This is a genomic window from Rhodoferax sp. ZS1R25 (assembly GCF_056521335.1).
Genome location: NZ_JBWMAZ010000002.1, coordinates 220,910 through 448,506 on the forward strand (window position 1 = coordinate 220,910; position 227,597 = coordinate 448,506).

Consider the following 227,597-nt stretch of genomic DNA (forward strand, 5'->3'; position numbering starts at 1 on the left):
GGCGGGCTACCACCTGCGCGCTGTGGGCTCCAGCCCCAGCGCAGCGGAGTACGCGGGCATCCGCTCACGCCACCAGATCGTCATCGCCATGTCCATCTCGGGTGGGTTGGCTGGGCTGGTGGGCATGAACGAAATTGCGGGTGTAAACGGTCGCCTGCTGCTGGAGTTTGTCAGCGGCGCCGGATTCACCGGCATTGCAGTGGCGCTGATGGGGCGCAACCACCCGGTAGGAATCATTTTTGCCAGTGTGTTGTTTGGCGCCCTGTTCCAGGGTGGGGCCGAAGTGGCTTTTGAAGTGACAGGCTTCAGCCGCGACATGGTGGTGATGTTGCAAGGTTTTATCGTGTTGTTCTCAGGTGCTATGACGTACGTGATTGCGCCCAGACTGGGCTGGGTATTGGTGAAAGTGGCCAAGGTTTTCAAAGTGGGGGTGCGCCATGGATGACACATTGTTTGTTGCCATGCTGGCGTCTACGCTGCGCGTGTCCACGCCGCTGATTTTGTGCGCGTTGGCCGGCTTGCTGTCCGAGCGATCGGGCGTGGTGGACATTGGCCTGGAGGGCAAGATGCTGGCGGCCGCGTTTGCCGCCGGTGCCATGGGGGCCACCTACGAGTCCACCCTGCTGGCGCTGCTGGTGGGGGTGCTGGTGGCCACCGCCTTGTCGTGGATGCATGGCCTGGCCTGCGTGAGCCACAAAGGCGACCAGGTGGTGTCGGGCGTGGCTATCAACATCATTGCTGCTGGCATGACGGTGGTGCTGGGCATCGCCTGGTTTGAACAGGGCGGGCAGACGCCGCCCGTGAGTGCAGCTGTGCGTATCCAGCCGCTATTCCCGGCGCTGCAAGAGGCAGCCCAGAGTATTCCGGTGGTGGGGAATTTGCTGGGCCAGGGCTTGCTGAGTTACAACGCACTGGTGTACCTGGCCTTTGCGCTGGTGCCCGCCACTTGGTGGCTGCTGTTCCGCACCCGCTTTGGCTTGCGCTTGCGCGCGGTGGGTGAGAACCCGCAAATGGTGGATGCCGCGGGAGTTTCGGTCAGCCGCTTGCGGTACACCGCGCTCACACTCAATGGCGTGCTCTGCGGTCTGGCTGGGGGTTATCTGGTGCTGGCGCAGAGTGCCAATTTCTCCGCCAACATGACGGCGGGGCGTGGCTTTATGGCCCTGGCAGCCCTGATCTTTGGCCGCTGGCATCCGGTGAATGCGTTTTGGGCGTGTCTGCTGTTTGGCTTCCTGGATGCCGCGGCTATTCGCCTGCAGGGTGTGCATGTGCCTGGCATGGGCGAGGTGCCAGTGCAGCTGATTCAGGCACTGCCGTATCTGCTGACCGTGGTGTTGTTAGCAGGCTTTATCGGCAAAGCCGTGGCACCCCAGGCCCTGGGCAAACCGTACACCAAGGAGCGATAGACTCTCGGGTGTATGGCATCTACCGTTTGGGTCAAGGTTGTAGGGTTCAGTGATGTTGAGCGGCATTCGCTCAACACGCTATTTCGTTTGTCGGTGCGCGACGGTTTGCAGTATTCGCTGTGGTCACCCGAGTCGCCGGCATCACCGCAGGTGGCCCTGATTGACGTGGACAGCTATGAGGCGGGCCTGGAGCTGGTCTCGCCAGGATTCAACCCCCATTTGAAGATGATTTGTGTGGGCGCCCAGGCGCCTACGCTGGCATGGCGCACCGTACAGCGTCCGGTCGACTGGACCGCCATGGTGCACATGCTGGACGAGTTGTTTGTGGCCTCGCCCGATGTGGACATCGACATCTCTCTGGACGAGCCCGCCGCGCCAGCCCTGCCGCCCGGTATCCGTGTCGCCTTGCTGGCGGCACTGCCGGCCGAGGCGCGCCTGTACTTGCGGGCGCGGCTTGCGCTGGCAGGCATCACCGCGCTGGAAGAGGTAGACACCTTGAAGCAGCTGGACGTCAAACTCCAGGAGCGCTCGTTTGATGTGGTGCTGGTGCACGTGGATGCCGAGCAACTGGATGCTTGGGCCATGGTCAAGCACCTGCAAGATTTGCCATCGCCCCAGCGCACGGTGATTGCGGTGGCGCAGCAACCGAACTGGAAAACCGTCAACCTGGCCGAGCGCATGGGCTGTATTGGCGTGATGGAAATGCCATTCAACCCCCAGCAGGTGTTCAGTCTGCTGCAACGCGTTTAGTCCTCGGACACCGGCTTGCGGGTGGCACCCCTGCGGCGCCCGGTGCGGCCCACATCCAGGCTGCGTGCCAAGCTGGCCTCTAAGGGCCAGGGTTCGCCACACAGGCGGGCCACCAGCAACTGGGCCCCTAGCGCCGAAAAACTCAAACCCCGGGCACCCATGCCCACCTGTATCCACAGAGACGGCTGTGCGCCCTCGGTAAGTGGCCCCACCAGCGGCAAACGGTCGTGCGTGACACAACGGGTGCCAGACCAGTGGGTGACTCGTCCATGCTCAAATTCGGGCGCCAGCTGGGTGCCGACTGCAGGCAATAGCTCCCCCAGCTTTTTCGCATTCGCTTGGTGCTGCTGGGCCAGCGGCGCGATGGCTGGGCCCTCGCGTTCGGGAATGGCCTCCGGCTCAAACGTGGCACCCGCGAGCCAGCTGCGGCCCGTGTTCAGCGGCACATCAGGGATAAAACTGCCGTGGCCGTTAACGGGGTGGCGTGGCCAGTCCGTGGGCAAGGGCTGCGGCGCCGGGCCCAAGCTGATGGTGCCGTGCACGGCTTGCAGACTGGCAAGTCGCTGGGGCAGGCCAATGTTGAGCGCGGGTGCGGTGTCTTCGTGAAGCAGCAGGGGCACGCTGCCTGTGGCATTGGCGCACACCACCACATCAGCCTGTGCCAGCGTGGTGCCCGATGCATCTTGCAACTGCCAGGTAGTGCCGCCCCATTGCATTGCAGCCACGTGGGCGGAGCCTTGGTAGCGGATGTGGGGGTGGTCCAACCAACGCCGGATCAGTGGGGCCGGTTGGATCCACGCTGCCTGGGCGTGCCACAGGCTGCCGCCCGTATCCAACTGTTGTTCTTGCACGCCGGTGAGTTGCCAGTCTTGGCCTTCGGCAAGCAGCGTGCGGGCATGGTGCAGCATCAGGCGCACGCCCACGCGCGACATGCGGGAGCGCGGGCTGTCGTCGGCCGATATATGGGGTACGACCAGGCCAGCGGGCAGCCCGGAGGCGCCACCGGCGGGCGCCGGGTGTCGGTCCAGCACAGTGACCTGCCAACCACGCAGCGCCAAGGCCTGCGCCACGCTGGCCCCGGACAGGCCCGCACCAATGATGGCGCAGTGGGCCGGTGTGCGGTTGGCGGGCTCGGTGTCGCGTGGGCCGAGGGACCAACGTGGGTTGAATTCAGCGCTCAGGTCGGCGCTGCCTTGTAGATCCACAAAACCAGCTTCCACCAGCCAGGCGTGGGCTTGATGGGGCGCCGTCTGGAATACCAGCCGGGCGCCACGCTGACAGCAGCGTGCCAGCGCCTTGGTGGCCCATTTGTCCCAGGTCGTATCGGGCTGCACCCAGACCGTATTGGCTTTGAACGCCAACTCGGCCAGCACGGGTTTCGCATCGCCCACGCACAGCGTGAGGGAGACGAGACCCCCATCCAGCAGCAGACGGTGAAAGCCGGTACCCAGGTCGTTGCACTGCTTAGTCAGTGTCTGCACTAGGTCTGGGTGGGGGACGGAAGCGTCTGGGTGGCTGGCAAGGGCTTGCAGCTGCGGCAAGCTCAGAATGCCCACGTAGTGCAGCACGTGGGGGCGCTGCGGGTCGGTGCGCCAGGCCTGCCAGCAATCGAAAAAGGCCGCGCCTGTCGCAAAGTGCGTGTCCAGCACGGTCCAGGCGGCTTGGCCTGCCCAGGCACCGGGCAGGTGGCTGGGCGTGAGGAGGGGCAGGATCAAGCCGAGGGTGGAACGTAGCCCTGTGCGGCGTCGGCGCCGTCGCCAAAGAAATGGTTTTCCATCTGGCGTGCCAGGTACTGGCGGGCGCGCGCATCGGCCAGGTTCAGGCGGTTTTCATTCACCAACATGGTTTGGTGCTTGAGCCAGGCGGCCCAGGCCTCTTTGCTCACGCCTTCCCAGATGCGTTTGCCCAGCTCGCCGGGGTAGGGGGGGAAATCCAGGCCTTCGGCTTCTTTGCCTAGCTTGATACATTGAACGGTGCGTGCCATGGAGATGCCTTTGCGGGATGGTGTGAAAATCAGAAGGCTGAATTTTATGGGGTTTGGAGTGTCCTGCCGTTCGCAGGGAACTTCGGGCACCACTGTGGCACCAATATGTTGCAATCAACCCTAGGACATTGATGTTGAAACTGGTACTGGACTGGATGGACCACACGCCGCGGCGTGTGTATGGCGTGGTGGCGCTGGCCTGCGTGGGGCTGTTGGCGTTTGGCCTGTATTTGCAGCACGTGGTGGGGCTAGAGCCTTGCCCGATGTGCATCGTGCAGCGGTACGCTCTTGTTTTGGTAGCAGTCTGCGCAGCGTTGACGGGGGCTAGCGGCCGAAAAGGCCTTCATATTGCCGGTGGTGTGCTGCTGGTCATCCTGTCCGCGCTGGGCGCCTATGTGGCGGCTCGCCAAAGCTGGTTGCAGTGGTACCCGCCCGAGGTGGTGTCCTGCGGGCGCGACCTGTACGGCATGATCGAAACCTTCCCGCTCAAGCGCGCGCTGCCCATGATCTTCCGGGGCGGTGGTGATTGCAGCAAGGTGGACTGGACCTTTTTGGGCGCCACCATCGCCAACTGGTCGTTCCTGTGCTTCTGCGGGTTGGCACTGGTGGGGTCCTTGCAGACCTGGCGCAGCCTGCGCAGGGCTTAGCCCTCTGACCTGAAGGGCAGGAGTAAAACCTTGCCCAGTTCGCTGCTGGCGGGGTAGCTCTCAGGTGCCTGCACCCCCAGCGCGGCGGGCAGGCGCTTGGGGTCATAGACAAAGGTGCCAAACACCAAGTCCCAAAACGGGGTGAGCACCCCAAAGTTCTTGGCCTCGGCCATGTCTGCGCTGTGGTGAAAGCGATGCAACTCTGCCCCCACGAGCAGATAGTTCAGGGGGCCCGCCTTGATGTCCACATTGAAGTGCGACACTAGCCCTTGCAACCCCATCAAGGCGTTGAACAAAAAGATGGACTCAGGCCGCGCACCCAGTGCCACCAGTGGCCACTGCACCAGCGCCAGCGAGATCAACAGGTTCAACGGGTGGCCGACCGGGTGCATCAGCAAATACACCTTGTCAGGCAGGTGGTGGGCCACGTGGACCTTCCACAGCCAGGCTCCCCAGCGGCCCGTGCCGACATGGCTCAGGCGGTGGTACCAGTATTGGAAAAACTCGAATGCCAGCAGCAGCGCCAAAAACTCCATCAGCACTGAGGTGTTGGCCACGATGCCCGTGTTGAAGCGGCTCATGTCCAGCGCCAGCCAGCCCAGGCCGAATTTCAACAGCCCCGTGAGGCCACCGTTGACGGCCATGTACTTCAGGTCGCGCCTAAAGCTGGCCCAGGTCATCTTCCATTCCGATCTGGCCGGGTAGGCAAACTCCACTGCCAGCATCAATGCCATGCGCGCGCCGCCCATCCAGGCAAACGCGGTGGCCAGATTCCAGCCATGAGCCAATGCGCCGAAGTACAGCGCGAACGTGCTGCCCAGCAGCAGGGGGTAAAAAAGGGTGGAGACCACGCTGCCCATGGCGCCATGCTTTGGGATCAATTCCGGGTCCGGACAGGTTGCGGAGGGAGAGGACGGCATAAAACTCCTTGCGAAGATAATGAACACTGTGTTCAATAAAGGGCTTCGTGGCCGCTATCTTCCGGGCCCAGGCAAATGCCTCCAAGCACCTTGCCCGGTCCTTCGTCCACTACCAGACACAACACCCTTTGGTGTTCAGGAGACCCGCATGAAAACCCGTTTACCAGCACCCGCAGAGGTGCTGGACCGCCGCATCCAGCGCACCCGGGATGCGCTGCGTGAGGCATTGATGCAGCTGATGGTGGAGTGCGGCTGGGACGCCATCGATGTGCTGACGCTGTGTGACCGGGCCAATATTGGTCGCTCGACCTTCTACCAGCACTATCCCAACAAGGAGGAGTTGCTCAAGGCCAACTTTGCCGGCCTGCGCGATGCCTTGCTGGCACAGGCATTGGCGGGTCCTGCGCAGCCGGGGCAACTGGCTTTTGTGTCAGGCTTGATCGCCCATGTGCACGAGGCACAGGATGTGTTCCGAGCCCTACTCGGGCGCCGCTCGGGCCACTACGTCCAAGACCGGTTTCGTGAGCTGTTGATTGAGTTGGTGGTGGCCGGCACGCCGGGTAAAGCACGCGGCTGGCAAGCCGCTGCCCAGGCGCACTACCTGGGCGGGGCGCTGTTTGAACTCTTGGCCTGGTGGCTGGGCAGCAACCGCCCCCACAAGCCCGCTGAAATCGAAGCGCTGTTTGACCAGTGGAGTCAGCCGGTGTTGGCGATGTCCGCGTCCTGAGGCTGACTCGAACTCAGGCGCTTACGGGCTTGGGCTCTACGACTAGCCCGGCCGTCTGCCAGCCATCAATGCCGCCTGCCAGATAGCGGGCTTTGAGACCCGCCGCATGCAACCGCAGGGCGGTGACCCGGCCTACCTCGTGGCCGTAGACACAGTAGACAATGATCTCTTGGTTGGCGGGTAAATCGCACGCCCAGCGGCTCACAGTGGCCGGGTCGCTCCATTGCGAGCCGCCCAGTTTGGTGGGTGCCTTCTCGAACACGCCTGCGCGGCGCACGTCCAGCAAAAGGGCGCCGGCCACATCGGCGTGGGTGGCGGCCAAGGATTCGGTCGCGTCGTGCACTGCGGTTTGGTACCTCGCGTAGACCTGGTCCCATGGAATGCTGTTCATGAGGGCATCCGGATCGCCCACGGCGGTTGCAGAGAACGCGCCCCGACCCAAGGCCAAAAGAACGACCTCACCGCTCTCGGCAGGGCTGGCGGCTGGCGACCACTGGTTCACCAGCACGCCGGTGTTCGGCTGGAATACCAGCAACGTTGAACCCGCGTGTGGAGCCGCTGCCGCTGTGGCCAGCAGTGCCTCCAGCCAAGCCTCTTTGTTGCCGAAGTTGCTGGCCAGCGCCAGCTCCATAGCCGGTGTCATCGTGGATGGGGTTTGCATGGGTGGCCTTAGACGGGGAGGGGGTGCAGAAAGGTCAGTGCCAGTCCGGCCAGGCCAGATGCCAGGACGACGGGAATCACACCGATCTTGAAACGGAACAGCGCCAGTGCAGCCACGGCGCCAATGAGCAGCGAGGCCCCTTCAAAATGGCCATTCAGGCCCTGGGGCCAGAGCACGTGGTATGCGAAGAACACCGCCAGATTGACGATGACGCCGACCACGGCGGCGGTGATGCCGCTCAGCGGTGCGGTGAACTTCAGGTTGCCGTGGGTGGATTCGATGAAGGGGCCACCCAGCAGGATGAACATGAAGGACGGCAGAAAGGTGAAGAAGGTGACCACGCTGGCGGCGATGGCGCCCGAGAGCAAGAGGGAGTCCGCACCAAAAATCGCCTTGGTCCACCCCCCCACAAAGCCTACGAACGACACCACCATGATCAGGGGGCCCGGTGTGGTTTCGCCCAGGGCCAGGCCGTCAATCATTTGCGGCGCAGTGAGCCATTGGAAATGCTCCACCGCACCCTGGAACACATAGGGCAGCACGGCATAGGCGCCGCCAAAGGTCATCAGTGCGGCCTTGGTGAAGAACCAGCCCATTTGCACCAGCACCGAGTCCCAACCGTAGGCGGCTACCAACAGCCCCATGCCAGTGAGCCAGATGGCCAGGCTCGCGACCAGCACGCGGGCAAAGCGCGCCCAGGTGAACAGGGCGTGGGCTGGCGTGGGGGTGTCATCGTCGATCAAGGCCGGGCCCTGGGACTTGACCGCCGCACCGTGGCCTCCGCCTGCCGCGAACTTGGCCGGCGCAACGCGCCCACCCACATAGCCAATGGCGCCCGCAGCCAGCACGATGAGTGGGAAGGGCAGTTGCAAGGCAAAGATGGACACAAACGCGGCGACAGCAATGCCCCAGAGCCAGGCGTTCTTCAAGGACCGCGAGCCCACGCGGTAAGCCGCATGCACCACGAGCGCCGTCACCGCTGGCTTGATGCCGTAAAACACCCCCGCGATGGCGGGTACGTGGCCATAGGCCATGTAGACCCACGACAGGCCCACGAGGATGAAGAGCGAGGGCAGCACAAACAGCACGCCAGCCACAATGCCACCCCAGGTGCGGTGTAGCAGCCAGCCGATGTAGATAGCCAACTGTTGGGCCTCGGGGCCGGGCAGCAGCATGCAGTAGTTCAGCGCGTGCAGAAAGCGGTTTTCCGAGATCCAGCGGCGGCGTTCCACCAGGTCCTCATGCATGATGGCAATTTGCCCAGCAGGGCCGCCAAAGCTGATGAAGCCCAGCTTGAGCCAGTAGACAAAGGCCTCACCAAAGCTGAGGCGGGCAAGGGGTTTGGGGGTGGTGGTGTCGGTCATGGTCGGGCCGCCAGCGCGGCATACAGGGTGTCAAAAAGAGGCAGGGCGGCGGCCAGAAAGGCATCGTCCTTGGGGTGTTGGGTTTGCAGGCCGCACACCAGGGTTTCGATGCCAGCGGCTTCGTCCACCGGAATGCCTCCCACATCGATGTAGTGCACCAACTGACCCAAGCGCTGCAGGCCCGTGTCGGCGTCCAGCCCAAAGCTGCGTGCCACCACTTCAAATGTCACCAGCTCGCCCACGTGGGTGAAGCGGGCACCGTCAAAGTCAAACCCCAGGGCGGCCTTGGGGCATTTCTTGGGGTCGTCCAGCCATACAAACCGGGGCGCTTTGTCGACAAAGCGGGTGATGAGCCACGCCGTGGCAACGCGGTCCACCCAGGGGCGCTTGCGTGTGGCCCAGGTCTTGACCTGAAAATCGGCCAGTGCCAGGCGCGGGATGGCCTGGTCGCGGGCGCTGGGTTCACCGGGGGACAGGTGCTGCGCCACTTCCTGGCGCAGGGCAGCCAGTGCTGCGCTGGTTTTTTCACCGGGTTTGCCGGGGAAAAAATCACCCACCTGGATGGTGTGGAGCTGTTGCTCCAGCCCGCGCAGGGTTTTGTGCCATTCAGCCTCCGTGGCCGTTTTGATCTGCTTGCGCGCATCCTTGATGGACTGGAGCAATTCGGCATACAGATCACTGCGGTCAAACAGGGCTTGGAAAGCCGCTTGCTGCAGCCCGTCCCGTGCACTCACCTCCAGCATGTGGGCCTCGGCCCCACTGTCGTGGATGAGTTTTTCAATGTCCCACAGCGCCTGGGCCGTTGGGGCGCTGGCTGGCAACAGGTACACCCCTTCACGCAGGGTGCCCGCCCCGGTGGCTTTGAGCGCCCGCCACACCCGCACGCGCAGAGCGCTGGGGTGGGTGGGCAAGGTGGCGGTCAGTAAGAGCCATGTGTTCATGTAGCAAATATCTCATATTGTGATGAATGACACAATACATGTTTTGGGTTCGTTTGAATCTGTTTTCGTATGCCGGGTTGCTGCTGTGTTTTACTTTGGCCATGTCTATGCGTTCCGCCTCTCCCGCGCTGGCCGCGGCTCTCTTGTTTGGTGCCAGTACGCCCTTCGCCAAGTTGCTGGTGGGTGATGTGCCGCCCTTGCTGCTGGCCGGGCTGCTCTACCTGGGCAGCGGATTAGGCTTGTGCCTGTTGTTGCTGGCGCGGTATGTTCGGCAGCGCATCCAGGGGCGGGTGCTGGAAGGCCTGAAGATTCCGCATGCCGAGTTGCCATGGCTGCTGGGAGCCATCGTGTTTGGTGGTGTGCTGGGGCCCGCCTTGTTGATGTGGGGGCTGACGCAGACCGACGGCGCCACCGCGTCGTTGCTACTCAACGTGGAAGGTGTGCTGACGGCGTTGATCGCCTGGCTGGTGTTCAAGGAAAGCGCGGACCGCCCACTGGTACTGGGCATGGCGGTCATTGTGGTGGGCGGCTTGCTGCTGTCCTGGCAGCCCAAGGGTGCTACGTTCTCTTCCGGCGCCGTGCTGATTGCGGGCGCCTGTTTGTGTTGGGCGGTGGACAACAACCTGACCCGCAAGGTGTCCACCCACGACGCCATGCTGGTAGCGGGGCTGAAGGGCTTGCTGGCAGGGCTGAGCAATACGGCACTGGCATTGACCGGTGGCGCGGTGCTTCCATCGATTGCCACTGTGGGCGCCAGCATGGTCATGGGCTTCTTTGGGTATGGCTTGAGCCTGACGCTGTTCGTGGTTGCCCTGCGCACTCTGGGCACGGCGCGCACAGGGGCCTACTTTTCTGTGGCGCCGTTGTTTGGCGTAGCGATCTCTCTGGTGCTGTGGCCTGCTGTGCCCAGTGCGCTGTTCTGGTGTGCAACCGCCTTGATGGCGCTGGGCATTTGGTTGCATGTGCGGGAGCGACATGCGCACCTGCATGCACATGAGCCGCTGGCGCACAGCCACCGGCATCGCCACGATGAACACCACCAGCACACGCATGCCTTTCCGTGGGATACGGACAAGCCTCATGCGCATTCCCATACGCATGCGCCATTGGTGCACCAGCACGTGCATTACCCGGATATTCACCACCGACATCTGCACCCGCATTGAACGTGCCGGGGTCCCCTTTGACTCGGGGTTTTCCCCCGCCCGGCGCGGGGGAAACGGTCTACCATGCTTCTGCATTCGTGGCAGGGTGATGGCAAAAACAAACCGGAGATAAGCCTATGTTTCGATTCGCGTCCTATTCTGTCGCCCGGCGGCTAGGCTTTCTGACCATCAGCGCCGTGCTCGGCCTGGTCATCTTGCTGAGCTACTTCATGGTCTCGGAGCGTAGCCTGCTGCTGCAGGAACGACAGGCCAGCGTGCGCCAAGCGGTGGAAGTGGCCCATGGCCTGGTGGCCCACTTTCATGACCTGTCCACCAAGGGCAAGATGACAGAGGATGAGGCCAAGCTGGCCGCCATGGCCGCCCTCAAAACCTTGCGTTACAGCGGCTCTGAGTATTTCTGGATCAACGACATGCAGCCCAAGATGGTGATGCACCCGATCCGCCCCGAGCTGGATGGCAAAGACCTGGCCGAAAACAAGGATCCCACGGGCAAGCCGTTGTTTGTGGCCTTTGTGGACGTGGTGAAGGCCAAGGGCGCGGGTGACGTGGCCTACCTGTGGCCCAAACCGGGCAGTGACAAGCCGGTGCTCAAGGTGTCCCACGTCAAAGGCTTTGCGCCCTGGGGTTGGATCATTGGGTCGGGCGTCTATGTGGACACGGTGGACGCAGCCATCATGGGGCGTGCCGTGCAGTCCGGCATTGCCGCACTGGTGCTGGCGGCGCTGTTGTTGGGGGTAGGCGTGCTGATCACCCGCAGCATCGTCAGGCAGCTGGGCGGTGAGCCCGGCGTGGCCAACGCCATTACCCACCGCATGGCGCAGGGCGAGCTCAATGTGGAGATCCCGCTGAAGGCAGGTGACGACGGCAGCGTGATGCACGGCATCAAGGCCATGCGCGACAACATGGCCGATATAGTGGGCCAGGTGCGCGTGGGCAGCGAGTCTGTGGCGACGGCCAGCTCAGAGATCGCACAGGGCAACCAGGACTTGTCAGCCCGCACCGAATCGCAAGCCACCGCCCTGCAGCAAACCGCGGCCTCGATGGACCAGTTGGGCGCCACCGTCAAACAAAATGCCGATAACGCCCGCCAGGCCAACCAGCTGGCCCAAAGCGCCAGCACGGTGGCCATGCAGGGCGGTCAGGTGGTCTCCCAGGTGGTGGACACCATGAAGGGCATCAACGACAGCTCGCGCAAGATTGCCGACATCATCAGCGTGATCGATGGCATCGCCTTCCAGACCAACATCCTGGCGCTGAACGCGGCGGTGGAAGCGGCTCGCGCCGGCGAGCAGGGCCGGGGTTTTGCGGTGGTGGCATCCGAAGTGCGCAGCCTGGCGGGCCGCAGTGCGGACGCCGCCAAGGAGATCAAAACCCTGATCACCGACAGCGTGCATCGCGTGGAGCAGGGCTCGGCCCTGGTGGACCAGGCCGGCAGCACCATGACCGAGGTGGTCAGCAGCATCCGCCGCGTAACCGACATCATGGGCGAGATCAGCGCTGCCAGCACCGAGCAAAGCGGTGGCGTGGCCCAGGTGGGCGAGGCAGTCACGCAGATGGACCAGGCCACGCAGCAAAACGCTGCGCTGGTCGAGGAGATGGCGGCGGCGGCCTCCAGCCTGCGCGGTCAGGCGCAGGACCTGGTGAAAACGGTCGCGGTGTTCAAGCTTTAACGGGGGGCTTGAACGCCGCCCGCGCGGCCAAAGCCCGGTCGCGTGCGGCGCAGCCTTCCAGGTGGTCGTTCACCAGGCCCATGGCCTGCATGAGGGCGTACATGGTGGTGGGCCCCACAAAGCTCCAGCCGCGTTTGCGCAGGTCTTTGGACAAAGCAATCGATTCGGGTGAGGTGGTGACACCGCTCAGCGTCTGCTGCGTGATGGTGCTGGGTCGGTTGGCAGATTCGGGCTCAAATTGCCAGAAATAGGCCGCCAGCGAACCAAATTCCTTGCGCAATTCTTGGGCGCGCTGGGCGTTGTTGATGGTGGAGGCAATCTTGCCGCGGTGGCGCACGATGCCCGCGTCCAGCACCAGACGCTTCACGTCGGACTCGTCAAATGCAGCCACCTTGTCCATGTCAAACCCGGCAAACGCCTCGCGAAAGGCCTCGCGCTTGTTGAGGATGGTGAGCCAGCTCAGGCCCGCCTGAAAACCTTCCAGGCAAATCTTCTCGAACAGGCGCGTGTCGCTGCTGGCGGGCAGGCCCCACTCGTGGTCGTGGTAATGCTGGTAGCTGGGTGTGGCGCGGCACCATACGCAGCGCAAAGTCTGGCTGTCGTCGGCAAAAAGGCCCGCAGGCGCCGTGGTCTCGTCAAGCATGGAACGCTCCCGCATCTGAAATACTGTTGTTATTACCAGTATACGAGGTTCTGGGACCTCGGCGCGGCTACAGCTTTTTCACGAGCACCTGGCTCTTGCGATCCCAGTTGTACTTGCGTTTGCGGGCTTCGGGCAGCCATTCGGGGTCCACCTGCACAAAGCCGCGCTTGATGAACCAGTGCATGGTGCGCGTGGTTAGCACAAAGATGCTGTCCAGCCCAGCGGCCTTGGCGCGTTGCTCCACGCGCTTCAACACGCGCTCGCCATCGCCCTGGCCTTGTACGTCGGGCGACACGGTCAGCGCTGCCATCTCGGCGGTCTTGGCTTCGGGGTAGGGGTACAGGGCCGCACAGGCAAAGATCACGCCGTCATGCTCGATGATGGTGTAGTTGCCCGCGTCACGTTCGATCTCGGTGCGGCTGCGTTTGACCAGCGTGCCGTCTTTCTCGAACGGCTCAATCAGTTGCAGGATGCCACCTACGTCTTCTTCGGTGGCTTCGCGCAACTCTTCCAGCTTTTCGTCCACCACCATGGTGCCGATGCCGTCGTGCACGTACACCTCCAGCAGGATCGCACCGTCCACCGAGAACGGGATGATGTGGCTGCGCTCCACACCAGCCTTGCAAGCCTTCACACAGTGCTGCAGGTAAAAAGCCACGTCGCTGGGCTGGTTGGCGGCGGGCAAGGCCTTGAGTAGTTTTTCGGCGGCTGCCAGCGGCAGCTCGGTATCGATGGGGTTGTCTTCGCTGGCGGGCTGCGTCGGGTCCATGCGAATGCCCGGTACCTCGGTCAAAAAGATCAACTTGTCGGCCTGCAAGGCGGTGGCGACGCTGGTTGCCACTTCTTCCATGGCCAGGTTGAACGCCTCACCGGTGGGGGAGAAGCCAAACGGCGACAGCAGCACCATGGCACCCATGTCCAGCGTCTTGGTGATGCCGGCAATGTCCACCTTGCGCACCAGGCCGCTGTGTTGAAAGTCCACACCGTCGACGATGCCCACGGGCCGTGCGGTGATGAAGTTGCCGGAAATCACGCGCACCGTGGAATCGGCCATGGGCGTATTGGGCAGGCCCTGGCTGAATGCCGCCTCGATCTCATACCGCAGCTGGCCTGCGGCCTCTTGCGCACAGTCCAGTGCCACTTCGTCGGTGATGCGGATGCCGTGGCTGTACTTAGGTGTGTGGCCCTTGGCCTTCAGTTGCTCGTTCACCTGCGGGCGAAAGCCGTGCACCAGCACAATCTTCACACCCATGCTCTGGATCATGGCCAAGTCTTGTGCCAAATGCGGCAGCTTGCCGGCGGCAATGGCCTCACCCGCGATGCCCACCACAAAGGTCTGGTTGCGGAACTTGTGGATATAAGGCGCAACCGACCGGAACCAGGGCACAAAGGTGAAGTTAAAGACAGAGGTCATTGCGGCGTGTGGGCGGTCGGGTGAAGGGTGGTCAGGGCAGGGATAATCCGCAATTCTCTACGAAGACCAGCCCTTGACTGCCAGCCCCTTGCAAATCGAATTCCCAGAGTCGCTCCCGGTGTCGGGCAAACGCGACGAAATCATGGACGCCATTGCGGCGCACCAGGTAGTCATCGTCTGTGGGGAAACCGGTTCTGGCAAGACCACACAGCTGCCGAAGATCGCGCTGGCCATGGGCCGGGGCAAGCTCAACTACCCCGAAGGGCAGCGCGGCAAGCTCATTGGGCACACCCAGCCGCGCCGTATTGCGGCCTCCAGCGTGGCCAAGCGCATTGCCGAAGAGCTGAAAACGCCGCTGGGCGATGTGGTGGGTTTCAAGGTGCGGTTCCAGGACCGATTGAGCAAAGACGCCTCCGTCAAGCTGATGACCGACGGCATCTTGCTGGCGGAGACACAGACCGACCCGCTGCTGAACGCCTACGACACCATCATCATCGACGAAGCGCACGAGCGTTCGCTGAACATCGACTTTTTGCTGGGGTACCTGCGCCAGATCCTGCCGCGCAGGCCGGACCTGAAAATCATCGTGACCTCGGCCACGATTGACGCGCAGCGGTTCGCCGACCACTTTGCTAGTAAAAAAGGCCCGGCACCGGTCATCATGGTCTCGGGCCGCATGTTCCCGGTGGAACAGCGCTACCGGCCGTTTGAAGAATCGCGCGAGTACGACCTTAACAACGCCATTGCCGATGGCGTGGACGAGTTGTGGCGCGACCCGCACAACCAGGGGGATATCCTGGTCTTCCTGCCCGGCGAGCGCGAAATTCGTGAGGCTGCTGACCACCTGCGCAAACACCTGAGCCACAGCCCGATCATGCGCAACGCCGAAGTGCTGCCGCTGTTTGCCCGCCTGAGCCCGGCCGAGCAGGACCGTATTTTTGACGGCCACACCGGGCGGCGCATTGTGTTGGCGACCAACGTGGCCGAAACTTCGCTGACCGTTCCAGGCACCCGATACGTCATTGACGCAGGTACAGCACGCGTGAAGCGCTACAGTTTTCGTAGCAAGGTGGAGCAGTTGCTGGTCGAACCCATCAGCCAGAGCTCGGCGAATCAGCGCGCCGGGCGTTGCGGCCGCGTGGCCAACGGCATTTGCATCCGGCTGTACGACCAGAAGGACTTTGACGGCCGGCCGCGGTTTACCGATCCGGAAATTTTGCGTTCGTCGCTGGCGGGCGTGATCTTGCGGATGAAGTCGTTGCATCTGGGCATCGTGGAAGACTTTCCGTTTCTGGAGCGTCCATCAGGCCGTGCGATTGCCGACGGCTACCAGTTGCTCAATGAGCTGGGCGCGGTGGACGATGCGAATGAGCTGACGCCGCTTGGCGGCGAATTGTCGAAGCTGCCGCTGGACCCGCGCGTGGGTCGCATGTTGCTGGAAGCCCGTAGCCGTGAGGCATTGGACGAGGCGCTGGTGATTGCATCGGCGCTCAGCGTGCAGGATGTGCGCGACCGGCCTATGGAGGCGCAACAGCAGGCGGATGCGGCGCATCAGAAGTTTGACGATGAGAAGAGTGAGTTCACAGGTTACCTGAAGCTGTGGAAATGGATCCACGATGCGCGGGGCGAAAAGTCCGTTACCGCCACTACGGCGACCACGGGCCAGCACAAGCTGACCAACCGCCAGTACGAACAGCTCTTGCGCCAGAACTTCGTCAATATGCGCCGTGTGCGCGAGTGGAAAGACATCCACAGCCAGTTGCACACCGTGGTGGCCGAGCACAAATGGCGCCTGAACACTACGCCTGCCAGCTACGAACAACTGCACTTGTCGATGCTGTCTGGCCTGTTGGGCAATATCGGCTGCAAGCTGGAGGAGGGGCAGAACGGCGAGTACCTGGGCGCGCGCAGCATCAAGTTCTTCGCGCACCCGGGCGCGCATCTGACCAAGAAGCCCGGCAAGTGGATCGTGGCGTCGGAGCTGGTGGAGACCACGCGGCTGTTTGGCCGTGGCATTGCCCATATCGAGCCACAGTGGCTTGAAAACGTGGGCGGGCATTTGCTGAAGAAACAACTGCTCGATCCGCATTGGGAAAAGAAGGCGGCCGAAGTGGTGGCGCTGGAGCGGGCCACGCTGTATGGCATCGTGGTTTACAGCGGGCGCAAGGTGAACTACGGCCGGGTGGATTTGCACGGAGCGCGCGAAATCTTTATCCGCGAAGCGCTGGTTGGCAAGGAGTGGGAGACCACGCTGCCGTTCCTAGCCGCGAATCAGAAGCTGATCAAGCAGGTGGAAGACCTGGAGCACAAGGCGCGCCGCCAGGACGTGCTGGTGGACGACGAGCTGATCTACGCGTTTTACGACCAGCAGCTGCCCGCCGACGTGTGCAGCGGCTACAGCTTTGAGCGCTGGTACCGCGAAGAGGTCAAGAAGCAGCCAGACTTGCTGAAGCTCACGCGCGAAGAGCTGATGCGCCACGAAGCGGCCGGTATCACCACCGCATCGTTCCCCAAGACGATCCGCCTGGGCGGTGTGGACTGTGCCGCCACCTACCTGCACGAGCCGGGCGATGCGCGCGATGGACTGACGGTGACGGTGCCGCTGTTTGTGCTGAACCAGGTCAACGACGAGCGTTGCGAATGGTTGGTGCCTGGCATGTTGAAAGACAAGGTGCAGGCGCTGCTGAAGACGCTGCACCAACGCCCGCGCTCCAGGCTGGTGCCGCTGCCCGAAACAGCCACACGATTTGCCGAGGCGCTGAATGCGCCCGAGAAGTTTGGCAGCGGCGGGCTGGTGGACGCCGTGCTGAAATTGGTGCGCGATGCGACCTCGCTGGACATCGTCAAAGCCGACATCAAGGTCGACATGCTCAGCCCCCACTTCTTCATGAATTTCCGCGTCGTGGACGAGCACGGCAGGCAAATGGGGCAGGGGCGCAACCTGGGCGCGCTGAAGGCGGAACTGGGAAGCCAAGCGCGCGGAGCGTTTCAGGCGTTGGCAAGCTTGAAGCTGGCGCAGAACCAGACGGCGAATCAGGAGAACACAAGCCCCCGGGACGCTGAGGCCGCTGGGCGCTTTGCGCAGGTCAAGGAGGAGCCCGCGCAGCGGGCGGGGGACACGGAGCAAAGCGCTCAGCGGAATCAGCGTCCAGCCCCCGCCAATACTGCGCCACCAACTACTAAAAACATAGCGCCCAGCATTCTCGACGGCCGCTTTACCGCATGGACCTTCGGAGAACTGCCCGAACTACTGGAGATCCGCAAAGGCGGGCAAACGCTGATTGGCTTCCCTGCACTCATCGACGCTGGCGATGCGGTGACAGTAGAAGTGTTCGACGAGCCCGAGGTGGCCGCCGCCAAACACCGTGCCGGCCTGCGCCGCCTGTTCGCCATCCAGATCAAGGACGCGCTGAAGTACCTGGAAAAGAACATCCCCGACCTGCAGAAGATGGCCGTGGCCTACATGAACGTGGGCAAGGCCGACAACGGCAGCGGTGGTGGAACGATTGAGGAGCTGCGCGAGCAGATCATTGCTGTGGCGCTGGACCGTGCCTTCCTGCTGGACCCATTGCCCACGGACGAATTCGCTTTCAAGCGCCGCATCGAAGAAGGGCGCGGACGCCTGACACTGATTGCCAACGAAGTGGCGCGCATGGCCAGCGTGATTTTGCTGGAGTACGCTGCCGCAGCCCGCAAGATCAAGGACACCAAGAATGCACCGGATGCGACCGCAGACGCCCAGCAGCAGCTCAACCGCCTGATCCCCAAGAAGTTTTTGCAGGCCACGCCGTGGGACCGGCTGCAGCACCTGGCGCGTTACCTCAAGGCCATCACACTGCGGCTGGACAAGTACCGCGCCGACCCCGCGCGCGACACGGCCCGCCTGACCGAGCTACGCCCGCAGGAGCAGCGCTACTGGCGCCTGGTGGCTGAGCGCAAGGGCGCGGTGGATGACCGCATGGCCGAATTCCGCTGGCTGCTGGAAGAACTGCGTGTGAGCTTCTTCGCCCAGGAGCTGCGCACGCCCCAGCCCGTGAGCGTGAAGCGGCTGGACAAGGCCTGGGCACAAATCGGCAATTGAACAAGGGAGCCCCATGAACCCCAACCCCGACGCTGCAGAACTGCCGGACGCTCCGGACACCGAGCCCACCACGCTGGTTCCCTTGGAGTTTCGGGCCACGCAGCCCGTGGCCCCGGCGGTGCCTGCCGCCGCAGGGTGGCAGTGGGTGGTGCAGGGCCTGCGCGCTGCGGTTCTGCGCCCGGTACGCGGTTTGCCTGAGGGGCCCACCGCTTGGCAGATGTTGCTGATTGCGGGTCTGACCACCGCACTGATCGCGGGTGCACAGCGGCTGGAGATTGCTGGTCCGGCGGATTTTCTGGTGCGCAACTGGCTGTATAGCTGGGCGTCTACGACCCTGCTGATAGTTGCCGTGTGGCTGGTGCTGAACTGGGGCCGTGCGCAGGCCGCGCATGCGTCGCCCGTGGCGGCGTGGCTGTTGTTGTATTGGGTGGCGACCACGCCCATTAGCCTAGTGGCCGTGGCGCTGGCGGCGGTGGGCGCGCGGGACGGGCTACCCGGCTGGTGGCTGGAATCCCCCTGGTGGGGCTGGGTGGTGTTCGGCGTGTTCTGGCTGTGGATTGCGCTGGCGGCGCTGCGTATCACCTTGGCGGTGAACCGGTCGCGCGGGGTGTGCGCGGCCGTGGTGCTGACGGTGTTGGCGCTGCAGGGGTTGGACACCTGGGTTTTGCAGGTGCGCGCTTGGCAGCCCAGCTACACCGCAAGCGATGCCACAGAGCCAGCCACCTTGCAGTTGAGCCAAGAGGTATTCGAAGCCCAGCAAGACCTGCTGGACGCCGCGCTGTACGGCCTACGCCCCAGCGAGCCGGGCCCGATTCAGGTGTTTGGTCTGGTGTATGCGCCCTATGCCCAAGACGTGTTTTTGCGCGAGAGCACCCTGGTGCAGGGTGTGCTGGAGCAGCGCTTTGGCGCCGAGGGCCGGGTGCTGCGGCTGGTGAACCACGCCACTACGGCCACCGACATTCCCTGGGCCACCAACCGCAACCTGGAGCGCAGCCTGGCCGCGCTGGCGCAGGCCATGGACAAGGAGCGGGACGTGCTGGTGGTCTACCTCACTTCGCATGGCGGAGCAGATTTTCGGCTGGCGGCCCAGCACTGGCCGCTGGAGGTGGAAGACCTGACCGCCGCGCAGCTGCGCGAGGCGCTGGACCGCCTGGGCATCCGGAACCGCGTGGTGGCCGTGTCGGCCTGCTATTCGGGCGGCTGGATCGAGCCGCTGCAAGGCGACACCACATTGGTGATGACGGCGGCTGACAAGGACCATACGTCCTACGGTTGCGGCAGCAAGTCCGAGCTGACCTTCTTTGGCCGCGCGGTGTTTGACGAGCAGTTGCGCAAGACGCTGTCGTTTGAAGAGGCGTTCAAAGCCGCGGTGCCAGTGATCCAGCAGCGCGAGATAGAAGGCCGCAAGAGCGATGGTTTCTCCAACCCCCAGATCGCGGCGGGAGAGGGCATTCGCAAGGTGCTGCAAGCCTGGGCGGCGGAGCAGGGCGCGAATGCGCCCAAGCCTTAGGAACCTGCAGCCAGCGGGCAAGACAGGCTCAGCGCCTGCAGCGGCGCTTGGCTCTGGGCGTCGGACACCACCAGGTTGATGTGTTGCGCATGCCCCGGCGTGGGGGCGATGGCGGCCAGGCGCAGGGTTTGCACGCCCTGGTAGCGGCCCAGGGGCACGTACTGCCGCACCACAAAGTCATGCTGCAGCAGTTCGCCCGCGTTTTCGCCGGCTTTGACCTTGGAGCTGTGGCCGTCTTCCGTCACGGTCCAGTAGGCGCTCCAATGCGCCACACCGGCGGCCGGTGCCACCTGGGCGGTCACGCTGCCGTCGGCGGTGCGCTGCGCGGCAATGCTGGCGCGTGCCGGCTGGGTGTTGTCGATGCTGGGGCGGCGCCAGTCGCGCCAATCCTGGCCATTGCGCACCAGCTGCGGGGTGTAGATGCTGCTCAGGTGGTTGGTCTGCGCCACCTCGCGCTGGCGCTGGGTGTGGGCGGCGTTGGCAAAGCGGTCCACCCAGCCGATGTAATCCCAATACCCCACATGGAAGGCCTGGACCACCACTGGTTTGCCTTTCAGCGTGGACAACCACTGGTCCGCGGGCGGGCAAGAGCTGCAGCCCTCCGAGGTGTACAGCTCAATCACGGGCGTGAGCCGTTCGCCCGAGCGGGCTTCGCACACCGGCGTGGCGGCCAGTGCGGCCGTGGCCAGGCTGGCGATCAGGGGGAGTAGAACGGTGGTGAGGGCAGTGCGCATGGTGGGCTCAGGATTGGCTTCGGTGCGGGTTAGTCGCACCAGCCGCCGATGTTCTTACATCAGCGCGGCAGCACGCGCAGCAAGCGACCGCTGGGGCTGTCGGTCAGCAGGTAGAGCAAGCCGTCCGGGCCCTGGCGCACATCGCGCACGCGTTCGCCCAGGTCGGGCAGCAGCTTGGTTTCGCGCACCACCTTGCCGCTAAACGGGGCCGCCAGCTCCAACCGTGCCAGGTAGCCAAACTTGAGTGATCCCACCACCAGGTTGCCCACCCAGGCCTTGCCATAGCGCTCACTGGTGATAAAGGCCATGCCAGACGGCGCGATAGAGGGCACCCAGTAATGCAGTGGTTGCTCCATACCAGCCTGCGCGGTGATGCCTGCGCCAATCTTGCCGCCACCATAGTTCTCGCCATAGGTGATGACGGGCCAACCGTAGTTGCGGCCGCGCTGGATGAGGTTGATTTCGTCGCCGCCCTGCGGCCCGTGCTCGTGTTCCCACAGCGTGCCATCGGGCGCCAGCACCAGGCCCTGCGGGTTGCGGTGTCCGTAGCTCCAGATCTCCGGCAGTGCACCGTCGCGCCGTGCGGCGGGGGTGTTGAAAGGGTTGTCGGCAGGCACACTGCCGTCTTTGCTGATACGAATCAGCTTGCCCAGGTGGTTGTCCAGGCGCTGCGCGTCTTCCTTGCGGCTGAAGCGCTCGCCCAAGGTCAAAAACAGGGTGCCGTCTGGCTGGCCCGCCTTGCGGCCTTCAGCAATGCGACAGCCAAAGTGGGCGCTACTGGCCACCTTGGGTTGCTGGCTGAACAGCACTTTGACGTCTTGCAGGCTGCCGCGGTCTTCAGACAGCGTGGCGCGTGCCAGCGCCGTGCTGTTGCCACCCGCGCCGGGCTCGGCATAGCAAAAGTACAGCGTGCGGTTCTTTGCAAAGTCGCTGTCCAGCAGTACGTCGAGCAGGCCACCCTGGCCCCCGGCGGCGACTGCAGGCACCCCAGCCAAGGGTGCGGACACGGTGCCTGAGGGCTCCACCACGCGCAGCGTGCCGGGGCGTTCGGTGACCAGAAAGCGGCCTTCGGGCAAAAAGGCTACAGCCCACGGGCTTTGCAGCTGGGTGGCGACCACTTCTACGCGCAGGGTGGGGGCGGGCGTGGTTTGCGCCATCGCGGTGCTGCCACTTAAGGCGGCCAGCCAGAGGCCAAGGCCGTGCCAGACAAGGTGCTTTCGAATCATCGTTGCCCTCCTTCTAAGCCAAATGGGCCGCTAGCCCCCGTGGAATATGCGCAAGCAGCTCCTGAATCGATAGCGGATCAGAGCTTTTGCAACCGCTCCAGCGCTGCGTTCAACGTTGTGTCCTGCTTGGCAAAGCAGAAGCGCACCACGCGCTGATCGAAACCATCGCTGTAGAACGCCGACAGCGGAATCGCCGCGACGCCCACCTCACGCGTGAGCCATTGGCAGAAGTCGGCCTCGTTCAGGTCGCTCACCGCCGAGATGTCCACGCACTGGAAATAACTGCCCTGGCTGGGCAACAGCTTGAATTTGGTCTGGGCCAGGCCGGTGCGGAACAGGTCGCGCTTGCGCTGGTAGAACGCAGGCAGCTCCAGGTAGGGCGCCGGGTTGACCAGGTAGGCGGCCAGCGCGTGCTGCACGGGCGTGTTCACCGTGAACACGTTGAACTGGTGCACCTTGCGGAACTCGGCCATCAGCGGTGCGGGCGCAGCTACGGTACCGACTTTCCAACCGGTGACGTGGAAGGTCTTGCCAAAGCTGGACACCACGAACGCACGCGCGGCCAGGCCGGGGTAGCGCGACACGCTTTCGTGCGGCTGGCTGTCAAACACCATGTGCTCGTACACCTCGTCGCTGATCAGCAGCACGTCGGTGGGGGCCAACAGGCTTTGCAGCGTCAGCATGTCCTCTTTGGACCAAACGGTGGCACTGGGGTTGTGCGGGGTGTTGATCAGTAGCGCGCGCGTCTTGGGCGTGATGGCGGCGCTGATCTTGGCAAAGTCGGGCCGGAAGGTGCCGGGCGTGAGCGGTACCCGCACCACCACGCCACCGGCCAGCTCGATGTTGGGCACATAGCTGTCGTAGCAGGGCTCCAGCACGATGACTTCGTCCCCCGGATGCACCACGGCCAGGATGGCGGTGATGATGGCCTGGGTGGCGCCGGCGGTGATGGTGATTTCCAGGTCCGGGTGGTACTGCTTGCCATGCAGGGCTGCAATCTTGGCGGCCACGGCCTGGCGCAGCACGGGCACGCCGGTCATCGGCGGGTACTGGTTGTGGCCGGCTTGCATGGCGGTGGTCACGGCGTCCACCAGCGCGGGGTCGCAGGCAAAGTCCGGAAAGCCCTGGCCCAGGTTCACCGCCTTGTGCTCGGCGGCCAGCGCCGACATGACGGTGAAGATGGTGGTGCCCACCTTGGGCAGGCGGGAGGTGAGGGCGGGTGTGCGGGCGAGTACTTCAGAGTTCATAGTCGTTGACGTGGCCGTCCATGGCCTTGGCAATCAGGGCGCGGTCGAGGCGGCTGCTGAGCAGTTCGGCAAAGGTGTAGACAAAGTTGCGCAAATACGCGCTGCGTTTGAAGGCCACACGGGTCACGTTCTGGCCAAACAGGTAGCCGGCTGGGCGCACCACCAGGCCGCCCTTGCTGTCGTTCTTTTCCATGTCGTCCACCACATCGGTGACCGCCATTTCGGCTGCAATGCCAATGCCCAGACCCAGGCGCACATAGGTCTTGATCACGTCCGAATCAATCGCTTCCAGCGAAATGCGGGGTTCCAGCTTGCGCGCGGCAAAGGCCTGGTCGATCTTGGTACGGCCGGTGAACGAGGGGTGGTAGGTGATCAGTGGCTCGGCCGCCACCTCTTCCAGCGTGACACGCTCTTTCTGGGCCAACGGGTGGTCGGTGGGCAGCACCAGCACGTGCTGCCATTCGTAGCAGGGCAGGGTTACCAATTCGGAGTAGTTGGCCAGCGATTCCGTGGCAATGCCAATCTCGGCCACATCGTCAATCAGCATGCGCGCCACTTGGTCGGGCGCACCCTGGTGCAGGCTGACGTTCACCTTGGGGAAGGCGGTGCGCAGCTTGGCCACTTTTTCGGGCAGCACGTAGCGGGCCTGGGTGTGGGTGGTGGCAATCGACAGCGTGCCGCTGTCCTGCGAGCTGTATTGCTCACCAATGCGCTTGAGGTTGCCCACTTCGCGCAGGATCAACTCGATACTTTTGAGGACATGCTGACCCGGCTCGGTGATGCGCTTGAGGCGCTTGCCGTGGCGGGCAAAGATGTCAATGCCCAGCTCTTCTTCAAGTTCGATGATGGCCTTGGACACGCCGGGCTGCGAAGTGTGCAGCGCCTTGGCGGCTTCGGTCAGGTTGAGGTTGCGGCGCGCCGCCTCCTGTACAAAACGAAATTGGTGCAAGTTCATATCAAATTTCACCTAAAGATGGAATTTATTATGCACCAAAACATCTATCGTTAAGCGCTGTCCAGGGCAATATGGGCCAGCAGTTCCACCAGGCGGGGGTTCTCGCCCACAGCATCCTGCAGCAGGATGGGAATGTGGTGGTACTGCACGCGCAGGCTGTGAACCAGGGCCGGCAGGTCTTCGCGGGCATGGCGGCCTACGCCCAGAAACATGGGAACGATGCGCACGGCGCGCGCACCTTGCGCCACCAGATCGGCCACCGCCGCTGGCAGGTCCGGCGTGCTCAGCTCCAGGTAGGCGCAGACCACCAGGGTCTGCGGCGCAAGCTGGCGCATGTGCGCAGCCACGGCCTCGATAGGGCGATGCCACAGCGGGTCGCGCGAGCCATGGGCAAACAGAACAATACCGGTAGGGTGTGGGGTTGTCATCGTCGCAGTACCAGCCATGCAAAAGCGGTGAGTGAGATTACCGAGTAAATCAGCCCCGGCAGTGCCGCGGTAAACCAGGGCTGCCAACCTTGCAGATTGCCCAGGTCGTTCATCACGTTGTTGAGGAGCACAAAGCTGATGCCTGCCATTACGCCGCCAAAGGTGTAACTGGCAATGCCACCGGAGCGGAAGTGCAGGTAAGCAAAGGGCAGGGCCAGCACCACCATCACCAGGCAGCTCAGCGGGTAGAACACTTTTTTCCAGAACTGAATTTCGTATTTTTGTGCCGACTGGCCGTTGGCGCTCAGGTGGCGCATGTACTGGAACAAATCGATGGTGCCCATCCGCTCGGGGCGCAACACGGCGGCAGCCACCATTTCAGCACTGATCTGCGTGGGCCAGCGGAAGGTATCAAACTGCGCCCGGTCGATATGGGCCGCCTTGGCCTCGGGTGTGTCGAACTCGGTGCGCTCCACGTCGCTCAGCTCCCAGGAATCGTGTTCGCTGAACTGCCCGGTCTTGCTCTGGGTCAGCGAGACCAGGCTGCCCTGGTTGTTGAACTCAAAAATGCGGATGTCCTTCATGCTGGCGTCCGGCGCCAGCGATCCCACGTTGACCGCATAGTGGCCGTAAGCCTGCTTTTCCTTGAGCCAGGCACCGGTTTTGCCGACGGTGATCTTGCCTTGGAAGCGGGACTTGAGCAGCTGGGCGGTTTTGTCGGCCAAGGGCGCCACGTAGTCGCCTACCGCAAACGTGAAGAACACAAAGCCCATGCCCAGCAGCAGCAGGGTGCGCAGCGCCCGCCACGGGCCCAAGCCACTGGTGCGCAGGATGGTGAATTCCGAGCTGCGCGCCAACCGCGCCATCACAAAAATGGTGCCGATCAGCACAGTAATCGGGAACAGCTCGTACACATGGCTGGGCACCATCAGCGCCACATAAATCAGCGCCTGCGGCACCTGGTAGCCCAAGGCCTTGATACGGCCCACGGACTGCAACTCTTCCACCACGTCAAAGAAAAAGAACAGCGCGACAAAGCCCAGGGTGACCAAAATCACGGCCATCACCACTTCGCCGTAGAGCAGTCGGCGCAGGGTCTTCATGCGGCGTCTCCGGAGGACAAGGCTGCCGCCGCAGGGCGGCGGCGCAGGCGAATAGCCCAGTGGTTGTGCCGCTTGGCCAGCCACAGCAGGGCCATCGCCAGGGCGCCCCCGTGCAGTCCCAGCAAAAACAGCCCCAGGCTGACCTGGCCGCTCTGGATCCAGCTCTTGCCCAGCACCAGCATATTGAAATAGACCACAAAGGCCAGAAAGGCGAACACCAAATTACCAGTGCGCCCGGCCCGCGGGTTCACCCCAGCGGCGGCCAAGCCAATCACCACAAAGTTCAGTGCCGCCAAAATCAGCCCGGCGCGCCAGGCAATCTCGGCCATATGTAGCGGGGTGGGGTCGCGAATGAGATCCAGTGTGGTCACGGCACTGGTGGGCGCGTAGTCGCGTGTGGACTGGTCATCTGCCCCCACGCGTGCGCCGTAGCGCTGAAACACGCTGATGGTGATGTCCTGCTTGCCATGGGTTTTTTCCAGGCGCTGACCATTGTCCAACACCAAAAACTTGTCGGGGCCAATCACTTCCACGGTGCCGGTGCGGGCCGAAGTGACGGTTTCCTTGCCCGCTTCGTTGGTGGCGATGAAGACGTTGTTGCCGGTTTGCTGTCCCCTGGCATCTTTCTCGATGAAAAACACCCGGTCGCCATTGCCCGACTCCTGGAACTGGCCGGGTTCGATGCGGGCAATGTCACCGCGTTTGTCGTAGCGGTAGCGCAGGTCTTCAATGCGGCCAAACGCCCACGGCAGAATGAAAAACGCCAACGCCAGAATCACCACCAAAATGGGCCAGGCAAAGCGAAACAAAGGGGGGAGCAAGGACGCCAGCCCCCGGCCGCTGCCAAACCAGATCACCATCTCGCTGTCCTGGTACATCCGGGTGAGCACGCTGAGCACCGCGATGAACAAGCTCATGGACAAAATGGTGGGCATGTCCGAGAGCACGGTGTAGCCCATGATGATGAGCACGTCCGACGGATTGAAGGTGCCGCGCGATGCCTCGCCCAGCGTGCGGATCAGCGTCATGGTCATCACCACGGTCACCAGGACCACCAGGGTGGCACCGAAGCTGCGTGCAAGCTCTCTGCGGATGGAGGAATGGAATAACATGGCGGCGAAGGAAAGACCGAATTATGAACTTTGAACTCAAGGCTTTGAGCCTGGTGGCTGTGGCCAACGAAAAATGTGATTTGGCCGTGCTGTTGGTGCCGGCGGACTTCAAGGCCGGCAAGGATGAGCTATCCCTCTTGGTCGCGCAGGCTGTCAAGGCGGGTGACTTTGCCGGTAAGTCCGGGCAGCTGCTGTCGCTGTACCGGCCAGGCCAGGCCAACGCCACGCGCTTGGTGTTGGCTGGCGTAGGCGAAGGCGGGGCCAAGCAGGTGCGTGGTGCAGTGGCTGCGGCCCTGGGGGCAGGCAAATCGACTAACAACAAAAAAGTGGTGCTGGCGTTTGCCGCCCCGGCACAGGAAAGTGCGGTGCGCGCGGCCGTCGTAGCCGTGGCCGATGCCACCTACGCCTATGTGCACACCAAATCCAAGCCCGAGCCTCGTGCCTTGCAGAAATGCCTGGTGGTGGCCAGCAACGCGTCGGAGGTCAAGGCCTCGTTTGACCGTGCGGTGGGAACCGTGCTGGGCATGGAAATGGCCAAGGAATGGGCCAACCGCCCCGCCAACCACGCCACACCCACGTTGCTGGGGCAGGCCGCCCAAAGCCTGGCCAAGTTCGCCAAAATCTCCTGCGAGGTGTTGGGCCCGAAAGAGGTGGCCAAGCTGGGCATGGGCTCGTTCATGGCGGTGGCCCAGGGCTCGGACGAGCCCTTGCGGTTTATCGTGCTCCGTTACGACGGCACGGCCAAGTCCCATGCGCCTACGGTGCTGGTGGGCAAGGGCATCACCTTCGACAGTGGCGGCATCTCCATCAAGCCTGCCGCCGAGATGGACGAAATGAAGTTTGACATGTGCGGTGCAGCCAGCGTCCTGGGTGTGTTCCGTGCGCTGGCCCAGCTCAAGCCGGCCATCAATGTGGTGGGTCTGATTCCCTCCTGCGAAAACCTGATCAATGGCCATGCCGTCAAGCCGGGGGACGTAGTGACCAGCATGAGTGGCCAGACCATTGAAATTCTCAACACCGACGCCGAAGGCCGCCTGGTGCTGTGTGATGCGCTGACCTACGCCGAGCGCTTCAAGCCCACCGCGGTGGTGGACATCGCCACGCTCACTGGGGCCTGCGTGGTGGCCCTGGGTGGTGTACGCAGCGGGCTGTTCTCGACCAACGACGCGCTGGGCGAGGCCCTGTTCGCCGCCGGCGAAGCAAGTGCTGATCTATGCTGGAAGCTACCCCTGGACGAGGACTATGCCGAAGGCCTCAAGACGAATTTCGCCGATGTTGCCAACGTGGCGGGCCGCGCGGGTGGTGCCATCACCGCGGCCAAATTCCTGCAGCGCTTCACCGAGAAATTCCCTTGGGCGCATTTGGACATTGCAGGTACCGCCTGGAAGAGTGGCGGTGCCAAGGGCGCCACCGGGCGCCCCGTGGGTTTGCTGGTGGAGTTTTTGCTTGCCAAGGCTGCGTCCAAGTGACAGAGGTTGCCTTCCACTTCGGTGCCCCCGACAAGCTGGACTATGTGTGCCGCTTGTTGCGCAAGGCCACGGGCCGGGGAGCCAAGGTGGTGGTGTTGGGTCCGCAAAGCCATATGCAGCAGTTGGACGCCAAACTCTGGGCCCTGTCACCCACCGATTTTCTGGCGCACAGCCTGGATGGCGGCGCCCTTCAGGCGCGCAGCCCCGTGGTGTTGACCACGGCATTGCATGCAGGCCTGGCGGAGCATGGCGTGCTGGTGAACCTGACCGATGCCGTGCCCGAAGGCTTTGCGCAGTTTGAGCGGGTGATTGAGGTGGTAAGCACCGATGAAGCCGACCGCAGCGTGGCCCGGGGCCGCTGGCGCCAGTATGCCCAGCAGGGCATCACCATCCAGAAACATGACCTGAACCTCAAAGGAGCGGGTTGATGGGTTCGCCCAAGACCACGCCACGCTTTTTGCCCACGCTCACCGAGGTGGTGCAGCCGCGCCATGCCCAGGCCGCACCGCCACGCGCCGAGCCGGTGTCCATTGACGTGGATGCCCTGGTGGATAGGGTGATGCTGTCCGTTGCCCCCCACATTGAGAATCAGCTGCGCGAGCTGGTGACCGATGTGGTGCAGGAGCAGCTGCGCGAACTGACGCCGCGCATCCAGCATGATCTGGAAGTGGTGGTCCGCGCCGCCGTGACCGGTGCATTGGAGGACCTGCCGTCTTCGGGTACCTAAGTCTGCGCCGCAGCGCGCGTGAAATTTCCGGGAGTTTGTATGCATTTCAGAACGAAAAGTACGTTGACCGTGGTCGCTGTTGCGGCCCTGCTGGTCGCTTGTGGCAAGAAGGAAGGGGCCGCTGTACCAGCGGCGTCGGTCGCCGCGTCTGCAGATGCTGGCGCTGTGGTGAAGATCGGCCACGTGGGCCCCACCAGCGGCGCGATCGCCCACTTGGGCAAAGACAATGAAAACGGTGCCCGTCTCGCCATTGAAGAACTCAACGAAGCGGGCGTGACGATTGGTGGCCAGAAGGTCACCCTGGAATTGGTCGCAGAAGACGACGCTGCGGACCCCAAGCAGGGCACGGCTGTGGCGCAAAAGCTGGTCGACTCGAAAGTCGCAGGCGTGGTGGGCCACCTGAATTCGGGCACCACCATCCCCGCTTCCAAGATATACAGCGACGCTGGCATTCCCCAGATCTCTCCCTCGGCCACCAACCCCAAGTACACCCGCCAGGGCTTCAAGACGGCGTTTCGCGTCGTGGCCGACGACACCCAACCGGGTGGCACCCTGGGTAAATATGCTGTGGGCTCGCTGAAAGGCAAATCCATCGCGGTGATCGACGACCGCACGGCCTACGGCCAAGGCGTCGCAGAGGAGTTTGCCAAGGCAGTGGTTGGGGCAGGTGGCAAAGTGGTGGCCAAGGAATTCACTACCGACAAGGCCACCGACTTCAGCGCCATCCTGACCACCATCAAAGGCAAAAAGCCCGATGTGGTGTTCTTCGGTGGCATGGATGCGGTGGCCGGCCCCATGCTCAAGCAAATGAAGTCCTTGGGGCTCAATGCCAAGTTCGTGGGTGGCGACGGCATCTGCTCCACCGAATTGGTGAAGCTGGGGGGCGACGCCATTGCGGATGACCAGGTGTTCTGTGCAGAAGCCGGCGGCGTGGAAGGCGAGGCCAAGGTCGCCATGGAAGCGTTCAAGACTAAATTCAAAGCCAAGTTCAACGCCGATGTGCAGGTGTACGCACCGTATGTGTATGACGCAGTGAAGCTGATGGTTGCGGCCATGGTCAAGGCCGGATCTTCCGACCCTGCCAAGTACCTGCCGGTGCTGGCAGCCACGACCGACTACCAAGGCGTGACCGGCCCCATTTCGTTCGACGCAAAGGGCGACATCAAGAACGGTGCGTTAACGCTGAAGACCATACGCGCTGGCAAGCTCGAAACCCTGGCCGTGATTCGATAAATTCGCAAACGAAGCTGCTTTTTGCGCAGTTTGTAGGCCGCGAGCCAAAACAGCCCCAAAAGGCAGGTTAGAATACGAGGCTCTGGAGCGGTGGATGAGCGGTTTAAGTCACACGCCTGGAAAGCGTGCGTGGGGTTAAACCCACCGCGGGTTCGAATCCCGCCTGCTCCGCCAGAACCAAGTCCGATCTGCCCTTTCCAGGCGGGTCGGCACCGAAAACCCCGCAGTGTTTGCACTGCGGGGTTTTTTATTGCCTGAACGCGGCCGATCCCGCGCTTGCGTCTTATTTGTTGGACTGCACCATCTTCATCGCCGTGGCAATCAGTGTGGAGACTTCGCTCATATTGGCGGGAATGATCAGCGTCGTTGTCGCATCCGCGGCCACCTGGCTGTAGGCCTCGACGGCTTTTTCAGCCACCTTGAGCTGCACAGCCTGCTCGCCACCGGGTTGGCGGATGGCGGCTGCAATGCGCTCAATGGCCGCAGCCGTGGCGTCGGCCACGGCCGTGATGGACGCGGCCTCGCCCTGGGCCTTGTTGATCACGGCCTGTTTTTCACCCTCAGAGCGCGCAATAAAGGCTTCGCGCTCACCGGTGGCGATGTTGATTTGCTCTTGTCGGCGGCCCTCGGACGCCGCAATCAGTGCGCGCTTCTCGCGTTCAGCGGTGATCTGGGCCTGCATGGCGTGCAGGATTTCCTTGGGAGGTGTCAGGTCCTTGATTTCGTAGCGCAGCACCTTCACACCCCAGTTCAGCGCGGCTTCGTCGATCGCAGCCACCACTTGGGCATTGATGATGTCGCGCTCTTCAAAGGTCTTGTCCAATTCGAGTTTGCCGATCACGCTGCGCAGCGAGGTCTGCGCCAGCTGCGAGATGGCCACGATGTAGTTGCTGGAGCCGTAGCTGGCGCGCATGGCGTCGGTCACCTGGAAGTACAGGATGCCGTCCACTTGCAGTTGGGTGTTGTCGCGCGTGATGCAAACCTGGCTGGCGATGTCCAGCGGAATTTCTTTCAACACGTGCTTGTAGGCCACGCGGTCGACAAAGGGCACCAGGATGTTGAGCCCCGGTGTCAGTGTGCCGTGGTATTTGCCCAGGCGCTCGATCACCCAGGCGTGCTGCTGGGGCACCACCTTGAGGGATTTGAAAACGAAAATGACGGCGATGAAGAGCAGCGCAATTGCGATTTGCATAAAGGTTCCTGTTTAAGCTTTGTCGACCAAAAGGCGGTTGCCCACGACTTCTGACACCCGGTGTGCACCGGCACTGGGCGTAATGCCGGTGCGGTGCAGGGCGGTCCAGTTGGCACCCCGGTACTGCACGCTGGCGGTGCCGTCCGGGTTCCAGGCGGCGATCTGCACAGTCTCGCCGATGTCCATATTGACATTGGGGTTGGCTTGGGCGGGCAACTCGGCCCGGCCCGTGGGGCGTTTGAGGTGCCAGGCCACCACGGCTCCGCCACCCATCAAAGCCGCCACCACAATTTGTACGGTGGTGCTGGTGCCGCCATGGGCGGCCAAGGCAGCCGCCGCGGTACCAAGGGCCAGCATCAGCAGGTAAAACGTACCAGTCAGCAGCTCGGCCGCGACGATGGCGCCTGTGACCAGCCACCAGAGGGTGGGTTCCGACATGGGGGAGGCCTCCTTTGTATTGATGACGCCACATTGTGGGCCAAATGCGCGACAGCGCCACGACGTTGTCGCCAGAAGTCCTTACACTTCGCGCCTGTTTTGCATTTTTAGCCCGCCCGTTGGAGCCATTCGATGAAGTTTCGCTTTCCCATCATCATCATTGACGAAGATTTCCGCTCGGAAAACACGTCAGGCCTGGGCATCCGCGCCCTGGCCCAGGCCATCGAAACGGAAGGCTTTGAGGTGCTGGGGGTTACCAGCTACGGCGATCTCTCGCAATTTGCCCAGCAGCAGTCGCGTGCCAGTGCCTTCATTCTGTCCATTGACGACGAGGAATTCACTCCCGGCCCGGACCTGGACCCCGCGGTGCTGAACCTGCGCCATTTCATCGAAGAAGTGCGCCGCAAGAACCTGGACGTGCCGATCTATGTGTACGGCGAAACCAAGACCAGCCGCCACATCCCCAACGATATCCTGCGCGAGCTGCATGGCTTCATCCACATGTTTGAGGACACGCCCGAATTCGTGGCGCGCCACATCATCCGTGAGGCCAAGGGCTACCTGGAGGGCGTGCAACCGCCGTTCTTCAAGGCGCTGCTGGACTACGCCGAAGACGGCTCCTATTCGTGGCACTGCCCGGGCCACTCCGGCGGCGTGGCGTTTCTGAAGAGCCCCGTGGGCCAGATGTACCACCAGTTTTATGGTGAAAACATGCTGCGCGCCGACGTGTGCAACGCGGTAGAAGAACTGGGCCAGCTGCTGGACCACAACGGCGCGATTGGTGCGTCAGAGCGCAATGCGGCGCGCATTTTCAATGCCGACCACTGCTTCTTTGTGACCAACGGCACGTCTACCAGCAACAAGATGGTCTGGCACCACACCGTGGCGCCGGGCGACGTGGTGATCGTGGACCGCAATTGCCACAAATCCAACCTGCACGCCATCATCATGACCGGGGCTATCCCCGTGTTCTTGAAGCCTACGCGCAACCACTTCGGCATCATCGGCCCGATCCCGAAAAGCGAGTTTGAGCCTGCCACCATCCAGGCCAAGATCAAGGCCAACCCGCTGCTCAAAGGCGTGAACCCCAAGACCGTGAAGCCGCGCATCTTGACGCTGACGCAAAGCACCTACGACGGCGTGCTCTACAACACCGAAACCATCAAGAGCATGCTCGATGGCTATGTGGAGAATATCCACTTCGACGAGGCCTGGTTGCCGCACGCTGCCTTCCACCCGTTCTACGGTACTTACCACGCCATGGGCAAGAACCGCGCACGCCCCAAAGAGGCCGTGGTCTACAGCACCCAGTCCATCCACAAGCTGCTCGCCGGCATCAGCCAGGCCAGCCATGTGTTGGTGCAGGACTCGCAAACCGTCAAGCTGGACAAGCATTTGTTCAACGAGGCCTACCTGATGCACACCAGCACCAGCCCGCAGTACAGCATCATTGCCAGCTGCGACGTGGCCGCCGCCATGATGGAGCCGCCCGGCGGCACCGCGCTGGTGGAAGAAAGCATTGCCGAAGCGCTGGACTTCCGCCGCGCCATGCGCAAGGTGGATGAAGAGTATGGCGACGACTGGTGGTTCAAGGTCTGGGGCCCCGACCACCTGGCCGATGAGGGCATTGGCAAGGCTGCGGACTGGATCATCAAGGGCGAGAGCAAAAGCGCCAAGGCCAACTGGCACGGCTTCGGCAAGCTGGCCAGCGGCTTCAACATGCTGGACCCGATCAAGTCCACCATCGTGACCCCTGGCCTGGATCTGAACGGCAAGTTCGCCAAGACCGGCATTCCCGCCTCCATCGTGACCAAGTTTTTGTCCGAACACGGCGTGGTGGTGGAGAAGACCGGCCTGTACAGCTTCTTCATCATGTTCACCATCGGCATCACCAAGGGCCGCTGGAACAGCATGCTGACGGCGCTGCAGCAGTTCAAGGACGACTACGCCAAGAACCAGCCCATGTGGCGTGTGCTGCCCGAGTTTGTGCAGAAGTACCCGCGCTACGAGAAGATGGGCCTGGCCGACCTGTGCCAGCACATCCACCAGCTGTACGCCAAGTTCGACATCGCCCGCCTGACCACCGAGGTGTATTTGAGCGACCTGACCCCGGCGATGAAGCCCAGCGACGCCTACGCTCACATTGCCCTGCGCAAAACCGAGCGTGTGGAGATCGACCACCTGGAAGGCCGCGTGTCTGTCGGCATGGTCACACCGTACCCACCCGGCATTCCCTTGCTGATTCCGGGCGAAGTGTTCAACAAGAAAGTGGTGGACTACCTGAAGTTCTCCCGCGAGTTCAACGCGCAGTGCCCCGGCTTTGAGACCGATGTACACGGCCTGGTGGACGAAGTGGGCGAAGACGGCAAGGTGCACTACTACGCCGACTGTGTGAAGGCCTAAGCCCACCCGGGCCGGCACATACCGGCAGAGACAAAAATAGCGCCAGTGCGGTCTGCACTGGCGCTATTTTTTTAGGAGCTACCCGCACAATGTCTGTGCGGGCTAGAGGCCTATTTGGTTTGAAATCAGGCCAGATCGGTGGTCACGCCCATGGTCTGGCTATAGCCGCCGTCCACGTAGGTGATCTCGGCGGTCACGCCACCGGCCAGGTCGCTCAGCAAAAATGCCGCCACATTGCCCACGTCTTCAATCGTCACGTTGCGGCGAATCGGCGACGCATCGGCCACCGTGTGCAGCAGCTTGCTGAAGTCCTTGATGCCGCTGGCCGCCAGGGTCTTGATCGGGCCGGCGCTGATGCCGTTCACGCGGATGCCACGGCCGTCCGGTGTGCGGCCCACGGCTTCGGCCAGGTAGCGCACGCTGGCTTCCAGGCTGGCCTTGGCCAGGCCCATGGTGTTGTAGTTGGGGATGATGCGCTCGGCACCCAGGTAGGTCAGGGTCAGCAGGGCGGCCTTGTCATTCAGGAAGGGCAAGGCGGCCTTGGCCATGGCGGGGAAGCTGTAGGCGCTGATGTCGTGGGCGATCTTGAAGTTCTCGCGCGTCAGGCCATCCAGGAAGTTGCCGGCGATGGCTTCACGCGGCGCAAAGCCAATGCTGTGCACAAAGCCGTCGAACGTGGGCCAATGGGTAGACAGGTCCTTGAACAGTTGGTCGATTTGTTCATCGTTGCCCACATCGCAGTCAAAGATCAGCTTGGAATCAAAGTCCGCCGCAAATTCGGTGATGCGGTCCTTGAAGCGTTCGCCCACGTAGCTGAAGGCCAGTTCGGCACCCTGCGCCTTGCAGGCTTTGGCGATGCCGTACGCAATGGAGCGGTTCGACAACACACCCGTGATCAACAACTTCTTGCCAGCTAAAAAGCCCATATCGTCCTCGTGAAAAAATGCTCGGTCTAGTGCAGAATTGTCGCATGCGAATTTTGGTGGGCTGGTTGTTGGCGTTGGGCAGTGTGTGGACCTCGGGTGCGTGGGCGGCGCACGGCTATGCGCTGTGGGGCGACCTCAAGTACCCAGCCGGCTTTGCGCAGTTCGATTACGCCAACGGCAACGCGCCCAAGGGGGGTGAGCTGCGCCTGGTGAGCAACCTGCGCGTCTCCACCTTCGACAAGTACAACCCCTTCACCATCAAGGGAACCGCGCCTGCCTATTTGAGTGGTCTGATGTTCGACACGCTGCTGGTTGGCTCGCTGGACGAAACCGCTGCGGGTTATGGCCTGCTGGCCGAAGACGTGAGCGTGGCGGCCGATGGGCTGAGCGCCACCTTTCGTCTGCGCAAGGAGGCCCGCTTCCACAATGGCGACCCGGTGCTAGCACGCGATGTAAAGCACAGCTTTGATACGCTGATCGGTCCTTTCACCTCGCCGGCCTACAAGAGCCTGCTGGACGATGTGGCGGGTGTGGACGTGGTAGATGCCACCACGGTGCGTTACCGCTTCAAGAAACCCAACCGCGAGCTGCCACTGACCGTAGGCGGTCTGCCGGTCTTCAGCCACCGCTGGGGCGAAGATGACCCTATGAAGGGCGGCAAGGCCAAGCCGTTTGACCAGGTGGTGATGGATATTCCGATTGGCAGCGGGCCCTACAAGATCGGCCCCGTGGTGTTTGGCAAGGACATCACGTATGTGCGCGACGCCAGCTACTGGGCGCGCGACCTCAACGTGCGCCGCGGCAGCGCCAACTTTGACCGCATCGTTGTCAAGATTTACAAGGACAGCACCGCGCGGCTGGAAGCGCTGAAGGCCGGTGAGTTTGACCTCATGCGCTTCTTCTCTGCGGGCGACTGGGCGCGCCGCGTCAATGGCCGCAAGTTCGACAGCGGCGAACTGGTCAAGGCTGAATTCAAGCACCGCCTGCCCACGGGCTTTCAGAGCTATGTGCTCAACACCCGCCGCGACAAGCTCAAAGACGTGCGCGTGCGCCAGGCGCTGGGGCTGGCACTGGACTACGAGTGGATGAACCGCCAGATGTTTTACGGCGGCTACCAGCGCGTGCAAGACCTGTTTGGCAACACCGACTGCCAGGCTACCGGTGAACCCTCGGCCGAAGAGCTGGCGCTGCTGGAGCCCTGGCGCGCCCAGGTGCCTGGGGCCGTGTTTGGGCCCATGGCCGTACCACCGCGCACCGATGGAGACAGCACGCTGCGCGACAACCTGCGCCAGGCGCAAAAGCTGCTCAAGGACGCGGGCTGGGAATACCGCGACGGCGCGCTGCGCAATGCCAAGGGCGAGCCCTTTGAGCTGGAGTACCTGGACAGCGCAGAAACCGGCGTGCGCACGGTGGCGCCCTGGGTGCGCAATCTGGAGAAGATTGGCGTCAAGCTCAACTTCCGCCCGGTGGACTTTGCGCTCTACCAGCAACGCCTGCAAAAGTTCGAGTTCGACATCACCTCCATCGCCTATGGCGGCACGCACAACCCCGGCCAGGAATACGCCGACATGTTCGGCAGCAAGGCCGCCGACACCGAAGACTCGGGCAACCTGGCTGGGATTAAGAGCCCAGCAGTGGACGCCCTGGTGGCTGGTATCACCGGCGCCAAACGCAAGCAGGATCTGCTGCCCGCCTGCCGCGCGCTGGACCGCGTGATCATGCACAGCCATATTCTGGTGCCGCAGTGGTCGGCCGGCACGCACCGCCTGGCTTACAACGCCTGGCGCCTGGACAAGCCAGCCCAAATGCCCCCCTACGCCCAGGGCGAAGGTTGGGCCATTGACCTGTGGTGGGCCAAATAATGTTTCTTTACTCTCTCAAACGCTTGGCCCTGATGCTGCCCACGCTCTTCGGCGTGCTGCTGCTTACCTTTGCGGTCATCCAGTTCGTGCCCGGCGGCCCGGTGGAGCAGTACCTGGCAGAAGCCAAAACCGGTGCAAGTACTGGAGCCGACGGTAGCGGTTTCAGCTACCGCGGTGCGCAAGGTGTGGACCCCAAACGCATTGCCCAGGCCAAGGCGCTGTACGGCTTTGACAAACCGGCGCCCGAGCGCTTCTGGCAAATGCTGGTGCAGTTCGCCAAGTTCGATTTGGGTAAAAGCTTTTTCCACAACAAAGATGTGTCCGCGCTGGTGTGGGAAAAACTGCCCGTGTCTATGAGCTTGGGGCTCTGGACCTTCTTTATCAGCTACCTCATCGCGGTGCCACTGGGCGTGGCCAAGGCCGTGCGTGCGGGCTCACGGTTTGACCTGGTCACATCGCTGCTGGTGCTGGTGGGCTATGCGATTCCGGGCTTTGTGCTGGGCGTGGCGCTGCTGGTGATTTTTGGCGGGCAGTTGCAGTGGTTTCCGCTGCGGGGGCTTACCTCGGCCAATTGGGAAACCTTGTCCTGGGGCGCACGCATCACGGATTACCTCTGGCACATCACGCTGCCAGTCACGGCCATGGTGATGGGCAGCTTTGCGGTGACTGCCATGCTGACCAAGAATGCCTTTCTGGAGGAGATTCGTAAGCAGTACGTGGTGACCGCGCGGGCCAAGGGCCTGTCGGAAGGGCAGGTGCTGTGGAAGCATGTGTTTCGCAACGCGCTGATCCCCATCATCACGGGGTTTCCGGCCGCCTTCGTGGGTGCGTTTTTCACCGGCGCCTTGCTGATCGAAACCCAGTTCTCGCTGGATGGCATGGGCTTGCTGAGCTACGAGAGCGTGATCCGCCGCGATTACCCCGTGGTCATGGGCACGCTCTACCTGTTCACGCTGATCGGCCTGGTCACCAAGCTGATTTCCGACCTCTGCTACGCCTGGGTAGACCCCCGTGTCACCTTTGATTGAGTCCATGCCGCCCAAAGCCTCTATCAGCCAAAGCCCTAGCCGCCGCGCCTGGCAGCGCTTTAGGCGCAACCGTCTGGGCTTTGTCAGCTTGCTTATTTTTTGTGCGCTGGTGCTGGTCAGCCTGGCGGCCGAGCTGGTGTCCAACGACCGGCCCCTGGTGGTGGTCTACCAAGGGCAGACCTACTGGCCCATGGTGCGCGACTACCCCGAGACCACATTTGGCGGTGACTTCGCCACGCCCACGGATTACCTGGACCCGTTTATTCAGCAGCGCCTGGCCGAGGCCGGCAACTGGGCGCTGTTTGCACCCAACCCCTACGGTGCCAAAACGCTGAACTACTTTGCCCCTGCGCCCAACCCGGCGCCGCCCAGCCGCGCCAACTGGCTGGGCACCGACGACCGCGGGCGCGACCTGCTGGCCCAGTTGATTTACGGCTTCCGTGTCAGCGTGTTGTTTGCGCTGGCGCTGACCATCACTGGCGTGGTGCTGGGCGTGCTCACGGGTGCCATCCAGGGCTTTTTCGGTGGCAAAACCGATCTTGCCTTCCAGCGCTTCATCGAAGTCTGGGGCGCCATGCCCGAGCTGTATTTGCTCATCATTTTCAGTGCGGTGTTCGCACCCAGCATTGCGCTTCTGCTGGTGCTGCTGAGCCTGTTTGGCTGGATGGGCCTGTCCGACTATGTGCGGGCCGAATTTCTGCGCAACCGCCAGCTCGACTATGTGCGCGCCGCGCGCGCCCTGGGCGTGTCGAACTGGAAAATCATCACGCGCCACGTGCTGCCCAACAGCCTGACCCCCGTGGTCACCTTTTTACCGTTCCGCATGAGCGGCGCGATTCTGGCGCTCACCTCGCTGGATTTTTTGGGCCTGGGTGTGCCGCCCGGCACGCCTTCGCTGGGTGAATTGCTCTCCCAAGGCAAAAACAATATCGATGCCTGGTGGATATCACTCTCCACCTTTGGGGTGCTGGTGATCACCTTGTTGCTGCTCACCATGATGGGCGACGCCCTGCGCGATGCGCTGGATCCCCGAAAGCAGGACACATGAGCGCCCCCACGCCCCTGTTGGATGTGCGTGGCCTGCGCATCGCCTTTGACGGCCGCGAAGTGGTGCATGGTGTGGACTTTGTTATCCAGCCAGGCGAAAAGCTGGCTTTGGTCGGCGAGTCGGGCTCTGGCAAAACCGTCACCGCGCTGAGCCTGCTAGGCCTGGCCCAAGGCGCGCAGGTGCAGGGCAGTGCTGGTTTTGGCCAAGCCGAGCCGGTCAATCTGCTGGGCTTGCCCGAGCGCCAGCTGCGTGCCATTCGCGGGCAGGACATCGCCATGATTTTTCAGGAGCCCATGACGGCCCTGAACCCGGTGCTCACCGTTGGCGAGCAGATTGCCGAGATATTGCAGCTAAAACAGGGTCTAGCCCCCGCAGAATCTGCGCGAGCAGCTATTGAATTGATAGCGGATACTGGCATTGCCGAACCCGCACGGCGCTTCAAGGCCTATCCGCACCAACTGTCGGGCGGGCAGCGCCAGCGCGCCATGATCGCCATGGCGCTGGCCTGCCGCCCCAAGTTGCTGCTGGCCGACGAGCCCACCACGGCGCTGGACGTGACGGTGCGCCGTCAGATCCTCGATTTGCTGGACCAACTACAGCACAAACACGGCATGGCCGTGCTGCTGATCACCCACGACCTGAACCTGGTGCGCCAGTTTGCCGACCGCGTGGCGGTGATGGAGGCGGGCCTTATTGTGGAGCACGGCACTGTGGCAGAGGTGTTTGCCCAACCGCAGCACGCCTATACCCGCCGCCTGCTGGACAGCCGGCCCAGCCGCAATGTGCCGCCGGCCCAACCGGACGCTGAGGTGCTGCTGCAGGGCGAAGGCCTGCGGGTGGGCTATCCCGTGCCGCTGGGCGGCGTGAAGGGCTGGTTCCGGTCCGGTGAGTTTGTGGCCGTGCAGGGCGCAGATTTCGTCGTGCCCGCAGGCCAGACGCTGGGCGTGGTGGGCGAGTCGGGTTCTGGCAAGTCCACCTTGGCGTTGGCGGCGCTGGGCTTGCAGCGTTTTTCGGGCCGTTTGTCGGTACTGGGCCAGGCCTGGGGGCAGGGCGGCGGCGCCGACCAAGCTCTGCGCAAGGGCTTGCAGGTGGTGTTTCAGGATCCGTTCTCGTCGCTATCACCCCGCATGACCGTCGAGGAAATCGTGGGGGAGGGCCTGCTGGTGCACGCGCCGCAGCTGGACACCGCGGCCCGCCGCGCCCAGGTGGTGGAGGCGCTGGAGGCTGTGGGGCTGGCGGATGCGCAATTTCCGGGCCTGCTGGAGCGCTACCCGCACCAGTTTTCCGGCGGCCAGCGCCAGCGCCTGGCGATCGCCCGGGCACTGATCGTGCGGCCCCGGGTGCTGGTGCTGGACGAACCCACCAGCGCACTGGACGTGACCATGGCCCAGCAAATTCTGCAGCTGCTGCAGCGCCTGCAAGCCGAGCGGGGGCTGGCCTACCTGCTGATCACCCACGATGTGGCCGTAATTCGGGCCATGGCGCACCATGTGGTGGTCATGCAAGCGGGGCATATTGTGGAAAGTGGCACGGTGGAACAGGTGCTGGACACGCCCCAGCACGGCTACACCCGCACGCTGCTGGCGGCAGCCGAATAATTCCTTACAGATCAACGGCCTTCACACAGCTTTGTGGGTATAATCCAAAGCTCACGACCAAACGGGCGGGTAACTACCGCCCGTTTTTTTTGGTCGATTGTTTTTCACTCACGCATTCAGGCAGGCTTTACAGACGTGGCATTACAGGAAATCGTTGAACAAACCGTAGCAGGACTGGGATATGACCTGGTGGAGATCGAACGCTCCGCCGGAGGCTTGCTGCGCATCACCATCGATTTGCCCTGGACTGCGCCCGTGGAAGGGCAAGTTTCTGTAGAGCAGTTTGTCAACGTGGAAGACTGCGAAAAAGTTACACGACAGTTGCAGTTCGCTTTGGAAGTGGACGGCGCGGAATACAAGCGGCTCGAGGTGTCCTCGCCCGGTATTGACCGCCCCTTGCGACACACACAGGATTTCGAGCGTTTTGCGGGTCAGATCATCGACATCACCCTCAAGGCGCCCATGGGGGCAGCGGCCAATGGCCAGGTCAATGCCAACCGCAAGAAATTTCGCGGCACGCTGGAGCGTGTGGTGGCTGCCGACGGCACCGTGGGCTGGCAAATCGTCTGGAGCGATGCGCCCGAACCCAAGCCCGGCCAAAAGGTCAGCAAAAAACGGGTACCCCCGCCTCTGCAGGCGCTGGGCTTCACGTTTGACGAGCTGCGCGACGCGCGGCTGGCACCGATTGTGAGTTTCAAGGGCCGCGGCAACGCCGGTCTGGTCGAGTGAGTGGCCGGGCCCAGCGGCTGCAGGCACCCATCCGAATTTTGGTTTTGTATTGATTAGAGTGTTCAGGAGAGTCATGGCATGAATCGCGAACTGTTGATGCTGGTGGAAGCAATTTCCCGAGAGAAAAACGTGGAACGTGACGTGGTGTTGGGCGCTGTGGAAGCAGCCCTGGCCCAAGCCACCAAAAAGCTGTACCCCGGCGAAGTGGATATCCGCGTCGCGCTGGACCGTGACAGCGGCAATTACGAGACCTTCCGCCGCTGGCATGTGGTCCCCGATGAAGCTGGCCTGCAGCTGCCTGACCAGGAAATCCTGCTGTTCGAAGCCAAAGAACAGATCGCGGACATTGAGGTGGACGAGTACATCGAAGAGTCCGTGGCCTCTGTGCCTATCGGCCGTATCGGTGCCATGGCGGCCAAACAGGTCATCCTGCAGAAGATCCGTGACGCCGAGCGCGAAATGCTGCTCAACGACTTCATGTCGCGTGGTGAAAAGATCTTTGTGGGCACCGTCAAGCGCATGGACAAGGGCGACATCATTGTCGAATCCGGCCGTGTCGAAGGCCGCCTGCGCCGCAGCGAGATGATCGCCAAGGAAAACCTGCGTACCGGCGATCGGGTACGCGCCATGATCATGGAAGTGGACCTGACCCTGCGTGGCGCACCCATCGTGCTGTCGCGCTCAAGCCCCGAGTTCATGATCGAGTTGTTCCGCCAGGAAGTGCCCGAAATCGAACAAGGTCTGCTGGAGATCAAATCCTGTGCCCGTGACTCCGGTTCGCGCGCCAAGATTGCCGTGTTGTCGCATGACAAGCGCGTCGATCCTATCGGCACCTGCGTCGGCGTGCGCGGTACCCGCGTGAATGCAGTCACCAACGAGCTGGCTGGCGAGCGCGTGGACATTGTGCTGTGGAGCGAAGACCCCGCCCAGTTTGTGATTGGTGCCTTGGCGCCAGCCAACGTGTCGTCCATCGTGGTGGACGAAGAGCGCCACGCCATGGACGTGGTGGTCGACGAGGAAAATCTGGCGATTGCGATTGGCCGTGGTGGCCAGAACGTGCGCCTGGCCTCCGAGCTCACTGGCTGGAAAATCAACATCATGGACGCCGCTGAGTCGGCCCAGAAGCAGGCCAACGAGACCGACTCGGGCCGCAAGCTGTTCATGGAAAAACTGGATGTGGACGAGGAAATCGCCGACATCCTGATCGCCGAAGGTTTCACCAGCCTGGAAGAAGTGGCCTATGTGCCGCTGCAGGAAATGCTGGAAATTGAGAGCTTCGACGAAGACACGGTGCACGAGCTGCGCAACCGCGCCAAGGATGCACTGTTGACCATGGAAATCGCCCACGAAGAGAGCGTGGACGAAGTGTCCCAGGACCTGCGCGACCTCGATGGACTCACTTCCGAATTGATCGGCAAACTGGCAGACGGCGGCGTTCACACCCGCGATGAATTGGCCGACCTTGCCGTGGATGAACTTACAGATATTACTGGCCAGTCCGCGGACGAAGCCAAGGCCCTGATCATGAAGGCACGCGCACATTGGTTTACCAATGACGCTGCCTCTCACGAGTAATGGTCATGAAAGGTTACACAAAATATGTCCAGTACGACCGTTGCCGAGTTTGCCAATGAACTCAAAAAATCGACCGACACCCTGCTTGAGCAATTGAAATCGGCAGGCGTCGCCAAGGCTTCGGCCTCTGACGTCTTGACCGACTCTGACAAGCACAGCCTGTTGAACTTCCTGCAAAACAGCCACGGCACCGCCAGCCCTGAGCGCAAAAAGATCACTTTGGTGAAAAAGCAGACCACCGAGATCAAGCAGGCCGACGCCACGGGCAAGGCACGCACTATCCAGGTGGAAGTGCGCAAGAAGCGCACCTTCGTTCGCCGTGAAGACGGTGTGGATGTGCCCGCCGAAGCGTCTGAGCAGGAGTTCGAAACACCGGAGTCCGCCGCCCCCGCGATTGACCACGCCGAACTGACCCGCCGCGAAGAAGAAGCACGCCGCCAGGCCGAGCTGATCCGCCGCCAGGAAGAAGATCTGGCCGAAAAGCGCCGTGTGCGTGAAGACGCTGAAAAGCGCGAACGCGAAGCCGACGAACGCGCCGCCAACTACGCTGCCGCCGAAGCCTTGAAGAAAAGCCAGGCCTCCGCGACCGTGGCTGAGGCGTCAGACGAAGTGGCGCAAGCCGCCGCAGCACGTGCTGCTGCGCAGGTCGAGGCCCGCGAAACCGCAGCTGCCGAGTCCAAAGCACGCGCAGAAGAAGAGTCTGCCCGTGCCGTGGACCTCGGCGACCGCCGCCGCAAGGCCGAAGCCGAAGCCGCTGCCATTCGCATGATGATGTCGGCACCCAAGAAGGTGCTGGTGGCCAAGAAGCCCGAAGAAGTCAAGCCCGCCGCTGCTGGCGTCAAAGGCACACTGCACAAGCCCGCCGTTGGCTCTGCCGTGGCCAAGCCCGCCAAACCGGCCGCTGGCGCTCCTGCGGGCAATGCTGGCGCAGGTGCCGGCAAGGAAGTCAAATCCGCCAAGCTGTCCAGCAGCTGGGCCGGAGACCCTGCCAAGAAGAAAGAACTCAAAACCCGTGGTGACACAGGTGCCGGTGCTGGCCGTTCCAGCAACTGGCGCAGTGGCCCGCGTGGCCGCCGTGGTAGCAATGACCGTGACCGCGATGACCATACGCAAGCGGCTCCGGTGGAAGCCCGCGTCATTGAAGTGCACGTGCCTGAAACCATCACCGTAGCCGAATTGGCCCACAAGATGGCGATCAAGGCGTCTGAAGTCATCAAGGCGCTGATGAAGATGGGCCAGATGGTCACCATCAACCAGCCACTGGACCAGGACACCGCCATGATCGTGGTGGAAGAAATGGGTCACAAGGCCGTCGTGGCTGCGCTGGACGATCCGGAAGCCTTCACGGACGACGATGTGGCGCAACAAGACGTCGAATCCTTGCCGCGCGCACCTGTGGTGACCGTCATGGGCCACGTCGATCATGGAAAGACTTCGCTGCTGGACTACATTCGCCGTGCCAAAGTGGCTGCGGGCGAAGCGGGTGGTATTACCCAGCACATTGGTGCCTACCACGTGGAAACTCCGCGCGGCATGGTGTCCTTCCTGGACACCCCTGGCCACGAGGCGTTTACCGCCATGCGTGCCCGCGGCGCCAAGGCGACCGACATTGTGATTCTGGTGGTGGCTGCCGATGACGGCGTGATGCCGCAAACCAAGGAAGCCATCAAGCACGCGAAAGCGGCTGGCGTTCCTATCGTGGTGGCGATTACCAAGTCTGACAAGCCCGATGCCAACGCCGAGCGCGTGAAGCAAGAGCTGGTGGTGGAAGAAGTCGTGCCCGAAGAATACGGTGGTGATTCTCCGTTCGTGTCTGTGTCTTCCAAGACCGGCATGGGCATCGACACCTTGCTCGAACAAGTATTGCTGCAAGCGGAAGTGCTGGAACTCAAGGCGCCGGTGGACACCATGGCCAAGGGTCTGGTCATCGAAGCCCAGTTGGACAAGGGCCGCGGCCCTGTGGCCACCGTGCTGATCCAGTCCGGTACGCTGAAGACGGGTGACGTGGTGCTGGCTGGCCAGACCTACGGCCGCGTGCGTGCCATGCTGGACGAAAACGGCAAGACCATCAAGTCGGCTGGCCCATCCATTCCGGTGGAAATCCAGGGCCTGACCGAAGTGCCACAAGCCGGTGACGAGTTCATGGTGATGACCGACGAGCGCCGTGCGCGCGAAATCGCCACTTACCGTGCCGGCAAGTTCCGCAACACCAAGCTGGCCAAGCAACAAGCCGCCAAGCTGGAGAACATGTTCTCCGACCTGGGCGCGGGCGACGTCAAGATGTTGCCCATCATCGTCAAGGCCGATGTGCAGGGTTCGCAGGAAGCGCTGGCGCAATCGCTGCTCAAGCTGTCGACCGAAGAAGTCAAGGTGCAGATGGTGTACGCCGCTGTGGGCGGTATCAGCGAGTCCGACATCAACCTAGCGATTGCCTCCAAGGCCATCGTCATCGGCTTCAACGTGCGTGCCGATGCCGGCGCGCGCAAGCTGGCCGAAGGCAATGGTGTGGACATCCGCTACTACAACATCATTTACGATGCGGTGGACGAGCTCAAAGCCGCCATGTCCGGCATGCTGGCCCCCGAGAAGCGCGAAGAGATCATCGGTATGGCCGAGATCCGCACCGTGTTCGTGGCCTCCAAGATCGGTACGGTCGCAGGCTGTATGGTCACCGCTGGTTTTGTCAACCGCAACGCGCATTTCCGCCTGTTGCGCGACAACGTGGTGATCTACACCGGCGAGCTGGACTCCTTGAAGCGCATGAAGGACGATGTGCGCGAAGTCAAGGAAGGCTTCGAGTGCGGTATCAAGCTCAAGAACTACAACGACATCAAAGAAAACGACCAGTTGGAGTTCTTCGAGGTCAAGGAAATCGCCCGTACGCTGTAAGCGGAAGATCCCATGGTGCGCAAAAAGTCTTCTACCCCCAACCGCAGCTTTCAGGTGGCCGACCAGATCCAACGGGATCTGGCCGAGTTGATCGCACGTGAGCTCAAAGACCCGCGGGTGGGCATGGTGACCATTCAGGGCGTCGAAGTGACGCCGGACTATGCCCACGCCAAGGTGTTTTTCAGCTTGCTCAAAGGCGATCCGGTGGAAACCGGTGAGGGCCTGAACCAGGCAGCGGGCTTTCTGCGCGCGGGCCTCTTCAAGCGCTTGCACATCCACACGGTGCCGACCTTGCACTTCATCTTTGACCAGACCACCGAGCGGGCGGCCGACATGAACGCGCTGATTGCGCGTGCTGTGTCTTCGCGCGCCAAAGAGGACTGAAACCATGAACGCGCCACGTGCACGGGTTGCCAGGCGCCCCGTGCATGGGGTGCTGTTGTTGGACAAGCCGATCGGCCTGTCCAGCAACCAGGCCTTGCAGAAAGCCAAATGGCTGCTGCGGGCGGAGAAAGCGGGCCATACCGGCACGCTGGATCCGTTGGCTACGGGTGTGTTGCCGCTGTGTTTTGGCGCGGCGACCAAGTTCAGTCAGATGCACCTCGATGCCGACAAGGCCTACGAGACGGTGGTGCGCCTGGGGGTGAAAACCAGCACGGCGGATGCCGAAGGCGACGTGATCAGTGAGCGGCCGGTGTCGGTGACATCCGCGCAACTGGACGCCGTGGTGCAGCGGTTCACCGGGCCGATTGCCCAGGTGCCACCCATGCACAGTGCCTTGAAGAAAGATGGCAAGGCCTTGTACGAGTACGCCAGGGCCGGGATTGAGGTTGAGCGCGCCGCGCGCCATGTGACGATTTATGCACTAAAAGTGCTGGAAGCCCGCGTAGAAACTGTGCAGCCTGCTATCAAAATGGTAGTGGATTGCAGCAAGGGAACCTACATCCGCACGCTGGGCGAGGATATTGGCGAAGCCCTGGGCTGCGGTGCCCACCTCAGCGCGCTGCGTCGGGTGCGCACCGGCGGGTTCAGCGAGGGCCAGTGCATCACACTGGAGGCGCTGGAGGCCATGAGCGAAACCGAGCGGCTGGCCTGCCTGTTGCCGGTGGATGCGTTGCTGCCAGAGCATGTGCTTGTCACACTGGACAGCGAAAATGCGGCACGATTTTTGAGTGGAATGCGCAGGCGAGGCCCTTGGCCCGATGCGGACCATGTGGCGGTGTATGCGGCAAGCCCTCGGGCTTTGCTGGGCACTGCCCACGTGAAGGCGGGTGAGTTGATTCCGGTGCGGTTGCTAAGCCCGCAGGAAATCAGCGAATCCCAGGCCCAACAAGTGGCCATGGAACAGAGTTTGAAACCAGTGAATGAAACCTTGGCCCTTGGGGCGTAAGCAGAAAGTGAACCATGAGTAAACAAATCCGTAACATCGCCATCATCGCCCACGTCGATCATGGCAAGACCACCATGGTCGACCAACTGCTGCGCCAGTCTGGCACCTTTGCCGAACACGAAAAAGTGGTCGACACCGTGATGGACAACAACGCCATTGAAAAAGAACGCGGTATCACGATTCTGGCCAAGAACTGTGCCGTGACCTGGGAAGGCACCCACATCAACATCGTCGACACCCCTGGACACGCGGACTTCGGCGGTGAAGTGGAACGTGCCCTGTCCATGGTGGACGGTGTGGTGCTGCTGATCGACGCGCAAGAAGGCCCCATGCCCCAAACCCGCTTCGTGACCAAGAAGGCTTTGGCCCTGGGTCTGAAGCCGATTCTGGTGGTGAACAAGGTGGACAAGCCCGGTGCGCGTCCCCAGCACGTGGTGAATGCCGCTTTCGACCTGTTCGACAAGCTGGGCGCCACCGACGAGCAGCTGGACTTCCCCGTGGTGTACGCCTCGGGTATCAACGGCTGGACCTCATTGGAAGAAGGCGAACCCGGTGAACAGTGGGGCCCCGACATGTCGGCCCTGTTCAACACCGTGCTCAAGCACGTGCCTTCGCAAAAGGGTGACCCCGAAGCACCCCTGCAGCTGCAAATTTCCGCCCTTGATTTCTCCACCTTCGTGGGCCGTATCGGCGTAGGCCGTATCAGCCAAGGCACCATCAAGCCCAACATGGACGTGGTGGTGATGGAAGGGCCAGACGGCAAGTCCGTCAAGGGCCGTATCAACCAGGTGCTGACCTTCCAGGGTCTGGACCGCGTGCAGGCACTCGAAGCCGGCCCCGGCGAAATCGTGCTGATCAACGGCATTGGCGACATCGGTATCGGCGTGACGGTGACCGACCCGCTGAACCCCGCACCCCTGCCCATGCTCAAGGTGGACGAGCCCACCCTGACCATGAACTTCTGCGTGAACACCAGTCCACTGGCTGGCCGCGAAGGTAAGTACGTGACCAGCCGCCAGATCTGGGACCGTCTGCAAAAAGAACTGCAACACAACGTGGCGCTGCGCGTCAACGAAACGGACGAAGAAGGTATCTTCGAAGTGCTGGGCCGCGGCGAACTGCACCTGACCATCTTGCTGGAAAACATGCGCCGCGAAGGCTATGAAATGGCCGTGTCCAAGCCCCGCGTGATGTTCCGCGAGATCAACGGCGAGAAGCACGAACCTATCGAGCTGGTGACGGCTGACGTGGAAGAGCAGCACCAGGGCGGCGTGATGCAAGCCCTGGGCGAGCGCAAGGGTGAGCTGGTGAACATGGAGCCGGACGGCCGTGGACGTGTCCGCCTGGAATACCGCATTCCAGCCCGTGGCCTGATCGGTTTTTCCAACGAATTCCTGAACTTGACCCGCGGTTCCGGCCTGATCTCCAACATCTTTGACAGCTACGAGCCGCACAAGGGTGACATCGGTGGTCGTAAAAATGGTGTGCTGATTTCCATGGACGCGGGTGAAATTTTCACCTACGCCCTGGGCAAGCTGGACGACCGCGGCCGTATGTTCGTGAAGCCGAACGACCCCGTGTACGAAGGCATGATTGTGGGTATCCACAGCCGTGACAACGATCTGGTGGTGAACGCCACACGTACCAAGCAGCTGACCAACTTCCGCGTGTCCGGCAAGGAAGACGCGATCAAGATCACGCCGCCGATTGAATGCACGCTGGAATACGGTGTGGAATTCATTGAGGACGACGAGCTGGTCGAAATCACGCCCAAGTCGATCCGTCTGCGCAAGCGCCACCTGTCCGAAAGCGACCGCAAGCGCGCTGGCCGCTCCTGATGGCTTGCGGGACGGCGCTTGCGCGTCGTCCTTGTCGGTTCGTGACTGGGGCCATGTGCCCCAGTTCTATTTGTTGCTTATGAAACTCACCCACAACCGCGCGGTGTTCCTGATGGTGGCGGTGACCCTGCTGTGGTCTACCGCCGGCGTTGTCACGCGCCATCTGGAATTTGCCCGCAGCTTTGAAGTCACCTTCTGGCGGGCGTTCTTTACCGTGCTCAGCCTGATGGTGATCCTGCCGTTCGCACGCGGGCGGGATGTGTTTTACAAAATTCGCCATGCAGGCCTGCCGTTCTGGCTGTCCGGCCTGTGTTGGAGTGTGATGTTCACGGCCTTCATGGTGGCGCTCACGCTCACCAGCGTGGGCAATGTGCTGGTCACCATGTCGTTAGGGCCATTGCTCACCGCGTTGATTGCACGCATCGTCATTGGCCACCGGGTGCCGCTGCGCACCTGGGTTGCGATCGTGGTGGCCGGTATGGGCATCGTCTACATGTATGCGTCCCAGCTCGACTCGGTGACCTTGTTGGGCACCCTGGTTGCACTGTGTGTGCCGATCGCCGGCGCCACCAACTGGACCGTGACCCAGCATTCGCACGACCAGGGCCACGATGTGGACCTGATGCCCGCCGTCTGGGTCGGTGCCGTCATCTCTACCGTGGTGACGCTGCCGCTGGCTTTTCCGCTGCAGGCCAGCGCGCACGACGTGGCCTTGCTGGGCTTTCTGGGGGTGTTCCAGCTGGCCGTGCCTTGCGTACTGAGCGTGCGCTGTGCCCAGATTCTCAAAGCCCCCGAAATTTCCCTGCTGCAGCTGCTGGAAGTGATCTTTGGCATTCTGCTGGCCTGGCTGGGGGCGAACGAAGTGCCCAGCAGTTCGGTACTGTGGGGTGGGGCGCTGGTGATTGGTGCCCTGGTGGTGAATGAAGTGATTGGATGGAGAGAACGCGCATGACAGCCCAGATTCCCTTTGAAGATGTACGCACCGAAATCCGTGGTCAGGTGGGTTTCATCACCCTGAACCGCGCCAAGGCACTCAATGCCCTGAGCCTGGGCATGGTGCGCAGCCTGACGGCCACGCTGCAGGCCTGGAAGGAGGATGCCGGCGTGAAGGCGGTAGCGATCCGCGGCAGCACCAAGGCCGGTGTGTTTGGTGGCTTTTGTGCCGGTGGTGATATCCGCTTTTTCCACCAGGCCGCGCTGGCTGGCAACCCGGCTTTGGATGACTTCTTCACCGAGGAGTACGCGCTCAACCACATGATCCACCATTACCCCAAGCCCTACATCGCGTTCATGGACGGCATCGTCATGGGCGGCGGCATGGGAATCAGCCAGGGTGCGTCGCATCGCCTGGTGACCGAGCACACCAAGATGGCCATGCCGGAGACGAACATCGGTTTGTTCCCCGACGTGGGTGGGGGCTATTTCCTGAGCCGCTGTCCGGGTCGCGCGGGCGAGTGGCTGGCGCTGACCGGCGATGTCATTGATGGCCCTATGGCCCTGGCTCTGGGCCTGGCGGATCACGTGGTCGAATCTGCGCGCTTGCCAGAAGCTTGGGACGCGCTGGCGGTCCTGGATTGGACGGGTACTGCACCGCTGGAGGCCTGGATTGCTATGTTTTCAGGAGCTACTCGCGCAGATTCCACGGGGGCTACAGGCCAAATTGACCAGTTTTTTGCACTGGAAACCGTACCCGCCATCGTGCAGGCTCTGGAAGCCGACAGCAGCGAATGGGCGCAGCACACGGCTGCCACCTTGCGCAAACGTTCGCCCCTGATGCTGCACGTGGTGCTGGAGCAAGTGCGGCGCGCACGCGGCATGACGCTGGCCGACGACTTGCACATGGAGCGCGACATGGTGCGCCATTGCTTCTTCACGCAGCACCTGGGTCGATCCGGCGCTGCGAGCGAAACCGTGGAGGGCATACGCGCCCTGGCGGTGGACAAGGACCACACTCCGCGCTGGAACCCGATGGGTATTGAAGAGGTGACCATCGACATGGTGGCGCCTTTCTTTGTCAGTCCCTGGCCGGCACACGCCCACCCTTTGCGCGATCTGACCTAACGCTGCCGCCTAGAGCTGCTGGTACACCACCTGGGCCAGCTGCATCAACCGATCCCGCGGCACCGGGCCGGTGAGGGCATAGCCAAAGCCCTGGGCCACCCAGTAGAAGCTGGAGATGGGGCCTTCATTGGCAAAGCGAAATGCCGATTCTTGCGTATTTACGCCAGCGCCATCCCCCTGCACCGCGCCCAGGTACAGCGTGAGCCGTTCGCCCGCTGTGTTCTGGAACATGAACTGGGCTCTCACCGCGGTTGCTCCGGCGTCGCCTGGCAGCAGGCGACCTCCCACTAGTTCAAAACCCTGGCCCGTCAAATCAGGTACCTTCAGCGGGCGACCCAGGCGTTTAGATAGCCATTTCACCAAATGTTCCTGCTCGGCGCTGCCCACTTCCACCGGATGACGCACCTCAGGGGCGTAGACCGCGTGAGCCAGGCTGGCCTGGCGCACAAAGTCGGCGGTGGGTTTGCGCTGGGCGAGCTGCGCCTGAAGCTCGGTCTTGCGCCACTGCGCGTGTCCGAACCAGCCCACGGCAAACGACAACAACACACTGGCCGCCAGGCCGCCCCAGCGCCATGGCGCAGGCCGTTGGAGGCCTGCGCCTGTTCCCAAAGCCGCTTGGGTCAGGTGTGCGGGCGGGGCTTCGCGCAGCACTTTGGCATGCAGGCCCTTCAGCAAGGTGCGCTGCAGGCGCCACCGCGCCACAGTGGCCTGGGCCTCGGGGGCTTGTGCCAATAGCGCCTCTACCGCTAACCGTTGGACCGCATCCAGGCGCCCATCGACCAGCGCATGCAGCGTGTCTTCGGACAAGGTGGAGGAGGGCGGGGTAGTCATATCGGATTCCATCAGCGAACGGGGCGCAGGTTCAGCACGTCTGCCCCCGTGTACGGCGCAACCGCATTCGTGGCGGGGGCGTCCAGCAGGGCCTGCAGCCGGGCACGTCCACGCGACAGGCGCGACATCACGGTACCCACCGGTGTGCCGGTGATGCGGGCCACGTCGGCATAGTCCATGTCTTCCAGCGCGACCAGCAACAGCACGCAGCGTTGTTCTTCGGGCAGTTGCATCAGGCACCGCTGCAGGTCCACCGCAGTGTCCACGCCAGAGTAGGGCGCTGGTACGCTGTGCAAGGCTTCCTCGGCGTCCACCAGCGGCGCGGCCTGCTGCTGGCGCACTACGCGGCGGATGTCATTGGCGTGGATGTTGTGCATCAGCGTAAACAGCCAGGCCCGCAGGTCGGTGCCCAGCAGCCAGAGCCGCCATTTGGAGCAGGCGCGCTCCAGCGTGTCCTGCACTAGATCGTCCGCCGCCCAGGCATTGCCCGTCAGCGCACGCGCATAGCGACGCAGCCCGGGAATGTGCAACACGAGGGCGGAGCGGTCCATGCCAGGCGCTTAGTACGCGGAAGACGAGCCGGCGGCCTTTTGCGTCTTGACGGTGTGCCACACGTTCATGAAGCCGTCACCCGTGGTATCGCCCGCCTTGGTGTCCTTGATCCAGAAATACAGCGGTTTGCCCTGGAAAGCCCATTGTTTCTTGCCGTCGTCACGCGTCACCACGGTGAAGTCGCCCTGGGCCTTGTCAGTCTCGGCGGCCATCAGTGGGGGCCAATTGGTGGCACAGGGGCCGTTGCAAACCGATTTGCCGCTGCCGGCGGCGTCCTTGTCAAAGGTGTACAGCGTCATGCCGTTGGTGCCCGTCAGCAGGCCATTGGCGACTTTGGTGGGTGCAGGGTCGGCCATGGTGGCGCAGGCGCCCAGCAGAGCGGTGGCAAGGGTCAATGCAGCGATGAGTTTCATGGGGTGCTCCGGTAAAAGGGTTAGGCAAACGGTTGCTTGCTCCCCGGATAAACACCCGCGGGGCCGGGTTTATTCCCTGCCCCCGAAAAAATAGCTAGCGGTTGCGGTCTTTCATGGCGCGTTCCACCTCGCGCTTGCCTTCCCGGTCCTTGATGGTGTCGCGCTTGTCATGCTCGGCCTTGCCCTTGGCCAGCGCAATGTCGCATTTCACCTTGCCGCTTTTCCAGTGCAGATTGATAGGGACCAAGGTATAGCCCTTTTGCTCCACCTTGCCAATGAGGCGTTTGATCTCTGCCTTGTGCATCAGCAGCTTCTTCGTACGCACCTTGTCCGGGCTCACATGGCTGGAGGCGGTGTGCAGTGGGTTGATCTGCAGGCCGATGATGAACAACTCGCCATTGCGGACCACCACATAGCCATCGGTCAGCTGCACCTTGCCCTCGCGCAGGGACTTCACCTCCCAGCCTTCCAGCACCAGGCCCGCCTCAAAGCGCTCCTCAAAGAAGTAATTGAACGCGGCCTTTTTGTTATCGGCGATGCGGGTTGCGGTTTCAGGTTTTTTGGCCATTGCACTCAGATGGGGATGACAGACGGGAAAGAAAGAGACGCTGATGGGCTTGTCTACAATCCCGCGCAGACCGCCATTCTATGAAAACTGTTCACAAGTCCGTTCTAATCTGGTACAGCCCGCACGAGATGTATGCCCTGGTGACTGACGTCACCCACTATCCCGAGTTCCTTCCCTGGTGCGACCACGCCCACGTTTTGGAGCAGGACGCGAAGGGCATGACGGCAGAAGTGGGCATTTCGTTTGGCGGTATCCACCAGACCTTTACCACCCGCAACACCCATACCGAACCCAGCCGGGTGGGCATGCAGTTGGTCAAAGGGCCATTCTCCAAACTCGACGGCCAATGGAATTTCCACCCCCTGGGCGATGGTTCGCAGCGCGCCTGCAAGGTGGAGCTGTCGCTGAACTACGGTTTTGACAATGCCACATTGGGCAAGCTGGTCGGCCCAGTGTTCGACAAGATCGCGGCCAGCATGGTGGATGCCTTTGTGAAGCGTGCGCAGCAGGTGTATGGCGAATAGTCACTTGCTATCCATCACCGTGGTCTATTGCCCACGGCCACGGGAAGTGCGCGAGCAGGTGTTGCTGGTGGAGCCAGGGTGTACCGCTGGCTTGGCCGTCCAGCAGAGTGGCTTGTTGCACGACATCGCTCAGACCGAGGTGAATGGTTTGACGTTGGGAGTGTGGGGACGTCGCGTCAGCGGCAGCTCCGTTCTGCGCCAGGGCGATAGGGTGGAACTGTACCGCCCTTTGCTAGTGGACCCCAAAGTGGCACGCCGGGAGCGGTTTGCCAAGCAAGGGGCTAAGTCTGCCGGGCTGTTTGCCAAACGCCGGGCAGGCGCCAAGGCCGGTTACTGAAGCCTGTTTACCGGCAGTCCGCGTCGATGATGCCCTGAATGCGCTTGGCTTCAGCGGCGCGGGCCGCGTCGTCCATGACCTCACGTTCACCAGCGGCATTGGTGCGCGAAACGCGAACTCCGGAGTCAAACGTCGTCTTGGCCTGCTTGGCACGTGCGCAGTTTTCGATTTTGGCTTTGGTAATGCGGTCTTCTTCTGCCTTCTTTTTGGCCGCCTCTGCATCAGCCGCCTGCTTCTTCTTGGCTTCCAGTTCCTTGTCCACGCCTACGCCCTTGGCGGCGCTGGCTGGCAGTGCTGGCGCAGGAGGCGCACCCGTCGCGGTAGGGGTGGCAGGATCTTCAGCGCTCGCCACCGGCGCCGCGGGAGCGACACGTTGTCCCGCAGGGCGTTTCAAAATATTTTTATCAGGAATATCCGCACCGGGCGCACGGTCACTGAAGACCTTGCGTCCGTCCTTGTCCAGCCATTGCCATTGGGCCCAAGCGCCTGCGGCAGAGAAGGCCAAAACGACTGCCAAGAATGCGTGAAACGGTTTCATAAGAGCAAGTGTAGCGCGCGGGCCGCGGCAAGGCCAAATTGACGCGGGTACAATCTGATTTTTGGAGCTTTGACATGCGCCTTCTCGGCAAAGCGCTGACCTTCGACGATGTGTTGTTGGTGCCAGCGTTCTCCCAAGTCCTTCCCAAGGACACCAGCCTCGCCACCCGTTTTTCCCGCAACATCGCACTGAACCTGCCGCTCGTTTCTGCGGCGATGGACACTGTGACCGAAGCCCGTTTGGCCATCGCCATCGCGCAAGAGGGCGGGATGGGGATTGTTCACAAAAACCTGACTGCTGCGGAGCAAGCTGCGCAAGTGCTGAAGGTCAAGCGGTACGAGTCAGGCCTGCTGCGTGACCCCGTCGTCATTACGCCGGAGACCACCGTGCGCCAGGTGATTGCGTTGTCCGAGCAGCTCGGCGTATCCGGTTTTCCGGTGTGCGACGGCGGCAAAGTGGTTGGCATCGTGACGGGCCGCGACCTGCGGTTTGAAACCCGTTATGACCAGACCGTACGTGAAATCATGACGCCCCGCGAGCGCCTGATCACCGTCCCTGATGGCACCACTCCAGAAGCCGCCAAGGCCTTGCTGAACAAGCACAAATTGGAACGCCTGCTGGTGGTCAATGACGCTTTTGAGCTTAAGGGACTGATCACCGTCAAAGACATTACCAAACAACTCAACTTCCCCAATGCTGCCCGCGATGCGACAGGCCGTTTGCGCGTAGGTGCCGCGGTAGGCGTCGGTGAGGGCACCGAGGCCCGTGTAGAAGCCCTGGTGGCTGCCGGCGTGGACGCCATCGTGGTGGACACGGCCCACGGCCACAGCAAGGGTGTGATTGACCGCGTGCGCTGGGTCAAGCAAAACTTTCCCCAGGTGGACGTGGTGGGCGGCAACATCGCCACGGGTGCTGCAGCTTTGGCATTGGTTGAAGCGGGCGCTGACGCTGTCAAGGTCGGCATTGGCCCTGGTTCCATCTGCACTACACGTATCGTGGCTGGCGTAGGTGTTCCCCAGATCATGGCCGTAGACAGCGTAGCGACTGCTTTGCGCGGCACCGGTGTACCGCTGATTGCCGACGGTGGTATCCGCTACAGCGGTGACATCGCCAAAGCCATTGCGGCAGGCGCGGGCACCGTGATGATGGGTGGCATGTTTGCTGGCACCGAAGAAGCGCCGGGCGAAGTGATTCTGTACCAGGGCCGCAGCTACAAGAGCTACCGCGGCATGGGCAGCATCGGCGCCATGCAACAAGGTAGCGCAGACCGCTACTTCCAGGAGTCCAGCACGGGCAACCCGAATGCGGACAAGCTGGTGCCCGAAGGTATTGAAGGTCGGGTGCCCTACAAGGGCTCCATGGTCTCCATCGTGTTCCAAATGGCAGGCGGCATTCGCGCCAGCATGGGCTACTGCGGCTGCGCCACCATCGAAGACATGCAGAACAAGGCAGAGTTTGTGGAAATCACGACGGCGGGTATTCGTGAAAGCCACGTCCATGACGTGCAAATCACCAAAGAAGCCCCCAACTACCGCGCTGATTGACCGGACTCCCGCCCATGCACCAGAAAATTCTCATTCTTGATTTCGGTTCCCAGGTCACCCAACTGATCGCACGCCGGGTGCGTGAAGCCCACGTGTTTTGTGAAGTCCACCCCTGCGATGTCAGCGACGAATGGATTCGCGCCTATGCGGCCGATGGCAACCTAAAGGGCGTCATCCTGTCCGGCAGCCATGCCAGCGTGACAGAAGACACGACCGACCGCGCGCCCCAGGCGGTGTTCGATCTGGGCCTGCCGGTGCTGGGCATTTGTTACGGTATGCAGACCATGGCGCAACAACTGGGCGGCAAGGTGGAAACCGGCCATACCCGCGAATTCGGCTTTGCTGCCGTTCGCGCACGTGGTCACACTGCACTGCTGAAAGACATTGCCGACTTCACCACGCCGGAAGGCGAGGGCATGCTGAACGTGTGGATGAGCCACGGCGACAAGGTCACTGAATTGCCGCCCGGTTTCAAGCTCATGGCCAGCACCGATGGCTGCCCGATTGCCGGGATGGCCGACGAGGCTCGCAAGTTCTACGCAGTGCAGTTCCACCCCGAAGTCACCCACACCGTGCAAGGCCAGGCGCTGTTGAACCGTTTTGTGCTGGGCATTTGCGCCACCAAGCCCGACTGGGTGATGGGCGATTACATCAGCGAAGCTGTTGCGCATATCCGCGAGCAAGTCGGTGACGAAGAAGTGATCCTGGGTCTGTCAGGCGGCGTCGATTCCTCCGTGGCTGCGGCCCTGATCCACCGCGCGATTGGCGACCAGCTGACCTGCGTGTTCGTCGACCATGGCTTGTTGCGCCTGAACGAAGGTGACATGGTGATGGACATGTTCGTCGGCAAGCTGCACGCGAAGGTGACCCGTGCCGATGCTTCTGATCTGTTCCTCGGCAAACTGGCTGGTGTCAGCGACCCTGAAGCCAAGCGCAAGATCATCGGCGGCGAGTTCGTTACCGTGTTCAAGCAAGAGGCTGCGAAGCTGAAGGGCGAGGGCGCCAAGGGCGCGAAATGGCTGGCCCAGGGCACGATTTACCCCGATGTGATCGAGTCGGGCGGCGCCAAGAGCAAGAAGGCTGTCACCATCAAGAGCCACCACAACGTCGGCGGCTTGCCGGCCGAGCTGGGCCTGAAGCTGCTGGAGCCGTTGCGCGAACTGTTCAAGGACGAAGTGCGTGAACTCGGCGTGGCCTTGGGCTTGCCATACAACATGGTGTATCGCCATCCGTTTCCCGGCCCCGGCCTGGGTGTGCGGATTCTAGGCGAAGTCAAAAAAGAATACGCCGACCTGCTGCGCCGTGCCGACGCGATCTTCATTGAAGAGCTGCACAACTTTAAGGACGAAGCCACCGGTAAGACTTGGTACCAGCTGACCAGCCAGGCTTTCACCGTGTTTCTGCCGGTGAAGAGCGTGGGTGTGATGGGCGATGGCCGCACCTACGACTACGTGGTGGCCTTGCGCGCGGTGCAAACCAGCGACTTCATGACCGCCGACTGGGCCGAGCTGCCCTACGCGCTGCTGAAGAAGGTGTCGGGCCGCATCATCAACGAAGTGCGCGGCATTAACCGCGTCACCTACGACGTAAGCAGCAAGCCACCGGCGACGATTGAGTGGGAATGAGCCCGTGTTATTCATCCCTCTAGCTTGAGGGTAATCCCGAGTGTGGATCTTTTTTCAATGCTTTGGGATTAAAAAATGAAGTCAGCGCCCTCTGTGGCGCTGACTTTTTATGGAAGCTTGGTGCACAATGTTTCTATGAATACCGAGAATCTGCTGGGCCTCCACACAGACTCCGACTCCCTTCATTTTTTGGAGGATGAGGTCGTTGACGGTGGTGTGAAAGAGGCAGTCTGGCGTTTGTTGGTTGTTGACGATGAGCCCGATGTGCACCGGGCGACGACGTTCGCGTTGGCGGGCGTCAAGATCCTTGGTCGTCCCCTGCAGTTTCTCCATGCCTACTCGGCGGCCGAAGCAACGAAGATTTTGCACACCGAACGGGACGTAGCCGTGGTGCTGCTGGATGTGGTGATGGAGCGCGAAGACGCAGGTTTGGCCTTGGTCAAAACCATCCGCCAAGAGCTCAAACTTACCGAGTTGCGCATCATCTTGCGCACGGGCCAGCCCGGCTATGCCCCTGAAATCGAGACCATCCACGATTTCGACATCAACGACTACAAAACCAAGTCGGAGCTGACCAGAACAAAGCTTTACGCGACCGTGACCGCCGCATTGCGGGCCTACGAGCAGATCCGTAAATTGGATGAGTTGGCTTTTTACGACCGCCTGTCCTGCCTGCCCAACCGCAACAAGTTTATAGACCTCAGCGACACGCGTTTGGCATCGGGCGGCTGTTCGGACGATGTCATCGCGATTCTGGATATTGACGATTTCTCCGAGATCAACGACGCCTTGGGCCATCAGCAGGGCGATCGCCTATTGCAGGCGGTAGCCGACCGTCTCAAAGCGGAGCTGGGTTCCGAAGTTGTTTTGGCGCGTATTGGCAGCGATACCTTTGGCCTGATGGGCGGCACGCAAATGGTGAACCCGCTGCGGGTGCTGGCCATGTTTCGCGAACCCTTCCTCGTGCAGGATGACTCCATGGTCGTTACTGCGACCATGGGACTGACCAACCATCTGTCAGAAGGTGTTTCCGGGCGAGACGCGCTGAAGGACGCCAACATCGCGCTTAAGCGGGCGAAAAAAAGTCGCCGCGGTAGCTTTGTCATGTTTTCCTCAGAAATGGGCTCGGACATCCGCGAGCGCGTGCGACTGCTGCAAAGCTTGCGCAGCGCAGTGGAGAGCGAACGCTTGTTCATTGTCTACCAGCCGCAAATTAACTTGAATAGTGGCAAAGTTGTGGGCATGGAGGCCTTGATCCGGTGGCGCAACGAGGACGGTACGTTTGTACCTCCCGACCGGTTCATTCCATTGGCCGAAGCCTCGGGCATGATCGTGGCGATTGGCGATTGGGTGCTGCGCATGGCCTGCCACGAGCTGGTGCGCCTACAGGCATTGGGGCTTGCGGATCTGAGGATGTCTGTGAACGTTTCGCAGATCCAATTCCGCCACCCCGAGTTTTTGGACAAACTGAATGCTGCCTTGCTGGACACCGGCATCAGTCCCCGTTGTCTGGAGTTGGAAATCACCGAGTCGGTTGCCATGGAGGATGCAGACTTCATGCTGGAGACCTTGCATTTGGTGCGAGAGCTGGGGATCTCCATTGCCATTGACGACTTCGGTACCGGGTATTCCTCGCTGAGCCAACTTCGCCAGTTGCCCATTGATCGATTAAAAATTGATCGCGCATTTGTTTCTGAAATTCAGGATGGCGCGTCCGGTGGCCACATCGCGTCCATGGTGATTGAGTTGGGTCGGAATCTGAACCTGACGGTGATTGCCGAAGGGATTGAAGACGAAAAACAGGCGCAGCGGCTGCGTGAGCTCGGTTGCCATGAAGGCCAAGGCTATCTGTATGCCCGACCCATGACGCCCCCACTTCTCAAGGAGTGGCTGCAGGCGCGAGACCATCCCCCTTGATCGAGGAGGATTTGTTGGCCAATGACCTCCACTTTATGCGGATGGCCATTGAACAAGCACAACATGCCGGTGCCGCCGGTGAAGTGCCGGTGGGAGCTGTCGTGGTGAAGGATGGCGTGGTGCTGGGAGTGGGGCGCAACGCGCCTATTGGCACCCATGACCCCTCTGCCCACGCTGAAATTGTGGCACTGCGCACTGCAGCCGCTGCGCAAGGCAATTACCGACTCGATGGGTGTGATTTGTATGTGACCCTGGAGCCCTGCGCTATGTGCGCTGGCGCGATGTTGCATGCACGGATACGGCGAGTGGTGTTTGGCGCCACAGACCCCAAAACTGGTGCTGCTGGTTCGGTGGTCAACTTGTTTGCAAACCACGATTTGAACCACCATGCTCGTGCAGAAGGCGGCGTACTGGCATCTTCTTGTGCGGCATTGCTGCATGACTTCTTTGCGCAAAAGCGTGCTGAGAAAGTGCGTTTGGCATCTCCGTTAAGAGACGATGCGCTGCGGACCCCGGATCGATACTTTGACAGTCTACCCAACTACCCTTGGGCTCCGCACTATGTCAGTGACCTGCCCGTGTTGGGTGGCTTGAGAATGCATTACTTGGATGAGGGGCCCCCCAGTTCCAACCGCACCATTCTTTGCCTGCACGGGTATCCGACGTGGAGTTTTTTGTTTCGAAAAATGGTGCCGAGTTTGGTGGCCGCGGGCTACCGCGTCATTGCGCCGGACTTGGTTGGCTTCGGAAGAAGTGATAAACCCAAGAAACCGGAATTTCATACCATGGCGTTTCACCGAGATTCGCTGTTGGCGTTGATTCAGTCATTGGACTTGCGCGGTGTTGTCGTCGTGGGGCAGGGCGAGGGGAGCGATTTGGCCATAGTGTTGGCACAGGCATCGCCTGACCGTATTGCTGGCGTTGTACCCCTTGAGTCCTCGAAGAAAAGCCCTACATCTCCCGGTGCGCCCAAGCGGCCGCCACACGCGGGCGCCGTGGTCGCCGAGCAAGTACCTCACCTCAGCGAAGCGGAACGCTCGGCGTACCAAGCGCCGTTTGTCGATGCTGGATATTGCGCCGCCCTCAAGGCCTTGTATCCCGGTTCGAAAACCGCTTGGCCCAGAGCGCCCGATCTGCCTACCACGCATCGTTCCGCGGCCCTAAAGGTTTCCTCGTCGGCCCAGGTGGGAGATTTTCTGCCTGAGGCGGGTGATGAGGTTGTTCAGAAGTTATTGGCCCATATTCAAGCCTGATAATCTCTTTGTGAAAAAGCGAATTTATATTTACTCTCCGTCCGGCGCTGTCCGTGACAAGGCGGCTTTTAAACGTGGCGTGAAGCGTCTGCACACCTTGGGCTACGACGTGGACGTGGACAACGATGCATTGTCCAGCTCTGCCCGATTTGCCGGTGACGACACTACGCGCCTTGCAGCCATCCATCGTGCAGCAGCCAGCGGCGCCGACATCGCTCTGATCTCGCGTGGCGGCTATGGCCTGACCCGAATTTTGCCGGGCATACGTTACAAAACAGTGGCCAAGGCCATTGAACGTGGAACCCAGTTTGTCGGAATCAGTGACTTCACTGCATTTCAACTGGCGTTGTTGGCCAAGACCGGCGCGGAGACTTGGGCGGGGCCCGCGCTGTGTGAAGGGTTTGGTGTGGGCGGTGAGCCCGACCTAGTGCCCGACGACATCATGGAAGATTGCTTCCATGATCTGGTATCAGGGCAGGGAGAGGGCACCGGCTGGCGCCAGGACAAAGCGCTTGGAGGCGTAGAGGCTTTGAATGTGCACGAGGCCATTGTGTGGGGTGGCAATCTCACGGTGCTGGCCTCTATGTTGGGCACGCCGTTTTTTCCGGAGATCAAGGGCGGCATCCTGTTTTTGGAAGATATTGGCGAACACCCTTACCGCATCGAGCGCACCCTGACCCAGCTATTGAACGCTGGTGTTGTCGGTCGGCAGAAGGCCATAGTCTTAGGTCAATTTACAGGCTATAAGCTCACGCCGCACGACCGGGGCTACAAGCTTCAATCCGTGGTGGATTGGTTGCGAAGCCAAACCAAGGTGCCGGTATTGACCAATTTGCCCTACGGCCATGTTCAGACCAAAGTGCTTTTGCCCGTGGGCAAAAAAGCTGATTTGGTGGTGGAAGGCCGCGACGCGCTGTTGTTCTGGGGGCATTGATGCCCAAACATCGGGGGGCGCTTAGTGTTCCAGGGGACTCAGGCGAGACGTTAATCCACGGGGTAACAAGCCAGAAAACATGGTGCTGATGGAGGCAAGCGCTCGGCGTGCCTCCAGCTCACCATCCAGATCGGCAACCGCCGCCATCACGTCGCCGCGAAGGTACCAGAGGTCCTGCACGTCATCCGCATAGGTGACCCGCAGTTGAATCACTGGATAGGCCCGTGCACCGCGCTCACCCAACACATGCAACATCGCCTCACGAATTTCCGTGAGTGAAACTGCCTGCTTCCTTGGGCCGCTAGTGCTAGCCTTGATGAGGCTGTTCATTAAATTTGATGGAGTCCAACGCATATCTTTATTTTTGAGTTACTCGCCAGCTACCTTAAGCAAAGGCAATGCCATCCACAATAGGGACAGACTCGCGTTTTGCGGCAGATACAACAGGGGGCCAATGGGAATGGCTTTCTCAAAGTGAAATGTTGACAGCGTGGCATGTCGACTTTGTGACAGCTTAGTTGGCTTTCTAGATGGTGAAGACTCCTATTTGAGCGGCGAAGTCGGGCTATTTCCTGTTCTATGGGGATGTCTGACTTTGTTCATTCTCAATATGCCCGCTATGCCCTAAACTCAGGCACCACAAAGAACCGGAACAATTGGGAATGGGTGTTCAAGCGACCGTTGTATTCACAGACTTGCATGGCAGCACGGCTGTGTTTGAGGCATTGGGCAACGCCCGTGCCACGGAAACCGTTACCCAAATCACCACTTGGATCACCCAGCAATGCACACGGCATGGCGGGCGTCTGATCAAGACACTCGGCGATGGTGTGATGGTTATTTTTTCAGATAACCAAAGTGCGGTGGCCGCAGCCGTGGAAATTCAACGACTGCACCACAAACGGACCATGCGCCTGCCTACGGACATTCGTTTGCCTATTCGCATTGGGCTGTCCACCGGTGAGGTGGAAATGGTGGCTGGGGATTGTTATGGTGATGCCGTCAACGTGGCCGCCCGCTTGTGCGATCTGTGCGGCCCCCATCAGATCTGGGCTGCGGCGAGCACACTAGATACAGTGAGTGAGGTGCGTGGCACCAACTTTCGCATGCTGGGCCCCATCCATATCCGCGGCCGAGCCGAGCCTTGCAATGTGCACCAGATCGAGTGGCGCGAGGAAGAGCCCTCAGACTTCCTCACCATGCAAGCCCAACTGGATCCAGTCGATCTTCTCAATGCGCCTGATGCCTTGGGTCGCGAGGTGGAATTGCAGTGGATGGATGTCAAGAAGACGTTCAAGTCGTTTGAGCTGCCTGCACATATCGGGCGCGTCAAGAACGTAGAGTTTGTAGTGAATGACCCCCGCGTTTCACGTACGCACGCCCGCCTGGAATGGCGCAACGGCAGCGTGATCCTGGTGGACGTCAGCAGCTACGGCAGCTGGGTGCGCTTTTCTGATGCTGGTGGTGCTGACGTGTTGCTACGGCGCGAGGAATGCGTCCTGCATGGCAAAGGCGAGTTGGCGTTGGGAGCCTCGTTTGCAGATGCCAGTGTGCCCACGGTGTCATTTACAGTGCGCTAAAGGTTTTTCTCTGTCGATATATTTATTAACATAATATACATCGTATGAAGTAAATATGACATTACAGTGCCAGAGCTGCACACGTGTTTACCAGCTGCCCTTGGCCCGTCTTGCCCTGATAAAGGCTGCAAGAATCTCCACAGACTCTGCTTTCTTCACCCGGTTGGCAAAGTCGATTGCCGTCAGGCCGATGCCGTTCTTCAGTGTCGGATCCGCTCCGGCTTCCAATAGCATCTTGACCGCCGAGGCGTTTCCGTACATGGCCGCCATCATGAGCGGCGTCGATCCATTGGGCGACGCGGCGTCTATATAGGCATGGTTGTCCAGCAGCAGCTGCATGATCTCGATATGGCTGTTGGTTGCGGCGTAATGCAATGGTGCCCAGCCGGGTTTGTTGACGTCGGCATCACGCTCGATCAGCTTGGCGCACAGCTCGGTGTAACCACGTAGCGCTGCCAGCATCAATGGACTCTCATCTTGGGGAGTTCGTACCTCCACCTCAAGGTCCGGGTGGTCCAGCAGGACGGCGGCCACCTTGGGTGATGGCTCCTGCAAGGCGATCAACAACCCCGGCACGCCTTTGGGGTTCACGGTGTTGGGATCAAAACCTCGGGCCAGCAGCTTGGTGACACCCTCTGCATTGTCCCGAACAATGGCTTGGAAAAAGTCTTCATAGGAGCCTGCGTGAGATACAGAAAATCCAATAAAAACAAATAGATAAAGCCCTAACTTAAACAAATACTTCATATGTGTTGGCCTCATGTGGGTTTGAACAAGGTCGTGAAATTGGCACTGGAAATCTGGGCCATTTCTTCCACGGGGCAGCCCTTGATCTCGGCCAACTGTTTGGCCACATATGGCACGTAGGATGGGTTATTGGTCTTGCCGCGGTACGGCACAGGCGCCAGATAGGGGCTGTCGGTTTCTATCAAGAGGCGGTCCATGGGGACCATGGCAGCCACATCGCGGATGTCCTGGGCACTTTTGAAAGTGAGGATGCCGGAGAAAGAAATGTAGAAACCCTGGTCCAATGCGGCCTGCGCGACCGCCTGGTCTTCGGTGAAGCAGTGAAAAACACCGCCGGCGCTGCCTGTACTTCCATCTTCACCCTCTTCCCGCAAAATGGCCAAGGTGTCCTCAGACGCACTGCGGGTGTGGATGACCAGGGGCTTGTGAAGCTGGCGGGCGGCACGGATATGCACCCGAAAACGTTCGCGCTGCCATTCCATGTCAGCCACGGTGCGCTCGCCCAAGCGGTAATAGTCCAAGCCGGTTTCACCAATGGCTACCACTTTGGGCAAGGCACCCAATCGCAGCAAATCATCCAAGGAGGGCTCCGTCACACCTTCGTTATCTGGGTGTACGCCTGCGCTGGCCCATATGTGGGCGTTGTCCATGGCCATGCGGTGTACGTCGCCAAACTCCTCCAGCGTGGTGCAAATGCACAAGGCGCGGTCCACTTGGGCTGCGGCCATGGCGTCGCGGATGGCCGGCCAAGAGGCGGCCAAGTCTGGGTAAGTCAGGTGGCAGTGAGAGTCGGTGAACATGGTGAAGTATCCATCATGGCCGCCGCAGGGGCGTGAGCCAAGGGCAACTGTGCAAGCGCCTCAGCGCTAGACCGTTTGCGTGGGACGCTCGGATGCCATGTGGGCACCCAGAATTTCTTCGATCTTGAGCTTGAGCGCGTGTGACTTTTCGTCTTTGGGAAACAGGATGCCAACGCCTTGTGTGCGGCCACCAGAGGCTTTGGGTGGGGTGACCCACGCCACTTTGCCAGCCACGGGGTAACGCTGCACGTCATCAGGCAACGACAGCAGCACATACACGTCGTCGCCCAAAGCGTATTCCCGGGTGGTGGGAATGAACACGCCGCCCTCGGTGAACATGGGGATGTAGGCCGCATACAGCGCCGCCTTCTCCTTGATCGAAAGCTGGATGACGCTGGGGCGGGCGGTGGCGGAAGGTGTAGCGCTCATGGTGGTGTACTAATGGCCCGAGTTTAGAGTGGTTTGGGCTTGTCCGACAAGCGCTTCCAGCATGAGCCCGGCATTGAAGGGGTGGTCCATGGACCTCATGGCCTGTGACAAGGCCTTGCTCCAGGCCGCCAACGCGGCGGCAGACGCACTCAAACCTGTGATTTCTTTGATTGGGAAAAAGCGCGGCGTCGCCCCAGCTTGCACCGCCATCAGGTCGTGGCAAAGCTTGTGCTGGGCGTCAATCACCTGGGGTGCTGTCCATTCCTTGACCGCAAAGACATCACCGCGCGCCATGGCTTTGGGAAACGCCGCCCAGTTGCCAGGGTCCCGACCCGACTGGGCAAACAGCAGCGCATCTTCGGGCCGGCCACCGGTGGCCTGCAGCAAACCATCGACCTGGTTGGCGGGGATATCCATGCTGCGCAACCAGGCCTCGGCCTGCTCAGTATCCGGCCAGACCATGGTGTGGCCAATGCATCGGCTGCGGATGGTGGGCAGCAACTGGTGGGCAGACTCGCTGGCCAGCAAAAATTTCACATCACCGGCCGGTTCTTCCAGTGTCTTAAGCAAAGCATTCGCGGTGATGGTGTTCATGTTTTCCGCAGGGAACACCACAACCACTTTGCCGCGGCCCCGGGCACTGGTGCGCTGGGCAAACTCCACGGCGTCGCGCATGGCGTCGACCCGGATTTCCTTGCTGGCCTTGCGTTTCTTGTCGTCAATCTCGCTCTGCGCCTTTTCGCTCAGGGGCCATCCGAGCTCCAGCATGGTGGTCTCGGGCATCAGCATGCAGAGGTCGGCATGGGTGCGCACGTCAATGGCGTGGCAACTGCCGCATTGGCCGCAGGCACCGGCGGGCGTGGCATGTTCGCATAACCACGCCCGGGCCAGCGCCAGCGCCAGGCTGTATTGGCCCAAACCCGAGGGGCCCTGCAGTAGCCAGGCATGGCCGCGTTGTGCCAGCAACAACGTGGTTTGCGCCTGGATCCAGGGGGCGGCCACCGTGGGCAGTGTTTCGGTCATGCGTGCAAGTGCCCTGCCAGGCGCAAGGCCGCCTGCACATCGCGCCACACCGCGTCTGGTGTTTGGTGGGCGTTGATGCGGGCAAAGCGTTGCGGGTCTTCGGCCTGGCGACGGGCGTAACCGGCCGCCACGTTTTCGAAAAAGGCGATGGGCTGGGATTCGAACTTGTCAGGAATGCGGGCTCCGGCCAGGCGCGTGGCTGCCACCGATGGCGGTAAGTCAAACCACACGGTCACATCGGGTTTGACCAAGGCTTGGTCTGGGCCCAAGCCTGATCCCTGCACCCATTGCTCCAGCACTTGCAGCACTTGCCAGTCAAAACCACGCCCACCACCTTGGTAGGCAAAAGTGGCATCGGAAAACCGGTCGCACAGCACCACATCGCCGCGCGCCAAAGCGGGAACAATCACCTGCTGTACGTGGTCGCGCCGGGCCGCAAACACCAGCAAGGCTTCGGTCATGGCGTCCATGCTGTCATTGAGCACCATCTGGCGCAGCCGCTCGGCCAGCGGCGTGCCGCCGGGCTCCCGCGTCAGGGTGACCACCCTGCCCTGCGCCTGGAATGCCTTGGCTGTGGCGTCGATATGGGTGGATTTTCCCGCCCCGTCGATGCCTTCAAAACTGATGAAAAGTCCGCTCATGCCGTCCCTGAGTGTGCGTTCATTGGCCGCGCTGGTATTTGTCGACCGCCCTATTGTGCTCGTCCAGTGAGTTGCTGAACTGGCTGGTGCCATCGCCCCGCGCCACAAAGTACAAGGCCTTGCTGGGAGCCGGTTGCACGGCCGCCAACAAGGCTGCCTTGCCGGGCATGGAGATGGGTGTGGGAGGCAGGCCGGTCCGGGTGTAAGTGTTGTAAGGGGTGTCGTTCTGCAGATCGACACGTCGCAAATTGCCGTCAAAGGCATCGCCCAGGCCGTAGATGACGGTGGGGTCGGTCTGCAGGCGCATGCCAATGACCAGGCGGTTGTTGAACACGGCAGAGATCAGGGCCTGGTCGCTGGCTTTGCCGGTTTCTTTTTCCACGATGCTGGCCAGTACCAGGGCTTGGTCTGGTGTCTGCAGCGGCGATTTGGGATTGCGCTGCGACCAGGCCGCATCCAGCTTTTTGTCCATGGCATGCAGGGCCCGCAGCAGTACCGCCAGGTCACCGGAGCCTTTGGAATAGGTATAGGTATCGGGGAAGAACCGGCCCTCAGGGTGGACACCGGGACGGCCCAACTGCTCCATGATCTCGGCAGGGCTCAGAGACCCGCTATTGGGTTTGAGCTGGTCTGCCTTGCGCAGGGCCTCGCGCACCTGCTTGAAGGTCCAACCTTCCACCAGGGTCACGCTGCGCAGGGCTTCATCGCCCTGCACCAGCTTTTGCAACAGGCTGCGTGGCGTGGTGCCAGCAGGCAGCTCGTAGCTGCCTGCTTTGATGTTGCGTGCCTTGCCCGAGAGACGAAACCACCAATACAGCAAGACTGGCTGAACCCGCACGCCGGCCTGGGCCACATCCACCGCCACTTCGCGGGCGCTGGAGCCGGGCTCAATGGACAGGTCGACCGAGGTCCCGGGAATGTCCAGCGGCGACTGGACCCAAGCGTATCCCGCCCCCAACAGCCCCAGTACGGCGACGCACACCACAACAATGAAAAAGCGCACAGCCCTACTTCCCGTCAGTCATAAGAGGGGGAATGATAATTCAGCCCATGAACACCGAGACCCTTCCCGCCGCCTCTTTGCCCACCCTGCATGGCGTGGCCCGCCTGGACCACCTGGGCGTGATCCAGATCGAAGGCGAAGACGCCGCCAAATTCATCCATGGCCAGCTCACGCATGACTTTGCCTTGCTCGACCTGAACAGTGCTAGGCTGGCTGCGTTCTGCTCCGCCAAGGGCCGCATGCAGGCCAGTTTCATTGGCTTCAAGCGCCCTGGCGGAGACATCTTGCTGGTGTGCAGCAAGGACCTGCTGGCGCCCACGCTCAAGCGTCTGTCCATGTTTGTCATGCGCGCCAAGGCCCGCCTGAGCGATGCCAGTGAGCGCTTTGTCCTCTACGGTCTGGCCGGAAATGCTATCAAAGATATAGCTGCTGGCGCAGGTTCCATGTGGGCTAAGGCCGACTTTGGCACGGAAGCGGTGGTCAACCTCTACCCGGCGGACGGCACCTCCCGCCAGCTCTGGGTGGCGCCGGTGGACGCCCCAGCCCCGCAGGGCGATGCCCTGGCGCTGGACACCTGGCTCTGGAGCGAGGTACGCAGCGGTGTGGCTACCCTCAGCCAGCCTGTATTTGAAGCCTTTGTGCCGCAAATGCTGAACTACGAGTCCGTGGGCGGGGTGAGTTTCAAGAAAGGCTGCTACCCCGGCCAAGAGGTCGTGGCCCGCAGCCAGTTCCGCGGCACGCTCAAGCGCCGTGCGTTTGTAGTGCAGGCCAGTGGTCCCGTGGCCGCAGGGCAAGAAATCTTTGCGCCCGGAGATGACGAACAGCCCGTGGGCACCGTGGTCCAGGCCGCGCCTTCCCCTCAGGGTGAGGTGCATGCCATCGTGTCCTTGCAGCTGTCTGCCATCCAGGCAGGCGGACTGCATGCGGGCGCGGTGGATTTGCAGGTGCTGCCCCTGCCCTATCCTTTGCTGGAAGACATTTGAAGAGAGGCGGAGCATAGGCCTCAGATATTTGCGGCGTGACCGTTGCCAGGGCTCTAGGTGGACTCATAATTGAGACGCCGTAACATGCCGTAACACGTGTACAAGCCGGGAAGGAATTGGATCAGCTTATGTCAACGCCGCTATCAAAAGAAGACGCTTTTGCCCGTTTGGGGGCCATCACGCGCGAGATGCACGAAGCCTTGGCGGTGATTGGCGGCAGCCAGTTGCACGACGTAGTCCAAGAGATTCCCAACGCCCGTGACCGGCTGGCCCATGTAGGAAAAATGACCGAAGACGCGGCCAACAAGGTGCTGACCCTGGTCGAAACCGCCAAACCTGCATGCGACGACCTGGCCACCCGCGGTGTGGAACTGAGCGAATCCCTCGCTCGACTGGCCGCGGCGCCCGACATGACGGTGGAGAAAGCCCGTGGACTGATGGTGGTGTGCGGCAAGTTTGCGCAAAGTACCGCCAAGTTTGCCGATGGCCAGGGGGCCGTACTCAGCGACATCATGATGTCGCAGGACTTTCAGGATTTGTCGGGGCAGGTGATCAAAAAGGTCATCGACATCATCACCCGCACCGAGATGCAGATGGTGCAGCTGCTGATCGACAGCTCGCCCGAGGGGACCGTTGCCGTGGCCAAGCCGGAAAGCAACGAACCGGTAACCGTGGACAACCATGTGCTGGAAGGTCCGCAAACCGCAGAAAACGCCCTCAAGCAGGACGATGTGGACGACTTGCTGGCGTCTTTGGGCTTCTAGGCGCTCAGCGACAGCGCCATTTCCTGGTGGGCAATGCCCGCTTCAGTGAATACGTCCCCCCGTCGCGCAAAGCCTTCAGGTAGATAGAAGCCCTCGGCACTGCACTGCGCGTGCAGCATGATCTCGGTGTCACCCCGCTGGCGCGCGGCCTGTACCAAGGCGCGCAGTACCAGCAGGCCCAGGCCCCCTCCCCGCAGCATCTGGTGCGTGGCCATGCGGCCTATGCGCGCCACGCCGGGCGCTTGCACCACCATGCGGCCACTGGCCACCACTTGGCCCAAGGCGTTGTGCACCACCGCATGCACGGCGCCAGCATCGGCCTCATCCCACACCAGCACTTCTGAAATCGCCTGCTCATCGACGAACACCGCACGGCGCAGCGGGGTGATCTTTGTGCCCCAGTCTGCCCAATTGCCGACGGCGGTGTGCGTTACCGGTTGGCGCGCTTCAAACTGGGCAAACACCTGGCGCAAAGGATCCGGTACCGGGCGCGAGGTCTGGCTGGCGGGGTCGGCAAACACGTACAGCAGCTCGCCGGACACCAACAGCGTGTCGCCCCGGAAAATGCCGCCTTCAAACACCATGGACGAATTGCCCACCCGTGCGCAGCGCAGGCCGATGTGCAGCGTGTCGTCGTAGCGGGCCGAGGCGTGGTACTCCAGCGCGGACTTTTTGACATACATGTCGCCACCCAGCAGCACCATGCTCTCCTGGTACGGCAGAGCCAGAGCGCGCCAGTAGTCACCCATGGCCGTGTCCAGGTACATCAGGTAGTGGGCGTTGAAGACGATGTGCTGCATGTCCACCTCGGCCCAGCGCACGCGCAGGCGGTGAAAAAAACAGAAATCAGAACGTTGCAAGGTCATGCGGGTGTCTCTAAGTATTCAAAGGCCAAATGCGTTGCGCAGCGCGCGCGCTGCATCGGCGTGGGCGGTGGCGGCTTCGGGGATGGCGCGGCCCATCTTGATGAACTCGTGCACCACACCGCGGTAAATCTCCAGGTCCACAGCCACACCGGCCAGGCGCAGGCGATCGGCATAGGCCACACCCTCGTCTACCAGTGGGTCGCACTCGGCCAAGCCCACCCAGGCGGGTGCCACGCCCCCCAGGTCCACCTCGTTTCCATCAGGTCCCTTGCCGTCCAATGGGGCGAAACGCCAGTCGTCCCGGTCTGCGGCACTGCGGATGTAGTGTTCAAAAAAGAAACTGATCTGCCGCTCTTCAAGCAAAAAGCCGCTGGCAAAGATGCTGTGGGAGAGCGTGTCCTGGTGGCCAGCACAACCCGGGTAAAACAACAGTTGCAGGGCTAGCGGCAGGCCGGCGTTGCGCGCCTCGATGGCGCAGGCTGCAGCTAGCGTGCCGCCAGCACTGTCGCCGCCTAGCGCAATGCGGGTCGTATCCAGACCTCGGTCTTTGCCCTCTTGGACCACCCACTGCACCAGGTCCCATGCGTCGTTATGCGCGGTTGGGAATTTGAATTCGGGCGCCAACCGGTAGTCCACCGACAGCACCGCGCACCCCGCCAGGTGCGCCAGGCGGCGGCACAGGCCGTCGTGCGTGGCCACGCTGCCCACGGTAAAGCCGCCGCCGTGAAAATAAATCAGCACGGGCAGTCCGGTCCCGCTGGGCGCGTAATGGCGCACGGGGATGGGGTAGCCGTCGCGCGCGGTCACCTTGAAGTCCTCTACACGGTGCAGTTTCTGGGTCGGTAGCTCCAGCACGTCGGCCCCGGCGGCATAGGCGGTGCGGGCTTGCTGGGCGCTCAGCATGTGCATGGGGGCGTGACCGGCCCGGGCGATGCGGTCCAGCACCCCGCGCATGGCGGGGGTGAGCAGGCTGCGCGGATTGCCGCGGCGGTCATGGTGGTGACTCATGGATGGGATGCTTCTTGGTACATTGGCTTTTTTCAATCCTACACGTCTAGCACCATGGCCTTCATCTACTACGTGACCCAGATTCAGTTTGAATGCGGCGCCGTGCGCCTGCTCAAACAGGAGTGCGAGCGTGTGGGCATCACCCGCCCGCTGATCGTGACCGACCCGGGCGTGAAGGCTGCCGGCATTCTGCAAAAGGCGCTGGACGCCCTGACCGGCCTGACCGTGGCGGTGTTTGACCAGACGCCCTCCAACCCCACTGAAGCTGCAGTTCGTGCCGCGGCGGCGATGTACAAAACCCAGGGCTGCGACGGCTTGATTGCCGTGGGCGGCGGCTCTGCCATTGACTGCGCCAAAGGTGTGGCCATTGCGGCCACCCACGAAGGCCCGCTGACCCACTACGCCACCATCGAAGGCGGCTCGGTGCGCATTACCGAACGCGTCGCGCCCATCATTGCCGTGCCCACCACCAGTGGCACCGGTAGCGAGGTGGCGCGCGGTGCCATCCTCATCGTGGACGACCACCGCAAGCTGGGTTTTCACAGCTGGCACCTGGTGCCCAAGACCGCCATTTGCGATCCCGAACTGACCCTGGGCTTGCCGCCCAAACTGACCGCCGCCACCGGCATGGACGCGATTGCGCACTGCATGGAAACCTTCATGGCCCCGTCCTTCAACCCGCCGGCCGACGGCATTGCGCTGGACGGGCTAGAGCGCGCCTGGGCCCACATTGCCCGCGCCACGCTCAACGGCAGCGACGTGGAAGCCCGCACCAACCTCATGAGCGCCAGCATGCAGGGCGCTATGGCGTTCCAGAAAGGCTTGGGCTGCGTGCATTCCCTGAGCCACAGTCTGGGCGGTGTGGACCCGCGCCTGCACCACGGCACCCTCAACGCCATGTTTCTGCCCGCCGTGGTGGCTTTCAATGCGCAGGCCGAATCGGTGCAAAAGGACAAGCGCTTGCAACGCATGGCCCACGCCATGGGTCTGGATTCGGCCAGTGACATTGGCGAGGCCATCAAGGACATGAATGCCCGCCTGGGCCTGCCCACCGGTCTGGCGGAGATGGGGGTGTCGCCCACGCAGTTTGACCAGATCATCACCGGCGCCCTGGCCGACCACTGCCACAAAACCAACCCCCGCATTGCGACCGCGGATGAGTACCGCCAAATGCTTGAACTGTCGCTGTAGCGCTTGCGCAGCGGTCTTGTAAGGCCGCGCATAGAAGTCGCGGCTAAACTGCCATCGGAATAAGAAAACGATTGCAAGGGGCACCCCATAGCGCCCTAGGGACCACGATAAAAATGCGCCACTACTCCATCAAGACCTGGTTAACGCGGGGAACCTACCCGCGCCTGTTTCTGCCTATTCTAGGCATCATTGTGGTGGTGACACTGGTGCGCTACCACCTGATGTTCAGTGCCGAACTGCAGGAAGCCGTCGAGCACCAGCGGGCCCAGGTGCAGGTCACCGGGCACTACCTGCTGCCCCTGCTGGTGCGTGCCAGCGCCAACGGCACGCAAGCCGAGTTGCAGGCCATGCTGGAGGCCGAGCTGGGCTTTAACCCCGAGATTCAAAGCCTGCAATGGACGCTGCGGGGCCAGGCGCTGCAGGCTGGTACTGCCGACTTTGTGCGGCCACAGGTGCCTCTGTGGTTTACGCAGTTCGCAGCCCTGAAACCCCTGAGTGGAGATTTTGCGCAGCAGTTGCCTGACGGCACAGAGGTACAACTTGTGGTCGTGGTCGGCAACACCCAGGTGCTGGAGCAGGTCTGGCGCACCATTGGTGCGCAGATGCACATATCGGCGCTGAACATCTTCACCATCCTGTTTCTGCTCACCCTGCTGCTGCGGGCCAATGCCCGCATGCTCAGCCGCTTGAATACCGCCACCGAGGAGTTCCGCGCTGGCGAACTGCGCGCCCGCATGGTGGAAAAAGGCACGCTGGAGATGCGGGCCGTAGCGCAAGCCTTCAACAGCATGGCGCAGCAGATCCAGGGCCTGGTGCAATCGCTGCAAACCGCCCAGGCGGAGTTGGAAGAGCAGCTGCACTTCACCCGCCAGTTGATCAACGCCCTGCCCCTCCCCGTGTTTGTGCGGGGCAGCGATGGCACCTGCCTGGGTGTCAACCAAGCCTGGGAAACGTTTTTCAGCACCCCCGCCCAGGCCGTAGTCGGCGCACCGCTGCCCAGTGACTTTGTAGCCCTGCCGCACGAGCGTGCAGGCCGAGAGCGCCGGGTGTTGAGCCGCAAGGACAACGAGGTCCTGGTCAAGGCAGGAACCTACGACCTGCGCGAGATGGTGTACTTCAAGGCGCCCTTCACCCTGACGGATGGCAGTGTGGGCGGCAGCATCGGTGCACTGGTGGACATCACCGAGCGCAAGCTGGCGCAGGAAGCCCTGCTGGAAGAAAAAGAGCGCGCCGTGGTCACGCTGTCGTCGATTGCCGACGGCGTCATCACCACCGACGTGCACGGCCACATTGACAGCCTCAATGAGGCCGCCCAATTTTTGACCGGCTACACCGAACCACAGGCGCTGGGGCGTCGCCTGTCCGACGTGTTTCAACTGGACGCTAAATCTCAGGCCCTGCCCCTAGGTGTGCGGGTGGACCAACTGCACCAGACCCAGACGGCCGTGCACGCCATCAACCAGTTGTTGCTTCACCATTCGGGCGAGCGCTATGCGATCGAGTTCACCGCCGCACCTATTCGCCAAAGCCATGGCACCGCCAGGGGCTGTGTACTGGTGTTCCGCGATGTGACCGAAACCCGCGATTTGCAGCAAAAAATTTCCTGGCAGGCGCGGCACGACGCGCTTACCGGGCTGAACAACCGCGACGCGCTGGCCGAACGCCTGACCCATGCCCTGTACCAGGCCCGCCAGGATGGCGGCCTGTTGAGCGTGTGTCTGTTGGACCTGGACCACTTTCAGGAGATCAATGACCGCCATGGCAATTGGGCGGGTGACCGCCTGCTGAAAGAAGTGGCGCTGCGCTTGCAGGGCTTTGTGCAAGACCCCGCGGACGCGGCCCGCCTGGGCGGTGATGAATTTGTAGTGCTGCTGCGCGGGGCCAGTGGCGAGGCAGAGGTGCAAAGCCAAACCCTGGCCCTGCTGGAATGCCTGGCCCAGCCCTATGCGATTGATGACCTGCTGATCCACTCCAGCGCCAGCGCCGGTGTGGTGCTGTTCCCGCAGGACAACGCCAGCCCGGACACCCTGCTGCGCCATGCCGACCAGGCCATGTACCAGGCCAAGCAGGCGGGCCGGGGTTTCCATATTTTTGATGCCCAGCAAGACCAGGAGGTGCAAACCCACTACACCCAACTGGCCCGCTTGGCCATTGCCGTGCACCAAGGAGAATTCCGGCTGCACTACCAGCCCAAGGTGCACATGCGCACGGGCGAGATTGTGGGCGTGGAAGCCCTGCTGCGCTGGCAGCACCCCGAGCAGGGACTGCTGGCCCCAGGCGGGTTTTTGCCCCTGATGGAGCACACCGACCTGATTGTGGAGACTGGCGAATGGGTGCTGCACCAGGCGCTGGCGCAGCTGCAAAGCTGGGTGCTGCAAGGCCAGCGCTGGGTGGTCAGTGTGAACATTGCGGCGCGGCATTTCCACCGCGCCGACTTTGTGGACCGGCTGCGCGCGCTGCTGGCCTGCTACCCCCAGGCCCCGGCCCATCTGCTGGAACTGGAGATTCTGGAATCTGCCGTGCTGCAGGACATTCAGCACATGCGCCAGGTGATGCAAGGCTGCCAGGCTCTGGGCGTGTGCTTTGCGCTGGATGACTTTGGCACCGGGTTCTCCTCGTTGTCCTACCTCAAGCGCTTGCCAGCAGAAACCATCAAAATCGACCGCATGTTTGTGGAAGGCCTGCTGGACGACGCCGAGGACCGCACGCTGGTGGGCGCCATCGTGGCGCTGGCCAAGGCCTTTGACCGTGCGGTGATTGCCGAAGGCGTGGAAACCCCGGCCCAGGCCAGCAAGTTGCTGGAGCTGGGCTGTGAACTCGGCCAAGGCTATGGCATCGCGCGGCCCATGCCGGCGGCGGACATGGTGCCCTGGGCGCTGGCGTACAGTGCTGTGCACCACATCTCTGCAGAATCGTGAAGCATTCCCTCGCCCTGATATTTACCGCCCTGGCGCTGCACGGCCCGGCGTGGGCTCAGGACACGTCTAAACCGTGGGAGGTGTGCCTGCCAGACCATGCCATCGCGCCATTTGTAAGCGCACCGGGAAAGGCACCCGGTGTGTCCGAACGGCTGATCACGGACGCGGCGACACAGGCGCGTGTGCCGGTGGTGTTTGTGCGTGTGACCAGCGCGCGCTGCCTGGCCTTGCTCAGGATGGGAATGGCGGACGCCGGCCTGGTCAACTCGGCAGAGGAGCATCCGCAGCCCTTGCGGTTTCCCATGCATGGTGGCACGCTCGATGCGAGCAGACGGGTGCTGACCCTGCCCTCGCCAGCGACGGACTATTTTCTGGTGGCCAAGCCCACGCTGTCTGCCGATGAGCAAGCCAAGCTGGAGGCGTGGTGGACCGCCATAGGCGCCCTGCGCGACACGCCAGCCTACAAACCGCGCTGAAGCGTGGCCGCCACCGGGCCCGACAAGCTGGCCATAAAGCCTTCCACCGCCTGCGTGTAGGCCGTGCCCAGGCCCAGTTCCTTGTTGATTTCGCTGTGCGTCATGTCCTGGGGCAAGACCTGTACGCGCACGCCCAGCGGTGTAGCGCGGGCGGCAAATGCGCGGGCCTGCCCACAGGACTCATCGCGCCGGATGGAGCACACCGCCAGCAACGGCTTGGCGCCGGATTGCAATTGCTGCAGTGGCGATACGGCTTTCCAGAAGGTGGGGTCGGTGCCAAAAGCGGGGTCGTACAGCTTGTAGTGCTTGGTCTGCATGATGGGTGCGACATCCAACGCCGCGCTGTCCAGCGCTACCGTACCCAGCCAGGGCTGGGCCCCGGCTTGGCTGGCCAGCGAACCGGAGGACGCGAGCAACGCCACCAGATGCGCACCGGCAGAATGGCCCATGAGGATGAACTGCTTGGGGTCTGCGCCCCAGCCCGTGGCCTTGGACTGGGCACTGGCCAGCGCCTGGGCCACGTCGCGCACCTGGTCCAGCGGGTCGGCTTCGGGCAGCAGGCGGTTGTTCACCGAGATAAAGACAAAGCCCTTGGGCACCCAACGCGCCACCTTGTTGTCCACCACATTGCCCATGCGCTTGTCGCCCGTACGCCAAGCCCCACCGTGCACCATGAAGATCACGGGTGCCAGGGCCGCGCCTTTGGTGGGCAGGTACACGTCCATGCGTTGTTTGGGGTCGCTGCCATAGGCCACGTCGCGAACCACCGTGCGGGCCACCGTGGACTGGGTGCTGTCGGTGGTGTACGGGTCTTCCAGCGTCTGCTCCGTGCTGGGTTCGGCGGCGGGGGCTTTTTCTTCGGCCCGGCTCTCGGCGCGGGCCGCGCGGCGTTGCTTGAAGCGGTCTAGCAGCGGACCGGCTGATGCGGCACTGGCCGTGAGGGCCAGCGCCATGCACAGCGCCGTTGCGCGGGGAAAGGAGAGCGTGGGCAGCAGTGTGGGCAGTGTCATAGTGGGCGTACCAAGTTCATGTCGGGCTTGTCCAGCCAGGCGATGAACTCGTCCACCAACTGCTGGCTGGCACGGGTGGCGGTGGTCCACGCCTTCACCCGTCCAGCCAGATCATTGCCAAAGTGCGTAAAGTCTGTGCGGTCTGGAAGTTTGCTGTTTGGTAAAGTTTTCACCCACTCGGGGTTGGGCGCCAGCAGCACCATGGTGTCCAGATACGCCGTGGAACGGTGCCGCCACTTCAGCCCCTTGTCCAGCCAGCCCGGCACCACGCTTTTCTGGAAATGCGGGTACAGCACCAGCCCTTGGTGCTCTGATAGGCCGCTAGCCCCCGTATCCTCTGCGCCGGTAGCTCCTGAATTGATAGCGTTTTCGCGCGGCTGCGCGGCCGGGTAGTTCAGGTGCAGGTGGTAGTCGGTGATGCCGCCATCCCAGTAGGCGCCGGTGGGCGCGCCGGGGATGTTGTGAATGGCCTGTAACACGAACGGGATCGAGCAGCTGGCCTGTAGCGCAGGGTTGAAGTTGGCCTCGCTCAGCGCCACGTGGCGCGTGCGGTAGTCGCCGGTAGCAAACGGCAGCGCCGCTGCAGCCCCACCCGCCAGCGGGGTGGAAAAGACCACCCGCTCCAGCCAGGCGCCCATGGCCTTGCGGTGCACCGTGTTGGTCAAAAACGCCCCCAGATAGCCCAGCGGCGTACGCAGACCATGCTCGGTGCGCAGCAGGTGCCGCCCGCGCGAGGTAACGATGTGCAGCCGGTAACGCGGGTTCTGCAGCACCTCGGGCACCCGTCCACCGTAAAACGACAGCAGGTTTTGGCCAAATGTCTCGCTGATCTGGGCCGCGCTGATGCGCTTTTGGCCTGGCGCCAGCTCGTAGTGCTGGTGAATGTAGTCGTGCTCCAGCCGCTCGAACGCGGCCACCGGGTCATTCAGGCAGGCCGTGGCCATGCGCCAGGCGCCAATGGAGGCGCCCACCAAGTCCACCGGCTGGTTGGAGCGTGGCAGCCAGTCGCCAAAAATGAAGCGGTCCAGTGCGCCGAGGATCAGGCCCTTGGGCCCGCCGGCGGCGCCGGGGATGGTGGCAATATGCTGGGGTTGCAGTCCGCGGGCGACCAGCGCCGCCCGGGCCTTGGGGCCCGCGTAGATATGAAGTGCTTGCATTCTAAAAAATCAATCGAAGAAGACCAACTCGCGGCTGGGCCGCCCCAAGGCGAGTTAGCCCCCCTTGGGGGGCAGCGACCCGCGCAGCGGCGGAGCGTGGGGGTCATGTATATGCAGCCCAGTCAAACGGGTCTTGCTGCAGCACCATGTCGATGTCCAGCCCCAGGGTCACGCCGACGGAGCCTGGAAAGGTCACCGCCAAACCGCGTTGGGTCAGCTTGGCCTCTTTGCCACGGGCGCGCCACGCCGCCAGGTGAATCACCCCGGCCAGCGGCTCGTACACATGGTTCTCAAACGGGGCGTACTGGTGCTCCAGTGCGTCCACCATGGGTTGGGGAAAGTGCCACATGCGTGCATAGCCCGCGCCCACACTGGCGTAGCAATAGCCCAGCACCTTGCGTTCCAGCGAGGCGCGGTTCATGCCCAGCGGGTGCACGTCTTCGTCCAGCACAGCGGTGATGTCCGACATGGCCAGGTGCATGGCCAGCTCGCCCACCGCGTGGATCAGCCCACAGGTGAAGGCCGCCTGCTGGTTCAGCCGCACCAGCCCGGCCAGCGAGCGGGATACGCGGGCCACGTTCAGGCTGTAGTCCCAAAACTGTTGCAGCTGGATCCCGGGCACGGCCTTGAGCGAAGCGCCAGTGGCCGCGGCCTGGGCCATGGTGCGCACGTGGTTCAGGTCCAGCAGGGCCAGGGCCTCCGAGACGCTGCTGATCTTGCCCGAGAGCTGGAAAAAACTGGAGTTGGCCAGTTGCAGAAGCCGGGTGGTCAGTGCGGGGTCGGTGCTGATGAGTTGGGTGACCTTCTTGAGGTCAATTTCCGGACGGTCCAGCTCATTGAGCAGCAGTGCTACCACTTTGGGAATGCTGGGCAGAATGAACTGCTGCTCCAGCAACGCACTGAGTTTCATGGTGACGGTCTCCTCAACCAACTTTTGGGGATGGGGGGATTATCCATCCCCGCTGCAGCCCGCAGAAGCAAAAAAACCCCGCCGGGGCGGGGTTTGCAAGCAGACCGGTCGCCTCAGGCGCGGGTCTTGGTCTTGCGGCGTGCCACCACACCCATCAGGCCCAGACCCGCCAGCAGCATGGCGTAGGTTTCGGGTTCAGGCACGGCGGTGATGAAGGCATGGTTGTCGGTCTCGAACGCGTTGCCGTTGGAGGCAAAGGTCACGCGGGTGATTTTCTCGGCGCCCTGGGTGAACACGTTGAAGTAGCGCGCGTAGCTTTGGTTGCCGTCGGCGGGCTGCTTGACGATGCTGCCGTCAAACGAGGCCAGCTGGGTATTGCCGTTCCAGAAAGTCACGCTGTTGTAGGTGTCGGGCGAACCCCACAGGAAGCCAAAGTAGCTCAAGGCTGCACTGAAGGTGACCGAACCGGTGCCAGCTTGCACGCCCGAGTTGCCCAGGGAGTAGTAGTTGTCTACCGCGCCCACAGGGCGGGCGGCCACGCCAGAGATCAGGGTGCTGTTGTTGAACAGGGCACCGTCGCGGTAGGTGTAGCTCACGCCACCGGCTGCGCCGGCATAGACCACGTCATTGGCGGCGGCACTGCCAACCACAGCGCTGGCGTTGTTGGTGCTGCTGGTGCCAAAGGTGATGGTGTGGGCACCGGCCACCGCGCTGTAGTCGGTGTTGGTCACCGACGATGTCAGCGCATGGGCCGACAAGGCGGGCACCATCAGGGCGGCGGCCAGAAGAGCAGAAGCGGAAAAGCGCAGTGGCATGGAAATCCCTTGAACGTTACTTATTGTTACAGGTCCGATTGTGCGGCTACACCGAACCCGTTCAATAGTCCAAACAGACTAAGCGCGACAGTCAGGCGCCAAAAGCGGAACTAGTTCACGCTTTGCCAGCCTTGCTGTTTCGAAAACGCTGCAGAGCAGAGTCCACCATTCCCTCCACCCCGCCGCGCTCGGCGCACTCCTGGCGCAGGAAGTTGGCGTCGCCGCCCTCGCGGGCCGCCTGGTAAATGTGGTCCAGCGCAGCCACACAACCCAGCTTCTCCGCCTGTGGCCAGATGTGGCGTACGGTGGTGAGGATGTCCTCACGCAGCGACAGCTTGGTGTAGGTCTTGGGGTGGGCCAGCGTGCCATCCAGGCCAAAACGGCAGGCCTGGAAGCGGTTGTAGTTGTAGACCAGGTAGTCGTCTTCAGCGGGCGGCGGCTCGTTGCGCTCCAGCAGGTACCGGCACAGCGCCTGCAGGTAGCAGGCCAGCGCGGCGGCGCGCTCTACGGTCAGCGGTGTGTCGCACACCCGCAGCTCGATGGTGCCGTACTCGGGCTTGGGGCGTATGTCCCAGTAAAAGTCCTTCATGCTTTTGACCACGCCCGTGAGCTCCATTTTGGCGAAGTACTGTTCCTCAAAGTCTTGCCAGCGCAGCAAAAATGGCGCCCGCCCGCTCAGCGGAAACGCGAACACCGAGTTCAACCGCGCCGAGTGGAACAGTGTGTCGTTGCCCTGCACAAAGGGGGACGAGGCCGACAGCGCAATGAAATGGGGCACATAGCGGTTCAGGGCGTGCAGCAAAAACAAGGCTTCGTCACCGCTGGTGCAGCCCACGTGCACATGCTGGCCAAATATGGTGAACTGCTTGGTCAGGTAGCCGTACAGCAGGGACACTTCAAGGAAGCGCGGCTTGTTGAAAATACGCCGCTCGGACCAGAGCTGGAACGGGTGGGTGCCACCACCGCAGATGCCAATATTGAGCTGGTCGCCTGCCTTGACAAGAATGTCGCGCATCTGTTGCAGTTGCGCCTGCAGCGTGGCGTATTCGGTGTGCACGTCGGTGGCGACTTCGATCATGCTTTCGGTCACCTCGGGCGTGACCACGCCCGGAAAGGGCTTGCGCCGCAGCAGTTCCAGCATGTCGGGGCTGGCCGCGGTGAGGTCAAAGTCGCTGAGGCTGACCAACTGCAGTTCCAGCTCGACCCCCAGGCTCAACGATTGCGACTGTTTGAAGGGCTCCAATGCCATGTCATTCCCCTCTGCTGTCCGGCGCTTCGCGTGCCCACACCAGCGCCCGGCGAATGAAGATGGGGCCCAACACCTCCAGGGTCAGTGCCATGGTGGCAAGCGGTGCCAGCTCTTCCACCAGATGGATGCCCAGGTAGCGCGTTTGCTCCAGGACCAGGATCACGAAGGCCGAGATGGGCGTGGTGGCCACGCCGATAAGCAGCCCTTTGCGCCAAGAAATGCCGCTGACGTGGGCAAACAGGCTGATGCCGACAATTTTTGCCAGCTGGCGTACCCCCATCACGGCAAATCCCACGGTCATGCCCGCCACCACCTGTTGCCAATCCAAGGTGGATGCGATGAACACAAATAACAACATGGAGAGCAAATCGCCCAGCGCGCCAAAGCCGCGCTGTGAGGAGTTCAACACAATGCGGCGATGCCGGGCCGACAACCCAAAGGTGAGCGCCACCAGTACGGGCGACAGTTTCAGGCTGTGGGCCAGGGCCACCAGGCAAATGATGGCCAGGGTGAAGGCCAGGGTGCTGTCGTCGCTGGTGCGGCCGGTGAATTGCAACAGGGCCGGAACAAGCGCACCGGCCAGCATGCCCAAAATACCGGAGGCACACAGGTCGACCAGGCTGCCATAGGTTGCGTCCCAGAGGTTGCCCGAGGTCTCGAACACCACCAGTCCCACAATGATTTTGTAAACAAACACGGCCAGCACACAGTTCATCGCCGACAGGTGCAACACCCGCTCGGTCACCTGGCCAGAGCTGCGCTGCTCATTGGCCACCCGCAGGATGCTGGCGGGTGACGTGGCCATGGACAGGGAGCCTAGCAGCACCGCACTGGACTGCGACTGCCCAAACCACAGGACCAAAAAGTAGACCGCGGCGAACGTGAGCGCCGTTTCGGTCACGCTGGTGGCCGCGATCCAGGGGTTGGTGCGCAACCAGCGCAAATTAATGCGGTATCCGCACTCGAACAGGATCAGGCCAAACGCAATGTTGGCCAAAAGAAGCACGGTGTTCGATGGGTCCGCCGGCAACAAGCCGCCCTGGGTGGGCGCCAGAACAAAGCCGACTATGGCGTAGGCACTGATGCGTGGCAACCTTGCCAGCCGGTGTCCTATCTCTCCCGCAAACCATGCAATGAGGATCGTGATGGGCCAGGCGATGTCCGAAAACACCGGCCCCAAGAGCATCTGCATGCGGCGATGCTAGTGCAAGCAGCCGCTCCCGGGTGTTGCAAAGTGTTAGCGTTTGAGCTTGGCGAAGGCACTGGCCATGGCGGAATTGCCACCCAAGCTGGTGTCTTGGCGGCTGCCCTGGTGCTGGCGCTCTTCGCGGGCTGGGCCCTGGTAGCGGTTGTCCCCTGCCCTGTCTTTGCTTCCTGCAGGCGCAGCGCCAATTTTCATGGTCAGCGCAATGCGCTTGCGCGCCACGTCCACCTCAACCACCTGCACTTTGACGATGTCGCCAGTCTTCACGACCTCTCGCGCATCGTTGACAAACTTGTGCGCGAGTTGGCTCACATGCACCAGACCGTCCTGGTGCACACCCAGGTCAATGAACGCGCCAAACTGCGCCACGTTGCTCACGGTGCCTTCGAGGATCATTCCCTCTTTCAGGTCGGCAATGTCTTCCACGCCGTCGTTGAAGCGCGCGACCTTGAAGTCTGGGCGCGGGTCGCGGCCGGGCTTTTCAAGCTCGGTGAAGATGTCCTTGACGGTGATCACACCGAACTGCTCGTTGGCGAACAACTCGGGGCGCAGGGTCTTGAGCATGTCCGCGCGGCCCATGATTTCAGCCACCGGTTTGCCGGACTTGGCAATGATTTGCTCCACCACGGGGTAGGTTTCCGGGTGCACGCCCGTCATGTCCAGCGGATTGGTACCACCGCGAATGCGCAGGAAGCCCGCGCTTTGCTCGAACGTTTTGGCACCCAAGCCGGTGACTTTCATCAGGTCCTGGCGGCTGGCAAACGCGCCATTGGCTTCGCGCCAGCGCACGACGGCCTTGGCCACGGTGCCAGACAAACCAGATACGCGGGACAACAACGGCACGCTGGCGGTGTTCAGGTCCACACCGACCGAGTTCACGCAGTCTTCGACCACCGCGTCCAGCGTCTTGGCCAGTTCGCTCTGGTTCACATCGTGCTGGTACTGTCCCACGCCGATGCTCTTGGGGTCGATCTTCACCAGCTCTGCCAATGGATCTTGCAGGCGGCGGGCAATGGACGCTGCGCCGCGCAGGCTGACGTCCACATCGGGCATTTCCTGCGACGCGAATTCGCTGGCGGAGTACACCGAGGCACCGGCTTCCGACACCACGACCTTCTCCACCTTGATCTCGGGCGCACCGGCTTGCGCGGCCATCTTGGCCAGCAGCTTGATCAGGTCAGCCGCCAGCTTGTCGGTCTCGCGGCTGGCGGTGCCGTTACCGATCGCAATGAGGTTCACGCCATGTTTGGCGCAAAGTTTGCCTAGGGTGTGGAGTGATCCTTCCCAATCCTTGCGCGGCTCGTGCGGGAACACGGTGGCGGTTTCCACCAGCTTGCCGGTGGCATCGACCACCGCCACTTTCACGCCCGTGCGGATGCCAGGGTCCAGGCCCATCACGACACGCGGGCCGGCGGGGGCGGCCAGCAACAGGTCGCGCAGGTTGTCGGCGAACACCTTGATGGCCACCTTCTCCGCGTCTTCACGCAGGCGTGCAAACAGGTCGCGCTCGGTGGACAGGCTCAGTTTCACCTTCCAGGTCCAGCCCACGCACTTGCGGATCAAATCGTCGGCCGCGCGGCCCTGGTGGCTCCAGCCCAGCTTCAGGGCGATACGGCCTTCGGCCAACGATACCGCCGGAGTCGCTACTTTTTTAATAGCTGCCGGCGCAGTAGATACGGGGGCTGCAGGCGTATTTGACTCTGGAAGCACCAGCTTGGCGTCCAGAATGTCCAGCGAGCGCCCGCGGAACACGGCCAGCGCACGGTGGCTGGGCACGCGGCCAATGGGCTCGTCGTAGTCAAAGTAATCGCGGAACTTGGACACGTCGGCGCTGTTTTCGTCCTTGCCTTCGGCCAGCTTGCTTTGCAGCAGGCCTTCGTTCCACAGCCAGGCGCGCAGGTCTTGCACCAGCACCGGATCTTCGGCCCAGCGCTCGCTCAGAAGATCGCGCACGCCATCCAGCACGGCGAATACGGTTGAGAAATCGGGCTGCTTGTCAGCGATCTGCTCAGGCGTGAGCGGGGGCTTGAGGTAGGCCTCGGCGGCCTCACTAGGCACCAGCGTGGGGTTGGCAAACAGCGCGTCCGCCAGCGGCTCCAGCCCGGCTTCCTTGGCCAACTGGCCTTTGGTGCGGCGCTTGAGCTTGAACGGCAGGTAGATGTCTTCCACCTCCTGCTTGGTGGCGGCCTGGTGGATGGCGGCCATCAGCGTGGGCGTGAGTTTGCCCTGCTCGTCGATGGCCTTGCACACGGCTTCCTTGCGGTCGCGCAGTTCGCGCAGGTAGCTCAGGCGGGCTTCGAGTTCGCGCAGCTGGATGTCGTCCAGCCCATCGGTCACTTCCTTGCGGTAGCGGGCGATGAACGGCACGGTGGCGCCTTCGTCCAGCAGGGCCACGGCGGCTTCGACTTGCTGGGGGCGGACACGGATTTCTTGCGCGATTTGCGCGATGATTTGCTGCATGGGAGGGGCTAACGCTGACGGTGTGTGAGGGCGCCAGGGGCGGCGCCCGGAATTCAATCAAGGGCGGAAGTTTGCCACAGCCGGGCGCCCCTTTTTAGTGCCTAAAAAGCAGGCAGCCAGGCGTCGCAGACTGGCATAAACTGTAAGCATATGTCGTTGAAATCCAGCTTCTCGTCGCTGGCATGTCTGTGCCTGCTCGTTGTAAGCCTTGTGTCCCATGCGCTGGCGGCGCCACCCGAGGTGCGGGTAGGCATGGGCCTCACCAAGCCGCCCTACATCATGGAATCCGGCAAGGAAGGCATTGAGGTCGAAATTGCCGACCAGGCCCTGGCTGCCGTGGGCTACAAGATGGTGGGGCTGCAGTTTCCGCCGGCCCGCGGGCTTGCCATGCAGCGCGCGGGCCAGCTGGACATGCTGCTGACCGTGGACGAGGGCATAGGTGGCAACGACTATTTCTCGGCCCCCTATGTGTATTTCCAGAACGTGGCCATCACCCTGGCCTCTCGCAACCTGCCCATCCGGCGCATTGAGGACCTGGCCGACTATTCGGTGGCCGCCTTCCAGAATGCCAATGTGATCCTGGGCGAGCGCTTCAAGGCCGTGGTCGAGCGCCACCCGGACTACAAGGAATACCCGCAGCAAATCATCCAGAACAACCTGCTGTTCACCAGCCATGTGGACGTGGTGGTGGGTGACCGGCGCATCTTTCGCTATTTCATTCCCCGGCTGGACCCCAAGGTGGACGCCAGCCAGGCCATCACCATCCACACCATTTTCCCGCCCAGCCCGCGCAAGGCCGTGTTCAAAGACCCCGAGTTGCGCGACCGCTTCAACGCAGGCCTCAAAATCATCCAGAGCAATGGCGTCTACGATGCCATTCTGAAAAAACACGCGGGCCAGCTGTAACCAGCCCTGGCGCTGCGCACCACACAAGGGAGCGTATGGAACAGTTTGATCTCATCGTCATTGGGGGCGGGTCGGGCGGCGTGCGCGCGGCGCGCATTGCGGCCAACCACGGTGCGCGCGTGGCGCTGGCCGAGGAATACCGCATGGGCGGCACCTGCGTGATTCGCGGCTGCGTGCCCAAGAAGCTCATGGTCTATGCCTCGCGCTTTGCGCAGGAGTTTGAAGAGGCTGCGGGTTTTGGCTGGACGCTGGATGCGCCCCGCTTCGACTGGGCCACGCTCAAGACCCGGCGCGACGCCGAGGTGGCGCGCCTGGAAGGCATTTACCGCAGCAACCTGGGCAACGCGGGCGTACAGATTTTGGAAGGCCGGGCTACGCTGGTGGACCGCCATACAGTGGCCCTGTCGAATGGCCAGCGCTTTCACGCCAAACACATTTTGATAGCAACCGGCGCACAGCCGGCGCGGGGTCCAGACATTCCCGGTCATGAACTGGCGATCGACTCCAATGGCTTCTTCGACCTGCCCACCCTGCCCCGGCGCGTGGTGGTGCAAGGTGCGGGTTACATCGCGCTGGAGCTGGCATGCGTGCTGCATTTGCTGGGTGCGCAGGTCACGGTGGTGGTGCGTGGCGAGCGGATTCTGCGCGGCTTTGACGACGAGCTGCGCCAGCACCTGGCGGCGGAGATGGCGCACAGCGGCCTGCAGTTCCGCTTTGGCAGTGAAGTGCACGCCATTGCCCGCGATGCTGACGCCCTGCAGGTGCAGTTGGGCAACGGCGACACACTGGCCGCCGACTGCGTGCTGCGTGCGCTGGGCCGCAGGCCCAACACCCAGGGCCTGGGGCTGGAAGCGTTGGGCATTGCGCTGGACGCGCAAGGCGCTATTCCGGTCGACGACTTCAGCCAGACCGCGGTACCCAACATTTACGCCGTGGGCGACGTGACCAACCGCGTGAACCTCACGCCCATGGCGATTCGTGAGGGCCATGCCTTTGCCGACACCGTGTTTGGCGGCACCCCGCGCCGCGTGGACCACACGCTAATCCCCACGGCCGTGTTCACCACGCCCGAAGCTGGCGTGGTGGGGCTCACCGAAGAACAAGCGCTCAAGACCCACCCGCGGCTGGACGTGTACCGCGCAACTTTTCGCCCCCTGAAGGCTACGCTCTCGGGCCACACCGGCAAGATGCTGCTCAAACTGCTGGTCAACCGCGACACCGACCGCGTGCTGGGTTTCCACGCCGTGGGGCCCGATACCGGTGAAATGGCGCAGCTGGTGGGCGTGGCCCTGCAGCTGCAGGCCACCAAGGCCGCGCTGGATGCTACGCTCGCGGTCCACCCCACGGCCGCCGAAGAGCTGGTCACCATGCGCACGCCCGCCGTGCGCCACAACCTCTAAGGCCCCTCTCCCCCATGCAGCCCCCTCAAATTCACTGGACCGAAGCGGGCCAGGCCTGTTCTGCGCTGTGGCGCTCCGAGCGCGGTGCCGCGCCGCCCAAACGCGTGGTGCTGGCCGACGACACCACCACGGCCGACGATGCCTACCACCTGGCCTGCGAAGGCACGGCCCTGCTCTGGCGCGGCGATTTTCAGAACGCCCGCCAGCTGCTGCAAGCCCTGGCCCGGCGCATCGACAAAACGCCCCAGCGCAAACAGCGCGCCGCCAAGGGAGCGGCCATCCACAAGCCCCCCGTGTCGCCGGCCGATGGCTTTAACCTGCACCGGCAGGCCCAGGCGCAGCGCGCCCGGGTGCTGGCCATGGTGCTGCTGCCCTTCAATGCCGACTACAGCATCCCGCTGCGCCGCGCACCCGATGCGCGCCAGGCCTGCACCGAGGCCTGGGGCCCAGTGGTCGCGGAAGACGGTGCCTGCGTGGCCAGCCTGCGCGACCTGCTGGGCATGGTCAGCGCCCACGAGTGGCGCAAGAAAGGAGTGGAGATTTCCGCGCTGGGCGCAGCACCCAACAACCGCATCCACCCCCACTACGGTGTGTTCTCCCCGGTGCGTGGCGAGTATGTCGATCTGGTGGCCACCACCCCGCTGCCCCAGGGCGCCGATCTGGTGGCGTTTGACATTGGCACCGGCACCGGCGTGTTGGCGGCTGTGCTGGCGCGCCGCGGTGTGGCCAGCGTGGTCGCCACCGACCAAGACCCGCGCGCACTGGCCTGCGCCCGCGCCAACCTCGCCCAGCTCGGTGTGGCGGCCCAGGTCACGGTGCTGCAGGCCAATCTGTTTCCCGAGGGACTGGCCTCGCTGGTAGTGTGCAACCCGCCCTGGCTGCCCGCGCGACCCAGCTCGCCCATTGAATACGCGGTGTACGACGAAAACAGCCAGATGCTGCTGGGTTTTCTGAATGGTCTGGCGGCCCACCTGGCGCCTGGCGGCGAGGGCTGGCTCATCCTGTCCGACCTGGCCGAACACCTGGGCCTGCGCAGCCGCTACGAGCTGCTGGCCGCCTTTGCCGCAGCTGGGCTGCAGGTCTTGGGCCGGCGCGACGCCAAGCCCCTGCACCCCAAGGCCACCGAGGGCACCGACGCCCTGCACGCCGCCCGCGCAGCCGAAGTCACTTCGCTCTGGCGCCTGGGTCCTCTGCGCTGAATACCCCAAATGCCCTTGCGGCGGCACGCGTCGCCCAAGCTGTTACGCTTCGCCCTCTTTTGAAGGAACCTGCCCCATGACCGACGCCCTCTATACCGCCTCCATCCCCGTCTTCAAGCAAATGCTGCAAGCCCTGAGCAACGTGCTGCGCAAGGCCGAAGAGCACGCCTCTGCCAAGAAGATCGATCCCAACGCCCTGCTGCAGGCGCGCCTGTACCCCGACATGTTCCCGTTGCTGCGCCAGGTGATGATTGCCAGCGACTTTGCCAAGGGCGCCGCTGCGCGCCTGGCCGGTGTGGACGTGCCCGTGATGCCCGATACCGAACTGACCTTTGCCGAACTGCAAACCCGCATCGCCACCGTGGTGACCTTCATCACCAGCCTGGACGCCAGCCTGTTCGACAAGCCCCACACCCGTGAGATCGTTATCCAGGCCGGAACCCCACGCGAGCGCACTTTTGCCGCGTCCACCTACCTGCTGCACTACGCCATTCCCCAGTTCTTCTTCCACGTGACCACCGCCTACGCTCTGCTGCGCCACAACGGCGTGGAAGTGGGCAAGAAAGACTACATGGGTGCCAACTGATTGCTATTGAATTGGTAGCTGCTGGCGTACTTTCCATGGGGGCTAGCGCCGCTTTTGACCCATAAATGCAAAAGGCCCTCAGTTGAGGGCCTTTTGTTTTGGTGACATCCGGTCAGGGATGTCAGGGCTTAGCTGTGACGCTTGCCGGGGTTCTTCTTGCTGCGGGTTGCAACACCACGTTCCAGGCTCACGCGTTGGCCGCGGCCGCCGGTGGGCAGGGTGTAGCCAGCGACGGGCTTGGGGGCGGGAGTGGCTTTGCGGTCGGCTTCGGTAACGATTTTGTTGCCCATGGAACTATCCTGTTGGTTGGTGTGAAAACCCGTATTTTCTCACTTTTTTAAAGGCTCTTGGCGTTTGCCACAATTCAGGCATGCAGGCCTTCTATTCCGACCAGTTTGTGCTGCCCTTGCCCGAGGGCCACCGCTTCCCCATGGCCAAGTACCGCATGCTGCGCGACCAGCTGGTGGCGCACCTGCCCGAGGTCCGGCTGACCGAGGCGCCGGCCGCGACGCGGGGCGAGTTGGCGCTGGTGCACACGCAAGCGTATATCGACGCGATTCTGGAAGGCACGGCTGCGCCTGCAGTGCTCCGAGAGATCGGTTTTCCCTGGAGCCCGGCCATGGCCGAGCGCGCGCGCCGCAGCGTGGGCGCCACGGTGGCTGCCGCCCGCGTGGCGCTGACCGAAGGCATTGCCGCCAACCTGGCCGGCGGCACGCACCACGCCTATGCCGACAAGGGGGGCGGCTTTTGTGTGTTCAACGATGTGGCTGTGGCGGCCCGCGTGCTGCAGGCCGAATGGGGTCGCGCCCGCCTGGCCGATGGGGGCCGCCGCCCTGCCCTGCAGGTCGCGGTGATTGACCTGGACGTGCACCAGGGCAACGGCACGGCGCATATTTTTCAGGACGACGACTCGGTCTTCACGCTGTCGCTGCACGGCGACAAGAACTTTCCGTTTCGCAAGGAGGCGGGGGACATTGATGTGCCGCTGGCCGATGGCTGTGGCGATGGCGACTACCTGGCGGCGCTGGAGCAAGCCCTGCACATGCTGGAGGGGCAATGCCAGCCCGGCGTGGTGTTTTACCTGGCGGGAGCTGACCCGCACGAGGGTGACCGACTGGGCCGCCTGAACATCACGGCCGATGGCCTGGAGGCGCGTGACCGGCGCGTGATGGACTGGTGCTGGCAGCGCCGCATCCCGTTGGTGTTCACCATGGCGGGCGGCTATGGCGTGAAGATCGAAGACACGGTGCAGGTCCAGCGCACCACCTACCAGGTGGCGCTGTCGTACTGGAAACGCTGGCAGACGCTGGTGGCCGCGCAGGTTTAGAGCAAACCGGCTTCCAGCATCAGGTCCGTCACCTTGCGGTTGTTGAGCTTGGACGGTTCGACTTTGGGCGCTTGCAGATCGGCCAGGGGCACCAGGTTGCGGTTGGACTTGGCGTCTACACCCACAGCGTATTCAAACGAACGGCCGGTGCGCAGCACTTCCTGGCCGCCCTTGCCCGTGATCCATTGGATGAAGGCCTGCGCTTCGGGCTTGTGCTTGCTGCTGGCCAGCACGCCGCCACCGGAGATGCTGATGAACGCGCCGGGGTCCTGGTTGCGGAAGTAGTGCAGGCCAGTCTTCTCGCTGTTCTCGCCGGTCTTGGCGATGTCTTCGATCTGGTAGTAGTGGAAGATGATGGCGCCGTCGATCTGGCCGTCGTTCACGGCCTTCATGGCGAAGCTGTTGCCACGGTACTTCACCACGTTTTCCTTCATGCCCTTGAGCCAGGCCAGGGTCGCGGCCTCGCCTTTGAGTTCCAGCATCGCGCTCACGATGGCCTGAAAGTCAGCCCCGCCGGGTGCTGCACCCCAGCGGCCTTTCCACTCGGGGTTGGCCAGGTCCATGATGGACTTGGGCAGCTTGGCGGGGGTGAATTTGGTCTTCTTGTAAACAAACACGGTGCTGCGGGCGGCAATGCCGGTCCAGCGGCCATGTGCGGGGCGGTAATTCGGGTCCACCTGCGCCACCGTGGCGGGGTCCAGCGGGGCCAGCAGGCCGGCACCGTCCACCAGGGCCATGGCGGGGGAGTTTTCGGTCAGGAAGACATCGGCCGGGGAATTGGCACCCTCCTGCACGATCTGGTTGCCCACCTCCATGTCATCGCCATTGCGCAGGATGACCTTGATGCCGGTCTCACGGGTGAAGCCATCGGCCCACTCTTTGGCCAGGCTGGCGTGCTGGGCGTTGTAAACCAGGATGGAGCCCGGCGCGCTCTGCGCCAGCGTGGCTACTGAAGCACTGATGAGACTGCTGGCCAGTGCCACTGCGCGCAGCAAGGAAAGGGAACGTGGAAGTGTCATAAGGGGTAGTTAAATGCAAGTAATTCGCATTTGCATTGTACCCAGCCCAAGGCTCTGGCCGTGTGGGCCAGGGCCTTTTAACTCGCTACGGTGGTCTGGTGTTTGACCCGCCAGGCGATGAAGTCCGGCAGCGGAATCGGTTTGCTCATGTAGTAGCCCTGCGCTTCGTCGCAGTCCAGCGCGATGAGCTTGTCCAGGATCAGCTGGTTCTCCACGCCCTCGGCCACCACAGACAGGCCCAGGTTGTGCGCCAAGTCGATGGTGGAGCGCACGATCTTGGCGTCGCTCTCGTCGGTCTCCATGCCCATCACAAACGACTTGTCGATCTTCAACTCGTTCACCGGCAGGCGCTTGAGGTAGGCCAGCGACGAATAACCCGTGCCAAAGTCGTCAATCGACAGCTTGAAGCCGCGCTCGGACAAGCGGTTCAACGTAGCCTCGGCGCGCTGCGGGTCGTCCATGATGGCGCTCTCGGTGATCTCCAGGCAGAACGCATCGGTGGGCGCGTTGTGCTTGGCCATCATGGCGTCCAGCTTGGCGGGGAAGTCCTGGTCCAGCAGGTCGCGGGTGGACAGGTTGATGGCCACGCGCAGCGGCCGACCATCGGCACGCAACGCCGGCAGCGCACGTGCCACCTCTTCAAACATCCACAGCGTGAGCTGTCGCACAAAGCCGGTTTGCTCAGCAAACGGGATGAACTGCATGGGCGGCACCAGGCCGCGCGTAGGGTGCTGCCAGCGCACCAGCGCCTCGGCGGCCACCACCGTGTTGTCGGCCAGCGTGAGCTTGGGCTGCAGGTACAGGCGCAGCTGGCCGTGGTCTACCGCATGGCGCAACTCGGTCAACAACGAGAGGGTTTGGGTGCTCGACGAGTCCAGCGCCGGGTCGTACACCTGGATGCCGGTGGTCTTGCGCTTGGCCACGTACATGGCGATCTCGGAGCGGCTCAGCAGCATGTCCACGTCCTGGGCATGCATGGGCCAGGAGGCAATGCCAATGCCCGCGCTCAGGTCCACGGTCTGGTCTTCCAGCGTCAGGGGCTCTTCAAACGAGGCCGCAATTTTTTGCGCCACGGGCAAGGCACCCACAGCGTCGGTGCTTTCAATCAACACTGCAAATTCATCGCCGCCCAGGCGCGCTACCTCACCGATGTCGGCGCTGATCAGGCCGCTCAGGCGCTGGGCCACGGCCACCAGCAGCCGGTCGCCAAAGGCGTAGCCCAGCACGTCGTTCACGTGCTTGAAGCGGTCCAGGTTCAGCATGATCACGGTGACTGGAGGGCCCTGGGTTTGCAGCGCAATGCTGGCCTTGATGGACTGCTGCAGCAGGTCGCGGAACTGGGTCCGGTTGGGCAGGCCGGTCAGGCGGTCCCAGTAGGCTAGCTGCAAGATCTCGCCCTGCTGGGTGCGGATGCTGCTGCGCATGTGGTCAAACGCGCGCGACAGGTCGCCAATCTCGTCCTTGTGGCGCAGGGCCGGCAGTTTTTTGTCGTACTCGCCGCGGCTGAGCTGTTCGGCCGCCCCCACCAGCGCGTGCAGCGGTGTGGTGATGCGGCGTGCCAGAAAGATGCTGCCCGCACCAAACAGCGCCAGGCCCAGGGCCGCAATGGCCAGCAGGGCCAGCTGCACCTGCTGGTACGGCGCCACCACCTCGTCCAGCGAGCGCAGCAAATAGGTTTGCACGTCCGTGATATCGCTGCGCGTGGTGCTGTGGCGCACGACCAAGGTGTCGGCACCCAAGCGTATTTCGCCGCCCTGCCCCAAGGCCTTCAGCGCGGTCTGGTCCAGCGCCGGCAGGCTGCTGACCAGCAGCGCGCCTTGCCGAGTCAGCAACACCACATGGATGCCCGACAGGCCAAACATATCGTTGGCCAGCGATTGTTCGATGGGGAACCCCATCACCACCCAACCAATGGTCAGCGGTGCTTTCAGCGGCACCATCACAAACTGGTAGAGCTTGCCGTCGATGAGTTCCAGCTGGTGGTTCTGGTCGCTCTTGCCAATGTCGGCGGCCACGCGCTGCAGGATGGGGGCGAACTGCGCCTCGCTGGCGCGTTCCAGCCCGGTGGCCTGCAGGGCAAATTCGGGGTTTAGCAAGGCGGTGACGGGGGCGCCAATGCGTGCGCCGCTGTTTTCCAACGCGGAGCGCAGGGTTTCGGTGTCACCGCTGCTCAGGGCCGAGCGAAACCCAAAGTCGGCGGCCAGCACCGCAGCGCCCTGGCGCAGCTTTTGCGCGTTTTGGTCCAGCAGGCGCCACCACACCTTGTCGCCAATGGCCAGTTCCTGCGTGAGCTGGGCCCGCACATTGCTGTTGATGCTGGTGCGCACCACGCTGTACACCGCCACCTGCACCAGCAGCAGCAGCGCCAGCGAGAACACGACAAACTTGGTGCCCAGGCCCCAGCTGGCAACCGTTTTCGACAGGCTCAAACGCTGCTCCCCGCCAGTTTCACCACCACGGGGGCACCGCCTGCGCCCACGGCCTGGGGCTGGTCGGCTGCCGCGGCGCCCGTGGGCAGGCTGGCGTGCCAGGTGCGCAGTTTGTAGTTGCCGTTGGGCACGTTGTCCAGGTTCAGCTTGCCCTGGGCATCGGTGCGGCCGAAGTACGGTGTGTCCACTACCAGTACCCAGGCCACCATGTTGTCGTGGATGTTGCAGCCCAGCACCGCAATGCCGACCTTGTCGAACACCACTGGGTTGGAAGGCACACCGGCGTACAGTTTCAGTTCAAACGTCTTGATGGGCGAAAACGAATAGACATGGTGGCGCACCGTGTCCTGGTTGGGGAACAGCACCGACGTGCCCGGAGTGACGATGGTGACCGCGGGTGTGAACTGTTTGGCCACCTGGGCCACCTCAATGCCCTTGAGCGGCTTGGCGGCGGCCTTGGCCTCGGCGGATTCGAGAAAAACCACGGCATTGGGCAGAGGTTTGCCGGTCTTGTCCTCTACCTGCACCTGCAGCGAGCCTGCCCAGGCGGGGCCAGCTAGCGCGATTGCGCCAACGACAGCGGCAATCGGGTGCAGGGTTTTTGTCAAACGCATGCGGCGCTCCATATCAGTAAGCTAGCGTGCCCAGCGTGTGGGGCACTGGGATACGACTCTAACCCAAGCCGGAGGTTCCGCCGCGTTAAGGGGTCAACCGCGCAGCGCTTTTTTCAGCTCCACGCCCAGCTCGGGTTTGTGGGAAAACGGGTCGGTGGGGTTGCGCCCCATCAGCACGTCTTCCAGCCGCGTCTGCACCGAGCCAATGGCCTTGGGGTGGCTGTAGATGTAGAACTGGTTGGCGGCTATGGCGTCAAACACCTTCTGCGCCACCTCGGCCGCGGTGACCTTGCCGCTACCCACGGCCTTGTCGCTCATGGCCTGACCGATGAGTTGGCTGCGCGTGGGTTTGGCGGGGGGCTCGTCCGCATCCGGGCGGTTGCGGTGGCTCTGGCTGATGCCGGTGGGCACAAAGAACGGGCACAGCACGCTGGCACTGATCTGGTCGGTTACCAGTGCCAAGTCCTGGTAGAGGGTTTCGCTCAGGGCCACCACGGCGTGCTTGCTGACGTTGTAAATGCCCATGTTGGGCGCGTTCAACAGGCCGGCCATGCTGGCGGTGTTGACGATGTGGCCGGTCCAGGCCGGGTCTTTGGCCGCGGCTTCGAGCATCATGGGGGTGAACACGCGCACGCCGTGGGCCACGCCCATGACGTTCACGCCCAGCACCCACTCCCAGTCTTTGGCGGAGTTTTCCCAGACCAGGCCGCCCGCGCCGACACCGGCGTTGTTGAACACAAAGTGTGGCGCGCCAAAGCGTGCCAGCGTGGCGGCGCCCAGCGCCTCCACCTGCTCGGCCTTGGACACATCCACCTTCATGGCCAGTACGGGCGCGCCGGCGGCCTGCATCTCGGCCACGGTGCGGTCCAGTGCGTCTTGCTGCACATCGGCCAGCACCAGGTTCATGCCCAGCTTGGCGCCGATACGTGCGCACTCCAGGCCAAAGCCCGAGCCTGCGCCGGTGAGAGCGGCAGTTTTGCCTTTGAAATCAGTGATCACGCGGTTGTCTCCTCAATATGGAATTTGTTGTGAATCAGCCCGGCTGGCGGACCATCTCAATATGGTCGATGCCGTCTTCCACATAGGGCTTGCCCACATCGGCAAAGCCGTGGCGTTCGTAAAAGTTTTTCAGGTGGGCCTGCGCCCCAATGCGAATCGGCTGCGCGCCCCACTGCTGCTGGAGCGCGCGGATGGCCTCGGCCATCAGCACATGGCCCAGGCCGCCGCCACGTGCGCTTTGGCGCGTGACCACGCGGCCAATGCTGGCCTCGTCAAACGTGATGCCGGCGGGGAAGCAGCGCACATAGGCCACCAGTTCGGTGGCTGGGAGTGCGGGCGTCAGCGGACTCTGCTCCGTGTCCCCCGCCCGAACTCCCAGCAGATGCATGGCTTGGGCATCCAGGCCGTCCATGTCCTGGAAGACACAGTTCTGCTCCACCACAAACACCTCGCTGCGCAGGCGCAGCAGTTCGTACAGTTGGTCGCGGCTCAATGCATCAAACGGCAGCCATTGCCAGGTCAGCGTGTCGCTCATGCGGGTTGGGCCGCTTTCAAGACGTAGCCAATGCGCGGGAAGTGCACGCGCACGGTGCCGGCGCGCTCGTCAGTGCGCTGCAGCGTGAAGCGCGTGCGCGTGGCGGCAATCAGCGTGCCGGGCGTGGGTTCCTGGCCAAACAGCTCGGCCGCAATCGTCACCTCGCTGCCCAGGGCAATGCCGTGCTCGTCCTGGAACGTGGTGTCTTCATCATGTGCGAATGGGCCGCTAGCCCCCGTGGACGCTGCGCTGATTGCTATCGAATCCGCAGCAGACAGTTTTTCGAAACTGCCGTGGCCCAACGCGGCCATGCGGTCCATCCAGGCCAGCACGGCGGGCGTGGCGTTCAGGATGTCGCCCATGATGGCCACGCGCTTGCGGCTGAACCACAGCGGGTGGTAGGCCGCAAAGTCGGCCACGCAGGGCGTGCTGCCCAGCAAAAAGTCTTGCCCGTCCAGCATGTCAGACAGGCGGCGCAGGTAGCTCTTGTAGGCCGCGGTGGCGTCGGCCGGGCGCAGGCGGGTCATGCCGGTGGACATGGCAGCGCGGTCGGCGCCAAAGGCCTTGGCCGCCTCCACAGGCGCACCTTCAAACATGCTGGCGGCCCCCTTGGGCTGCAGGTTGTAGGCCATGGCGGCCCAGAACAGCGTGGTGTCGGCCCACTGCGCCAATACACGGGCCATGCCCTTGTTATGGGCGGGGTACAGCGTGGGCGTGGGCTGGATGTGCTCCAGCACATCGCAGATCAGCGCGCTGTCGCAGTAGATGTCGTTGCCGATCTGCAAAAACGGCGTCTTGCGGTAGCCACCGGTCAGCGCCACTACGTCGGGCTTGGGCAAGATGGCGGGGATGATGACGGACTTCCAAGCCAGCTGCTTGTAGCCCAGCACCAGGCGCACCTTCTCCGAGAAAGGGGATGTGGGGTAGTGGTGGAGGATGAGGTCGGTCGGTGTGTTGCTCATGGCATGGCCCTTTCAATAATGCTGTCAAAGTCCACCGCGGCGCCCAGGGTGCCAAAGGTGTGGCCCCAGTTGCCCGCGAGGCGGGAATCACAAAATGCGTGGAACACGGCGGCGGGCGCGCTCTGTTGCAGCAGCGCGGCCTGCACGGCCAGCGCCACGTCTTGCGCCAGGCGGCGCGCCTCCATCTCGGTGGCCATGTGCTCCACCCGGCTGGGCAAGGCAATGGCCAGGCGGTCCAGCGCGGGGTGGGCGCCGTGGGCCGGGGCCAGCTCTCGCACCAGCGCGGCGGCCACATCACCCTTGCGCAGCGCGCGCAGCAGGTCCAGCGCCATGATGTTGCCGGCTCCCTCCCAGATGGAGTTGAGCGGCATCTCGCGGTAGATGCGGGCCATGGTGCCCTCACCGCCCTCCTCCACATAGCCGTTGCCGCCCAGGCACTCCATGGCCTCTTGGGCAAAGGCCGCGCCGCGCTTGCAGATCCAGAACTTGGCAATGGGCGTGAGCAGGCGGCCCATGAGCATCTCATGCGCATCGTCTTTGTGGTCAAACGAGCGTGCAAGCCGCATGGACAGTGCGGTGGCAGCTTCACTTTCGATAGCAAGGTCGGCCAGCACATTGCGCATCAGTGGCTGGTCGATCAGGCGTTTGCCGAAGGCCTGGCGCTGCGCGGTGTGGTGCAGCGCAATGCTGAGCGCCTGGCGCATCAGCCCGCTGGTGCCCAGGGCGCAGTCCAGCCGCGTCATGGTGCCCATTTCCAGAATCTGCGGCACGCCGCGGCCCTCGTCACCCACCAGCCAGGCGGTAGCGTTTTGGAATTCGACCTCCGAGCTCGCGTTGGCCTTGTTGCCCAGTTTGTCCTTCAGGCGCTGGATGCGGATGGCATTCGTCGTGCCGTCGGGCAACACGCGCGGAATGAAGAAGCACGACAACCCGGCCGGCGTTTGCGCCAGCACCAGAAACGCGTCGCACATGGGCGCCGAGAAAAACCATTTGTGGCCCACCAGCGTGTAGCGCTGGCCCCAGGGGTCTTCGCCGTCGTGCACGGCCTGGGTGGTGTTGGCCCGCACGTCGGAGCCGCCCTGCTTCTCCGTCATGCCCATGCCCATGGTCAGGCCGGTTTTTTGGCTGAAGGGTTTGAAGGCCGGGTCGTAGGCCCGCGCGGTCAGCCCCGGTGCCCAGTCCTTGAAGATGGCGGCGTTGCCCGGCAGTGCGGCCATCACCGCGTAGGTCATAGAGATGGGGCACAGGATGGACGGCTCCGCCTCGGTGAACAGCATGAAGGCGGCGGCACGGCGGGTGTGGCCATGGGCTTCTTCAGTCCACGGCGTGCCATGCAAGCCGGCCTGTGCGGCGGCGGTCATCAGCGCGTGGTAGCTGGGGTGGAACTCCACCTGGTCCACCCGGTGGCCCGTGCGGTCGTGGCTGTGCAGCACGGGCGTGTGCACATTGGCCAGGCGGGCGTGGGCCTGCATTTCGGCACCGCCCATCTGCGCGCCCAGCGCGCTCAGGCTGGCAATGTCCAGCGTGGGGGCGTTGAACTTCAGCGCGCTCTGCAGGGCCTGGTTGCGGTCAAACAGGTTGGTGCCCACCAGCGGCTCGGCCTGGTTGAACACCGTGTGGGTGGCGGGGACCATCAGATCAGCTTGACTAGCTGCTTGCCAAAGTTCTTGCCCTTGAGCAGGCCCAAAAACGCCTCGGGCGCGGCAGCCAGGCCTTGGGCAATGCTCTCGCGGGGTTTCAGCTTGCCGCTGGCCACCATGCCGCCCAGTTCTTTGAGCGCTTCGGGCCAGATTTCCATGTGTTCGCTGACGATAAAGCCTTCCACCTTCAGGCGCTGGGTGAGGATCAGCGCGGGGTGGGCCAATGGCAAGGGTTGGCCGTCATAGCCGGCAATCATGCCGCACACGGCGATGCGGCCAAACGCGTTCATGCGCGGCAGCACGGCGTCCAGCACCATGCCGCCCACGTTTTCAAAGTAGCCGTCGATGCCGCCCGGGCAGGCTTCTTTCAAAGCCTGGGACAGTGAGGCGGCATCCTTGTGCAGCTTGTAGTCGATGCAGGCGTCAAAGCCCAGCTCGTCCACCGCGTATTGGCATTTGTCCGGGCCACCCGCAATGCCGACCGTATGGCAACCGCGTGCCTTGCTCAGCGCCGCAAACGCGCTGCCCACCGCGCCCGTGGCGGCGCTGACCACCATGGTCTGCCCCACCTGGGGCGCAATGATCTTGACCAGGCCGTACCAGGCTGTCACGCCGGGCATGCCGACCGCGCCCAGGTAGTGGCTCAGCGGCACATGGGTGGTGTCCACCTTGCGCAGTGCGCCGGGCTGGCCCGCGTCCACCACGCTGAACTCCTGCCACCCCCCCATGCCGACCACCTTGTCACCGGCGTCGAACTTGGGATGGCGCGACTCCACCACCTCGCCCACCGTGCCGCCCCCCATGGTCTGGCCCAGGGGTTGCGGTGTGGCGTAGCTCTTGGCGTCGTTCATGCGGCCGCGCATGTAGGGGTCCAGGCTCAGGTAGTGATGGCGCACCAGCACCTGGCCGTCTTGCAACGCCGGGGTGTCGCTGGTCACCAGTGCAAAGTTGTGGGCTGCGGCCTCGCCCACGGGGCGGTTGGCGAGGTGAATTTGGCGGTTGCTGGGCATGGCGGTCTCCTGGAATGCTATGGTTTTGCTAGCTGCTCGCGCAGGTTATACGGGGGCTAGAGGCCTATTTGGCTTCTAACTAGTCGGTAGAAATGCCGCCGACGCCACCCACGTCGCTTGCCGGGGTGTTCAGCGCATTCACGCTGCGCGCGCCCGTGGCCAGGCGCTTGACGTACTTGAAGGTGCCGGTGGCGTGCGCACAGGGCTTGCCGGCCGCGTCATACACGGTGGCCTGGGTGAAGGCCAGTGTGGCGGTGCGGTGGATCAGCTCACCTTTGGCCACCAGCGGGCCATCGGCGCTGGGCACTGCGGGCTGCATGAAGCTGGTTTTCATCTCGATGGTGACCACGCCCATCTCGGGTGCCACGCTGCGCGCAGCGGTGGCCATGGTCACGTCCAGCAGCGTCATCAGCGCGCCGCCGTGGGTCACGCTGAACGAATTCAGGTGCTCGGCCTTGGGCGCGTACCGAATCTCAGAGCGCCCATCGGCAAACAGCGTGAGATCAAACCCCAGGTGGGTGACAAAGGGAATTTCGACACCAAAGCCCACGGCTTGCTCCCACATGGTTAGCCGCCTGTGACGACGGACACGCCGCCGTCCACCGCCAGCCACTGGCCGGTGATGTGCTTACCCGCGTCCGATGCGTACAGCAGGGCCAGGCCCTTCAGGTCTTCGTCATCGCCAATGCGCTTGAGCGGCGCGTGGGCGGCCATCTTGTCTTCGCCCAACGACTCGATCAGCACCGCAGCCATCTTGGTTTTGAAAAAGCCCGGACAAATGGCATTCACGTTGATGCCATAGACGCCCCACTCCGCCGCCAGCGCACGCGTGAAGTTGATGACCGCGCCCTTGGAGGTGTTGTAGGCAATCGTCTTCATGGCGGTGGGGTTGCCGCCCAGGCCTGCGATGGACGCGATGTTGATGATGCGGCCGCTCTTGCGCGGGATCATGCTTTTCTTGGCAATGATCTGGCTCAGCAAAAAGTAGCCACGCACGTTCAGGTTCATCACCTTGTCCCAGGCTTCTACCGGGTGATCTTCGGCGGGCGCACCCCAGGAGGCGCCAGCGTTGTTGATCAGAATGTCCACATCGCCCATGCGCTGCAGGGTCTCATCCGCTAGGCGGGTGATTTCGCTTTCTTTGGCGCAGTCGGCGGCAATCCAGCGGGCGTCGATGCCAGCGGCCTGCAGCTCGGCGGCGGCCTCTTCCAGATCAGCCGCCTTGCGCGAGCTGAGCATGATCTTGGCACCGGCCTCGCCCAGTGCGTGGGCCATTTGCAGACCCAGGCCGCGTGAGCCACCGGTGATCAGGGCGGTCTTGCCGGTCAGGTCAAAAAGTTTTTGGACGGTGCGTGTCATGGTTGTCTGCCTTGCTCAAAATGTTGGAAAAAGTCAGGGCCACAACACCATGGTTGGGCCCTTGCCAAAGATTGTGCGTTTGCCGCGGGAAAAAGCATGTCCCCCGCGAGATATGTGCGCCGCTTAGCCTTCTTCGCGCAGGCGCGACCGCACGTAAATCAGCACCACACCGGCCACCACCGCCAGCCCACCCAGTTGGTAAAACAGGCTGGCATCTTGCGCTTCTTGCTGGTCAATGAAAGCCCCCAGCACGATGGACAGCAGGCCACCGTAGATCAGCACCCAGATCGAGCGTTCGACGCGCAGCAGGCGCGCATTGGTAGTGCCGTTGTATTTCTTGAAAAATCCCATCAAAAAGCTCCTTCGGGGAATGTTGCACAGGTCAGATCCCGCGATTGCACCACACCCAGCCAGGCGCCGATTTTTGGCAGCTCGTAATGGAAGAAGAAACGTGCGCTGCCCACATGGCCCTGGGTGGCCAATTGCACCTGTTGCGGGTCATTGTCCAGCGCGCAGGCCGCCACGTCCAGCCAGATCCAGGCTAGCACCATGTGGCCAAAGGCCTGCAGGTAAGGCACGGCATTGGCCAGTGCCTCCGTGGGTTGGCCGGTGGCCCAGGCTTGTTTCGTCGCCTCGCCCACATCCTGCAGCGCGCGGCCCAGCGCCTTGGCGTGTGCAGCCAGTGCGGGAATGCCGCTAGCGCGGTGGATGGTGGCGGTCATGCGGTGGCTCAGCAGCGTCAGGCCCTTGCCCTCTTCCATGAGCACCTTGCGGCCCAGCAGGTCCAGGCCCTGGATGCCGTGTGTGCCTTCGTGGATCATGTTCAGGCGGTTGTCGCGCCAGTATTGCTCCACCGGAAAATCGCGCGTGTAGCCATAGCCGCCGTGTACCTGGATGGCCAGGCTGTTGGCTTCCAAGCACCATTCGCTGGGCCAGCTCTTGGCAATCGGGGTTAGCACTTCCAGCAGCAGGCGCGCCTCATCGGCCTCTTGGCCACCGGCGGTGTGGTGTTCGTCCACCAGGCGCGCGCAGTACAGCTCCAGCGCCAGCGCGCCCTCGCAGTACGACTTTTGCGCCAGCAGCATGCGCTTCACATCGGCGTGCTCGATGATGCGGCTTTGCGGTGCTGCTGCGTCCTTGCCGCCCGCACCAATCGGTCGGCCTTGTGGGCGGTTCTTGGCGTAGTCCAGCGATGCGTAGTAGCCCGCCATGCCAAGCATGGTGGCCGCAATGCCCACGCCAATGCGCGCCTCGTTCATCATGTGAAACATGCAGGCCAAGCCCTTGCCCGGCTGGCCCACCAGGTAGCCCACGGCGCCCGCTTGGCCGTCCACCGCGAACTTGCCTTCGCCAAAGTTCAGCAGCGTGTTGGTGGTGCCGCGCCAGCCCAGCTTGTGGTTCAGGCCGGCCAGTGCCACATCGTTGCGCACACCGGTCAGCTCGCCCTGCGTGTTCACCATCTTCTTGGGCACGATGAACAGCGAAATGCCGCGCGTGCCGGGCACCAGCTTGCCGTTCTCATCGGGAATCTTGGCCAGCACCAGGTGGATGATGTTCTCGTTGATCTCGTGCTCGCCCGACGAAATCCACATCTTGTTGCCCTTGATGCGGTAGCGTGGGCCCAGCGGGTCGTTGGCAAAGTCAGCGCCATCGGGCACGGCCTTGGTCGCCACGTCCGACAGGCTGGAGCCCGCCTGCGGCTCGCTCAGGCACATGGTCCCCGCCCAGCGGCCGGAAAACTCGTTCTTCGCAAACACCTCTTTTTGCAGCGCTGTGCCGTGTGTCATCAGCAGGTTGGCATTGCCTGTGGTGAGCATGCCGGTGCCAATGCTGACGGACGCGCAGGCAAAGAAGGCATTGGCTGCAGCCTCCACGCTGTAGGGCAGCTGCATGCCACCCATCTCATAGTCTTGCGCGGCCGACAGCATGCCGGATTCGGCATAGGCCTTCTGCGCATCGTGCGTGGCCTGCGGCAGCACCACACGCAGGCTGCCATCGGGCTCGGTCACCGTGCGTGGCTCTTCCACATCGGCCAGGCGGTTGAACGGCGCGTACTTCTCACGTGCGATGCGTTCGCAGGTGTCCAGCACCGCATCAAAGGTCTCACGGTTGTGGTCACTGAACCGTTCACGCTCGGTAAGCGCCGTGGTGTTCAGCCAGTCGTTGAGCAGGAAGTCGAGGGTGGTGCGTAGGGTCATGGGACCCATTGTTACGCAGCTTTATATTGTCCGAAACTGGGTTTGTCCGGTCGGCGACGGCGGTAAGAAAGTACTACACCCAAAGACATTTTTACTCAATCAAAAGGGTTTCTTGTAAAAGACTTGGACTGGACGCAGGCTGCGCAGTTCTTCTCTCAAGCAGAGCTACTAACCTTGTCTAAGTTGCATCTCTTTTTCACCCAGCAACGTTTCCATCATTCGATTGTTTTCTTCAATCTCGACTTCAAGTTGAATCGGTGCATCCAAGTGAAGGGGCGTCATCTGCAAAGACTCCAATCGTCTACGACTAGCCTTTCGTCCAAATGAAAACCGCCAACTATGCAATGTGTTGAAAAGCGCGGCATAGTAAAGCAACTCAGATTTCCTATGGGCTTTTAAGGGCTTCAAAATCGTGCACGAATCACCTCCATTTCCTTTGGGGAGGAATTGACCATAGTGAACCGTTGCGTATCCTAGGCCAGAAATACAAATGGCAGGTCCTTCAAACACTTTGTCGTCGTCAAACGCTTCAACGTAGCGAACTACGCCATTATTGATCTCAGTATTTGTTACGAACGGAATATCGCCAGAAACATAGTCATCAATGCTCTTTGACTTTGCAACTTCTATTGAGAAAAGATCTATAACTTTCACTGGCTCAAACCTCTTCGAATTTCTTGAAAGACTAGCTCCGACTGCAGCGTGCTCAATGTCTGTTTTAGTCTGACGATGTCAAGTGTTGCGTTGTCGAGATACTGTTGCGGTATCAATTCTAGGTATTGATCGGCTAAGTCTATTGTCTTCGCTTGAATTAGTCCGTCGACTTCCACAACGGTGCCGGTATGGATAAAACTAGAAATGCTCTCCTGAAGAGCTGTTAGCTGACTGGGTCCGTCATGCGGCAATCTTCTTTTTTTAGCTTGATGAATCCATCATCAATAATCCGTGCAAACAAACACCTTGCACCATTCTGATGCGGCACGCCCTTGCGCAGCACAACTATCACTGGTTCCACCGATGCTTGTGGATAGAAAAGATCGTTAGGGAAACCGATCACAGCATGTAAGGTGTGTTTTTGTAAAAGCTGCCTACGCCATTCAAGCTCTCTACCGCTAGCGTACATGACCGAGACAGGAACAATACATAGAAGCAGCCCTTCATCAGCCATTTGTTCAAGGGCATGCTCAATGAATGTGAATTCCTGCTCGTCGTCTCGTTTAAGTGCGAAGGGAGGATTCATTAGTACTTTGGTCACCGGCTTTCGATCACCGTGATTGTCTTGATATTCGGCACTGAGCTCTCCATTCCGAATCTTCCGATTGAGATTGGTTGACAGGCAGTCACCATTGATAATATTGTTCTTTCCGTCGCCACGAAATATCATGTTGACTATTGCGAGAGCAGCGACGTTTGCTTGCTGTTCGACTCCAAAGATCCGATGTTTCTTGAACATTTCAACCTTGGTCGGCTCATTTCGACGAACTCGATCGTATGCAGCCACCAAAAAACCACCTGTTCCACAGGCGGGGTCGTAGACAAGATCGGATGCTTTGACATCTAGAATTTCTGCTGAAAATTCAGTAATGTGTCTAGGTGTCAAAACAATTCCAATATCCTTAGCGCCATTTCCATATTTCAAAAATACTTCATAGAATTTTCCGAGTAGATCATGACTACCGTCCATTGCCGCTTTTATATTGATCTTACGAAGCAAGAAAAATACTCTGACTACAGCCGCCTTATATTTATTTTTCGCTGCATCTTCTTGCGGTAATCTAAGCTCGATGTACTCCGCAAATTCACGCTTCGCGTGATTGATCAAAACATCTTCGGCGCGATTGTTGATATCCTTGATAAAAACGTCAGGCGATCCATTGAAGTTCGGCAGCGTGTCAGAGACCATGGACAAGAGTACCGCTGACATAACGGTGGCTCGAAGATCCTTGTTAATGGACGCCTTATGAAGCTCTTCGTTGATACCCTCCGCGATCGTAAGAAGTAGAGCTTCACTGGTGACTAGTTCGTTCAGGTCTGACGTGTCATTGTCGACAAGATATCGAGCCTGTTCTGGCGACAAAAAACCCGTAATTTTCTTGTTGTTGTATTTAACCGGTGCGATGCGCCCGTCGAGATGGATAAACGCAGTATTAACCAGGTAGCCATCATCATCGTTTCCGGCAACACCAGTGATTAGCCGGGCTTTGATCAGTGCTGACTTATTGATATCCTTTGCGTAGCCTACAGCCTCAACATATGCATCGTCTATTTTTTCGTGCGTTGCCTTGGCTTCGATCACCCATAGAACATCTTCGTGGACCTTGACGACGTACTCAGGTCGTTGACGTTTTAGCCCGGAAGCGATTTCTGGATGGTCGAGGCACTCCTGCTGGGTGTACAACTGGCCACTATCTGCTCTTGTCGGGTTTCGAGTATTCCAGCCCATACTTCCGAGGTCATTTTTAATGAAAACATACGAGGAGAACTCTGATTTTCTTGTCATGAAGATGATGGCAATGAGTAGGACGACCGGCGAATTGGATCCGCAAATATTTCGGATCAGCGTAGAGACGTTTTATGCATTTTCAATACGGTTTGAAACGTTGATCAAAACTCTATCCAATGCTCAAGTTAAACACAGGAATTCTGACGCTTCTCGTTAGATGGAAGAGTGAATTTTTACCGGCTTTTGGATTGGTCATTTTCTCTTTAGAGCTGAGGCCTGAACATCCCCCATACGGGTGTTTTTTTTGGACACCTCCGATCGCACCCGCTCATAGGCCTGGGCTCATGTACGTCACCCCAAACCCACAGGTCAGTCCTCAGTCAAAAAACTTCAAATGGCGTGGAAGCGTTGGCTCAACCAACCTTCAATTTGTATTAAACAGTGGAGAGCACATACCAATCCCGTGCCAATGAAAAAAAGCCGCACTGCCCGATGAAAGGCAGTGCGGCACAGCGGCTAAGTCTATGGAAACTTACAGCACCTCAAACACCCCAGCCGCACCCATGCCGCCACCAATACACATGGTCACCATGACCTTCTTGGCACCGCGGCGTTTGCCTTCCAACAGTGCGGCGCCGGTCAGGCGTTGGCCGCTCATGCCAAAGGGGTGGCCCACAGCGATGGCGCCACCGTTGACGTTCAGTTTGTCAGCGGGGATGCCCAGCTTGTCGCGGCAGTAGATCACCTGCACGGCGAAGGCTTCGTTCAGTTCCCACAGGTCGATGTCGTTCATCGTCAGGCCCAAGCGCTTCAGCACCTTGGGGATGGCGAACACGGGGCCGATGCCCATTTCGTCAGGCTCGCAACCGGCCACAGCAAAGCCGAGGAAACGGCCCAGGGGTTTCAGGCCCTTTTGCTCGGCCAGCTTTTCGTGCATGACCACGGTGGCGCCTGCGCCGTCAGACAGCTGGCTGGCGTTGCCAGCCGTGATCAGACCACCGGGCAGCGCGGAGCGCAGGCCTTTGATGCCGTCGTACGTCGTGCCAGCGCGGATGCCTTCGTCATCGCTGACGGTGACTTGCTTGGTGGTCAGGCCCATGACCTTGTCGGCCACGCCCATGGTGACGGTGATGGGAGCAATTTCATCCTTGAACAGGCCTTTTTCCAGCGCGGCCGAGGCCTTTTGCTGGCTAGCGGCGCCGTATTCGTCCATCGCTTCACGGCTGATGTTGTAGCGCTTGGCCACTTGCTCGGCGGTTTGCAGCATGGCCCAGTAGACCTCGGGCTTGTTCTTCACCAACCAGGGGTCGCTCAGCATGTGCTGGTTCATCTCTTGCGCGGTGCAGGAGATGGCTTCCACGCCACCGGCCACATAGATGTCACCCTCGCCCGCGATGATGCGCTGGGCAGCGGTGGCAATGGTTTGCAGGCCGGAGGAGCAGAAACGGTTGATGGTCATGCCCGACACGGTGACGGGGCAGCCGGCGCGCAAGGCGATCTGGCGTGCGATGTTGGCGCCGGTGGCGCCTTCGGGCGTGCCGCAGCCCATGATGACGTCGTCGACCTCGGCGGCCTCAATGCCAGCGCGCTGGATAGCGTGCTCCACGGTGTGGCCGCCCATGGTCGCGCCGTGGGTCATGTTGAAAGCACCCTTCCAGGCCTTGGTCAGGGGGGTGCGTGCGGTGGAAACGATTACTGCTGATGTCATGGTGATGCTCTCCTAAATGGGGGTCAGGGTTGGGGTGCCGCGGCACCTTGGGTCAAAAGGCGGTGGTAGAAGCGAATCATCTCGGCGTAGTTGGCCACCGCGATGCGTTCGTTGGTACCGTGGAAACGGGGCAAGTCTTGCGGCTGTGCGCGCACCGGCGAGAACTTGAAAACATGGTCACTGATCTCACCAAAGTGGATCGAATCGGTGGCGCCAATCATCAGCCCGGGAGCTACCAGCGTGCCGGGGAAGACTTCGCGGATGGTGCGGTTGATGAGTGCGTACTGGGGCGAATCGGTGGGTGCGACCTTGGAAGCCTCGGTGGCGCCGGGCAGCGCAAACAGCTCGAACTTGTCGCTCTTGGTGGCGTCGGCCACCAGGGCGCGGGTGCGCTCTATCACCATGTCCTTGCCATCACCGGGCAGCAGGCGAAAGTTCACCGTGGCCTCGGCATTGCCGGGCAGCACGTTTTCCTTGTTGCCCGCGTTCACGATGGTCAGCGCGGTGGTGGTGCGCATCACGGCGTTGGCGCTGGCCACAGACTCCAGCTGCTTTTGCACCACGGGGCCAAACAGCCACAGATTGGACAAGGCCACGCGGGAGAAGCCCGACATTTCAGGCGCCATGGTGGCGAACATGTCCCCCGCCACACCGCGTATGCCACCGGGCAACTGCTCATCGTCAATGCGCTTGAGGGCCGCACTCATCATGGCCACGGCGCTGGTGCCCTTGGCGGGTGGCATGGACGAGTGGCCGGGTGTGGCCGCCATCTTCAGCACCACCGAGAGATAGCCTTTTTCTGCCACGCCAATCAGGGCCGTAGGCGGTTTGAGGCCGGGCATGATGCCTTCGGTGATCAGCAGGCCTTCGTCGACCACAAAGTCCAGGTGCACCTTGCGCTCTTTGAGCAGCGCGGCGATTTTGGAGGCGCCGCGCAGGCCCCCTACTTCCTCGTCGGCGCCAAAGGCCAAATACACCGTGCGCTCGGGCTTGTAGCCGCTGGCCACCAGCATTTCCACGGCTTCGAGCTGGGACATGAGGTTGCCCTTGTCGTCCCACGCGCCGCGGCCCCAGACAAAGCCATCTTTCACCGTGCCGCTAAAGGGCTCGGCCTGCCAGTCCTTGTCGGTTCCGGGGGCCACAGGCACCACGTCCTGGTGCGCCATCAGCAGAATCGGCGCCGCATCAGGCTTGCTGCCCTGCCAGGTGTAGAGCAGGCTGTAGTCCGCCACTACCTCGCGCTTCAGGGCCGCGTGGGTTTTGGGGAACTTGGCCTGCAATAAGGCATGCAGCTGGCGGAACTGGTCGGCACTGAGGTTGGCGTCATCGCGCGAGGAGATGGTGCGCAGGCGCACCGCCTCGGCCAGACGCTGTGCAACCGCGGCCTCGTCCACCGCCAGCACCGGCACCGGGGGCACGTCCAACTGGCGTGACCCCTGGCGCAGGGTGTTGGCGGCGAGCACGGCGGCCAGGGCCACCAGCAGCAGAAGCACTCCCCACAGGGCTTTTTTGACCATGGATGCGCAGGCGGTCAGTTGAACGACTTGCCTTCAGCAGCCAGCTTGGCCAGCAGCGGTGCGGGCTTCCAGAAGTTGGCGTCGTCCAGCGGGTTCAGGGCAAAGCGGTTCATGGCTTGCACCACGTTGAACAGGCCCACCTGGTCGGCGTAGTTCATGGGGCCACCGCGGTGGGCGGGGAAGCCGTAGCCAAAGATGTAGACGATGTCGATATCGCTGGCCTTGTTGGCAATGCCTTCTTCCAGAATGTGGGCGGCTTCGTTCACCAGACTGAACACGAGGCGCTGCACGATTTCTTCGTCAGTGATCTTGCGCGGCGTGATGCCCAGGCTCTTGCGGTGCTCTTCAATCATCGTGACCACTTCGGCGTTGGGGATGGCGTCGCGCTTGCCTTCGACATAGTCGTACCAGCCCTTGCCCACCTTCTGGCCAAAGCGGCCTTTCTCGCAGAGCAGGTCAGCAGTCTTGCTGTACTTCATGTCAGCACGCTCGGTGGCGCGGCGCTTGCGGATGGCCCAGCCAATGTCGTTGCCAGCCAAGTCGCCCATGCGGAACGGGCCCATGGCCATGCCGAATTTCTCCATGGCCTTGTCCACTTGCGCGGGGGTGCAGCCTTCGTCCAGCAGGAAGCCACCTTGGCGGCCGTACTGTTCGATCATGCGGTTGCCGATAAAGCCATCGCACACGCCGGACACCACGGCGGTCTTTTTGATCTTCTTGGCCACGCTCATCACGGTGGCCATCACGTCCTTGGCGGTCTTGGCGCCGCGCACCACTTCCAGCAGCTTCATCACGTTGGCGGGGCTGAAGAAGTGCAGGCCCACCACGTCTTCAGGGCGCTTGGTGAAGGAGGCGATCTTGTCCACGTCCAGCGTGGAGGTGTTGGAGGCCAGGATGGCACCGGGCTTCATCACGCGGTCCAGTTCCTTGAACACGGCTTCCTTGACGCCGATTTCTTCGAACACGGCTTCGATCACCATGTCGGTGCCGGCCAGGTCGTCATAGCTCAGGGTGGTGGTCAGCAGGCTCATGCGCTGCTCGTACTTGTCCTGCTTGAGCTTCTTCTTGGCCACTTGGGCTTCGTAGTTCTTGCGGATGGTGGCGATGCCACGGTCCAGCGCTTCCTGCTTCATTTCCAGCATCTTGACGGGGATGCCAGCGTTCAGGAAGTTCATGGCAATGCCGCCACCCATGGTGCCGGCGCCGATGACTGCTATGGAGTTGATAGCGCGTTGCGCAGTGTCCGCGGGGACGTCAGGGATTTTTGATGCTGCACGCTCGGCCAAGAACAGGTGGCGCAGCGACTTGCTTTCGGCGGTCCAAATCAGTTCCACAAAGATGTCGCGCTCCAGCGCCATGCCCTCATCAAACTTCTTCTTGGTGGCGGCTTCGACCGCGTCTACACAGCGTGCGGGGGCCGGATAGTTTTTGGACATTCCCTTGACCATGTTGCGGGCAAACGCAAAGTACGCATCGCCCTGGGGGTGCTTGCACTTCAGGTCACGCACCAGGGGCAATGGGCGCACATCGACCTTTTCACGCGCAAAGGCAATCGCTTCTTCCACCACGCTCTCGGCGGAGGCGGCCAGCTTGTCGAACAGCTTTTGGCCGGGCAGCATGGCCAGCATTTCGGCCTTGATAGGTTCGCCGCTGACGATCATGTTCAGTGCGGGTTCTACACCCAGCACGCGGGGCAGGCGCTGCGTGCCGCCGGCGCCAGGCAGCAGGCCCAGCTTCACTTCGGGCAGGGCCACGCTGGTGCCGGGGGCGGCAATGCGGTAGTGGCAACCCAGGGCCAGTTCCAGGCCACCGCCCATCACCACGGTGTGGATGGCGGCAATGACGGGTTTGGTAGAGGCTTCGAGCACGCCGATCACGCTGTTCAGGTTGGGTTCCTGCAGGGCGGTTGGTTTTCCGAATTCCTTGATGTCAGCGCCGCCCGAGAAGGCCTTGCCGGCGCCGGTGATCACGATGGCTTTGACAGCGGCATCGGCATTGGCTTGGGCCATGCCGTCGGCAATGCCCTGGCGGGTAGACAGGCCCAGCCCGTTGACGGGGGGATTGTTCAGCGTGATGACGGCGATATCGCCATGGACTTGGTACTGGGCGGTCATGCTTTCATTCCTTGAAAAAGGTGGAGCCAGGGAAAATAGAACGATCGTTCTTTTTTGCGATTGTAGAAGGTTTAAGCCGGTTGCCAACCGGCTTTGTCACAGGTGGGACAAACGGAGGGCCGAAAGGTCAGACCTCCAGCCACTCCTTGCGGGTGTAGCTGTCGTCGCGCAGGGCCTGGGGGGTGCCCTCAAACACGATGCTGCCGTGGCCCATGACCAGGCAACGGTCAGAAATGGCCATGGCGATGGTGAGCTTTTGCTCGATCAACAGCACCGACACACCGCGTTCCCGTAGGGTTTTGAGGTACTGGGCCACCAGCTCCACGATCTTGGGCGCCAGGCCCTCGGTGGGCTCGTCGATGATGATGAGGTCGGGGTCACCCATCAGGGTGCGGCACAGGGTCAGCATCTGCTGCTCGCCCCCGGACAGCACGCCAGCTTCGGTGTGCTCGCGCTCTTTGAGGCGCGGGAACATGGCGTACATGTCATCAAACGACCAGCGCACCTTCTTTTTGCCGCTCTTTTGGCCCAGCAGGAGGTTCTGGTGCACGGTCAGCTTGGGGAAGATGTCGCGGTTCTCGGGCACATAGCCAATGCCAAGGTGGGCAATCTCGTAGGCCTTGCGGCCCAGCGATTCCTTACCCTTCCACAGCACCGAGCCCTGGCAGTCCACCAGGCCCATGATGGCTTTGGCGGTAGTGGAGCGCCCAGAGCCATTGCGGCCCAGCAGCGCCACAATTTCGCCGGCGTTGACCGTCATGTCTACGCCATGCAGCACATGGCTTTTGCCGTAATAGGCGTGCAGATTGGAGATCTGGAGCATGTCAGTGTCCTCCCGCTTGCGCGTCTGCCACCGAAGAGCCCAGATAGGCCTCCTGCACGCGGGCATTGGCCCGCACGGCGTCGGGTGTGTCAAAGGCAATCACTTCGCCGTACACCACCACGGCAATTTTGTCGGCCAGACCAAACACCACACCCATGTCATGCTCCACAGTCAGCAGGGTTTTGCCCTCGGTGACCTTCTTGATCAGCGCGATGAAGCGCGAGGTTTCACTCTTGCTCATGCCCGCGGTAGGCTCGTCCAGCAGGATCACGCTGGCCCCACCGCCGATGGTGATGCCGATCTCCAGCGCACGCTGTTCGGCGTACGTCAGGTTGACGGCCAGCACATCGCGTTTCTTGCCCAGGTTGATCATGTCCATCAGCTCTTCGGCTTTGTCGTTGGCATCGGTCAGGCCGGACAGGAATTTCAGGAAGGTGTACTTGTAGCCCAGGCTCCAGAGCACGCTGCAGCGCAGGTTTTCAAACACGCTGAGGTTGGGGAAGATGTTGGTGATCTGGAAGCTGCGCGACAGCCCCATACGGTTGATCTCAAACGGCTTTTTTCCGTTGATGCGCTGGCCGTGCAGCAGCACGTCTCCGCCACTGGGCTCAAAGCGCCCGCTGATCAGGTTGAACAACGTGGACTTGCCGGCGCCATTGGGGCCGATGATGGCGACGCGTTCTCCCGCCTGCACGGCAATATTGACACCGCGGATGATTTCAGTTTTTCCAAAGGCCTTGCGCACGTCGCGCAGTTCCAGCGCGGGCGTGGCGGTATGGGGTGTGGCCATGGTCATAGGGCCTCCCTTCGCTTGATTTCTTTTTGGATGTCTTCCTGGATGTGCCCCCACTCGCGCACAAAGTGCCGGCGGCACAGTTCAAACAGCCCCACGCCGGTTAGCGCGACGAAAGCGGCGCCAAACCAGTTGTTGATGTTGTTGGCATCCAGCGTGGTGCCCAGAAAGTGCAGTTCTGACCCCATGGCGCCATTGAGTTGCAGGTGGTAAATCATCTCGACCAGGGTGGCGACACCGGCCAGGCCTATCAGTGCGGTGCCTGCCAGGCCGAAGTAGCCAACCCACAGCCGGCGCAGTTTGCCAAAGGCGGCAATGCGCAGGTTCATCATGATCAGGCTGGCCATGCCACCGGGGGCATACATCACCATGAACAGGAAGATTAGCCCCAGGTACAGCAGCCAGGCCTTGGTGAACTCGCTGAACAGGACAAACGCCAGCACCATGAGCACGGCACCAATGATGGGGCCGAAGAAGAACGTGGCACCACCTAAAAAGGTGAACAGCAGGTAGGCGCCGGAGCGCGCAGCACCCACCACTTCGGCGTTCACGATCTCAAAGTTCAGCGCGCCCAAGCCACCTGCAATGCCGGCAAAAAAGCCAGCGAGGATGAAGGCGGTGTAGCGCACGCGCTGGGTGTTGTAGCCCACAAACTCCACACGCTCCGGGTTGTCGCGCACGGCGTTGAGCATGCGGCCCAGGGGTGTTTGGGTGAACGCAAACATCAGCAAGACCGACACAAAGGTGTAGATGGCGATCAGGTAATAGACCTGAATGGCAGGCCCGTAGGTGATGCCCATGAAGGCCTTGCCCACCACGCGGTTGCCGGAGACACCGCCCTCCCCGCCAAAAAACTCGGGGATCATCAGTGACATCGCAAACACCAGTTCGCTCAGTCCCAGGGTGATCATGGCAAACGTGTTGCCGGCCTTGCGGGTGGTGACATAGCCAAACAGCGCCGCAAAGCCCATGCCGCCGAGTCCGCCTATCAGGGGGACCAACGAAACTGGCAGAGGCAAGGAGCCGCCGGAGACGCCGTTGAGCGCATGAATGGCGACAAAGGCGCCGAGCCCGCTATACACCGCGTGCCCGAAGCTCAGCATGCCGCCCTGCCCCAACAGCATGTTGAAGGACAGGCAGGCAATGATGGCAATGCCCATTTGCGACAGCATGGTGATGGACAGGCCGCTGGTGAACACCAGCGGAGCCACCACCATGACCAGTGCGAACAGGCCCCAGATGATGAAGCGGCCTATGTTGAGAGGTTTGAAGGCGTAATAACGCTTGGTAGCTTGCATAGTCAATCAGCCTTCCCGATTACCCAGGAGACCCTTGGGCCGGAAAATGAGGATCAGCACCAAAAACAGGTACGGAAGAATGGGGGCGACTTGCGAGATGGTCAGGTGCATCAGCGTGTTGCCACGCGCCGCGTCGCTGAAGCGCAGGCCGGTCTGCTCCAGCACGCTCACCACCGAGTAGTCAAACGCCACGGCGAAGGTCTGGATGACCCCGATGAGCACAGAAGCCAGGAAGGCGCCGGACAAGGAGCCCAGGCCGCCCACCACCACCACCACAAAAATAATGGACCCTACTGTGGCTGCCATTGCAGGCTCGGTCAGGTAGGTGCTGCCACCGATGACGCCGGCCAAGCCGGCCAATGCGGCACCAAAACCAAAGACCATCATGAACACGCGCGGCACGTTGTGCCCCAGAGACTCCACCGCTTCGGGGTGCGTCAGCGAAGCCTGGATCACCAAGCCCACGCGGGTGCGGGTGAGCAGCAGCCAGACGGAGGCCAGCATGACCAGGGCCACCAGCATCATGAAGGCACGGGTTGCCGGAAATGGCGAGCAGACCACGCGCACGGCCGCATCTGCCGCGCTGCACATCTCCGCCGGTGCGGCGCCCCACAGAATTTTCAAGCCGTTGACCGAATGGTTGATCAGCGTGAAGGCCGGACCCTGTAGTACGTCAGGCGGACGGAACTCCAGCGCGATGCGGCCCCAGACCAGTTGCACCAACTCCAGAATTACGTAGGAGAGGCCAAAGGTAATCAGCAGCTCGGCCACATGCCCGAACTTGTGCACCTTGCGCAAGCACAGCCGCTCAAACAGGGCACCCATGGCGCCCACCACGATGGGGGCCAGCACCAGCGCGGGCCAGAACCCCACCATGCGCGACAGTGAATAACCTACGTACGCGCCCAGCATGTAAAAGCTGGCATGGGCAAAGTTCAAAACGCCCATCATGCTGAAAATCAGCGTGAGCCCCGAACTCAACATGAACAACAGCAAGCCGTAGCTCAAGCCGTTGAGCATAGAGATGATGAAAAACTCCATTCCGACTGACCTTCCCTATTGCGATAAATCGTGCAGCAATTAAAAGAGCCCGCGACGGGTTACCCGAAGGGGCTCTTGGGTTTTGAAACTTCAGGTTAGCCTGGGCGCTTCATTTGGCAGCTGGTGGGTGTGCTGGACACGTAGTTGGGGTACTCCTTGACGGGTACCAGTGTCATGCCAGTGTTTTCAGGGCTGTAGGGGAACTTCTTGTCCGCTTTTTGCCAGACCGTGATGTACAGAGGCTGCTGCAACTGGTGGTCGGTCTTGCGCATTTCCACTTCGCCGTTGAAGCTCTTGACTTTGAGCCCTTCCAGCGCCGCAGCGACCTTGACCGGGTCAGTCGACTTGGCCTGGGCCATGGCCGCGCCCAGCATTTCATAGATACGAACGATAGAGCCGGTGTAGAAGTCGTCGTCGTACTTGGTCTTGAACTCGCTCATCCACTTGTCCATGGGCGCACCCATGTTGTAGTGGGCATAGGAAATTTGGTACACGCGGCCGGCGCCGCCGGTACCCAGGGCAGTCGGGGTGCCCGTCACACCCGCGTAGTAGGTGTAGAACTTGCCGGTATAGCCGCCTTCGTTGGCCGCCTTGATGAGCAGGGACAGGTCAGAGCCCCAGTTGCCGGTCACCACGGTATCCGCACCGGACGCCTTGATCTTGGCGATGTAGGGTGCGAAGTCACGCACTTGGGCGATGGGGTGCAGGTCTTCGCCCACGATCTGGATGTCAGGACGCTTGCGGGCCAGGGTTTCCTTGGTGTACTTGGCTACCTGCACGCCGTGCGAGTAGTTTTGGCCCAGGATGTAGACCTTCTTGATGTCCTTCTGGGATTCCATGAAGCTGGACATGGCTTCCATCTTCATAGAGGTGTCTGCATCAAAACGGAAGTGCCAGTAGCTGCACTTGGCGTTGGTCAGATCGGGGTCCACAGCGGAGTCGTTCAGGTAAATGACTTCCTTGCCGGGGTTACGCTCGTTGTACTTGGTCACCGCATCAGACAGCGCCAGCGCAACGGACGATCCATTGCCCTGGATGACGTAGCGCACGCCTTGGTCGATGGCGGCTTTGAGTGCGTTCAGGCTTTCGGTGGGGCTGAGCTTGTTGTCAATGCCGGTGACTTCGAACTTCACGCCGGCGGGATTGCCTGCGCCGCTGAACTTCTCAGCGAAATACTGGTAGCTCTTCAACTGGTTGGTGCCTACGGGACCCATCAGGCCAGTGAGGGCATCGATGCGAACCATTTTGACCACTTCACCCTTTTGCGCCATAGCAGTGCTGGCACATACGACCAAGGCTGCCGCGGCGGCGATTTTGAATGCAAATTTCAAGGCTTGTCTCCTGTAATTCTTAAGCTTTGCAGCGTACATTTTTTTGTGCGGTGCAGCGCAAGGGTTTCCACCAACAGCTATCACCCATGCGACTGCACGCACTGTTTTAGAGCGTTGGCAGTTGGTAATCCTTGAGCATTTCGCGCAGCTTGGTCTTCTGCATTTTTCCAGTGCCACCCAGCGGAATCGCATCCACAAACACCACGTCATCGGGCACTTGCCACTTGGCCGTTTTGCCGTCGTAGAAGGCGAGCAACTCATCGCGTGTGACCTCGGCACCGGGCTTCTTCACCACGGCGATGATGGGGCGCTCGTCCCACTTCGGATGCTTCATGCCAATGCATGCGGCCATGGCCACGGCGGGGTGCGCCATGGCGATGTTTTCCACATCGATGGAGCTGATCCACTCGCCGCCAGACTTGATCACGTCCTTGCTGCGGTCGGTGATCTGCAGATAGCCTTCTGGGTTAATCGTTGCGACATCGCCCGTGGGGAACCAGCCATCGACCAGGGGTGAGCCGCCCTCACCTTTGAAGTACTCGTTGATGACCCAAGGACCTTTGACCAGCAGATCGCCATAGGCTTTGCCGTCCCAGGGCAGCTCTTGGCCTTGTTCGTCCACGATCTTCATGTCCACGCCGAAGATGCCGCGCCCCTGCTTGAGGCGGATCTTCATCTTGTCGTCGGCATCCATGGCCAGGTGCTTGTTCTTCAAGGTGCACACCGTACCCAGGGGCGACATCTCGGTCATGCCCCAGGCGTGCAGCACTTCCACGCCGTACACGTCATTGAACGCGGTGATCATGGCGGGCGGACAGGCCGACCCACCAATGACCGTGCGCTTGAGGGTGGAGAACTTGAGGTCATTCGCCTGCATGTGGCCCAGCATCATTTGCCATACCGTGGGCACGCCCGCAGCAAAACTGACCTTCTCGCTCTCGATCAATTCGAAGATGGACTTGCCATCCATGGCCGGGCCGGGAAACACCACCTTGGCGCCGGTCATGGCCGCCGTGTACGGCAGGCCCCAGGCGTTGACGTGGAACATGGGCACCACGGGGAGGATGGAGTCACGCGCGCTGACTGCCATCACATCGGGCATGGCCACAGCATAGGCGTGCAGCATGGTGGAGCGGTGGCTGTACAGCGCGGCCTTTGGGTTGCCCGTGGTACCGCTGGTGTAGCACATGCTCGACGCGGAGTTTTCGTCAAACTGCGGCCAGGCGTAGTGCTCGGGTTGGTCGCCAATCCACGCTTCGTAACTTTGCAGACCGGGGATACCGGTGTCGGCGGGCAGTTTGTCGGCATCGCACAGGGCGATGAAATGCTTGATGGTCGTGCAGCGGCTGTGCACTGCCTTGACGATGGGCAGGAAGGTCATGTCAAAGCACAGCACTTGGTCTTCGGCATGGTTGGCAATCCAGACAATCTGGTCGGGGTGCAGGCGCGGGTTCAGCGTGTGCAACACGCGGCCCGAGCCGCTCACCCCAAAGTACAGCTCCAGATGGCGGTAGCCGTTCCATGCCAGCGTGGCCACGCGGTCGCTGAAGGCCAGGTCCAACTGGTCCAACGCGTTGGCCACCTTGCGGGCGCGCACCGCCACGTCCTTGTAGGTGTAGCGGTGGATATCGCCCTCGACCCGGCGGGACACGATTTCCCCCTCTGCATGGTGGCGTTCCGCGAAATCGATCAGCGAAGAAATCAGCAGCTGCTGACTTTGCATCAAACCCAACATGTGTCACCTCTTTATTTAATGGGAAAAACATTCGGCGACGGCCATCGGGAGCCCGGTGTTCGTGCGCGCGTGGACGCATGGTAATCCCGCCAAGCCCCCGAAAAATGCCTGCATTAGTCATATGCGGGACAATTCAGTCATGCCTATTTCGTCACATCTGGACGACCCGCTGGATGTGGGTCTGTCCTGGGTCAATCGCTTTGCCACGCTGGGCGATGACTTTTACGCCGCACTGTCCCCCACCCCTTTGCCCGCGCCCTATTGGGTGGGCCGCAGCACCAGCGCCGCGCAGGCCTGGGGCCTGGACCCACAGTGGCTGCAGTCGGAGGACGCTCTGCAAGCCTTCACCGGCAACCGGCCGCTGGCTGGCGGCTTCTCGCTGGCCAGTGTCTACAGTGGTCATCAGTTTGGCCAATGGGCGGGGCAGCTGGGCGACGGCCGCGCCATTTTGCTGGGCGAAACCCCGGGTTGGGAGGTGCAACTCAAGGGCGCGGGGCTGACACCGTTTTCCCGCATGGGCGACGGCCGCGCGGTCTTGCGCAGCAGCATTCGTGAATTTCTGGGCAGCGAGGCCATGCATGGCCTGGGCATTCCTACCTCGCGCGCACTCTGCGTCACGGGCTCGGACGCGCCGGTGCGGCGCGAAGCAATAGAAACAGCTGCCGTGGTGACACGGTTGGCGCCCAGCTTCATCCGCTTTGGCCACTTCGAACACTTTTGCCACCATGGCCACCACGACCAGCTCAAGGTGCTGGCCGACTTTGTGATCGACCACCACTACCCAGCCTGCCGCACCGATGCGCGCTGGGGCAGCAACCCCTATGTGGCGCTGTTGGCTGCGGTAACCGAGCGCACCGCACAGATGGTGGCGCAGTGGCAATCGGTCGGCTTTTGCCACGGCGTGATGAACACCGACAACATGAGCATCCTGGGGCTGACCATCGATTACGGCCCCTTCCAGTTCATGGATGCCTACGACCCAGGCCACATCTGCAACCATTCGGACCACCAGGGTCGTTACGCTTTTTACAAACAGCCCAATGTGGCGTACTGGAACCTGTTTTGCCTGGGCCAGGCGCTGATGCCACTGATTGCCGAACAGGAACAGGCCATTGCGGCGCTGGAAACCTTCAAGGCCATTTACCCGCTGGCGTTTGCCCAACGCATGGCGGCCAAGCTGGGCTTTGCCGAGCTGCAGGAGGCACATCGGCCGCTGATCGAAGACATCCTGAAGCTGCTGGCGGCCGACAAGGTGGACTTCACGATCTTCTGGCGCCGCCTCAGCCACTGGGCGCGCGAACAGCGCGCCGACGACGCCTCGGTGCGCGACCTGTTCCTGGACCGGGGCGGGTTTGATGCCTGGTTGCTATCGTATTCAGAGCTGCTCGCGCAGGTTCCACGGGGGCTAGCGGCCGATTTGATGCGCAAGACCAACCCCAAGTACGTGCTGCGGAACCATTTGGGTGAAGAAGCCATCCAAGCCGCCAAGGGTAAGAATTTCACCGTGGTCGCTGATTTGTTGAAAGTTTTGGAGCGCCCGTTCGACGAACATGAGGAACATGCGGCTTGGTCTGACTTCCCGCCCGACTGGGCGGGCAGTATCGCTATCAGCTGCAGTTCGTAACCCCTGCCCTGTTCACTCTTTTGAAGGACACCCCATGAGCTATCCCGTGACCAAGACCGACGACGAATGGAAGGCTGTGCTGGCCGAGAGAGGTGCCGAGCCCGTGGCCTTCCAGGTCACACGCCACGCTGCTACCGAGCGTCCGTTCAGCGGCAAGTATGAGCGCCAGTGGGCCGACGGCAGCTACCACTGCATCTGCTGCGGCAACAAGCTGTTCGACTCAGACACCAAATTCGACGCCCACTGCGGCTGGCCCAGCTTCTCGCTGGCCGTGCCCGGCGCCATCAAGGAAATCACCGACACGAGTCATGGCATGAAGCGCGTGGAAACCGTGTGCAGCGATTGCGGTGCTCACCTGGGCCACGTGTTTGACGATGGCCCCACGGATACCGGCCTGCGCTATTGCATGAATTCTGCTTCGCTACACTTCACGCCTGCATGAGAACCCTCCTCGACTTCATTCCCATTCTTCTGTTTTTTGCGGCGTACAAGCTGCACGCCTGGTTTGGCGTGGGCAAAGACGAAGCCATTTACTTCGCCACCCCGGTGCTTATGGGTGCCACAGTGGTGCAAATGGCCATTCTGTATTGGATAGACCGCAAGCTCACCGCCCTGCAAAAGATCACGCTGGGCATGATCCTGGTGTTTGGGGGCATCACGCTGGCCCTACATGACAAGCGCTTCATCATGTGGAAGCCCACGGTGCTGTACGCGGGCATGGCCATTGCGCTGGCGGTGGCCATCTGGGGCATGAAGAACAACTTCCTCAAGTCCATGCTGGGCAGCCAGCTGGAGCTGCCCGACGCGATCTGGCACCGGCTGAATGTTGCCTGGGTGGTCTACACCGCCTTCATGTCTATCAGCAACGGCTATGTGGCCATGTACTACAGCGAAGACGCCTGGGCCAACTTCAAGATCTGGGGCTATGTGTTTCCGCTGACGTTTTTGATTGCCCAGGGTCTGTACATCGCGCCACACCTCAAGAGCGACGAGCCCTCTGAGGACAGCCCGTCATCATGAGCGCCGCGACTCCGGACCCCACTGCCGCCAACCTGACGCAGCGCCTGCTCGAGCGCCTGGCCCCGACCCGCCTGGAAGTGCTGGACGAAAGCTACCAGCACGCGGGCCATGCGGGCGCCAACGGCACGGGCGTGGGCACCCATTTTCGGGTGCGCATCGCTTCACAATTGTTTACAGGTAAGAGCCGCGTAGCACGCCATCGCCTTGTGTATGATGCGCTGCAAGATTTCATTGATCAGGGCCTGCATGCCCTGGCCATTGAGGCCGAAGACTCGCCCTCTGGCAGCACCCCCACTTGATAAAAGTATCCCTGAAGGAACCGGTATGAAGAAGCACATTTTGACCGCCCTGGCCGCAGCCACTCTGCTGGCCGCGGCATCGGCCGCCATGGCCCAGAACATTGCCATCGTGAATGGCAAAGCCGTTCCCAAGTCGCGTGTGGATGCACTGGCTGAACAGGTGAAGCGCTCCGGCCGCCCTGTGACCCCTGAAATGCAGGGCCAGCTGAAGGAAGAAATCATTGCCCGCGAAATCTTCGTGCAAGAAGCGCAGGCCCGCGGCCTGGACGCAACCGACGACTACAAGAACCAGCTGGAACTGACCCGCCAGTCCATCCTGATCCGCGAGCTGTTCACCGACTTCCAGAAGAAGAACCCGGTGACCGACGAAGAGATCAAGGCCGAGTACGACAAGTTTGCCGCTGCCAATGCTGGCAAGGAATACCGTGCCCGCCACATCTTGGTGGAAAAAGAAGACCAGGCCAAGGCCATCATCGCCTCCCTGAAAAAAGGCGCCAAGTTTGAAGACCTCGCCAAGAAGCAATCCAAGGACCCAGGCTCCGGTGCCAACGGTGGTGACCTGGATTGGGCCAGCGCCAGCAACTACGTGAAAGAGTTCTCCGAAGCGCTGACCGGCCTGGCCAAGGGCAAGACCACAGAAACCCCGGTGAAGACCCAGTTTGGCTACCACATCATCCGTCTGGACGACGTGCGCGACGCCCAGTTGCCCAAGTTTGACGACGTGAAGCCCCAGATCGCCCAGCAACTGACCCAGCAAAAAATGGGCAAGTTCCAGGAAGACCTGCGCGCCAAGGCCAAAGTGGAATGAGTAAATCTTTAGCTTGAATAGCTGGGGTTTCTCACTATAAAACGCGGCTTTGGCCGCGTTTTTTTGTTTTAGGCTACGGCCCATGACTACCAAACAGGACATTTGCCACCCCGCCCAGCAGCGGCTGGTGCAGCAGCACGCGCCTTTGGTAGGCAAGATTGCCCGCACCATGGCCCATGGGCTGCCCTCCCACGTGCTGACCGATGACCTGGTGCAGGACGGCATCCTGGGCCTGATTGACGCCATCATCCGCACCACCCGGGAGACCTCGGGGGTCGAATTTGAGCACTACCTGGCCCAACGCGCCCGCGGCGCCATGCTGGACGGCTTGCGCGCCCTCGACCCGGCCACCCGCCAGATGCGCCGAGCCATGCGGCAAGTCGAGTCCACCATCCAGCAACTGGGCCACCAACTGGGCCGCACCCCGCTGGAGCGCGAGGTGGCCGAGGCTATGCAGATGTCGCTGGAGGACTACCGCCGGCTGCTGCAGCAGGCGCATGGTTACCGCCTTGTGTCGCTTGATGACCTGGATGCCAACGCCGACCTGCATAGCTACCTGGAGCAGTGCGCGGGCAACGACACTGACCCGCTGGCACTGTTGGAGCGCGCCGCCTTCCGCAAGGCCCTGGCCCGCAGCCTGCTCACGCTCAGCACGCAGGCCCAGGAGCTTTTGAGCCTGTACTACGTGGACGAGCAGAAGATGCGCGAAATTGGCACCCACATGGGGCTGAGCGAAGCCCGAGTCTCCCAGCTCCACGCCAGCGCCATCGCCGGCCTGCGCGCCCATATGCTGGACGACGAACAGGCCCAGCAACTGCTGCAGCCCCGTCGCGTGCAGCGCTAGGCCACCCACCTCTACGACCTCCCCAGGCTCGGCAGCGATTCTGCGCGGGTGGGTTGGTAATATCGAGGGCTACCTTCTTCAAGCCCTGTGCCCATGGATTTTCGACGTACTACTACCTTGGCGATGGCCGCCACGGGCATTGCTCTGGCGCTACTGCTGGCCCAGCACTGGGGCATGATGCTGTCCAACTCGGACGACCCCTGGATCATTCGCTCAACGTTGGCACAGGTGCTGGAAACCGCCTCGGTGCAGGGACGCTTTTGGCTAATCCCCATCAACCTGATGGCTGGCTTGCCCTACAAACTGGGCAGCTGGGAGCTTGTCAACTTGATCAAGATCGCCGTCAATGGTTGGGTGCTGCTGGCGTTTGTGGTGTTTTGTGGGCGCTTGACCAACCGGCTGGCGGGTGTGCTCATGGGCTTGGTCTGGCTAGCTCTGATAGACGTGAGTCCCGGGTACTACAGCCCTTTTCACGGCTTCCTGATGATGTTCAACCTGCAGTTCGCGGTGATGTTCACCAGCTTCGCGCTCTACTTGGGGCAGCTGGACCATCCACAGCGGCGGGGCGCCATCGTCCTGCCCTTTTTGTTGTACGCGTTCTCCATGCTGGCTTACGAGCCCATGTTTTTCTATGCGGCCGCGTTTCCGGCCATGTTTCTATACCGGTACCTGCAGACTCGCCCGGCGCCGGGTCGTGCATCCGAGTGGTGGGCGCTGGCGCAACATTTTCTGCGGCACAACTACCCCTTGGGTCTGGTGCTACTGGCCTACGTGGTGTGCTTTCTGGGCTATAGGCACTTGCAGCCTACCCCGGGCAGAGGTCTGGACTTCAGTGGCAGCCTGTGGGACATGGCCCTGACGGTGTACCGCTTCTCCATCACTGGCTTTCACATCCAGTTCAAGCCGCTGGCCAACTACCTGCCCGATATATCCAACCCGCGCAATCTGGCGCTAGCCCTGACCTATGGGGTCAGCATTGCGCTGGGCATGCTGCTCATCGTGCCCCAACTGCAGGGAACACGCCATCCGACGCGTCTGTACGGCAAGGTGGCGATCGCGGTATTGCTGTTCTTCGTGTTCTGTCCCAATTTCTTGCTGGCACTGGTCCCCGGGTACCGGCAATGGGCCGCAGAAGACCCGCACTATGTAGGCAACTATTTCAGTTCATTTCCCTTGGCCATGGTAGTGACCCTGGTGTTGCTGCATTTGGTGGGTGGCAAGCGTGCGGTGCAAGAGAAAGTGCTGTTTGCCGCCGTACTGTTCCTGTTCTTCAGCTCCGCCTGCGACAACTATGTGCGGTGGAGCAATTTGGCGGAAATCAACCGCCGCGACAGCCAGCTTTGGTTCCAGGCCATTGAGTCGTTGGGGGCCCATACCTATCCCCAAGACCGCAGCAGCCATATCTGTGGGCAGAACGCGCCGGAAAAAGTGTCTGGCGACGACCGCTACTGGTCGAGCTACCTGTCTGAAGTGCTGCAAGCGCCAATCACCTATGCCTCGAAGAACTTCGAAATTACGTCGTGCGACCGGGTCGTGGATTTCAACGGCCTGCGCTTCCCGGCCGCCTCGCGCTGACGTGCTACTTTTTGCTGGAGAGCATGGTGAGTCGGTCGCGGTAACGCTTGATCACCGCGGCGTCGGCATTGTGCATTTCCAGTAGACCGATGGCCAGCCGCATTTCGCGGACGGCAAAGTCATAGCGCTTTTCGCTTTCCCAGATTTCGCTGGCCATGTACAGGCCTTCCGGGTTCTGCACAAACGACAGGATAAAGATGCGGTTGATCGCCGTATCAAACCGTGCGAGGCCATCCGTGTTGGGCGTCAAAAAGGAAATCAGCCCGCCTATGGCCACGGCCACCACCACCACCTTGGTGACAAAACTGGTACTGGTATTTTCTTGTGCACTCACGGGAGGATCCTTTTAAAGTGGGTGATGTGGAGAGGGAGAGTGAGTGGTCGCAGGTTTCGCATACGTCCAAAAATGGTGGGCCAAAAAATTGTAGGGTGGCATGACCAGTACGACGGCGGCAATGCTGTACTGGTAGGAAAACCCTAGCCATTGCACCAGATGCCCAATACCAGCAGACAACCCAAGGCCCACGAGTGCCACGACCATGAATTTGGCAAACACCCGCTGCTCCATTTCCGCAGAGAAACTCCACAGGGTGTGAATGCAGTATGAAAAAGCCGTGGCTACCGCAAATGCAAAGCCGTTGGCCAGGCCGGACGATGTGTTGATCCAGTGCAACCAGGCCGTGGCCGATGCAATGTGCACCAACGTAACCAAGACGCCAGAGACCGAAAACCGTGCAATCCTGCGCGCCAGCGCAGACGTTAGCCAAGCGCCCACGGGGCCTCGCGCCTCACTGTCCGCCATAGCGTTTGCGCACGACGTAGAGAGGGCGCCGCTTGGCTTCCATGTAGATGCGCCCGATGTATTCACCGAGCATGCCCACACTGATCAACTGCACGCTGCCAAAAAAGATGATGGCCACCATCAGTGAGGCGTAGCCCGGCAAATCAATGCCCATCACCAGGGTCCGAATCACGATAAACAGTGCATAGGCCAGGCTGACCAGGGCCCCTACCCCACCCGCATACGACCAGAACTTGAGTGGTGCCGAGCTGAAGCTGGTAATGCCTTCCAGCGCAAAATTCCACAGCTTCCAGCCCGAAAACTTGGTCACCCCCGCGGCCCGGGGGCTTCGGGCGTAGTCGAGGGTGACCGACTTGAAGCCCACCCAGGCAAACAGGCCCTTCATGAAGCGCTGTTGCTCGGGCAACTGCTTGAGCGCATCGACCACCACGCGGTCCAGCAGGCGGAAATCCCCCACGTTTTCGGGAATCTTCACGCTGGAAAAACGGTTGTGCACGCGGTAGAACAGCTCCGCCGTCTTGCGTTTTAGAAAAGAGTCGGTGCTGCGGTCCACACGGCGGGCCAGCACCACGTCGTGCCCACTCTGCCACTCCCGCACCATGTCCCGGATCAGTTCGGGCGGGTCTTGCAGGTCTGCATCCATCGGGATGACGGCATCGCCTGTGGCAGCGTCCAGACCCGCAGTCAGCGCCGCCTCTTTGCCGAAATTGCGCGACAGCTCAATGACGGTGTAGCGGGGATCGCGCTGGCCCAGGACCACCAGAGCCAGCAGCGTAGCGTCCTTGCTGCCATCGTCCACACAGACCACTTCGAAATCCACGCCGTCCACTGTATTCATGACGGAATTCAGGGTGTCGTAGAAAAGCTGGACGCCCGACTCTTCGTTGTAGAACGGGACAACAATGGAAACGCGTTTGCGCAGTGTGGTCATGAAAATGTTGCCCTGTGGGATGGCGCCGATTCTAAGCGCAGCGCCCTGCGCCAACCCGGCCTCAGCCCCGCAGGAAAGCTACCACCCACAACCCCGCCAGCAGCACCGGCTGGTGCAGCATGTAGTAGCTCAGGCTCCAGCGGCCGAGTGCGCCCACGGGTGCCAGGCGATGAAGCCAAGGCGATGAGGGCAGAACGGTAGGCTCTCGGCGCAACCACCATTGCATGGCGGCCATGCCCCACCACATCACGCCCAGCCAGGGACTGAGTGGCACATAGTCTTCGGTGATCGGCTTCACGTTGATCAGACCCAGCCAATTCAGCCACTTCTCATTGAAGAATGTGCCCATGGCCCCCGTGTCTATTGCGCGGGCAGCTATCGATTGCATAGCAATGGCCAAGGCGCCCAGCGGCCACAGCCAGCCACCCCACGATGCGGTGAGGCGCACGAGGACCAGCATCACCGCCATGCCATGCAGCACGCCGAAGTAGATAAAGCTGTTGGGAAACATCAGCGCCGAGCCTGTCGTCACCAGCAGCGCACACAGTGCAATTTGCAGCCAGCGCCGCCCAAACCGCGCCCAGCTCTGGCCCTGGTGCAGGGATAAGGCCTGCCCTGCCCCGGCGCAGAGCAAGAATACGCTCAGGATGCAGGTGCGCTGCCAGGTCCACAGTGGGTCGCTGTAGAAGTTTTGGCGGATGTAGCCCGCCTGGTTCAGGTCAAAGCAGAAGTGGAACGCCGTCATCCACAGCAGGGCCAGGCCCCGCAGTACATCCAGACCGTCCAGGCGTTCCGTCTTCATGGCTGCAGGCGTGCGTAATGGCGCTTGCCCCACAGGGCCAGGCCAGTGCCCACGCAGGCGCACAGCGCGGCGACGCCGGCCAGACCCGGGCCGCCCCAGACAGAGACCGCCAAAGCAAACGTGGGCGGCCCCAGCGTGGAGCCCAGGTTGCCCAGCTGCGCCACCGCGCCATTGGCACGGGCCTGCAGCGCGCTCTGGTCATTCAGATACGGAATCAGCGCAAACGCGCTGCCGCCCGCTACTCCTGCGCTGAACATCAGCAGTAGCGCCGCCGGTGGCAACCACCAGCCGGCCAACAAACAGGCCCCTGCGGCCAGCGCTACAGCGGCTACTGCCATGAAGGCCGCGCGCACCAGCACCAGCGGCGACAGCCAGTATTGGGCCAGCCAGCCCGCACAAAAGGTGCCCGCCACACCCATGAGCGGCAGCACCGCCGCCATCCACAAGTGGTCGGCCCCGTTCAGAGTGGGCACAAAGGTCAGCAAGGCCACGGCCATGAATGTGTAGCAAAGAAAGCACAGACCCGGTAGCGCCGTGGTCCAGTGCGTATAGATAGCCACATGCTGCGCCAGCAACGCGGACACGGCCGGGCGCGGATGGGTTCCCAGGGGCACCTCATCTCCTGGCACCAGCAGCCACACCGCCACCCAGGCCATGGCCAGCACCGTGGCGTGCAAATAGAACACCGCGCTCAGGCCCAGCTGCGCCAGCACCAGTGGCATCACCGCCGCCGAGATGGCGAAGGCCGCACCCACAAACGTGCTCCACAGCCCCATGGCCACGGATCGGTGGCCGGGCCCGGCACTGGCCGCCATCAGCGTGGGCGCGGCCACCACCACGGCCAGGTGCGAGGCACCTTCGAAGGCGCGGGTGGCCCAAAACAGGGGGAATGGCAAAAGAAACGACTGCACCAAGGCCAACACCGTGCCCAAGCCCAGACCCGTCAACAGCAGGCGCCGGTAGCCGATAAACGGGGCAAACAGCCCCATGGTCACGCCGCATAACAGTCCCACTACGCCCACGGTGGACAGGATCCAGCCCATGCTGGCGGCCGACACCGCGTAGTGGGTCTGCAGCGCCATAAAGGCCAGTGAGACCTTGGAGAACTGCATGGCGGCAACAATGCCGCACAGCCACAGCGTGATCACGCTGGGCCAATGGGTGGGGAGTGCTTTGGACATGGGAAGCGCCGCAGTGTACAGGCTGGAATCAGCCTGACGGGAAGCGCTGGACAGTGCGGGACATAACTGGGTAACCTATGCATGCGGCGACGCCTGTCGTTCGCAAGGAGAAACTGCCATGGCCACGTCCAGTTCTGCGCACAGCCCCCACGATGTCACCCCCCTGGTGGCGGCCATTGCCCGCAACGCCGGCGAAGGCACGCTGGGCAAGTTTCTGGAGGGTTACCGCTGGAGCGTGCTCACTCTGTACGTGCGGCCCGCCGCACTGCAACGCGGCCAACTGCTGATTGCCCAAGGCGCACGGGAACGCTCCCTGTATTTTCTGGAAGCGGGCGACCTGAAGGTGGACATGAAGACCGATACCGGCTTGGTGCACCTGGCCATCCTGGGACCGGGCACCGTGGTCGGGGAAGGCGGGTTTTTCTCTGGCCTGCCGCGCAATGCGTCGGTGGCTGCCTACAGCGACTGCAAGGTGTGGGAAATGGAGCTCGCCCAGTTCGCGGCGCTGGCCCATGAGCACCCCACGGTGGCCCTGGCGCTGAGCCAGGCCCTGGGTGCGGTGCTGGCCAGCCGCCTGCTGGATGTCAACAAGCGGCTGTCCGTCACCTGAACCCTGGCTACTTGTACCAGCCGCGCGGCCCCGCCTTGTCGGCACGGAACTGCGCGTACTCCGCCACGGGGAAGACCGCGCGGTACTTGGGGGCCCAAAACTGCTTTTCTGCCCCAGTCTTGATCTGCTCGAGAAATACGGGTAGATCCTGCGCGGCCACCATGGGCTGCCCGTTGTCCGGCACCATGAAGGGATAACCAATCTGCTTCGTTCCCAGGCTACGCAGCAGGATGGCCATGTCCCGCCGGTCCAGGTCACCCCAGGTGCAACCGGGGCTGGTATTGCCTGCCGGATATTGTTGGCTTGCCGTGACCAAGCCTTGGTGCCACGTCTCGGCATTGTCATTCGCGCACCAGATGTTGTGCACCTTGTCCTGACGGGCCTTGTCGCTGGGGTTCAGCGTGGCGGGAACGATGTAGAAAGTGGCGTCCACCTTGTCCCCCGCGCTCTCCAGCATGCGCTCCAGTTTGATACAGAACGGGCAGTCGTACGCAGACAGCAGCAGGATACGGTTCGTGCCCTTGCCCCGCTTGAGCTGGATCAGCTTGTCAAAGCGGATGTTGTGGAGGATGGCGTTGAGCACGCCACTTTTCTCCTCATCGCTGATCGGGGTGGGTTTGTTGACCGGCTGGGTCCACTGGGTGATCTGGGTCCCGTCTGTTTGCAGAATCAAGCTCACGGACTCGCTCACGTAATACGGGGCCGAGTTGGGGCCGAAGTCAATGCGGTACAGGTCCTGGAAGATGGTCTCGCTGACGCGGCCATTGCTGTAGAGCTTGGCCACTTCTGCGCTCACGCTTTTGATGTCCGCCTGGGCGGGGAAGGCAGTGAGCAGAGCGACCATCAGGCCCAGCGCGGACAACCGCAATCTGGAAAAAAAGAACATGGTGTGGGCTCCTCAGAGTGCGGGTTTAGCTGCGCGGCTTTTTTCGTCTTCCAGCGCCTTGTTGCGCTGGGTGTCCAGCACCTTGTACCAATCCGCAAACGCGCTCACGTCCATGGCAAAGGATGAAAACTGGTCCGCCAGACCATCTTGTTTGCTGGACTTCGCGGACACGCTGTAGATCGTGGTGCAAGCGGGCGTGGGACCTACGGGGTAGTACAGATAACCGGTCAAGCCACCGTTGCCACTGACGAAGTAGTCCTTCAGCGATTCAAAGCAGTTGCCATTGCGGGGCTTGTCGTAGACATTGACCCATTCAATTTCTTTGCCGCCCTTGTCGTACATCCAGTGCTGGCTGTACCCGGTAACCTTGATGCTGGCCGGGTCCTGCTTGCCGTACTTGGCCGCGGCATCCGCAATGGCCTTCAACGCCGGACGGTCACCCGCGGGGTATTCATTCTTGGTAATCGCCCAGACCTTGTTGGTCAGCGGCGAAATACTGAAATTCAGGTTTTTGCTTGTGTTGTTGAACTTGGGATTGAAGGTGTAGTTGTCGAACGAACCGGTTTTGCCATCAATGGTCAGCCGCAGCGTCATTTTGGCGGCGCTCACATACACCTTGTTTTGCATATCGGTGTTGGCAATGTTCAGCGCTTCCTGCGCATCCATGCCCAGGCGAATGCCACCCACATCGGGCTCGGCCGCATGGGCCGCGCCCACCAGACTCGCGCCCATCGCCCATACCAAGGCCCATTGGCCGGCTGTTTTTGTCATCATGTTCTCCCTTACGCTTCGGATAAAAATTGGCAGACCCCGAGCTGGTGTCTCATGCCGCGCGCAAGCTTAGCCAGCGCCCCACAGCGGCCCGGAGAGCCGCACGCGTGAATTGCAACAAACTGTTTCTGGAAAGAATTTATCCCTTGAAAAGGTGAAAAAGTTGACTAAGTCACCGCAGGCCCCAGGGCGGCGCGCAAGAAAAAAGGGCTGGTAAATACCAGCCCTTTGGGGTCAGAACTCCGCGGCGCCTCAGGCCACTTCGGTGATGAACTGTTCGCGGGGGCGGCGTACCTTTTTCAGGTTCACCAGCCAGTCGCCTTCTTCGGCGCGGTAGCCCAGGGGCAAGATCGCCACGCTGCGCAGGCCACGTTCTTTCAGGCCCAGGATGTCGTCCAGGGCCTTGGGGTCGAAACCTTCCATGGGTGTGGCGTCTACCTGCTCTTCGGCCGCTGCAATCAGGGCGGTGCCCAGGCCAATGTAGGCTTGGCGCGCAGCGTGTTGGTAGTTCACTTCGGCATCGCGCTGGGGGTAAGTGCCCAGGAGCATCTGGCGGTAGTTTTCCCAGCCTTCGTTCTTGATGCCACGCTCGGCGTTCACCAGGTCAAACATGGCGTTGATGCGGTCAGCGGTGTAGTTGTCCCAGGCGGCGAAAACCAGCAGGTGCGAGCTGTCCGTCACTTGTTCCTGGTTCCAGGCGATGGGCTTGATGCGCTCACGCACCTCTTTGCTGGTCACCACAAACACTTCGTAGGGCTGCAGGCCGCTGGAGGTGGCGGTCAGGCGCACGGCTTCCAAAATGCGGTCCACCTTCTCTTGGGGCACCACTTTGGCGGGGTTGAACTTCTTGGTGGCGTAGCGCCATTGCAGTTTGTTGATCAAGTCGGACATGGGGGAAACCTCAAAATAGTTGCTATGGCAAGTATTTTGGGCGGCTTCGCCAAAAGGCAAGGGAGCGGGCGCCAATTCACGGAGCCGGCTCCCCACATTCCGCCGCGCCAAGCCAAGGCGCAAAAAATATGCTAGTCGCGCGCAGTGACCAGCCGCCACGCCAACCGCAGGCCCAGCAGGCCGTTGCCAATGGCAAATACGGCCACCAGCGTCTGCCCCAGCGCGCTCAGTGGCTGGGTCTGTGCCACCCAAGCCAGTACGCTGGAGAGCAGGTTCAGCCCCAGCATCAGCCAAAAGGCTGGCTTGCGCGGCTGAAACAAGCGGGAGAGCCGCACGCTGCTACGCGCTTAGCTCACCCACTTGCGCGCGTTGTGCCAGAGCTGCATCCACGGGCTGTGGGCGTTCTGGTCCAGGTTGGTCCAGCTCATCTGCACATTGCGGAACACACGCTCGGGGTGGGGCATCATGGCGGTGAAGCGGCCGTCGGCCGTAGTCACCGCGGTCAGCCCGCCGGGGCTGCCGTTGGGGTTAAACGGGTAGGCCTCGGTGGCCGCGCCGCTGTTGTCCACGTAGCGCATCGCCGCAATGGCCTTGTCGGCGTTGCCGCGGTACTTGAAGTTGGCAAAGCCTTCGCCGTGGGCCACGGCGATCGGCAGGCGCATGCCGGCCAGGTCCTTGAAAAACAAGCTGGGCGACTCCAGCACTTCCACCAGCGAGAGGCGGGCCTCAAAGCGCTCGCTCTGGTTGGTAGTGAAGCGCGGCCAGTCTTGCGCGCCTGGGATGATGTCGGCCAGCTCGGCAAACATCTGGCAGCCGTTGCACACGCCCAGACCAAAGGTGTCTTGGCGGGCAAAGAAGGCCTTGAACTGGTCGGATAGCACGTCGTTGAACGTGATGCTGCGTGCCCAGCCAATGCCGGCACCCAGCGTGTCGCCATAGCTGAAGCCGCCGCAGGCCACGACACCCTTGAAGTCAGCCAGCTTGGCCCGGCCGGTCTGCAGGTCCGTCATGTGCACGTCATAGGCCTCAAAGCCGGCTTCGGTGAAAGTGTAGGCCATTTCCACATGCGAGTTGACGCCCTGCTCGCGCAGCACGGCCACCTTGGGGCGGCTGCTCAGGATGGCAGGTGCTACGTTTTTAGGAGCTGCTTGCGCAGATTCCACGAGGGCTAGCACACTGTTTGGCAGGTAAATGTGCAGGCCGGGGTCGTTCTCGGCACCTGCTGCGGCGTGCTCGGCATCAGCACACACGGGGTTGTCGCGCTGCTGGGCAATCTTCCAACTCACGGCGTCCCACACCTGGTGCAGATTGGCCAGCGTGGCGCTGAAGATGCTCTTGGCGTCGCGCCAGATCTGCAGCTCGCCCTTGCCGGCGGCAATCGCGTCGGTGGCGGGGCGTGTCTTGCCAATGAAATGGCTGAACTTGGACAGGCCGTGTTCGCGCAGCGTCGCCATGACGTCTGAGCGCTCTGCGGTGCGCACCTGCAACACCACGCCCAGCTCTTCATTGAACAGCGCCTTGAGCGTGAGCTCCTCACGGCGGGCACCCACCTGCCCTGCCCAATTTTTGCTGTCGCCCACGTCCATGCGGCTGTCGGAAATGCCGTCGCCCTCGGTGACCAGCATGTCCACATTGAGCGCCACGCCGACGCGGCCGGCAAAGGCCATCTCGGCCACGGTCGCCAGCAGGCCGCCGTCGCCGCGGTCGTGGTATGCCAGCACTTGGCCCTTGGCGCGCAAAGCATTCACGGCGTTGACCAGGTTGATCAGGTCTTTCGCGTCATCCAGGTCGGGCACGGTGTCGCCAGTCTGCTCCAGCGTTTGCGCCAGGATGCTAGCGGCCATGCGGTGCTGGCCCTTGCCCAAGTCGATCAAAACCAGGGTGGTGTCATCGGTGGCGTTCAATTGCGGTGTCAGCGTGCCGCGCACGTCCTGCAGCGTGGCGAAGCCGCTCACGATCAGGGACACGGGGGACGTGACTTTCTTGTCCGCGCCCTCGTCCTTCCACTGCGTGCGCATGGACAACGAGTCCTTGCCCACGGGAATGGAAATGCCCAGGGCTGGGCACAGCTCCATGCCCACAGCCTTGACGGTGGCGTACAGCGCCGCGTCTTCGCCGGCTTCGCCGCAAGCCGCCATCCAGTTGGCCGACAGCTTGACGCGCGGCAGCTCAATCGGCGCGGCCAGCAGATTGGTGATCGCCTCGGCCACGGCCATACGGCCGGATGCGGGGGCATTGAGTGCAGCCAGCGGCGTGCGCTCGCCCATGGACATGGCTTCACCCGCAAAGCCCTTGAAGTCGGCCAGCGTGACGGCGCAATCGGCCACCGGCACTTGCCAGGGGCCAACCATCTGGTCGCGGTGTGTCAGGCCACCGACGGTGCGGTCACCAATCGTGATCAGGAAGCGTTTGGACGCCACGGTGGGATGCGCCAGCACGTCGATGACGGCTTTTTGCAAGTCCACACCGGTCAGGTCCAGCGGCTTGAACATACGCGCCACGGTTTTGACGTCGCGGTGCATCTTGGGCGGCTTGCCCAGCAACACGTTCATGGGCATATCGACGGGCGACTCGGCGCCTTCATCCACCAGTTGCAGTTGGCGCTCTTCCGTCGCCACGCCAATCACGGCAAACGGGCAGCGCTCGCGCTGGCACAGCGCTTTGAATTGCTCTAGCGACTCGGGCGCAATCGCCATCACATAGCGCTCCTGGCTTTCGTTGCACCAGATTTCCTTGGGTGCCATGCCGGACTCTTCGAGCTTCACGGCGCGCAAATCAAAGCGGGCACCGCGGCCCGCGTCATTCGTCAGTTCGGGGAAGGCGTTACTCAAGCCCCCCGCGCCCACATCGTGGATCGCCAGAATCGGATTCTTGTCACCCTGCATCCAGCACTGGTTGATCACCTCTTGCGCACGGCGCTCGATCTCGGGGTTGCCGCGCTGCACGGAGTCGAAGTCCAGCTCGGCCGCATTCGCACCCGTGGCCATGGAGCTGGCCGCGCTGCCGCCCATGCCGATGCGCATGCCGGGGCCGCCCAACTGGATCAGCAAGCTTCCGGCGGGGAATTCGATCTTGTGTGTCTGGCCTGCGTCGATGATGCCCAGGCCGCCCGCGATCATGATGGGCTTGTGGTAACCGCGTGCCACGGTGTCCACATCGCTGGTCACGGTCTGCTCGTATTCGCGGAAGTAGCCCAGCAAATTGGGGCGACCAAATTCATTGTTGAACGCCGCGCCGCCCAAGGGGCCTTCGACCATGATCTGCAGCGGGCTGGCGATGTGCTCAGGCTTGCCTATCGTGCTGCCCCAGAGCTTGGAGACGGTAAAGCCGGTCAGGCCCGCCTTGGGCTTGGAGCCCCGGCCGGTCGCACCTTCGTCTCGGATTTCACCGCCCGCGCCGGTGGAGGCCCCGGGGAATGGGGAGATCGCTGTCGGGTGGTTGTGGGTCTCCACCTTCATCAGAATGTGGTTGGTCTCGCTACGCTTTTCATAGCTGGGCGCGCATATTTCACGAGGGCTAGAGGCGGATTTGGCTACAAAACGCTCGACCTGCACACCCTCCATGACGGAGGCATTGTCGGAATACGCCACCAGCATGTACTGGGGGGCCAACTGGTGCGTGTTGCGGATCATGCCGAACATGCTCTTGTCCTGCGCCACGCCGTCGATCGTGAACTGGGCGTTGAAAATCTTGTGGCGGCAGTGCTCGCTATTGGCCTGCGCGAACATCATCAGTTCCACGTCGGTGGGGTTGCGGCCCAGCGTGGTGAAGGCGTTGACCAGGTAGTCGATCTCGTCGGCCGCCAGGGCCAGGCCGAACTGGGTGTTGGCCTTGACCAGCGCGTCCTTGCCCCCGCCCAACACGTCCACATGGTCCATGGGCGCGGGCTGCAAGGCGTTGAACAGCTCCTGCGCCTGGGCGCGGTCCAGCATGGCGCTTTCGGTCATGCGGTCGTGGAGGAGCGCGGCGACTTTTTGCAACTCTTCGGGTGTCAGGGCCGTCTTGGAGATCAGGCCGTTTTTCAGCGTGAGGCGGTATTCGACCAAGCGCTCAATGCGTTTGACGGCAAAGCCGCAGTTGTGCGCAATGTCGGTCGCCTTGGAAGCCCAGGGGCTCACGGTGCCAAAACGGGGGCTGACCACGATGCTCGCGCCGTCCACCGGACCGGCGTAGGGGTCGCCATAGGTCAGCAAGGCGGCCAACTTGGTGGCCAGGGTCGCATCCAGCGGAGTTTCTGTGGCCACCAGATGTACAAATCGGGCAGAAATGCCCGAAATCTTGTCATGCACGCCCTGCAGAAGCGGCAAAAGCTGTTGAACGCGGAAGTTGCTCAGGGCGTTGCCGCCTTCGAAAGAAGTGATGTGCAGGGTCACAGTGTGGATTCGGATGAGGGGCGGGATGGGTGAGCGGCGATTTTAACTGGCTGTGCGGCGGCCCCTTTGCCCGTCGGTGGGGGCGACTAGGCGCACAATTTGCTATGGGCCATGGGGCCTGATGACCAAAATGGAGCTTCGTTGGTGGCGATTTTTTCCAAATTCCGCAGTATTTTCAATGCACCCGGTGCCGCGGCCGAGCCTTTGCCCATCGTGGACCCCACAGGCCAGTTGCCCGAGCGCCGTCTGCGCCCCCGGCTCAACGCCCGGCCCGACCTGCGCATCGTGGTGGTGGACGACTCGGCCACGGTATGTGCCGCGCTGCGCAAGATCCTGCAATCCATCGGTCTGGACGTGCGCGTAGCCGCCAGCGCCGAGGTGGGCCTGGAAATGGTGCTGGCCGACCCGCCCGACCTGATTTTTCTGGACATCGTGCTGCCCAAGATGAATGGCTTTTCGGCCCTGCGCGTGCTGCGCCGCAACCCGCTGACGCGCAATATCCCGGTCATCATGATCAGCGGCAACGAGCAGGCCACTGAGCAATTTTTTGGCAGCGCCATTGGGGCCGACGACTTCATGAAGAAGCCGTTTTCCCGCATGGAGGTGTTTGAACGCATGGAGCGCCTGCTGGACGACGGCCTGGTGCCGCGCCGCAAAACCCCCTTGACCATGCCCGCCCCGCTGGGCAGCTGAGGCCACCAGCGCGTCTGCATGGTGTCTGGGATAATCTAGTCCCATGACTATCACCTACAAAGACGCTGACGGCGTCGCAGGCATGCGCGTGGCGGGCAAGCTGGCCTCCGAAGTTCTGGACTACCTCACCCCCTTCGTCCAGCCCGGCGTCACCACCAACGCGCTCGACAAACTGGCGTACGACTACATCACCCAGGTGCAAGGCGGCATCCCCGCCCCGCTGAACTACACCGGCGGCGGCAACATCCCCTACCCCAAGTCCATCTGCACCTCGGTCAACCACCAGGTCTGCCACGGCATCCCCAACGACAAGCAGCTCAAGAAGGGTGACATCGTCAACATCGACGTCACCGTCATTAAGGACGGCTGGCATGGCGACACCAGCCGCATGTTCATGGTGGGGGAGGTCTCGATTGCGGCCAAGCGCCTGTGCGCCATCACCTACGACGCCATGTGGCACGGCATCAAGATGGTCAAGCCAGGCATCCATCTGGGCGATATTGGCCATGCGATCCAGAAATTTGCCGAAGGCCAGGGCTTTAGCGTGGTGCGCGAGTTCTGCGGCCACGGCATCGGCCGCATCTTCCACGAAGAGCCGCAGGTGCTGCACTACGGTCGCCCCGGCACGCTGGAGAAGCTGGTCGAGGGCATGACCTTCACCATCGAGCCCATGATCAACGCCGGTGGCAAGGACATCAAGGACGGCCCCGAAAAAGACGGCTGGACCATCGTGACCAAAGACCGTTCGCTCTCTGCCCAGTGGGAGCACACCGTGCTGGTGACGCCCACCGGTTACGAGGTGCTGACGCTCTCAAGCGGCAGCCCGGCCACACCGGCCTTTGTGGCGGCCTGAGTTTTTCAACCTCCCACGCACCCATGATTGAACTGCAGGCCCTGCGCGCCGAGTACCGCGCGCACAAAGCGCAGTTGTTGCAAACCATTGCAACCCCCCAGTCCACCGGCCGCGCCGTGCGCAAGGTGCTGCAGCGCATGGCCCAGCTCACCGACAGCGTGCTGGTGCGCCTATGGCAGCACGCCGGTCTGGGCGAGCCCTATGCGCTGCTGGCCGTGGGCGGTTTTGGCCGCGGCGAGCTGTTCCCGCATTCAGACGTGGACGTGCTGGTGCTGCTGCCCGATGGCCAGTCGCCCGAATTTGATCCGGCCTTGCAGCAGAAGATTGAAGCCTTCATTGGCAGTTGCTGGGACGTGGGCCTCGAAATTGGCTCCAGCGTGCGCACCCTGGGCGACTGCCTGGCCGAGGCCGACAAGGATGTGACGGTGCAAACCGCGCTGTTGGAGTGCCGCCTGATCACGGGTAACCAGGTGCTGGTGGCGCAATTCCAGCAGGCCTTTTTTGCGGCCATGGACCCCAAGGCGTTCTTTGTGGCCAAGACGCTGGAGATGCGCCAGCGCCACACCAAGTTTGAAGACACGCCGTACTCACTGGAACCCAACTGCAAGGAGTCGCCCGGCGGTCTGCGCGACCTGCAGGTGATCTTGTGGGTGGCCAAGGCTGCAGGCTACGGTGACGACTGGCAAGCCCTGGCCGCAAGCGGCCTGGCGACTGACTTTGAGGTCAAACAAATCCAGCGCAATGAGACCCTGCTGCTGCTGATCCGCGCACGCCTGCACCTGATCGCCAACCGCCGCGAAGACCGCCTTATCTTTGATATGCAGACGGCCGTGGCCGAGTCGTTTGGCTACATCACCCTGGCACCTGACCCGAGCAGGCGCAACATGGTGCGCGCCAGCGAAGCGCTGATGAAGCGCTACTACTGGGCGGCCAAGGCGGTGACCCAGCTCAACCAGATCTTGTTGATGAACATTGAGGAGCGGCTCAACCCCTCCACCCATGCGCCACGGCGCATCAATGACCATTTCAACGACAAGGCCGGCATGATCGACGTGGTCAGCGACGACCTGTACCGCCGCAACCCGCACGCGATTCTGGAAACCTTTCTGGTCTACCAGACCACCGTGGGGGTGAAGGGCCTGTCGGCCCGCACACTGCGCGCGCTGTACAACGCACGCGACCTGATGGATGCCAAGTTCCGCAGCGACCCGGTGAACCGCGCCGCCTTTCTGAGCATTCTGCAGCAGCCCGAAGGCATCACCCACGCCATGCGGCTCATGAACCAGACCTCGGTGCTGGGCCGCTACCTCTGGGTGTTCCGCAAGATCGTGGGACAGATGCAGCACGACCTGTTCCATGTGTACACCGTGGACCAGCACATCCTGATGGTGCTGCGCAATGCGCGGCGCTTCTTTATGGTGGAGCATGCGCACGAGTACCCGTTCTGTTCGCAGCTGGCCTCTGGCTGGGACAAGCCCTGGATTTTGTACGTGGCCGCCCTGTTCCACGATATTGCCAAGGGCCGTGGTGGCGACCATTCCGAGCTGGGCATTGTGGAGGCACGCCGCTTCTGCAAGCAGCACGGTATTGCGGCCGAGGATTCCCAACTCATCGAATTCCTGGTGGGCGAACACCTGACCATGAGCCGCATTGCGCAGAAGTCCGACCTGTCCGACCCGGCGGTCATTGCCGGTTTTGCCAAGCGCGTGGGCAACGAGCGCTACCTGACCGCGCTGTACCTGCTGACCGTGGCCGACATCCGCGGCACCAGTCCCAAGGTGTGGAACGCCTGGAAGGGCAAGCTGCTGGAAGACCTGTACAAGTACACGGCCCGCGCCCTGGGCGGCCGCGCGCCGGATGCCGATGCCGAGGTAGAACTGCGCAAGCGCGAAGCCCTGGTGATGGTGGCGCTGTACGCCATGCCGTTTGAGGCGCACAAACCGCTGTGGGACACGCTGGACGTGAGCTATTTCATGCGCCACGACGCAGCCGACATTGCCTGGCACACCAAGCAGCTGTCGCGCCATGTCGCAACGGCACTGCCCATCGTGCGAGCGCGCCGCTCACCCGTGGGCGAGGGCCTGCAGGTGCTGGTCTACACGCAGGACCAGACCGACCTGTTTGCCCGCATCTGCGGCTACTTTGACCAAGGCGGTTTCAGCATTCTGGATGCCCGCATCCACACCACCAACAAGGGCTACGCGCTGGACACGTTCCAGATCGTGACCACCGCGGACATGGACGAGCACTACCGCGAGATGACCAGTCTGCTGGAGAGCGGCCTGGCGCAGGCCATTGCCGAGGCCGGCCCCCTCCCCGCCCCCAGCCGCGGCCGGGTGTCGCGCCGGGTCAAGAGCTTCCCCATCGCGCCGCGCGTGTCGCTCAAGCCCGATGAAAAAGCACAGCGCTGGCTGCTCAATATCTCGGCCAGTGACCGCCTGGGTCTGCTCTACAGCGTGGCCCGCGTGCTGGCGCGCCACCAGATTGAAGTGCAGCTGGCCAAGGTGGCCACGCTGGGCGAGCGGGTGGAAGATACCTTCCTGATTCACGGTCCGCAACTGCAGCACAACCGTGCGCAGATCGAGATCGAGACCGAGCTCCTGGACGCCCTCAAAGCCTAGGCACGTCGGGCGCGCCGTACACACAGGTGCGCATGCGTCCGCTGTGCTTGGCGGCATAGAGCGCCTTGTCCGCTTGGGCAAATAGCTCGGCCGCACCACCCCCCTGAACGGTGTTCCAGGTGGACACCCCAATGCTCACGGTCAGCGTGGTGGCGGTAGGCGACTGCACATGCTCCAGGTTCAGTACCTCTAACGCCACCATCACTTTGTCCGCCAGTGCGCGTGCCCCGGCGGCATCGGTGTCGGGCAGCAGCATGGCAAACTCTTCACCACCGAGGCGTGCGGCCAGATCCTGTTGGCGACCACAGGTCTGGAGCAAGCGGCCCAGCTGCTGGAGCACTGCGTCGCCTTTGGGGTGGCCGTAGTGGTCGTTGTACAGCTTGAAGTGGTCCACATCGACCAACAGCAGTGACAGCGGCGCCGCACGCCGCGCCAGCCGCCCCAATTCCAGGTTCATGCGTTCGTCAAACAGCCTGCGGTTGGCAATGCCAGTGAGCGCGTCAGTGGTGGACAGGGTTTCCAGCGCATCCACCTGCGCGCGAAGCACACCTAGCAGTTCGTTCACGCCCTGTGTGAGTGCACCAATCTCGTCGGGGCGGTCGTAGCGCAGCACGCTGTCCCAGCGGCGCGACGCGCTCAGCGCCACCACGTCGGCATGCAGGCGTGCAATCGGGCGCACCAGCCACCAGTGCACCGCCAGCAGCAGCACCAGCCCGGTGGTCAGGGCCACGGCCGCCAGTTGGAACAGCACATCGGTCACCACGTGCTGCGCCTGCGCCATCAGGCTGCGTTCCATGCGCATGTGCACCCAGGCCAGCGGGTCGCCCTCCAGGTCTTCCAGTCGGTACTTCAGGGTGATGGTGGCGGGGCTGTACTGCACCCCCACGTCGCCATGCGCCAAGAAATGGAAATCGGGGAGTTTCCAAACATCTGCCGGTGCCTGTGGTGCAGCTTCGGCGCTGCCGTCGGTGGGGTCCAGGGTGAAGGCCGCCCCGGCATTTTGGGCGATGCCCGCCAGCGTGGCGGCATCGAGCTCGCGTGCCATCACCACCGTGCCGGCACTGGGGCCGCTGCCATCGCTGTGCACTACCTGGGTCCAACACACAGCGGCCAGCCGGGTCTGCAGCCAGGCCAGGCCGCACTCCGTGGCCTGGGGGTTGTGTGGCTTGTGGGTCCAGCGGCGCAGCAGCGGCACCAGCATGTCTGGTGCGCGAGGCAACACACCGCCACTGAGTTCGCGGGCGCCAAACCCCACCATCTGGTTCTGGCGGTCCAGCAGCAGCACGGCGTTGAGGTTGGAAGTCAGCATGGCAGCGCTGCCGATATTGCTGCGCTCAAACGTCTTGTCGGGGCGCAGCAGGTGGAAGTACAGCTCGTCCCAGAAGGCCCAGTCGTGGTTCAGCGCACTCACGGCGGCCATTTGCTCGTCAAAGCCGCTGACCACGCGTTTGGCGCTGTCCAGTGCAAAGCGGCGCTCAATGCCATCGAACGTGGGCAACAGGCTGTTTTTCATGAGCAGCAGGCCCACACTGCCCATCAGCCCAAACACCAAGGTGAACGCCACCACGATCCGGGGACCAATTCCCAAACCCCCAAGAAGATGGCGCGTGGTTTTGACCATGAGGCGATGCAACGACAGCTGTTTTGAAAGCAGCTTACCGCCAAACACCCCGGTCGTACAGACAGGGCCACCCTCTCCTTACGCAAATAAGGGGATGCAGGCAAGACTAGCGAAATAGGGGCCTAACCCGCGTAGACACTGCGGGAGCAGCTACGGTTTTGGTAGTGCATCCGGGGCCCTCAGTCGTCCTCGGTCGCCGCAATGCCGGGGAACAGGACCTCGGTGTAGCCAAACTGGGCAAAGTCCCGCACCCGCATGGGGTAGAGCTTGCCGATCAGGTGGTCGCACTCGTGCTGCACCACGCGCGCATGAAAGCCGTCCACCGTGCGGTCGATGGGGTCGCCATACTGGTCAAACCCCGTGTAGCGGATATGCGCCCAGCGTGGCACCACGCCACGCAGACCGGGTACTGACAGGCAGCCTTCCCAGTCGCTTTCCTCGGCCTCGCCCAGTGGGGTGATCACCGGATTGATGAGCACTGTGGGCGGCACGGTGGGCCGGTCCGGATAGCGCGGGTTGCGGTCATTGCTGCCAAAGATGACCAGTTGCAGATCCACCCCAATCTGCGGCGCAGCCAAGCCGGCGCCATTGACAGCTCGCATGGTGTCCAGCATGTCGGTGATCAGCAGGTGCAACGCGTCGGTGTCGAATTCAGCCACCGGTTGCGCCACACGCAGCAGGCGTGGGTCGCCCATTTTGAGAATATCGCGCACTGTCATTTCAGCATCTCCAGCATGGCGGCCTCGTCCAGCACGGGCACACCCAATTCATTCGCTTTGTCCAGCTTGCTACCCGCCTCCGTCCCGGCGACCACGTAGCTGGTCTTTTTGCTGACCGAACCAGCCACTTTGGCGCCGGCGGCTTCCAGCAGGTCTTTGGCCTGGTCACGGCTCAGGGTGGGGAAGGTGCCGGTCAGCACAAAGGTCTTGCCCGCCAGGGGCTTGGGCGCTTGCGCGGCGGGTTCCCCCTCCGTCCACGTCACTCCGCAGGCGCGCAGCTGTTCCACCACCTCGCGGTTGTACTCCTGCGCAAAGAAGGTGTGCAGGCTTTTGGCAACGATGGGCCCCACATCGCTCACACCGGTCAGGGCTTCTTCAGAGGCGCTCATGATGGCGTCCAAGGTGCCGAAGTGGCGCACCAGTTCCTTGGCCGTAGCCTCGCCCACATGGCGAATACCCAGGCCAAACAGAAACCGTGGCAGCGTGGTTTGCTTGGACTTTTCTAGCGCAGCAACGATGTTCTGCGCCGACTTCTCAGCCATACGGTCCAGTGCGGCCAGGGTGCTCAGGCCCAGCTTGTAGAGGTCGGGCAGCGTACGGATGGTGTTGCTCTCCACCAATTGGTCCACCAGCTTCTCGCCCAGGCCCTCCACCTCCACCGCACGGCGCTGGGCGTAGTGCAGGATGGCCTGCTTGCGCTGGGCCGGGCAGAACAGGCCGCCGCTACAGCGGTGGTTCATCTCGGTCTTTTCGCGCACCACATCACTGCCGCAGATAGGACACGTGCGGGGCATGCGGAAGTTGGGTACATAGCTGGCGCGTGGCCCGGTGCTCACAACACCCACCACTTCAGGAATCACATCGCCCGCGCGGCGCACGATGGCGCTGTCCCCCACGCGCACCCGCTTGCGCCGCAGCTCAAACAGGTTGTGCAGCGTCGCGTTCGACACTGTGGTGCCGCCCACAAACACCGGGTCGAGCCGCGCCACAGGCGTGAGCTTGCCGGTGCGGCCCACTTGCACGTCGATGCCCAGCACCTTGGTGATTTGCTCCTGCGCCGGGTATTTGTGCGCCACGGCCCAGCGTGGTTCGCGCGTCACAAAGCCCAGTTGGCGTTGCAGTGCCAGGCTGTTGACCTTGTAGACCACACCGTCAATGTCGTAGGGCAACTGGTCACGCGACGCACCGATACGTTGGTGGTACGCTATTAATTCAGGAGCGCCTCGCGCAATATCCACGAGGGCTGCAACCGGAAATCCCCATGATTTGAGGGTTTGCAGCATGGCGTAATGGGTGGCGAACGCAGGCCCGCCCTGCTCCGCTGCTGTCACCTCACCCAGGCCGTAGGCAAAAAAGCTCAGGGGCCGCTGGGCCGCGATGCCGGGGTCCAACTGGCGCACGGCGCCGGCGGCAGCGTTGCGCGGGTTCACGAAGGTCTTCTCCCCCTTCTCGCGCTGCTTCTCGTTCATGGCCTCGAAGTCATCGCGGCGCATGTACACCTCGCCGCGGACCTCCAGCACGGCGGGCACGCCCTTAGGAAGACGTAAGGGGATTTGGCCAATCGTGCGGATGTTCTGCGTGACGTCTTCGCCGTATTCACCGTCGCCGCGCGTGGCGGCCTGCACCAGCATGCCATGTTCGTAGCGCAGGCTCATGGCCAGGCCGTCGAACTTGAGTTCGGCCACGTACTCCACGGGCGCATCGGCCTCACCCAGGCCCAGCTCCTTGCGCACGCGGGCGTCAAAGGCCAGGGCGCCAGTGGACTCCGTATCCGTCTCGGTGCGAATGCTCAGCATGGGCACCATATGGCGCACAGTGGCAAAAGCGTCCAGCGGCTTGCCGCCCACACGCTGGGTGGGCGAATCGGGTGTCACCCACTCCGGGTGCGCCGCCTCGGTGGCCTGCAACGCCTGGAACAGGCGGTCGTATTCGGCATCGGGAATCGAGGGCGCGTCCAGCACGTAGTACTGGTGCGCATGGTGGTGCAACTGCGCGCGCAGCGCCTGCAGTCGCACGTACTCGGGCGTGAGGTCCGGCGTGGCCGGCTCGGAAGAAAACAAGTCCAGCGGTGCCATACCCACCCAGAAAAAAGTTAGCTGAACAAACGCCGTGCCAGCGGCGATCCTGCGGCCAGGTCACGCTGCTCCAGCGTGTCGTACAGGGTTTGCAGCTCGGTGCCAATCACGTCCATGGTCTGCGCAGCCAGCGGCTGGCCGTTGTCGTCGGTCACCACGCCCTCCATGGCATGGGCCAGGGCGGAGGCGGCTTCACGCATGCGTTCAAACGGCTGCTCGGCACGGTCCACCTGGGCCACGTCCAGGTGCAGGCTGATGTCGCGGATCGCAGATTGGGCTGGATCTTCGGCCAGCGCCGCTTGCGAATCAAAACTCAACACCAGCAGCGGCGGCAGGCCGTCCACCGAGCACGGCAGCACCATGCGCCCGGGGATCACGCCGGGCACAAAGCCCAGGCGCGCCGCGTTTTGCTGGATGTAGCCGGGGCTCCACGACGCATTGCGCGCACGGATGGTGAAGCCCAGCTGTGCGTCGTGCGCGCTGGCGAACTGGTCCAGCTCGCGCGCACGCGCTACCTCGTCCAGCATTTCGGGAAATTCGGGGGTTGCGTTGATGGCATCGGCAAAAGCCTGTGTCTTCACCACGAACTCGGAGTATTCGATCTCATTGAGCGCGCCTGAGCGGTTGGCCAATTGCACGCCCGCCTGAAAACCGCCGTAGCGCTGGCCCAGGCCGGGCGCTTCCCATACCAGCGTGACCAAGTTGTAGCCCTCTACCGAGAACGGCTTGGTGCCGGCGCGGCGCGTGCTGGGCAAGGCGGCCAACGCGGCTTCGCCCGACACGGCGGTGACCGAAGGGTCCAACGCCACCGTGGCAATCACGTCGATCAGCGAGTCCATCGCCGGGCGGCGCGGCGCCTGGGGCAGCGTGAACGCGGGCGTTTCCAGCGCGCCCTCGGACAGGGTGGGTTCGCGGTCGGTAGTGGGCAATGTGTCGTCGGTCGCAGGCTCTGGCTGGGCCTGGCGCGGCGCGTTGCGGCGCGAGGTCCAGGCGCTGTGCGCCACCACGCCGGCGAGCACCACGCCACCTGCGATTGCCAGTCCGAGTTGTAAGTTGCTCATCGTTAGGTCTTGTGTGGGTTGCTGGCACTCACGCCAGTTCAGCCAGGGTGACGGCGGACTCCATGTCCACGGCCACGATACGGGATACGCCCTGCTCCTGCATGGTCACGCCGATCAGCTGCTCGGCCATTTCCATGGCGATCTTGTTGTGGCTGATGAACAGAAACTGCGTGCCCTTGCTCATGCTGGAGACCAGCTTGGCATAGCGTTCGGTGTTGGCATCGTCCAGCGGCGCGTCCACCTCGTCCAGCAAACAGAACGGTGCAGGGTTCAGCTGGAAGATGGCAAACACCAGCGCAATCGCGGTCAGCGCCTTCTCGCCACCCGACAGCAGGTGGATGGTCTGGTTTTTCTTGCCGGGCGGCTGGGCAATCACCTGCACACCCGAATCCAGAATCTCGTCACCGGTAATCACCAGGCGCGCATTGCCGCCACCAAACAGCTCGGGGAACATGCGGCCAAAATGCATATTGACTTGGTCGAAGGTGCCCGACAGCAGTTCCCGCGTTTCGGCATCGATCTTGCGGATCGCGTCCTCCAACGTGTTCATGGCCTGGGTCAGGTCCACGTTCTGCATGTCCAGGAACTGCTTGCGCTCACGTGCCGCGGCCAGTTCGTCCAGCGCAGCCAGGTTGACGGCACCCAGCGCCGTAATCTCGCGGTGCAGGCGGTCGATGTCCCCCTGCATGCCAAACAGGCGCACATTGCCATCCTTGATGCTCTGCTCAATGGCTTCCAGATCGGCTTGGGCATCCACCAGTTGGGCTTCAAACTGCTCGAAGCCCAAGCGCGCGGCCTGCTCCTTCAGTTGGAATTCGGTGATGCGTTGGCGCAGCGGCTCCAGCTCGCGCTCCAGCTGCATGCGGCGCTCATCGCTGGCGCGCAGCTTGGCGGTCAGGTCGTCGTATTCACTGCGCTTGGCACCCAGGGCCTGTTCACGCTCCAGCTTCAGGGCCAGCGCGTTTTGCAGGCCAGCTTGGGCGGCGGCATCGGTCAGGCGGGTTAGTTCTTCCTGTGCGCGCTGCTCTTCGGACAGAATATTCTGCGTTTGCTGTGCTGCAGTTTCGATAGCACGCGAGAGTTCTGCGTTGCGGGCTTGCAGGCTGCGCTGGGCAAAAACGGCCTCTTGCGCCTGGCGCTCCAGCGTCCGCTGCTGCTCGCGGCATTGCACGAGCTTGCGCTGGCCTTCGATCACGCGCTCTTCGAGCTGGGCGTGGCGCTCCTGGCTGTCGGCCAACTGCATGTCCAACGACTCGAAGCGGCCTTCGGCCTCCACGCGGCGTTCCTGAAGGTCGTCCAGCTGGGCCTCCACCTCGGCCATATCGGCCTCAATCTGAGCGCTGCGAGCCCGGGTTTGCTCCAGCAATTGGGACAGTCTCAGCGTTTCCACCTGCAGCTCGTGCGCGCGGCTTTGGGTTTCTGCAGCCTCGCGGCGCACACCCACCAGGCGCTGGGCGCTCTCGGCGTAGGCGCTCTCGGCGCGGCTCAGCGCCACGCGGGATTCGTCAGCGATCAGCTGCTGGGCGCGCAGCTGCTTTTCCAGGTTCTCAATTTCCTGCGCGCGGGCCAGCAAGCCAGCCTGCTCGCTGTCCTGGGCATAAAAGCTCACACCGTGCGCGGTCACCACGTGGCCGGACTTCACATAAATGCTCTCACCAGCTTGCAGCTTGTCGCGCTGGGCCAGGGCATCCTCAAAGTTGCTGGCGGTGTAGCAACCTTGGAGCCAGTCGGTCAGCACGGCCTTTTGGCCAGCTTCGTTCACGCGCAACAGGTCCGACAAGCGGGGGAAGGTGCTGGCGCGCTCAGGCGCAGCGGCCAAGGGGGGGCTGTAAAACGCGAGCTTGGCGGGCGGCGCATCCACGGCAAAAGCACGCAGCATGTCCAGCCGCGACACTTCCAGCGCGCCCATGCGTTCGCGCAACGCGCCTTCCAGCGCGTTTTCCCAGCCCTGTTCGATGTGGATGCGGGTCGACAGACCCTGCAAGTGGTCCAGCCCATGCTTGGCCAGCCAGGGTTGCAGCTTGCCGTCGGTCTTCACCTTCTCTTGCAAGGCCTTCAGCGCCTCCAGCCGGGCCGAGAAGTCCGCTTGCTTGGCCGACTCGTCGTTCACCGTTTGCTGCTGGGTGCGGCGGGCTTCGTCCAGTTGGGGCACGGACTCCTGCAGCTCGTGCAAGCGGGCCTCGGCAATCTGGTTCGTTTCCTGTGCGGCTTCCAGCTGCTCCTGCAGGCTGATCAGGCGGGCTTCGTCGGGTGCGGACAGCGCGTCGCGGTCCGTCATCAGGCGGTCGCGGCGGGTGTTGAGCTGGCGGCTTTGTTCTTCGATGCTGCGCTGCTCGGCGGCCAGCACCTGGATCTGCTGCTGCACCTGCACTACGCTGCCGCGCTGGTCGTTGGCCGCGCTCTGCGCTTTGGCCACGGCCTCTTCCATGTCGGGCAGCTGCATGGCCTGCTCTTCCACCTGGGCGGCCAGCAGCTCGGTTTGTTCTTCGCCCAAGGCCGCCAATTCGGCCAGGCGTTCAATCTCGGCCTGCGCATCATCGCGGCGCACGGCCCATTCGGCGATCTGGTCTTTCAGCGTCACCAGGCGCTGCTCCACGCGCTGGCGGCCCTCCACCACGAAGCGGATTTCGGCTTCCAGGCGGCCCACATCGGTGCTGGCCTCGTACAGCAGGCCCTGGGCCTGGTTCACCTGGTCACCCGCCGCGTAATGGGCCTGGCGCACGGTCTCCAGGTCGGCTTCGATGTGGCGCAGATCGGCCATGCGCGATTCCAGCGCGTTGACGGCGCCCAGGCCTTCGGATTGCACCTTCGCCTGGTCGGCCAGCGCCTCGGCGCGCTTCAAAAACCACTGCTGGTGCTGCTTCTGCGTGACTTCGGCCTGCAGCGCGTTGTACTTCTGCGCCACCTCGGCTTGCTTCTCCAGCTTGTCGAGGTTGGCATTGAGCTCGCGCAGGATGTCTTCCACGCGGGTCAGGTTCTCCCGCGTGTCGGACAAGCGGTTTTCGGTCTCGCGGCGGCGCTCTTTGTATTTGGAAACGCCCGCGGCTTCCTCGAGGAACAGGCGCAGTTCTTCGGGCTTGGACTCGATGATGCGGGAAATCGTGCCCTGGCCAATGATGGCGTAGGCACGTGGCCCCAGGCCGGTGCCCAGAAACACGTCCTGCACGTCGCGGCGGCGCACGGGCTGGTTGTTGATGAAGTAGCTGGACCCACCATCGCGCGTCAGCACGCGCTTGACCGCGATTTCACCAAACTGGCCCCACTGGCCACCGGCGCGGTGGTCGGCGTTGTCAAACACCAGTTCCACGCTGGCACGGCTGGCCGGCTTGCGGCTGGTGGTGCCGTTGAAGATCACGTCCTGCATGGACTCGCCACGCAACTCGCTGGCCTTGCTCTCACCCAGCACCCAGCGCACCGCATCCATGATGTTGGATTTGCCGCAGCCGTTGGGCCCCACCACGCCCACCAGTTGCCCCGGCAACAGGAAGTTGGTGGGCTCCGCAAAGGACTTGAAGCCGGATAACTTGATGGAATTGAGGCGCACGGATCGGTGGTATCTGCTCTAAGCAGTTGATTTCATTGGATTAATTTGTCAGCGGTGACTGACGAATGGCCCCCGATGATACTGTGTAGCAGGTGCTGTATCCGCTATGCAGCACTGGGCAAACGTTACAGCCTGAAAACTGCCACTACGCTAACGCGCCGTGGGGCGCGTTATGCCCGGATGCGCCGGGGACTCAGGGGATAATGCCGCCCCATGAACCCGAATTTGTCGCGCCTGCAAGCCTACCCCTTTGAACGCCTGCGCCAGCTGTTCTCCACCATCACCCCCAACCCCGCCTACCGCCCCATCAGTTTGGGCATTGGCGAGCCCCGCCACCCCACCCCCGACCTGATCAAAGACGCCTACTGCGACGCCATCCGCAGTGCGGACGGCGGCCTGTCGGTCTACCCGGCGACCACCGGTGACGTCAAGCTGCGCAATGCCATGGTGCGCTGGCTGGAGCGCCGCTACGGCCTGCAGCTGGACGCAGCCACCCAAGTGCTGCCCATCAACGGTTCGCGCGAAGCGCTGTTTGCCTTTGCCCAGACCGTGGTGAACCCCGAGAAGGCCGACGCGCGCGGCCCCGTGCAGGTGGTGTGCCCGAACCCGTTCTACCAAATCTACGAGGGCGCCGCCCTACTCTGCGGTGCGCAGCCTTACTTTGTAGCCTCTGACCCGGCGCGCAACTTTGCACAGGATTGGGACAGCGTGCCGGCCGACGTCTGGGCACGCACCCAGCTGCTGTATGTCTGCTCCCCCGGCAACCCCGCGGGCGCGGTGATGCCGCTGTCCGAATGGGCCAAACTGTTTGCGCTGAGCGACCAATACGGCTTTGTGATTGCATCTGACGAGTGCTACAGCGAGATCTATTTCCGCGATGAGCCGCCGCTGGGCGGCCTGGAAGCCGCTGCCAAGCTGGGCCGCAGCGACTTTAAAAACCTGGTGTCCTTCACCAGCCTGTCCAAGCGCAGCAATGTGCCGGGCATGCGCAGTGGTTTTTGCGCGGGCGATGCCAAGCTCATCAAGCAGTTTTTGCTCTACCGCACCTACCACGGTAGCGCCATGAGCATGGTGGTGCAAACCGCCAGCGCCGCCGCCTGGGATGACGAGGCCCACGTGGTGGACAACCGCGCGCAGTACCGCGACAAGTTTGCACAGGTGACCCCCATGCTGGCCGAGGTGATGGACGTGGCCCTGCCCGATGCGGGCTTTTATTTGTGGGCCAAGGTCGAGGGCAGTGACACCGATTTCGCGCGCGACCTGCTCGCTCTTTACAATGTGACAGTCTTGCCCGGAAGCTACTTGGCCCGCGAGGCCCATGGCAGCAACCCTGGCGCGCAGCGCATCCGCATGGCGCTGGTGGCCGAAGCCGCAGAGTGCGTGGAAGCCGCGCAGCGCATCGTCCAGTTTGTGAAATCCCGAGTTTCCTGAGTCTTTCAACCACTTTTCCCTTCTCAAAAGCCCTATGAGCCAACAACTGCAAACCGTTATCGAAGCCGCGTGGGAAGACCGCGCCAACATCTCCGTCGCCTCTGCACCTGCCGAAGTGAGCGATGCCGTGGAGCATGTGCTGAACGAACTCGACGCCGGCCGCCTGCGCGTGGCCACGCGTGAAGCCGTGGGCCAGTGGACCACCCACCAGTGGATCAAGAAGGCCGTGCTGCTGAGCTTCCGCCTGAAGGACAACGCCATCGTGCAATCTGGGGACCTGGGCTTTTACGACAAGGTGGGCACCAAGTTCTCCGGCATGTCCGAAGCCGACCTCAAGGCCAGCGGTGTGCGCGTGGTGCCGCCCGCCGTGGCGCGCCGCGGCAGCTTCCAGGGCAAGGGCGTGATCCTGATGCCTTCCTACTGCAACATCGGCTCGTATGTGGACGAAGGCACCATGGTCGACACCTGGGCCACTGTGGGCTCCTGCGCGCAGATCGGCAAGCATGTGCACCTGTCCGGCGGCGTGGGCATTGGCGGCGTGCTGGAACCCATGCAGGCCGGCCCCACCATCATTGAAGACAACTGCTTCATCGGCGCCCGCTCCGAAGTAGTCGAAGGCGTGATCGTGGAAGAAAACTCGGTGATCTCCATGGGCGTGTACATCGGCCAAAGTACCCCGATTTACGACCGTGCCACCGACACCGTGACCTACGGCCGTATTCCTTCCGGCTCCGTGGTCATCAGCGGCAGCTTGCCCAAGAATGACGGCAAGTACAGCCTGTACGCCGCCATCATCGTCAAGCGTGTGGACGCCCAGACACGCTCCAAGACCTCGCTCAACGACCTCTTGCGTGATTGAGCGCGACTAAACCCATAGACCTGTTCTGAGAGGTACGCCATGGCCACCACCACGCCCCAACCGTCGGGAACGATGGAGCGCATTCTTCGCCTAATGGGCGACAAGAAGGCGTCGGATGTGTACTTGTCCGCGCACGCCCCCGCGCTGATCAAGATCAATGGCCAGTGCGTACCGATCAACAGCCAGGTCCTGCCGGCCGACGCGCCGAAAAACCTGCTGGCCGAAGTGCTTTCGCCCGAACAGATGGCGCTGCTGGACGTCGAGGGGGAGCTGAACGTGGGCTTTCCCATGGCGGGGGTGGGCCGATTCCGCGTCAGCGCCATGCGCCAGCGGGGGTCCATCGCCGCCGTGATCCGCTATATCGCGGTGGACATTCCTACCCTGGCGAACCTGCAGCTGCCACCGATTCTGGGCGACCTGATCATGGAAAAGCGCGGCCTGCTACTGATGGTCGGTGCGACCGGAGCGGGCAAGAGCACCACGCTGGCGTCCATGATGGACTACCGCAACGAGAACGTCTCCGGCCACATCCTGACCATCGAAGACCCGGTGGAGTTTTTGTTCAAGAACAAGAAATCCATCGTCAACCAGCGCGAAATCGGCACCGACACGCAAAACCTGCAAGTGGCGCTGAAAAATGCACTGCGCCAGGCGCCCGATGTGATCCTGATTGGCGAAATCCGCGACCGCGAAACCATGTCGGCGGCCATTGCCTATGCGCAGTCGGGCCACCTGTGTCTGGCCACCATGCACGCCAACAACAGCTACCAGGCGCTGAACCGGATTCTGAGCTTCTACCCTGTGGAAGTGCGCTCCACCATGCTGGGCGACCTGGCTGCGGCCTTGCGCGCTGTGGTGTCGCAGCGCCTGCTGCGCACGATGGCAGGCATGCGCACGCCGGCCGCCGAGGTGCTGCTGAACACCAAGCTGATTGCCGAGCTGATTGAAAAAGGCGACTTCTCGGGCGTGAAGGAAGCCATGGAAAAGTCCATGGCCGAGGGCTCGCAGACGTTTGAGCACGACATCGCTCGCCTGATTGTCGAAGGCGTGGTCGAGCGCAAAGAGGGCCTGTCCCACGCCGACTCGCCCACCAACCTGTTGTGGCGCCTGCAAAACGATTTCAGCAAGGCCGCCAAGCCGGCCGCTGCGGTGGAAGAGGAAGAAGAAGCCTCCTTCACTGAAATTACCCTGGACGTGAAGCACTGATGACGAAAACTTTGCAGCTCACCGAGCAGCTGCTTTCCATGGCTTCGGTCACCCCGCTGGATGGCGGCTGCCAGAACCTGATTGCCCAACGCCTGGCCCCCTTGGGTTTTGTCTGCGAGACCATCGAAAGTGGCCCAGCTGACTTCCGCGTCACCAATTTATGGGCGAAACGGTCTGCAGCCCCCGTCAACACTGCGCCAGCAGCTAGCAAAAGCGTAGCAAAAACTTTGGTGTTTGCCGGCCATACCGACGTGGTGCCTACCGGCCCGTTGGCGCAATGGGACAGTGCGCCCTTTGTACCCACCCACCGCGACGGCAAGCTGTTTGCCCGCGGCGCCAGCGACATGAAGACCTCGTTGGCCGCGTTTGTGGTGGCCATCGAAGAGTTTTTGGCCGCCACACCACACCCCGACCTGAACATTGCTCTGCTGCTGACCAGCGACGAGGAAGGCCCCGCCAATGACGGCACCGTGGTGGTCTGCAACACACTGAAGGCGCGTGGCGAGGTGTTGGACTTCTGCATCGTGGGCGAGCCCACCTCGGTGGAACGCACCGGCGACATGATCAAGAACGGCCGGCGCGGCACCATGAGCGGCAAGCTCACGGTCAAGGGCGTGCAGGGCCACATTGCCTACCCGCACCTGGCCAAAAACCCCATCCACCTGGCCGCGCCCGCCTTGGCCGAGCTGGTGGGCATCGAATGGGACCGGGGCAACGACTTTTTCCCGCCCACCACCTGGCAGGTCAGCAATATGCACGGCGGCACCGGCGCCAGCAATGTGATTCCGGGTCATGTGGTGATCGACTTCAACTTCCGCTTCTCCACCGAGTCCACACCCGAGTCGCTGCAAAAGCGCCTGGCCAGCGTGCTGGAAAAGCACGAGCTGGAATACGACCTGGCCTGGACCGTAGGCGGCCTGCCATTTCTCACCACGCCCGGTACGCTGGTAGACGCGGTGCGCGACGCCATCAAATCCGAGACCGGTATCGAGACCCAGCTGTCCACCACCGGCGGCACCAGCGATGGCCGCTTTATCGCTCAGGTCTGCCCCCAGGTGATTGAACTGGGCCCGCCCAACGCCACCATCCACAAGATCAACGAGTTTGTGGCGGTGGCGGATATTGAACCGCTGAAGAACATCTACCGCCAGGTGCTGGCCAACCTGAACCGTCAGGCCCAGGCATGACCCTGTTGGAACTGGTGGCCCAGGCCACCCAGCAGCTCACCGACGCCAAGGTCTCTTTTGGTCACGGCACCACCAATGCACGCGACGAAGCCACCTGGCTGGTGTTGCACGCACTGGGCCTGCCTCTGGAAACACCGTTAGGCGCAGACGATGCAGAGTCAAATCGGCCTGTAGCCCCCGAGGAATATGCGCGGGCAGCTACGCTTTTAGGAGCACGCATCAGCACGCGCAAGCCGGCCGCCTACCTGACCAACGAGGCGTGGCTGCAGGGCGTGCCCTTTTATGTGGATGAGCGCGTCATCGTGCCGCGCTCGCTGATTGCCGAGCTGCTGATGGATGGCAGCATCGATTACTGGTTGAAGGAAAGCACACACCGTGTGCTGGACCTGTGCACGGGCAACGGCAGTCTGGGCATTCTGGCGGCCATGGTCTACCCAGAAGTGGACGTGGTCGGTGCCGACATTTCTGCGGATGCGCTGGCCGTGGCCCGCATCAATGTGGACAAACACAGCCTGCAGGACCGCATGCAGCTCGTCGAGTCTGACGGCCTGGCCGCCCTGCCTGGTCCATTTGACCTGATCCTGTGCAACCCGCCGTATGTGAACGCGCAGAGCATGGCCGCCCTGCCCGCTGAGTACAAGGCAGAGCCCTTCATTGCGCTGGATGGCAACCAGTCCGGCGGTAGCGGCGATGGCATGGACTTTGTGCGTACCCTGTTGCAGCAAGCTCCGCTGCACATGGCGCCCGAGGGGGTGCTGGTGCTGGAAATCGGCAATGAACGCGACTTCTTTGAAGCGGCCTTTCCTGCGCTGGAAGTGGTCTGGCTGGAAACCAGCGCGGGTGAAGAACAGGTGTTGTTGGTGACCAAGGAGGCTTTGTTGCTTTAGCGCCTCCTGGTGCTGAGCTTCGGTGCTGAGCCCTCAGCAGGCAAGGAGCGGGGAGCTCCGTTCGTGTCCCCCGGCCTTCGGCCTCCTCCTTGACCTCACTGCGCCCCCTACCCCTTGCCTGCTGCTACGAAGGGGGTTCCCTAGAGCGCAAAAAAAAGTGCACCGCTGGGATGGTGACCCACTGCGAACCCAAAGTGTTCGCCCACGAGATGCGCCGTAGAACGGAGTCCCCATCTACCTGCCCTCGCCAACCCCCAGGCCTGAAACGCCTGAATGAATCAATAGATAGCTGAGTCCTAAAGAATGATTACCTTAAAAAACGTCACCCTGCGCCGCAGCGCCAAGGTGCTTCTGGAAAGTGCTTCCGTTACCCTGAACCCTGGCGAAAAGGTCGGCCTGGTGGGGCGCAACGGTGCTGGCAAGTCCTCGCTGTTTGCGCTGCTTAACGGCAACTTGCATGAGGACGCTGGCGAGTACTACATCCCCACCCAATGGCGCATGGGCCAGGTGGCCCAGGACATGCCTGAGACCGACCAGGGCGCGACCGACTTTGTGGTCGAAGGCGACACCCAGTTGGGTGCCGCCCGTGCCGAAGTGGCGGCCGCCGAGGCCACCGACGACTACGACCGCATGGCCCACGCCTACACCGCCTTGCAGGATGCGGGTGAATACGACGCCGCCGCCCGCGCCCAGGCGCTGATTCTGGGTTTGGGCTTCAAAACTACCGAGCTGGACAAACCGGTCAACAGCTTTTCGGGTGGCTGGCGCATGCGCCTGCAGCTGGCGCGTGCCCTGATGTGCCCCAGCGACCTGCTGCTGCTGGATGAACCTACCAACCACTTGGATTTGGACGCCTTGGTCTGGCTGGAAGCCTGGCTCAAGAAGTACGAAGGCACCATGGTCGTCATCAGCCACGACCGCGAATTTCTGGATGCCGTGACCAACGTGACGCTGCACATCGACGCAGGCAAGCTGGTGCGCTACGGCGGCAACTACAGCAAGTTCGAAGACCTGCGTTCGGAGCAGATGGCGCTGCAGCAGACTGCCTTTAGCAAGCAGCAAGACAAGATCGCCCACCTGCAAAAGTTCATTGCGCGCTTCAAGGCCAAGGCCAGCAAGGCCAAGCAGGCGCAGAGCCGGGTCAAGGCGCTGGACCGCATGGAGAAGATTGCACCGCTGCTCAGCGAGGCGGACTTCACGTTCGAGTTCAAGGAACCCGCCAACCTGCCCAACCCCATGCTATCGATGAGTGGCGTGAGCTTCGGCTACCCACCCCCCGAAGATGCCCCCAAGGGGACACCGCCCACCACCATCGTGCACAACGTCAGCAAATCGGTCTTGGCCGGACAGCGCATTGGCATTTTGGGTGCCAACGGTCAGGGCAAGTCCACACTGGTAAAGACGGTGGCGCGCGATCTGGCGGCCATTGGTGGTGAGATCACCGAAGGCAAAGGCCTGAACATCGGCTACTTCGCGCAGCAAGAGCTGGACGTGCTGCGACCCGATGAGTCGCCGCTGGAGCACATGATCCGCCTGGTGCGGGAGATGACGGCCGCTGGCAAGATCGCCGGCCAGCAGACGCGCGAGCAAGACCTGCGCAGCTTCCTGGGCACCTTCAACTTCGGGGGCGACATGGTCAAGCAGGCCGTGGGCAGCATGAGTGGCGGCGAAAAAGCGCGCCTGGTGCTGTGCATGATCGTCTGGCAGCGCCCCAACCTTTTGCTGCTGGATGAGCCAACCAACCACTTGGACCTGGCAACCCGCGAAGCGCTGGCCATGGCGCTCAACGAGTTCGAAGGCACGGTGATGCTGGTGAGCCACGACCGTGCGCTCTTGCGCTCGGTGTGCGACGAGTTCTGGATGGTGTCACGCGGCGGAGTGGAACCATTTGACGGCGACCTGGACGACTACCAGCGCTACCTGCTCGAGGAAGCCAAGCGCCAACGCGAGCTGGCCAAGGAAGAAGCCAAATCCGAGGCCATCAAACCAGTCGCTGTGGCCCCCGTGGTGATCGTCAAAACGGGGCCCGCACCCGAGGCGCTGCGCAAGTTGAAGAAGGAAGTCGCCCAGGTTGAAGAGCGCATGGCCGCACTGAACACCGAAGGCGCGGAGCTCGAAAGCAAGCTCTCCACCAACCCGCACCCGTCCGTCATTGCTGAAACCGGCAAGCGCCTGAAGGCCGTGAATGGCGAGCTGCAAACCTTGGAAGAACAGTGGCTGGCACTGACCACGCAGATGGAGGGCTGAGGCCCTTTCCCCGTTAAAAGGGCAAAGAAAAAGCCCACTGTTTTGCAACAGTGGGCTTTTAGATTCCACAATGAAGTGGTGGGAACTGAGAGATTCGAACTCTCGACCTACGGATTAAGAGTCCGCTGCTCTACCAGCTGAGCTAAATTCCCTTAAATCGTCAAAACTTGGTGGGACCAGCGGGGGTCGAACCCACGACAAACGGATTAAAAGTCCGCTGCTCTACCAACTGAGCTATGGTCCCTACGAGAACTTGCAACTCAGTTACACGCTTTCGCTAAGCCTCAGATTATAGCGTGTTTTATTTCGCCGTTGGAAGACTCACGCGATATTTTGTCAATCATCCAACCTGCGGCGCACATGCCAAACGTTGCAGTCACGGTCACCAGCGATCCATAGCCGTGGCAGTTCAGCGAACCATCGGATTGCATGTCGCATGAAGCATCAGGCGCAGCCACCGCTTCCTTGCTGAACACGCAGGCAACATGGATTTTCTTGCCATTCTTCGGCGCGCCATGCTCCTTGCGCAGGCGGTAGCGCAGTTGCGCCAGCAAGGGGTCATGCGTCACTTCGCTGAGGTCGGCAATGTCTACTGCATGGGCGTGCCGTTTTCCACCGGCAGCGCCCACAGAGACAAAAGGTGTTTTGGTGCGGCGGGCCCAGGCTGCCATGGCGGCCTTGGCACGCACTTGGTCACACGCATCGACCACGCCATCGACGCCCGATGCAACCAGAGACAGCCAACTGTCCGGCTCCACAAAGGCGTCCACACCAGTCACTTCACACATGGAGTTGATCAACGCGATGCGCTGGCGCATGGCCTCAATCTTGGCCATACCCACGGTATCGGTTAGCGCATGGAGTTGGCGGTTGATGTTCGACTCGGAGATGTGGTCCATGTCCACCAAGCTGATACGCCCTACCCCGCTACGCGCCAACGCCTCTGCCGTCCAAGAGCCCACGCCGCCAATGCCCACCACCATGATGTGCGCGTTCCGCACCCGCTGCGCCGGATCAGAACCCAGCAAACGGTCCAAGCCAGAGAAACGTCGCGCCAAGTCGGCGCCCTCTAACAAGGCAGGAGTCTCGGCGGACATCAACAAGGGACTATTTGAAGCGCGCCAAGCGGTCTTTACCCGCCGCGGCGGCTTCCGTGCCGGGATAGCCCGAGACCAGTTCTTCCAGGGTCTTTCGGGCAGCCTTGGTGTCCTTCATTTCCAATTGGCAATTGGCAATCGCCAGCAGGGCTTCTGGAACACGGATGTGGTCAGGAGCCTGCTGCACCAGTATGCGGAAATTGGCCTGCGCTTCCTTGTAATCCTTGGTGGCGTACTGGGCATTGCCCAACCAGAACAGAGCCGAGGGACGGTAGCCACTCTGGCCATAGCGGTTTACAAAATCGACGAAGGCCACTTGGGCCGCGCTGAATTCACCTCTGCGAAAGATCGCCAAGGCGGCGTCAAAGTCGCGTTTTTCCGAGGGTTGCGCCAGAAACTCCCGACCATCGGCGGTGACGCGCGTCGGCTCCAATTTGCTCAAGCGGTCTTCCAGGGTTTGCCCGGTGTCCTTTTGCTTGCGCTGGACTTCAGACAAATCGCGGGCCATCTGCTCATCCTGACCACGCAGCTTGGCAAGCTCGGCCCGACTGGCTTCCAGCTGATTTTGCAAGTCTGCCAGGCTACGGCGCAGCTGTGCGGCCTCCTCCGTTGCGCGGCGACTTTCCTCCGCCAACTTCTGCTCAGACTCCTGACGCAAAGTATCTATCCTCTGCCGCAAGTCCAGAATCGCCCGGCGAGCCTCTTCGTCATCGAAAAGACCCGCAAAGGCGGTGCCCAATGTCAGCAACAGCAATGCCGATGCCGTGGCATTGCGAGCGCAATTCAAGACGGAGAAGGCCATGCGTTTGTTCAGCGGTAGCTGATTTCAGCGCGGCGGTTTTTCTCCATCGCCGCTTCTGTGTTACCCAGGGCGGCAGGCTTTTCTTTGCCAAAGCTCACCGCCTCCAGTTGGCTGTCTGCCACGCCCTGCAAAACCAGCGCCTTGCGCACGGCTTCAGCACGCTTTTGACCTAGCGCCAGGTTGTATTCACGACCACCGCGCTCGTCGGTATGGCCCTCCAAGGTCACCTTGCGGGACTTGTCGGCCTTGATGAACTTGGCATGGGCCTCGATCACGGACTGGAACTCGGAGCGGATGACGAAGCTGTCGTAATCGAAGTACACGGTACGCGTCGTGGATTTCATGAAGGCATCACGCTGCTGATCCGCGGTCAAGTCATTGCTCTTTACGTCCCTATTAGAGACGTTGCCAGTGCCAGCTTGACCATCGGTAGTCCCCCCAACAACGGGAGTGCCCTTGCGATCCTCGACTTTCGTGTCATCCAATTTGACAGCCGAGCCACATGCACTCAGAACCAACGCCACTGTCATTGCCAAAAAAATCCGCTTCATTCCATACTCCTTGTTTAAATCTGTTTACTTCTGCACCGGACCCCAGTCGGGCTCCCGGATATCACCACTTTGGCCAGCCAGTCGGGCCTTGATTTTTCCGTCCAGTGTAGTGGTCATCAAGGCTTCACGCCCCTGCTGCAAAGTGGCATAAATCACCAAACGGCTGTTGGGTGAAAAGCTGGGATTTTCATCGGCACTGGTGTCCGTAATCGCGTTGGCGGTACCACTGGCCAGATCCATGATGTGCAGCTTGAACGCACCGCTGACGCGAGACACATAGGCCAACCATTTGCCATCGGGGCTAACAGCTGGAGAGATGTTGTAGGTGCCATTGAACGTCACACGCTCTGGATTTCCACCGCTGACGGGCATACGGTAAATCTGCGGTGAACCGCCACGGTCACTGACAAAGTAAATGGTTTTTCCGTCGCCGGTAAACACTGGCTCGGTGTCGATGGCGGTGGACTGTGCCAGGCGTTTGGGTTCTCCGCCGTTGGCATCCATCAAATAAATCTGCGAACCGCCATCACGGCTCAGCGTCAGCGCCAATGTGCGGCCATCGGGCGACCAGGCGGGAGCGCTGTTGGAGCCTTTGAAGTTGGCCACCAGGCGGCGGCGGCCGGTTCCTACGTCGTGCACATAGACCACCGGCTTGCGCGATTCAAATGAAACGTAGGCCAACTGGTTTCCATTGGGCGCCCAAGAAGGGGAAATCACGGGTTCCAAGCTATTGAGGGCGCTTTGGGGATTCTCACCATCTGCGTCGGCTACCCAGAGATTGAACGATGTGCCCGCCTTGGTGACGTAGGCGATACGCGTGGAGAAAATGCCCTTGTCACCGGTCAGCTTTTCGTACACAAAGTCTGCCACCCGGTGAGCAGCCAAGCGCAAATCGCCCGCCGCCACGGCATGGCTCTGACCACCGAGGTCCTGGTTGCGCACGGTGTCCCAGACCCGAAAGCGAACGTCATAGCGACCATCGGCCAGCCGGGTCACGCTGCCGGCCACCAAGGCATCCGCCCCTTTTTGGCGCCACTGCGCCACATCAGGTCGCGACGCCTCGTCCCATGCACCAGCCACGTTGTCGGTGCCGCGGAACTGACCACTACGCTCCAAATCCGCCATCACGATGGCCGCCAACTTTTGAGGCGCCGCGTCTTCACCGCGAAACGCCGGTATGGCAATGGGTAGCTGCGTAAGCCCCACGCCTGACACTTCTACGCGAAATTGTGCCGAGGCCTGCAGGCTGAAAAAACCAACAATCAGTGACAGAAAAAATTTATGCATCGTGTTCCGATTATCCCCAACTGCGAATGACGGCATTGCTGGCTGCAAGACTTTCTTGGTAACCAACAGTTGCGCGCACCTGCCCCGTCTTTTGACGCTCACGTACCTTGTCGGCGTTTACGCCCTGTCGGCTCCGGTCTGACTCTGGATGCCACAAGTGGTACACCTCGGTCGCGCAAAAGCCGTTTTTGCGAACCAGGCCCGCATTGTGAAGCCGCAGCACAAAGTCTGCATCCTCATGCCCCCAGCCAACAAAGGTCTCATCAAACCCGTTGACGGCCTCGTAATCTGTGCGCCACACTGCCATGTTGCAACTGCGAATGCCCTTCCAGGCAAACGCTGGCTGCCTGCGAAGTTCAAAATCTGGCAGGCGCAACGCGCCTGTGAGCTTGCTCGCATCTCCCGCCCACCGTCGGGCCAGCCAGTAGCCAAAGGCATGCCCCACGGGAGCCTTGTGGTTGAGCAGCAAGCTATTGGTAAAGGAAGGGCTCAGCAACACCCGGCTGCCATTGATAAAACATCCCATTTGCTGAAGATTGCGGTGGCGGGCAATGAAATCTACCTCAGGCACGCAGTCACCATCCAGCAGTACGAGATAGGCTCCTTTCGCCGCTGCGACGCCCAGGTTGCGCACCTCGGCTGCCGTAAAACCCACATCCGGGTGCCATACATGGGTTACCGGAAACTGCGCGGTCTCTGCAGCGCCGGCAATTGTGGCCACATGATCTGCGGTGGAGCCATCGTCGGCGATCACCACTTCGAACCGTCGATCAGTCTGGCGAGCCAGGCCTGCAAGCACCAGCGACAATGCGTCACTTCGGTTGTAGGTGGTGATCACCACTGAAATCAATTCGGAGAATGGCATTTTGGAATAGACTAGGCCGCCTTCGCGGAGAGTGTCGAGAAGCACTTTCAACCCGCTTTGTGAGCGGGATTACGCACGAAAGTTCAACACTTAATTGGATGTTATCACCCCGCATGCCCCTGATTTCCGTTTACATCATTGCCTACAACGAGGCGGAAAAAGTGCGCGCGGCCATCGAAAGCGTACGCTGGGCCGATGAGGTCGTTGTGGTGGACTCCTGGAGCACGGATGGGACGGCCGAACTGGCAACACAATTGGGAGCCAAGGTGGTGCAGGTGGAGTTCAAAGGCTTTGGCGACTTACGCAACCAAGCAATTGCTGCCTGTACACACCCCTGGATCTTCAGCCTTGACGCAGATGAAAGGTGCACCCCTGAGGCGGCGCAGGAAATTCGCGCATTGACGCAAAGTGATGACGCTCTGGATGCGTATTGGACACCACGCAGAAATTTCTTCATGGGTCGCTGGATCAGGCATTCGGGTTGGTATCCCAATTACCGACAACCCCAGCTGTTCCGCAAGGGTGCCTTGGTCTATGACCAGAAGCCGGTGCACGAAGGATATGTATTGCATTCCGCCAAAGCCATAGGTCACATGCAGGCCGCAATTTGGCAATTCCCGTTCAAGAATATGGCTGAAGTTATGCACAAGGCCAATCGATACTCCTCACTGGGTGCGGAGAAGATCAAGCACAAGAAGATTTCTATATGGTCGGCCTTGCTCCATGCCAAGTGGGCTTTCTGGAAGCACTATCTTTTCAAATTTGGGTTCCTCGACGGCTGGGCCGGCTTTGTGATCGCGCTGGGGAATTTTGAGGGTACGTTCTACCGCTATGTGAAGGCGCTGGAGATACAAAAAGGCGATGCTTGGCGCTCGCCCACCAAACCCGTCTTGTCCAAGCATGACTAAAGCGGACCGCGCGCTGTACGTGCGACTGCTGGCCTTTCTGCGCCCCAACTGGAGGGCGTTCTCCATCGCAGTGCTCTGCATGGTGTTTACCGCGGCGACGGAGCCAGTGTTTCCGGCCATCATGAAGCATTTGCTCGATAGCGGATTTCGCACATCGGACGCGCGGATGGTGTGGCTTATCCCCGCGAGCATTGTGTTGTTGTTCTTGGCCCGTGGTGTTTTGTCTTTCGTGACCAACTACCTCATGACCTGGGTTTCTACGCGCCTGGTGGTCGATTTGCGCCGCACCATGTTCGACAAGTTGCTCAGTGCCCCTACACAAATCTTTCATACCCAGCCCGCCTCGCAATGGATTGCTCGCCTACTCTACGACGTGGACAACATCAACCAGGCCGCCACCAACGTGTTGGTGACGGCAGTTCGTGAGTCTCTGACCGCCGTCGCGCTGCTGTCCTATCTGGTCTACCTGGACTGGAAACTGACCTTGATTACGCTGACCGTGGGACCGGTAATCGCTGTTCTGATTCAGAGCTTTGGTCGGCGCATACGCAAGGCCAGCAAGGCCAGCCTGGAATCTCTGCGCGCCGTGGCCCACACTGTAGAAGAGACCACCGCGGCCAACAAGGTCATCAAGATCTATGGTGGCCAGGCGCAGCAGAAGGAGCGCTTCCATGCCGTCACTGAGCGCTTTCGTCGCAGCATGATGAAGGAGGCTGTACCCGCATCGGCCCTGACCCCTATCACGCACATGACGGCATCGATCGCCATTGCGTTCATCATTTACATGGCCTTGAGCCGGTCCATGGGGCAGGCCGGGGATACGGCCGGCGGCTTTGTCTCCTTCATCACCGCCATGCTATTGCTGATATCACCGATCAAGCAGCTGACAACGATCAGCCCCATTCTGCAGCGGGGCTTGGCCGCTTGCGAGAGCGTCTTTGGGGTGCTGGATGCACCGGTGGAAGCCGATACGGGCCAAGCCCGGTTGCCAGAGTGCAGGGGCGATATCCGCTTCGAAAACGTAACCTTCCGCTACCCCGGAAGCGACAAGCTGGCACTGGACAAGATCACCCTGCAGGTAAAACCCGGCCAGACCATCGCCCTGGTAGGCGCATCTGGCGGCGGGAAAAGCACGCTGGCGGCACTGATTCCTCGCTTTTACACACCAGACTCTGGTCGCATCACTGTGGACGGTGTCGACATCGCCACACTGGCGTTGACCAACCTTCGTGAGCACATCGCATTGGTTAGCCAAGACATCGTTCTGCTCAATGACAGCATTCGTGCCAATATTGCCTTCGGCCAATCGCGCGGCGCCGACGACACCAAAGTGCAAGAGGCAGCAGTTGCGGCCCATGCTTGGGAGTTTATTTCCCAAATGCCACGAGGCTTGGATTCGCTGACTGGCGAAAATGGAGCGACTCTCTCAGGCGGCCAACGCCAGCGTATCGCTATTGCACGTGCGCTGCTCAAGGACGCGCCCATCCTGATACTCGATGAAGCCACTTCTGCCCTGGACACCGAGTCGGAGCGCGTGGTGCAAGATGCCCTGGCCACCCTCATGCGCAACCGCACCACTTTGGTCATCGCCCACCGCCTCAGCACCATCGAGCGAGCAGACCTCATCGTGGTTCTGGACCAGGGACGTATCGTGGAGTCAGGCGACCACGCATCCCTAATCCAGCGCAACGGCTATTACGCAAATCTGCAGAGGTTGCAGGTGTGAAGATACCGATACTGATGTACCACCAGATCGACGAGCCGCCACCACGTGGAACTGCGTTGCGAGGACTCATCGTGGCGCCTTCTTCATTTGCCTGGCAAATGCGCATGCTGCGCCTGATGGGCTACAAAGGCCTGTCCATGCGCGATCTGGAGCCCTATCTGCATGGAGACAAGCACGGCAAGGTGGTGGGGATCACGTTTGACGATGGCTACCAGAACAACCTGGTCCACGCCCTGCCCGCCCTGAAAGCCAACGGCTTCACGGCTACTTGCTATGGGGTCAGCAGCATGGTGGGAGGCACCAATGCTTGGGATGCTGGGAAAGTAACTCAGAAACCGCTCATGACGCAGAAGGACTGGCTGGCCTGGCATGACGCTGGAATGGACGTGGGCTCGCATACGCAGACCCACGCCAACCTCAAAGAGCTGGCCGACGATGCGGCAGTTCAACAGATTGAGCAGTCCAAGAATGAACTCCAGCAAATCTTGGGGGCTGAGGTCAGGCACTTTTGCTACCCCTATGGCTGGTTCAAACCCGAGCACGAAGACATGGTACGCGCTGCAGGCTACGTTACGGCCACGAGCACACGCCGGGGCCGTGCGCAAGCGGGCGATAACCCTTATGCGCTCAACCGCATCATGGTGGCGCGGGCCACAAACCCCTTGCAGTTTTTCATGAAGGTGGCCACGGCGTATGAGGACAAGCGTGCATGAGCCCACTGGCGCTGTACTGCAAAAGCTATAGCATCGATTTGCGGCGCGTCGTCCGCCTGATGCAATCCATCGAGCGCTTCAACGAGACACGGATTCCCATCTTTGTGTCCGTACCCGAGGCCGAGCTGGCACTCTTTCGCGAACACCTGGGTACTACCTCCGCTCAACTGATTTCCGATGAGAGTATTCTCCGGGCCTCTCCGCGCATCGATACTGCACAGGTCGCACGCATGCATGGAGCGGTGGCCCAGCAGGTCGTGAAATCGGAGTTCTGGCGGCTCGGGCTGACTGACGCTTATGTCTGCCTGGACTCCGATGCGGTTTTCATACGCCCCTTCACTGCTGAGGATTTTCTGGCACCTGACGGCTACCCCTACACGGTGCTGGACGAGGCGCACGATCTGCTGGAGGGTGCCATGCAGCATCATCGCCCCCGCATTGTGGATGACTTTGTGCGCGAAGCAGCATTGATGCAGCAGACGTTTGGGCGCAGGGGCCGTCGCTATAGTTTTGGCCCTTTTCCTCTCGTGTGGCACCGCAAAGTCTGGGAATCGCTGGACAACAATTATCTGCAGCCACGCGCCATGAGCTTTGCCGATGCTATTGCCCAAACCCCGATTGAGTCGCGCTGGTACGGTGAGTCGTTGCTGGCCTACCAGGCCATTCCTCTACACCCCTGCCAGGCGCTTTTCAAGGTCTATCACTATGGTTGGCAGTTGGACCAGGAAACGCGCCGGGGCATCACCCAGAAACAACTGGCCACACTGTACTGCGGCGTGATCTACCAGTCTGCTTGGGAACGCGAGATGGATTGGCCCGCGGAAGGCGGCAACCTGCTCTCTCGCGTGGGCCGGAAAATACGACGCAAACTGGGCAGGATATGAGGCCCTCCGGTACTCGCAACATACCGATACTGCTGACCTCAAGCGTAGTGGCCCATGACAAAGGGGTCCGGCTGCAGGACCCCACGGAGCGGATGCGACTGGCGCTGGAGTCCATACAACAGTGGCGGGCGATCGCACCAGGTAACCCGCTCGTGCTTTGCGACGGGTCGGACTTTGATTTCCGACCTATGGTCGCCACGCTGCCCGGCGGCGGTCCCGTGGAGTGCATACATTTCCAGAACAATGTAGAGCTGGTCAAGCAGCATGGCAGAGGCTACGGTGAAGGTGAAATTGTACGCCATGCCATTGGGCGCTCCTTGCTGATCCAGTCCGCTGGCTGCTTTGCCAAGTGCACCTCCAAGCTCTGGGTGCAAAATTTCAGCGCCTGTATGCAGCTCTGGAATGGGCGACTGCTTATGAAGGGGGTGTTTGACCACGTGTTCTCGCCACACAAGGCGACAACGCTGGCATACATCGACACGCGGTTTTACGCGATGGATGTCCAGGAATATCGGAAGCACTTTCTGCACGCCCATGAGGCCATTCGTGCCGAAGAGGGCTATGGCCTGGAAGAAAGCTTCAGGGATATCTTTCTGACTAGTCAGCTACAGGGTTGCCTTATGAGCCCGCCCCCCGTCATTTGCGGCGTGGGTGGCGGAACCGGCGTGTATTACAAGAACCCGCTGATGCGCCAATTCAAAGAAAAGTGGCGCTACCAATTTGTCAAGCGCAACCCGCTATTCCGAGACTGGTTTGTTTGAGCGCAGCAGCAAGAACAGCGTGAGCAGGAAAAAAGCCTGCATCTCCAGATAGTGTTCCTGGTAGACGGCATCCACCATACCGCGCAACAGCCAGAAGACGGACAGGAGCAGAAGCGCCAAGCCCGCTGGCCATGTTTGCTCTTGCGTCAACTCACTCCAGCCTGCCTTTGCGAACTGCAACAGCACCCAAGCGTAGAGAATGGCCCCGGCCCAGCCTACGGCCAGTATCAAATTGATCCAGGCATTGTGCGCATGGGAAAAAATCATGACCGGCACATGGCCACAGAGCTGCTCCATGCGGTACTGGTAGGCATCACGCCCGCCATTCCAGCCCCAAGGATTGTGGATACTCAGCTCCGTACCCACCCGAGCCAGCAGGACACGGCCACCGTCCCCCATGAGCCCGGAGATTAGAGACTGGATGTAATCCGCATCCTTATCCGGATACTGCTGACGCACAAACTCAACGGTCGCAGGAGTTATTCCTTCGCACAATAAGTCTTTGGGAGCTTCGAGCTGGAAACCAATGGCTGCCTTGTCCCCCATGGAGTACCAGACCGGGTTGTGCGAGACCACCTGGTAAAAAAACACAAGGCACAGTACCCCGACACCCACCATCATGAAACGGACTCCCCGCCCCAACCGCAACGGTACGCGTTGCCCGCGCACAAACACCGCATAGATCACACAGGCCAGCGTCAGAATCAACAGCTCAAAGTACGCTGCAGCACGTGACTGCGCAATCACGACGCTCACGAAGCACAGCGCTACCAGGGCTCCCGCCTGGATTGCCCTACGGTGCTTACCTTGGTGCAAGGCCGCCAACATTACTGCCAAACCTATGCACATAGCCTGGGAAGCCGGATAGCCCAAATTGCCATGCATGGGCTCTATGCCCCTGAATCCCAGGGGAAAGGCTTGAAACGGGTTCTGTACCAGGGACACATCCAGCAGCACCTCCCACAACGACCGGCCAGCCGCCCGCAAGGACGGATCTTCATAAAACGAGGGTTGGAATACGCCAGCCCAGGCCAGCGCCGTAAGGCCCAGGTGAATAAACACTGGCACCGCGCTGACCAGCGCAAGCACCCAGAGCGTCAAGCGCTTTGTGCCGAGGATCAGAAAAGCTCCCCATGCGAGCAACCAGGTCAGCATGGACTCGCCCCACATGCCCTTGCCAATCATGTTGCTCCATGCTCCGGCCGAGTTCGGGGCAATTATGGGGAACAGCAGGAGATAGGCGCACCATAGCCAGACTGGCAACGGCACCGTGGCGGCCAGTGTGGCCATGCGCCCACGCTCCGCGCGCCACGCAAAGCCGAAGTAGCCCAGCAGCAGCAGCAAGCCCAAGTGCAAGACATTACGCAAGGCAATCGTGCCCGACACGGACAGTACACCGGCAAAAGCCAGGAGCAGCGCAAGATAAAGCCTCTGAAATCGGTTCAACGTCATGTGGTCCTTAATGATTGGCGGCGTTCAAACTCTCGCTCAGCCGCATGGAGCCGGCCTGGGACAAATGATTGTCATCTTTGAAAATGCTGTGCCCGTCCTGCAGGATGGGGCAATGCCCCTCACGACACAGCATGGTATTCGGGTCCACAACACGCACCTGCGGCCAATGCGCGAGCACACGCGCTGCACTCGCGCGCACTACTTCAGATTTGGCATCGTCAGCCGGTTTGTCTATGACACAGGAATACGGTGGCTTGCGTCCCAGTGGCAGCGCGCCCATGCACAGGCGCGGGTCAAAGCCCGGCTCCACCACTGGTAAAAAATAATACACCTGCTTGCCGGCAGATTGAAGCAATGCCAGTGTGGCATCGAGCTTGCGCTCAAAGTCCTGGCGCTCCTGCGAAGAAGACTGTTCTGTCAGATAGCGCCCTCGAAACACCAGCGCGACCGCACGCACTTTGGCATCGCCGGCGATGTCGCGCAACGTGGCTTCCATATGGCGCTCGCACTCCGATATCCCGGCGTTTGCCTTGGTTGCCATCACCGGAACACAGGCGCCTTTGCCGCGCACGGCCAGGTTCAGCCCTTGGGCATCGAAGGCCTTGGTCAGGCCCCAAAACGCATGCACCGCATGGCTGTCTCCCAGCACCACGGCACTGACCGGTTTGTCCGCATGGGCTAACAGGCAAACTTCCCGCTCGGGGAATTTGAAGGGCTTTTGACATTTCGCCTCAGTAATCAGCCCCTGCTTCTCAAAATCCAGGAAATCCTGGCCGGAAGCCTGATCGAGCTGAATGAGGTTCTTGTGGCGTATGCGCTCCAGACCATGGCGGTCATATATGTTCTTGCCCAGCAAACCGAGAATGACCATGGCCACCACCAACAGACTGATCACCCGACGGCGCGGCAATCTGCGCAGAGGCAGTTCCCAGAGTCGGTACGTCAGTGCCGCCAGTAGCAGACTCGCCAGCACAAGCCCCAGGCGTAGGCCTGCAGATGCCCGACCACTTTCGATGATGTAGGCAAAGCTCAACAAAGGCCAGTGCCATAGATACCAGGGGTAGCTCACCTTGCCCAGGGCCACCATCCACGGATGGCCCAATAGACCTCCGGTCCAATCCGACTTGGCTGGTACCCCAATCAGCACCATCGCAGCCAGCACGGGCAGCAGCGCAACCACACCAGGAAACGGCACTTTGGCATTCAGTAACACCGTGGCGCCCAACAGGACGGCAACCGCCATGCCCCGCACCACGGTCCGCGCGGACTGCAAACGCTGGGGTTGCAGAGCGAGCCACGCCCCCGCAAGCAGTTCCCAGGCGCGGCTCGCAGGCGAATAAAAGGCCTGCGTTTGATCGCTCCAGACCCACCAGATCGAGAGCAATAGAGAGACAACGGCCAGTGCGGCAACGCTGCGCGCGGCACTGCGCCGGCTACGCAAAATCAGCCACAGCAACAAGGGCCAGGCGATATAGAACTGTTCCTCGATCGCCAGCGACCACAAATGCAGCAGCGGCTTGGCCTCGGACGCCTTGTCAAAGTACCCCGCCTCCCACCACAAACCAATATTCGAGAGAAAGGCCGCCCCCAAGCCCAGATGCTTACCCAGCTGCATGTACTCCTGGGCCAGCAGGGTATGCCAGCCCACGACCAAGCATGCGAACAGCACCAGAACCAGCGCAGGAAAGATGCGCAGAATGCGCCGCGCATAAAAAGACACGAGGCTCCAGCGGCCAGCCTGTATCTCTTGCTGGAGGATGCTGGTGATCAGAAAGCCCGAAATCACAAAGAAGACATCGACCCCGATAAACCCGCCGGGAAATACCTCCGGGAAGGCATGGAAGGCCACCACGGTCAAAATGGCAACGGCCCGCAGGCCATCGATATCGGAGCGGTATGCAATGCTCACGCGATTGCCCTCGCCGCCAGTCCGCCCAACAGCCGGCTGACCGCAGCTTGCGTGGTATAGGGACTGGGCAGCCCGTTGTCCGCCAGACCGGCACTTACCCAGCGCCCAATCAACTGCGTGGTAGCCAGAGTCAAGGCCTCTTGGGCACCAGCAGTCAGGGTCTCGACTGCACTATGCCCCTGCCCCCACAACAACCCTGCCATTTGCGCATTGCCATGCACCGTGGCCAAGATCGGGCGCTGCATCCACAGGTATTCGTACAGCTTGGACGGGATGTACTCAGCGCAAATGGGCTCGGTCCCATGCAGCAGCAGCAGCACATCGGCGTTGCGCATACGTCGCAGAATTTGTTCACGCCCAGACAAGCCAGACACGGGATCGGCCTCGATGCGGCCCAGGTGGCGGACCAGATCACGCACGGGAGATTGGGCGATAGCGGCTTGGGACACGGCGTCCAACGGCCCACCGGTGAGCTGCAGTTCCAGCACGGAGCGCAGCTCAGGTCGTTGGGACACCAAAGCCTCCAGTGCAGAAATGATGGGCCAGAGGTTGCGCGTGGCCGACAAAGAACCGAAGTGCCCTATGACCATCTTGGGCCCCGGCACATAGGGCGGCAATACCTTGAATGGCGCGTCAATGCCTGGAAGCAGCATCTTGCCGCGCTCGCCCAGTTGCGGATGGCGACGTTTGGCGCTGGCCAGGGCTTGCTCGGTAAACCAGATGGCCACGTCTGCATTGGTGCAAATCTGACGCTCCACTTCGGCCTGCATGCGCTCCTGCGCGGTACTTGGCGCGCTGCCCGGCATCACAAGGGGGTCATGCACCTCGGCCAGCCATCGCACCCCCATTGCCTGTTTCAATGCGCAGCCTGCCAAATGGGCGGCAAAGGCACCGCCGGTGGAATAGATGAGATCGAACTTGCGATGCCGGGCCAGCGCGCGCCCTTTGAGGTAGGCGCTGAGCCACCAGGACCAGGAACTCTCCATGGGCCGCAGCAGCTTCTCAATCAACATGAACGGCAAGAGCGGGATCGACAGCAGCACCATACCCGTGCGATAGATCCAGGCAGAGCTCAGATGTTTGCGCAGCACGTGCCGCAGCTCAAAGCGAATACCCGCGGGCCCCGCAGGCCACAGCTGGTAGTGTTCGTAGTGTGTGTCCTTGCGGCCTGATACGCCACTCAGCACCACCAACTCAATGCCAGCAGCCTCCAGATGGGGCAGCTTGTCCGTGATAGTCTGACTGGCGGCGCGGCCGTCCATATTGAAGGCGTGCGATAGGACCAGCCAGCGTTGCTTGAATTTCTTGGCAATACCCTGGTACAAGGCTTCGTAGCCGGACGCTGCCTTTTGCCACGAATGCGAACCTGCAAACGCCACTGCATCAACGGACAGCTTTGCCGCAAAAGGCGTATCCACCAGAACCCGTCGTATCTTGACTACAAGCTCTTTGGCATCTGTCGGGTCCTGCAGCAGCAATGCGTCGTGTTCGTTCGACAAATCCCGCGCAATGCCGGCGTAGGGTGTTGGGCTCACTATGACGGGAAGTCCGTGCGCCATAGCCTCCAATACCACCATGCCGTAAGCGTCTTCCAGTGTCGGGTGCACCAACATATCGACGGCACGGTAAGCTTGCTCCATATCCGACAAGCTGCCCAGAAAATGCACGCGCGGGGCCACGCCCAAGCGCTCTGCCATGCGTTGCATCTCGGGTTGGCTTTCGGCCTTGCCGACCACGGCCAAGTGGGTGTCTGAATTCAGTTGCGCCAGCGCCTCCAACAAGGTGGGTAAGCCTTTCTTGACGAAATCGTTGCCTACAAACAGCAGCAATGGCGCAGTGTCCGGCAAATCCAGCGCTTGGCGTGCAGCGGCTTGGGCTTCCGCAGATGCTCGCCCCGGCACCGCCTGCACGCCCGGCGTCACCACGTCCAGCATGGGCGCCGCAGCAGGAAACGACTTTTGCACCACCGCCCGAAGCGACGCTGAGGCACACACCACCCGCTTCTTGTACGCAAACGCGTAGCGCCGCCGCTCCAACCATAGGTAAGCCAGCAAGCGTGGACTCGTGAGCACCTTGAGCCAGCGCAACGCAAGTGCCACACCCTGCTTGCCTTCGAACAGTGTGTGCTTGACCGGCAGAACATGCACGGTCTGCACATTGCCATGCCAGGTGTTCTCATGCGAATGCACGATGTCAAAGCCTTGCCGCGTGGCAAGCCAGGTTCTCCAGGCGAAGTACAGTTGATTGATCCAGCGTGGCCGCTCCAGCGGCATGGAAATGCGGTGGTAGGTCACGCCGGGAAAGTCATGCGCAATCGTCTGCGCAAACACATGCACCTCGTGACGCGCCGCCAACTCTTCCACCACGGCGATGGAATAGCGCTCGGCCCCACCACCGGTGGTGGCAAAGTTCCGGCTCAGTACGGCGATCCGCAAGCGTTCAGTCACACGCCACCATCACAAAAGCACGATGTCGTACTGTTCCTGCGCCATGGCGGCTTCGCTTTGCAGCGACACCGGCTTGCCGATGAACTCGGACAGGCCAGCCAGATGCTGGCTTTCCTCGTCTAGAAACAATTCGATAACTTTGGGAGATGCCACCACGCGAAACTCGCGTGGGTTGAACTGGCGCGCCTCCCGCAGGATTTCTCGGAAGATGTCGTAGGCCACGCTGCGCGGAGTTTTGACAATGCCCTTGCCTTCGCAGGTGGGGCATGGCTCGCACAGCATGTGCGCCAGCGACTCGCGAGTGCGTTTGCGCGTCATCTCCACCAAGCCCAGCTGCGAGAAGCCACCGGCCATGGTCTTCACACGGTCGCGCGCCAGCTGCTTGCGGAACTCGCCCAGCACCGCCTCACGGTGGTCTTCACGCGCCATGTCGATGAAGTCCACGATGATGATGCCACCCAGGTTGCGCAGGCGTAGCTGCCGCGCAATCGCCTGCGCGGCCTCCAGGTTGGTCTTGAAGATGGTGTCGTCGAAATTGCGCGCACCGACAAAGCCACCGGTATTCACGTCCACGGTGGTCAGCGCCTCGGTCTGGTCCACGATCAGATAGCCGCCCGATTTCAGCTCCACACGGCGCGCCAGCGCCTTGGCCACTTCCTCGTCGATGGAGTACAGGTCAAAAATCGGGCGCTCGCCTTTGTAATGCTGCAGCTTTTCGGCCGCAGCGGGCATGAACTCCGAGCCAAAGGCCTTGAGCGCATCAAACTGCTCGCGCGAGTCGACGCGGATGGTCTGCGTGCCCTCGCCCACTAAATCGCGCAGCACGCGCTGCAGCAGGCTCAGGTCCTGGTGCAGCAGACTTTGTGCAGGCAGGCGCACTGAAGCGTCCTTGATGCGCGCCCAGGCCTTGCGCAGGTAGGCAATGTCATCGCCCAGCTCGGTGTCCGATGCATCTTCGCCATTGGTGCGCAGGATGAAGCCACCGCCCTCTTTACCCGCCAGCTTCTGCATGCGGTTGCGCAACTCGTCGCGTTGCGCGGTCGGGATTTTTTGCGACACACCAATGTGGTCGTCCTGCGGCAAAAACACCAGCAGGCGCCCGGCAATGCTGATCTGTGTGGACAGGCGCGCACCCTTGGTGCCAATCGGGTCCTTGATGACCTGCACCATGAGGGACTGGCCCTCGAACACCTGCTTCTCGATGGGTATCTGCGGCTGCGAGGCGCGCGACGCGCTCAGCGACTCGCCCTCGGCCGGTGGATGCCACACATCGGCCACGTGCAGAAAGGCTGCGCGCTCCAGGCCAATATCGATGAAGGCCGACTGCATGCCCGGTAGCACACGGGCCACCTTGCCCAGGTACACATTGCCCACCAGCCCACGCTCCAGCGTGCGCTCCACGTGCAGTTCCTGCACCGCACCGTGCTCGACAATGGCCACTCGCGTCTCTTGCGGCGACCAGTTGATCAGGATGTCTTGTTGCATGCAAAGCCCACTTCGCGCAGGGCCTGCGCAGTTTCAAACAAAGGGAGGCCCATGATGCCAGAGTACGACCCCTCGATGCGCGCAATGAACGCTGCCGCCCTGCCCTGCACGCCATAGGCGCCGGCCTTGCCCATAGGCTCGCCGCTGGCTACGTAATCGGCGATCTCGGCAACGCTCATCTCGGCAAAAGTCACGCGCGATTCGCAGCAGGCTCGGGCGGTCTTGTCTCCCCAGCTAATGGCAATGGCGGTGAACACACGGTGCGTCTGGCCCGACAAGGCGCGCAGCATGCGTCGGGCGTCGTCAGCGTGTTCGGGTTTGCCCAGAATGGTGTCACCCATCGCCACCGTGGTGTCGGCGCACAATATGGGACGATTTTGGCCTCCAGCCCTCGCCAAACGTGCGTTAGCCGCTATCAATTTGAGAGCGGTCACCCGCTGCACGTACAAGTCAGGCGCCTCGCCAGCCAGCACTACTTCGAGGCTCTCTGCATCTTCATCAGGTGTGGGCAGCAGCAATTCATGGGCGACGCCGATCTGGGCGAGCAGCTCACGGCGGCGTGGGCTTTGCGAAGCCAAGTAGATGAAATCAGGGCTTGGCATGCTCACTCGCGGTGGTAAGGGTGGTTGGCATTAACAGACCAGGCGCGGTACAGCTGTTCAATCAGCAGCACCCGCACCATGGCGTGTGGCAGGGTCAGGTCGGAGAGGCGTACGCGCTCATGGGCGGCCTGGCGGAATTCCGGGTCCAGCCCGTCCGGGCCGCCGATCACCAGCGCCACATCGCCACCGCCCAACTGCCATTCCTTGAGCCGCTCCGCCAGCGCCGTGGTGCGCAAGCTGGTGCCACGCTCGTCCAGCGCAACAATGCGCGCGCCTTTGGGGATGGCCTCTTCAATGCGCTTGCGCTCCGCAGCGTAGAGCTGCTCAACTGTCTTGGAGCCCCGCGGCTCGGTTTTCACCGCCTTGAGCTCGACCTTGAGCTCGTGCGGGAAGCGCTTGGCGTAGTCGTCCCACGCGGTTTGCGCCCAATCGGGCACCCGCTGCCCGACAGCGATGATGACCAGCCTCACCGCAGGCCTTAGGCTTTACGGGAGGGGGCTTTCTTGGCGGGCGCTTTTTTGGCCGCAACCGGCTTGGCCGCAGTCTTTTTGACCTCAGGCTTCACCACCACGGTCTTCACCGGGGCTTTGGCGGTGACGGTTTTCCTGGCGGGTGCTTTTTTGGCCGGCGCTTTGGAGGCTGCGGACTTGGCAGCGGCCTTCTTCAGGGCGGCTTTGGACGGGAAGGCTTCTTCCACGCCCTTTTTGGCCGCACTGGAACGGCGCATGCTGGGCTCCGCGCCCTTGGCGGCGGTCTTGGTGGCCACCGGTTTGGCGACTTCGGGCGCAGCCGGCTTGGCCGAGCCCAGCTTCAGGCGCACAGGCTTTTCGCCCCACAGCTCTTCCAGGTGGTAGTACTGGCGGAAGTTGGGTTGGAAGATGTGTACCACGGCCTGCGCGCAGTCCACGATGATCCATTCGCCGTTGGCTTCGCCTTCAATGCGGGGCTTGGGGAAACCGGCTTCACGCACAGCATCGCGCACGCTGGCGGCAAGCGCCTTGGTCTGGCGGTTGCTGGTGCCCGAGGCGATGATCACGCGCTCAAACAAGGAGGAAAGGTGCTCGGTGTCGAACACCACAATGTCTTGGGCCTTGACGTCTTCCAAGCCGTCCACGATGGCGCGCTGGAGTTTTTGGGTGTTTTTGGCAACGGTGGAAGTAGTCATCAGGTCGATTGGTAAAGGTGGTATTGGTCAATATAACGCGCAACGGTTTCAAAAACCAGAGGGACCAGGCTTTGGTCCGTGGTGGCGCGGTGTCGGATGTCGGTGGCGCTGGTGGCCACGGGGGGCATGTTCAGGACCGTCAGGCCGGGCACTTGTGCTTTTAAGGCATCAAATTGGCCCTTGGCCCCCGTTGAATCTGCGCGAGCAGCTACACAAATTATAGCAAGTGCGGGCAGCCGCTCCCAACGGTTCCAGTCTGGCAGCGCGCGCGCCTGGTCTTCGCCAATCAGCAGGTAGAGCTGCGCGCCCGGATTCTCCTGCTGCAGCTCCAGCAAGGTGTCTACGGTGTAGGTGGGGCCGGGACGCGCCAGCTCCCGCCCGTCCACCACCACCTGCGGCAGGTCCGCAAAGGCCAGCCGGGCCATGGCCATACGGTGGGTCGCGTCGCTGAGCGTGCGGCTTTTGTGCCAGGCATGGCCCGTGGGGATGATGTGCAGCGCATCCAACTCCAATTGGGCAATGGCCGTGGCTGCCAGTGCGTGGTGCCCCAGGTGCGGCGGGTCAAACGCCCCGCCAAACACGCCAATGCGCCTGGACTGCGCGGTTGCAGGCATCACACCCAATCCTTCGCGATCAGAAAGCGCTCGGTCAACGCTGCCTCTGGCGAGCCCGCAGCCGGCACCTGCTGATAGGCCCAGCTCACCAGCGGGGGCATGGACAGCAATATCGACTCCGTACGTCCGCCTGACTGCAGGCCAAAGTGTGTGCCGCGGTCCCACACCAGGTTGAACTCTACATAGCGGCCACGGCGATACAGCTGAAACTCACGCTCGCACTCGGTGTACGGTGTGTCTTTGCGTCGCAGAACGATGGGCAAGTAGGCGGCCAAGAACGCATCGCCCACCGCCTGCAACATGGCAAAGCTGCGGTCCTGTCCCAATTCCGAGAAGTCATCGAAGAACACACCGCCCACACCACGTGGCTCGTTGCGGTGCTTCAAAAAGAAATACTCGTCGCACCACGTCTTGAAGCGCCGGTACTTGTCCTCACCAAAAGGCGCCAGCGCGTCCTTGCAGGTCTGGTGAAAGTGTACGGCGTCGTCCTCAAAGCCGTAGTACGGCGTCAGGTCCATACCCCCACCAAACCAGCACACCTCTTGCCCCTGCGGGTTCTTGGCGGCCAGCATGCGCACATTCATATGCACCGTGGGCACATAGGGGTTGCGCGGGTGGAAGACCAGGGACACGCCCATGGCCTCGAACGGCGCGCCCGCGAGTTCTGGGCGATGCTGGGTGGCACTGGGCGGCAACTTGGGGCCGCGCACATGCGAGAAACCACAGCCCGCACGCTCAAACACCGCGCCGCCTTCCAGAATCTGCGTAACGCCATTGCCCTGCAAGGGCTCATGGGGCGCCTTTTCCCAGGCATCTGACAGAAAGCTGCCGCCATCCATCTCGGCAATGGCGGTGGTGATACGGCGTTGCAAGCCCATCAGGTATTGGCGCACATGGGCGGGGGTTGCTTGCGGGTCGGCCATGGTGTTCAAGAATTCTGTGGGCCAGCGTCTTGTGCCGCTGGCGGGGGTTGTACAGGTTGAATGGGCGATGCCCAGGCTGGGTTCTTGCCCCACACATCGGCCAGCACCGCTGCAATACGGGCAAAGTCGGTTTTGGCATCGCCACTCAGCGTCAAAAATGTAGTCGCATCGACCACGCGACGCTTGTAATCCAGACTAACCAAGCCGAGAGGAACTTGCGCACCCAGGGCCACCTGGTAAAAGCCGCTGCGCCAGCCCGGTGTCCACCGGCGTGTGCCCTCGGGCGACAGGCCCAACCAATACAGGCGCTGCTCGGCATGCGCCTGGGCAAGCCCTTGCACCACCTGTCCCACCACGCCCTGCGGCGCGTCGCGCTGCACGGGCACGCCACCCACCCAGCGCAGCCAGGCGCCGAACACGGGGATTTTGAACAGGCTGTCTTTGCCCCAGAAATGCACAGGCAGGCCCAGCGCCCACTTGGCGCACATAGCCACCACAAAGTCCCAGTTGCTGGTGTGCGGGTACACCACCAACACGCCCTGCAGAGCGGGCAAGCCGTCAAAGCGCACCGTCCAGCCCATCAGTGCCAGCAGGCGGCGCGCTACCGCACTGCCCTGCAGCTGCACTGCATGGGGCGTTGTCCAGACCTGCTGCACGTCAGCCCTTGATGGCCCGGTAACCGATGTCCGTGCGGTACTGCATGCCATCAAATGCAATTTCGCTGATGACCTGGTAGGCCCGCTGCTGCGCCTGCTTCACGCTGTCGGCCAGTGCCGTCACGCACAGAACGCGCCCGCCAGAGGTTTGCAGCACGCCGTCCTTGATCGTGGTACCTGCATGGAACACGGCGGCGTCTTCGCTGTCTTTGGGGATACCGGTGATGGCATCGCCCTTACGGGGGCTCAAGGGGTAGCCGTGTGCCGCCAGCACCACGCCCAGCGCGGTGCGGCGGTCCCACTGCAGCTCCACCTCGTCCAGCTTGCCGTGCGGGCCGGGCTCAGTGGCAGCCATCAGCACGTCCACCAAATCGGTTTTGAGGCGCATCATGATCGGTTGCGTCTCAGGGTCCCCCATACGGCAGTTGAACTCCAGCGTCTTGGGCTGGCCGTTCTTGTCGATCATCAGGCCGGCGTAGAGGAAGCCGCTGAACGGGATGCCGTCGGCTTCCATACCCTTGACGGTTGGCAAGATGATCTCGCGCATGGCCTTGGCGTGGATGTCGGGCGTGACCACAGGCGCGGGCGAATAGGCGCCCATGCCGCCGGTGTTGGGGCCCTGGTCGCCATCCTGCAGGCGCTTGTGGTCCTGGCTGGTGGCCAGGGGCAGCACGTTTTTACCGTCCACCATCACGATGAAGCTGGCCTCTTCGCCTTCCAGAAACTCTTCGATGACGACGCGCGCGCCACCGTCGTTGTGCGCCACGCCCAGCGTGTTGTCCACCAGCATGAAGTCAATCGCTTCGTGCGCCTCGGCCACCGTCATGGCCACCACCACGCCCTTGCCTGCCGCCAGGCCATCAGCCTTGACCACCGTGGGCGCGCCCATCTTGTCCACATAGGCATGGGCCGCTACGGGGTCAGAAAACGTGGCGTATTCGGCCGTGGGAATGTTGTGGCGACGCATGAAGGCCTTGCTGAAGGCCTTTGAGCTCTCCAACTGGGCTGCGGCCTTGGTGGGGCCGAAGATGCGCAGGCCGTGGGCGCGGAACTCGTCCACCACACCGGCCGCCAGCGGCACTTCGGGGCCGACCACGGTCAGCGTGATCTTGTTCTCCTGCGCCCATTCGCGCAGAGCCACCACGTCGGTGATGGCAATGTTCTGCAGGTGCGGATCGGTAGCCGTGCCACCGTTGCCAGGGGCCACGTAGACCATCTGGATTTTGGGAGACTGGGCCAGTTTCCAGGCCAGGGCGTGTTCGCGACCACCGCCGCCAATAACGAGAATATTCATAGTGCAGCGTTGTGGTAAATCTCTTGGGTGTCGTCCAGGTCTTCCAGAACGTCCAGCAGTTTTTGCATGCGCTCGGCGTCTTCGCCGGTTAGCTCAATGGTGTTGTCGGCGCGCATGGTCACGCCGGCTACTTCGGCCGTCAGGCCTGCGGCTTCCAGCGCAGCCTTGACGGATTCAAAGTCGGGATAAGCGGTCAGCACCTCAATCGCACCGTCGTCTCCCGTGATCACATCTTCGGCGCCCGCTTCCAGCGCCACTTCCATCAGCCGGTCTTCACTGGTACCGGGCGCGAAGATCAACTGGCCGCAGTGCTTGAACTGAAAGGCCACCGAACCTTCGGTGCCCATATTGCCGCCATGTTTGGCAAATGCGTGGCGGACCACGGCCACGGTACGCACCTTGTTGTCGGTCATCGTGTCCACGATGATGGCCGCGCCGCCGATGCCATAGCCTTCGTAGCGGATTTCTTCGTAGGTAATGCCTTCCAGCGTTCCTGTGGCCTTGGCAATGCCGTACTTGACGTTTTCGGCCGGCATATTGGCCGCCTTGCCCTTCTCAATCGCCAAACGCAATCGTGGGTTGGCACTCAGGTCGCCACCGCCCAAGCGGGCCGCCACCATGATCTCGCGCATGACCCGTGTCCAGATGCGCTGCCGTTTCTCGTCCTGGCGGCCCTTGCGGTGCTGAATATTGGCCCATTTGCTATGTCCTGCCACTTGATGCCCTCTAAAAATTCGTTACGCTACTCCCTCGATTGTACTTTTTGAGACTTTCATGGCTTCCATCCAAGACGAGGGCATCCTGATTGCCCAACACGGCACCGGCAACTCCACCGTCCGCTGCTTTTTGCGGCCCGACAAGGCCAACCGCCATGGACTCATCACCGGCGCCACCGGCACCGGCAAAACCATCACTCTTCAGACCTTGGCCGAGGGTTTTTCCAGCATCGGTGTGCCGGTCTTCATGGCCGATGTGAAGGGCGACCTGACCGGCATCTCCCAAAAAGGTGCATTGGGCGAGAAGCTGGGCAAGATCTTGAAGGAACGCGGCATTGACGAGCCCGCGTTTTCCGCCTTCCCCACCACGCTGTGGGACGTGTTTGGCCAGCAAGGCCACCCGGTGCGCGCCACCGTAAGCGACCTGGGCCCGCTGCTGCTGGCCCGCATGCTCAACCTGAACGAGACCCAGGCTGGCGTGCTGCAACTGGTGTTCAAGATTGCCGACGACGACGGCCTGCTGCTGCTGGACATGAAAGACCTGCGCGCCATGTGCCAGGACGTGGGCGAGAACGCCAGCCACTACACCACCGAGTACGGCAACATCAGCGCCGCCAGCATAGGCGCCATCCAGCGCGGATTGATGCAGATTGAGGAACAAGGCGGCGACCAATTCTTTGGCGAGCCCATGCTCAACATCGCCGACTTCATGCAGACCGATGGCAGTGGCAAAGGCGTGGTCAACATCCTGGCGGCCGACAAACTCATGCAGTCGCCGCGCCTCTACGCCACCTTTTTGCTGTGGATGCTGAGTGAGCTGTTTGAGGCCCTGCCCGAGGTGGGCGACCTGGACAAACCCAAGCTGGTCTTCTTCTTTGACGAGGCCCACTTGCTGTTTGCCGACGCACCCAAGGTACTGATCGAACGCATTGAGCTGGTGGTGCGCCTGGTGCGCTCCAAAGGTGTGGGCGTGTTCTTTGTCACGCAAAACCCGCTGGACATCCCCGACAGCGTGCTGGCCCAGTTGGGCAACCGCGTGCAGCACGCGCTGCGCGCCTTCACCCCGCGGGACCAGAAGGCCGTCAAAAGCGCCGCCGACACCATGCGCGCCAACCCCGGCCTGGACGTGGCCACCGCCATCACCGAGCTGGGGGTAGGCGAAGCGCTGGTGAGCCTGATGGACGAAAAGGGCCGCCCTTGCCTGACGGAACGTGTGTTTGTGCTGCCGCCAGCCAGTCAGATCGGGCCCATCAAGCCGGAACAACGCAAAACGCTGCTGGCCGAATCCATAGTCGCCGGTGTGTATGAGAAAGCCGTGGACCGCGAATCGGCGTTCGAGAAGCTCAAGGGCCGTACGCAGGCCAATATGGGCCACGCGCAACCGGTAGAAGACGACTTTCCGGCTGCAGACACTGCCGCGCCGCGCGCATCCCGGCGGGGATCTGCCCCCACGCCAACCGCGACACCTGCGCCCAGCGGAGGTGGCATTCTGGATAGCATTGGCGACATGCTGGGCGGCGGCGCCCGCCGTTCGCGCGCCAGCGTGGGCGAGCAAATGATCAAAAGTGCCGCCAGCTCCATTGGCCGCGAAGTGGGCCGCCAGATCATCCGCGGCGTGCTGGGCAGCATTCTGGGTGGTTCGCGCCGCTAAACCACGGCGCCAAACTTGCTTTGCGACAATCGCACCCTTTTAGAAAACAACAAGGAATAAGAACATGGTCACCCTCGATCCCGCAGCCCGTGCCAATGTCACGCTGATCGACCACCCGCTGGTGCAGCACAAGCTCACGCTGATGCGCAAAAAAGAAGCCAGCACCAGCAGCTTTCGCCGGCTGCTCAACGAGCTGGCCGGCCTGATGATTTACGAAGTCTGCCGCGACATGCCGCTGCAAGACCTGGAAATCGAGACCCCGCTGGAGAAGACGACCGGCAAGGTCATCGATGGCAAAAAGCTGGTGTTTGCCAGTGTTCTGCGCGCCGGCAACGGCATTCTGGACGGCGTGCTGAGTGTGGTGCCGGGCGCCCGCGTCGGCCATGTGGGCCTGTACCGCGACCCCAAGACCCTGCAGGCCGTGGAGTACTACTTCAAGATGCCCAGCAATATGGAAGAGCGCGATGTGGTGGTGGTCGACCCCATGCTGGCCACCGGCAACTCCGCAGCCGCCGCGGTTGCCCGCCTGAAGGCCTGCAATCCCAAGTCCATCAAATTCCTGTGCCTGCTGACCTGCCCCGAAGGCATCAACACCCTGTACAAGGAACACCCCGATGTGCGCGTCTTCACCGCCGCCATCGACCGTGGCTTGAACGACCACGGCTACATCATGCCGGGCCTGGGCGACGCGGGTGACCGCATCTTCGGCACCCAGTAAATTACAAGCAAAATAGACCTCTAGCCCTCGTGGATAGTGCGCAAGCAGCTATGAATTAAATAGCGTTTTCAGGAAGTTGAACCATGTTAGACCTGCTCGTCCACAACGCCACCCTGCCCGACGGCCGCAAGAACATGTCGGTGGCGGTGCAGACCGGGCGCATTGTGGAAGTCACCGAGGGGCTGGTGGCCCCGGCAGCCGAGGTGGTGGACGCCGGCGGCCTGCTGCTCTCTACCCCTTTTGTGGACGCGCACTTCCACATGGACGCCACGTTGAGTCTGGGGCTGCCACGCCTCAACGAAAGCGGCACGCTACTGGAGGGCATTGCGCTGTGGGGTGAACTCAAACCCCACCTGACCTTTGACGCGCTGGTGCAGCGCGCCCTGGCCTATTGCGATTGGGCCGTGGCCAACGGCCTGCTGGCCATCCGCAGCCATGTGGACACCAGCGACCCCAGCATGCTGGCGGTGGAGGCACTGCTGGCGGTCAAGAAGCAAGTGGCGCCCTATATCGACCTGCAACTGGTCGCCTTCCCGCAGGACGGCGTGTTGCGCAGCAAAGGCGGCGTGGACAACCTCAAGAAAGCGCTGAGTCTGGGCGTAGACGTGGTGGGCGGCATCCCCCACTTTGAGCGCACCATGGCGGACGGCGCGGCCAGCGTGAAGCTGCTGTGCGAGCTGGCCGCCGAACAGGGCAAGCTGGTGGACATGCACTGCGACGAGTCGGACGACCCGCTCTCGCGCCACATCGAAACCCTGGCCTTTGAAGCCCACCGCCTGGGCCTGCACGGCCGCGTCACCGGCAGCCACCTTACCTCCATGCACAGCATGGACAATTACTACGTGAGCAAACTGCTGCCGCTGATGGCCGAGGCCCAGATCAGCGTGGTGAGCAACCCGCTGATCAACATCACGCTGCAGGGCCGCCACGACACCTACCCCAAGCGCCGTGGCATGACCCGCGTGCCCGAAATCATGGCCGCCGGCATGACGGTCGCTTTTGGCCAGGACTGCTGCATGGACCCTTGGTACAGCATGGGTAGCGGCGACATGCTCGAAGTGGCCAGCATGGGCCTGCACGTGGCGCAAATGACCAGCCAGGCCGCCATGGCGCAGTGCTTTGACGCAATCACCAAGAACCCCGCGCGCATCCTGCACCTGGAAGGCTACGGGCTGGAAGCCGGCTGCAACGCCGACTTTCTGCTGCTGCAGGCGCAGAACCCGGTAGAGGCCCTGCGCCTCAAGGCCACCCGTCTCAAGGTCTGGCGCCGGGGGGCGCTGGTGGCGCAAACGCCGGCGCGCACCGCGGCGCTGAGCCTCCCAGGCCGTCCTGCCCAAACCTCGTTCTTGCACACCAAATAGGCTCCCGGCCCGCATGGGTACTGCGCGAGCAGCTATTAAAGCTATAGTGGCGGCTTGCCCAAGCTGTCACACTTGCCATGCCCAAGAGCCTCTTTTTTGCCAATTGGCCCGTCAATACGGTGCAAACCACCGTCAACCTGTCCTTGCAGCAAAAGCTCAGCCAGTTGGCCATGGCCGTGGGCGATGCCGAGCAGTTTCTGGCCGCGGCAGCGGCACGCATCCAGGCCAAAGACCCCATCTATGTCTTCACCGTGCCCGAGTACTACTTCGTCAAAGGCATATCGGTGGCCAGCAACAAAGGCGTTTGGGAGCTGTACGACGGAAATGAGAAAGACACCATCTACGAAGGTCTGCGGCAAATCAGCGCAGCCTATCCAAAGCTCATCCTCTGCCCCGGCACTGTGTACTGGAAGACGCCACGCCTGGCGCCCAGCCCGAGCGACAAGGCCCGTGTATTCGACGGCATCAACGTAGCCCCTGTGCTGCACAAGGGAAAGGTGCAGTTCGAATACGAAAAGAAGTACAACGACGGCTCGTGCGGCAGCAATACCAAAGACGTCGTTTTCCGACCAGGCGTAGGCGACCAGACCTTCAAATTGCAGGGTGTGCGCTTCGGCATCGAGGTATGCGGCGACTTTGAAGATTCCAATCTGGCTGCAGCCACCAAAGCTCCGCTGGATGTAGAAATTTATATGTCGGCCACCAACCCCCATGCCTTCACCGACGACCACATCGCCCGTATTCCAGTGCGCGATGGTGGCTACCTCCTGCATTGCGACGCATCGGGAGAAGCCAGCAAGAATGGGGTGTGGCTGGTGCAGCGCGGCAGCGGGTTCCATGGAATGGCCATCCCTATCTACCAAATCGACGCCCAGCTCTTCGATCCCTTTACCTGCAAGCCCATCAACCCCGGTCACACCCTGGGCGTCGGCTATGCGCTGTATGGCGTTACGGGGGAAGCGCTGGCCATGAGCAAGGTCTTCAAGGTGGCCATAGACCCCAACCACCACCAAGTCACCTTGCCAGCGCCTCCTCCGACATCCACCAAGACGCCCAAGCTGGCGCCGCAGATCATGAGTGGCGGCTACGTGCTGCGCATTACCGCAGTAGTGCCGCGCGAAATGACCGACACCGGTTTCAACGCCAAAGTCACCGTGCAGATCACCGGCAACGATGGAGACAAGCAGCTCTTGGGAGGCGCCGGCATTCAACTGCAATGCCCGCAGGGTTTGCTCACCCCCATGCAGGGCACCACGGATGCCAAAGGCCGCTTCACCGCAAAACTGAAAGTCATTGGCGATGGCCCAGCCACCATCACCGCCATTTGGAAAGGCGCCCGCAGCACCGCCACCATCGAACTTCAGCACCTCGGCATGGGCAACGTCAGCAAGATGGGCAAGCTGCAGGGCAACTCCAATGACGAACTGCCCTGCTGGCATGTTCTGCTGTAGTCGAATCTCAATAAACTGCCCCTAGACCCCCGTAGGCATTGCGCCAGCAGCTCCTTATTTCATAGCGCAGCTGCGTGGCGCTTGAGCAGGTTACCCACGGTAGCCAGGGCAAATTCCATCTCGGGGCCAAAGGGTTGGGCCACGTTCAGGCGCAGGCAGTTGCCGTGCTTACCCATGGCGCTGAACAGCACACCGGGCGTAAACGCCACGCCCTGCCCCACGGCTTGGCGCAGTACGGCCAGCGTGTCAACGCCGGGCGCGCATTCCACCCACAGCCACCAGCCACCCGCGCTGGTCACCCGGCAGTCCAACGGAAAGTGCCGTTGCACCGCAGCCAGCACCAGCGGTAAGTTGGCGGCCAGCCGCTCGCGCAGCTTGCGCAAATGCGGCGCGAACGCACCCGACTGCATGTACTGCGCCAGCACCGCCTGCTCAAACAGCGGCGTGACCAGCGACTGGCTGAGCTTGAGCGACGCAATGCGCGCATGGTGGCGCCCGCCCACGACCCAACCCACGCGAAATGCTGGCGCCAGGCTCTTGCTGAACGAGCCGCAGTAAATCACGCTGCCGTGCCTGTCCCAGGCCTTCACGGGCTGCGGACGCTGCGCCTGATTGCACAGGTCGCCAAAGGCGTCGTCCTCAATCAGCGTCACCCCAAAACGCTCCACCAGCTTTAGCAGGCGGCGTTTGTGGCTCTCGGGCATGGCGCAGCCCAGTGGGTTCTGAAAATTCGGCATGGCCACCACTGCGCGTATGCCGCTGTGGTGCTCCAGCGCGTACTCCAGCGCCTCCAGGCTCATGCCCTGCTCTGGCACGCAGGGCACCTCCAGCGCTTTCAGGCCCAGGTTATCCAGCATCTGCAGCAGGCTAAAGTACGCGGGTGACTCCACCACCACGGCATCGCCCGGCTGCGCCACGGCGCGCAGTGCCACGGCCAGCGCCTCGGTGCTGCCATTGGTAATCAGCAGGCCTTCGGGCTCCACATCCAGGCCCAGGCCAGCCAGCCAAGGAATCAGCGCCGCCTTGAATTCGGGCAGGCCAGTACCCGTGGGGTAGGCGCCCAGCGCGCGCGGGTTACTGCGCAGCACCCGCTGCCCCATGCGGGCCAACGCCTCCACCGGGTACCAGTCGGCCGCGGCGCTGGCCAGGTGCAAGCCCATGCGCAGCGGCTGTGCGGTCAACGAATACAGCTCGCTCATTCGCTGCTGCAGCGAGGCGAAATGCTCAAACGCAACGGCCGGCGCGGCAGCCGGAACCGCAACCTTGGCGCTGGGACGCGCCGCGCGCTGGGCCCGCCAGTCGGCCACAAAGATGCCGGACTTGGACCGTGCCTGCACCCAGCCCTGGGCCTCCAGGTGGCGGTAGCAGCGCACCATGGTGGAGGCACTGACGCCAAACGCCGCAGCCCCCTCGCGCACTGAGGGCAAGCGTTCGCCCACGGGGCGCCGCCCAGCCTGCATGTCCTGAACCAGCTGGTCTGCCAACGCCCGGTAACTGTATTGCATTACAAACCCATAAATTTCCAATCTGTATAGCATACAGATATGTGGTTCTGTGTGCCTCGCCAGCGGCCTCTCGCCCTACAGTGGGGCCATGAACCCTGCACCCATCCCCTCCCCAGTTTCGGCCCAGGTGGTCGCCCCTTCAGCCCAGTGGGCCCGCGCCAAAGACATGTTCCCCGCCGTGCTGGCGGGGCTCATCGCGGTGCTGATCTCGTATGCCGGCCCGCTGCTGGTAGTGCTGCAGGCAGCGCAAACGGCCCATCTGGGGCAGGCGCAGCTGGCTTCCTGGGTATGGGCCATCTCCTGGGGCGCCGGGGCCTGCAGCGTTTGGATGAGCTGGCGCTACCGCGTGCCCGTCATCTGCGCGTGGAACACGCCGGGCGCGGCGCTGTTGGTGACAGCGCTGGTCACCGTGCCGTTCAACCAGGCCGTGGGCGCCTACCTGTTTGCCGCAGCGGCCATGTTGTTGGTAGGGGCCACGGGCCTGTTCGAGCGGCTTATGGCCGTCATCCCCAAGAGCCTGTGCGCGGCCATGCTGGCGGGCATTCTGCTGCGCTTTGGGCTGGACGTGTTTGGCGCCGCCCGTAGCGAGGTGCACGGCACACCTTGGCTGGTGGGCGCCATGTTTGTCGGCTACTTGCTGGTCAAACGCGTCTCGGCCCGCTATGCCGTGGTGCTCACGTTGCTGCTGGGTGTGGCCCTGTGGCGCACGCTGGGCTGGGGCGATGCCACGCCCGACGCGGCGATCGGCACCGGCTGGGCTTGGCAATTGACGAACCCGGTGTGGACCACGCCCGCGTTTTCACTCAGCAGCATCGTCAGCCTGGGCGTGCCACTGGCCGTGCTGTGCCTGACTGGCCAGCAGGTGCCCGGCATTGCCGTGCTGCGCGCCGCCAACTACCAGGCGCCTACCAGCAAGCTGGTCACCGGCACCGGCTTGGCCAGCCTGCTGATGGCCCCGTTTGGTGCCCACGGCGTCAACCTGGCCGCCATTACCGCTGCCATCTGCACCGGGCCCGAGGCCCACCAGCGCCCCGAGCGGCGCTGGGTGGCGGGCGTGGCCTGCGGCGCGTTTTACCTGCTGATTGGCAGCTTTGCGGGCTCGCTCACCGGCCTGTTTGCGCACCTGCCCCACGCCCTGGTCACCACCGTGGCGGGCCTGGCGCTGCTGGGCGCCATCCAGGGCGGTCTGGTCAACGCACTGAGCCAACCGCAAGAGGCCGAGGCCGCGCTGGTGACCTTTCTGGTCACCGCGTCCAACGTCACCCTGCTGGGCCTGGGCTCGGCCTGCTGGGGCATTGTGTTGGGGCTGATAACCTATGTAGCGCTGCGCCCGCGGCCTCAACCCTGACATTTGCATACCAAATAGGCCTCTAGCCCCCATGAACATTGCGCAAGCAGCTACTAAAGATATAGCAATCACCATCGCCGCGGCGCAAAGCACGTCCGTGCCGCTGGACGTGGCGGCCAATGTGCACGAGCACCTGCGCTTTGTGGAGGCAGCTGCCGACCACGGCGTGCAGTGGCTGGTGTTCCCTGAGTTGTCCCTCACCGGCTATGAACTGGCCAGCATGCCAAGCCTGGTGCTGCACGCAGACCACGCGCTCTTGGCGCCCCTGCGCGAAGCGGCCAGCCGCACAGGCATGGCCATCACCGTGGGGGCACCAGTGGATTCTGGCGGTGCCCAGCCCTCCATCGGCGCCATCACGCTGCGGCCCGATGGGCAGCACAGCGTGTACCGCAAGTTCCATCTGCATGACGGCGAGAAACAGTTCGCAGCGCCAGGGTTGGAGGCTGTGCATCTGCAAAGCGTGGGCACGGCCAGCATCGCCAGCGCCATCTGCGCGGACACTAATTTTCCGTCACACGCGACTGGCGCGGCGCAGGCCGGTGCGAATGTCTATGCCGCGGGAATACTGACTTCCGACAACGGCTACGCGGCCGAGGCGCCACTCTGGGCCAGCTACGCGCGCGACCACCGCATGGTGGTGGTGATTGCCAACCACGGCGGGCCGTCAGGTGGCTATGTGTCGGCGGGCCGCAGTGGGATTTGGGATGCTAAGGGAAATCTGATCGCCAGGGCACCGGGTGTTGGCGCGTATTTGGCTATAGCTGGCGGTGCAGCCGGGGCAATCGCGGTTAGCCTTTGAGAGTGAAGCCCGTTTTGGTGAACGCGTCACTGTGCTGGCCCTCTGTTTAGGGGGATTCACCCGATCGGGGATGGTCAAGGGCCAATCGGTTCGGCAAAATTGATCGAACCATACCTTAGCTATTTCACCAAATTTTCATACCTGCTCTGACAACACCATGATGGGACACGGCTATCCACACTCTTCAAATGTGCCTGGTGACTTCTATGTTGAAGATGGTTGCTGCACCTCCTGCAACATGCCGTTTACTGTAGCCCCCGATCTATTTGCTTCTCATCCAGATGGGCATTGCTACGTGAGCAAACAACCGTCGAGTGCAGCTGAGGTCTACCGAATGATCCAAGCTTTTGAAGTTCAGGATGTTGGTTGTATTCGCTACAAGGGAAAGAATCGCGTGATGAAGATCCGGCTGATTGGTGCCGGTGAAGGCGAGCAGTGCGACCAGTTGGAATCCGATCTGAAGGCGCTGAATGATGAGATTAAGGCGGATCGGTGAGGGTTGAAATGACAAGCAATGGCGTAACGCCTAACCCTGTCATAGCTCGGATTCGGCTAGCGTGGGCAGCTCACGTCACATATCAGGCATCTGAGAAATTGCAATGCAAACCAATCTTCAATCGCTGATAGATCGAATGACAGCAAAGGAAGCCGTAACCAGTTCAGAGCAATCCGTTTCCTGGCAAGCGCACCGGGAAGCTGAACGACTCACCGACGAATCCCTAGTAGATGAGCTGGAACGTTTCCTTGCAAAGAGCAAATCAAAGGATGCCAGGCGCGCGACGTACTTCGTACTTGGCGCCATCGGAGTAAACACAGGTGCTGCCCGTTGCGCGGCGACACTGGTTCGCCACTTGAGCCTTGAAACAGACAAAAATGTTTTGCACGGCCTACTCGACGCTCTGGCCAAACTCCACAAGCCGGAAGCGCTGGAACTGGAGCCCATATTTCGCCTGCTCCAAGAGCAAAGGTGGCTGGTTCGGCACGCAGCAATATCAGCCTTGAAAAACTCCGCCTCCAGCGCAGCCGAGGATCAGGTTCTTGCTCACTTGGCCAGAACCGCTGATCCCTACGACAAGATCTATTGCCACGCGACGCTGAACCAGATGGGTACGCCGCGCGCCATCCCACAGCTTCGCCTTAGCCTGACTTCACGCACACGTGACGTAAAGATGTCTGCGGAAGAGGCCATACGGGCCATCGACGAGCGCCGCGCGCGTAACGCCGCCTGACCCGGCCACAAAAGAACCTCCCTCAGCCGTCGCTAAGCGCAGCCGCGGGCCGCAAAAAAGTACCCCACTTTTCAGTCAGCACCAGCCCAATCCCACCCACTAACACCAGTACCGCGCCCAGCAGCGCGGCGTCTGAATAGCCCAAGTGCGCCGTGGTGGCGCTAAAGATCAGTGACGAAGTGCCCACCGCTATCACCGAGGTGATGTAGCTCAGCGAGGTGCTGAGCCCGGGGCGGTCTTCAAAAATGCCCTGCAGGTAGCTGATGGTCACGCTCAAGATCACCGAGGCGCCGACCGCATTCAGTGGGATGGACCAGTAGACCGCCTCCAGGCTGTGCGCATGGCTCAGCAGGCCCAAATAGCCAGCGTAGAAGACCGCACCAATTGCCAGCGCCGTGGATTTGGAGATCCACCGCAGCAGGCGCCCCCAGACCAGCATCAGCGGTATCTCGGCCGCGGCCACCAGGCCCGCATAAACGCCTACATCGCGCTCCGCACCGCCCGCTGTTCCGGTGATCACCAGCGCGTACAGAATGCCCTGCAGGCGGTGCGCACTCATGATGAGCCCGATCAGCATCAGGCGCCACGCCAAACCCCAGGAAAGGACCTCGCGCAATTTGGACTTGGTCTTGGATGGTTCAGCGGCGCCCGCCCTCACCTCTGCCGGTTTGGTGTTCTTGCCCAGACCATAGAACGCAAACAGACCGGCATTGACCAGGCACGCCCCGGCAGAGATCAGGTACACCACGTAGATCGAAGTCCCCAGCGACAGCAGAAAGCCCATGACCGTGGGAACGACCACCCAAGAAATAGCGAACAGCGCGCGGATAGTGGATGTGACCGAGTCGCGCTCGTAGAGCGGGAGCTGGTTGGTCTCCGTCCGTGCCGCCGCAAAGAAAAGGCTGTACAGCGAGCCAGCAATCGGGATGGGCAACAGGTGCGCGAAGAAGAAGGTGGTCACCCCGGGGTGGAAAAACACCAACCCAAACCCGAGCACGCCCATCAGGGCCGCGGGCGGTATCAGGGCATACCGGTTGGCAAATCGGTCCGACGCCAGCCCGATGCTCACGCCAATCAGCATGCCCGATACCGAGGTGGCGAATACGAGCATTGCGTACAGATCGCTGGACATTTTCAGCAGCTCCACCCCCACCAGCGACTGGTAGGGCATGGTGGCCGAAAACGTGACGCCGGAGAGGAACAGGCCCAGCGTGCAAATCCGCAAGCGCGCGTTGCCGAAAATCAGTGCAAATGAATGAAACAATGGTGGCTCCCTTGGCCGCCGATTGTGACGGCAGGGGTGTTCACTGAATATCCCCCACATAGGTGAATTGCATATGCCCCACTACTGGCTCATGAAAGCCGAACCCGCCGAAGCGTCCGTCGACGATGTACTGGCCATGCCCAACGCCACCGTGCCCTGGACCGGCGTGCGCAACTACCAGGCACGCAACTTCATGCGCGATGGCATGCAGGTGGGCGATGGCGTGCTGTTCTACCACTCCAGCTGCGCGGAGCCGGGCATCGTCGGCATTGCGCGCGTGGCGTCGGGCGCCTACACAGACCCCACGCAGTTCGACCCCCAGTCGCCCTACTTTGACGCCGCCAGCAAGCCCGAGGCACCACGCTGGATCCTGGTAGATGTGCAGGTGCTGCACAAGACGCGCAACCTGACGCTGCCCGAGCTGCGCCAAGACCCCGATCTGCAGGAACTGACGGTGCTGAAAAAAGGCAACCGCCTGTCCATCACGCCGGTGGAGCCCCAGCACTGGCGCACCATTTTGCAGCGGCTGGACAGCCCGGATTTATAAGAAACAGGGCTCTAGCCCCCGTAGCCATTGCGCAAAAAGCTATTAAATCAATAGCAACCAGAACGACGGACTCAGCCCTGCTTGCTCTCCAGCAACTTCACCAGTGACCACAGCACGCGGTTGGCCGGCGTGGCAATGCTGAGCGCCTGGCCACGGCGCACCACCAGGCCGTTGAGGTAGTCGATCTCGCTCTTCTTGCCGCGCGCCAGGTCTTGGGCGGTGGATGAAAACTGCCCGGGCATGGTGTCAAAAATCATGCGTACCGCAGCGTCCACGTTGCCCGCCACCTGCACGCCCTCCGCTTCGGCCACCGCCAAACTTTCGTTCACCACGTCGCGCATCACGTCCTGCACGCCCTCACCCACCGCGGTTTTGCCATAGGGCAGCTGGGTGATGGCCGACACGGCGTTGTAGGCACTGTTGAGGATGAGCTTGAGCCACAACGCACCGCGGACGTTGTCTGACACCTCGGCGGCAATGCCGGCGGCGGCCAACGCCGGGGCCACATGGGCCGCAGAGGGTTCGATCACCAAGTCACCCCGCCCATGGTGCTTCACGTGGCCGGGGCCCGCCATCTCGGTCGCCACGTAGACCACCGCGGCCGCCACGGTGTGGTGCGGCAGCACGGCCTGCAGGCGATCGGCATTGTCCACGCCGTTTTGCAGGCACAGCACGGTGGCACTGGGTGCCAGGTGCGGCAGGATGTGTGCGCCCGCGGTTTCGGTGTCGGTGGACTTGACGCAAAACAGCACCAAGTCCGCGCCCTGCACGGCGCTGGCTTCCGTGCTGGCCGACAGGCGCACTTGTTCGTCAAAGGTTTTGGTCTCCATGCGCAGGCCGTGGGCTTGGATGGCTTGCACGTGGGCGGGGCGGGCAATCAGTGTCACGGCATGGCCGGCGCGAGCCAACATGCCACCGAAGTAACAACCGACAGCGCCAGCGCCCATGACGGCAACGCGAAGAGGGGCAATGGGAGGGGAAGACGCAGGCATAGTACAGCTCGCAGGTGGATGGAGAGCTGCCATTCTAGGCAGCCCTGCCTTCCCCTACACTTGTACGCACCACTCTCTACCCCACTGCACCATGACACTCGCCACCGACCTGGAACGCCTGGCCCTGCAAGAGCAACGCCTGCAATTCGACGCCTTTGACCAAGCCACCGCCTGGACGCTGGGCACCAACATCAAGGCGCTGTGCGAAGCGGCGGGGGTGGCGCTGGCCATCGAGATTCGCCTGGCCAAGGAAACGGTTTTTTACTACGCCATGCCGGGCACCGGCCCCACCAATGCCGACTGGGCGCGCCGCAAGCGCAACGCCGTGGAACTGCTGCACAACAGCTCCTACGCCATAGGGCTGAAGCTGGAGCAGGAAAACAGTTCGCTGGAAGCCAAGCAGGGCCTGCCCCTGCGCGACTTCACCGCCCACGGCGGCAGCTTTCCCATCCGCGTGCGCGGTGTAGGTGTGGTGGGGGTGGTTACGGTGTCGGGTATTCCGCAGCGTGAGGACCACGCCATGGTGGTGAAAGCGCTGGCCGCCCTGTGCAGCGTCCCGCTGGCTGAGGTGGCACTGGACTAACTAGAGTGCACCGCGGGTGAGCTTGGCGTAGTCGGCCTCCAGCTTGGCGCGGTCCACGGTTTTCAGGGCCGCATCAAAAGCGTTGCGCAGTTCCAGGCCTGCAGGCGTGCGCTTGAAGCACACGTGCAAGGACAGTTCCGCAATCGGCTTGGCACCAAACGCAATCTTCTCGGCACCGCCAGTGTGTGACAGGGTGTAGTCCAGCACATTCTTGTCAATGACGATGCCCTTGATCTTGCCGCCGCTGAGCTTGTTGACGTTGATGGCGTCGCTGGCCGCCACTTCCACGCGCTGGTGCTTGTCCTTCACCAACTGGTCAAACGCCTCGCCGTTGGAGTAACCATCCACCACGCCCAGGCGGTAGTCGGCCAGGTCGTTCAGCGCAGTCCAGCTGATGGGAGCGCTGCGCAACGATGCAATGCCCAGCACACTCATGCCCATGGGTTGTGACAGGTAGCAGGCCTGCTCGCGTTCCTTGCTGTAGTACTCGGGAAAGTACCCGTCAAAGTTGGGATCCTTCTCCCCCTTCTCCAGCGTGACCGACCACTCAAAGGATGCGGTCATCAGCCGGTAGCCCGCGGCCTTGGCCACCACCGAGGCTACGCGGGTGGATACCCCCGACTGGGGTAGCAAGGTGCCGGTGTAGGGCGGCCACTCCAGGGTGGACAGACGGATGAGCTTGGTGGTCTGCGCGAACGCGCCCGACGCCAACAGCAAAGACAACCCCAAAGACCAACCCAGGCACCGCATATGCATCCCCCGATCAGGCCGACAAACAGTTGCCGTAGCCTTAGGTGAACCTTAGCGGTGGGCGTTAGATGCAGCTTGGCGCTGCACGACCGGGACTGCCTCAATTCCGACGCGCAAGCGCCCTTCAGTGGATGTCCTATTTTGGTGCGTTGTCGCCCAAATACTTTTGGTAAATGGCTTTGAAGTGTCCGCTCTTCTTGAGGGCAGCCAACCCGGCATTGAAGTCGTCGCGGATCTTCGCATCGCGAAACACCGGGCGGTAGTCCATGGGGTTGAGCTTCACAAAGCTGTGCTCGGTGATAGGTCCCAGCAACATGCCCTCGGTGCGCTCTACTTGGGCGCTGAAGTACTTGAAGATGTTGCGGTCACTGAGCACCAGGTCGTAGCGCTTCTTGTGCAGGGTCAGCACCTGCAAGGCCTGGTCATTTTGCTCAAAGTAGTGCCCCGCTGCCTTCACGGGGTTCAGCCATTCCGGGTAGCGCTTGGCCGCGCCCACAAAGGCAATGACGGTGAGTCCATGCAGGTCTTCGGGCTGGCGAATCACCAGCTTGCGCTCAGCCAGGCTGATGAAGACGTTGTCGTAGAACACGCCGGGGTCTCCGTAGAAAGCACCGTTGGGCTGCAAATCCGTGCCGAGGTCTGACATGGCGGCGTCTACTTCGTGCAACTTGAAAGCCACTGGCACCCGCATGAACGGAAAGTACTTGGGCTTGAGCACGTGGCCTCGGTAGGCCAGGGCTTCACGCATCACGTCCACCTCGATGCCGGAGTTGGTTTCAGGAAAACAAAACGGGGGGATGCGCTCGCCAAACGCCATGCTCACGTCGTCGGCCCAGGCGGCGCCTGCCAGGCTGCCCCAGAGCACCAGGGTTGCCAGCGTGAAAGTACGCATGGAGTGCCTCCCTTTCGGTTTTAGCGGCGCCGCGCCGAGCGCACACCGCTGAGTTCGCTCACGATCTTCAGCACCTTGGACAGGCGGCCGGACTCGGTCACCTCCACGGTAAACGTCATCCACGCCGTGCCCTTGACCGATTGGGTCTGCACGCCGATGACGTTCATCTTTTCCTTGGCAAACACCTCGGAGATATCGCGCAGCAGGCCCTGGCGGTCATGCGCTTCCACCGCCACGTCTACGGGGTACACATTGCCGTCTTTGCCCTGGGGCACGCCCCACTCCACCTCGATCAGGCGGTCACCGCTGCGGTTCACCATGTTGCGCAGGTTGGAGCAATCGGAGCGGTGCACGCTCACGCCCTTGCCGCGCGTGACAAAGCCACTGATCAGGTCGGGGGGCGCAGGCTTGCAGCAACGCGCCAGCTGCGTCATCAGCGAATCGATGCCCACCACCAGCACGCCGCCTTTGCCACCAACCGCGCGCGGCTTTTTGAGCGGCATGTAGTCGTCTTGCGTGGCGGCTGGCTCGGGTGGGCGCAGCAGCATCTCGATGTTGCGCAGCGAAAACTCGTCTTTACCTACCACCTCAAACAGCGCGTCGGCATTGTTGAAGCCCAGCTGGCTGGCCAGGTCGTCGAGCTTGATGGCGGTCTTGCCTTCGCGCTGCAGCAGTTTTTCCACCGCCTCGCGGCCCTTGGCCATCGTCTCGCCCATGGCCAGCACGTTGAACCAGGCGCGCACCTTGGCACGGGCGCGGTGGCTGACCAGGTAGCCCAGCTCGGGGTTGAGCCAGTCGCGCGAGGGGCCGCCTTCTTTGACCGCCGTAACCTCCACGGTCTGGCCATTCTTAAGCGGAGTGTTCAGCGGCACCATGGCACCGTCCACCTTGGCACCGCGGCAGCGGTGGCCCAGGTTGGTGTGCACGCTGTAGGCAAAGTCCACCGCGGTGGCGCCTTGGGGCAGTTCCACAATGGCTGCGTCGGGCGTCAGCACATAGATGCGGTCCTCGAACATGCCCGCACCGTCGCCCCCCGCATGGGCGCCCGACAAATCGCGCTCCCAGGCCAACAGCTGGCGCAGCACGGCGATCTTGGCGTCGTATTCGCCCGCCGCCGTCACGCTGCCGCCATAGCCCTTGGCACCGGCCTCTTTGTAGGCCCAGTGCGCGGCCACGCCGTGTTCGGCATGATCGTGCATGGCCTGGGTGCGAATCTGCACTTCGATCGGCTGGGCCCCCGCGTCCCGCACCACGGTGTGCAGCGACTGGTAACCATTGGGCTTGGGCCGGGCAATGTAGTCGTCAAACTCTTCGGTCACCGGCACAAACTGGCTGTGCACCCAGCTTAAAGCGGCATAGCAATCGGGCACCGTGGGCACCACGATGCGCAGCGCACGGATGTCATACACCTGGTCAAACCCCAGCGACTTGCCACGCATCTTTTTGACGATGCTGTAAATGTGTTTGGGCCGGCCCTGTACCGTGGCTTGGATGCCCTGCGCGCTCAGCTCGTCGGCCAGCTGCTGGCGCAGGCGCTCCACCGAGGCTTCGCGCTCGGCGCGCTTTTCGTCCAGCAGCTTGGCGACCTGCTTGTACGTGTCGGGTTCCAGAAAGCGGAACGACAGGTCTTCAATCTCCCACTTCACTTCCCAGATGCCCAGGCGGTTGGCCAGCGGGGCAAACACCTGCAGTGCCTCAGACGCCAAGCCCGGCGGCACCGGCAGCTTGGTGGCCGCAAAGTGGCGCAGTGTCTGCAGGCGTGAGGCCAGGCGCAGCATCACCACGCGCAGGTCTTTCGAGAACGCCAGCAGCATCTTGCGCACGCTCTCGGTTTGCGCGGCGGCAGTCTGCGCCATGGGGGCCGCGTTGCCGCTTTGGCTGGCCGAGTTTTGCGTCACACGCGCCATGCGCTGCAGACGCACCAGCTTGGTGGTCTCCAGGGCCAGGTCGGCAAAGTTGTCGCCAAAGGCCTTGGCGATGACCTCATGCGGTTTGTTCAGATGGTCGCAGGCATAGACCAGGTAGCTGGCGGCCTGCATGGCCTCGGACCCGCCAATGGTGCGCAGGATGGCCGCCACGGCATCGGCGTGCAGCAGCACGTTTTCGCCCGTGTCCAGGGTCTGGGTGACTAACAGGGGCTCGGCAAAGGCACGCGCACGTGCCAGGGCGCCAGCCTGTTCGGGCAGGCTGTCCGCGGTGGCCGCGATGACCTGCGGGGTGGCCGAGGCACTGTGCTCGGCGTACAAACTTTTCATGCAACGCTCACATCATCCGGGGACGTTACCCCAGCAAAAAAGAAGCCACCGCGTCGACCTGGTCGGGCGCGATCAGGGTGGGGGCATGGCCCACACCGGCAAATTCAACCAGCCGCGCCTTGGGGCCGCGCTGGGTCATGGCCTGCGCGGTCGCAGGTGACAACAAATCGGAGTTGGCACCACGCAGCAACAGCGTGTGCGCCGCAATGCTGTCGTACAACTGCCAGAGCTGGGCCTCGCCCTGCGCGGCGATCTCTTGCGTCACTGCGCCAAAGGGCACGGCAATGGCCGGGTCGTAATGCAGGGCTACGCGGCCGTCGGGCGTGGCCTTGACCATGTGGCGCGACAGCTCCAGCCACTGGGCCGGCGTGTGCGGGCCAAAGCTTTGCGAGATCGCCCACATGGCGTCGGCGGCCTGCTGCAGGGTGTCAAAGGTTTGGGCCTTGCCCAGGTAGGTGCCAATGCGGGCCAGCGCCTCCCACTGGATGCTGGGGCCCACGTCGTTGAGCACCAGACGGCGCACCGTGGCGCCCACAGCCTGCGCATGGGCGCAGACCGCCATGCCAATCAGGCCGCCCATGCTGGTGCCCAGCCAGTCCAGCGTGGCGGGTTTCAGGTGGGCCAGCAGGGCCAGCATGTCGGCGGCGTAGCTGGGCAGCTGGTAACCCTGGGGGTCTTTGAGCCAGTCGCTCTGGCCGCGGCCCACCACATCGGGGCAGACCACGCGCAGCGGCTGCGGGCTGCGTGCCAGCAGGGCCTGGGCCAGCACATCAAAGTCGCGCCCCTGGCGCGACAGGCCGTGCGCACAGACGATGGTGTGGGCCGCATCAGGCGCGCCCCACTGCCAGTACGCCATGCGGTGCCCGCCGTTGGCGTCAGCGCAGGGTACGTAGTTCAGCGTAGGGTCAGCCATGGTGCAATCACTCGTTTGATAATGACCACATCCTAATGGAAACCCCCTACTCTTTTGGAAGGACGCAGCATGTTGAAAGGTAAAACCGCCATCGTTACCGGATCCACCAGCGGCATCGGTTTGGGCATTGCCAAGGCGCTGGCCGCCCAGGGTGCCAACATCGTGCTGAATGGCTTTGGCGATGTGGACGGGCCCAAGGCCGAAATTGCGGCGCTGGGCGCCCAAGTGGGGTACCACGGCGCCGACATGAGCAAGCCCGCCGAGATCGAGGCCATGGTGCAGTACGCCACCGCCACCTTTGGCGGTGTGGACATTCTGGTGAACAACGCCGGCATCCAGCACGTGGCGCGGGTCGAGAACTTCCCGGTGGAGAAGTGGGATGCCATCATCGCCATCAACATGAGCAGCGCCTTCCACGCCACACGCCTGGCCCTGCCCGGCATGCAGGCCAAAAACTGGGGCCGCATCATCAACGTGGCATCTGTCCATGGCCTGGTGGGCTCGGCGGAAAAGTCGGCCTACGTGGCAGCCAAGCACGGCGTGGTGGGCCTGACCAAGGTGACCGCACTGGAAAACGCCACCAGCGGCGTGACCTGCAACGCCATTTGCCCCGGCTGGGTGCTCACGCCCCTGGTGCAAAAGCAGGTGGACGCCAAAGCGGCGGCCCAAGGCATCAGCAATGCCGACGCCACCAAGCAGCTGCTGGGCGAAAAAGAGCCCTCGCTACAGTTCACCACGCCTGAAGAGCTGGGCGCGCTGGCCGTGTTCTTCTGCTCGCCCGCGGGCGACAACGTGCGCGGCGTGGCCTGGAACATGGACGGCGGCTGGGCTGCCCAATAAGAGCGCTTGAGAGTATTTTAGGCCTCTAGCCCCCATGGATACTGCGCGAGCAGCTCCTATTTTTGTAGCGCCTACGCGACGGGGCTGAGGCTGATATGGGGCCGCTGCCGGGTGGCCCACGAGCTCATGGCCATGGAGGCCAGCAGCCCTGCTAGCGCGAATCAGTGCAGCGAGCCCATGCCGTCATGGGCAATCAGCCAGCCACCACTGCCCGCGCCCAACGCCTGGCCTGCATACATGGCCGAGCTATTGAGTGCGATAGAACCCGAAGCCAGCGCCGGCGCAATGCCCACCAGCCGCGCCTGCTGCGCCGAGTTGGACGAGAAGCAGCCCAGCGCCCAGGGAATCAACACCAGCGCCACCAGCACCAGGTTGGTCCCCAGCGGCCATAGCACCAGACTCAGCGCCATGGCGCCTACGCCCCACATCACGGCGCCGGGGGCACCCATGCGGTCAATGTGGCGCGACATGAGAATGTTGCCCAACAGGCCAAACGCCCCAAACCAGGCGAACAACAGGCTCAGCTGCAGCGGTGTGATCGCCAGCATCACCTTGAAGTACGGCGCGAAGTAGGAAAACAGCACGAACTGCCCCGCCGAGTACAGCAGCGTGACCGCCACCGACAGCATCAGCACCGGGGAACGCAGGGCCTAGCCCCAAGCCGCACGCGACAGGGCCGGTGGCTTGATGCCATCGGGCATGGCGCGCCACACCCAGACCGCGCTCACCACGCTCAGCAGCGCCACGGCCATAAACGCACTGCGCCAGCCCAGCGTACCGCCAATGAAGGCGCCAATGGGCATGCCGAGTACAGATGCGACCGACCAGCCCAGAAACACAAAGGTGATGGCGCGCCCACGCTGCTCGGGCGCCACCAACAGCCCCACGCAGGCCGCGGCCTGGGGTGTGAAGATGGCGGGGGAGATCACGGTGAGCACGCGCACCACCAACAACGATCCAAAGCTGGGCATCAGCGCACTCAAGCCCAGAAACACGGCGTACCAGAGCAGCGACAGCGCCAGCAGGCGGCGCCGGTCCCAGCCCGCCACCACACTGGCTAGCAACGGGGCGCCCAGGCACATCACCGCGGCAGCCGCGGCAATCAGTTGCCCTGCGGTGGCCACCGAAATGTTGAGGGAGGTGCTGATGTCATTGAGCGTACCCGGCACCACCATCACACCCGTGCCAATGACAAAGTTGCCAAACAGCAGGGGCCACAGGACTTTGGGCAGCGGCGCGGAGGCCGCTGGAGGCGATGTAGAAGTCATGGGCCTATTGTCCCCGTGCAGCGCGGGGCGCGCTGTCACAAGGGCAATAGATGGGCAGCAGCGTTAGCTGGACTGCTTGAACGCCATCACCGCCTGGTTGCGCAGCGTGCGCAGCAGGGCCAGCTCCTTGTCATCCAACTCCAGCGAACCGCGCACGGTTTTGTCGGCGTAGATCAGGCCGAACGGCGCGCCCTTGATCTGCAGCGGCAGCAGCAAGAAGGTGGGCGCGTTGATGTGCAGGCGGTACCAGTCGGGCAGGCGCTGCACGATGCGGGCCTCCGAGGCATCGCTGATCATGGTGTCCGCGCCTTTGACGCTGACCACCCCAAACAGGTCGGGCGTGGCGGCTTTCAGGTGGGTCTTGAACACCTTGACGCAGCGCTCCACCCCCTGCCCGAGGCCAAAGCGGCCCACCATCATCTCGGTCTTGGAATCGCGCATACAAAAGATAATGCGGTCGAACTCCATGGCACGGAACATTGTCTCCAGAATCATGCGCAGCACGTCGCTAAGCTTGAAGTCTTCCACCATGGCATTGGTGATGTCCTGGATGCCTGCGGCCAAGGTCTCGGCCACTTGGCGCGCGCGTAACGAGGCCATTTGGTCGGCCCCTGCCGTGGGTGTGGCCTGCAGCTCCAGACTGCCAAACTGTGATTCTTCGGGGGTGCTCGGGCGCAACATCTCCACAGGTGGCTCGGCCGGCTTGAGCAGCTTGGCCGCGGCAGACCCCGGCGCGACACGGATTTCCATGGCCGCGGCCAGGTCCACCAGCTTCTGGCGCGCCTTGCTGGTGGCTGCCAGCACCTCCTTGGCGCTCACGCCAATGGCGGCCATGTACTTGCGGGTCACCAGCGACAAGCGTGCCTCCCGCTCCTGCGGGTCGCTGTGCAGCAGCACATCGGCCATTTCGTTGGACGCCAGGGCGACCCAGCGCACGCGCTCGTTGCTGTCGGCTGGTGCGCGCTGCGGTGGCTCGCCTGCCGGCTTGCGCATGCAGCGCTGGATGTCTTCGGGCAGGCTCCAGGCCCTGGCAATACCCAGGCCCAGCGCCTCAAAACTCAGGCCCAACACGCTGATGGCCGCCGATATTTCGGACAAGGGCCGGCGCGGGTCCTGCATGAGGCCCCGCACGCGGGAGGCCTCTTCGGGAAAGTAAAACAGCACCAACAACCGCCCCAGATTCTGGAACATGGCGCCAATGAACGCCTCTTCGCTCTCGCGCACCACAGGGCACAGCTCGCCACCGATGCTGCCTGCCAGCAGCGAGCGCAAAAACTCCTCTTTCAATTGCGCGGCATGGGCCTTGTCCTGCATGTGCTCCAGCAGCACCAAGCTCAGCGCCATATTGCGGATACCGTTGAAGCCCACCAGCGTGACCGCGCGCGACACCGTGCTGATGGTGCCACTGCGCCCGTAGTGCGCGCTGTTCACCAGCCGCAGCAGTTTGTTGGTGAGCGCCACGTCCTTCAGGATTTCATTGGTGACGCTGCCCACGCTTTCCGTCTCGGACGCCGCCATGCTCTGGATGCGCACCACCGAATCGGACATCGCCGGGAAGTCGCTCTTGTGGCGCATGCGCCGCAGCAGAAAGTCCAGCGTGTCGCTGCTGTTCGTGGTGGCACTGGGTGAACCGGTCACACTCCCCGCAGTGGACTGGGTCCACTGCTCCAGCTCGGACTGGAACACCCGTGCACCCACAAAACGCTGGCGTGCATCGTGGGCCAAGGCGCGGTTGACGATGGCACGCAACCGGTCGTCCACGCCCGGCACGGTGTCTTCTGGCAGCAGCAGCTGTTCGTGCATTACGCGGTAGACCGCGCGGTACGGGTCGGCCTCGTCGATCAGGCGCTTGCCGGTTAGCAATTCGGCCAGCACAACGCCAGCCGAAAAAATATCCATGGAAGGGGATGGTGGCGCACCATCAGCCGCTTCCGGTGATAGGTAGCCAATCGTGCCGCCCGCCACCGCGGGCTCCGGGCTGCTGCTGTCGCGAATGCGGGCAGCAATGCCAAAATCCATCACCCTCGCACGCCCGGCGTTGTCGATGAGCACATTGGAGGGCTTGAGATCGCGGTGCACCACGCCTGCCGCATGGGCCGTGGCTACAGCGTCCAGCACATCCATCATCCAGGCCACCGACTGCGGCACGGGTGGAGCCCCCCGTTCGCGCAGGATCTGCTCCAGTGTCTGACCCGCCACGTACTCGAACACCAGATAGGGCTGCTGCGCGTGGATATCCGCCTCAAAGACCTGAACAATATTGGGATGGGTCACGCGCCCGACGCTGCGCGCCTCTTGCAGCCAATGGGCTACCGCCTGTTCGTCAGAGCCCTCCCCCGGGCGCATCACCTTGATGGCCACTTCGCGTTCCATGCGGGGGTCAAAGGCCCGCCACACGGTGGACTGCGCGCCCTGCCCCAGCACCTGGCGCAGTTCAAACCGCCCCAACACACTGCCAACTGACAGCATCCCGGCGACGGGCAGGTGGCTCTGGGCAAAAGAGGGGGAATCAGGCATATCGCTAGCTTCTGGCTGTTATTGAAGGGGCCCAACGACGGCGCCCCTGTCGGCAAAACACATACTGGAGTATGGCACCGCCAGTCCCATTTTTCGAGTACACCGGTCAGCCGGTGGCCAGCCCTGTTGACGACTGCGCCGCACGCACAAACGCGACAAATTCGGGCAAGGGAATGGGCCTGCTGAACAAATAGCCTTGGAAGATATGGCACTCGTGGTCCAGCAGAAAGTCCCGCTGCCCCTGGGTCTCCACCCCTTCGGCCACCACGGCAAAGCCCAGGCTCTTGCCCAGGGTGATGATGGTGTGGGCAATGGCGGCGTCATTCGGGTCGGTCAGCACATCGCGCACAAAGGACTGGTCGATCTTGATTTGCTCTAGCGGCAGGCGCTTGAGGTAGTTCAGCGACGAATAGCCCGTGCCAAAATCGTCCAAGGAGAAGCTGACCCCGATAGCGCGCAAGGCCTCCATCTTGTGCATGATGTCGTCCATGTCTTGCACCAGCATGCTTTCTGTCAGCTCCAGCTTGAGCCGCTGTGGGTTGGCGCCCGTGCGCTGCAGTACCGCCTGCACTTGGTCCACAAAGTCCTTTTGGTGAAACTGGCGCGCGCTGACATTGACCGACAGGTTGAGCGGGGCCAGCTCCGGCATCTGCGACCAGGTCACCAACTGGATGCACGCGGTGCGCAGCACCCAGGCCCCCAGCGGCAGTATCAGCCCGGTTTGCTCCGCCAGGTCAATGAACTCGCCGGGGCTGACCAGCCCCTGCTGCGGGTGCTTCCAGCGCAACAGCGCCTCGGCCCCCAGAACTCGTCCTTCCGACGTCACCTGAGCCTGGTAGACCAGAAAAAACTCTTCCCGGGTGATGCCCTTGCGCATGTCTATTTCCAGCCGACTGGACTCTGCGACATCGGACACCATGATGTGCACCAGTGCATACAAGCCCAGCATGGCAAACGCAGTGTTGGTCCAGGTGCCTGAGATGCGGATGTCATCGGGAATACGGTAGGGCGTGGACAGGCCCCACACCGTGCTGGCCACGGCCACGTAGGTGAGAAACAAAACGCCCACCACGGCATTCCGAATCCAGGGCGCTTCGTCGCGCAGCACCAGCATGGAGGCCAGCGCCAGCACCAAAAAGTAGTGGTGGGTGGAGCGCGGCGCGACCGAATCGGGGATGTCAAAGACCAAAGAAAACACGCACAGCATGGCGTAAATGCCGACCACCATCAGCGCAAATGCCAGGCGGGTACGCTGCTTCACCGTGAGGTAGGCCACGGCCACCCCCAGCGACAACATACCCAGCTCAATCGCCACAATGGGCCAGACACCCCGCATTACAAAGAACACGGACCAGACCGCGCCAATGCTCACCATCAACGCCGCCCCGGTGAACAACATGCGCCGCACGCGGCGGTGGTGTTGGTCCAGGGTGTTGGTTGACAGACCCATGGTGTCTGGTGCTCAGACTTGTGCGCTCAGGTAGGCTTCAAACACGTCCACCGGCAGCGGCCGACTGAAGTAGTAGCCCTGGTAGGCGTTGCACCCGTTGCTGGCTAAAAAATCCCGCTGGGCAGCGGTCTCCACTCCCTCGGCGATCACCGCCAGGCCCAGGCTGTTGCCCAGGGCCACGATGGTCCGGGCAATGGCTGCATCGTTGGGATCGGTCAGCACGTCCTGCACAAACGATTGGTCGATTTTCAGCTGGTCCAGCGGCAAGCGCTTGAGGTAGGACAGCGAGGAATAGCCGGTGCCAAAGTCGTCCAGAGAGAAGCCAACGCCCCGGGCCCGCAGCGCAGTCATCTTGGCAATCACGTCGTCCACGTTGTCCACCAGCAGGCTCTCGGTCAGCTCCAACTTGAGCCGCCGCGGGTTAGCCCCGGTGTAGTCCAGCATGGCCAGGATGTGGTCGGCAAAATCCTGCTGGCGGAACTGGCGCGAACTCACGTTGACGGCCAGCGCCAGCGGCTCGGTCAGCGGGTCTTTGGCCCATTCCACCAACTGGGCGCAGGCCGTTTCCAGCACCCAACTGCCCAGCGTCAAGATCTGCCCGCTCTCTTCAGCCACCGGAATAAACGACGCCGGAGACACCAGCCCACGCACCGGATGGTGCCAACGCAGCAAGGCCTCGGCCCCGAGCACCCTGCCCTGCGCATTCACCTGCGGCTGGTAATGCAGCAAAAACTGCCCATACAAAATGCCTTGGCGAATGTCGGCCTCCAGCTCTGCGCGCTGCGATACGGCCGCCTGCATCAGGGGGTCAAAAAAACGCAGGCCGTTGCGCCCCGCGTTCTTAGCCTGGTACATGGCCAGGTCAGCCTGTTTGAGCAGCTCGTCAATGCCTACCTCATGGCCGCAGTACAGGGCCAAGCCCATGCTGGGCGTGCTGTGGTACTCATGGCCAGCAAGGCCAAAGGGTGCATTCAGCACCGCAATCAGTTTTTCACCCACGGCCGTGGCCTGGGCGGCGGCCACTTCGCGCACGGCGTCCAGCCCTTCCAGCATCACCACATATTCGTCGCCGCCCAGCCGGGCCACGGTGTCTTCTTCGCGCACCGTTTCCATCAGCCGCTGCGCCACTTGCTGCAACAGCAAGTCACCCTTGTCGTGCCCGAGGGTGTCGTTCAGGGTCTTGAAGTGATCCAGGTCAATAAACAACAGGGCCCCACAGGCTCCGCTGCGCGCGCTACCGGCCAGCGCATGCTGCAAGCGGTCCATCAGCATGCGTCGGTTGGGCAGGCCGGTCAGTGGATCGTAAAACGCGAGCTGGCGAATCTGGTCTTCCGCGGCCTTGCGCTGGGTAATGTCGGTGACCGTGGCTACATAGTGGGTCAGCTGCTTGCTCTCATCGGTCACCGCGGTGATGTGCATCCATTGCGGGTACACCTCCCCATTTTTGCGCCGGTTCCACAGCTCGCCTTGCCAGGTGCCGTCGCGCGCCAGCTTGTCGTTCATCTCGGCATAAAACGCGTTGTCATGCCAGCCGGAGCTGAACAAGGTGGGCGTCTTGCCAATCACCTCATGGTCTTCGTAGCCGCTGATGCGGGTGAATGCCTGGTTCACCCGCAAGATCTCGCGCCGGGCATTGGTGACCAGCATGCCCTCCTGCGCCTCAAACGCTGTGGCTGCCACGCGCAGCTCTTCCTCGGTGCGCTTGCGGTCGGCCAAATCAATGTCAAACCGGAAGAACTCGGCCTGCTCGGCCGGGTTGTGTACCGCCGCATGGCTGGAGAACACGGGCACGTCTTTGCCGTTTTTGTGCATCAAGACCAGCTCTTCGGGAACGATGACCTCACCCGAGCTGGCCATTTCCTGCAGCGCTTCCCGCATGGGGTTGCGCAGCGCGTTTGGAACAATCGTCTCAAACAGGTTGCGCCCTACGGCCTCCGCTGTCGTGTAGCCGTACAGGCGTTCTGACGCGTGATTCCAATATGTGATGGTGCCATCTGGCGTGTAGCCCTGCACGGCCACGGAGGGCAGGTTTTGCAGCAGGTCGCGAAAGCGGGCCTCAGATGCCCGCAGCTCATCCTGCGCGGCAGAGCGTTCCGTCACATCGCGGGCTAGCAGCACCACGGCGCGGCGCTTGTCCAGCCGCTCGGCCAACGGATGGGTTCGGCCTTCAAAGCGTCGCATGCCCCGGTGGGTTTGAATTTCATATTCGAACATCTGGGTGGCCTGCGACTCGAGGGTTTTGAGCACTTGGTCTAACAGGCGGTCAGCCTCGGCCGCCGGCAGCACATCGTGCAGCTTCCGCCCGAGCAAAGAGTCGCCGCGCGTGACCCGCAAATTGCTGCGGCTGGACAAAACCTCGACAAATTTTCCGTCCTCGTCCAACAAAAACAGCAGGTCCGGGATGGCGTGCACCGTGGCCTGCAGGCGGGCTTGGTGGGTGTCCAGCGCTATTTCCGTTTCAAAGCGAGAACTCACGTCCTTGAGGATCAGGCCCATCAAGAGACTGGCCGGGGTAAACACCAACAGCAGGGGCATGCCCACGGCGGCAATCACCTTGGCCCCCACATCCGGCGGAAGTTGAAAAAACAGGCTGACTTCCACCAGGTGCACGAGCAGGCCAAAGCCCAGCAACGTGGGCCAGCCCAGGTTCGCCCAGCCCGCCCGGCAACCGTAGTAGTAGGCCAGACCCATCGCATAGCTGATGAGCACCACCATCGTGCCTACATTGGCACCCACACCGCCCAGGTACCAGCGGTAGCCACCTGCAATGAGGGCAGCAATGGTTCCGGTCACAGGCCCGCCGAACAGGCTGGCCATGCTGATCACTACGGAGCGGGCGTCGAAGATGATTCCGGTAGTGATCACCAGCGGCATCATCATTCCGATGACGCAAATGCCGCCAAACAGCACCCCACTGGAAATTTGGCTCAATCGCTCCCGCCCGCGCAATGCGCGAATGTTCAGGCTATGCAACAGGCTCAGCGCCAGCAGAAGGACAACGCCCTTGACCAGCTCTAGCACCATATGACAAACCTCCCGCCCGGTAAGCAACGACGCACCAAACTGAATACTCCATAAGTATTGTTCAGGGCATTATGGCGTGGGTATGCCGGTTTGCGGTGCCCTACTTTGGGGGCCTGTTGGCGGGGGATTTAGGGGCTTTTTTGCTGGGCGCGGAGCTGGCGGCGCAGCTCGGCGCGCTCTTCCACGGTCAGCTGGCGTTCGCTGCTGACTGGCGCTGCGCTGTCTTGCACAGGCACGTTGCGGCGCTGCAGGGCTTCGCGCAATTCGGCGCGGCGTTGCGTCGCGCCCTCATTCGCCGCGGGCGCACTGTGGCCCGGCCCGGCTGCCACCAGCAGGGGAAACGCACACAGCAGCAAAAAGACTTTGGAATGAGACATGGTTGGTTAACGTGCGACCAAGGACCGCTGCTGACATTGTGAAAGCCGACCCTGCGCACGCCAGTTGCTTATTTGTAACATAGTGTCAACCCATGCGGGTAGACCCCGATAGGGGCCTGCTAAGCCGCGCAAAATCGGCTTTGTTACAAATTCAGAAAAGGAATGAGTCCCATGCAACCTGCCGGAACCCGCCCCAACAAGATCTTGGTGGTTGATGACGATGCTCGCATTCGGGATCTGCTGCGCCGTTACCTGACGCAGGAAGGCTTTGATGTGCTGATTGCCGAAGATGGCAAGTCGCTGACCCGCATCATGCTGCGCGAAACCGCCGACCTGATCGTGCTGGACCTGATGATGCCTGGCGAAGACGGCTTGTCCATCTGCCGCCGCCTGCGCGCCGCCAACGACCTGACGCCCATCATCATGCTGACCGCCAAGGGTGAGGACATTGACCGCATTGTGGGCCTGGAGGTGGGCGCCGATGACTACCTGGGCAAGCCGTTCAACCCGCGCGAACTGCTGGCCCGCATCCACGCCGTGCTGCGTCGCCGCCCGGTGACCGAGGCCCCCGGCGCTCCGTCCAGCGACAACGAGGTGGTGAAATTCGGTGCCTTTGTGTTCGACCTGGGTGCCCGCACTCTGAGCAAGAGTGGCCAGGAACTGGCCCTGACCACCGGCGAATTCGCCATGCTCAAGGCCCTGGTGCGTCACCCGCGCATTCCACTGTCGCGCGAAAAGCTGGCGCAGCTTTCCCGGGGCCGCGAGTTTGAGCCTTTTGACCGCAGCCTGGATGTGCAGGTGTCGCGCCTGCGCAAACTGGTCGAAAGCGACCCCACCACCCCGCGTTTCATCCAGACGGTATGGGGCGTGGGCTATGTGTTTGTGCCTGACGAAGCAGTTTGAACCCTCCGGTAAGCAGTGTCACAAACCAATCCCCCCGACTTTGACCCCAGCGCCGTCGCGGCGCTGTCTGCAGACGAACCCACCGCCATCCACTGGCCGTTTGCGCGGCTCAGCCTGTTCTGGCGCACCTTCTTTCTGCTGGCAATTTTGCTGCTGGGCAGCATTCTGGCCTGGCTGCAGACGCTGCGTTCGCTGGAGTTCGAGCCCCGCGCGCTACAGACCTCCCAGCAACTGGCCTCCCAGGTCAACCTGAGCCGCGCGGCGCTGATCCACGCCGATGCGATTGCCCGCGTCTCGCTGATCAAAACCATGAAGGACGAAGAAGGCCTGCGCATCGTGCCGCGCGAGCCCAACGACGAGTTCAGCCTGCTCGACAGCGACACCCTGAGTCGCCGCGTGGCACAGGACCTGGCCGAGCGCCTGGGCAGAAGCACCGTCGTAGCCAGCCAGGTGAATGGCCAGATGGGCATATGGGTCAGCTTCATGATTGATGGTGATGACTACTGGCTGCAGGCCGACCAGAGTCGGTTTGCCCCTGCCGGGAGTACCACCTGGATGATCTGGCTGTTTGTAGCCGCGGCCCTGTCACTGGCTGGTGCCGCGCTGATTGCCAGGCTGATCAATCGCCCGCTGAAGGAGCTGTCGTTTGCGGCCAGCCGCGTGCGCGAAGGCAACTTCAGCGCCAGCCAGCTGGACGAGCATGTCAACACCAGCGAGATCCGCGAGGTGAATATCGGCTTCAATCGCATGGCCCAGAAGCTGGCCAAGGTAGAACAAGACCGGGCCGTGATGTTGGCCGGCATCTCCCATGACCTGCGCACGCCGCTGGCGCGCCTGCGCCTGGAAACCGAGATGAGTGTGGCCGATGAAAGTGCCCGCGCCCACATGGCCGCAGACATCAGCCAGCTCGACGCCATCATCGACAAGTTTCTGGACTACGCCCGCCCAGACCGGGTGGCGCTGGCCCCCGTGGTGCTGGGTGATGTGGTCGAGACCTGTGCGTATTCGTTACAGAAGCTGCCCGACGTGCGCATCAAGATCGACATGGAAGAGGACCTGCTGGTGCTGGCCGATGAGGTGGAGTTGGGCCGGGTGCTGTCCAACCTGCTGGAGAACGCCCGGCGTTACGGCAAGTCGGTCAACACCGGCATCGCCATGATCGACATCGCAGCCATCGCGCGTGACAAATGGGTGCTGATCAAGGTGCGCGACCACGGCATTGGCGTGGCGGAAGAGCAGTTGCACCAGCTGACCCAGCCGTTTTACCGCGGTGAGGCTGCGCGTACCGCGGCCAATGGTGCGGGCTTGGGTCTGGCGATTGTGGACAAAACCATCCAGCGCATGGGCGGCACCTTCAAGCTGGGCAACTCCAGCACCGGAGGCCTGTCAGCCCAAATCCGTCTGCAGCGCGCTACGCGGCTTTGAACAAGAGCACGACGGCGCGGGCCTCCATGGCCCGCCCCTCGCCCACTGGCCCCATTTTTTCGGCCGTCTTAGCTTTCACATTCACCTGCCCCACGTCCACACCCAGCACGGCAGCTATGCGCTCGCGCATAGGAACGATGTAGGGCGCCAGCTTGGGCGCCTGGGCAATGATGGTGCTGTCCAGATTGCCCAGCGTATAGCCCAGCGCGCGGATATCCGCCGCCACTTTGGCCAGCAGAACGGCCGAGTCCGCGCCCTTGTACTGCGCATCGGTGTCCGGGAAATGCTTGCCAATGTCGCCCAGCGCGGCAGCACCCAGCAGCGCATCGGTGATGGCGTGCAGCAACACATCGGCGTCGGAATGGCCCAGCAGCCCCTTGCTGTGCGGCACCTCCACCCCCCCCAGCATGAGCTTGCGTCCCTCCACCAGTTGGTGGGTGTCCCAGCCTTCACCGATTCGAACATTCATGGTGTCAGGTTCCTGTGTCAGGGGGCCGGGGTCACGGCAAACGTGGTGACCTCCATGCCAGAAATGGAAACTTGCATGGACTGGAACCCCAGTCCGGCCGTGTTTGTCAGCTGCTCGCGCACACGCTGGGTCACCAGCACCTCGCCCGGGCGGGCAATGTCTTCGCCCAGCTTGTAGGCCAGATTGACGGCGTCACCAAAGCAGTCCACCTGCTCCAGCAACAAAATATCGCCCACATCAATGCCCACGCTGAACGCCAGCAGCGGTGCCTGGCCCTCCACCACCGCCGCGTTCACCATCGCCAAGGCCGCAGCTACGGCATCGGCCACCTCGTCAAACACCGCCAGCAGATTGTCGGCCTCGTTCTTCACCACCTCGCCGCGGTGGGCCAGCACCAGCGGCCGGGTGATCTTGTGCATGCGGCGGATCTGGCACAGGTAGGCCAGGATGCCGTCGCGCCGCACTGTCAGTGTGAAGCCGCTCATGTCCAACGCCAGCACCGCCTTGCGGCGCTGGAAGGTGTCCAAAATCATCTGCTCTACGCCGGGCTTGCGCGCCTCGGGTGTGGCGATGAGGGTGTCCAGCAGGGCGGCGAAGGCGTGCATGGCGGTTTACTCCGGTGTACGGGCAGCCAGCACGGCCTGGGCCAGCGCAAAGTCCTGCGGATACGTGACCTTGAAATTTTGGGCGCTGCCCTCCACCAAGCGTGGCTGCAGGCCCATGAACTCCATGGCGCTGGATTCGTCGGTCACGGCGTCGCCCGCGGTCTGCAAAGCTTCTTGCAACGCCCCCAGGCGGAACATCTGCGGTGTCTGGGCCAGCCACTTGTCAGCCCGGTCTACGGTGCGGGCCACGCGGCCGCCCTGCTCCTGCTTCAGCGTGTCCGGCAGCTTCAGCGCCAGCAAGCCACCCACGGGGTCGTGCTGGCAGGCATCGATCAGGGCATTGATCTGCGCGGGTGTGACGAGGCAGCGTGCGGCGTCATGGACGAGTACCCAGTCATCAGCCCCCGCGCCCTGCGCCAGCAAGGCAGTAAGACCATTGAATACGGTCTGAGCCCTCGTAGATCCTCCGCAAGCAGCTACCAAAACCATAGCATCTTGCTGCGCGAAAAACGTATCACCCTCGCTCACCACCACCAGCGTGCCCGCCAACCGGGGCACCGCCGTGAAGGCCGCTAGCGTGTGCAGCACCATGGGCTTACCGGCGATGGCTTGGTACTGCTTGGGGCCGGCGGCGCCCGATCGACTGCCATTGCCCGCACAGGGAATGAGCACAAAAAAACGCGGGGCTGGGGACTGCTGCATGGTCACTATCGTTCTCTGGCAAAATTTCCCTATCCGTTTACAGGGCAGAGATTCACCCACGCAGGTGAAAAAATGGACGCAAACCGTCACTGCGACGCATCATATCAAGTGAGCCCATGCCGTTTCTCGCCCCCCAATACGAACCCACCACCGTTGTCCTGTCGCTGCTGATCGGGTGTTTTGCGTCCTTTGTGACGCTGGAACTGGCCAAGCGCATGCGCTCCCCAGACAAGACGCTGGCGCGCTTCTGGTGGTTTGGTGGTGCGCTGACCATGGGTACCGGCATCTGGTCCATGCACTTCGTGGGCATGTTTGCGTTTGCCCTGCCCATTGAACTGGGCTACCGGGGAATGCAGACCTTTCTGTCTTGGGTCGCGGCGGTCGTGGTGTCGGCGATTGCCCTGGGCGCAGCCAACCGGGGCCAGCTCAGCCGGCCACGGCTGGTCAACAGCGCCCTGCTCATGGGCGCCGGCATTTGTGCCATGCATTACATCGGCATGGCAGCGCTGGACATGGCGCCCGGCATCGTCTGGAAATGGTGGCTGGTGGCGGCCTCTGCCCTGATTGCCGTCACCGCATCGGCCGTGGCACTGCTAATCTTCTTCTGGCTGCGAAAAGTCAACAGCCGGCACCTGTGGGCTTACCAACTGGCGGCTGCCGTGGTGATGGGCGTGGCAATCACGGGCATGCACTACACCGGTATGGCGGCAGCGCAGTTTCCGGTGGGCTCCGTTTGCCTCAGTGTGGGCGCACTGGCGGGGCCCGAACTGGGGGTGTTTGTCATCCTGGGCACCCTAATGCTGTTGAGCATGACCATGGTTACCTCCATCCTGGATGCGCGCATGCAGAGCAAAACATCCAGACTCTCCGACCGGCTGCAGTCCACCAACGCCGAGCTGCAAAAAGCCAACCAGGAGCTGCAGCACCATGCCTTCACCGATGCGCTGACCGGCCTACCCAACCGCCTGCTGCTGGAAGACCGGCTGCGGCACGCAGTGAGCCGCTTCGAGCGCCAGGACAAGCACCTTTCGGGCAACCTGCAGCGCATCGCCGTACTGTTTGTCGACCTGGATGGTTTTAAGCCCATCAACGACACGTTTGGCCACGCCACTGGCGACAAGGTGCTCAAGGGCGTGGCGCAACGGCTGCTGCAATGCGCCCGCGAGGCCGACACTGTGGCACGGATTGGTGGCGATGAATTCGTACTGCTACTGGAAGACCTGGGCAGCGCCGCCGATGCCGTGGCACTGGCCCAGCGTGTGATCGACATGTTCGCCACCCCGTTCGAGATTGACGGCAGCTCCATGCAACTAGGCACCTCCATCGGCATTGCGCTGTGCCCCGACCACGCGCAGAGCGAAAAACTGCTGGTGCACGCCGATGCCGCCATGTATGCCGCCAAGCGCATGGGCGGCCGCAACTACGCGCTGTTTGAAGCCCACATGGATGCCAGCAACCATGGCGAGGTCAGCCTGCACGCCGACCTGAGCCAGGCACTGGCCCGGGGTGAGATCTCCCTGCACTACCAACCCAAAGTGGAAAGTCGACGCGGCAAGATCCGCGGTGTGGAAGCCCTGTTGCGCTGGCAGCACCCGCAGCGTGGCGCTGTGGGGCCGCAAGTCTTCATTCCGATTGCTGAGCGCTACGGCCTGATCAACGCTCTGGGCGATTGGGTCATCAACGAAGCCTGCCGGCAAATGCAAGCCTGGCAAGGCTCGGGGCTGACCATCGCTGTGGCCATCAATTTGTCGGTCCACCAACTGCGCCAGGAAAGCCTGGGCGAACGCATTGCAGCGGCCCTGACTCGCCACGGCATTCCGCCCGAGCGCCTGCTGTGCGAGATCACCGAGTCGGTGGCCATGGAAGACATCCAGGCCACACAGACCGCGTTCGATGCACTCAGCCGCCTAGGCGTGCTGCTGTCGATTGACGACTTCGGCACCGGCTATTCCAGCCTGAGCTACCTGCGCCAATTGCCGGCCAAGCAACTCAAGATCGACCGCAGCTTCATTCTCGATATCGACGACAGCGTGGACGCGCGCGCCATTGTGGATGCCGTCATCAAACTGGCACACGCCCTGGGCCTGAGCGTGGTGGCGGAAGGCGTGGAGACAGAGGCCCAGCGGGATATTCTGCTGGAACTGGGTTGTGACGAAATGCAGGGCTACCTGTTCGCCAGACCCATGACCTCCGCTGCGCTGCTGGATATGGCGCTGAGCGTCCCAGGCCAGGGCACTACCAGCTTCTCTCCCTCGGTGCTGGGATAGTGAACCGCCCTTAAAATACCCACAGCTAGTACCTGCCAGGCTTTTTCACACCCCCAACACATTCGTTTGGGGGTGTTCTGCATTTTTTGCCGCATTCGATACCCGTTATGGATTTACCAAAACTCACCAGCGGCAAACGCTTTACCCTGCCCCGCCCTGCCGGTTCTGCCGACGCCCTGCTCCTGGCCCGCCTGGGCGAACGTGAAAAAGCCGCCGGCCTGCCCATGACCGTGGTCACGGCCAACGCCAGTGACGCCCAGCGCCTGCTGGAAGAAATTGCCTTTTTCGCCCCCACGCTGCGTTGCGCACTGTTTCCCGACTGGGAAACCCTGCCCTACGACACGTTTTCGCCGCACCAAGACCTGATCAGCGAGCGCCTAGCCACCCTGTGGCGCATCAGCCAGCGCGACAAGGAGACCGGTGCCGATGTGGTCATCGTCCCCGCCACCACGGCGCTGTACCGACTGGCACCACCCAGCTTTTTGGCCGGCTACACCTTCGAATTCAAGGTCAAACAAAAGCTGGACGAAGCCCGCCTCAAAGCCCAGCTCACGCTGGCCGGCTACAGCCATGTGACGCAGGTGGTGAGTCCCGGTGAATACGCGGTGCGCGGCGGGCTGATTGACCTGTTTCCCATGGGCAGCGCCGTGCCCTACCGGGTGGACCTGTTTGACGACGAGATCGACAGCATCCGCACCTTCGACCCCGACAGCCAGCGCAGCCTGTACCCCGTGCCCGAAGTGCGCCTGCTGCCGGGTCGCGAATTCCCCATGGACGACGAGGCGCGCGCCAAATTTCGCAGCCGCTGGCGAGAACTACTGGACGGCGACCCGACCAAGAGCCGCATCTACAAAGACATCGGCAGCGGCGTGGCCACGGCCGGTATCGAGTACTACCTGCCGCTGTTCTTTGACGACACGGCCACCGTGTTTGACTATGTAGGCGCAGACGCCACCGTGGTGCTGCACGGTGACCTGGAACCCGCCTTCCAGCGTTTCTGGCAAGACACCAAGGACCGCTACCGCCTGGTGCAGGGCGACCCCGAGCGCCCCGTGCTGCCGCCCGAAGCCCTGTTCTTGGGCACCGAGCAGTTTTATGCCCGGGCCAACGCCCACGCCCAGTTGGCGATTCGTGCACCCGGTGAAGGCGATGCCTTCGTCGAGTTTGCCGGCCTGCCCACGCTTTCCGTTGAGCGCGGCACCGAAGACCCACTGGCACGCCTGAAGACCCACGCCCGCAACACCCAGCACCGCGTGCTGGTGCTGGCCGAAAGCGATGGCCGACGCGAAAGCCTGCTGGACTTTTTGCGCGCCAGCGGCATCTCGCCCCCTGCCTTTGATTCGCTGCACGAGTTCCAGGCCAGCGACGAGAAGTTTGGTATTGCCACCGCCGGACTGACGGTCGGTTTCAGCTGGCTGGAAAGCGGCATTGACCTGGTCACCGAGACCGAGCTGTTTGCCTCGGGCCCCACCACCCGCCGCCGCAAAAAACAGGAACAGGTCAGCGATGTGGAAGCGCTGATCAAGGACCTGAGCGAGCTCAATGTGGGCGACCCCGTGGTGCACAGCTCGCACGGCATTGGGCGCTACTGCGGCCTGATCAACATGGACATGGGCAACAAGAATGCCCAGGGCGAACCTGAGCTGCAAGAGTTTTTGCACCTGGAGTACGCCGACAAGGCCACGCTCTATGTGCCCGTGAGCCAGTTGCAACTCATCAGCCGCTACACCGGCGTGAGCGCCGACGAGGCCCCGTTGCACCGCCTGGGCAGTGGCCAGTGGGAGAAAGCCAAACGCAAGGCCGCTGAACAGGTGCGTGACAGTGCGGCCGAGCTGCTCAACATCTATGCCCGCCGCGCTGCACGCGAAGGCCATGCCTTCCGCTACAGCCCCGGCGATTACGAAACCTTTGCCAACGACTTTGGCTTTGAGGAAACCGCCGACCAGAAGGCCGCTATCCACTGCGTCATCCAGGACATGATCAGCCCCCGCCCCATGGACCGCCTGGTCTGCGGCGACGTGGGCTTTGGCAAAACCGAAGTCGCGTTGCGCGCGGCCTTTGTGGCGGTTACCGGTGGCAAACAGGTGGCGTTTTTGGCACCTACCACGCTACTGGCCGAGCAGCACTACCAGACGCTGGTGGACCGCTTTGGCAAATGGCCCGTGAAGATTGCCGAGATGAGCCGCTTTCGCAGTGGCAAGGAAATCACCACGGCGCTCAAGGGTGTGGCTGATGGCACGGTGGACATTGTGGTGGGCACGCACAAGCTGCTGAGCCAGGACACCAAGTTCGCCAACCTGGGCTTACTGATCATTGACGAGGAGCACCGCTTTGGCGTGCGCCACAAGGAGCAGATGAAGGCCCTGCGCGCTGAGGTGGATGTGCTGACGCTGACGGCCACCCCCATTCCGCGCACGCTGGGTATGGCGCTGGAAGGGCTGCGCGACCTGAGCGTGATTGCCACCGCACCGCAGCGCCGCCTCGCCATCAAGACGTTTGTGCGGTCGGAGGGCAACGGCGTGATCCGCGAAGCCGTGCTACGCGAACTCAAACGGGGCGGCCAGGTCTATTTTCTGCACAACGAGGTGGAGACCATCGAGAACCGGCGCCAGAAGCTCGAAGAGTTGCTGCCCGAGGCCCGCATTGCCGTGGCCCACGGCCAGATGCCTGAGCGGCAGCTGGAAGCGGTGATGCGCGACTTCATCGCCCAACGCTACAACCTGCTGCTCTGCTCCACCATCATCGAAACCGGCATTGACGTGCCTACCGCCAACACCATCGTGATGAGCCGCGCTGACAAGTTCGGGCTGGCCCAGCTGCACCAGCTGCGTGGCCGCGTGGGTCGCAGCCACCACCAAGCCTATGCGTACCTGATGGTGCCCGACATCGAAGGCCTGACCAAGCAGGCCCAGCAGCGGCTGGACGCCATACAGGCCATGGAAGAACTGGGCAGCGGCTTCTACCTAGCCATGCACGACCTGGAGATTCGCGGTGCCGGCGAGGTGCTGGGCGAGAACCAGAGCGGCAATATGCTGGAAGTGGGCTTCCAGCTCTATAACGAGATGTTGAGTGAGGCCGTGCGCTGCCTCAAGGCGGGTATCGAGCCCGACCTGCTCAGCCCGCTCAACGTCACCACCGAGATCAACCTGCATGCCCCGGCGCTGCTGCCCGATGACTACTGCGGCGATGTGCACCTGCGCCTCTCGTTCTACAAAAAGCTGGCGACTGCCAAGAACACGGACCAGGTGGACGGGCTGCTTGAAGAAATCGTGGACCGATTTGGCAAGCTGCCCGCCCAGGCGCAAACCCTGATCGATGTGCACCGCCTGCGCGTGATTGCCAAGCCTTATGGCGTGGTGAAGGTGGACGCCGCGCCCGGCGTGATCACCATCACCTTCAAGAAAGACCCGCCGATTGACCCGATGAAGATCATCGGCCTGATCCAGAAGAACAAGCACATCAAGCTGGCCGGCAACGAAAAACTGCGCATTGAGCGCGAACTGCTGGAAGTGAAGGACCGTGCGCAGATGGTGCGCGACATCCTCAAGAGCCTGGGCCAGCCGGTGGTGGAAGCAGCGGCGGCTGCGAAGTCCACACCCTAACGCGAAGCCCCTCTCAAAATCCGCTATTTTCCGGCTACATTTTCGACACAACTTTTAACGGGGAGCCTATGGATCAAGACAACGCAATCACCGCTGCTACCAATGTGCACAGCCTGGGCGGCAAATCGTGGACGGCCTACATTGGGACGGGGATTCTCGCCCTCATTTTGATGGCCCTCGTGGCCGTGTTTGGGTATGCCAACATCTTTGGTGGCCTGTTGATCGGCGCACTGTCACTGATCTTCATCGTCCTCCGATTTTTATCCATCAAAAGTCACCAGCTGTACATGGACGACGTCGGTGTCTGGAGGTCCTCCGGCATCCTGCCCTGGACCAAAGGTGTGTCCGGCGTGAAGTGGCGTGATCTGGACGAGGCGGTGTTCTTCCAATCCCTGTTCAGCTGGATGTTCAAGTCCTACTCGATCCGCATTGGCCATCGCTTCACCAAAGACAGCGAGATCTTTCTGAGCCATTGGAACAACGGACACAAAGCCGTCACCACCATCAATGCGCGCCACAAGGAACTGGTACAGGCCAACGCGCTGCGGTAATCCCGGTTTTCGAACTCCCTTGCCTTTGCCCATGTCCCAAGAACCCTCTCCCGGCCTCGTCGTCCAAAACCTGCCTGCCGCCCTGCGCCTGAGCGATTACAAGCTCATTGCCTTCGACATGGACTCCACGCTGATCAACATCGAGTGCATTGACGAGATTGCCGACGCGGTAGGTCGCAAGGCCGAAGTGGCTGCCATTACCGAGGCGGCCATGCGCGGAGAAATCACCGACTTCAAAGACAGCCTGCGCCGCCGGGTGGCGCTTCTCAAGGGCGTGACAGTGGCAGACCTGGAAGCCGTGAAGCGTGAGCGCCTTCGTCTAAACCCGGGTGCCACCGAGTTGGTAACCGCCTGCAAACAGGCGGGGCTGAAAGTCTTGCTGGTGAGCGGCGGTTTCACCCACTTTGCCGAGCACGTGCGCGGGCTGCTGGGCATCGACTACACCCGCTCCAATGTGCTGGAGATTGCATCCGGCCCGAATTGTGGGGTGCTGACCGGCGGGCTGGTGCAGCAGAGCTGGGGCGAGATCTGTGATGGCGCGGAGAAACGCCGCACCCTGCTGGAAGTGGCCTCGCTGCTTGGCATAGAACCCGCGCAGTGCATTGCCATGGGCGATGGCGCCAATGACCTGCCCATGATGGGGGCTGCCGGCCTCTCGGTGGCCTACCACGCCAAACCGGCCGTGCGTGCGCAGGCTCAGGTTGCCATCAACAGTGGCGGTCTGGATCGCCTGCTTGAAGTGCTGACGTAAATCTGTGCGGTCCAAGCCCCTCAGGCTTGGTGCACCACCGCCCGCCCCTGCTCCACCGTAAACGCCGCCAGCGTTTGCACGCCAGAGTCCGCCTGCGTCACATCGTCCACCACGCGCAGCGTCACGCTGAGCTGCTTGGGCGTGAACTCCGCCACCCCGTAGCCCCGTCGCTCGCGGTCGGCAAACACAAAGTGCGGGTTGTCCGCCAGCGTCTCTGGCATGCCCTCGTTGTTGCCACCGCGTGACGTAATGCTGGTGCCACAGAACTCCACGCCCACTGCCTTGCTCTGAGGGCGCGCGTAGTCGGCCTTCACATGGCCCACCCAGTTGGAATGCACGTCACCGCCCAGAAACACCGGATTGCTCACTTGGTGGCGCTGCAGAGCATCGGTCACGCGGGTGCGGGCGGCGCCGTAGCCATCCCAGCCGTCGTTGGACACGCTGAGCCCCTCGCCGGGTTTGAAGTCGCGCTGGCCAAACACGGTCTGTTGGCCCAGCACCGTCCATTGCCCGCCGCCCGAGGCCAAAGACTGATCCAGCCAGTGTTCTTGGGCGGCGCCCAACAGCGTGCGCCGCGGGTCCGCCAGCGCCGGGCAGTGGGCCGGGTTTACGGTGCTGGAACCGGGGCCGCCACCTTTGGTGCAGACCTGCGGATCGCGGTACTGGCGGTCGTCCAGCAAATGCAGCGTGGCCAAGCGCCCAAACGGCACGCTGTCATAGAGGCGCAACGCGCGGTCCTGCCCCCAGACACCATTCAGCGCCCGACCCAGTGCTGCGGCCCGCAGCGGCATGTGCTCGTAGTAGGCCTGGTAGGCGGCAGCGCGGCGCGCGGCAAAGTCGATGCCCTCGGGACCGCGGTTGCCCGGCGTGATGCCGGCGTAGTCGTTTTGCACCTCGTGGTCGTCCCAGGTCAGCAGCCACGGACAAGCCGCGTGCATGGCTTGCAGGTCGGGGTCGCTTTTGTAGAGGGCGTAGCGTGCGCGGTAGTCCTCCAGCGTGACGGCGGTGCCACCGGACGCGCTGCGCACCGCCTTGCTGCTGCCCGCGTACTCGTAGATGTAGTCGCCCAGAAACATCAGCGCATCGAGCTGCTCACCCTGCATGTGGCGGTAGGCGCTGTAGTAGCCGTGCTCCCAGTGCTGGCAGGAGGCATAGCCCAGGCGCAAGCGCTTGGCGGCGGCACCTGGCGCCGGAAAGGTACGTGTGCGCCCCACGGCGCTGATGGCCGCCCCCAACATGAAACGGTAGTGGTACCAGCGGTCTGGCTCCAGGCCCTGCACCTCCACATGCACGGCGTGGGCCAAGGCGGATGGCGCCTGGGCCTGACCGGACTGCACCAGGCGCTGGAACTGTTCGTCATGCGCTATTTCCCAGCGCACCACGGCCTGCGAATGGCCTTGCACCAACCGGGTCCACAAGACGACCGAGTCATGCGTGGGCGAGCCGCTGGCCACGCCGAGTGCAAAGGGGTTGCTATCTAGCCGAGTCTGGCTCCAGGCGCTGCGCGGCAGCCATAGAGTGCTGGCGCTGCTGGCGGCCCACCCCAGGAGTTGCCGCCGGTCCAGCATGGCGCAGGCCGCTTAGCCCTGAGCCGCGATCTGACGCAGCGCCTGCTCAAACACCTCGGGCGGCTGGCCGCCGGAGATGAGGTGGCGGTCGTTGATGACGACGGCTGGCACCGAGTGGATGCCTTGGTCCAGGTAGAACTGCTCCTGCTCGCGCACTTCCGCGGCGTAGTCGTCCGTGGCAAGCACACGCTGGGCCTCGTCCACATCGAGGTCCGCCGCCCGCACAGCGCGCAGCAGCACCTCGTGGTTGCTGGGGTCTTCGCCGTTGGTGAAGTAGGCGGCAAACAGCGCCTTCTTCAGCGCCAGCTGCTGGCCCGAGGTCTCAGCCCAGTGCAGCAGGCGGTGCGCATCAAAGGTGTTGTAAATGCGGCCACGCTTGTCCATGTTGAAGGTGAAGCCCAGGGCCTCACCGCGCTGGCGAATGTTCTCGCGGGCGGCGGCGGCCTGTTCGGGGGTGGAGCCGTACTTCTTGTGCAGGTGCTCGGTGATGTCCTCGCCTTCAGACACCATCTTGGGGTTCAGCTCAAACGGCTGGAACTGGATGTCCGCCTGCACCTCATCACCCAGCCGACCCAGCGCGGTCTCCAGGCTTTGCAGGCCGATGGCACACCAGGGACAGGACACATCGGACACAAAATCAATTTTCAGGGTGGCGGACATATAAGGGTTTCTCGCTCAAAGATCAGGATATCGGGGCGGTCCCAGGAACTACAAGGCCTGGCCCAGGCGGCCAATGCCCTCTTCGATCTTGGCCACATCGGCCGTGGCAAAGCTCAAGCGCAGGGTACTCAGGTCAGGATCATGCGCATAGAACGGCGCACCGGGCACAAAGGCCACCAGCTTGTCGATGGCGCGCTTGGCAAATTCGTTGGCGTTCTGCTCCTTGCCATGCGCGCCGGTCAGGCGTGCCCAGAAGAACATGCCGCCCTGGGGCCGCTCAAATGCAATGGCATCCCCCAGCTCGCGCTGCAGGCATTCGGCCATCACGCGGGCGCGCTCGGCATAGGTGGAGCGCACGGCTTTCAGCGCAGTGGGCAGGCGGTTCAGGGTCAGGTAATGCGCCGCGGTGGCCTGCGTCAGGTTGCTGGTGTGGGCATCGCTGAACTGCTTGCACATGGTGGCGCGGCTCAACAATGCAGGTGGCGCGATCAGCCAACCCACGCGCAGACCGGGGCTCAGCACTTTGCTGAAGCTGCCGCAGTGTGCCAACCAGTCGCGGCTGCCAGGCACGCTATCGCTCAGGGCCAGCAGGCTGGGGGGTGGGGCCTGGTCAAAGAACAGCTCGCCGTACGGGTCGTCTTCCACCACCAGGGTCTGGGTGCGCGCCGCAATTTCCAGAATGCGTTTGCGGCGCTCCAGGCTCAGCATGGCGCCGCTGGGGTTGCCAAAGGTGGGGATGAGGTAGACCAGCTTGGGTTTGTGCTCTTCAATCAGGGCTTCGAGCTTGTCCACATCCACGCCGTTGGCATCAATCGGCGCGCCGATGACCTGCGCGCCGTACAGGCGGAAGCACTGGATGGTGGCCAGGAAGGTGGGGGCCTCCATGATGACCTTGTCACCCGGCGAGATCATGGTCTTGCCGATCAGGTCCAACGCCTGTTGGCTGCCGGTGGTCACGATGAGGCCGTCGGGGGCCACGGTGGCACCCTTGCTGGCCATGTGGGTGCTGATGCCTTCGCGCAGCGGCTGGTAGCCCTCGGTGGCGCCGTACTGCAACACCGGGCCGGGGCTGTTCTTCAGCACCGCGTCGGTGGACTCGCGAATGCCTTCCACATCAAACAGCGCGGGGTCGGGAAAGCCACCCGCAAAACTGATGATGCCGGGCTTGCCCAGCAGTTTGAACAGCTCGCGGATGGCGGAGGTTTCTACATTGTTCAGGCGATCGGCAAATTGCATGGGGCTCTCTTTCGGCAAACGAAGGGCAAAAAATAGTGGTCCGTACCGCGCAGATTGCGGCGCACATGGATGGCTATGGGTTAAATTGTCACCGATTGGGTCGCAACTTTTTTGGGAGAAACCATGGCCAACCTCGATTCATTCTTTGAATCCATCAAATTGCCTTCCATGTCGGAGGTCGCGCACGCGCTCATTCAGAGCCTGAACGACGACAACGCCTCGGTTCCCCAGATACGCGATCTGATCGCCAAAGACCCCGCTCTCTCGGCCAAGCTGCTGCGCCTGGCCAATAGCGCCCAATTCGGCCTGCCGCGCGGGGTGGGCACACTGGACGACGCCATCACCATGGTGGGCATGTCCAAGGTGCGCACCCTGGCGCTGGGCGCCTGCCTGAGCGAATCATTCCCCTCCCTGCCCGACCTGGACCGCGGAGAATTTTGGCGCTCCAGCATGGCCTGCGCGGGCTACGCCCAGTGGCTGGCCAACCGCCTGAACATTGACGGCCAGTTGGCCTGGCTTACCGGCATGATGCTGCGCCTGGGCGAGCTGCTGATTGCCCAAGCCGACCCGACCACCCTGCACGAAATCGAAAAGCTGCCGCACATCCCCGGCGTGCGCTGGCAGCGTGAACAGCGGCTCACCGGTTTCACCGAAGGCCAAATCACCGCCGAGCTGGCACGCCGCTGGAACTTCCCCATGCAAATCGTGCAGGCGCTGCAGCGCTCGGCCGACCCCATCACCGACCAGGCTTTCTCGCGCCTGGGTGCCATCGTGCACCTGGCCGGCCTGCTGGCCGAAGAGCCCCACCGCGATGCCTCGGCCGTGGATATCCTGCCCACCGAAGTGATCAGCGCGCTGATGCTGGATGTGGAATGGCTGCGCACCAAGTTCCCCGACGAAGCGACTTTTCTGGATGTCAGCACCCAGTGACGCCTGCCGCCATTGAGACCTTTTTTTCCACCCTGAAGGCCGCCAACCCACACCCCCAGACGGAGCTGGAATTCAGCTCCGTCTTCGAGTTGCTGGCGGCGGTGCTGCTGTCGGCCCAGGCGACCGATGTGGGTGTCAACAAGGCCACGCGGCGGCTGTTTGTGGTGGCCAATACGCCGCAAAGAATTCTCGACCTGGGCCTTGAAGGCCTGGAGCAGCACATCAAGACCATCGGTCTGTACCGCAGCAAGGCCAAACACCTGATGCAGACCTGCCAGATGCTGGTGGACCTGCATGGCGGCCAGGTGCCCCGCACGCGCGAAGCCCTGGAAGCGCTGCCCGGCGTGGGTCGCAAGACCGCCAATGTGGTGCTCAACGTGGCCTTTGGCGAACCCACCATGGCAGTGGACACACATTTGTTCCGGGTAGGCAACCGCACGGGCTTGGCCCCGGGCAAAACGCCGCTGGAGGTAGAGCACAAGCTGCTCAAGCGCATTCCGTCTGCCTACATGGTGGACGCCCACCACTGGCTGATCCTGCATGGCCGCTATGTGTGCCAGGCGCGCAAACCGCTGTGCTGGCAATGTGGTGTGGCGGCGGTCTGCGGCTTTACACTCAAGACTCCCGCACCTCCAGGCTAAGCCCCCCTCCACCATGGCGGACATCAACTCTTTCATCCAGACGGTCAAACTGCCCGTCATGCCAGAGGTTGGCCACGCGCTGATCCGCACGCTGGAAGATGACGATGCCGATGTGGTCATGGTGCGCGACATCATCGCCAAAGACCCGGCCCTCACCGCCACCCTGCTGCGTATGGCCAACAGCGCCATGTTTGGGCTGTCGCGCTCCGTTACCTCGCTGGACACCGCGGTCACCGTGGTCGGCATGGCGCAGATCCGCGCACGCGCACTGGGCATCTGCATGGCGCAGGGCTTCTCTCTGCCCCCGTCCATCAACCGGCAAGAGTTTTGGCGCTACAGCATGGTGTGCGCGGGCTATGCCAAATGGCTGGCCGGTCAGATGGGGCTGGACGAGGCCCAGGCGTGGCTCACCGGCATGATGCTGCGCTTGGGTGAACTGGTCATTGCGCTGCACAACCCCTCGTTGATCGCGCTGCTGGACGCGCAGCCCTGCCCGGCCGGCGAACGCTGGCGGCGCGAGCATCTGGCGCTGGGGTTTGACGAAGGGCAGATCACCGCACTGGTGGCACGCCGCTGGGATTTTCCCGATGAGGTGGTGCAAGCCCTGGGCCACTGCACGGATGCCGCCGCCGCGGTGCAGGTGTCGCGCCTGTGCGCCGTGGTGCATCTGGCGGGCTGCCTGGCCGACCAGTGCAGCAGCCTGGCCATGGTGCAAGACGGGCTGCGCCAAGCGCCACCCGGCGTGCTGGCCTATCTGAAGTTGCCCGTGGAGCGCCTTGTGGCGCAGCTGCCCGACCCGGAAGGCTTCAGCGATATTTCCAGTTTGTTGGCCTGAGTGGCGCCGTAGAGAAAGTGACTCTTTGAAGCTGGACATTCGCACCATTCTGTTCATGGCCGCCTTCATGGGGCCACTCATGGCCTTCGTACTGCTGTCGTTGCGGCGCAACTACCCCGTCAGCGTGCGCGGCCTGGGCTGGTGGGCCGGTGGCACGCTGGTGATTTTTGTCGGCATTGTGCTGGTGGCGCTGCGCGGCATATTGCCCTTGCTGGCGACGGTATGGGGCGGCAACAGCCTGTTGATAGGCGGCACCCTGATGTGGCTGCTAGGCACCGAGAAGTTTTTGGGCCTGCCCTCCAGCCTGAAAACGGTGGGCGCGCTGGTGGCTTTCGCATCGCTGCTGCTGGCCTATTTTGTGGAAATGCAACCGGTGTACGAAGCCCGCGTGGCCGTGATTGACAGCACCATGGTGATGCTGGTGGTGCTGCACAGCCACCGCCTGGTGCAGCACAACCGCTTCGATTTTTCCGGGCGTTTTTTGGTGCTATCTCTCATGGCCACAGCCTGCGCCTGGGTGGTTCAGGGCGCGGGGGCGCTGTCGGGCTACACCGAAGGCAACGCCATGGTGTCCAACAACTTCAACGCCGTGATCAGCGCGGTGCTGACCTGCTGCACCCTGCTCACGCTGATCGGTTTTGTGCTGCTGGCCAGCGAGCGCGTGCGCGATGAATTTGAGCGCCTGGCCACCAAGGATTCGCTGACCGGCGCACTCATGCGCCGCGCCTGGGACACCGCCGCCCAGCTGGAGATGGACCGCTGCCGCCGCCATGGGCGCGATCTGTCGCTCATCGCCATGGACCTGGACCATTTCAAGCAGATCAATGACACCTACGGCCACCTGGCCGGTGACAAGGCGCTGATCGACTTTGTGGTCCGGGTCAACACCCATTTGCGCCGCCAGGACCAGTTGGGCCGCCTGGGCGGCGAAGAGTTTGTGCTGTTGTTGCCCGAAACCTCGCAGGAGGACGCCGTGGTGGTGGCCGAACGCATCCGCGCTGCCACGGCCAACTCGCCCGCCCATCCGCGTTACACGGTCAGCATGGGCGTGGCGACTTTGCAGGCCAGCGACATGTCGCTGCAGCACCTGATGTCGCGGGCCGATGCCGCCATGTACCGTGCCAAAGACTTGGGGCGCAACAAGGTGGTGACGCAATGAGCCGCCGGTCCTAGGCGGCCCCCCTCAAACCGGTAACAACAGCTGCGGCTGTGACTAGGGCAAAAACCGCAACCACTGGCCAAAGGCCGGCCCCTCGCGCGGCCAATCCCCGGCGTACAACACCGTGCGCTGCCCCTGTGCCAACAGGCTGGCGGCCCGCGCCACACCCGCATGCGTGATCCACACCTGGGCCTGGCCCGCGGCGCGCGCGGGCAGGCAGGCGTCCCACACCTGGGCCACGCGGGCCATGAATTCGGCCACCGACTCCTGCCCGCCAAAGCGGTGCGCCCAAAAGTCGGCGGTCCAGGCGTCCATGGCGTCCTGGGCGATGTCGGCCCAGGCCACTCCCTCAAACAGGCCAAAGTGCATTTCCACCAGCCGCGGCTCGGGCTTGAAGGTCAAATCGGGCCGTAGCCCCCGTAGATGCTGCGCGAGCAGCTCACATCTTTGTAGCACCGAGACGTGCACCTCGGCCCCCTGCGGCAGCTCTTGGGCCAGGGTTTCGGCGGTGCGCGCCGTGGCCTCGGGGTCGGCCGGCATGTCCAGCGCGCCGTAACACAAGCCCGGCGCCACCCGCGGCTGCGCATGGCGCACCACCCACAGCGTCATGCCACGCCACCGCGCGGCAATGCGCCCCAGACCAACGCCAGGCCCAGGTAGAACGCCAGCTCGCACACCTGCTGCGTGGCACCCAGGCAATCACCCGTGAAGCCCTGCAGGCGGCGCGCAAACCAGCGCAGCATGCCCAACCAGGCCAGGCCACTGGCCAACGCACCAGCACCCAACCAAAGAATTAATGCTGGCCAAGACAACCCGGGCACTACAAAAACCATAGCTGCTTGCGCAATGCCGGCAAGGGATAGCACACCCAACGACCATAAACCCGCTACCCACAGACTGCCCAGGCTGATCTGGTCAGCCAACGGTTTGGACTTGGAACCGGCTGCATCACCCACATGCGGCAGCAGGCGAATCGTCAGCAGTGGCCAGAAGCGCGACAGCACATGGCCCGTGAACAGCGCCACGCACAGCACGGCGCCGTGCAGCGAACCCAGCAGCGCCAGCAGGCTCACCTTGGCCAATAGCGCCAGCACCACAGCAATGGCACCGAAGGCGCCCACGCGCGAATCCTTCATGATCTCCAGCGCGCGCTCGCGGCTCTGAGTGCCACCCAGGCCATCGGCCACATCGGCCAGGCCGTCTTCGTGGAAGGCGCCGGTGATCAGCACACTGGCCACCGTGCCCAAGACGGCTGCCACCAGCGGCGCAAACGCACTGGCGGGCAGCAACGCCAGCAGCAGCCAGGTCCCCAGCGCCACCGCGCCCCCCACCAAAGCACCCACGCCCGGCAGGTGCCCCGCACTGGCGCGCAGCATGGCCGGGCTGAAGCCCACCCAGTCCGCCAGCCGGCCGGTCACGGGCACGCGCGTGAAGAACTGCAGTGACAGCAGGTAGTGGCGGAAGAAACGGGCCATGGCGCCTGGGCTTAGTGCGTGGTGACCGGGTCGGTCGACTTTTCGGACACACCGGCGGACGCAAAACTCGCCATGTCCCGCAGGATGGTGCAGGCCGACTGCAGCAGCGGCCAGGCCAGCGCTGCACCCGAGCCCTCGCCCAAGCGCAGGCCCAGGTCCAACAAGGCTTGCACGCCCAGGTGCTGCAGCATGAACTCATGGCCGCGCTCGCCCGAGCGGTGGGCAAACACGCAGCGTTGCAGCACCAGCGGCTGCAGCGCGTGCGCCACCACCACCGCACTGGTGGCAATGAAACCGTCCACCACGATCACGCGGCGCTCGTGTGCAGCTTGCAGCACTGCGCCCACCATGGTGGCAATCTCAAAGCCCCCCAGGGCGGCCAGCGCGTCCAGCGGCGCCGTGGCGTTGGCATGCAGTGCCAGCACCTCGCGCAGCACCTCGGTCTTGCGCTGCAC

Annotated in this window: 204 protein-coding genes and 3 tRNA genes (2 of these 207 running past the window's edge); 88 read left to right on the forward strand and 119 right to left on the reverse strand. The window is 62.3% G+C overall.

Annotated elements, in window-relative coordinates; genetic code table 11:
• The 3 genes in view from AC097R_RS11915 to AC097R_RS11925 are tightly spaced (at most 12 nt apart) and all read left to right on the forward strand, a layout consistent with a single transcriptional unit that may run on beyond the window.
• Positions 1-445: the 3' portion of an ABC transporter permease gene (locus AC097R_RS11915; protein WP_479598324.1), read on the forward strand. It extends 680 nt beyond the left edge of the window; 445 of the gene's 1,125 nt are visible here — the last part of the coding sequence; its start codon lies beyond the left edge, outside the window; it ends in the stop codon at positions 443-445.
• Positions 438-1,406, forward strand: a complete 969-nt coding sequence (locus tag AC097R_RS11920) for an ABC transporter permease (protein ID WP_477888315.1) — start codon at positions 438-440, stop codon at positions 1,404-1,406. The genes AC097R_RS11915 and AC097R_RS11920 overlap by 8 nt, the downstream gene beginning before the upstream one ends.
• A 12-nt stretch (positions 1,407-1,418) precedes the next feature.
• Complete coding sequence (locus AC097R_RS11925) at positions 1,419-2,156, forward strand: ANTAR domain-containing protein (RefSeq protein ID WP_479598325.1); 738 nt, start codon at positions 1,419-1,421, stop codon at positions 2,154-2,156.
• On the opposite strand, the gene AC097R_RS11930 is transcribed toward AC097R_RS11925, so the two are convergent.
• Together AC097R_RS11930 and AC097R_RS11935 are read right to left on the reverse strand one after the other, a co-directional pair.
• Positions 2,153-3,871 carry an FAD-dependent oxidoreductase gene (locus AC097R_RS11930; RefSeq protein WP_479598326.1) on the reverse strand — a complete coding sequence of 573 codons (1,719 nt, stop codon included), beginning with the start codon at positions 3,869-3,871 and terminating at the stop codon, positions 2,153-2,155. The genes AC097R_RS11925 and AC097R_RS11930 overlap by 4 nt on opposite strands.
• Complete coding sequence (locus AC097R_RS11935; protein WP_029709568.1) at positions 3,868-4,140, reverse strand: oxidative damage protection protein; 273 nt, start codon at positions 4,138-4,140, stop codon at positions 3,868-3,870. The genes AC097R_RS11930 and AC097R_RS11935 overlap by 4 nt, the downstream gene beginning before the upstream one ends.
• Before the next feature lie 140 nt (positions 4,141-4,280).
• Here AC097R_RS11935 and AC097R_RS11940 point away from each other — a divergent pair, with 140 nt between their 5' ends.
• Positions 4,281-4,787, forward strand: coding sequence for a disulfide bond formation protein B (locus tag AC097R_RS11940; protein ID WP_479599541.1), 507 nt, complete (start codon positions 4,281-4,283; stop codon positions 4,785-4,787).
• Here the strand turns inward: AC097R_RS11940 and AC097R_RS11945 are convergent.
• A complete protein-coding gene (locus AC097R_RS11945) occupies positions 4,784-5,647 on the reverse strand; it encodes a sterol desaturase family protein (RefSeq protein ID WP_479598327.1) in 864 nt (287 codons plus the stop codon). The two genes, AC097R_RS11940 and AC097R_RS11945, sit on opposite strands and share 4 nt — an antisense overlap.
• Before the next feature lie 208 nt (positions 5,648-5,855).
• On the opposite strand from AC097R_RS11945, the gene AC097R_RS11950 reads away from it, so the two are divergent.
• Positions 5,856-6,434 (forward strand): TetR/AcrR family transcriptional regulator, encoded by a 579-nt coding sequence (locus AC097R_RS11950; RefSeq protein WP_479598328.1) that lies wholly within the window; start codon positions 5,856-5,858, stop codon positions 6,432-6,434.
• 13 nt (positions 6,435-6,447) lie between these two features.
• Here AC097R_RS11950 and AC097R_RS11955 read toward each other — a convergent pair whose 3' ends face one another.
• Genes AC097R_RS11955 through AC097R_RS11965 form a run of 3 tightly spaced genes read right to left on the reverse strand, consistent with a single transcriptional unit; the run spans position 6,448 to position 9,400 of the window.
• Positions 6,448-7,095 carry a rhodanese-like domain-containing protein gene (locus AC097R_RS11955; protein ID WP_479598329.1) on the reverse strand — a complete coding sequence of 216 codons (648 nt, stop codon included), beginning with the start codon at positions 7,093-7,095 and terminating at the stop codon, positions 6,448-6,450.
• Between the two features lie 8 nt (positions 7,096-7,103).
• Complete coding sequence (chrA, locus tag AC097R_RS11960; RefSeq protein WP_479598330.1) at positions 7,104-8,459, reverse strand: chromate efflux transporter; 1,356 nt, start codon at positions 8,457-8,459, stop codon at positions 7,104-7,106.
• The gene (locus tag AC097R_RS11965) at positions 8,456-9,400 is read right to left on the reverse strand and encodes a chromate resistance protein ChrB domain-containing protein (RefSeq protein ID WP_479598331.1); all 945 of its coding nucleotides are present in this window, start codon (positions 9,398-9,400) and stop codon (positions 8,456-8,458) included. Before AC097R_RS11965 ends, chrA begins: the two co-directional genes overlap by 4 nt.
• Positions 9,401-9,501: 101 nt before the next feature.
• Here AC097R_RS11965 and AC097R_RS11970 point away from each other — a divergent pair, with 101 nt between their 5' ends.
• Both AC097R_RS11970 and AC097R_RS11975 read left to right on the forward strand, forming a co-directional pair.
• Positions 9,502-10,566, forward strand: coding sequence for a DMT family transporter (locus tag AC097R_RS11970; protein ID WP_479598332.1), 1,065 nt, complete (start codon positions 9,502-9,504; stop codon positions 10,564-10,566).
• A 116-nt stretch (positions 10,567-10,682) separates the two neighbouring features.
• Complete coding sequence (locus AC097R_RS11975) at positions 10,683-12,236, forward strand: methyl-accepting chemotaxis protein (protein WP_479598333.1); 1,554 nt, start codon at positions 10,683-10,685, stop codon at positions 12,234-12,236.
• Here the strand turns inward: AC097R_RS11975 and AC097R_RS11980 are convergent.
• Together AC097R_RS11980 and argA are read right to left on the reverse strand one after the other, a co-directional pair.
• Positions 12,226-12,879, reverse strand: coding sequence for a DNA-3-methyladenine glycosylase I (locus AC097R_RS11980; RefSeq protein ID WP_479598334.1), 654 nt, complete (start codon positions 12,877-12,879; stop codon positions 12,226-12,228). The genes AC097R_RS11975 and AC097R_RS11980 overlap by 11 nt on opposite strands.
• Positions 12,880-12,946: 67 nt before the next feature.
• Positions 12,947-14,293, reverse strand: a complete 1,347-nt coding sequence (argA, locus tag AC097R_RS11985; protein WP_479598335.1) for an amino-acid N-acetyltransferase — start codon at positions 14,291-14,293, stop codon at positions 12,947-12,949.
• Positions 14,294-14,435: 142 nt separating this feature from the next.
• Here argA and hrpA point away from each other — a divergent pair, with 142 nt between their 5' ends.
• The gene (hrpA, locus tag AC097R_RS11990; RefSeq protein WP_479599542.1) at positions 14,436-18,374 is read left to right on the forward strand and encodes an ATP-dependent RNA helicase HrpA; all 3,939 of its coding nucleotides are present in this window, start codon (positions 14,436-14,438) and stop codon (positions 18,372-18,374) included.
• A gap of 13 nt (positions 18,375-18,387) precedes the next feature.
• Positions 18,388-19,884, forward strand: a complete 1,497-nt coding sequence (locus AC097R_RS11995; RefSeq protein ID WP_479598336.1) for a C13 family peptidase — start codon at positions 18,388-18,390, stop codon at positions 19,882-19,884.
• On the opposite strand, the gene AC097R_RS12000 is transcribed toward AC097R_RS11995, so the two are convergent.
• The 7 genes from AC097R_RS12000 to lptF form a co-directional block, all read right to left on the reverse strand.
• Entirely contained in the window at positions 19,881-20,618 is a 738-nt protein-coding gene (locus tag AC097R_RS12000; protein WP_479598337.1) for a DUF1223 domain-containing protein, read from the reverse strand. The two genes, AC097R_RS11995 and AC097R_RS12000, sit on opposite strands and share 4 nt — an antisense overlap.
• A gap of 59 nt (positions 20,619-20,677) precedes the next feature.
• Entirely contained in the window at positions 20,678-21,775 is a 1,098-nt protein-coding gene (locus AC097R_RS12005; protein ID WP_479599543.1) for a PQQ-dependent sugar dehydrogenase, read from the reverse strand.
• Positions 21,776-21,921: 146 nt separating this feature from the next.
• Entirely contained in the window at positions 21,922-23,091 is a 1,170-nt protein-coding gene (locus AC097R_RS12010) for a pyridoxal phosphate-dependent aminotransferase (RefSeq protein WP_479598338.1), read from the reverse strand.
• Positions 23,081-24,046 carry a CysB family HTH-type transcriptional regulator gene (locus AC097R_RS12015; protein ID WP_310339032.1) on the reverse strand — a complete coding sequence of 322 codons (966 nt, stop codon included), beginning with the start codon at positions 24,044-24,046 and terminating at the stop codon, positions 23,081-23,083. The genes AC097R_RS12010 and AC097R_RS12015 overlap by 11 nt, the downstream gene beginning before the upstream one ends.
• A gap of 50 nt (positions 24,047-24,096) precedes the next feature.
• Entirely contained in the window at positions 24,097-24,474 is a 378-nt protein-coding gene (locus AC097R_RS12020; protein WP_479598339.1) for a sirohydrochlorin chelatase, read from the reverse strand.
• Entirely contained in the window at positions 24,471-25,577 is a 1,107-nt protein-coding gene (gene lptG / locus AC097R_RS12025; protein WP_479598340.1) for an LPS export ABC transporter permease LptG, read from the reverse strand. The genes AC097R_RS12020 and lptG overlap by 4 nt, the downstream gene beginning before the upstream one ends.
• Positions 25,574-26,689: an LPS export ABC transporter permease LptF gene (lptF, locus tag AC097R_RS12030; protein WP_479598341.1), complete on the reverse strand. Its 1,116-nt coding sequence runs from the start codon at positions 26,687-26,689 to the stop codon at positions 25,574-25,576. Before lptF ends, lptG begins: the two co-directional genes overlap by 4 nt.
• 23 nt (positions 26,690-26,712) lie before the next feature.
• Here lptF and AC097R_RS12035 point away from each other — a divergent pair, with 23 nt between their 5' ends.
• The 5 genes from AC097R_RS12035 (at position 26,713) to AC097R_RS12055 (ending at position 30,292) form a co-directional block, all read left to right on the forward strand.
• Positions 26,713-28,158: a leucyl aminopeptidase gene (locus tag AC097R_RS12035; RefSeq protein ID WP_479598342.1), complete on the forward strand. Its 1,446-nt coding sequence runs from the start codon at positions 26,713-26,715 to the stop codon at positions 28,156-28,158.
• Complete coding sequence (locus tag AC097R_RS12040; RefSeq protein WP_479598343.1) at positions 28,155-28,586, forward strand: DNA polymerase III subunit chi; 432 nt, start codon at positions 28,155-28,157, stop codon at positions 28,584-28,586. The genes AC097R_RS12035 and AC097R_RS12040 overlap by 4 nt, the downstream gene beginning before the upstream one ends.
• Positions 28,586-28,885, forward strand: coding sequence for a hypothetical protein (locus AC097R_RS12045; protein ID WP_479598344.1), 300 nt, complete (start codon positions 28,586-28,588; stop codon positions 28,883-28,885). The genes AC097R_RS12040 and AC097R_RS12045 overlap by 1 nt, the downstream gene beginning before the upstream one ends.
• 39 nt (positions 28,886-28,924) lie before the next feature.
• Positions 28,925-30,118: a branched-chain amino acid ABC transporter substrate-binding protein gene (locus tag AC097R_RS12050; protein ID WP_479598345.1), complete on the forward strand. Its 1,194-nt coding sequence runs from the start codon at positions 28,925-28,927 to the stop codon at positions 30,116-30,118.
• An 84-nt stretch (positions 30,119-30,202) separates the two neighbouring features.
• A tRNA-Ser gene (locus AC097R_RS12055) sits at positions 30,203-30,292 on the forward strand.
• A 109-nt stretch (positions 30,293-30,401) separates the two neighbouring features.
• On the opposite strand, the gene AC097R_RS12060 is transcribed toward AC097R_RS12055, so the two are convergent.
• Together AC097R_RS12060 and AC097R_RS12065 are read right to left on the reverse strand one after the other, a co-directional pair.
• Positions 30,402-31,310, reverse strand: a complete 909-nt coding sequence (locus tag AC097R_RS12060; protein WP_479598346.1) for an SPFH domain-containing protein — start codon at positions 31,308-31,310, stop codon at positions 30,402-30,404.
• A gap of 12 nt (positions 31,311-31,322) precedes the next feature.
• On the reverse strand, positions 31,323-31,748 hold the full coding sequence (locus tag AC097R_RS12065) for an NfeD family protein (RefSeq protein ID WP_479598347.1): 426 nt from the start codon (positions 31,746-31,748) through the stop codon (positions 31,323-31,325).
• Between the two features lie 132 nt (positions 31,749-31,880).
• Between AC097R_RS12065 and AC097R_RS12070 the strand changes: the two genes are divergently transcribed.
• Complete coding sequence (locus AC097R_RS12070) at positions 31,881-34,151, forward strand: Orn/Lys/Arg family decarboxylase (protein WP_479598348.1); 2,271 nt, start codon at positions 31,881-31,883, stop codon at positions 34,149-34,151.
• A gap of 125 nt (positions 34,152-34,276) precedes the next feature.
• Here the strand turns inward: AC097R_RS12070 and fabI are convergent, their stop codons facing one another.
• Positions 34,277-35,077: an enoyl-ACP reductase FabI gene (gene fabI, locus AC097R_RS12075; protein WP_479598349.1), complete on the reverse strand. Its 801-nt coding sequence runs from the start codon at positions 35,075-35,077 to the stop codon at positions 34,277-34,279.
• Between the two features lie 44 nt (positions 35,078-35,121).
• Here fabI and AC097R_RS12080 point away from each other — a divergent pair, with 44 nt between their 5' ends.
• The 12 genes from AC097R_RS12080 (at position 35,122) to AC097R_RS12135 (ending at position 51,095) form a co-directional block, all read left to right on the forward strand.
• Positions 35,122-36,939, forward strand: a complete 1,818-nt coding sequence (locus AC097R_RS12080; protein ID WP_479598350.1) for an extracellular solute-binding protein — start codon at positions 35,122-35,124, stop codon at positions 36,937-36,939.
• On the forward strand, positions 36,939-37,967 hold the full coding sequence (locus tag AC097R_RS12085) for a microcin C ABC transporter permease YejB (RefSeq protein ID WP_479598351.1): 1,029 nt from the start codon (positions 36,939-36,941) through the stop codon (positions 37,965-37,967). Before AC097R_RS12080 ends, AC097R_RS12085 begins: the two co-directional genes overlap by 1 nt.
• Positions 37,968-37,971: 4 nt before the next feature.
• Positions 37,972-39,015, forward strand: a complete 1,044-nt coding sequence (locus AC097R_RS12090; protein ID WP_479599544.1) for an ABC transporter permease — start codon at positions 37,972-37,974, stop codon at positions 39,013-39,015.
• Positions 39,012-40,613 carry an ABC transporter ATP-binding protein gene (locus tag AC097R_RS12095; protein ID WP_479598352.1) on the forward strand — a complete coding sequence of 534 codons (1,602 nt, stop codon included), beginning with the start codon at positions 39,012-39,014 and terminating at the stop codon, positions 40,611-40,613. The genes AC097R_RS12090 and AC097R_RS12095 overlap by 4 nt, the downstream gene beginning before the upstream one ends.
• Before the next feature lie 135 nt (positions 40,614-40,748).
• Positions 40,749-41,342 carry a ribosome maturation factor RimP gene (gene rimP / locus AC097R_RS12100; protein ID WP_479598353.1) on the forward strand — a complete coding sequence of 198 codons (594 nt, stop codon included), beginning with the start codon at positions 40,749-40,751 and terminating at the stop codon, positions 41,340-41,342.
• Between the two features lie 78 nt (positions 41,343-41,420).
• Positions 41,421-42,917: a transcription termination factor NusA gene (gene nusA / locus AC097R_RS12105; protein ID WP_479598354.1), complete on the forward strand. Its 1,497-nt coding sequence runs from the start codon at positions 41,421-41,423 to the stop codon at positions 42,915-42,917.
• Between the two features lie 24 nt (positions 42,918-42,941).
• On the forward strand, positions 42,942-45,806 hold the full coding sequence (gene infB / locus AC097R_RS12110) for a translation initiation factor IF-2 (RefSeq protein WP_479598355.1): 2,865 nt from the start codon (positions 42,942-42,944) through the stop codon (positions 45,804-45,806).
• Positions 45,807-45,818: 12 nt separating this feature from the next.
• Complete coding sequence (gene rbfA, locus AC097R_RS12115) at positions 45,819-46,190, forward strand: 30S ribosome-binding factor RbfA (RefSeq protein ID WP_479598356.1); 372 nt, start codon at positions 45,819-45,821, stop codon at positions 46,188-46,190.
• A 4-nt stretch (positions 46,191-46,194) separates the two neighbouring features.
• The gene (truB, locus tag AC097R_RS12120; RefSeq protein WP_479598357.1) at positions 46,195-47,196 is read left to right on the forward strand and encodes a tRNA pseudouridine(55) synthase TruB; all 1,002 of its coding nucleotides are present in this window, start codon (positions 46,195-46,197) and stop codon (positions 47,194-47,196) included.
• 14 nt (positions 47,197-47,210) lie between these two features.
• Positions 47,211-49,034, forward strand: coding sequence for a translational GTPase TypA (gene typA, locus AC097R_RS12125; protein ID WP_479598358.1), 1,824 nt, complete (start codon positions 47,211-47,213; stop codon positions 49,032-49,034).
• Positions 49,035-49,113: 79 nt separating this feature from the next.
• Positions 49,114-49,986 carry a DMT family transporter gene (locus AC097R_RS12130; RefSeq protein WP_479598359.1) on the forward strand — a complete coding sequence of 291 codons (873 nt, stop codon included), beginning with the start codon at positions 49,114-49,116 and terminating at the stop codon, positions 49,984-49,986.
• On the forward strand, positions 49,983-51,095 hold the full coding sequence (locus tag AC097R_RS12135; RefSeq protein WP_479598360.1) for an enoyl-CoA hydratase/isomerase family protein: 1,113 nt from the start codon (positions 49,983-49,985) through the stop codon (positions 51,093-51,095). The genes AC097R_RS12130 and AC097R_RS12135 overlap by 4 nt, the downstream gene beginning before the upstream one ends.
• A gap of 9 nt (positions 51,096-51,104) precedes the next feature.
• Here AC097R_RS12135 and AC097R_RS12140 read toward each other — a convergent pair whose 3' ends face one another.
• The 4 genes from AC097R_RS12140 to smpB all read right to left on the reverse strand — a co-directional run bounded on the left by AC097R_RS12140 (position 51,105) and on the right by smpB (position 53,459).
• Positions 51,105-51,926: an anti-sigma factor family protein gene (locus AC097R_RS12140; RefSeq protein ID WP_479598361.1), complete on the reverse strand. Its 822-nt coding sequence runs from the start codon at positions 51,924-51,926 to the stop codon at positions 51,105-51,107.
• Positions 51,927-51,937: 11 nt separating this feature from the next.
• The gene (locus tag AC097R_RS12145; RefSeq protein ID WP_479598362.1) at positions 51,938-52,477 is read right to left on the reverse strand and encodes a sigma-70 family RNA polymerase sigma factor; all 540 of its coding nucleotides are present in this window, start codon (positions 52,475-52,477) and stop codon (positions 51,938-51,940) included.
• 9 nt (positions 52,478-52,486) lie between these two features.
• Positions 52,487-52,891, reverse strand: coding sequence for a COG4315 family predicted lipoprotein (locus AC097R_RS12150; RefSeq protein WP_479598363.1), 405 nt, complete (start codon positions 52,889-52,891; stop codon positions 52,487-52,489).
• A gap of 94 nt (positions 52,892-52,985) precedes the next feature.
• Complete coding sequence (gene smpB, locus AC097R_RS12155; protein ID WP_479598364.1) at positions 52,986-53,459, reverse strand: SsrA-binding protein SmpB; 474 nt, start codon at positions 53,457-53,459, stop codon at positions 52,986-52,988.
• Between the two features lie 80 nt (positions 53,460-53,539).
• Here smpB and AC097R_RS12160 point away from each other — a divergent pair, with 80 nt between their 5' ends.
• The gene (locus tag AC097R_RS12160; RefSeq protein WP_479598365.1) at positions 53,540-53,983 is read left to right on the forward strand and encodes a type II toxin-antitoxin system RatA family toxin; all 444 of its coding nucleotides are present in this window, start codon (positions 53,540-53,542) and stop codon (positions 53,981-53,983) included.
• Complete coding sequence (locus tag AC097R_RS12165) at positions 53,973-54,320, forward strand: RnfH family protein (protein ID WP_479598366.1); 348 nt, start codon at positions 53,973-53,975, stop codon at positions 54,318-54,320. Before AC097R_RS12160 ends, AC097R_RS12165 begins: the two co-directional genes overlap by 11 nt.
• Before the next feature lie 7 nt (positions 54,321-54,327).
• On the opposite strand, the gene AC097R_RS12170 is transcribed toward AC097R_RS12165, so the two are convergent.
• Positions 54,328-54,858: a DUF4124 domain-containing protein gene (locus tag AC097R_RS12170; protein WP_479598367.1), complete on the reverse strand. Its 531-nt coding sequence runs from the start codon at positions 54,856-54,858 to the stop codon at positions 54,328-54,330.
• A gap of 74 nt (positions 54,859-54,932) precedes the next feature.
• On the opposite strand from AC097R_RS12170, the gene guaB reads away from it, so the two are divergent.
• From guaB to AC097R_RS12195, 5 genes are all read left to right on the forward strand, one after another.
• Positions 54,933-56,402: an IMP dehydrogenase gene (gene guaB, locus AC097R_RS12175; RefSeq protein WP_479598368.1), complete on the forward strand. Its 1,470-nt coding sequence runs from the start codon at positions 54,933-54,935 to the stop codon at positions 56,400-56,402.
• A gap of 14 nt (positions 56,403-56,416) precedes the next feature.
• On the forward strand, positions 56,417-58,027 hold the full coding sequence (guaA, locus tag AC097R_RS12180) for a glutamine-hydrolyzing GMP synthase (RefSeq protein WP_479598369.1): 1,611 nt from the start codon (positions 56,417-56,419) through the stop codon (positions 58,025-58,027).
• Positions 58,028-58,162: 135 nt separating this feature from the next.
• Complete coding sequence (locus AC097R_RS12185; RefSeq protein ID WP_479598370.1) at positions 58,163-59,944, forward strand: putative bifunctional diguanylate cyclase/phosphodiesterase; 1,782 nt, start codon at positions 58,163-58,165, stop codon at positions 59,942-59,944.
• 14 nt (positions 59,945-59,958) lie between these two features.
• A complete protein-coding gene (gene tadA / locus AC097R_RS12190) occupies positions 59,959-61,197 on the forward strand; it encodes a tRNA adenosine(34) deaminase TadA (RefSeq protein ID WP_479598371.1) in 1,239 nt (412 codons plus the stop codon).
• A gap of 10 nt (positions 61,198-61,207) precedes the next feature.
• Positions 61,208-62,131 (forward strand): LD-carboxypeptidase, encoded by a 924-nt coding sequence (locus tag AC097R_RS12195; RefSeq protein ID WP_479598372.1) that lies wholly within the window; start codon positions 61,208-61,210, stop codon positions 62,129-62,131.
• Positions 62,132-62,152: 21 nt separating this feature from the next.
• On the opposite strand, the gene AC097R_RS12200 is transcribed toward AC097R_RS12195, so the two are convergent.
• Positions 62,153-62,461 (reverse strand): hypothetical protein, encoded by a 309-nt coding sequence (locus tag AC097R_RS12200; protein ID WP_479598373.1) that lies wholly within the window; start codon positions 62,459-62,461, stop codon positions 62,153-62,155.
• Between the two features lie 332 nt (positions 62,462-62,793).
• On the opposite strand from AC097R_RS12200, the gene AC097R_RS12205 reads away from it, so the two are divergent.
• A complete protein-coding gene (locus AC097R_RS12205; RefSeq protein WP_479598374.1) occupies positions 62,794-63,711 on the forward strand; it encodes an adenylate/guanylate cyclase domain-containing protein in 918 nt (305 codons plus the stop codon).
• Positions 63,712-63,798: 87 nt separating this feature from the next.
• Here the strand turns inward: AC097R_RS12205 and AC097R_RS12210 are convergent, their stop codons facing one another.
• The 6 genes from AC097R_RS12210 to mltG form a co-directional block, all read right to left on the reverse strand.
• Complete coding sequence (locus AC097R_RS12210) at positions 63,799-64,458, reverse strand: ankyrin repeat domain-containing protein (protein ID WP_479598375.1); 660 nt, start codon at positions 64,456-64,458, stop codon at positions 63,799-63,801.
• Positions 64,459-64,469: 11 nt separating this feature from the next.
• Positions 64,470-65,258, reverse strand: a complete 789-nt coding sequence (locus AC097R_RS12215; protein ID WP_479598376.1) for a TatD family hydrolase — start codon at positions 65,256-65,258, stop codon at positions 64,470-64,472.
• A gap of 66 nt (positions 65,259-65,324) precedes the next feature.
• The gene (locus tag AC097R_RS12220; protein WP_310339106.1) at positions 65,325-65,687 is read right to left on the reverse strand and encodes a PilZ domain-containing protein; all 363 of its coding nucleotides are present in this window, start codon (positions 65,685-65,687) and stop codon (positions 65,325-65,327) included.
• 9 nt (positions 65,688-65,696) lie between these two features.
• Entirely contained in the window at positions 65,697-66,710 is a 1,014-nt protein-coding gene (locus AC097R_RS12225; protein WP_479598377.1) for a DNA polymerase III subunit delta', read from the reverse strand.
• Positions 66,707-67,351, reverse strand: coding sequence for a dTMP kinase (gene tmk / locus AC097R_RS12230; protein ID WP_479598378.1), 645 nt, complete (start codon positions 67,349-67,351; stop codon positions 66,707-66,709). The genes AC097R_RS12225 and tmk overlap by 4 nt, the downstream gene beginning before the upstream one ends.
• A gap of 19 nt (positions 67,352-67,370) precedes the next feature.
• On the reverse strand, positions 67,371-68,354 hold the full coding sequence (mltG, locus tag AC097R_RS12235; RefSeq protein WP_479598379.1) for an endolytic transglycosylase MltG: 984 nt from the start codon (positions 68,352-68,354) through the stop codon (positions 67,371-67,373).
• A 47-nt stretch (positions 68,355-68,401) separates the two neighbouring features.
• Here mltG and ygfZ point away from each other — a divergent pair, with 47 nt between their 5' ends.
• On the forward strand, positions 68,402-69,337 hold the full coding sequence (gene ygfZ, locus AC097R_RS12240) for a CAF17-like 4Fe-4S cluster assembly/insertion protein YgfZ (protein ID WP_479598380.1): 936 nt from the start codon (positions 68,402-68,404) through the stop codon (positions 69,335-69,337).
• Between the two features lie 128 nt (positions 69,338-69,465).
• A complete protein-coding gene (locus AC097R_RS12245) occupies positions 69,466-70,101 on the forward strand; it encodes a protein phosphatase CheZ (protein WP_479598381.1) in 636 nt (211 codons plus the stop codon).
• Here the strand turns inward: AC097R_RS12245 and AC097R_RS12250 are convergent.
• Both AC097R_RS12250 and AC097R_RS12255 read right to left on the reverse strand, forming a co-directional pair.
• Complete coding sequence (locus tag AC097R_RS12250; protein WP_479599545.1) at positions 70,098-70,961, reverse strand: YbgC/FadM family acyl-CoA thioesterase; 864 nt, start codon at positions 70,959-70,961, stop codon at positions 70,098-70,100. The genes AC097R_RS12245 and AC097R_RS12250 overlap by 4 nt on opposite strands.
• A gap of 24 nt (positions 70,962-70,985) precedes the next feature.
• On the reverse strand, positions 70,986-71,975 hold the full coding sequence (locus AC097R_RS12255; protein ID WP_479598382.1) for an alpha/beta hydrolase: 990 nt from the start codon (positions 71,973-71,975) through the stop codon (positions 70,986-70,988).
• A gap of 54 nt (positions 71,976-72,029) precedes the next feature.
• On the opposite strand from AC097R_RS12255, the gene AC097R_RS12260 reads away from it, so the two are divergent.
• The 3 genes from AC097R_RS12260 to AC097R_RS12270 all read left to right on the forward strand — a co-directional run bounded on the left by AC097R_RS12260 (position 72,030) and on the right by AC097R_RS12270 (position 76,560).
• Positions 72,030-73,166, forward strand: a complete 1,137-nt coding sequence (locus AC097R_RS12260) for an iron-containing alcohol dehydrogenase (protein WP_479598383.1) — start codon at positions 72,030-72,032, stop codon at positions 73,164-73,166.
• Positions 73,167-73,279: 113 nt separating this feature from the next.
• Positions 73,280-76,084: an EAL domain-containing protein gene (locus AC097R_RS12265; protein WP_479598385.1), complete on the forward strand. Its 2,805-nt coding sequence runs from the start codon at positions 73,280-73,282 to the stop codon at positions 76,082-76,084.
• Positions 76,081-76,560, forward strand: a complete 480-nt coding sequence (locus tag AC097R_RS12270) for a hypothetical protein (RefSeq protein WP_479598386.1) — start codon at positions 76,081-76,083, stop codon at positions 76,558-76,560. Before AC097R_RS12265 ends, AC097R_RS12270 begins: the two co-directional genes overlap by 4 nt.
• Here the strand turns inward: AC097R_RS12270 and AC097R_RS12275 are convergent.
• The 7 genes from AC097R_RS12275 to AC097R_RS12305 all read right to left on the reverse strand — a co-directional run bounded on the left by AC097R_RS12275 (position 76,545) and on the right by AC097R_RS12305 (position 85,365).
• The gene (locus tag AC097R_RS12275) at positions 76,545-77,570 is read right to left on the reverse strand and encodes an alpha/beta hydrolase (RefSeq protein ID WP_479598387.1); all 1,026 of its coding nucleotides are present in this window, start codon (positions 77,568-77,570) and stop codon (positions 76,545-76,547) included. The genes AC097R_RS12270 and AC097R_RS12275 overlap by 16 nt on opposite strands.
• Positions 77,567-78,727, reverse strand: a complete 1,161-nt coding sequence (locus AC097R_RS12280) for a patatin-like phospholipase domain-containing protein (RefSeq protein ID WP_479598388.1) — start codon at positions 78,725-78,727, stop codon at positions 77,567-77,569. Before AC097R_RS12280 ends, AC097R_RS12275 begins: the two co-directional genes overlap by 4 nt.
• Before the next feature lie 103 nt (positions 78,728-78,830).
• Positions 78,831-79,637: an HDOD domain-containing protein gene (locus AC097R_RS12285; RefSeq protein ID WP_479598389.1), complete on the reverse strand. Its 807-nt coding sequence runs from the start codon at positions 79,635-79,637 to the stop codon at positions 78,831-78,833.
• 113 nt (positions 79,638-79,750) lie between these two features.
• On the reverse strand, positions 79,751-80,452 hold the full coding sequence (locus AC097R_RS12290) for an Npun_F0296 family exosortase-dependent surface protein (protein ID WP_479598391.1): 702 nt from the start codon (positions 80,450-80,452) through the stop codon (positions 79,751-79,753).
• Positions 80,453-80,567: 115 nt separating this feature from the next.
• Positions 80,568-81,701 (reverse strand): YbdK family carboxylate-amine ligase, encoded by a 1,134-nt coding sequence (locus AC097R_RS12295; RefSeq protein WP_479598392.1) that lies wholly within the window; start codon positions 81,699-81,701, stop codon positions 80,568-80,570.
• A gap of 1 nt (position 81,702) precedes the next feature.
• Complete coding sequence (locus AC097R_RS12300; protein WP_479598393.1) at positions 81,703-82,893, reverse strand: cation:proton antiporter; 1,191 nt, start codon at positions 82,891-82,893, stop codon at positions 81,703-81,705.
• 45 nt (positions 82,894-82,938) lie between these two features.
• Positions 82,939-85,365 carry a Tex family protein gene (locus AC097R_RS12305; RefSeq protein WP_479598395.1) on the reverse strand — a complete coding sequence of 809 codons (2,427 nt, stop codon included), beginning with the start codon at positions 85,363-85,365 and terminating at the stop codon, positions 82,939-82,941.
• A 150-nt stretch (positions 85,366-85,515) separates the two neighbouring features.
• On the opposite strand from AC097R_RS12305, the gene AC097R_RS12310 reads away from it, so the two are divergent.
• The 4 genes from AC097R_RS12310 to AC097R_RS12325 all read left to right on the forward strand — a co-directional run bounded on the left by AC097R_RS12310 (position 85,516) and on the right by AC097R_RS12325 (position 89,456).
• Entirely contained in the window at positions 85,516-86,271 is a 756-nt protein-coding gene (locus tag AC097R_RS12310; RefSeq protein WP_479598396.1) for a substrate-binding periplasmic protein, read from the forward strand.
• Positions 86,272-86,306: 35 nt separating this feature from the next.
• On the forward strand, positions 86,307-87,671 hold the full coding sequence (gene gorA, locus AC097R_RS12315; protein ID WP_479598397.1) for a glutathione-disulfide reductase: 1,365 nt from the start codon (positions 86,307-86,309) through the stop codon (positions 87,669-87,671).
• 14 nt (positions 87,672-87,685) lie between these two features.
• The gene (locus AC097R_RS12320; RefSeq protein ID WP_479598398.1) at positions 87,686-88,870 is read left to right on the forward strand and encodes a methyltransferase; all 1,185 of its coding nucleotides are present in this window, start codon (positions 87,686-87,688) and stop codon (positions 88,868-88,870) included.
• Positions 88,871-88,946: 76 nt separating this feature from the next.
• Positions 88,947-89,456, forward strand: coding sequence for a DUF1993 domain-containing protein (locus AC097R_RS12325; RefSeq protein WP_479598399.1), 510 nt, complete (start codon positions 88,947-88,949; stop codon positions 89,454-89,456).
• A gap of 128 nt (positions 89,457-89,584) precedes the next feature.
• On the opposite strand, the gene AC097R_RS12330 is transcribed toward AC097R_RS12325, so the two are convergent.
• Positions 89,585-89,746 carry a hypothetical protein gene (locus AC097R_RS12330; RefSeq protein WP_479598400.1) on the reverse strand — a complete coding sequence of 54 codons (162 nt, stop codon included), beginning with the start codon at positions 89,744-89,746 and terminating at the stop codon, positions 89,585-89,587.
• 80 nt (positions 89,747-89,826) lie between these two features.
• Between AC097R_RS12330 and AC097R_RS12335 the strand changes: the two genes are divergently transcribed.
• Positions 89,827-90,783 carry a histone deacetylase family protein gene (locus AC097R_RS12335; RefSeq protein WP_479598402.1) on the forward strand — a complete coding sequence of 319 codons (957 nt, stop codon included), beginning with the start codon at positions 89,827-89,829 and terminating at the stop codon, positions 90,781-90,783.
• Here AC097R_RS12335 and AC097R_RS12340 read toward each other — a convergent pair.
• The 23 genes from AC097R_RS12340 to AC097R_RS12450 form a co-directional block, all read right to left on the reverse strand.
• Positions 90,780-91,802 (reverse strand): iron ABC transporter substrate-binding protein, encoded by a 1,023-nt coding sequence (locus tag AC097R_RS12340; protein ID WP_479598403.1) that lies wholly within the window; start codon positions 91,800-91,802, stop codon positions 90,780-90,782. The two genes, AC097R_RS12335 and AC097R_RS12340, sit on opposite strands and share 4 nt — an antisense overlap.
• Before the next feature lie 77 nt (positions 91,803-91,879).
• Entirely contained in the window at positions 91,880-94,231 is a 2,352-nt protein-coding gene (locus AC097R_RS12345) for a putative bifunctional diguanylate cyclase/phosphodiesterase (RefSeq protein WP_479598405.1), read from the reverse strand.
• Positions 94,228-94,845 (reverse strand): methylamine utilization protein, encoded by a 618-nt coding sequence (locus AC097R_RS12350; protein ID WP_479598408.1) that lies wholly within the window; start codon positions 94,843-94,845, stop codon positions 94,228-94,230. Before AC097R_RS12350 ends, AC097R_RS12345 begins: the two co-directional genes overlap by 4 nt.
• Positions 94,846-94,938: 93 nt before the next feature.
• Positions 94,939-95,844, reverse strand: coding sequence for an SDR family oxidoreductase (locus AC097R_RS12355; protein ID WP_479598412.1), 906 nt, complete (start codon positions 95,842-95,844; stop codon positions 94,939-94,941).
• Positions 95,845-95,878: 34 nt separating this feature from the next.
• On the reverse strand, positions 95,879-96,379 hold the full coding sequence (locus AC097R_RS12360) for a GNAT family N-acetyltransferase (protein WP_479598415.1): 501 nt from the start codon (positions 96,377-96,379) through the stop codon (positions 95,879-95,881).
• Complete coding sequence (locus tag AC097R_RS12365) at positions 96,376-97,341, reverse strand: glutathione S-transferase family protein (RefSeq protein ID WP_479598418.1); 966 nt, start codon at positions 97,339-97,341, stop codon at positions 96,376-96,378. Before AC097R_RS12365 ends, AC097R_RS12360 begins: the two co-directional genes overlap by 4 nt.
• Positions 97,338-98,975, reverse strand: a complete 1,638-nt coding sequence (locus AC097R_RS12370) for an isovaleryl-CoA dehydrogenase (RefSeq protein ID WP_479598421.1) — start codon at positions 98,973-98,975, stop codon at positions 97,338-97,340. Before AC097R_RS12370 ends, AC097R_RS12365 begins: the two co-directional genes overlap by 4 nt.
• Positions 98,975-99,991, reverse strand: coding sequence for an NADP-dependent oxidoreductase (locus AC097R_RS12375; RefSeq protein ID WP_479598424.1), 1,017 nt, complete (start codon positions 99,989-99,991; stop codon positions 98,975-98,977). The genes AC097R_RS12370 and AC097R_RS12375 overlap by 1 nt, the downstream gene beginning before the upstream one ends.
• A gap of 79 nt (positions 99,992-100,070) precedes the next feature.
• Positions 100,071-100,556: a PaaI family thioesterase gene (locus tag AC097R_RS12380; RefSeq protein ID WP_479598427.1), complete on the reverse strand. Its 486-nt coding sequence runs from the start codon at positions 100,554-100,556 to the stop codon at positions 100,071-100,073.
• Positions 100,557-100,558: 2 nt separating this feature from the next.
• Positions 100,559-101,350, reverse strand: a complete 792-nt coding sequence (locus AC097R_RS12385; protein WP_479598431.1) for an SDR family oxidoreductase — start codon at positions 101,348-101,350, stop codon at positions 100,559-100,561.
• 123 nt (positions 101,351-101,473) lie between these two features.
• Positions 101,474-101,701 carry a hypothetical protein gene (locus AC097R_RS12390; protein ID WP_479598435.1) on the reverse strand — a complete coding sequence of 76 codons (228 nt, stop codon included), beginning with the start codon at positions 101,699-101,701 and terminating at the stop codon, positions 101,474-101,476.
• A complete protein-coding gene (locus tag AC097R_RS12395; RefSeq protein WP_479598438.1) occupies positions 101,701-103,548 on the reverse strand; it encodes an acyl-CoA dehydrogenase in 1,848 nt (615 codons plus the stop codon). The genes AC097R_RS12390 and AC097R_RS12395 overlap by 1 nt, the downstream gene beginning before the upstream one ends.
• 168 nt (positions 103,549-103,716) lie before the next feature.
• On the reverse strand, positions 103,717-104,202 hold the full coding sequence (locus AC097R_RS12400; RefSeq protein ID WP_479598441.1) for a restriction endonuclease subunit S: 486 nt from the start codon (positions 104,200-104,202) through the stop codon (positions 103,717-103,719).
• A gap of 223 nt (positions 104,203-104,425) precedes the next feature.
• Entirely contained in the window at positions 104,426-106,048 is a 1,623-nt protein-coding gene (locus AC097R_RS12405; RefSeq protein ID WP_479598444.1) for an HsdM family class I SAM-dependent methyltransferase, read from the reverse strand.
• Between the two features lie 475 nt (positions 106,049-106,523).
• Positions 106,524-107,699, reverse strand: coding sequence for an acetyl-CoA C-acyltransferase (locus AC097R_RS12410; protein ID WP_479598448.1), 1,176 nt, complete (start codon positions 107,697-107,699; stop codon positions 106,524-106,526).
• Between the two features lie 23 nt (positions 107,700-107,722).
• Positions 107,723-109,216 (reverse strand): M20 family peptidase, encoded by a 1,494-nt coding sequence (locus tag AC097R_RS12415; protein WP_479598451.1) that lies wholly within the window; start codon positions 109,214-109,216, stop codon positions 107,723-107,725.
• A gap of 14 nt (positions 109,217-109,230) precedes the next feature.
• The gene (locus AC097R_RS12420) at positions 109,231-111,330 is read right to left on the reverse strand and encodes a 3-hydroxyacyl-CoA dehydrogenase NAD-binding domain-containing protein (protein ID WP_479598455.1); all 2,100 of its coding nucleotides are present in this window, start codon (positions 111,328-111,330) and stop codon (positions 109,231-109,233) included.
• A 127-nt stretch (positions 111,331-111,457) separates the two neighbouring features.
• Entirely contained in the window at positions 111,458-112,153 is a 696-nt protein-coding gene (locus tag AC097R_RS12425; RefSeq protein WP_479598458.1) for an ABC transporter ATP-binding protein, read from the reverse strand.
• A 1-nt stretch (position 112,154) separates the two neighbouring features.
• Positions 112,155-112,943 carry an ABC transporter ATP-binding protein gene (locus AC097R_RS12430; protein WP_479599546.1) on the reverse strand — a complete coding sequence of 263 codons (789 nt, stop codon included), beginning with the start codon at positions 112,941-112,943 and terminating at the stop codon, positions 112,155-112,157.
• Positions 112,944-112,945: 2 nt separating this feature from the next.
• Complete coding sequence (locus AC097R_RS12435; protein WP_479598461.1) at positions 112,946-114,244, reverse strand: branched-chain amino acid ABC transporter permease; 1,299 nt, start codon at positions 114,242-114,244, stop codon at positions 112,946-112,948.
• 6 nt (positions 114,245-114,250) lie between these two features.
• Positions 114,251-115,285 carry a branched-chain amino acid ABC transporter permease gene (locus AC097R_RS12440; protein WP_479598463.1) on the reverse strand — a complete coding sequence of 345 codons (1,035 nt, stop codon included), beginning with the start codon at positions 115,283-115,285 and terminating at the stop codon, positions 114,251-114,253.
• A gap of 95 nt (positions 115,286-115,380) precedes the next feature.
• Positions 115,381-116,616 (reverse strand): branched-chain amino acid ABC transporter substrate-binding protein, encoded by a 1,236-nt coding sequence (locus AC097R_RS12445; RefSeq protein ID WP_479598466.1) that lies wholly within the window; start codon positions 116,614-116,616, stop codon positions 115,381-115,383.
• Between the two features lie 106 nt (positions 116,617-116,722).
• Positions 116,723-118,351 carry a 3-(methylthio)propionyl-CoA ligase gene (locus AC097R_RS12450; protein ID WP_479598471.1) on the reverse strand — a complete coding sequence of 543 codons (1,629 nt, stop codon included), beginning with the start codon at positions 118,349-118,351 and terminating at the stop codon, positions 116,723-116,725.
• Positions 118,352-118,490: 139 nt separating this feature from the next.
• Here AC097R_RS12450 and AC097R_RS12455 point away from each other — a divergent pair, with 139 nt between their 5' ends.
• From AC097R_RS12455 to AC097R_RS12485, 7 genes are all read left to right on the forward strand, one after another.
• Positions 118,491-119,975 (forward strand): protein adenylyltransferase SelO, encoded by a 1,485-nt coding sequence (locus AC097R_RS12455; RefSeq protein ID WP_479598472.1) that lies wholly within the window; start codon positions 118,491-118,493, stop codon positions 119,973-119,975.
• Positions 119,976-120,009: 34 nt separating this feature from the next.
• The gene (gene msrB / locus AC097R_RS12460; protein WP_479598473.1) at positions 120,010-120,417 is read left to right on the forward strand and encodes a peptide-methionine (R)-S-oxide reductase MsrB; all 408 of its coding nucleotides are present in this window, start codon (positions 120,010-120,012) and stop codon (positions 120,415-120,417) included.
• Positions 120,414-120,995 (forward strand): septation protein A, encoded by a 582-nt coding sequence (locus AC097R_RS12465; protein WP_479598474.1) that lies wholly within the window; start codon positions 120,414-120,416, stop codon positions 120,993-120,995. The genes msrB and AC097R_RS12465 overlap by 4 nt, the downstream gene beginning before the upstream one ends.
• Positions 120,992-121,294 (forward strand): BolA family protein, encoded by a 303-nt coding sequence (locus AC097R_RS12470; protein ID WP_479598475.1) that lies wholly within the window; start codon positions 120,992-120,994, stop codon positions 121,292-121,294. The genes AC097R_RS12465 and AC097R_RS12470 overlap by 4 nt, the downstream gene beginning before the upstream one ends.
• A gap of 25 nt (positions 121,295-121,319) precedes the next feature.
• Positions 121,320-122,102 (forward strand): peptidylprolyl isomerase, encoded by a 783-nt coding sequence (locus AC097R_RS12475; RefSeq protein WP_479598476.1) that lies wholly within the window; start codon positions 121,320-121,322, stop codon positions 122,100-122,102.
• Positions 122,103-122,184: 82 nt separating this feature from the next.
• Positions 122,185-122,946, forward strand: coding sequence for a FliA/WhiG family RNA polymerase sigma factor (locus AC097R_RS12480; protein ID WP_479598477.1), 762 nt, complete (start codon positions 122,185-122,187; stop codon positions 122,944-122,946).
• A gap of 93 nt (positions 122,947-123,039) precedes the next feature.
• Positions 123,040-124,521 (forward strand): hypothetical protein, encoded by a 1,482-nt coding sequence (locus AC097R_RS12485; RefSeq protein WP_479598478.1) that lies wholly within the window; start codon positions 123,040-123,042, stop codon positions 124,519-124,521.
• A 4-nt stretch (positions 124,522-124,525) separates the two neighbouring features.
• Here AC097R_RS12485 and AC097R_RS12490 read toward each other — a convergent pair whose 3' ends face one another.
• The 5 genes from AC097R_RS12490 to AC097R_RS12510 form a co-directional block, all read right to left on the reverse strand.
• A complete protein-coding gene (locus AC097R_RS12490; protein WP_479598479.1) occupies positions 124,526-124,855 on the reverse strand; it encodes a hypothetical protein in 330 nt (109 codons plus the stop codon).
• A gap of 12 nt (positions 124,856-124,867) precedes the next feature.
• Complete coding sequence (locus AC097R_RS12495) at positions 124,868-125,323, reverse strand: GtrA family protein (RefSeq protein ID WP_479598480.1); 456 nt, start codon at positions 125,321-125,323, stop codon at positions 124,868-124,870.
• Positions 125,310-126,254 carry a glycosyltransferase family 2 protein gene (locus tag AC097R_RS12500; protein ID WP_479598481.1) on the reverse strand — a complete coding sequence of 315 codons (945 nt, stop codon included), beginning with the start codon at positions 126,252-126,254 and terminating at the stop codon, positions 125,310-125,312. Before AC097R_RS12500 ends, AC097R_RS12495 begins: the two co-directional genes overlap by 14 nt.
• 61 nt (positions 126,255-126,315) lie before the next feature.
• Positions 126,316-127,056, reverse strand: coding sequence for a heparan-alpha-glucosaminide N-acetyltransferase (locus AC097R_RS12505; RefSeq protein ID WP_479598482.1), 741 nt, complete (start codon positions 127,054-127,056; stop codon positions 126,316-126,318).
• Positions 127,053-128,237 carry an MFS transporter gene (locus AC097R_RS12510; protein ID WP_479598483.1) on the reverse strand — a complete coding sequence of 395 codons (1,185 nt, stop codon included), beginning with the start codon at positions 128,235-128,237 and terminating at the stop codon, positions 127,053-127,055. The genes AC097R_RS12505 and AC097R_RS12510 overlap by 4 nt, the downstream gene beginning before the upstream one ends.
• A 118-nt stretch (positions 128,238-128,355) precedes the next feature.
• Between AC097R_RS12510 and AC097R_RS12515 the strand changes: the two genes are divergently transcribed.
• On the forward strand, positions 128,356-128,847 hold the full coding sequence (locus AC097R_RS12515) for a Crp/Fnr family transcriptional regulator (protein ID WP_479598484.1): 492 nt from the start codon (positions 128,356-128,358) through the stop codon (positions 128,845-128,847).
• Between the two features lie 7 nt (positions 128,848-128,854).
• Here the strand turns inward: AC097R_RS12515 and AC097R_RS12520 are convergent, their stop codons facing one another.
• The 5 genes from AC097R_RS12520 to purL form a co-directional block, all read right to left on the reverse strand.
• Positions 128,855-129,733 (reverse strand): thioredoxin domain-containing protein, encoded by an 879-nt coding sequence (locus AC097R_RS12520; RefSeq protein WP_479598485.1) that lies wholly within the window; start codon positions 129,731-129,733, stop codon positions 128,855-128,857.
• 12 nt (positions 129,734-129,745) lie between these two features.
• Positions 129,746-130,504, reverse strand: coding sequence for a hypothetical protein (locus AC097R_RS12525; RefSeq protein ID WP_479598486.1), 759 nt, complete (start codon positions 130,502-130,504; stop codon positions 129,746-129,748).
• 252 nt (positions 130,505-130,756) lie between these two features.
• Positions 130,757-131,395: a nitroreductase family protein gene (locus tag AC097R_RS12530; RefSeq protein WP_479598487.1), complete on the reverse strand. Its 639-nt coding sequence runs from the start codon at positions 131,393-131,395 to the stop codon at positions 130,757-130,759.
• A gap of 131 nt (positions 131,396-131,526) precedes the next feature.
• A complete protein-coding gene (locus tag AC097R_RS12535) occupies positions 131,527-131,730 on the reverse strand; it encodes a hypothetical protein (protein ID WP_479598488.1) in 204 nt (67 codons plus the stop codon).
• Between the two features lie 12 nt (positions 131,731-131,742).
• On the reverse strand, positions 131,743-135,768 hold the full coding sequence (purL, locus tag AC097R_RS12540) for a phosphoribosylformylglycinamidine synthase (protein WP_479598489.1): 4,026 nt from the start codon (positions 135,766-135,768) through the stop codon (positions 131,743-131,745).
• A 144-nt stretch (positions 135,769-135,912) separates the two neighbouring features.
• Between purL and AC097R_RS12545 the strand changes: the two genes are divergently transcribed.
• Genes AC097R_RS12545 through AC097R_RS12555 form a run of 3 tightly spaced genes read left to right on the forward strand, consistent with a single transcriptional unit; the run spans position 135,913 to position 139,935 of the window.
• Positions 135,913-136,461: a response regulator gene (locus tag AC097R_RS12545; protein ID WP_479598490.1), complete on the forward strand. Its 549-nt coding sequence runs from the start codon at positions 135,913-135,915 to the stop codon at positions 136,459-136,461.
• A 43-nt stretch (positions 136,462-136,504) separates the two neighbouring features.
• The gene (map, locus tag AC097R_RS12550) at positions 136,505-137,314 is read left to right on the forward strand and encodes a type I methionyl aminopeptidase (RefSeq protein ID WP_479598491.1); all 810 of its coding nucleotides are present in this window, start codon (positions 136,505-136,507) and stop codon (positions 137,312-137,314) included.
• 23 nt (positions 137,315-137,337) lie between these two features.
• Entirely contained in the window at positions 137,338-139,935 is a 2,598-nt protein-coding gene (locus AC097R_RS12555; protein WP_479598492.1) for a [protein-PII] uridylyltransferase, read from the forward strand.
• On the opposite strand, the gene AC097R_RS12560 is transcribed toward AC097R_RS12555, so the two are convergent.
• The 5 genes from AC097R_RS12560 to smc all read right to left on the reverse strand — a co-directional run bounded on the left by AC097R_RS12560 (position 139,925) and on the right by smc (position 148,955).
• Positions 139,925-141,523: a sensor domain-containing diguanylate cyclase gene (locus AC097R_RS12560; protein ID WP_479598493.1), complete on the reverse strand. Its 1,599-nt coding sequence runs from the start codon at positions 141,521-141,523 to the stop codon at positions 139,925-139,927. The genes AC097R_RS12555 and AC097R_RS12560 overlap by 11 nt on opposite strands.
• 212 nt (positions 141,524-141,735) lie before the next feature.
• Positions 141,736-142,275, reverse strand: a complete 540-nt coding sequence (gene def / locus AC097R_RS12565) for a peptide deformylase (protein ID WP_479598494.1) — start codon at positions 142,273-142,275, stop codon at positions 141,736-141,738.
• Complete coding sequence (gene ligA, locus AC097R_RS12570; RefSeq protein WP_479598495.1) at positions 142,272-144,350, reverse strand: NAD-dependent DNA ligase LigA; 2,079 nt, start codon at positions 144,348-144,350, stop codon at positions 142,272-142,274. Before ligA ends, def begins: the two co-directional genes overlap by 4 nt.
• Positions 144,351-144,367: 17 nt before the next feature.
• Positions 144,368-145,411, reverse strand: a complete 1,044-nt coding sequence (locus tag AC097R_RS12575) for a cell division protein ZipA C-terminal FtsZ-binding domain-containing protein (RefSeq protein WP_479598496.1) — start codon at positions 145,409-145,411, stop codon at positions 144,368-144,370.
• Between the two features lie 28 nt (positions 145,412-145,439).
• Entirely contained in the window at positions 145,440-148,955 is a 3,516-nt protein-coding gene (gene smc, locus AC097R_RS12580; protein WP_479598497.1) for a chromosome segregation protein SMC, read from the reverse strand.
• 213 nt (positions 148,956-149,168) lie between these two features.
• On the opposite strand from smc, the gene dapC reads away from it, so the two are divergent.
• The 6 genes from dapC (at position 149,169) to AC097R_RS12610 (ending at position 156,772) form a co-directional block, all read left to right on the forward strand.
• Positions 149,169-150,386: a succinyldiaminopimelate transaminase gene (gene dapC / locus AC097R_RS12585; protein ID WP_479598498.1), complete on the forward strand. Its 1,218-nt coding sequence runs from the start codon at positions 149,169-149,171 to the stop codon at positions 150,384-150,386.
• A gap of 34 nt (positions 150,387-150,420) precedes the next feature.
• On the forward strand, positions 150,421-151,245 hold the full coding sequence (dapD, locus tag AC097R_RS12590) for a 2,3,4,5-tetrahydropyridine-2,6-dicarboxylate N-succinyltransferase (protein ID WP_479598499.1): 825 nt from the start codon (positions 150,421-150,423) through the stop codon (positions 151,243-151,245).
• 39 nt (positions 151,246-151,284) lie between these two features.
• Positions 151,285-152,451 (forward strand): PilT/PilU family type 4a pilus ATPase, encoded by a 1,167-nt coding sequence (locus AC097R_RS12595; RefSeq protein ID WP_479598500.1) that lies wholly within the window; start codon positions 151,285-151,287, stop codon positions 152,449-152,451.
• Positions 152,451-153,638 carry a succinyl-diaminopimelate desuccinylase gene (gene dapE, locus AC097R_RS12600; protein ID WP_479598501.1) on the forward strand — a complete coding sequence of 396 codons (1,188 nt, stop codon included), beginning with the start codon at positions 152,451-152,453 and terminating at the stop codon, positions 153,636-153,638. Before AC097R_RS12595 ends, dapE begins: the two co-directional genes overlap by 1 nt.
• Positions 153,635-154,525, forward strand: coding sequence for a 50S ribosomal protein L3 N(5)-glutamine methyltransferase (gene prmB, locus AC097R_RS12605; protein ID WP_479598502.1), 891 nt, complete (start codon positions 153,635-153,637; stop codon positions 154,523-154,525). The genes dapE and prmB overlap by 4 nt, the downstream gene beginning before the upstream one ends.
• 303 nt (positions 154,526-154,828) lie before the next feature.
• On the forward strand, positions 154,829-156,772 hold the full coding sequence (locus tag AC097R_RS12610; protein ID WP_479598503.1) for an ABC-F family ATP-binding cassette domain-containing protein: 1,944 nt from the start codon (positions 154,829-154,831) through the stop codon (positions 156,770-156,772).
• Between the two features lie 76 nt (positions 156,773-156,848).
• On the opposite strand, the gene AC097R_RS12615 is transcribed toward AC097R_RS12610, so the two are convergent.
• From AC097R_RS12615 to AC097R_RS12645, 7 genes are all read right to left on the reverse strand, one after another.
• Positions 156,849-156,924 (reverse strand) — tRNA-Lys (locus AC097R_RS12615).
• Between the two features lie 16 nt (positions 156,925-156,940).
• Positions 156,941-157,016, reverse strand: a tRNA-Lys gene (locus AC097R_RS12620).
• Positions 157,017-157,056: 40 nt separating this feature from the next.
• The gene (locus AC097R_RS12625) at positions 157,057-157,869 is read right to left on the reverse strand and encodes a tRNA threonylcarbamoyladenosine dehydratase (RefSeq protein ID WP_479599547.1); all 813 of its coding nucleotides are present in this window, start codon (positions 157,867-157,869) and stop codon (positions 157,057-157,059) included.
• Positions 157,870-157,879: 10 nt separating this feature from the next.
• Entirely contained in the window at positions 157,880-158,671 is a 792-nt protein-coding gene (ybgF, locus tag AC097R_RS12630) for a tol-pal system protein YbgF (RefSeq protein WP_479598504.1), read from the reverse strand.
• An 8-nt stretch (positions 158,672-158,679) separates the two neighbouring features.
• The gene (gene pal, locus AC097R_RS12635) at positions 158,680-159,222 is read right to left on the reverse strand and encodes a peptidoglycan-associated lipoprotein Pal (protein ID WP_477887987.1); all 543 of its coding nucleotides are present in this window, start codon (positions 159,220-159,222) and stop codon (positions 158,680-158,682) included.
• Between the two features lie 24 nt (positions 159,223-159,246).
• A complete protein-coding gene (gene tolB / locus AC097R_RS12640) occupies positions 159,247-160,509 on the reverse strand; it encodes a Tol-Pal system beta propeller repeat protein TolB (RefSeq protein ID WP_479598505.1) in 1,263 nt (420 codons plus the stop codon).
• Between the two features lie 10 nt (positions 160,510-160,519).
• Entirely contained in the window at positions 160,520-161,374 is an 855-nt protein-coding gene (locus tag AC097R_RS12645) for a glycosyltransferase family 2 protein (RefSeq protein WP_479598506.1), read from the reverse strand.
• A gap of 113 nt (positions 161,375-161,487) precedes the next feature.
• Between AC097R_RS12645 and AC097R_RS12650 the strand changes: the two genes are divergently transcribed.
• The 5 genes from AC097R_RS12650 (at position 161,488) to AC097R_RS12670 (ending at position 166,366) form a co-directional block, all read left to right on the forward strand.
• A complete protein-coding gene (locus AC097R_RS12650) occupies positions 161,488-162,282 on the forward strand; it encodes a glycosyltransferase family 2 protein (protein ID WP_479598507.1) in 795 nt (264 codons plus the stop codon).
• A complete protein-coding gene (msbA, locus tag AC097R_RS12655; RefSeq protein ID WP_479598508.1) occupies positions 162,275-164,008 on the forward strand; it encodes a lipid A export permease/ATP-binding protein MsbA in 1,734 nt (577 codons plus the stop codon). The genes AC097R_RS12650 and msbA overlap by 8 nt, the downstream gene beginning before the upstream one ends.
• Positions 164,005-164,721 (forward strand): polysaccharide deacetylase family protein, encoded by a 717-nt coding sequence (locus AC097R_RS12660; protein WP_479598509.1) that lies wholly within the window; start codon positions 164,005-164,007, stop codon positions 164,719-164,721. The genes msbA and AC097R_RS12660 overlap by 4 nt, the downstream gene beginning before the upstream one ends.
• Positions 164,718-165,605 carry a DUF6492 family protein gene (locus tag AC097R_RS12665; RefSeq protein ID WP_479598510.1) on the forward strand — a complete coding sequence of 296 codons (888 nt, stop codon included), beginning with the start codon at positions 164,718-164,720 and terminating at the stop codon, positions 165,603-165,605. Before AC097R_RS12660 ends, AC097R_RS12665 begins: the two co-directional genes overlap by 4 nt.
• Positions 165,606-165,793: 188 nt before the next feature.
• Entirely contained in the window at positions 165,794-166,366 is a 573-nt protein-coding gene (locus tag AC097R_RS12670; RefSeq protein WP_479598511.1) for a hypothetical protein, read from the forward strand.
• On the opposite strand, the gene AC097R_RS12675 is transcribed toward AC097R_RS12670, so the two are convergent.
• Genes AC097R_RS12675 through AC097R_RS12730 form a run of 12 tightly spaced genes read right to left on the reverse strand, consistent with a single transcriptional unit; the run spans position 166,343 to position 179,629 of the window.
• Positions 166,343-167,818 (reverse strand): O-antigen ligase family protein, encoded by a 1,476-nt coding sequence (locus AC097R_RS12675; RefSeq protein WP_479598512.1) that lies wholly within the window; start codon positions 167,816-167,818, stop codon positions 166,343-166,345. The two genes, AC097R_RS12670 and AC097R_RS12675, sit on opposite strands and share 24 nt — an antisense overlap.
• A 7-nt stretch (positions 167,819-167,825) precedes the next feature.
• On the reverse strand, positions 167,826-169,727 hold the full coding sequence (locus AC097R_RS12680; protein ID WP_479598513.1) for an acyltransferase family protein: 1,902 nt from the start codon (positions 169,725-169,727) through the stop codon (positions 167,826-167,828).
• Positions 169,724-172,174: a glycosyltransferase family 4 protein gene (locus AC097R_RS12685; RefSeq protein ID WP_479598514.1), complete on the reverse strand. Its 2,451-nt coding sequence runs from the start codon at positions 172,172-172,174 to the stop codon at positions 169,724-169,726. The genes AC097R_RS12680 and AC097R_RS12685 overlap by 4 nt, the downstream gene beginning before the upstream one ends.
• A 9-nt stretch (positions 172,175-172,183) precedes the next feature.
• A complete protein-coding gene (gene rng / locus AC097R_RS12690; RefSeq protein ID WP_479598515.1) occupies positions 172,184-173,659 on the reverse strand; it encodes a ribonuclease G in 1,476 nt (491 codons plus the stop codon).
• Positions 173,641-174,261 carry a Maf family protein gene (locus tag AC097R_RS12695; RefSeq protein ID WP_479598516.1) on the reverse strand — a complete coding sequence of 207 codons (621 nt, stop codon included), beginning with the start codon at positions 174,259-174,261 and terminating at the stop codon, positions 173,641-173,643. The genes rng and AC097R_RS12695 overlap by 19 nt, the downstream gene beginning before the upstream one ends.
• 2 nt (positions 174,262-174,263) lie before the next feature.
• Complete coding sequence (rlmH, locus tag AC097R_RS12700; RefSeq protein ID WP_479598517.1) at positions 174,264-174,731, reverse strand: 23S rRNA (pseudouridine(1915)-N(3))-methyltransferase RlmH; 468 nt, start codon at positions 174,729-174,731, stop codon at positions 174,264-174,266.
• 8 nt (positions 174,732-174,739) lie between these two features.
• Positions 174,740-175,426, reverse strand: a complete 687-nt coding sequence (gene rsfS / locus AC097R_RS12705; protein WP_479598518.1) for a ribosome silencing factor — start codon at positions 175,424-175,426, stop codon at positions 174,740-174,742.
• A complete protein-coding gene (gene nadD, locus AC097R_RS12710) occupies positions 175,426-176,040 on the reverse strand; it encodes a nicotinate (nicotinamide) nucleotide adenylyltransferase (RefSeq protein WP_479598519.1) in 615 nt (204 codons plus the stop codon). Before nadD ends, rsfS begins: the two co-directional genes overlap by 1 nt.
• Positions 176,040-176,963 (reverse strand): oxygen-dependent coproporphyrinogen oxidase, encoded by a 924-nt coding sequence (hemF, locus tag AC097R_RS12715; RefSeq protein WP_479598520.1) that lies wholly within the window; start codon positions 176,961-176,963, stop codon positions 176,040-176,042. Before hemF ends, nadD begins: the two co-directional genes overlap by 1 nt.
• Positions 176,964-176,968: 5 nt before the next feature.
• The gene (locus AC097R_RS12720; RefSeq protein ID WP_479598521.1) at positions 176,969-177,619 is read right to left on the reverse strand and encodes a 1-acyl-sn-glycerol-3-phosphate acyltransferase; all 651 of its coding nucleotides are present in this window, start codon (positions 177,617-177,619) and stop codon (positions 176,969-176,971) included.
• A gap of 1 nt (position 177,620) precedes the next feature.
• Positions 177,621-178,913: a phosphoribosylamine--glycine ligase gene (gene purD, locus AC097R_RS12725; RefSeq protein WP_479598522.1), complete on the reverse strand. Its 1,293-nt coding sequence runs from the start codon at positions 178,911-178,913 to the stop codon at positions 177,621-177,623.
• The gene (locus AC097R_RS12730) at positions 178,910-179,629 is read right to left on the reverse strand and encodes a YebC/PmpR family DNA-binding transcriptional regulator (RefSeq protein WP_479598523.1); all 720 of its coding nucleotides are present in this window, start codon (positions 179,627-179,629) and stop codon (positions 178,910-178,912) included. Before AC097R_RS12730 ends, purD begins: the two co-directional genes overlap by 4 nt.
• Positions 179,630-179,687: 58 nt before the next feature.
• On the opposite strand from AC097R_RS12730, the gene AC097R_RS12735 reads away from it, so the two are divergent.
• From AC097R_RS12735 to AC097R_RS12750, 4 genes are all read left to right on the forward strand, one after another.
• Positions 179,688-181,280 (forward strand): helicase HerA-like domain-containing protein, encoded by a 1,593-nt coding sequence (locus tag AC097R_RS12735; RefSeq protein WP_479598524.1) that lies wholly within the window; start codon positions 179,688-179,690, stop codon positions 181,278-181,280.
• 64 nt (positions 181,281-181,344) lie between these two features.
• The gene (upp, locus tag AC097R_RS12740; protein ID WP_479598525.1) at positions 181,345-181,998 is read left to right on the forward strand and encodes a uracil phosphoribosyltransferase; all 654 of its coding nucleotides are present in this window, start codon (positions 181,345-181,347) and stop codon (positions 181,996-181,998) included.
• Between the two features lie 83 nt (positions 181,999-182,081).
• Positions 182,082-183,359, forward strand: a complete 1,278-nt coding sequence (locus AC097R_RS12745; RefSeq protein ID WP_479598526.1) for an amidohydrolase family protein — start codon at positions 182,082-182,084, stop codon at positions 183,357-183,359.
• Between the two features lie 77 nt (positions 183,360-183,436).
• Positions 183,437-184,810, forward strand: a complete 1,374-nt coding sequence (locus tag AC097R_RS12750; RefSeq protein WP_479598527.1) for an Ig-like domain-containing protein — start codon at positions 183,437-183,439, stop codon at positions 184,808-184,810.
• Positions 184,811-184,869: 59 nt separating this feature from the next.
• On the opposite strand, the gene AC097R_RS12755 is transcribed toward AC097R_RS12750, so the two are convergent.
• Entirely contained in the window at positions 184,870-186,315 is a 1,446-nt protein-coding gene (locus AC097R_RS12755) for an aminotransferase-like domain-containing protein (protein ID WP_479598528.1), read from the reverse strand.
• A gap of 88 nt (positions 186,316-186,403) precedes the next feature.
• On the opposite strand from AC097R_RS12755, the gene AC097R_RS12760 reads away from it, so the two are divergent.
• The 4 genes from AC097R_RS12760 to AC097R_RS12775 all read left to right on the forward strand — a co-directional run bounded on the left by AC097R_RS12760 (position 186,404) and on the right by AC097R_RS12775 (position 189,691).
• Positions 186,404-187,663: a benzoate/H(+) symporter BenE family transporter gene (locus AC097R_RS12760; protein ID WP_479598529.1), complete on the forward strand. Its 1,260-nt coding sequence runs from the start codon at positions 186,404-186,406 to the stop codon at positions 187,661-187,663.
• A 31-nt stretch (positions 187,664-187,694) separates the two neighbouring features.
• A complete protein-coding gene (locus AC097R_RS12765; protein WP_479598530.1) occupies positions 187,695-188,462 on the forward strand; it encodes a carbon-nitrogen hydrolase family protein in 768 nt (255 codons plus the stop codon).
• Between the two features lie 157 nt (positions 188,463-188,619).
• A complete protein-coding gene (locus AC097R_RS12770; RefSeq protein ID WP_479598531.1) occupies positions 188,620-188,958 on the forward strand; it encodes a hypothetical protein in 339 nt (112 codons plus the stop codon).
• A 103-nt stretch (positions 188,959-189,061) separates the two neighbouring features.
• Entirely contained in the window at positions 189,062-189,691 is a 630-nt protein-coding gene (locus AC097R_RS12775; RefSeq protein WP_479598532.1) for a HEAT repeat domain-containing protein, read from the forward strand.
• Positions 189,692-189,713: 22 nt separating this feature from the next.
• Here the strand turns inward: AC097R_RS12775 and AC097R_RS12780 are convergent, their stop codons facing one another.
• Positions 189,714-190,955 carry an MFS transporter gene (locus AC097R_RS12780; protein ID WP_479598533.1) on the reverse strand — a complete coding sequence of 414 codons (1,242 nt, stop codon included), beginning with the start codon at positions 190,953-190,955 and terminating at the stop codon, positions 189,714-189,716.
• Between the two features lie 73 nt (positions 190,956-191,028).
• Here AC097R_RS12780 and AC097R_RS12785 point away from each other — a divergent pair, with 73 nt between their 5' ends.
• A complete protein-coding gene (locus AC097R_RS12785; protein ID WP_479598534.1) occupies positions 191,029-191,502 on the forward strand; it encodes an EVE domain-containing protein in 474 nt (157 codons plus the stop codon).
• Between the two features lie 71 nt (positions 191,503-191,573).
• Here AC097R_RS12785 and AC097R_RS12790 read toward each other — a convergent pair whose 3' ends face one another.
• On the reverse strand, positions 191,574-192,494 hold the full coding sequence (locus tag AC097R_RS12790) for a ketopantoate reductase family protein (protein ID WP_479598535.1): 921 nt from the start codon (positions 192,492-192,494) through the stop codon (positions 191,574-191,576).
• 91 nt (positions 192,495-192,585) lie between these two features.
• Here AC097R_RS12790 and AC097R_RS12795 point away from each other — a divergent pair, with 91 nt between their 5' ends.
• Positions 192,586-193,077, forward strand: a complete 492-nt coding sequence (locus AC097R_RS12795) for a heme-degrading domain-containing protein (RefSeq protein WP_479598536.1) — start codon at positions 192,586-192,588, stop codon at positions 193,075-193,077.
• Here the strand turns inward: AC097R_RS12795 and AC097R_RS12800 are convergent, their stop codons facing one another.
• The 4 genes from AC097R_RS12800 to AC097R_RS12815 all read right to left on the reverse strand — a co-directional run bounded on the left by AC097R_RS12800 (position 193,078) and on the right by AC097R_RS12815 (position 197,887).
• Positions 193,078-193,806: a substrate-binding periplasmic protein gene (locus AC097R_RS12800; RefSeq protein WP_479598537.1), complete on the reverse strand. Its 729-nt coding sequence runs from the start codon at positions 193,804-193,806 to the stop codon at positions 193,078-193,080.
• A 157-nt stretch (positions 193,807-193,963) separates the two neighbouring features.
• A complete protein-coding gene (locus tag AC097R_RS12805; protein WP_479598538.1) occupies positions 193,964-194,719 on the reverse strand; it encodes a substrate-binding periplasmic protein in 756 nt (251 codons plus the stop codon).
• Positions 194,720-194,739: 20 nt separating this feature from the next.
• On the reverse strand, positions 194,740-196,974 hold the full coding sequence (locus AC097R_RS12810; protein WP_479598539.1) for a RelA/SpoT family protein: 2,235 nt from the start codon (positions 196,972-196,974) through the stop codon (positions 194,740-194,742).
• Between the two features lie 25 nt (positions 196,975-196,999).
• Positions 197,000-197,887 (reverse strand): alpha/beta fold hydrolase, encoded by an 888-nt coding sequence (locus AC097R_RS12815; RefSeq protein WP_479598540.1) that lies wholly within the window; start codon positions 197,885-197,887, stop codon positions 197,000-197,002.
• 69 nt (positions 197,888-197,956) lie between these two features.
• Between AC097R_RS12815 and AC097R_RS12820 the strand changes: the two genes are divergently transcribed.
• Positions 197,957-198,727, forward strand: a complete 771-nt coding sequence (locus tag AC097R_RS12820) for a 3-hydroxybutyrate dehydrogenase (RefSeq protein WP_479598541.1) — start codon at positions 197,957-197,959, stop codon at positions 198,725-198,727.
• A gap of 161 nt (positions 198,728-198,888) precedes the next feature.
• Here AC097R_RS12820 and AC097R_RS12825 read toward each other — a convergent pair whose 3' ends face one another.
• The 6 genes from AC097R_RS12825 to AC097R_RS12850 form a co-directional block, all read right to left on the reverse strand.
• Positions 198,889-199,362: an MFS transporter gene (locus AC097R_RS12825; protein WP_479598542.1), complete on the reverse strand. Its 474-nt coding sequence runs from the start codon at positions 199,360-199,362 to the stop codon at positions 198,889-198,891.
• A 15-nt stretch (positions 199,363-199,377) separates the two neighbouring features.
• Positions 199,378-199,995, reverse strand: coding sequence for an MFS transporter (locus AC097R_RS12830; RefSeq protein ID WP_479598543.1), 618 nt, complete (start codon positions 199,993-199,995; stop codon positions 199,378-199,380).
• 63 nt (positions 199,996-200,058) lie between these two features.
• Positions 200,059-202,512 (reverse strand): protein kinase domain-containing protein, encoded by a 2,454-nt coding sequence (locus tag AC097R_RS12835; protein WP_479598544.1) that lies wholly within the window; start codon positions 202,510-202,512, stop codon positions 200,059-200,061.
• A 106-nt stretch (positions 202,513-202,618) separates the two neighbouring features.
• Positions 202,619-203,962, reverse strand: a complete 1,344-nt coding sequence (locus tag AC097R_RS12840) for a putative bifunctional diguanylate cyclase/phosphodiesterase (protein ID WP_479598545.1) — start codon at positions 203,960-203,962, stop codon at positions 202,619-202,621.
• 12 nt (positions 203,963-203,974) lie between these two features.
• On the reverse strand, positions 203,975-206,986 hold the full coding sequence (locus AC097R_RS12845; protein WP_479598546.1) for an EAL domain-containing protein: 3,012 nt from the start codon (positions 206,984-206,986) through the stop codon (positions 203,975-203,977).
• A 128-nt stretch (positions 206,987-207,114) separates the two neighbouring features.
• Positions 207,115-207,363: a hypothetical protein gene (locus tag AC097R_RS12850; protein WP_479598547.1), complete on the reverse strand. Its 249-nt coding sequence runs from the start codon at positions 207,361-207,363 to the stop codon at positions 207,115-207,117.
• A gap of 171 nt (positions 207,364-207,534) precedes the next feature.
• On the opposite strand from AC097R_RS12850, the gene ompR reads away from it, so the two are divergent.
• Positions 207,535-208,266 (forward strand): osmolarity response regulator transcription factor OmpR, encoded by a 732-nt coding sequence (ompR, locus tag AC097R_RS12855; protein ID WP_479598548.1) that lies wholly within the window; start codon positions 207,535-207,537, stop codon positions 208,264-208,266.
• Between the two features lie 63 nt (positions 208,267-208,329).
• On the forward strand, positions 208,330-209,691 hold the full coding sequence (locus AC097R_RS12860) for an ATP-binding protein (protein ID WP_479599548.1): 1,362 nt from the start codon (positions 208,330-208,332) through the stop codon (positions 209,689-209,691).
• On the opposite strand, the gene ispF is transcribed toward AC097R_RS12860, so the two are convergent.
• From ispF to ispD, 3 genes are read right to left on the reverse strand one after another with little or no spacing between them, the layout of a single operon-like run.
• Complete coding sequence (gene ispF, locus AC097R_RS12865) at positions 209,678-210,160, reverse strand: 2-C-methyl-D-erythritol 2,4-cyclodiphosphate synthase (protein WP_479598549.1); 483 nt, start codon at positions 210,158-210,160, stop codon at positions 209,678-209,680. The two genes, AC097R_RS12860 and ispF, sit on opposite strands and share 14 nt — an antisense overlap.
• A 17-nt stretch (positions 210,161-210,177) precedes the next feature.
• Positions 210,178-210,765, reverse strand: a complete 588-nt coding sequence (locus tag AC097R_RS12870) for a hypothetical protein (protein ID WP_479598550.1) — start codon at positions 210,763-210,765, stop codon at positions 210,178-210,180.
• A gap of 6 nt (positions 210,766-210,771) precedes the next feature.
• Positions 210,772-211,467: a 2-C-methyl-D-erythritol 4-phosphate cytidylyltransferase gene (gene ispD / locus AC097R_RS12875; protein WP_479598551.1), complete on the reverse strand. Its 696-nt coding sequence runs from the start codon at positions 211,465-211,467 to the stop codon at positions 210,772-210,774.
• A 116-nt stretch (positions 211,468-211,583) separates the two neighbouring features.
• On the opposite strand from ispD, the gene AC097R_RS12880 reads away from it, so the two are divergent.
• The 4 genes from AC097R_RS12880 (at position 211,584) to serB (ending at position 218,638) form a co-directional block, all read left to right on the forward strand.
• Positions 211,584-213,734 (forward strand): putative bifunctional diguanylate cyclase/phosphodiesterase, encoded by a 2,151-nt coding sequence (locus AC097R_RS12880; RefSeq protein WP_479598552.1) that lies wholly within the window; start codon positions 211,584-211,586, stop codon positions 213,732-213,734.
• 107 nt (positions 213,735-213,841) lie between these two features.
• Positions 213,842-217,336, forward strand: a complete 3,495-nt coding sequence (gene mfd / locus AC097R_RS12885; RefSeq protein WP_479598553.1) for a transcription-repair coupling factor — start codon at positions 213,842-213,844, stop codon at positions 217,334-217,336.
• A 68-nt stretch (positions 217,337-217,404) separates the two neighbouring features.
• A complete protein-coding gene (locus AC097R_RS12890; RefSeq protein WP_479598554.1) occupies positions 217,405-217,887 on the forward strand; it encodes a hypothetical protein in 483 nt (160 codons plus the stop codon).
• Between the two features lie 31 nt (positions 217,888-217,918).
• The gene (serB, locus tag AC097R_RS12895) at positions 217,919-218,638 is read left to right on the forward strand and encodes a phosphoserine phosphatase SerB (protein WP_479598555.1); all 720 of its coding nucleotides are present in this window, start codon (positions 217,919-217,921) and stop codon (positions 218,636-218,638) included.
• 20 nt (positions 218,639-218,658) lie between these two features.
• Here the strand turns inward: serB and AC097R_RS12900 are convergent, their stop codons facing one another.
• Genes AC097R_RS12900 through AC097R_RS12910 form a run of 3 tightly spaced genes read right to left on the reverse strand, consistent with a single transcriptional unit; the run spans position 218,659 to position 222,102 of the window.
• Positions 218,659-220,206 carry an alkaline phosphatase D family protein gene (locus AC097R_RS12900; protein ID WP_479598556.1) on the reverse strand — a complete coding sequence of 516 codons (1,548 nt, stop codon included), beginning with the start codon at positions 220,204-220,206 and terminating at the stop codon, positions 218,659-218,661.
• Between the two features lie 12 nt (positions 220,207-220,218).
• Positions 220,219-220,866 carry a DsbA family oxidoreductase gene (locus AC097R_RS12905; protein ID WP_479598557.1) on the reverse strand — a complete coding sequence of 216 codons (648 nt, stop codon included), beginning with the start codon at positions 220,864-220,866 and terminating at the stop codon, positions 220,219-220,221.
• Between the two features lie 48 nt (positions 220,867-220,914).
• Positions 220,915-222,102 (reverse strand): aminotransferase-like domain-containing protein, encoded by a 1,188-nt coding sequence (locus tag AC097R_RS12910; protein ID WP_479598558.1) that lies wholly within the window; start codon positions 222,100-222,102, stop codon positions 220,915-220,917.
• 123 nt (positions 222,103-222,225) lie between these two features.
• Here AC097R_RS12910 and AC097R_RS12915 point away from each other — a divergent pair, with 123 nt between their 5' ends.
• The 4 genes from AC097R_RS12915 to AC097R_RS12930 are packed head-to-tail and all read left to right on the forward strand — an operon-like array spanning position 222,226 to position 225,667.
• Positions 222,226-223,032 (forward strand): HDOD domain-containing protein, encoded by an 807-nt coding sequence (locus AC097R_RS12915; RefSeq protein ID WP_479598559.1) that lies wholly within the window; start codon positions 222,226-222,228, stop codon positions 223,030-223,032.
• Positions 223,029-223,673: an endonuclease III gene (gene nth, locus AC097R_RS12920; protein ID WP_479598560.1), complete on the forward strand. Its 645-nt coding sequence runs from the start codon at positions 223,029-223,031 to the stop codon at positions 223,671-223,673. Before AC097R_RS12915 ends, nth begins: the two co-directional genes overlap by 4 nt.
• Before the next feature lie 13 nt (positions 223,674-223,686).
• Positions 223,687-224,508, forward strand: a complete 822-nt coding sequence (locus AC097R_RS12925) for an HDOD domain-containing protein (protein WP_479598561.1) — start codon at positions 223,687-223,689, stop codon at positions 224,506-224,508.
• A 25-nt stretch (positions 224,509-224,533) separates the two neighbouring features.
• Positions 224,534-225,667 (forward strand): GGDEF domain-containing protein, encoded by a 1,134-nt coding sequence (locus AC097R_RS12930; protein ID WP_479598562.1) that lies wholly within the window; start codon positions 224,534-224,536, stop codon positions 225,665-225,667.
• Between the two features lie 54 nt (positions 225,668-225,721).
• Here the strand turns inward: AC097R_RS12930 and AC097R_RS12935 are convergent, their stop codons facing one another.
• The 3 genes in view from AC097R_RS12935 to cobT are tightly spaced (at most 11 nt apart) and all read right to left on the reverse strand, a layout consistent with a single transcriptional unit that may run on beyond the window.
• Complete coding sequence (locus tag AC097R_RS12935; protein WP_479598563.1) at positions 225,722-226,276, reverse strand: histidine phosphatase family protein; 555 nt, start codon at positions 226,274-226,276, stop codon at positions 225,722-225,724.
• On the reverse strand, positions 226,273-227,142 hold the full coding sequence (locus AC097R_RS12940) for an adenosylcobinamide-GDP ribazoletransferase (RefSeq protein ID WP_479598564.1): 870 nt from the start codon (positions 227,140-227,142) through the stop codon (positions 226,273-226,275). The genes AC097R_RS12935 and AC097R_RS12940 overlap by 4 nt, the downstream gene beginning before the upstream one ends.
• Positions 227,143-227,153: 11 nt before the next feature.
• Positions 227,154-227,597, reverse strand: the 3' end of a protein-coding gene (gene cobT / locus AC097R_RS12945) for a nicotinate-nucleotide--dimethylbenzimidazole phosphoribosyltransferase (protein WP_479598565.1). 645 nt of this gene lie beyond the right edge of the window; only the last 444 of its 1,089 coding nucleotides appear in the window; the start codon falls outside the window, past its right edge; the stop codon is at positions 227,154-227,156.

What these genes read in the sequence shown, in the direction of transcription:
- ompR (WP_479598548.1), top strand. Translation starts at nt 207,535, where the DNA reads ATGCAACCTGCCGGAACCCGCCCCAACAAGATCTTGGTGGTTGATGAC.
- AC097R_RS12310 (WP_479598396.1), top strand. Translation starts at nt 85,516, where the DNA reads ATGTCGTTGAAATCCAGCTTCTCGTCGCTGGCATGTCTGTGCCTGCTC.
- AC097R_RS12265 (WP_479598385.1), top strand. Translation starts at nt 73,280, where the DNA reads ATGCGCCACTACTCCATCAAGACCTGGTTAACGCGGGGAACCTACCCG.
- AC097R_RS12495 (WP_479598480.1), bottom strand. Translation starts at nt 125,323, where the DNA reads ATGGCGGACAGTGAGGCGCGAGGCCCCGTGGGCGCTTGGCTAACGTCT.
- AC097R_RS12440 (WP_479598463.1), bottom strand. Translation starts at nt 115,285, where the DNA reads ATGGAGTTTTTCATCATCTCTATGCTCAACGGCTTGAGCTACGGCTTG.
- AC097R_RS12735 (WP_479598524.1), top strand. Translation starts at nt 179,688, where the DNA reads ATGGCTTCCATCCAAGACGAGGGCATCCTGATTGCCCAACACGGCACC.
- AC097R_RS12790 (WP_479598535.1), bottom strand. Translation starts at nt 192,494, where the DNA reads ATGCCTGCGTCTTCCCCTCCCATTGCCCCTCTTCGCGTTGCCGTCATG.
- AC097R_RS12835 (WP_479598544.1), bottom strand. Translation starts at nt 202,512, where the DNA reads ATGCCTGATTCCCCCTCTTTTGCCCAGAGCCACCTGCCCGTCGCCGGG.
- AC097R_RS12210 (WP_479598375.1), bottom strand. Translation starts at nt 64,458, where the DNA reads ATGAAGTATTTGTTTAAGTTAGGGCTTTATCTATTTGTTTTTATTGGA.
- AC097R_RS12260 (WP_479598383.1), top strand. Translation starts at nt 72,030, where the DNA reads ATGGCCTTCATCTACTACGTGACCCAGATTCAGTTTGAATGCGGCGCC.
- AC097R_RS12325 (WP_479598399.1), top strand. Translation starts at nt 88,947, where the DNA reads ATGACCGACGCCCTCTATACCGCCTCCATCCCCGTCTTCAAGCAAATG.
- AC097R_RS12375 (WP_479598424.1), bottom strand. Translation starts at nt 99,991, where the DNA reads ATGCCCAGCAACCGCCAAATTCACCTCGCCAACCGCCCCGTGGGCGAG.
- AC097R_RS12410 (WP_479598448.1), bottom strand. Translation starts at nt 107,699, where the DNA reads ATGACATCAGCAGTAATCGTTTCCACCGCACGCACCCCCCTGACCAAG.
- fabI (WP_479598349.1), bottom strand. Translation starts at nt 35,077, where the DNA reads ATGGGCTTTTTAGCTGGCAAGAAGTTGTTGATCACGGGTGTGTTGTCG.
- dapE (WP_479598501.1), top strand. Translation starts at nt 152,451, where the DNA reads ATGACGAAAACTTTGCAGCTCACCGAGCAGCTGCTTTCCATGGCTTCG.
- nadD (WP_479598519.1), bottom strand. Translation starts at nt 176,040, where the DNA reads ATGCCTGCAACCGCGCAGTCCAGGCGCATTGGCGTGTTTGGCGGGGCG.
- ispD (WP_479598551.1), bottom strand. Translation starts at nt 211,467, where the DNA reads ATGCAGCAGTCCCCAGCCCCGCGTTTTTTTGTGCTCATTCCCTGTGCG.
- ybgF (WP_479598504.1), bottom strand. Translation starts at nt 158,671, where the DNA reads ATGGCCTTCTCCGTCTTGAATTGCGCTCGCAATGCCACGGCATCGGCA.
- AC097R_RS12090 (WP_479599544.1), top strand. Translation starts at nt 37,972, where the DNA reads ATGCCGCCCAAAGCCTCTATCAGCCAAAGCCCTAGCCGCCGCGCCTGG.
- AC097R_RS12555 (WP_479598492.1), top strand. Translation starts at nt 137,338, where the DNA reads ATGATTGAACTGCAGGCCCTGCGCGCCGAGTACCGCGCGCACAAAGCG.
- AC097R_RS12165 (WP_479598366.1), top strand. Translation starts at nt 53,973, where the DNA reads ATGGCGAATAGTCACTTGCTATCCATCACCGTGGTCTATTGCCCACGG.
- AC097R_RS12085 (WP_479598351.1), top strand. Translation starts at nt 36,939, where the DNA reads ATGTTTCTTTACTCTCTCAAACGCTTGGCCCTGATGCTGCCCACGCTC.
- guaB (WP_479598368.1), top strand. Translation starts at nt 54,933, where the DNA reads ATGCGCCTTCTCGGCAAAGCGCTGACCTTCGACGATGTGTTGTTGGTG.
- ygfZ (WP_479598380.1), top strand. Translation starts at nt 68,402, where the DNA reads ATGAACACCGAGACCCTTCCCGCCGCCTCTTTGCCCACCCTGCATGGC.
- AC097R_RS12530 (WP_479598487.1), bottom strand. Translation starts at nt 131,395, where the DNA reads ATGTCCGACTTGATCAACAAACTGCAATGGCGCTACGCCACCAAGAAG.
- AC097R_RS12205 (WP_479598374.1), top strand. Translation starts at nt 62,794, where the DNA reads ATGGGTGTTCAAGCGACCGTTGTATTCACAGACTTGCATGGCAGCACG.
- AC097R_RS12900 (WP_479598556.1), bottom strand. Translation starts at nt 220,206, where the DNA reads ATGCTGGACCGGCGGCAACTCCTGGGGTGGGCCGCCAGCAGCGCCAGC.
- AC097R_RS12035 (WP_479598342.1), top strand. Translation starts at nt 26,713, where the DNA reads ATGAACTTTGAACTCAAGGCTTTGAGCCTGGTGGCTGTGGCCAACGAA.
- AC097R_RS12000 (WP_479598337.1), bottom strand. Translation starts at nt 20,618, where the DNA reads ATGCGCACTGCCCTCACCACCGTTCTACTCCCCCTGATCGCCAGCCTG.
- AC097R_RS11975 (WP_479598333.1), top strand. Translation starts at nt 10,683, where the DNA reads ATGTTTCGATTCGCGTCCTATTCTGTCGCCCGGCGGCTAGGCTTTCTG.
- AC097R_RS12415 (WP_479598451.1), bottom strand. Translation starts at nt 109,216, where the DNA reads ATGGTCAAAAAAGCCCTGTGGGGAGTGCTTCTGCTGCTGGTGGCCCTG.
- AC097R_RS12350 (WP_479598408.1), bottom strand. Translation starts at nt 94,845, where the DNA reads ATGCGTTTGACAAAAACCCTGCACCCGATTGCCGCTGTCGTTGGCGCA.
- AC097R_RS11920 (WP_477888315.1), top strand. Translation starts at nt 438, where the DNA reads ATGGATGACACATTGTTTGTTGCCATGCTGGCGTCTACGCTGCGCGTG.
- AC097R_RS11970 (WP_479598332.1), top strand. Translation starts at nt 9,502, where the DNA reads ATGTCTATGCGTTCCGCCTCTCCCGCGCTGGCCGCGGCTCTCTTGTTT.
- pal (WP_477887987.1), bottom strand. Translation starts at nt 159,222, where the DNA reads ATGAAGCGGATTTTTTTGGCAATGACAGTGGCGTTGGTTCTGAGTGCA.
- map (WP_479598491.1), top strand. Translation starts at nt 136,505, where the DNA reads ATGACTATCACCTACAAAGACGCTGACGGCGTCGCAGGCATGCGCGTG.
- AC097R_RS12880 (WP_479598552.1), top strand. Translation starts at nt 211,584, where the DNA reads ATGCCGTTTCTCGCCCCCCAATACGAACCCACCACCGTTGTCCTGTCG.
- rng (WP_479598515.1), bottom strand. Translation starts at nt 173,659, where the DNA reads ATGCAACAAGACATCCTGATCAACTGGTCGCCGCAAGAGACGCGAGTG.
- AC097R_RS12305 (WP_479598395.1), bottom strand. Translation starts at nt 85,365, where the DNA reads ATGCAGCAAATCATCGCGCAAATCGCGCAAGAAATCCGTGTCCGCCCC.
- AC097R_RS11955 (WP_479598329.1), bottom strand. Translation starts at nt 7,095, where the DNA reads ATGCAAACCCCATCCACGATGACACCGGCTATGGAGCTGGCGCTGGCC.
- AC097R_RS12435 (WP_479598461.1), bottom strand. Translation starts at nt 114,244, where the DNA reads ATGCAAGCTACCAAGCGTTATTACGCCTTCAAACCTCTCAACATAGGC.
- AC097R_RS12915 (WP_479598559.1), top strand. Translation starts at nt 222,226, where the DNA reads ATGGCCAACCTCGATTCATTCTTTGAATCCATCAAATTGCCTTCCATG.
- AC097R_RS12810 (WP_479598539.1), bottom strand. Translation starts at nt 196,974, where the DNA reads ATGAAAAGTTTGTACGCCGAGCACAGTGCCTCGGCCACCCCGCAGGTC.
- dapC (WP_479598498.1), top strand. Translation starts at nt 149,169, where the DNA reads ATGAACCCGAATTTGTCGCGCCTGCAAGCCTACCCCTTTGAACGCCTG.
- AC097R_RS12300 (WP_479598393.1), bottom strand. Translation starts at nt 82,893, where the DNA reads ATGCAGATGCTCTTGGGGCCGGTGTTTTCGGACATCGCCTGGCCCATC.
- AC097R_RS12255 (WP_479598382.1), bottom strand. Translation starts at nt 71,975, where the DNA reads ATGAGTCACCACCATGACCGCCGCGGCAATCCGCGCAGCCTGCTCACC.
- AC097R_RS12925 (WP_479598561.1), top strand. Translation starts at nt 223,687, where the DNA reads ATGGCGGACATCAACTCTTTCATCCAGACGGTCAAACTGCCCGTCATG.
- chrA (WP_479598330.1), bottom strand. Translation starts at nt 8,459, where the DNA reads ATGACCGACACCACCACCCCCAAACCCCTTGCCCGCCTCAGCTTTGGT.
- hemF (WP_479598520.1), bottom strand. Translation starts at nt 176,963, where the DNA reads ATGGCCGACCCGCAAGCAACCCCCGCCCATGTGCGCCAATACCTGATG.
- AC097R_RS12200 (WP_479598373.1), bottom strand. Translation starts at nt 62,461, where the DNA reads ATGAACAGCCTCATCAAGGCTAGCACTAGCGGCCCAAGGAAGCAGGCA.
- AC097R_RS12765 (WP_479598530.1), top strand. Translation starts at nt 187,695, where the DNA reads ATGAACATTGCGCAAGCAGCTACTAAAGATATAGCAATCACCATCGCC.
- AC097R_RS12290 (WP_479598391.1), bottom strand. Translation starts at nt 80,452, where the DNA reads ATGCCACTGCGCTTTTCCGCTTCTGCTCTTCTGGCCGCCGCCCTGATG.
- rsfS (WP_479598518.1), bottom strand. Translation starts at nt 175,426, where the DNA reads ATGACTACTTCCACCGTTGCCAAAAACACCCAAAAACTCCAGCGCGCC.
- AC097R_RS12010 (WP_479598338.1), bottom strand. Translation starts at nt 23,091, where the DNA reads ATGAACTCTGAAGTACTCGCCCGCACACCCGCCCTCACCTCCCGCCTG.
- AC097R_RS12080 (WP_479598350.1), top strand. Translation starts at nt 35,122, where the DNA reads ATGCGAATTTTGGTGGGCTGGTTGTTGGCGTTGGGCAGTGTGTGGACC.
- msrB (WP_479598473.1), top strand. Translation starts at nt 120,010, where the DNA reads ATGAGCTATCCCGTGACCAAGACCGACGACGAATGGAAGGCTGTGCTG.
- AC097R_RS11965 (WP_479598331.1), bottom strand. Translation starts at nt 9,400, where the DNA reads ATGAACACATGGCTCTTACTGACCGCCACCTTGCCCACCCACCCCAGC.
- AC097R_RS12610 (WP_479598503.1), top strand. Translation starts at nt 154,829, where the DNA reads ATGATTACCTTAAAAAACGTCACCCTGCGCCGCAGCGCCAAGGTGCTT.
- AC097R_RS12340 (WP_479598403.1), bottom strand. Translation starts at nt 91,802, where the DNA reads ATGACACTTCCACGTTCCCTTTCCTTGCTGCGCGCAGTGGCACTGGCC.
- smpB (WP_479598364.1), bottom strand. Translation starts at nt 53,459, where the DNA reads ATGGCCAAAAAACCTGAAACCGCAACCCGCATCGCCGATAACAAAAAG.
- AC097R_RS12390 (WP_479598435.1), bottom strand. Translation starts at nt 101,701, where the DNA reads ATGGGATTTTTCAAGAAATACAACGGCACTACCAATGCGCGCCTGCTG.
- AC097R_RS12425 (WP_479598458.1), bottom strand. Translation starts at nt 112,153, where the DNA reads ATGCTCCAGATCTCCAATCTGCACGCCTATTACGGCAAAAGCCATGTG.
- AC097R_RS12750 (WP_479598527.1), top strand. Translation starts at nt 183,437, where the DNA reads ATGCCCAAGAGCCTCTTTTTTGCCAATTGGCCCGTCAATACGGTGCAA.
- AC097R_RS12760 (WP_479598529.1), top strand. Translation starts at nt 186,404, where the DNA reads ATGAACCCTGCACCCATCCCCTCCCCAGTTTCGGCCCAGGTGGTCGCC.
- AC097R_RS12525 (WP_479598486.1), bottom strand. Translation starts at nt 130,504, where the DNA reads ATGACAAAAACAGCCGGCCAATGGGCCTTGGTATGGGCGATGGGCGCG.
- purD (WP_479598522.1), bottom strand. Translation starts at nt 178,913, where the DNA reads ATGAATATTCTCGTTATTGGCGGCGGTGGTCGCGAACACGCCCTGGCC.
- AC097R_RS12450 (WP_479598471.1), bottom strand. Translation starts at nt 118,351, where the DNA reads ATGTTGGGTTTGATGCAAAGTCAGCAGCTGCTGATTTCTTCGCTGATC.
- AC097R_RS12320 (WP_479598398.1), top strand. Translation starts at nt 87,686, where the DNA reads ATGCAGCCCCCTCAAATTCACTGGACCGAAGCGGGCCAGGCCTGTTCT.
- AC097R_RS12485 (WP_479598478.1), top strand. Translation starts at nt 123,040, where the DNA reads ATGGATTTTCGACGTACTACTACCTTGGCGATGGCCGCCACGGGCATT.
- AC097R_RS12150 (WP_479598363.1), bottom strand. Translation starts at nt 52,891, where the DNA reads ATGAAACTCATCGCTGCATTGACCCTTGCCACCGCTCTGCTGGGCGCC.
- AC097R_RS12050 (WP_479598345.1), top strand. Translation starts at nt 28,925, where the DNA reads ATGCATTTCAGAACGAAAAGTACGTTGACCGTGGTCGCTGTTGCGGCC.
- AC097R_RS12370 (WP_479598421.1), bottom strand. Translation starts at nt 98,975, where the DNA reads ATGGTCCCCGCCACCCACACGGTGTTCAACCAGGCCGAGCCGCTGGTG.
- AC097R_RS12650 (WP_479598507.1), top strand. Translation starts at nt 161,488, where the DNA reads ATGCCCCTGATTTCCGTTTACATCATTGCCTACAACGAGGCGGAAAAA.
- AC097R_RS12145 (WP_479598362.1), bottom strand. Translation starts at nt 52,477, where the DNA reads ATGGACCGCTCCGCCCTCGTGTTGCACATTCCCGGGCTGCGTCGCTAT.
- AC097R_RS12675 (WP_479598512.1), bottom strand. Translation starts at nt 167,818, where the DNA reads ATGACGTTGAACCGATTTCAGAGGCTTTATCTTGCGCTGCTCCTGGCT.
- AC097R_RS12910 (WP_479598558.1), bottom strand. Translation starts at nt 222,102, where the DNA reads ATGCAATTTGCCGATCGCCTGAACAATGTAGAAACCTCCGCCATCCGC.
- AC097R_RS12805 (WP_479598538.1), bottom strand. Translation starts at nt 194,719, where the DNA reads ATGCGTACTTTCACGCTGGCAACCCTGGTGCTCTGGGGCAGCCTGGCA.
- AC097R_RS12815 (WP_479598540.1), bottom strand. Translation starts at nt 197,887, where the DNA reads ATGGCTGACCCTACGCTGAACTACGTACCCTGCGCTGACGCCAACGGC.
- AC097R_RS12245 (WP_479598381.1), top strand. Translation starts at nt 69,466, where the DNA reads ATGTCAACGCCGCTATCAAAAGAAGACGCTTTTGCCCGTTTGGGGGCC.
- AC097R_RS12185 (WP_479598370.1), top strand. Translation starts at nt 58,163, where the DNA reads ATGAATACCGAGAATCTGCTGGGCCTCCACACAGACTCCGACTCCCTT.
- upp (WP_479598525.1), top strand. Translation starts at nt 181,345, where the DNA reads ATGGTCACCCTCGATCCCGCAGCCCGTGCCAATGTCACGCTGATCGAC.
- AC097R_RS12220 (WP_310339106.1), bottom strand. Translation starts at nt 65,687, where the DNA reads ATGAGCGCTACACCTTCCGCCACCGCCCGCCCCAGCGTCATCCAGCTT.
- mfd (WP_479598553.1), top strand. Translation starts at nt 213,842, where the DNA reads ATGGATTTACCAAAACTCACCAGCGGCAAACGCTTTACCCTGCCCCGC.
- AC097R_RS12625 (WP_479599547.1), bottom strand. Translation starts at nt 157,869, where the DNA reads ATGTCCGCCGAGACTCCTGCCTTGTTAGAGGGCGCCGACTTGGCGCGA.
- AC097R_RS12285 (WP_479598389.1), bottom strand. Translation starts at nt 79,637, where the DNA reads ATGAAACTCAGTGCGTTGCTGGAGCAGCAGTTCATTCTGCCCAGCATT.
- msbA (WP_479598508.1), top strand. Translation starts at nt 162,275, where the DNA reads ATGACTAAAGCGGACCGCGCGCTGTACGTGCGACTGCTGGCCTTTCTG.
- AC097R_RS12280 (WP_479598388.1), bottom strand. Translation starts at nt 78,727, where the DNA reads ATGCAAGCACTTCATATCTACGCGGGCCCCAAGGCCCGGGCGGCGCTG.
- AC097R_RS12020 (WP_479598339.1), bottom strand. Translation starts at nt 24,474, where the DNA reads ATGACAACCCCACACCCTACCGGTATTGTTCTGTTTGCCCATGGCTCG.
- AC097R_RS11980 (WP_479598334.1), bottom strand. Translation starts at nt 12,879, where the DNA reads ATGCTTGACGAGACCACGGCGCCTGCGGGCCTTTTTGCCGACGACAGC.
- AC097R_RS11935 (WP_029709568.1), bottom strand. Translation starts at nt 4,140, where the DNA reads ATGGCACGCACCGTTCAATGTATCAAGCTAGGCAAAGAAGCCGAAGGC.
- AC097R_RS12065 (WP_479598347.1), bottom strand. Translation starts at nt 31,748, where the DNA reads ATGTCGGAACCCACCCTCTGGTGGCTGGTCACAGGCGCCATCGTCGCG.
- AC097R_RS12840 (WP_479598545.1), bottom strand. Translation starts at nt 203,962, where the DNA reads ATGGGTCTGTCAACCAACACCCTGGACCAACACCACCGCCGCGTGCGG.
- AC097R_RS12160 (WP_479598365.1), top strand. Translation starts at nt 53,540, where the DNA reads ATGAAAACTGTTCACAAGTCCGTTCTAATCTGGTACAGCCCGCACGAG.
- AC097R_RS12295 (WP_479598392.1), bottom strand. Translation starts at nt 81,701, where the DNA reads ATGGCATTGGAGCCCTTCAAACAGTCGCAATCGTTGAGCCTGGGGGTC.
- AC097R_RS12015 (WP_310339032.1), bottom strand. Translation starts at nt 24,046, where the DNA reads ATGAACTTGCACCAATTTCGTTTTGTACAGGAGGCGGCGCGCCGCAAC.
- AC097R_RS12795 (WP_479598536.1), top strand. Translation starts at nt 192,586, where the DNA reads ATGACACTCGCCACCGACCTGGAACGCCTGGCCCTGCAAGAGCAACGC.
- AC097R_RS12475 (WP_479598476.1), top strand. Translation starts at nt 121,320, where the DNA reads ATGAAGAAGCACATTTTGACCGCCCTGGCCGCAGCCACTCTGCTGGCC.
- AC097R_RS12070 (WP_479598348.1), top strand. Translation starts at nt 31,881, where the DNA reads ATGAAGTTTCGCTTTCCCATCATCATCATTGACGAAGATTTCCGCTCG.
- AC097R_RS12420 (WP_479598455.1), bottom strand. Translation starts at nt 111,330, where the DNA reads ATGACCGCCCAGTACCAAGTCCATGGCGATATCGCCGTCATCACGCTG.
- AC097R_RS12385 (WP_479598431.1), bottom strand. Translation starts at nt 101,350, where the DNA reads ATGACACGCACCGTCCAAAAACTTTTTGACCTGACCGGCAAGACCGCC.
- AC097R_RS12005 (WP_479599543.1), bottom strand. Translation starts at nt 21,775, where the DNA reads ATGGCGCAAACCACGCCCGCCCCCACCCTGCGCGTAGAAGTGGTCGCC.
- rbfA (WP_479598356.1), top strand. Translation starts at nt 45,819, where the DNA reads ATGGTGCGCAAAAAGTCTTCTACCCCCAACCGCAGCTTTCAGGTGGCC.
- AC097R_RS12225 (WP_479598377.1), bottom strand. Translation starts at nt 66,710, where the DNA reads ATGACCGAAACACTGCCCACGGTGGCCGCCCCCTGGATCCAGGCGCAA.
- lptF (WP_479598341.1), bottom strand. Translation starts at nt 26,689, where the DNA reads ATGTTATTCCATTCCTCCATCCGCAGAGAGCTTGCACGCAGCTTCGGT.
- AC097R_RS12365 (WP_479598418.1), bottom strand. Translation starts at nt 97,341, where the DNA reads ATGAGCAACACACCGACCGACCTCATCCTCCACCACTACCCCACATCC.
- AC097R_RS11950 (WP_479598328.1), top strand. Translation starts at nt 5,856, where the DNA reads ATGAAAACCCGTTTACCAGCACCCGCAGAGGTGCTGGACCGCCGCATC.
- tolB (WP_479598505.1), bottom strand. Translation starts at nt 160,509, where the DNA reads ATGCATAAATTTTTTCTGTCACTGATTGTTGGTTTTTTCAGCCTGCAG.
- AC097R_RS12505 (WP_479598482.1), bottom strand. Translation starts at nt 127,056, where the DNA reads ATGAAGACGGAACGCCTGGACGGTCTGGATGTACTGCGGGGCCTGGCC.
- AC097R_RS12645 (WP_479598506.1), bottom strand. Translation starts at nt 161,374, where the DNA reads ATGCCATTCTCCGAATTGATTTCAGTGGTGATCACCACCTACAACCGA.
- AC097R_RS12215 (WP_479598376.1), bottom strand. Translation starts at nt 65,258, where the DNA reads ATGTTCACCGACTCTCACTGCCACCTGACTTACCCAGACTTGGCCGCC.
- AC097R_RS12500 (WP_479598481.1), bottom strand. Translation starts at nt 126,254, where the DNA reads ATGACCACACTGCGCAAACGCGTTTCCATTGTTGTCCCGTTCTACAAC.
- AC097R_RS12575 (WP_479598496.1), bottom strand. Translation starts at nt 145,411, where the DNA reads ATGAGCAACTTACAACTCGGACTGGCAATCGCAGGTGGCGTGGTGCTC.
- AC097R_RS12380 (WP_479598427.1), bottom strand. Translation starts at nt 100,556, where the DNA reads ATGTGGGAGCAAGCCGTGGGCTTTGGTGTCGAAATTCCCTTTGTCACC.
- AC097R_RS12845 (WP_479598546.1), bottom strand. Translation starts at nt 206,986, where the DNA reads ATGGTGCTAGAGCTGGTCAAGGGCGTTGTCCTTCTGCTGGCGCTGAGC.
- AC097R_RS12060 (WP_479598346.1), bottom strand. Translation starts at nt 31,310, where the DNA reads ATGCAAATCGCAATTGCGCTGCTCTTCATCGCCGTCATTTTCGTTTTC.
- AC097R_RS12745 (WP_479598526.1), top strand. Translation starts at nt 182,082, where the DNA reads ATGTTAGACCTGCTCGTCCACAACGCCACCCTGCCCGACGGCCGCAAG.
- AC097R_RS12135 (WP_479598360.1), top strand. Translation starts at nt 49,983, where the DNA reads ATGACAGCCCAGATTCCCTTTGAAGATGTACGCACCGAAATCCGTGGT.
- prmB (WP_479598502.1), top strand. Translation starts at nt 153,635, where the DNA reads ATGACCCTGTTGGAACTGGTGGCCCAGGCCACCCAGCAGCTCACCGAC.
- AC097R_RS12935 (WP_479598563.1), bottom strand. Translation starts at nt 226,276, where the DNA reads ATGACGCTGTGGGTGGTGCGCCATGCGCAGCCGCGGGTGGCGCCGGGC.
- lptG (WP_479598340.1), bottom strand. Translation starts at nt 25,577, where the DNA reads ATGAAGACCCTGCGCCGACTGCTCTACGGCGAAGTGGTGATGGCCGTG.
- AC097R_RS12130 (WP_479598359.1), top strand. Translation starts at nt 49,114, where the DNA reads ATGAAACTCACCCACAACCGCGCGGTGTTCCTGATGGTGGCGGTGACC.
- hrpA (WP_479599542.1), top strand. Translation starts at nt 14,436, where the DNA reads ATGGACGCCATTGCGGCGCACCAGGTAGTCATCGTCTGTGGGGAAACC.
- AC097R_RS12775 (WP_479598532.1), top strand. Translation starts at nt 189,062, where the DNA reads ATGCAAACCAATCTTCAATCGCTGATAGATCGAATGACAGCAAAGGAA.
- AC097R_RS12470 (WP_479598475.1), top strand. Translation starts at nt 120,992, where the DNA reads ATGAGCGCCGCGACTCCGGACCCCACTGCCGCCAACCTGACGCAGCGC.
- AC097R_RS12870 (WP_479598550.1), bottom strand. Translation starts at nt 210,765, where the DNA reads ATGCACGCCTTCGCCGCCCTGCTGGACACCCTCATCGCCACACCCGAG.
- guaA (WP_479598369.1), top strand. Translation starts at nt 56,417, where the DNA reads ATGCACCAGAAAATTCTCATTCTTGATTTCGGTTCCCAGGTCACCCAA.
- AC097R_RS12095 (WP_479598352.1), top strand. Translation starts at nt 39,012, where the DNA reads ATGAGCGCCCCCACGCCCCTGTTGGATGTGCGTGGCCTGCGCATCGCC.
- serB (WP_479598555.1), top strand. Translation starts at nt 217,919, where the DNA reads ATGTCCCAAGAACCCTCTCCCGGCCTCGTCGTCCAAAACCTGCCTGCC.
- AC097R_RS12170 (WP_479598367.1), bottom strand. Translation starts at nt 54,858, where the DNA reads ATGAAACCGTTTCACGCATTCTTGGCAGTCGTTTTGGCCTTCTCTGCC.
- AC097R_RS12430 (WP_479599546.1), bottom strand. Translation starts at nt 112,943, where the DNA reads ATGGCCACACCCCATACCGCCACGCCCGCGCTGGAACTGCGCGACGTG.
- typA (WP_479598358.1), top strand. Translation starts at nt 47,211, where the DNA reads ATGAGTAAACAAATCCGTAACATCGCCATCATCGCCCACGTCGATCAT.
- AC097R_RS12140 (WP_479598361.1), bottom strand. Translation starts at nt 51,926, where the DNA reads ATGACTACCCCGCCCTCCTCCACCTTGTCCGAAGACACGCTGCATGCG.
- AC097R_RS12905 (WP_479598557.1), bottom strand. Translation starts at nt 220,866, where the DNA reads ATGTCCGCCACCCTGAAAATTGATTTTGTGTCCGATGTGTCCTGTCCC.
- argA (WP_479598335.1), bottom strand. Translation starts at nt 14,293, where the DNA reads ATGACCTCTGTCTTTAACTTCACCTTTGTGCCCTGGTTCCGGTCGGTT.
- tmk (WP_479598378.1), bottom strand. Translation starts at nt 67,351, where the DNA reads ATGAGCGGACTTTTCATCAGTTTTGAAGGCATCGACGGGGCGGGAAAA.
- AC097R_RS12465 (WP_479598474.1), top strand. Translation starts at nt 120,414, where the DNA reads ATGAGAACCCTCCTCGACTTCATTCCCATTCTTCTGTTTTTTGCGGCG.
- nusA (WP_479598354.1), top strand. Translation starts at nt 41,421, where the DNA reads ATGAATCGCGAACTGTTGATGCTGGTGGAAGCAATTTCCCGAGAGAAA.
- AC097R_RS12755 (WP_479598528.1), bottom strand. Translation starts at nt 186,315, where the DNA reads ATGCAATACAGTTACCGGGCGTTGGCAGACCAGCTGGTTCAGGACATG.
- infB (WP_479598355.1), top strand. Translation starts at nt 42,942, where the DNA reads ATGTCCAGTACGACCGTTGCCGAGTTTGCCAATGAACTCAAAAAATCG.
- AC097R_RS12395 (WP_479598438.1), bottom strand. Translation starts at nt 103,548, where the DNA reads ATGACCCTACGCACCACCCTCGACTTCCTGCTCAACGACTGGCTGAAC.
- AC097R_RS12820 (WP_479598541.1), top strand. Translation starts at nt 197,957, where the DNA reads ATGTTGAAAGGTAAAACCGCCATCGTTACCGGATCCACCAGCGGCATC.
- AC097R_RS12890 (WP_479598554.1), top strand. Translation starts at nt 217,405, where the DNA reads ATGGATCAAGACAACGCAATCACCGCTGCTACCAATGTGCACAGCCTG.
- AC097R_RS11945 (WP_479598327.1), bottom strand. Translation starts at nt 5,647, where the DNA reads ATGGGCAGCGTGGTCTCCACCCTTTTTTACCCCCTGCTGCTGGGCAGC.
- AC097R_RS12830 (WP_479598543.1), bottom strand. Translation starts at nt 199,995, where the DNA reads ATGACTTCTACATCGCCTCCAGCGGCCTCCGCGCCGCTGCCCAAAGTC.
- AC097R_RS12405 (WP_479598444.1), bottom strand. Translation starts at nt 106,048, where the DNA reads ATGACAAGAAAATCAGAGTTCTCCTCGTATGTTTTCATTAAAAATGAC.
- AC097R_RS12940 (WP_479598564.1), bottom strand. Translation starts at nt 227,142, where the DNA reads ATGGCCCGTTTCTTCCGCCACTACCTGCTGTCACTGCAGTTCTTCACG.
- AC097R_RS12455 (WP_479598472.1), top strand. Translation starts at nt 118,491, where the DNA reads ATGCCTATTTCGTCACATCTGGACGACCCGCTGGATGTGGGTCTGTCC.
- gorA (WP_479598397.1), top strand. Translation starts at nt 86,307, where the DNA reads ATGGAACAGTTTGATCTCATCGTCATTGGGGGCGGGTCGGGCGGCGTG.
- AC097R_RS12335 (WP_479598402.1), top strand. Translation starts at nt 89,827, where the DNA reads ATGCAGGCCTTCTATTCCGACCAGTTTGTGCTGCCCTTGCCCGAGGGC.
- AC097R_RS11995 (WP_479598336.1), top strand. Translation starts at nt 18,388, where the DNA reads ATGAACCCCAACCCCGACGCTGCAGAACTGCCGGACGCTCCGGACACC.
- AC097R_RS12595 (WP_479598500.1), top strand. Translation starts at nt 151,285, where the DNA reads ATGGCCACCACCACGCCCCAACCGTCGGGAACGATGGAGCGCATTCTT.
- def (WP_479598494.1), bottom strand. Translation starts at nt 142,275, where the DNA reads ATGACAGTGCGCGATATTCTCAAAATGGGCGACCCACGCCTGCTGCGT.
- AC097R_RS12275 (WP_479598387.1), bottom strand. Translation starts at nt 77,570, where the DNA reads ATGACACTGCCCACACTGCTGCCCACGCTCTCCTTTCCCCGCGCAACG.
- dapD (WP_479598499.1), top strand. Translation starts at nt 150,421, where the DNA reads ATGAGCCAACAACTGCAAACCGTTATCGAAGCCGCGTGGGAAGACCGC.
- AC097R_RS12480 (WP_479598477.1), top strand. Translation starts at nt 122,185, where the DNA reads ATGACTACCAAACAGGACATTTGCCACCCCGCCCAGCAGCGGCTGGTG.
- ligA (WP_479598495.1), bottom strand. Translation starts at nt 144,350, where the DNA reads ATGGCACCGCTGGACTTGTTTTCTTCCGAGCCGGCCACGCCGGACCTC.
- AC097R_RS11925 (WP_479598325.1), top strand. Translation starts at nt 1,419, where the DNA reads ATGGCATCTACCGTTTGGGTCAAGGTTGTAGGGTTCAGTGATGTTGAG.
- AC097R_RS12045 (WP_479598344.1), top strand. Translation starts at nt 28,586, where the DNA reads ATGGGTTCGCCCAAGACCACGCCACGCTTTTTGCCCACGCTCACCGAG.
- AC097R_RS12515 (WP_479598484.1), top strand. Translation starts at nt 128,356, where the DNA reads ATGGCCACGTCCAGTTCTGCGCACAGCCCCCACGATGTCACCCCCCTG.
- AC097R_RS12670 (WP_479598511.1), top strand. Translation starts at nt 165,794, where the DNA reads ATGGTCGCCACGCTGCCCGGCGGCGGTCCCGTGGAGTGCATACATTTC.
- AC097R_RS12665 (WP_479598510.1), top strand. Translation starts at nt 164,718, where the DNA reads ATGAGCCCACTGGCGCTGTACTGCAAAAGCTATAGCATCGATTTGCGG.
- AC097R_RS12770 (WP_479598531.1), top strand. Translation starts at nt 188,620, where the DNA reads ATGATGGGACACGGCTATCCACACTCTTCAAATGTGCCTGGTGACTTC.
- truB (WP_479598357.1), top strand. Translation starts at nt 46,195, where the DNA reads ATGAACGCGCCACGTGCACGGGTTGCCAGGCGCCCCGTGCATGGGGTG.
- ispF (WP_479598549.1), bottom strand. Translation starts at nt 210,160, where the DNA reads ATGAATGTTCGAATCGGTGAAGGCTGGGACACCCACCAACTGGTGGAG.
- AC097R_RS12510 (WP_479598483.1), bottom strand. Translation starts at nt 128,237, where the DNA reads ATGTCCAAAGCACTCCCCACCCATTGGCCCAGCGTGATCACGCTGTGG.
- AC097R_RS12850 (WP_479598547.1), bottom strand. Translation starts at nt 207,363, where the DNA reads ATGTCTCATTCCAAAGTCTTTTTGCTGCTGTGTGCGTTTCCCCTGCTG.
- AC097R_RS12520 (WP_479598485.1), bottom strand. Translation starts at nt 129,733, where the DNA reads ATGTTCTTTTTTTCCAGATTGCGGTTGTCCGCGCTGGGCCTGATGGTC.
- AC097R_RS12695 (WP_479598516.1), bottom strand. Translation starts at nt 174,261, where the DNA reads ATGCCAAGCCCTGATTTCATCTACTTGGCTTCGCAAAGCCCACGCCGC.
- AC097R_RS12360 (WP_479598415.1), bottom strand. Translation starts at nt 96,379, where the DNA reads ATGAGCGACACGCTGACCTGGCAATGGCTGCCGTTTGATGCATTGAGC.
- AC097R_RS12330 (WP_479598400.1), bottom strand. Translation starts at nt 89,746, where the DNA reads ATGGGCAACAAAATCGTTACCGAAGCCGACCGCAAAGCCACTCCCGCC.
- AC097R_RS12785 (WP_479598534.1), top strand. Translation starts at nt 191,029, where the DNA reads ATGCCCCACTACTGGCTCATGAAAGCCGAACCCGCCGAAGCGTCCGTC.